Annotated in this window: 176 protein-coding genes and 7 pseudogenes; 97 read left to right on the top strand and 86 right to left on the bottom strand. The window is 70.4% G+C overall.

Going from position 1 to position 201489, the window contains the following annotated elements:
- Nucleotides 1-356 precede the first annotated feature (356 nt).
- The 10 genes and pseudogenes from NLX86_RS15450 to NLX86_RS15405 all read left to right on the top strand — a co-directional run bounded on the left by NLX86_RS15450 (nucleotide 357) and on the right by NLX86_RS15405 (nucleotide 11227).
- Nucleotides 357-1010 carry a DUF6602 domain-containing protein gene (locus NLX86_RS15450; RefSeq protein ID WP_254372261.1) on the top strand — a complete coding sequence of 218 codons (654 nt, stop codon included), beginning with the start codon at nucleotides 357-359 and terminating at the stop codon, nucleotides 1008-1010.
- 1212 nt (nucleotides 1011-2222) lie between these two features.
- A complete protein-coding gene (locus NLX86_RS15445) occupies nucleotides 2223-2768 on the top strand; it encodes a thioredoxin family protein (protein ID WP_254372260.1) in 546 nt (181 codons plus the stop codon).
- 55 nt (nucleotides 2769-2823) lie between these two features.
- On the top strand, nucleotides 2824-5595 hold the full coding sequence (locus NLX86_RS15440) for a SpoIIE family protein phosphatase/ATP-binding protein (protein WP_254372259.1): 2772 nt from the start codon (nucleotides 2824-2826) through the stop codon (nucleotides 5593-5595).
- A 111-nt stretch (nucleotides 5596-5706) separates the two neighbouring features.
- Entirely contained in the window at nucleotides 5707-5985 is a 279-nt protein-coding gene (locus tag NLX86_RS15435) for a hypothetical protein (RefSeq protein WP_254372258.1), read from the top strand.
- A 296-nt stretch (nucleotides 5986-6281) separates the two neighbouring features.
- Nucleotides 6282-6422 carry a hypothetical protein gene (locus NLX86_RS15430; protein ID WP_254372257.1) on the top strand — a complete coding sequence of 47 codons (141 nt, stop codon included), beginning with the start codon at nucleotides 6282-6284 and terminating at the stop codon, nucleotides 6420-6422.
- Between the two features lie 86 nt (nucleotides 6423-6508).
- A complete protein-coding gene (locus tag NLX86_RS15425) occupies nucleotides 6509-6865 on the top strand; it encodes a winged helix-turn-helix domain-containing protein (protein ID WP_254372256.1) in 357 nt (118 codons plus the stop codon).
- Nucleotides 6862-7119 carry a hypothetical protein gene (locus NLX86_RS15420; RefSeq protein WP_254372255.1) on the top strand — a complete coding sequence of 86 codons (258 nt, stop codon included), beginning with the start codon at nucleotides 6862-6864 and terminating at the stop codon, nucleotides 7117-7119. Before NLX86_RS15425 ends, NLX86_RS15420 begins: the two co-directional genes overlap by 4 nt.
- Nucleotides 7120-7297: 178 nt before the next feature.
- On the top strand, nucleotides 7298-9418 hold the full coding sequence (locus NLX86_RS15415; RefSeq protein WP_254372254.1) for an MMPL family transporter: 2121 nt from the start codon (nucleotides 7298-7300) through the stop codon (nucleotides 9416-9418).
- Nucleotides 9419-9440: 22 nt separating this feature from the next.
- Nucleotides 9441-9952 (top strand): annotated as a pseudogene (locus NLX86_RS15410) (multicopper oxidase domain-containing protein); the annotation flags it as partial.
- A 36-nt stretch (nucleotides 9953-9988) separates the two neighbouring features.
- The gene (locus tag NLX86_RS15405; protein ID WP_374213889.1) at nucleotides 9989-11227 is read left to right on the top strand and encodes a multicopper oxidase family protein; all 1239 of its coding nucleotides are present in this window, start codon (nucleotides 9989-9991) and stop codon (nucleotides 11225-11227) included.
- Here NLX86_RS15405 and NLX86_RS15400 read toward each other — a convergent pair.
- Nucleotides 11152-11691: pseudogene (locus tag NLX86_RS15400) on the bottom strand (ion transporter); the annotation flags it as partial. The gene NLX86_RS15405 and the pseudogene NLX86_RS15400 overlap by 76 nt on opposite strands.
- A 472-nt stretch (nucleotides 11692-12163) precedes the next feature.
- Here NLX86_RS15400 and NLX86_RS15395 point away from each other — a divergent pair.
- Entirely contained in the window at nucleotides 12164-13114 is a 951-nt protein-coding gene (locus tag NLX86_RS15395; protein WP_254372251.1) for a sporulation protein, read from the top strand.
- Between the two features lie 60 nt (nucleotides 13115-13174).
- Here NLX86_RS15395 and NLX86_RS15390 read toward each other — a convergent pair.
- Nucleotides 13175-13872, bottom strand: a pseudogene (locus NLX86_RS15390) (M56 family peptidase).
- Nucleotides 13873-13875: 3 nt separating this feature from the next.
- On the bottom strand, nucleotides 13876-14304 hold the full coding sequence (locus NLX86_RS15385; protein WP_254372275.1) for a BlaI/MecI/CopY family transcriptional regulator: 429 nt from the start codon (nucleotides 14302-14304) through the stop codon (nucleotides 13876-13878).
- Nucleotides 14305-14535: 231 nt separating this feature from the next.
- On the opposite strand from NLX86_RS15385, the gene NLX86_RS15380 reads away from it, so the two are divergent.
- From NLX86_RS15380 to NLX86_RS15370, 3 genes are all read left to right on the top strand, one after another.
- The gene (locus NLX86_RS15380) at nucleotides 14536-15111 is read left to right on the top strand and encodes a TerD family protein (RefSeq protein WP_254372250.1); all 576 of its coding nucleotides are present in this window, start codon (nucleotides 14536-14538) and stop codon (nucleotides 15109-15111) included.
- Between the two features lie 52 nt (nucleotides 15112-15163).
- The gene (locus NLX86_RS15375; RefSeq protein WP_254372249.1) at nucleotides 15164-15745 is read left to right on the top strand and encodes a TerD family protein; all 582 of its coding nucleotides are present in this window, start codon (nucleotides 15164-15166) and stop codon (nucleotides 15743-15745) included.
- A gap of 95 nt (nucleotides 15746-15840) precedes the next feature.
- The gene (locus NLX86_RS15370) at nucleotides 15841-16296 is read left to right on the top strand and encodes a tellurite resistance TerB family protein (protein ID WP_254372248.1); all 456 of its coding nucleotides are present in this window, start codon (nucleotides 15841-15843) and stop codon (nucleotides 16294-16296) included.
- A 75-nt stretch (nucleotides 16297-16371) separates the two neighbouring features.
- Here NLX86_RS15370 and NLX86_RS15365 read toward each other — a convergent pair whose 3' ends face one another.
- Nucleotides 16372-17574: a DUF418 domain-containing protein gene (locus NLX86_RS15365; RefSeq protein WP_254372247.1), complete on the bottom strand. Its 1203-nt coding sequence runs from the start codon at nucleotides 17572-17574 to the stop codon at nucleotides 16372-16374.
- Nucleotides 17571-18593, bottom strand: a complete 1023-nt coding sequence (locus NLX86_RS15360; RefSeq protein WP_254372246.1) for a CocE/NonD family hydrolase — start codon at nucleotides 18591-18593, stop codon at nucleotides 17571-17573. Before NLX86_RS15360 ends, NLX86_RS15365 begins: the two co-directional genes overlap by 4 nt.
- Before the next feature lie 168 nt (nucleotides 18594-18761).
- On the opposite strand from NLX86_RS15360, the gene NLX86_RS15355 reads away from it, so the two are divergent.
- The 4 genes from NLX86_RS15355 (at nucleotide 18762) to NLX86_RS15340 (ending at nucleotide 21651) form a co-directional block, all read left to right on the top strand.
- A complete protein-coding gene (locus NLX86_RS15355; protein WP_254372245.1) occupies nucleotides 18762-19415 on the top strand; it encodes a GNAT family N-acetyltransferase in 654 nt (217 codons plus the stop codon).
- A 41-nt stretch (nucleotides 19416-19456) separates the two neighbouring features.
- A complete protein-coding gene (locus NLX86_RS15350; RefSeq protein ID WP_254372244.1) occupies nucleotides 19457-20419 on the top strand; it encodes a PaaX family transcriptional regulator C-terminal domain-containing protein in 963 nt (320 codons plus the stop codon).
- Nucleotides 20420-20702: 283 nt separating this feature from the next.
- A complete protein-coding gene (locus tag NLX86_RS15345; RefSeq protein WP_254372243.1) occupies nucleotides 20703-21173 on the top strand; it encodes a hypothetical protein in 471 nt (156 codons plus the stop codon).
- 112 nt (nucleotides 21174-21285) lie between these two features.
- A complete protein-coding gene (locus NLX86_RS15340) occupies nucleotides 21286-21651 on the top strand; it encodes a hypothetical protein (RefSeq protein ID WP_254372242.1) in 366 nt (121 codons plus the stop codon).
- Between the two features lie 20 nt (nucleotides 21652-21671).
- Here NLX86_RS15340 and NLX86_RS15335 read toward each other — a convergent pair whose 3' ends face one another.
- Nucleotides 21672-22472 (bottom strand): glycosyltransferase, encoded by an 801-nt coding sequence (locus tag NLX86_RS15335; protein ID WP_254372241.1) that lies wholly within the window; start codon nucleotides 22470-22472, stop codon nucleotides 21672-21674.
- Nucleotides 22473-22550: 78 nt separating this feature from the next.
- On the opposite strand from NLX86_RS15335, the gene NLX86_RS15330 reads away from it, so the two are divergent.
- Nucleotides 22551-23852: a hypothetical protein gene (locus NLX86_RS15330; protein WP_254372240.1), complete on the top strand. Its 1302-nt coding sequence runs from the start codon at nucleotides 22551-22553 to the stop codon at nucleotides 23850-23852.
- Here NLX86_RS15330 and NLX86_RS15325 read toward each other — a convergent pair.
- Nucleotides 23849-24034: a hypothetical protein gene (locus tag NLX86_RS15325; RefSeq protein WP_254372276.1), complete on the bottom strand. Its 186-nt coding sequence runs from the start codon at nucleotides 24032-24034 to the stop codon at nucleotides 23849-23851. The genes NLX86_RS15330 and NLX86_RS15325 overlap by 4 nt on opposite strands.
- Between NLX86_RS15325 and NLX86_RS15320 the strand changes: the two genes are divergently transcribed.
- Complete coding sequence (locus NLX86_RS15320) at nucleotides 23972-26518, top strand: BTAD domain-containing putative transcriptional regulator (protein ID WP_254372239.1); 2547 nt, start codon at nucleotides 23972-23974, stop codon at nucleotides 26516-26518. The two genes, NLX86_RS15325 and NLX86_RS15320, sit on opposite strands and share 63 nt — an antisense overlap.
- Nucleotides 26519-26806: 288 nt before the next feature.
- On the opposite strand, the gene NLX86_RS15315 is transcribed toward NLX86_RS15320, so the two are convergent.
- Complete coding sequence (locus tag NLX86_RS15315) at nucleotides 26807-27481, bottom strand: metalloregulator ArsR/SmtB family transcription factor (protein WP_254372238.1); 675 nt, start codon at nucleotides 27479-27481, stop codon at nucleotides 26807-26809.
- Nucleotides 27482-27515: 34 nt separating this feature from the next.
- Here NLX86_RS15315 and NLX86_RS15310 point away from each other — a divergent pair, with 34 nt between their 5' ends.
- From NLX86_RS15310 to NLX86_RS15300, 3 genes are all read left to right on the top strand, one after another.
- Nucleotides 27516-28874 carry a rhodanese-like domain-containing protein gene (locus tag NLX86_RS15310; RefSeq protein ID WP_254372237.1) on the top strand — a complete coding sequence of 453 codons (1359 nt, stop codon included), beginning with the start codon at nucleotides 27516-27518 and terminating at the stop codon, nucleotides 28872-28874.
- Nucleotides 28871-30148: an MFS transporter gene (locus NLX86_RS15305; protein ID WP_254372236.1), complete on the top strand. Its 1278-nt coding sequence runs from the start codon at nucleotides 28871-28873 to the stop codon at nucleotides 30146-30148. Before NLX86_RS15310 ends, NLX86_RS15305 begins: the two co-directional genes overlap by 4 nt.
- Before the next feature lie 65 nt (nucleotides 30149-30213).
- Nucleotides 30214-30975, top strand: coding sequence for a DUF72 domain-containing protein (locus tag NLX86_RS15300; protein WP_254372235.1), 762 nt, complete (start codon nucleotides 30214-30216; stop codon nucleotides 30973-30975).
- On the opposite strand, the gene NLX86_RS15295 is transcribed toward NLX86_RS15300, so the two are convergent.
- A complete protein-coding gene (locus tag NLX86_RS15295; RefSeq protein WP_254372234.1) occupies nucleotides 30963-32105 on the bottom strand; it encodes an amidase domain-containing protein in 1143 nt (380 codons plus the stop codon). The genes NLX86_RS15300 and NLX86_RS15295 overlap by 13 nt on opposite strands.
- Before the next feature lie 205 nt (nucleotides 32106-32310).
- Here NLX86_RS15295 and NLX86_RS15290 point away from each other — a divergent pair.
- The 11 genes and pseudogenes from NLX86_RS15290 to NLX86_RS15240 form a co-directional block, all read left to right on the top strand.
- Nucleotides 32311-32894: pseudogene (locus tag NLX86_RS15290) on the top strand (RNA-guided endonuclease InsQ/TnpB family protein); the annotation flags it as partial.
- A 114-nt stretch (nucleotides 32895-33008) separates the two neighbouring features.
- Entirely contained in the window at nucleotides 33009-33749 is a 741-nt protein-coding gene (locus NLX86_RS15285; protein WP_254372233.1) for a protein phosphatase 2C domain-containing protein, read from the top strand.
- A gap of 262 nt (nucleotides 33750-34011) precedes the next feature.
- Nucleotides 34012-34308 (top strand): LuxR C-terminal-related transcriptional regulator, encoded by a 297-nt coding sequence (locus NLX86_RS15280; protein WP_308409600.1) that lies wholly within the window; start codon nucleotides 34012-34014, stop codon nucleotides 34306-34308.
- Nucleotides 34309-34547: 239 nt separating this feature from the next.
- On the top strand, nucleotides 34548-34829 hold the full coding sequence (locus NLX86_RS15275; protein WP_254372232.1) for a hypothetical protein: 282 nt from the start codon (nucleotides 34548-34550) through the stop codon (nucleotides 34827-34829).
- Between the two features lie 110 nt (nucleotides 34830-34939).
- The gene (locus NLX86_RS15270; RefSeq protein ID WP_254372231.1) at nucleotides 34940-35476 is read left to right on the top strand and encodes a stage II sporulation protein M; all 537 of its coding nucleotides are present in this window, start codon (nucleotides 34940-34942) and stop codon (nucleotides 35474-35476) included.
- The gene (locus NLX86_RS15265) at nucleotides 35461-36123 is read left to right on the top strand and encodes a hypothetical protein (RefSeq protein WP_254372230.1); all 663 of its coding nucleotides are present in this window, start codon (nucleotides 35461-35463) and stop codon (nucleotides 36121-36123) included. The genes NLX86_RS15270 and NLX86_RS15265 overlap by 16 nt, the downstream gene beginning before the upstream one ends.
- A gap of 53 nt (nucleotides 36124-36176) precedes the next feature.
- Nucleotides 36177-36713 carry a hypothetical protein gene (locus NLX86_RS15260; protein WP_254372229.1) on the top strand — a complete coding sequence of 179 codons (537 nt, stop codon included), beginning with the start codon at nucleotides 36177-36179 and terminating at the stop codon, nucleotides 36711-36713.
- 94 nt (nucleotides 36714-36807) lie between these two features.
- Nucleotides 36808-38427: a hypothetical protein gene (locus NLX86_RS15255; protein WP_254372228.1), complete on the top strand. Its 1620-nt coding sequence runs from the start codon at nucleotides 36808-36810 to the stop codon at nucleotides 38425-38427.
- Complete coding sequence (locus NLX86_RS15250; RefSeq protein WP_254372227.1) at nucleotides 38424-39068, top strand: ATP-binding cassette domain-containing protein; 645 nt, start codon at nucleotides 38424-38426, stop codon at nucleotides 39066-39068. The genes NLX86_RS15255 and NLX86_RS15250 overlap by 4 nt, the downstream gene beginning before the upstream one ends.
- Nucleotides 39065-40048, top strand: a complete 984-nt coding sequence (locus NLX86_RS15245) for an ABC transporter ATP-binding protein (protein ID WP_254372226.1) — start codon at nucleotides 39065-39067, stop codon at nucleotides 40046-40048. The genes NLX86_RS15250 and NLX86_RS15245 overlap by 4 nt, the downstream gene beginning before the upstream one ends.
- Nucleotides 40041-40796, top strand: coding sequence for an ABC transporter permease (locus NLX86_RS15240; RefSeq protein ID WP_254372225.1), 756 nt, complete (start codon nucleotides 40041-40043; stop codon nucleotides 40794-40796). The genes NLX86_RS15245 and NLX86_RS15240 overlap by 8 nt, the downstream gene beginning before the upstream one ends.
- Here the strand turns inward: NLX86_RS15240 and NLX86_RS15235 are convergent.
- A complete protein-coding gene (locus NLX86_RS15235; RefSeq protein WP_254372224.1) occupies nucleotides 40793-41611 on the bottom strand; it encodes an HAD-IIA family hydrolase in 819 nt (272 codons plus the stop codon). The two genes, NLX86_RS15240 and NLX86_RS15235, sit on opposite strands and share 4 nt — an antisense overlap.
- Nucleotides 41612-41721: 110 nt before the next feature.
- Here NLX86_RS15235 and NLX86_RS15230 point away from each other — a divergent pair, with 110 nt between their 5' ends.
- Nucleotides 41722-43056: a phosphoribosyltransferase family protein gene (locus tag NLX86_RS15230; protein ID WP_254372223.1), complete on the top strand. Its 1335-nt coding sequence runs from the start codon at nucleotides 41722-41724 to the stop codon at nucleotides 43054-43056.
- A 460-nt stretch (nucleotides 43057-43516) separates the two neighbouring features.
- Here NLX86_RS15230 and NLX86_RS15225 read toward each other — a convergent pair whose 3' ends face one another.
- The 4 genes from NLX86_RS15225 to NLX86_RS15210 all read right to left on the bottom strand — a co-directional run bounded on the left by NLX86_RS15225 (nucleotide 43517) and on the right by NLX86_RS15210 (nucleotide 48202).
- Nucleotides 43517-44629 carry a sensor histidine kinase KdpD gene (locus tag NLX86_RS15225; RefSeq protein WP_254372222.1) on the bottom strand — a complete coding sequence of 371 codons (1113 nt, stop codon included), beginning with the start codon at nucleotides 44627-44629 and terminating at the stop codon, nucleotides 43517-43519.
- On the bottom strand, nucleotides 44626-45390 hold the full coding sequence (locus tag NLX86_RS15220; protein WP_254372221.1) for a response regulator transcription factor: 765 nt from the start codon (nucleotides 45388-45390) through the stop codon (nucleotides 44626-44628). Before NLX86_RS15220 ends, NLX86_RS15225 begins: the two co-directional genes overlap by 4 nt.
- A 122-nt stretch (nucleotides 45391-45512) precedes the next feature.
- Nucleotides 45513-46892, bottom strand: coding sequence for a DUF1254 domain-containing protein (locus NLX86_RS15215; RefSeq protein WP_308409598.1), 1380 nt, complete (start codon nucleotides 46890-46892; stop codon nucleotides 45513-45515).
- A 5-nt stretch (nucleotides 46893-46897) separates the two neighbouring features.
- Entirely contained in the window at nucleotides 46898-48202 is a 1305-nt protein-coding gene (locus NLX86_RS15210) for a DUF1254 domain-containing protein (RefSeq protein WP_254372220.1), read from the bottom strand.
- A gap of 228 nt (nucleotides 48203-48430) precedes the next feature.
- Here NLX86_RS15210 and NLX86_RS15205 point away from each other — a divergent pair, with 228 nt between their 5' ends.
- A complete protein-coding gene (locus tag NLX86_RS15205; protein WP_254372219.1) occupies nucleotides 48431-51631 on the top strand; it encodes an AAA family ATPase in 3201 nt (1066 codons plus the stop codon).
- A gap of 157 nt (nucleotides 51632-51788) precedes the next feature.
- Complete coding sequence (locus tag NLX86_RS15200; RefSeq protein ID WP_254372218.1) at nucleotides 51789-52157, top strand: hypothetical protein; 369 nt, start codon at nucleotides 51789-51791, stop codon at nucleotides 52155-52157.
- A 177-nt stretch (nucleotides 52158-52334) separates the two neighbouring features.
- On the opposite strand, the gene NLX86_RS15195 is transcribed toward NLX86_RS15200, so the two are convergent.
- Genes NLX86_RS15195 through NLX86_RS15185 form a run of 3 tightly spaced genes read right to left on the bottom strand, consistent with a single transcriptional unit; the run spans nucleotide 52335 to nucleotide 54800 of the window.
- On the bottom strand, nucleotides 52335-53189 hold the full coding sequence (locus NLX86_RS15195) for an ABC transporter permease (protein ID WP_254372217.1): 855 nt from the start codon (nucleotides 53187-53189) through the stop codon (nucleotides 52335-52337).
- A complete protein-coding gene (locus NLX86_RS15190) occupies nucleotides 53186-54187 on the bottom strand; it encodes an ATP-binding cassette domain-containing protein (RefSeq protein WP_254372216.1) in 1002 nt (333 codons plus the stop codon). The genes NLX86_RS15195 and NLX86_RS15190 overlap by 4 nt, the downstream gene beginning before the upstream one ends.
- 49 nt (nucleotides 54188-54236) lie before the next feature.
- The gene (locus tag NLX86_RS15185) at nucleotides 54237-54800 is read right to left on the bottom strand and encodes an NADPH-dependent FMN reductase (RefSeq protein WP_254372215.1); all 564 of its coding nucleotides are present in this window, start codon (nucleotides 54798-54800) and stop codon (nucleotides 54237-54239) included.
- Nucleotides 54801-54947: 147 nt separating this feature from the next.
- Here NLX86_RS15185 and NLX86_RS15180 point away from each other — a divergent pair, with 147 nt between their 5' ends.
- Nucleotides 54948-55154 (top strand): hypothetical protein, encoded by a 207-nt coding sequence (locus tag NLX86_RS15180; protein ID WP_254372214.1) that lies wholly within the window; start codon nucleotides 54948-54950, stop codon nucleotides 55152-55154.
- 5 nt (nucleotides 55155-55159) lie between these two features.
- Here NLX86_RS15180 and NLX86_RS15175 read toward each other — a convergent pair whose 3' ends face one another.
- Nucleotides 55160-55549, bottom strand: coding sequence for a hypothetical protein (locus tag NLX86_RS15175; RefSeq protein WP_254372213.1), 390 nt, complete (start codon nucleotides 55547-55549; stop codon nucleotides 55160-55162).
- Between the two features lie 136 nt (nucleotides 55550-55685).
- Here NLX86_RS15175 and NLX86_RS15170 point away from each other — a divergent pair, with 136 nt between their 5' ends.
- The gene (locus NLX86_RS15170; protein ID WP_254372212.1) at nucleotides 55686-56675 is read left to right on the top strand and encodes a hypothetical protein; all 990 of its coding nucleotides are present in this window, start codon (nucleotides 55686-55688) and stop codon (nucleotides 56673-56675) included.
- On the opposite strand, the gene NLX86_RS15165 is transcribed toward NLX86_RS15170, so the two are convergent.
- Complete coding sequence (locus tag NLX86_RS15165) at nucleotides 56613-57980, bottom strand: PLP-dependent aminotransferase family protein (protein ID WP_254372211.1); 1368 nt, start codon at nucleotides 57978-57980, stop codon at nucleotides 56613-56615. The genes NLX86_RS15170 and NLX86_RS15165 overlap by 63 nt on opposite strands.
- 73 nt (nucleotides 57981-58053) lie before the next feature.
- Between NLX86_RS15165 and NLX86_RS15160 the strand changes: the two genes are divergently transcribed.
- The 3 genes from NLX86_RS15160 (at nucleotide 58054) to NLX86_RS15150 (ending at nucleotide 59750) form a co-directional block, all read left to right on the top strand.
- Nucleotides 58054-58869, top strand: a complete 816-nt coding sequence (locus NLX86_RS15160; RefSeq protein ID WP_254372210.1) for an alpha/beta fold hydrolase — start codon at nucleotides 58054-58056, stop codon at nucleotides 58867-58869.
- Nucleotides 58870-58940: 71 nt separating this feature from the next.
- Nucleotides 58941-59378, top strand: a complete 438-nt coding sequence (locus NLX86_RS15155) for a hypothetical protein (RefSeq protein WP_254372209.1) — start codon at nucleotides 58941-58943, stop codon at nucleotides 59376-59378.
- A 69-nt stretch (nucleotides 59379-59447) separates the two neighbouring features.
- Nucleotides 59448-59750 (top strand): hypothetical protein, encoded by a 303-nt coding sequence (locus NLX86_RS15150; RefSeq protein WP_254372208.1) that lies wholly within the window; start codon nucleotides 59448-59450, stop codon nucleotides 59748-59750.
- Here the strand turns inward: NLX86_RS15150 and NLX86_RS15145 are convergent.
- Nucleotides 59725-60600, bottom strand: a complete 876-nt coding sequence (locus NLX86_RS15145) for an MBL fold metallo-hydrolase (protein WP_254372207.1) — start codon at nucleotides 60598-60600, stop codon at nucleotides 59725-59727. The genes NLX86_RS15150 and NLX86_RS15145 overlap by 26 nt on opposite strands.
- 14 nt (nucleotides 60601-60614) lie before the next feature.
- Complete coding sequence (locus NLX86_RS15140; protein ID WP_254372206.1) at nucleotides 60615-61070, bottom strand: ester cyclase; 456 nt, start codon at nucleotides 61068-61070, stop codon at nucleotides 60615-60617.
- A 101-nt stretch (nucleotides 61071-61171) separates the two neighbouring features.
- Here NLX86_RS15140 and NLX86_RS15135 point away from each other — a divergent pair, with 101 nt between their 5' ends.
- The 11 genes from NLX86_RS15135 to NLX86_RS15085 all read left to right on the top strand — a co-directional run bounded on the left by NLX86_RS15135 (nucleotide 61172) and on the right by NLX86_RS15085 (nucleotide 75849).
- Nucleotides 61172-61846: a TetR/AcrR family transcriptional regulator C-terminal domain-containing protein gene (locus tag NLX86_RS15135; RefSeq protein WP_254372205.1), complete on the top strand. Its 675-nt coding sequence runs from the start codon at nucleotides 61172-61174 to the stop codon at nucleotides 61844-61846.
- A 141-nt stretch (nucleotides 61847-61987) separates the two neighbouring features.
- The gene (locus NLX86_RS15130; protein WP_374213888.1) at nucleotides 61988-63010 is read left to right on the top strand and encodes an endonuclease/exonuclease/phosphatase family protein; all 1023 of its coding nucleotides are present in this window, start codon (nucleotides 61988-61990) and stop codon (nucleotides 63008-63010) included.
- A 128-nt stretch (nucleotides 63011-63138) separates the two neighbouring features.
- Nucleotides 63139-65004, top strand: coding sequence for an FUSC family protein (locus NLX86_RS15125; RefSeq protein ID WP_254372271.1), 1866 nt, complete (start codon nucleotides 63139-63141; stop codon nucleotides 65002-65004).
- 502 nt (nucleotides 65005-65506) lie between these two features.
- Nucleotides 65507-66925, top strand: a complete 1419-nt coding sequence (locus NLX86_RS15120) for a cytochrome P450 (RefSeq protein WP_254372204.1) — start codon at nucleotides 65507-65509, stop codon at nucleotides 66923-66925.
- 8 nt (nucleotides 66926-66933) lie between these two features.
- The gene (locus NLX86_RS15115; RefSeq protein WP_254372203.1) at nucleotides 66934-67767 is read left to right on the top strand and encodes a methyltransferase domain-containing protein; all 834 of its coding nucleotides are present in this window, start codon (nucleotides 66934-66936) and stop codon (nucleotides 67765-67767) included.
- Nucleotides 67768-67905: 138 nt separating this feature from the next.
- On the top strand, nucleotides 67906-69153 hold the full coding sequence (locus NLX86_RS15110) for a cytochrome P450 (RefSeq protein ID WP_374213886.1): 1248 nt from the start codon (nucleotides 67906-67908) through the stop codon (nucleotides 69151-69153).
- 130 nt (nucleotides 69154-69283) lie between these two features.
- A complete protein-coding gene (locus NLX86_RS15105) occupies nucleotides 69284-70339 on the top strand; it encodes a polyprenyl synthetase family protein (protein ID WP_254372202.1) in 1056 nt (351 codons plus the stop codon).
- Between the two features lie 40 nt (nucleotides 70340-70379).
- Nucleotides 70380-72248 carry a squalene--hopene cyclase gene (gene shc, locus NLX86_RS15100; protein ID WP_254372201.1) on the top strand — a complete coding sequence of 623 codons (1869 nt, stop codon included), beginning with the start codon at nucleotides 70380-70382 and terminating at the stop codon, nucleotides 72246-72248.
- A 43-nt stretch (nucleotides 72249-72291) separates the two neighbouring features.
- Entirely contained in the window at nucleotides 72292-73269 is a 978-nt protein-coding gene (locus NLX86_RS15095) for a hypothetical protein (RefSeq protein ID WP_254372200.1), read from the top strand.
- A 17-nt stretch (nucleotides 73270-73286) separates the two neighbouring features.
- Nucleotides 73287-74468, top strand: a complete 1182-nt coding sequence (locus tag NLX86_RS15090) for an acyltransferase (RefSeq protein ID WP_254372199.1) — start codon at nucleotides 73287-73289, stop codon at nucleotides 74466-74468.
- Nucleotides 74469-74499: 31 nt separating this feature from the next.
- Complete coding sequence (locus NLX86_RS15085) at nucleotides 74500-75849, top strand: cytochrome P450 (RefSeq protein WP_254372198.1); 1350 nt, start codon at nucleotides 74500-74502, stop codon at nucleotides 75847-75849.
- 13 nt (nucleotides 75850-75862) lie between these two features.
- Here NLX86_RS15085 and NLX86_RS15080 read toward each other — a convergent pair whose 3' ends face one another.
- Complete coding sequence (locus NLX86_RS15080) at nucleotides 75863-77008, bottom strand: acyltransferase (protein ID WP_254372197.1); 1146 nt, start codon at nucleotides 77006-77008, stop codon at nucleotides 75863-75865.
- Nucleotides 77009-77158: 150 nt separating this feature from the next.
- Entirely contained in the window at nucleotides 77159-78757 is a 1599-nt protein-coding gene (locus NLX86_RS15075; RefSeq protein WP_254372196.1) for a GMC family oxidoreductase, read from the bottom strand.
- A gap of 772 nt (nucleotides 78758-79529) precedes the next feature.
- Here NLX86_RS15075 and NLX86_RS15070 point away from each other — a divergent pair.
- Together NLX86_RS15070 and NLX86_RS15065 are read left to right on the top strand one after the other, a co-directional pair.
- The gene (locus tag NLX86_RS15070) at nucleotides 79530-81005 is read left to right on the top strand and encodes an APC family permease (protein ID WP_254372195.1); all 1476 of its coding nucleotides are present in this window, start codon (nucleotides 79530-79532) and stop codon (nucleotides 81003-81005) included.
- A gap of 38 nt (nucleotides 81006-81043) precedes the next feature.
- Nucleotides 81044-82081, top strand: coding sequence for a hypothetical protein (locus NLX86_RS15065; RefSeq protein ID WP_254372194.1), 1038 nt, complete (start codon nucleotides 81044-81046; stop codon nucleotides 82079-82081).
- A gap of 30 nt (nucleotides 82082-82111) precedes the next feature.
- Here the strand turns inward: NLX86_RS15065 and NLX86_RS15060 are convergent, their stop codons facing one another.
- A complete protein-coding gene (locus NLX86_RS15060) occupies nucleotides 82112-84184 on the bottom strand; it encodes a PhoX family protein (protein WP_254372193.1) in 2073 nt (690 codons plus the stop codon).
- A gap of 295 nt (nucleotides 84185-84479) precedes the next feature.
- On the opposite strand from NLX86_RS15060, the gene NLX86_RS15055 reads away from it, so the two are divergent.
- On the top strand, nucleotides 84480-86264 hold the full coding sequence (locus NLX86_RS15055) for a VWA domain-containing protein (RefSeq protein WP_254372192.1): 1785 nt from the start codon (nucleotides 84480-84482) through the stop codon (nucleotides 86262-86264).
- 103 nt (nucleotides 86265-86367) lie between these two features.
- Nucleotides 86368-88011: a methionine--tRNA ligase gene (gene metG, locus NLX86_RS15050; protein WP_254372191.1), complete on the top strand. Its 1644-nt coding sequence runs from the start codon at nucleotides 86368-86370 to the stop codon at nucleotides 88009-88011.
- Nucleotides 88012-88075: 64 nt separating this feature from the next.
- Here metG and NLX86_RS15045 read toward each other — a convergent pair whose 3' ends face one another.
- The 3 genes from NLX86_RS15045 to aspS all read right to left on the bottom strand — a co-directional run bounded on the left by NLX86_RS15045 (nucleotide 88076) and on the right by aspS (nucleotide 90603).
- Nucleotides 88076-88471 carry a type II toxin-antitoxin system VapC family toxin gene (locus NLX86_RS15045; RefSeq protein ID WP_254372190.1) on the bottom strand — a complete coding sequence of 132 codons (396 nt, stop codon included), beginning with the start codon at nucleotides 88469-88471 and terminating at the stop codon, nucleotides 88076-88078.
- Nucleotides 88468-88710 (bottom strand): hypothetical protein, encoded by a 243-nt coding sequence (locus NLX86_RS15040; RefSeq protein WP_254372189.1) that lies wholly within the window; start codon nucleotides 88708-88710, stop codon nucleotides 88468-88470. The genes NLX86_RS15045 and NLX86_RS15040 overlap by 4 nt, the downstream gene beginning before the upstream one ends.
- A 126-nt stretch (nucleotides 88711-88836) precedes the next feature.
- Nucleotides 88837-90603 carry an aspartate--tRNA ligase gene (aspS, locus tag NLX86_RS15035; RefSeq protein ID WP_254372188.1) on the bottom strand — a complete coding sequence of 589 codons (1767 nt, stop codon included), beginning with the start codon at nucleotides 90601-90603 and terminating at the stop codon, nucleotides 88837-88839.
- Between the two features lie 146 nt (nucleotides 90604-90749).
- Between aspS and NLX86_RS15030 the strand changes: the two genes are divergently transcribed.
- Nucleotides 90750-92933, top strand: coding sequence for a SpoIIE family protein phosphatase (locus NLX86_RS15030; RefSeq protein WP_254372187.1), 2184 nt, complete (start codon nucleotides 90750-90752; stop codon nucleotides 92931-92933).
- On the opposite strand, the gene NLX86_RS15025 is transcribed toward NLX86_RS15030, so the two are convergent.
- From NLX86_RS15025 to NLX86_RS14990, 9 genes and pseudogenes are all read right to left on the bottom strand, one after another.
- The gene (locus tag NLX86_RS15025) at nucleotides 92888-93961 is read right to left on the bottom strand and encodes an AI-2E family transporter (RefSeq protein ID WP_254372186.1); all 1074 of its coding nucleotides are present in this window, start codon (nucleotides 93959-93961) and stop codon (nucleotides 92888-92890) included. The two genes, NLX86_RS15030 and NLX86_RS15025, sit on opposite strands and share 46 nt — an antisense overlap.
- An 80-nt stretch (nucleotides 93962-94041) precedes the next feature.
- Nucleotides 94042-94299, bottom strand: a pseudogene (locus tag NLX86_RS15020) (pirin-like C-terminal cupin domain-containing protein); the annotation flags it as partial.
- Between the two features lie 269 nt (nucleotides 94300-94568).
- Nucleotides 94569-95204, bottom strand: a complete 636-nt coding sequence (locus NLX86_RS15015; RefSeq protein ID WP_254372185.1) for a GNAT family N-acetyltransferase — start codon at nucleotides 95202-95204, stop codon at nucleotides 94569-94571.
- A 16-nt stretch (nucleotides 95205-95220) separates the two neighbouring features.
- Nucleotides 95221-95574, bottom strand: coding sequence for a VOC family protein (locus NLX86_RS15010; RefSeq protein ID WP_254372184.1), 354 nt, complete (start codon nucleotides 95572-95574; stop codon nucleotides 95221-95223).
- 47 nt (nucleotides 95575-95621) lie between these two features.
- The gene (locus tag NLX86_RS15005) at nucleotides 95622-96491 is read right to left on the bottom strand and encodes a hypothetical protein (protein WP_254372183.1); all 870 of its coding nucleotides are present in this window, start codon (nucleotides 96489-96491) and stop codon (nucleotides 95622-95624) included.
- Entirely contained in the window at nucleotides 96488-97987 is a 1500-nt protein-coding gene (locus NLX86_RS15000) for an MBL fold metallo-hydrolase (protein WP_254372182.1), read from the bottom strand. The genes NLX86_RS15005 and NLX86_RS15000 overlap by 4 nt, the downstream gene beginning before the upstream one ends.
- A 96-nt stretch (nucleotides 97988-98083) precedes the next feature.
- The gene (locus NLX86_RS34435; protein ID WP_266906427.1) at nucleotides 98084-98218 is read right to left on the bottom strand and encodes a hypothetical protein; all 135 of its coding nucleotides are present in this window, start codon (nucleotides 98216-98218) and stop codon (nucleotides 98084-98086) included.
- Between the two features lie 155 nt (nucleotides 98219-98373).
- The gene (locus NLX86_RS14995; RefSeq protein ID WP_254372181.1) at nucleotides 98374-98574 is read right to left on the bottom strand and encodes a DUF6415 family natural product biosynthesis protein; all 201 of its coding nucleotides are present in this window, start codon (nucleotides 98572-98574) and stop codon (nucleotides 98374-98376) included.
- A 162-nt stretch (nucleotides 98575-98736) separates the two neighbouring features.
- Nucleotides 98737-98943 (bottom strand): hypothetical protein, encoded by a 207-nt coding sequence (locus tag NLX86_RS14990; RefSeq protein WP_254372180.1) that lies wholly within the window; start codon nucleotides 98941-98943, stop codon nucleotides 98737-98739.
- A gap of 156 nt (nucleotides 98944-99099) precedes the next feature.
- On the opposite strand from NLX86_RS14990, the gene NLX86_RS14985 reads away from it, so the two are divergent.
- The 3 genes from NLX86_RS14985 to NLX86_RS14975 all read left to right on the top strand — a co-directional run bounded on the left by NLX86_RS14985 (nucleotide 99100) and on the right by NLX86_RS14975 (nucleotide 102205).
- Nucleotides 99100-100419 (top strand): helix-turn-helix domain-containing protein, encoded by a 1320-nt coding sequence (locus NLX86_RS14985; RefSeq protein WP_254372179.1) that lies wholly within the window; start codon nucleotides 99100-99102, stop codon nucleotides 100417-100419.
- Nucleotides 100416-101225, top strand: coding sequence for a class I SAM-dependent methyltransferase (locus tag NLX86_RS14980; RefSeq protein WP_254372178.1), 810 nt, complete (start codon nucleotides 100416-100418; stop codon nucleotides 101223-101225). Before NLX86_RS14985 ends, NLX86_RS14980 begins: the two co-directional genes overlap by 4 nt.
- A 626-nt stretch (nucleotides 101226-101851) precedes the next feature.
- A complete protein-coding gene (locus NLX86_RS14975) occupies nucleotides 101852-102205 on the top strand; it encodes a hypothetical protein (RefSeq protein WP_254372177.1) in 354 nt (117 codons plus the stop codon).
- Between the two features lie 179 nt (nucleotides 102206-102384).
- Here NLX86_RS14975 and NLX86_RS14970 read toward each other — a convergent pair whose 3' ends face one another.
- Both NLX86_RS14970 and NLX86_RS14965 read right to left on the bottom strand, forming a co-directional pair.
- Nucleotides 102385-103338, bottom strand: a complete 954-nt coding sequence (locus tag NLX86_RS14970) for a pirin family protein (RefSeq protein WP_254372176.1) — start codon at nucleotides 103336-103338, stop codon at nucleotides 102385-102387.
- A gap of 144 nt (nucleotides 103339-103482) precedes the next feature.
- Nucleotides 103483-103953 carry an SseB family protein gene (locus tag NLX86_RS14965; RefSeq protein WP_254372175.1) on the bottom strand — a complete coding sequence of 157 codons (471 nt, stop codon included), beginning with the start codon at nucleotides 103951-103953 and terminating at the stop codon, nucleotides 103483-103485.
- Between the two features lie 132 nt (nucleotides 103954-104085).
- On the opposite strand from NLX86_RS14965, the gene NLX86_RS14960 reads away from it, so the two are divergent.
- From NLX86_RS14960 to NLX86_RS14950, 3 genes are all read left to right on the top strand, one after another.
- Nucleotides 104086-105912, top strand: a complete 1827-nt coding sequence (locus tag NLX86_RS14960; RefSeq protein WP_254372174.1) for an acyl-CoA dehydrogenase — start codon at nucleotides 104086-104088, stop codon at nucleotides 105910-105912.
- A gap of 124 nt (nucleotides 105913-106036) precedes the next feature.
- Nucleotides 106037-106747 (top strand): hypothetical protein, encoded by a 711-nt coding sequence (locus NLX86_RS14955; protein WP_254372173.1) that lies wholly within the window; start codon nucleotides 106037-106039, stop codon nucleotides 106745-106747.
- A gap of 41 nt (nucleotides 106748-106788) precedes the next feature.
- Nucleotides 106789-108081: a M18 family aminopeptidase gene (locus NLX86_RS14950; protein WP_254372172.1), complete on the top strand. Its 1293-nt coding sequence runs from the start codon at nucleotides 106789-106791 to the stop codon at nucleotides 108079-108081.
- 373 nt (nucleotides 108082-108454) lie between these two features.
- Here NLX86_RS14950 and NLX86_RS14945 read toward each other — a convergent pair whose 3' ends face one another.
- From NLX86_RS14945 to NLX86_RS14930, 4 genes are all read right to left on the bottom strand, one after another.
- Nucleotides 108455-110257, bottom strand: coding sequence for an NHL domain-containing thioredoxin family protein (locus NLX86_RS14945; protein WP_254372171.1), 1803 nt, complete (start codon nucleotides 110255-110257; stop codon nucleotides 108455-108457).
- Nucleotides 110258-110494: 237 nt separating this feature from the next.
- The gene (locus NLX86_RS14940) at nucleotides 110495-110833 is read right to left on the bottom strand and encodes a hypothetical protein (RefSeq protein ID WP_254372170.1); all 339 of its coding nucleotides are present in this window, start codon (nucleotides 110831-110833) and stop codon (nucleotides 110495-110497) included.
- A 63-nt stretch (nucleotides 110834-110896) separates the two neighbouring features.
- Nucleotides 110897-111745, bottom strand: coding sequence for a helix-turn-helix transcriptional regulator (locus NLX86_RS14935; RefSeq protein ID WP_254372169.1), 849 nt, complete (start codon nucleotides 111743-111745; stop codon nucleotides 110897-110899).
- Nucleotides 111746-111761: 16 nt separating this feature from the next.
- Complete coding sequence (locus NLX86_RS14930) at nucleotides 111762-112286, bottom strand: DUF6879 family protein (protein WP_254372168.1); 525 nt, start codon at nucleotides 112284-112286, stop codon at nucleotides 111762-111764.
- A 440-nt stretch (nucleotides 112287-112726) separates the two neighbouring features.
- Here NLX86_RS14930 and NLX86_RS14920 point away from each other — a divergent pair, with 440 nt between their 5' ends.
- Nucleotides 112727-113239, top strand: a complete 513-nt coding sequence (locus tag NLX86_RS14920) for an LURP-one-related/scramblase family protein (RefSeq protein WP_254372167.1) — start codon at nucleotides 112727-112729, stop codon at nucleotides 113237-113239.
- A gap of 228 nt (nucleotides 113240-113467) precedes the next feature.
- Nucleotides 113468-114199, top strand: coding sequence for a class I SAM-dependent methyltransferase (locus NLX86_RS14915; protein WP_254372166.1), 732 nt, complete (start codon nucleotides 113468-113470; stop codon nucleotides 114197-114199).
- Here NLX86_RS14915 and NLX86_RS14910 read toward each other — a convergent pair.
- Nucleotides 114196-114990 (bottom strand): carbon-nitrogen family hydrolase, encoded by a 795-nt coding sequence (locus NLX86_RS14910; protein WP_254372165.1) that lies wholly within the window; start codon nucleotides 114988-114990, stop codon nucleotides 114196-114198. The two genes, NLX86_RS14915 and NLX86_RS14910, sit on opposite strands and share 4 nt — an antisense overlap.
- A 158-nt stretch (nucleotides 114991-115148) precedes the next feature.
- Here NLX86_RS14910 and NLX86_RS14905 point away from each other — a divergent pair, with 158 nt between their 5' ends.
- The gene (locus tag NLX86_RS14905; protein WP_254372164.1) at nucleotides 115149-115973 is read left to right on the top strand and encodes a maleylpyruvate isomerase family mycothiol-dependent enzyme; all 825 of its coding nucleotides are present in this window, start codon (nucleotides 115149-115151) and stop codon (nucleotides 115971-115973) included.
- Between the two features lie 13 nt (nucleotides 115974-115986).
- Here NLX86_RS14905 and NLX86_RS14900 read toward each other — a convergent pair whose 3' ends face one another.
- Both NLX86_RS14900 and NLX86_RS14895 read right to left on the bottom strand, forming a co-directional pair.
- Complete coding sequence (locus NLX86_RS14900; protein ID WP_254372163.1) at nucleotides 115987-117300, bottom strand: nitrate/nitrite transporter; 1314 nt, start codon at nucleotides 117298-117300, stop codon at nucleotides 115987-115989.
- Nucleotides 117297-117938, bottom strand: coding sequence for a GntR family transcriptional regulator (locus NLX86_RS14895; protein WP_254372162.1), 642 nt, complete (start codon nucleotides 117936-117938; stop codon nucleotides 117297-117299). Before NLX86_RS14895 ends, NLX86_RS14900 begins: the two co-directional genes overlap by 4 nt.
- A 234-nt stretch (nucleotides 117939-118172) precedes the next feature.
- Between NLX86_RS14895 and NLX86_RS14890 the strand changes: the two genes are divergently transcribed.
- The gene (locus tag NLX86_RS14890) at nucleotides 118173-119096 is read left to right on the top strand and encodes a D-alanyl-D-alanine carboxypeptidase family protein (RefSeq protein WP_374213887.1); all 924 of its coding nucleotides are present in this window, start codon (nucleotides 118173-118175) and stop codon (nucleotides 119094-119096) included.
- 72 nt (nucleotides 119097-119168) lie between these two features.
- Here the strand turns inward: NLX86_RS14890 and NLX86_RS14885 are convergent, their stop codons facing one another.
- From NLX86_RS14885 to pdhA (NLX86_RS14860), 6 genes are all read right to left on the bottom strand, one after another.
- A complete protein-coding gene (locus NLX86_RS14885) occupies nucleotides 119169-120434 on the bottom strand; it encodes an ABC transporter permease (protein ID WP_374213885.1) in 1266 nt (421 codons plus the stop codon).
- Nucleotides 120431-121123, bottom strand: a complete 693-nt coding sequence (locus NLX86_RS14880) for an ABC transporter ATP-binding protein (protein WP_254372161.1) — start codon at nucleotides 121121-121123, stop codon at nucleotides 120431-120433. Before NLX86_RS14880 ends, NLX86_RS14885 begins: the two co-directional genes overlap by 4 nt.
- On the bottom strand, nucleotides 121120-122496 hold the full coding sequence (locus tag NLX86_RS14875; protein WP_254372160.1) for a peptidoglycan-binding protein: 1377 nt from the start codon (nucleotides 122494-122496) through the stop codon (nucleotides 121120-121122). The genes NLX86_RS14880 and NLX86_RS14875 overlap by 4 nt, the downstream gene beginning before the upstream one ends.
- Before the next feature lie 353 nt (nucleotides 122497-122849).
- Entirely contained in the window at nucleotides 122850-124343 is a 1494-nt protein-coding gene (locus NLX86_RS14870) for a dihydrolipoamide acetyltransferase family protein (protein WP_254372159.1), read from the bottom strand.
- Nucleotides 124344-124353: 10 nt separating this feature from the next.
- Nucleotides 124354-125334 (bottom strand): alpha-ketoacid dehydrogenase subunit beta, encoded by a 981-nt coding sequence (locus tag NLX86_RS14865; protein WP_254372158.1) that lies wholly within the window; start codon nucleotides 125332-125334, stop codon nucleotides 124354-124356.
- Nucleotides 125335-125337: 3 nt separating this feature from the next.
- Nucleotides 125338-126507, bottom strand: coding sequence for a pyruvate dehydrogenase (acetyl-transferring) E1 component subunit alpha (pdhA, locus tag NLX86_RS14860; protein WP_254372157.1), 1170 nt, complete (start codon nucleotides 126505-126507; stop codon nucleotides 125338-125340).
- 413 nt (nucleotides 126508-126920) lie between these two features.
- Here pdhA (NLX86_RS14860) and NLX86_RS14855 point away from each other — a divergent pair, with 413 nt between their 5' ends.
- Complete coding sequence (locus NLX86_RS14855; RefSeq protein ID WP_254372156.1) at nucleotides 126921-127961, top strand: phosphotransferase; 1041 nt, start codon at nucleotides 126921-126923, stop codon at nucleotides 127959-127961.
- Nucleotides 127962-127963: 2 nt separating this feature from the next.
- Here NLX86_RS14855 and NLX86_RS14850 read toward each other — a convergent pair whose 3' ends face one another.
- Complete coding sequence (locus tag NLX86_RS14850) at nucleotides 127964-129559, bottom strand: protein kinase (protein ID WP_254372155.1); 1596 nt, start codon at nucleotides 129557-129559, stop codon at nucleotides 127964-127966.
- Nucleotides 129560-129867: 308 nt separating this feature from the next.
- On the opposite strand from NLX86_RS14850, the gene NLX86_RS14845 reads away from it, so the two are divergent.
- The 10 genes from NLX86_RS14845 (at nucleotide 129868) to NLX86_RS14800 (ending at nucleotide 141703) form a co-directional block, all read left to right on the top strand.
- Nucleotides 129868-131553: a protein kinase gene (locus tag NLX86_RS14845; RefSeq protein ID WP_254372154.1), complete on the top strand. Its 1686-nt coding sequence runs from the start codon at nucleotides 129868-129870 to the stop codon at nucleotides 131551-131553.
- Nucleotides 131554-131749: 196 nt separating this feature from the next.
- A complete protein-coding gene (locus NLX86_RS14840; protein WP_254372153.1) occupies nucleotides 131750-132166 on the top strand; it encodes a hypothetical protein in 417 nt (138 codons plus the stop codon).
- Nucleotides 132167-132241: 75 nt separating this feature from the next.
- On the top strand, nucleotides 132242-132907 hold the full coding sequence (locus NLX86_RS14835) for a PadR family transcriptional regulator (RefSeq protein ID WP_254372152.1): 666 nt from the start codon (nucleotides 132242-132244) through the stop codon (nucleotides 132905-132907).
- A 78-nt stretch (nucleotides 132908-132985) separates the two neighbouring features.
- The gene (locus NLX86_RS14830; RefSeq protein WP_254372151.1) at nucleotides 132986-133726 is read left to right on the top strand and encodes an ABC transporter ATP-binding protein; all 741 of its coding nucleotides are present in this window, start codon (nucleotides 132986-132988) and stop codon (nucleotides 133724-133726) included.
- A 35-nt stretch (nucleotides 133727-133761) separates the two neighbouring features.
- A complete protein-coding gene (locus NLX86_RS14825) occupies nucleotides 133762-136593 on the top strand; it encodes an ABC transporter permease (RefSeq protein WP_254372150.1) in 2832 nt (943 codons plus the stop codon).
- Nucleotides 136594-136705: 112 nt separating this feature from the next.
- Nucleotides 136706-137248 carry a bacterial proteasome activator family protein gene (locus tag NLX86_RS14820; protein WP_302061350.1) on the top strand — a complete coding sequence of 181 codons (543 nt, stop codon included), beginning with the start codon at nucleotides 136706-136708 and terminating at the stop codon, nucleotides 137246-137248.
- Nucleotides 137249-137465: 217 nt separating this feature from the next.
- Nucleotides 137466-138305, top strand: coding sequence for an NTP transferase domain-containing protein (locus NLX86_RS14815; RefSeq protein WP_254372149.1), 840 nt, complete (start codon nucleotides 137466-137468; stop codon nucleotides 138303-138305).
- Nucleotides 138302-139636 (top strand): molybdopterin molybdotransferase MoeA, encoded by a 1335-nt coding sequence (locus NLX86_RS14810; protein ID WP_254372148.1) that lies wholly within the window; start codon nucleotides 138302-138304, stop codon nucleotides 139634-139636. The genes NLX86_RS14815 and NLX86_RS14810 overlap by 4 nt, the downstream gene beginning before the upstream one ends.
- A gap of 20 nt (nucleotides 139637-139656) precedes the next feature.
- Complete coding sequence (locus tag NLX86_RS14805) at nucleotides 139657-140712, top strand: TrkA family potassium uptake protein (RefSeq protein WP_254372265.1); 1056 nt, start codon at nucleotides 139657-139659, stop codon at nucleotides 140710-140712.
- 10 nt (nucleotides 140713-140722) lie between these two features.
- Nucleotides 140723-141703, top strand: coding sequence for an NAD(P)H-quinone oxidoreductase (locus tag NLX86_RS14800; protein WP_254372147.1), 981 nt, complete (start codon nucleotides 140723-140725; stop codon nucleotides 141701-141703).
- Between the two features lie 48 nt (nucleotides 141704-141751).
- Here the strand turns inward: NLX86_RS14800 and NLX86_RS14795 are convergent, their stop codons facing one another.
- The 3 genes from NLX86_RS14795 to pdhA (NLX86_RS14785) are packed head-to-tail and all read right to left on the bottom strand — an operon-like array spanning nucleotide 141752 to nucleotide 145209.
- Nucleotides 141752-143047: a dihydrolipoamide acetyltransferase family protein gene (locus tag NLX86_RS14795; protein ID WP_254372146.1), complete on the bottom strand. Its 1296-nt coding sequence runs from the start codon at nucleotides 143045-143047 to the stop codon at nucleotides 141752-141754.
- Nucleotides 143048-144052 carry an alpha-ketoacid dehydrogenase subunit beta gene (locus NLX86_RS14790; RefSeq protein ID WP_254372145.1) on the bottom strand — a complete coding sequence of 335 codons (1005 nt, stop codon included), beginning with the start codon at nucleotides 144050-144052 and terminating at the stop codon, nucleotides 143048-143050.
- Nucleotides 144049-145209 carry a pyruvate dehydrogenase (acetyl-transferring) E1 component subunit alpha gene (gene pdhA, locus NLX86_RS14785; protein WP_254372144.1) on the bottom strand — a complete coding sequence of 387 codons (1161 nt, stop codon included), beginning with the start codon at nucleotides 145207-145209 and terminating at the stop codon, nucleotides 144049-144051. The genes NLX86_RS14790 and pdhA (NLX86_RS14785) overlap by 4 nt, the downstream gene beginning before the upstream one ends.
- 173 nt (nucleotides 145210-145382) lie before the next feature.
- Between pdhA (NLX86_RS14785) and NLX86_RS14780 the strand changes: the two genes are divergently transcribed.
- Entirely contained in the window at nucleotides 145383-145892 is a 510-nt protein-coding gene (locus NLX86_RS14780; RefSeq protein WP_254372143.1) for an Lrp/AsnC family transcriptional regulator, read from the top strand.
- 15 nt (nucleotides 145893-145907) lie between these two features.
- Here NLX86_RS14780 and NLX86_RS14775 read toward each other — a convergent pair whose 3' ends face one another.
- Both NLX86_RS14775 and NLX86_RS14770 read right to left on the bottom strand, forming a co-directional pair.
- Nucleotides 145908-146501: a TetR/AcrR family transcriptional regulator gene (locus NLX86_RS14775; protein ID WP_254372142.1), complete on the bottom strand. Its 594-nt coding sequence runs from the start codon at nucleotides 146499-146501 to the stop codon at nucleotides 145908-145910.
- Nucleotides 146498-148012: a 3-hydroxyacyl-CoA dehydrogenase gene (locus NLX86_RS14770; RefSeq protein WP_254372141.1), complete on the bottom strand. Its 1515-nt coding sequence runs from the start codon at nucleotides 148010-148012 to the stop codon at nucleotides 146498-146500. The genes NLX86_RS14775 and NLX86_RS14770 overlap by 4 nt, the downstream gene beginning before the upstream one ends.
- Nucleotides 148013-148190: 178 nt before the next feature.
- Between NLX86_RS14770 and paaN the strand changes: the two genes are divergently transcribed.
- Entirely contained in the window at nucleotides 148191-149888 is a 1698-nt protein-coding gene (gene paaN, locus NLX86_RS14765; protein WP_254372140.1) for a phenylacetic acid degradation protein PaaN, read from the top strand.
- Here the strand turns inward: paaN and NLX86_RS14760 are convergent.
- The 3 genes from NLX86_RS14760 to NLX86_RS14750 all read right to left on the bottom strand — a co-directional run bounded on the left by NLX86_RS14760 (nucleotide 149872) and on the right by NLX86_RS14750 (nucleotide 152650).
- Nucleotides 149872-150681 (bottom strand): TrmH family RNA methyltransferase, encoded by an 810-nt coding sequence (locus NLX86_RS14760; protein ID WP_254372139.1) that lies wholly within the window; start codon nucleotides 150679-150681, stop codon nucleotides 149872-149874. The genes paaN and NLX86_RS14760 overlap by 17 nt on opposite strands.
- Nucleotides 150678-151862, bottom strand: a complete 1185-nt coding sequence (locus NLX86_RS14755; protein WP_254372264.1) for an HTTM domain-containing protein — start codon at nucleotides 151860-151862, stop codon at nucleotides 150678-150680. The genes NLX86_RS14760 and NLX86_RS14755 overlap by 4 nt, the downstream gene beginning before the upstream one ends.
- Before the next feature lie 65 nt (nucleotides 151863-151927).
- A complete protein-coding gene (locus NLX86_RS14750) occupies nucleotides 151928-152650 on the bottom strand; it encodes a DUF5819 family protein (protein WP_374213884.1) in 723 nt (240 codons plus the stop codon).
- Between the two features lie 103 nt (nucleotides 152651-152753).
- Here NLX86_RS14750 and paaA point away from each other — a divergent pair, with 103 nt between their 5' ends.
- The 6 genes from paaA (at nucleotide 152754) to NLX86_RS14720 (ending at nucleotide 157524) form a co-directional block, all read left to right on the top strand.
- Nucleotides 152754-153728 (top strand): 1,2-phenylacetyl-CoA epoxidase subunit PaaA, encoded by a 975-nt coding sequence (gene paaA, locus NLX86_RS14745; RefSeq protein WP_254372137.1) that lies wholly within the window; start codon nucleotides 152754-152756, stop codon nucleotides 153726-153728.
- Nucleotides 153725-154015, top strand: coding sequence for a 1,2-phenylacetyl-CoA epoxidase subunit PaaB (gene paaB, locus NLX86_RS14740; protein WP_254372136.1), 291 nt, complete (start codon nucleotides 153725-153727; stop codon nucleotides 154013-154015). Before paaA ends, paaB begins: the two co-directional genes overlap by 4 nt.
- A 5-nt stretch (nucleotides 154016-154020) precedes the next feature.
- Nucleotides 154021-154737 (top strand): 1,2-phenylacetyl-CoA epoxidase subunit PaaC, encoded by a 717-nt coding sequence (gene paaC, locus NLX86_RS14735; protein WP_254372135.1) that lies wholly within the window; start codon nucleotides 154021-154023, stop codon nucleotides 154735-154737.
- Nucleotides 154731-155225 carry a 1,2-phenylacetyl-CoA epoxidase subunit PaaD gene (gene paaD, locus NLX86_RS14730; RefSeq protein ID WP_254372134.1) on the top strand — a complete coding sequence of 165 codons (495 nt, stop codon included), beginning with the start codon at nucleotides 154731-154733 and terminating at the stop codon, nucleotides 155223-155225. Before paaC ends, paaD begins: the two co-directional genes overlap by 7 nt.
- On the top strand, nucleotides 155226-156284 hold the full coding sequence (locus tag NLX86_RS14725; protein ID WP_254372133.1) for a 2Fe-2S iron-sulfur cluster-binding protein: 1059 nt from the start codon (nucleotides 155226-155228) through the stop codon (nucleotides 156282-156284).
- A 106-nt stretch (nucleotides 156285-156390) separates the two neighbouring features.
- Nucleotides 156391-157524 (top strand): acyl-CoA dehydrogenase family protein, encoded by a 1134-nt coding sequence (locus NLX86_RS14720; RefSeq protein WP_254372263.1) that lies wholly within the window; start codon nucleotides 156391-156393, stop codon nucleotides 157522-157524.
- 46 nt (nucleotides 157525-157570) lie between these two features.
- Here the strand turns inward: NLX86_RS14720 and NLX86_RS14715 are convergent, their stop codons facing one another.
- From NLX86_RS14715 to NLX86_RS14705, 3 genes are read right to left on the bottom strand one after another with little or no spacing between them, the layout of a single operon-like run.
- The gene (locus NLX86_RS14715; RefSeq protein WP_254372132.1) at nucleotides 157571-157915 is read right to left on the bottom strand and encodes a rhodanese-like domain-containing protein; all 345 of its coding nucleotides are present in this window, start codon (nucleotides 157913-157915) and stop codon (nucleotides 157571-157573) included.
- Nucleotides 157916-157959: 44 nt separating this feature from the next.
- Nucleotides 157960-158805: a J domain-containing protein gene (locus NLX86_RS14710; RefSeq protein WP_254372131.1), complete on the bottom strand. Its 846-nt coding sequence runs from the start codon at nucleotides 158803-158805 to the stop codon at nucleotides 157960-157962.
- Between the two features lie 58 nt (nucleotides 158806-158863).
- The gene (locus NLX86_RS14705; protein WP_254372130.1) at nucleotides 158864-160306 is read right to left on the bottom strand and encodes a DUF2252 domain-containing protein; all 1443 of its coding nucleotides are present in this window, start codon (nucleotides 160304-160306) and stop codon (nucleotides 158864-158866) included.
- Nucleotides 160307-160452: 146 nt separating this feature from the next.
- On the opposite strand from NLX86_RS14705, the pseudogene NLX86_RS14700 reads away from it, so the two are divergent.
- Nucleotides 160453-161181: pseudogene (locus NLX86_RS14700) on the top strand (cellulase family glycosylhydrolase); the annotation flags it as partial.
- Nucleotides 161182-161289: 108 nt separating this feature from the next.
- Here NLX86_RS14700 and NLX86_RS14695 read toward each other — a convergent pair.
- Nucleotides 161290-161373: pseudogene (locus NLX86_RS14695) on the bottom strand (hypothetical protein); the annotation flags it as partial.
- Between the two features lie 389 nt (nucleotides 161374-161762).
- On the opposite strand from NLX86_RS14695, the gene NLX86_RS14690 reads away from it, so the two are divergent.
- Nucleotides 161763-163793 (top strand): APC family permease, encoded by a 2031-nt coding sequence (locus NLX86_RS14690; protein ID WP_254372129.1) that lies wholly within the window; start codon nucleotides 161763-161765, stop codon nucleotides 163791-163793.
- Between the two features lie 16 nt (nucleotides 163794-163809).
- Here NLX86_RS14690 and NLX86_RS14685 read toward each other — a convergent pair whose 3' ends face one another.
- Nucleotides 163810-164370, bottom strand: coding sequence for a hypothetical protein (locus NLX86_RS14685; protein ID WP_254372128.1), 561 nt, complete (start codon nucleotides 164368-164370; stop codon nucleotides 163810-163812).
- 212 nt (nucleotides 164371-164582) lie between these two features.
- Here NLX86_RS14685 and NLX86_RS14680 point away from each other — a divergent pair, with 212 nt between their 5' ends.
- Complete coding sequence (locus NLX86_RS14680) at nucleotides 164583-166433, top strand: APC family permease (protein WP_254372127.1); 1851 nt, start codon at nucleotides 164583-164585, stop codon at nucleotides 166431-166433.
- Nucleotides 166434-166453: 20 nt separating this feature from the next.
- Here the strand turns inward: NLX86_RS14680 and NLX86_RS14675 are convergent, their stop codons facing one another.
- The 5 genes from NLX86_RS14675 to NLX86_RS14660 all read right to left on the bottom strand — a co-directional run bounded on the left by NLX86_RS14675 (nucleotide 166454) and on the right by NLX86_RS14660 (nucleotide 171827).
- The gene (locus NLX86_RS14675) at nucleotides 166454-167248 is read right to left on the bottom strand and encodes a GNAT family N-acetyltransferase (protein ID WP_254372126.1); all 795 of its coding nucleotides are present in this window, start codon (nucleotides 167246-167248) and stop codon (nucleotides 166454-166456) included.
- A gap of 73 nt (nucleotides 167249-167321) precedes the next feature.
- Nucleotides 167322-167399, bottom strand: a complete 78-nt coding sequence (locus NLX86_RS35045; protein ID WP_371413915.1) for a 50S ribosomal protein bL37 — start codon at nucleotides 167397-167399, stop codon at nucleotides 167322-167324.
- Between the two features lie 11 nt (nucleotides 167400-167410).
- The gene (locus NLX86_RS14670; protein ID WP_254372125.1) at nucleotides 167411-168250 is read right to left on the bottom strand and encodes an SDR family NAD(P)-dependent oxidoreductase; all 840 of its coding nucleotides are present in this window, start codon (nucleotides 168248-168250) and stop codon (nucleotides 167411-167413) included.
- A gap of 361 nt (nucleotides 168251-168611) precedes the next feature.
- Nucleotides 168612-170771, bottom strand: a complete 2160-nt coding sequence (gene kdpB, locus NLX86_RS14665; RefSeq protein ID WP_254372124.1) for a potassium-transporting ATPase subunit KdpB — start codon at nucleotides 170769-170771, stop codon at nucleotides 168612-168614.
- A 510-nt stretch (nucleotides 170772-171281) separates the two neighbouring features.
- On the bottom strand, nucleotides 171282-171827 hold the full coding sequence (locus NLX86_RS14660; RefSeq protein ID WP_254372123.1) for a hypothetical protein: 546 nt from the start codon (nucleotides 171825-171827) through the stop codon (nucleotides 171282-171284).
- A 782-nt stretch (nucleotides 171828-172609) separates the two neighbouring features.
- Between NLX86_RS14660 and kdpF the strand changes: the two genes are divergently transcribed.
- The 5 genes from kdpF to NLX86_RS14630 all read left to right on the top strand — a co-directional run bounded on the left by kdpF (nucleotide 172610) and on the right by NLX86_RS14630 (nucleotide 180521).
- The gene (gene kdpF / locus NLX86_RS14650; RefSeq protein WP_175264873.1) at nucleotides 172610-172699 is read left to right on the top strand and encodes a K(+)-transporting ATPase subunit F; all 90 of its coding nucleotides are present in this window, start codon (nucleotides 172610-172612) and stop codon (nucleotides 172697-172699) included.
- Between the two features lie 32 nt (nucleotides 172700-172731).
- Complete coding sequence (gene kdpA / locus NLX86_RS14645) at nucleotides 172732-174435, top strand: potassium-transporting ATPase subunit KdpA (RefSeq protein WP_254372262.1); 1704 nt, start codon at nucleotides 172732-172734, stop codon at nucleotides 174433-174435.
- On the top strand, nucleotides 174432-176582 hold the full coding sequence (gene kdpB, locus NLX86_RS14640) for a potassium-transporting ATPase subunit KdpB (protein WP_254372122.1): 2151 nt from the start codon (nucleotides 174432-174434) through the stop codon (nucleotides 176580-176582). The genes kdpA and kdpB (NLX86_RS14640) overlap by 4 nt, the downstream gene beginning before the upstream one ends.
- Before the next feature lie 5 nt (nucleotides 176583-176587).
- Entirely contained in the window at nucleotides 176588-177262 is a 675-nt protein-coding gene (locus NLX86_RS14635) for a potassium-transporting ATPase subunit C (protein ID WP_254372121.1), read from the top strand.
- Nucleotides 177263-177377: 115 nt separating this feature from the next.
- The gene (locus NLX86_RS14630) at nucleotides 177378-180521 is read left to right on the top strand and encodes a response regulator (protein ID WP_254372120.1); all 3144 of its coding nucleotides are present in this window, start codon (nucleotides 177378-177380) and stop codon (nucleotides 180519-180521) included.
- 72 nt (nucleotides 180522-180593) lie between these two features.
- Here NLX86_RS14630 and NLX86_RS14625 read toward each other — a convergent pair whose 3' ends face one another.
- The 4 genes from NLX86_RS14625 to NLX86_RS14610 form a co-directional block, all read right to left on the bottom strand.
- Nucleotides 180594-180938 carry a hypothetical protein gene (locus tag NLX86_RS14625; RefSeq protein WP_254372119.1) on the bottom strand — a complete coding sequence of 115 codons (345 nt, stop codon included), beginning with the start codon at nucleotides 180936-180938 and terminating at the stop codon, nucleotides 180594-180596.
- A gap of 244 nt (nucleotides 180939-181182) precedes the next feature.
- Nucleotides 181183-182319, bottom strand: a complete 1137-nt coding sequence (locus NLX86_RS14620; protein WP_254372118.1) for an MFS transporter — start codon at nucleotides 182317-182319, stop codon at nucleotides 181183-181185.
- A gap of 170 nt (nucleotides 182320-182489) precedes the next feature.
- Nucleotides 182490-183443, bottom strand: coding sequence for an EamA family transporter (locus NLX86_RS14615; protein WP_254372117.1), 954 nt, complete (start codon nucleotides 183441-183443; stop codon nucleotides 182490-182492).
- Between the two features lie 52 nt (nucleotides 183444-183495).
- The gene (locus NLX86_RS14610) at nucleotides 183496-184137 is read right to left on the bottom strand and encodes a disulfide bond formation protein DsbA (protein WP_254372116.1); all 642 of its coding nucleotides are present in this window, start codon (nucleotides 184135-184137) and stop codon (nucleotides 183496-183498) included.
- Between the two features lie 267 nt (nucleotides 184138-184404).
- On the opposite strand from NLX86_RS14610, the gene NLX86_RS14605 reads away from it, so the two are divergent.
- Nucleotides 184405-185280 carry a LysR family transcriptional regulator gene (locus tag NLX86_RS14605; RefSeq protein ID WP_254372115.1) on the top strand — a complete coding sequence of 292 codons (876 nt, stop codon included), beginning with the start codon at nucleotides 184405-184407 and terminating at the stop codon, nucleotides 185278-185280.
- A gap of 91 nt (nucleotides 185281-185371) precedes the next feature.
- Here the strand turns inward: NLX86_RS14605 and metF are convergent, their stop codons facing one another.
- The 11 genes from metF to NLX86_RS14550 all read right to left on the bottom strand — a co-directional run bounded on the left by metF (nucleotide 185372) and on the right by NLX86_RS14550 (nucleotide 198379).
- Nucleotides 185372-186274 (bottom strand): methylenetetrahydrofolate reductase [NAD(P)H], encoded by a 903-nt coding sequence (gene metF / locus NLX86_RS14600; RefSeq protein WP_254372114.1) that lies wholly within the window; start codon nucleotides 186272-186274, stop codon nucleotides 185372-185374.
- Entirely contained in the window at nucleotides 186271-187254 is a 984-nt protein-coding gene (locus NLX86_RS14595; RefSeq protein ID WP_254372113.1) for a carbohydrate kinase family protein, read from the bottom strand. The genes metF and NLX86_RS14595 overlap by 4 nt, the downstream gene beginning before the upstream one ends.
- A 2-nt stretch (nucleotides 187255-187256) precedes the next feature.
- Nucleotides 187257-188465 (bottom strand): methionine adenosyltransferase, encoded by a 1209-nt coding sequence (gene metK / locus NLX86_RS14590; RefSeq protein WP_254372112.1) that lies wholly within the window; start codon nucleotides 188463-188465, stop codon nucleotides 187257-187259.
- Nucleotides 188466-188570: 105 nt separating this feature from the next.
- Nucleotides 188571-189293, bottom strand: a complete 723-nt coding sequence (locus NLX86_RS14585) for a HemK2/MTQ2 family protein methyltransferase (protein WP_254372111.1) — start codon at nucleotides 189291-189293, stop codon at nucleotides 188571-188573.
- Nucleotides 189294-189361: 68 nt separating this feature from the next.
- Nucleotides 189362-190327 carry a pseudouridine-5'-phosphate glycosidase gene (locus tag NLX86_RS14580; RefSeq protein WP_254372110.1) on the bottom strand — a complete coding sequence of 322 codons (966 nt, stop codon included), beginning with the start codon at nucleotides 190325-190327 and terminating at the stop codon, nucleotides 189362-189364.
- Nucleotides 190328-190331: 4 nt separating this feature from the next.
- Nucleotides 190332-194411, bottom strand: coding sequence for an amino acid adenylation domain-containing protein (locus NLX86_RS14575; RefSeq protein WP_254372109.1), 4080 nt, complete (start codon nucleotides 194409-194411; stop codon nucleotides 190332-190334).
- Nucleotides 194412-194543: 132 nt separating this feature from the next.
- On the bottom strand, nucleotides 194544-195227 hold the full coding sequence (locus NLX86_RS14570; protein ID WP_254372108.1) for an NAD(P)H-dependent oxidoreductase: 684 nt from the start codon (nucleotides 195225-195227) through the stop codon (nucleotides 194544-194546).
- Nucleotides 195228-195316: 89 nt separating this feature from the next.
- Nucleotides 195317-195988 carry a uracil phosphoribosyltransferase gene (gene upp, locus NLX86_RS14565; protein ID WP_254372107.1) on the bottom strand — a complete coding sequence of 224 codons (672 nt, stop codon included), beginning with the start codon at nucleotides 195986-195988 and terminating at the stop codon, nucleotides 195317-195319.
- Nucleotides 195988-196689 (bottom strand): phosphoribosylanthranilate isomerase, encoded by a 702-nt coding sequence (locus tag NLX86_RS14560; RefSeq protein WP_254372106.1) that lies wholly within the window; start codon nucleotides 196687-196689, stop codon nucleotides 195988-195990. Before NLX86_RS14560 ends, upp begins: the two co-directional genes overlap by 1 nt.
- Before the next feature lie 90 nt (nucleotides 196690-196779).
- Nucleotides 196780-197472 carry a type 1 glutamine amidotransferase domain-containing protein gene (locus tag NLX86_RS14555; RefSeq protein WP_254372105.1) on the bottom strand — a complete coding sequence of 231 codons (693 nt, stop codon included), beginning with the start codon at nucleotides 197470-197472 and terminating at the stop codon, nucleotides 196780-196782.
- Nucleotides 197473-197599: 127 nt separating this feature from the next.
- Entirely contained in the window at nucleotides 197600-198379 is a 780-nt protein-coding gene (locus NLX86_RS14550) for an alpha/beta fold hydrolase (protein ID WP_254372104.1), read from the bottom strand.
- Nucleotides 198380-199042: 663 nt separating this feature from the next.
- Between NLX86_RS14550 and NLX86_RS14545 the strand changes: the two genes are divergently transcribed.
- Nucleotides 199043-199909, top strand: coding sequence for a helix-turn-helix transcriptional regulator (locus NLX86_RS14545; protein WP_254372103.1), 867 nt, complete (start codon nucleotides 199043-199045; stop codon nucleotides 199907-199909).
- Nucleotides 199910-199934: 25 nt separating this feature from the next.
- On the opposite strand, the gene NLX86_RS14540 is transcribed toward NLX86_RS14545, so the two are convergent.
- Nucleotides 199935-200396, bottom strand: a complete 462-nt coding sequence (locus NLX86_RS14540) for a hypothetical protein (protein WP_254372102.1) — start codon at nucleotides 200394-200396, stop codon at nucleotides 199935-199937.
- Nucleotides 200397-201489 lie beyond the last annotated feature (1093 nt).

Raw genomic sequence — 201489 nt, 5'->3', positions numbered from 1 at the left:
CGATTCACCGGGGTATGCAAGCACAACACGACCGACAACGCACTTCTGCGACCAGCACTTTCGCAACAGACCCTAGGGCGAGCACCATGACGAGGTACAAGAAGGCCGGCAGGGGCTGGGGCCGGTCGGTTCCACGGCTTTAGGCAGCCACCATGGGGCGAGCCTCTAAGATCATGGCCCCAGATCGGGCTATTGCGGGCAGGCGAGGTGCTGCCCGATTCGCGGCCAGCGTAAGGGGCCATGATCTCTCGCCCCATGGCAGCTCCCGCCCAAAGCCGCTCCACCGACCTCAAGCGATTCTGTCCCGCCGAGCCCGGTCACGGCGTACGCTCGGCGCGTCTTGTCTTGGGGGTGTCGTGACGAAGGACCGCAGCGGTTCAGGAGAGAGCCGCGTTCTGCATTACTTCCAGGCGAAAAGTCGCCAGCTTCTGGCGACGTCCGATCTTGCAGTATGCGAGCACTCCGGATTGTCGGGAAGCCATCGCGAGGAGTTTCAGCGCATATACCTCCGAGAAGTGATCCCGCGGAGGTATGAGGTAGGGAGGGGAATGGTTTATGGGTTGTTTGGCCGCAGTCGAGAAGCGGACATCGTGCTTTGGGATTCACAGAATTACCCAAGCCTACCCATGTCGGACCACTCGTTCTACTTCGCTGAATCGGTTCGTGTAGTCATCGAATCGAAGAGTCGCTGGTCAATGCAAGATTGGCGCGACGTCCAAGAAAAGACGCGCACGATTCGCTCCATCACGCTCGACTATTCTCCGAGTCTTCGTGACGAGATCTCCATGCTCCAGCAGGACGTGGTTGCCTTAAAGGCAGGGCATGAGCACAATGGTGCGCTCATCGTGAGGCCGAGGATCGGCACCGCCGCAGTATTCATAGAAGGTGGGGGCGACTTCCTTAGGAAGCCGGAGGCGATTTCGGAAGAAATAGAGGAGAGCGCCGAGGACTCTTGGCCCGACGTCACTCTTTTTCTTCGCGAAGGGGTTGTAATATCCAAGCATGAATGAGGGTGATCCATGCATGGATTTCTATCGCCTCAAAGAAAATGCTCTCATGGTGTTCACTAATACTATGCTTCACATGCTAATGGAGCGCACTGTATCCTCGCAGGGGCGATTCTATCTGGATAATTACATGCGGTCCGTAGCAGAAACTGAACCTTACGCGCGAATTGAATATCCGGGCACCCTGTGGCCCCCAGGCCGTACTCCCATATGGTGATGTCGGGGCGTTTTGGAAACTGGCAGACCTCAAGCTGCGTACAGCAGCGGCATACCGCAACCCCAGCAACCGCCCGCGTCCGGTAGTGTCCCTCCAGGGCCGTGAAGCGACCGGTACGACCGCCGTTGACCGATCCGGCTATAGCTACGGATCAGAAGCTTGCGCGTGCCCGTTGCGTGCCCGTTGCGTCGGGGAACAGCGGTCAACGACGGGTGTGGCAGCAGGTCGAATCGGCCGGCTCCCGCACGCGTCCTCGCTGGTCAGGACCACAACGCGCGCCGAATCAACGGCGATTCCCAAGCTCAGAGCGCGGGTTCGATTCCCGTCACCCGCTCCATTCCGGTCGGTCCGGCCCGCACGGACGAAGACCGTGGCCTCGCGTATGCCTTCCTTTCGGGCCTTCTCCTGCTCGTCGGAACCTCGTTTACCGTGCGCGCTGATCTCCTTGCGCATGCAGTGCACGGGGTCAGCCCAACGCGGCGGCATGACGGTCACGACGAGGACAGGCAGTCGAGCGTGCCCTTCCTCGCTGACGTGGACGTACGTGGGACGCCAGTCGATGCCGCCCACGTAGGGAGTGATCCACCGTTCAAGCTCCACGCTGTCGATTTCCGCCACCCCGTGATACCCATCGGGGTCCACTCCGACAACCAGGTACCCATGGCCTTCGACATGGCGAAGAGCGACGTCGGGCATTCGGTTGGCAAACCCGATCACAGCACGGGCAACATGCGCTATCGCGCTCTTGTCGCTCCTGTCCGCCGCCAAGAAGTCGAGGGACGACTCACTCCAACCAGTCCGTCTCGTCCGCTGCACTGGCCATGCGCACGGCACGGACCAGCTCCAGGTACTGCGAGGCACGCACAGGCGCACGGCTGGTGGCGAACTCCAGCGCCACAGGCTCACTCCTCCCCACGAGGAACGCCAGTATGGGCTACCAGGCCGGTGCCAAGGGGGAAAGCCGGGAAGTCTGCGGCTCCTCCCCCTAGGCTGCCGATATGGCTGTCTCCTCACAGATGGTGCCCCTGGGTACGCACGCGCCTGACTTCGCGCTGCCCGATCTGACCGGCCGGACTGTCCGCCGCGACGACTTCGCGGACGCGCCTGGGCTGCTGGTCGCGTTCCTGTGCAACCACTGCCCCTATGTGCGCCATGTCGAGGGCGGACTCGGCACTCTGCTCGCCCGGTACCCGAGCCTGGCGGTGGTGGGCGTGTGCGCCAACGACGCCGACGCCTATCCGGATGACCGGCCCGAACGCCTGGCCGAGCAGGCCCGGCGGGCAGCGTGGACCTTTCCCTACCTGGTCGACGCCGACCAGACCGTCGCCCGTTCCTACCAAGCCGCCTGCACCCCGGATTTCTTCCTCTACGACAGCCGGCGCCGACTGGCCTACCGCGGTGCGATGGACGAGTCCACGCCGGGGAGCGGCAAACCGGTCACCGGTGAACTGCTGGATGCCGCGATCGTCCACGTACTGTCCGGTGAGCCGGTACCCGAGCCGCATCGGCCGAGCATGGGCTGTTCCGTGAAGTGGCGATCGTGACCAGCGCACGCCCTCCAGCAATCGATGAGTGATCGATGAGTGATAGAAAGAGGGCATGTTCGGGCGTTTCGGGCGTTTCGTTCGGTCTGCCGCCCCGCCGTCCCGCGCATCCCCGGGGCGTCCCCGGCGCTCCTTCCTCGGGGTGCGCAGTGTCGCCGGTCAGGTGCTGCTGCTGCAGCTGGTGGTCGTGGTACTGCTGATCGCTGCCGCCGTCGGGACGCTGGTGCTGGAGGCGCGCGGCGAGAATACGCGTGAGGCCCGGGACCGGTCGATGGCCGTCGCCGAGACGTTCGCGCACGCTCCTGGGACGGCGGCGGCCATGACGAGCGCCGAACCCAGCGAGGTGCTGCAGCCGCGTGCCGAGCAGATCCGGAAGCAGACCGGCGTGGACCTCATCGTCGCGTACTCCCCGGAGGGGATCCGCTATACGCACCCCGACCCGGACCTCATCGGGGAGCCCGTCCTCGGCAGCGGCGAGGTACCGAAGCAGGCCCATACGCAGATCGACGAGACCACCGAGGGGCTCTCCGTGCTCTCGCTGGTCCCCGTCACCACGGCTGACGGCTCGACTGTCGGCACGGTGGGGGTCGGGATCACCGTCGAAAGCGTGAGCACCGTGGTCAACCGCCAACTCCCGGCCCTGCTGGGGGGCGCGGCGATCGTGCTCGCGCTGGGCACCGCCGGCTCGGCGCTGGTGGGCAGGCGGCTGCGGCGGCAGACCCACAATCTGGACCCCGCAGAGATGGCCCGTATGTACGAGCACCATGACGCGGTCCTGCACGCGGCCCGGGAGGGCGTGCTCATTGTCGGGGAGGACGGCCGGCTGCTGCTGGCCAACGACGAGACGCGGCGGCTGCTCGGGCTGCCCGCGGATGCGGAGGGGCGCAGCATCACCGAGCTGGGCCTGGACGAGGGCCTCGTCGCGCTGCTGACCTCCGGCCGCAGTCCCACCGATGAGCTACACGCGGCCGGGGAGCGGCTGCTGGCCGTCAGCGTGCGGCCGACCGGCCCCTACGGCGGTCTGCCCGGCAGCGTGGCGACGCTACGGGACACCACCGAGCTGGAGGCGCTCGCCGTCCGGGCCGAGGCGGCGCGGACGCGGCTGAAGCTGCTGTACGACGCCAGCGTGCGGATCGGCACCACCCTCGACGTGGTGCGCACTGCCGTGGAGCTGACGGAGGCGGCCGTCCCCCGGTTCTCCGACTTCGCCAGCGTCGATCTGCTGGACCCCGTACTGCGCGGCGAGGAGCCGGTGGGGCTGGAGATGCGCCGGATCGCCCTCAGCGGCATCCGGGACGACCACCCCCTCTATCCGCTCGGCCGGCTGATCAGTCTCGCACCGAACACCCTGCAGGCATTCGGCTTCGCGAGCGGCCGGACGGTGCTGGAGCCGGAGCTGCCCGCGTTCTCCGGATGGCAGGAGCAGGACCCTGCACTGGCCGAGGTGATCGTCGGCTATGGCATCCACTCCCTGATCACTGTGCCGGTCCGGGCCCGGGGCATCATCCTCGGCATGGCCTCCTTCTGGCGCTCGGAGAAGCCCGAGCCCTTCGACGAGGAGGACGTCTCCCTCGTCGAGGAGCTGGTCGCCCTCGCGGCGGTGAGCATCGACAACGCCCGCCGCTTCACCCGCGAGCACACCACGGCCGTCACGCTGCAGCACAGCCTGCTGCCGAGTGGGCTGCCCGAGCAGGACGCCCTGGAGGTCGCACACCGCTATCTGCCTGCCAAGGCGGTGGGCGGCGACTGGTTCGACGTCATCCCCCTGCCGGGTGCCCGGGTCGCCCTGGTGGTCGGCGATGTGACCGGCCACGGTCTGCAGGCCGTGGCCACGATGGGCCGGCTGCGCACTGGCATCCACAATTTCGCCGCCCTGGACATGGCCCCCGACGAGCTGCTGGCCGGCCTGGACGATCTGGTCATCCGGATCGACGAGAACCAGCCCGCCGTCGGTGACAGCGCCCAGATCACCGGGGCCACCTGTCTGTACGCCGTCTACGACGCGGTCACCGGCCGCTGCACCCTGGCCCGGGCCGGTCACCCCGGGCCCGCCGTGATCCGCCCCGACGGCACGGTGGACTTCCCCGAGATCCCCGCCAGCCCGCCGCTGGGCCTGGGCGGCCTGCCCTTCGAAACCGCGGAGCTGCAACTGCCCGCGGGGAGCAGGCTGGTCCTGTTCACCGACGGTCTCATCACCGGCCTGGACCGGGACATCGACACCGGCCTGGACCGGCTGCGCGGCGCGCTGTCCGGCGTGGGGGCGGAGCGGAGCCCGGAGGCAATCTGCCAGTCGGTGGTCGGCACCATGCTGCCCGCCGAACGTAGCGACGACATCGCGCTGCTGGTGGCCCGCACCCGGCTGCTGGACCCGGGCCAGGTCGCCCACTGGGAGGTACCGAACGATCCCGCGGAGGTCGGCCGGGTACGCGCCTCATGCGCCCGGCAGTTGGAGGAGTGGGGGCTTGACGTGGTGAGGTTCACCACCGAGCTCATCCTCAGCGAGCTGATCACCAATGCCATCCGGTACGGCTCCGAGCCCATCCGGGTGCGGCTGTTGCATGACCGCAGCCTGATCTGCGAGGTATCCGACGGCAGCAGCACCTCACCGCATCTGCGACGGGCGGCCACGACGGACGAGGGCGGGCGAGGTCTGTTCCTGGTCGCCCAGATGGCGAAGCGGTGGGGGACGCGGCACACGGCCGACGGAAAGATCATCTGGGCCGAGCAGGTCCTGCACCCCGGCTCGGCGGACAGCGCGGACGGCGCCGGGAAGCCGGTCCAGGAGGCCGGACTGCCGACCCTGTGGGACGACGTACCGGCCCTGTGAGAGTCCCCGCCGGCCAACACCGAGCGTGACAGTGTCCCGTATGAGCGATGTGATGACGACAGCCCTCGCCGGCGCGGCCGCGGGTCTGGGGTGGCGATGCCGGTGGGGGCCGTGGGCGTGCTGCTGATCCAGGAGGGCATGCGCGGGCGGCGCGAGGCCGCCGCCGCCGCGGTCGCGCTCGTCGACATGGTGTACGCGGCGGTGGCGACCGCCCTCGGGCCGCTGGTCGCCGGTGCGCTCGCGTGGGGCCGAGGCGTGGGTACGGCCAAGTCCCCGAACTCGGCGGGTTCGACCACTGGCGGCCAGCTACCGGCCGTGCGATCGATCTCCGTCAGACCGTCCAGCGCGATCCGTGCGCTCGACAGGCCACCCCGCAGAGTGCGCCGGTAATCGGCGGCTCGCCGACCGCTCGGAGCACCGTCGCCGTGGCCGCTGATAGATGGGCCCCCGGCTTCGGTTCGGGCCAGGTTGCTCTCGCCGTCTGGGGACTCCCCGTCCAAACCAAGCGCCAGGTTCCTATCGGTACCCGTACCCCGGGACGGCGCCGGGGCGGGCGACTGGCGGGCCAGGTGCTCCGCGTAGGCCGTGCGGGCGCGCTCCTGGTCGGCGGCCCACACGACGTCCCATTCGAACAGCGGCTTGCCCATCGCATCGGCTTCGGGCACGCCCGGCTGAGCGGAGGCCCGATGGCACACGCGGCCGACCTGTTCATCGAGGCGGCCGACCTGGCGGAGCGCCTCGATGACCGCCAGGCCCTGCAGAACGCCATGTTCGGCCTGGGTGACGCCTACCGTCAGCTGCCCGTGCCGCCCCTGAGGTTCCCCTAGGTTTCCCTGATATGTGTCAGGTTCCTTTGACAGGTGCAGCCGGGGGTGTCAGCTTTGAGTGACAGGTACGTAGGAAGGGGGTCCCGATGACCGGAGTCCCGGCCCCGCAGCCGAGCGGGGACGAGCTGCTGAAGGTCCTCGGGGCGCTCGGCAATCCGCATCGCATGCGGATCGTCGCAGCCCTCGTCGACGGGGGCCGCAACTATGTCAGCCAGCTCGCCCGCGAGCTGGGCATGGGCCGCCCGCTGCTGCACATGCACCTGCAGCGGCTGGAGGCCGCGGGGCTCGTCACCGGCGAGCTGGAGCTGTCGGAGGACGGCAAGGCGATGAAGTACTTCGAGGTCACGCCGTTCTGTTACGCGCTGACCCCCGAGGCCGTGGCCGAAGCGGCACGGACGATCACCGAGGAAGCCACAGAGACAGTGAAGGAGACTGCGCGATGAACGGAGCGGACTGGGCGGGAGTGGTCGGCGCCGGCGGTGTCTTCCTCCTCCTCATCGTGGTCGTCTGGCAGACCGCCGCGACGTGGCGGGCCCGCATGATGGCGTCCCGCGAGGAGCAGTACAAGCAGCTCGCGGCGAAGTACGCGGAACTCCTGGAGGACAACGTCGAGCTTCACCGGCGCACCCTCGAGGAGCTGACGCAGGCCCGCACCTCGATCACGTCGATGGAGAAGATGATGCGCGAGATCGAATAGCGGTACGGCAGTGGTACGGCCGGGAGCGGTAACTCCCGGCCGTACGCATGGAGAACACACCCCAGGCACATCCCACCCGTACGCCGCGGCAGGTCGGCAAACCATCACGCCGCGGTGCGGGTCCCGTGCGCCCCGAGCCGGTCATCGACCGGTCGTACTCCACACGAGGAGATTACTCATGAATGTGCTGCTCAAGCGTGCCGCGAGCGCCCCTGGGGGCCGTCGCACGAAATGGCTCGTGCTGGTGGCCTGGCTGATCCTGGCCGTCGCGCTGGGCCCGCTGGCCGGCAAGCTCGCCGAGGTCGAGGAGACCGGCCCCAATGCCTTCCTGCCGCGCGGCGCCGAATCCGCGCAGGTCAACACCGAACTGGAGAAGTTCCGTACAGACGCCCTGATGCCGGCCGTCGTTGTCTACACCGGCGAAGACGCGGCCGCAGTCAAGTCGAAGGCCGCGGCGGACCGTACGGCGTTGGCCGACTTCGCCGCCAAGGGTCAGCAGGTCTCGCAGCCCATCCCGTCCGAGGACGGCGAAGCTCTGATGACCATCATCCCCCTCGACACCAAGGGCGAGGTGACCGACGCGGTCAAGGAGCTGCGCGACATCGCCGGCTCCAACGCCCCGCCCGGCGTCGACATCGAGGTCGGCGGCCCCGCCGGTTCGCTCGTCGACCAGGTCGCGGTCTTCGATTCACTCGACGCCAACCTCATGATCGCCACCGGCCTGGTCGTGGCGGTGCTGCTGCTGATCACCTACCGCAGCCCCATCCTGTGGCTCTTCCCGCTGATGTCGGTCGGTTTCGCCGCGGTCCTCACCCAGGTCTGCACGTACCTGCTCGCCAAGTACGCGCATCTGCCCGTCGATCCGCAGAGCGCGGGGATCCTGATGGTGCTGGTCTTCGGCGTCGGGACGGACTACGCGCTGCTGCTGATCGCCCGCTACCGCGAGGAGCTCCACCGCAACGAGGACCGGCACGAGGCAATGAAGATCGCCCTGCGCCGCTCCGGGCCCGCGATCCTCGCGTCCGCCGGCACCATCGCGGTTGGCCTCGCCTGCCTTTTGCTGGCCGACATCAACTCCTCACGCTCCTTGGGCCTGGTCGGAGCGGTCGGCGTGATCTGCGGATTCGTTGCGATGATCACGGTCCTCCCGGCATTGCTGGTGATCGCGGGCCGCTGGGTGTTCTGGCCGTTCGTACCGCGGTTCGGCACCCCGGCCCGTAAGGCGACGACGATCTGGTCCCGGATCGGGTCGGCCGTCGCCCAGCGCCCCCGCTGGTCCTGGATGATGTCCATCGCCGTCACCGGCGTCCTCGCGCTCAGTGCGGTCGGCATCAACATGGGCCTGACTCAGTCCGAGATGTTCCAGGACAAGCCCGAGTCGGTCATCGCCCAGGAGAAGATCTCCGCGCACTACCCATCGGGCGCCTCCGATCCCGCGAAGATCATCGCCAACGCGGCTCAGGCCGTCGAGGTGAAGGCGGCCGCGTCAGACGTCGACGGAGTCGCCCGCGTCGAGAACGGCGACCGTACGGACGACGGCGAACTGAGCACCCTCTCCGTGGTGCTGAGGGACGCCCCGGACAGCCAGGCCGCCAAGGACGCCATCGGTGATCTCCGCGAGGCCGTGCACACGGTCGACGGCGCGGATGCCATCGTCGGCGGCACCACCGCACAGACCCTGGACACCCAGCGGGCCGCTGACCGTGACCTGAAGACCGTCATCCCGGTGGTCCTCCTGGTCGTGCTCCTCGTCCTGATCTGGCTGCTGCGCGCCCTGATCGCACCGCTTCTCCTGCTCGCCACCGTCGTGCTCTCCTACTTCGCGGCGCTCGGCGCCTCGAACCTCCTCTTCGAGCACGTCCTGGGCTTCGCCGGAGTCGACTGGTCCATTCCGCTGATGGGCTTCGTCTTCCTCGTCGCCCTCGGCATCGACTACAACATCTTCCTGATGCACCGGGTCAAGGAAGAGGCCAACCGGCTCGGCCACGCACGCGGCGTACTGGAGGGCCTGACCAGCACCGGCGGCGTCATCACCTCCGCGGGCGTCGTCCTCGCCGCGACCTTCGCCGTCTTCGCCGGGCTGCCCCTGGTGACCATGGCCCAGATGGGCGTCATCGTCGGCATCGGCGTGCTGCTCGACACCTTCCTCGTACGCACCGTCCTGGTCCCGGCCCTCGCCCTCGACCTGGGCCGCTGGTTCTGGTGGCCCGGCCGCCTCTTCCGCCACATGGAACGCAGGCCCGAGGAGGAGGCCGCCGGCTTGCCGGCCCTTGCCCACGACGGACCGGTCTGCGACTGATCAACCGAAAAGGATCCAGTACATGTCTGCTTCCCGTTCTCCCCGCCCCGTCCGCCGCAGGGTCTTCCTCGCAGTCGGAGGCACCGCGTCAGTCGTCGGCGCCGGCTGGGGAACCAACTTCCTGTTTGCCTACAACCGTCGCGACCGAAGCAACGTCGGCACGCTCGGCTTCCGCAATCCGCTGAAGATCCCTGACCTGCTTGACCCGGCGCCCTCCGCCGACGGGCTCAAGACCTACGAACTCAAACTCGCCCCGGGACAGACCGAGTTCCTTCCCGGCAAGAAGACCGACACCTGGGGCGCGAACGGCACCTATCTCGCACCTACCCTGCGGGCCCGCGACGGTGACAAGGTCTCCTTCTCCATACGCAACGACCTGCCGGACGCCACGACCCTCCACTGGCACGGGATGCATCTGCCGGCCGTGATGGACGGCGGACCACACCAGATGATCCCAGCGGGCGCGAACTGGCGGCCGGGTGGACCGTGCACCAGCCGGCCTCCACTCTCTGGTACCACCCCCATCCGCACGGCTCGACGGGCTCGCACGTCTACCGGGGTGTGGCCGGAATGATCATCCTGGACGATCGGCACTCGCTCCGTTCGGGGCTGCCGGGCGAGTACGGCGTGGACGACGTCCCCCTGGTGATCCAGGACAAGAACTTCCACGACGACGGCTCACTGGACTTCACCGAGACCACCCTCAGCGAGGACCTCGCGGCAGCGGACAACGTCGGCGTGCTCGGCGACACCATCCTCGTCAACGGCACCTACGACCCGCACTTCAAGGTCACCACACAGCGCGTGCGCTTCAGGCTGCTCAACGGATCCAACGCCCGCGTCTACCAGCTGGGCTTCCCCGACGATCGCACGTTCCATCTGGTCGCCGTCGACAACGGACTCCTCAAGCGCCCGCAGGCGCTGACCCGGCTACGGCTGGCGCCCGGCGAACGGGCCGAGATCGTCGTGGCGTTCAAGCCCGGTGAGGAGGCGGTGCTGCGCAGCTTCCGGCCCGACCTCAAGGTCGACTTTCCGAGCGGCCGCTTCTCCGGCGGCGACGACACCTTCGACATCATCGCGCTGCGCGCGGCGAAGACCCTGAAGGAGTCCCCCGAACTGCCCACCCAGGTCCCCGGCGCACCGGCCACCATCAAGGTGCCGAAGAACCCGCGGACCCGGAGGTTCCGATTCAGCGGTACCCAGATCAATGGCAGGGACATGGCCATGGACCGGGTCGACGAAGTAGTACCCGCCGGGACCACGGAGATCTGGGAGATCGAACGGGGCGATGGCCAGGTCCACGCCTTCCACATCCACGGCGCCACGTTCAATGTCCTCGAAGTACTCGGCGAGGAGCCGCCCGTCTTCATGCGCGGTCCGAAGGACACCGCCTATCTACCGGGCACAGGCACGATCAGACTCGCCGTCCAGTTCGACACCCTGACCGACGACGAGCGGCCGTACATGTACCACTGCCACATCCTGCGCCACGAGGACGCCGGAATGATGGGGCCAGTTCCTGGTCGTCGAACCCGGCCGCGAGGACAAGGTCTCCAAGGTCCTCCAGGACGGCAGCGGTTCGCACCATTGATCGACCTCACGACGGCTCCGTTGGCAGGCCCTCACGACGTAACTCGTGTCGCGTCGTCGGCTCGCCGGCATCCGCAGGCCGGTCGGGGTGCCGCCAGGCTCCTCTCGACTTCGTCCAACGCCGCTCGCGCGGCCGCGATCTGCGCCCGCAGCACCGCCCTCGGCTCGTCCGGCTCCGGCGTCCGGCCGAACACCCAGCCGACCATGGAGTACACGTAGAGCAGGAGCGCGCCGACGAGCAGGAAGCTCAAGGTGCCGGGCAGGCTCTTGCCCACAGCGACGATCACGATGCGCAATTGCGGCAGGAACCGGGCGGCGCGCAGAACCGGGGCAAGACCCGGCAGCCGCGTGGCGTTCTCCCGGGCGAACGGCATGAAGGCCAGGGCGACGACGGCCAGGTCGAATACGTTCCACGGATCGCGGAAGAAGTCTCCGGGGCGGTCGGCATGCGCTGCGGCGCGCAGCAGTATCTCGGCCGTGAACGCGGCGAGGAAGAGATGCTCAGCCGTACTGAGTACGTCATGCCACGCCGCGACGGCACCGCTGTAGGTCTCGATGCCGAGGAGTACGGCGTTGGCAGCGATGAGGCAGAAGACTGCGCTGCTGAAAGCGGTGGAGTCCACGATGCGACGGCTGCGGTCGGCAAGAGCCTGCCGTAACTGCCCGGCGGTCCGATCGGACATCGGGTGATCCATTCCTCTTCGGACCAGCTGGGCCCCGGAGAACTGGAAGGTCAACCGCTTGGCGGCCTTCAGTGCACTCACAGCGCCGCGCTCGCCGGCTTGTGCGGCGCGCTCCAGCTCGCTGCGCTCGCCGCACAGGCCAGCGTCAGGGCAAGAGCCAGGAGCAGCAGGAGAACTTCGGTCACCGTGCCGCCCCCGTTCCCCAACTCGACAGGGCGGGAATGGCACGGCTCGTACTGGGAGGCTCACCCATTGCGGGACCGCAGCTCCTTCTCGGATCAGAGACTTAGGACGGGGAAGCAACTCCGCACACTCATAGCAAAGGAAAGGCAAACTGCCGTCAGGTGGCGACCGTCAATTCGCAAACCAGGCACTACCCTGCGCATTCGAATGCGCCCACAGAGTGGCGCTGACGGCTGGAAGCGGCCGCCTGGCGGTCCTCGCAGACCCATGTGAAGGAGTGAACGCCGCGATGGTGTTCAAGAAACTGCTCGGAGCCATCGGTGTCGGCGGCCCCTCGGTCGACACCGTGCTGGATACCGGATCCGCCGCGCCGGGCGGCACCCTGTCCGGGCAGGTCCGCCTGCGCGGCGGCCAGGCCGACGTGACCATCGAGCACATCACCCTCGACCTCGTCGCCCGCGTCGAGGCGGAAGGCCACGACGGAGAGCACGAAGGCACGGTCGTCTTCGACCGCATCACCATCGGCGGCGGCATCCGCCTCGCCGAAGGCGAGGAACACAGCGTCCCCTTCACCGCCTCCCTCCCCTGGGAGACTCCGGTGACTGAACTGCACGGCCAGCCCCTCGGCGTGGGCGTACGGACCGAGCTGGCGGTGGCCGACGCGAAGGACAAGGGCGACCTCGACCCGCTCCGGGTGCGTCCCCTGCCGGTCCAGGAAGCAATCCTGGAAGCCTTCGGACACCTCGGATACGGCTTCAAGTCCGCCGACCTGGAGGTTGGCCGCATCCGTGGCACCGGCCAGCAACTGCCCTTCTACCAGGAGATCGAACTCACACCGCCCGCCCAGTACGCGCACGCGGTGAACGAGATCGAAGTGACCTTCCTCGCCACGCCCGGTGGCATGGAAGTCGTCATCGAGGTGGACAAGGGCGGTCACGTCCTGAATGGATACAGCTCCGAAGGCCGCGACGCGGTCACCCGGTTCACCGTCTCGCACCACAACGTCCAGCACATCGACTGGAATGCCGAAGTCGATGCCTGGACCAAGCAGCTCGTCGACCGCCACGGACAACACGCCGGCCACCACGGCGGCCACCACCGTTCGGGCACCGGAGCCGTCGCCGGCGTCGCCGCCGGCGTGGCGGTCGCGGCTGGAGGCATGGTCGCCGCCGAAGTCGTCGACGAGATCGGCGACGCCTTCGAAGACGCGGAAGATGACGAGGGCAGCGACGAGGAGTGAGGCCCGAGGCTGGGCGCCCTCCCCCGTCGGCCGCCCTGGGCCGCCCGATGGCGCCGATGGTCACAAGGGCGTGGCCGCTTCCAGCACGAAGAACAGCGCGATGGCCGCATTCAGGGCGGAGAGTGTGGAAGCGGCCGTCCCGGCGGCGGCGATGAGGGCCGCGAGCCCGACACGGGTGAGAGCGGGTGGCCAGCTGCGGGCAGGAGGGGTCGGGCCGAGCAGGGCGGCCACTCTGCGCGGAACGGGTCCCGGCTCGGCGAATGCCGCCAGCCCGGGCGCGGCCGCGTGATGAGAGACCAGCGCGGCCTTACCTACGGCGCGGGCAGTCAAGCGCCGGTCTCCGGTGGCTCGGGCTGCTTCCTCGTCGGCCCAGCGTTCTGTGCTGTATGCGACCGCTTGCCGCAGCGGCCGAAGGAGTGGGTTCGCGCAGCCGGCCAACTGGACGGCGAGCAGGGGCCGGTGGTGCCGGCCTGACAGGTGGGCACGCTCATGGAAGCCTTGCCGGCCACCTCGTCGTAGGGAACCGCTTCGCGCACTTCGGGGTCCGACCACCCGTCGGGCAGTGGATTGCCCGGCAGTTGCGCGGTGCCGACGACCACGAGGAGACCCAGGCACAGTGTGCTGCACGCCGCGAGGACCACCCCGACTGCAGTCAGCAGGCGCGCGGCGCTTCGTGGATGCAGGTGCGTCTCCGCCAGGCGTGCGATCGGAAGGGCCGTCAGCGGCAGGACCAGCGGCAGGAACACGAAGACGCCCATCGGTCAACTCTCCGCTTCGCCCGCAGTGCCGGATGCCGTCGGCCCAGGCTCGTTCAGCAGGGACCGCAGGAGCTGCTCGTCATGCGGCGCGAGAGCCGAGACGAAACTGGAAAGCACCGCGTCTCGGTCATCCTGCCGGTCGAGGAGCTGCCGCATCCGCAGCGCCGTCAGTCCTGCCTCGTCGGCTGTGGATATCCACAGGAACGACCGGCCGGACCGGCTCCGGGTGACGGCCTGCTTGCTGTACAGCCGGGTCAGGATGGTGATGACCGTGGTGTAGGCCAAGTCGCCGTGGAGGCGCTCCTGTACCCACGCGGCAGTAACTGGCCCTGGCGCCGATCCCAGAACCGACAGCACCTGGGCTTCGAGCTCGCCCTGGCCCCGCCTGCGCGTGCGGGGACTCCGGCCGGTGCTCCCGCTCTCCTCCACCATCAGGCGGCCCCCTACTCGTCCTCCAGCCCGTAGCTGCTGGGGCATCTACGCATCGTACCCAGCAGGCCGTCTTAGTCTCCGGCGACAAGTGTTCACCCGACCGAGGGTGACATCCGGTCACGTCTCCCGGCACCACCCAACTATTTTCTACAGTGCTGTAGATTTCAGAATCCGGCACGCAACTCGCCGGGCATACCCGTGCCCGGCTTGGGACTTGAGAAGGAGAACGGCATGGGCGTGAGCCTTTCCAAGGGTGGCAACGTTTCACTGACCAAGGAAGCCCCGGGCCTGACCGCGGTGCTGGTCGGCCTCGGCTGGGACGTGAGGACCACCACCGGTACCGACTACGACCTGGACGCGAGCGCCATGCTGGTCAACGAGTCCGGCAAGGTCCCCTCCGCCCAGCACTTCGTTTTCTACAACAACCTCAAGAGCCCCGACGGCTCCGTGGAGCACACCGGCGACAACCTCACCGGTGAAGGCGAGGGCGACGACGAGGTCATCAAGGTCGACCTCGCCTCCGTACCCGCCGACGTGTCCAAGATCGTGTTCCCTGTCTCGATCCACGACGCCGAGTCCCGCGGGCACAGCTTCGGGCAGGTCCGAGGCGCCTTCATCCGCGTGGTGAACCAGGCGGGCGGCGCGGAGATCGCCCGCTACGACCTGAGCGAGGACGCCGCCACCGAAACCGCGATGGTCTTCGGCGAGCTCTACCGCAACGGCGCGGAGTGGAAGTTCCGCGCCGTCGGCCAGGGCTACGCAAGCGGACTGGCCGGCATCGCGACCGACTTCGGCGTCAGCCTCTGAGGCCGTCCACCGTACGTACCGTCGTCACCGCGCACGAGAGGGACCGCAACGCATGAGCGTCAACCTGACCAAGGGCCAGCAGATCAGCCTGACGAAGTCCGGGGGTGGTGACCTCACCGTCGTACGCATGGGCCTGGGCTGGAAGTCCGCTCCCCGCAAGGGATTCCTCGCCAGAATGACCGCCCGCGAGGTCGACCTGGACGCCTCCGCGGTGCTCTTCGCCGGCAAGGAGCCGGTGGACGTCGTCTTCTTCCAACAGCTGACCAGCAAGGACGGCTCCATCCGCCACACCGGGGACAACCTTGTCGGCGGCGCCGGTCAGGGCGGTGACGACGAGTCGATCGTCGTGGACCTGCAGCGCGTCCCCGTTCACGTCGACCAGATCGTCTTCACGGTGAACTCGTTCACCGGTCAGACCTTCGAGGAAGTCGAGAGCGCCTTCTGCCGTCTGGTTGACGAGACCAATGGGCAGGAACTGGCCCGCTACACACTGAGCGGCGGAGGCCGCCACACCGCGCAGATCATGGCCAAGGTCCACCGGTCCGGCAGCGGATGGCAGATGGACGCCATCGGCGACCCGGCCAACGGACGGACCTTCCAGGACCTCATGCCGGCCATCGCCTCGCACCTGTAGCCGCTCCCTCAGCGGCGGGCACCTGCCTGGCGCGTGGCCGGGGCAATTCACCGGCCACCACTCGAAAACCCTCCAACGATTGCAGGAGAATTCACATGGCCCTGTGGGACCGGCTCAAAGACTCCGCCGCGACGATGCAGACGCAGCTCATGGCGACGAAGAGCGACCTCAAGAGCGGCGCGTTCCGGGATTCGAGCATGGCGATGTGCGCCCTGGTCGCCGCCGCGGACGGCACCATCGACCCGGCCGAGCGCCAGCGGGTCGCCTCACTCATCGCCACCAACGAGGTGCTGCAGAACTTCCCGGCCGAAGACCTTCAGCGCCGCTTCGACGACTACCTGAACAAGCTCACCGCCGACTTCGCCTTCGGCAAGGTCGGCGTCCTGCAGGAGATCGCCAAGGCCAAGAAGAAGCCCGCCGAAGCCCGCGCGGTCATCCAGATCGGCATCATCATCGGCGGCGCCGACGGCGACTTCGACAAGGACGAGCAGGCCGTCGTCCGTGAAGCCTGCTACGCCCTCGACCTCCCGCCCCACGAATTCGACCTCTAAGCCACCGCCGAAGGCGAGCGTGCCGGCCCCATGCTGCGCGCCCGCCTTCGGGACATTGCGCTGCCGTGCTCTCGGTTACGCCGACGGCCGGGCGGCGTTGGTCACCGCTCGTAGCAGCCATTCGACCGGACCGTAGGGATGACGGCGCAGCCACCACCGGCAGGCCACGATCTGGCATGCGAACAGGGCCAGTGCGATGCCCGTCACCTGCGGCGGTGGCACGCGGCCCACCAGGGCGGCGCCGAATCCGGTGAAGAGCAGGGCGCAGACCAGTGACTGGGTGAGGTAGTTGGTCAGGGTCATCCGGCCCGCCGGAGCCAGGACGGCGGCGAGGCGCCGGCCTCCACCGGTGGATATCAGCCGCAGCACGGTGGCCGTATACGCGGCGGCCAGCAGAGGCGCGGTCACCACATCCGCGCCGAGCGCGAAAAGCTGGTAGGCGGTGCCCGGATGCTCCAGGCTCGCGTGTGCGTAGACCACGCCACCGGCCAGCCCGATGGGGAAGCCGACCCACTGCAGCCGCCGCAGGGCCCGCTCGTGGCGGGTGACGCCGGCCAAGACCTCGTGCTTGCCTGCGGCGAGGCCGAGCAGGAAGGCGGCCAGAGCAGCCGGGGCTTGGAAGAAGATGAGCATGAACGCGACATCCGGCAGCTGCTCGAGATGCGCTCCGATCACCGAACCCAGGCCGCCGCGCAGCGCGCCGGTCGCCTGTTGGGCGTGGGCTGCCACGGCGGCCGAGTCGATGCCGCCACCGCCCGACGCGTGCTGAGCGAGGCCGAGCAGCAGGTAGCCGGCGGCGGTGACCGTGAACAGCACGACCGCGATGCGCACCGCATTGCGGGGCCGGCTGCGGCGAGCGATGAGCAGGATCAGGCCCAGCAGGGCGTAGGTGGTGAGGATGTCACCGGGGAAGAGGACGACGGCATGGAAGGCGCCGAGCGCGAACAACGCTGCGAGGCGGCGCAGGAATCGGGGGGCGAAGCGGGCGCCCCCGCGTTCGGCGGACTGCATTTGCAGGGTGAAGCTGTAGCCGAACAAGAAGGAGAACAGCAGGTAGAACTTGGCCTCGAACAGCATCGCCACCACAAAGCGCACAGCGCGGTCGGCAGGTGAGTCGAAGCCGGGGTCCTCCAGGCCGGTGCCGTGGTAGGCGGAGGCGAGGTAGGTGATGTTGACCATCAGGATGCCGAAGAGTGCGAAGCCGCGCAGCGCGTCGATGTCCGTGATCCGTCGTACTGTCGCGCGGGCGGCCGTCGGCTGTGTCGTCGTGCCGGTCACCTTGTCCCTCCCTTGCTGTCGCCGCCGACGTGGTGGAGGAAGCGGCGCTGGTCGGCGAGATATCCGCTCGCGAACAGGGCCCTGGGCGCGAAGAGCGCGGTGAGCGTGACCCTGACCTTCGAATGCTCAACGCCGTGCTTCAGCAGGGAGTGAGTGGCGTCGGGATAGTGCTCGACCCGCAGGCCGGGGGCCTGGAGCAGCTTGCGGTAGGCGGTTTCGGTGTCGGCGACGTCGACGTTGATGTCGTGGCCGGCCAGGATCAGCAGGACGGGCGTCCCGCGCATCGCCCGCAGGTCTGCCGTGGCGTCGGCGGTGTAGTTCCTCGAGATGAACCGCCACCGGTCGGCCGTCATGCCCTGGGCGTCGCCGACCTCAGCCCCGTACTCCTCGAACGACGCGCCGCGGCGCAGCAGTTGCAGCGTGGTCTCCCGCCGTCGCAGCGCGGCCTCGACCTGCTCGGCGGAGGCGCCGTCCTCGCGCATCTGGGCGAGGAGGTTGTAGCGGCCTTGCTGCTGCCAGTTCACGGCCGGGGATACGGCGATGACGAACCGCAGACCGGGAGTGCGGGCCGCGACCTTGGGCAGCACCCATCCCGCCTGGCTCGCTCCCCACAGTCCGATGCGGCGACTGTCGATGTCCGGCCGCTGACGCGCCCAGGAGATGGCATCCATGGCCTCGTCGGCCCGGTCCTCCATGCTCTGGTGCAGCCAGTTGCCCGACGAGCCCCCCACTCCGGGCTTGCTCCAGGACAGTGAGGCGTACCCGGCTCTGGCGAACGACTCCCACAGCGGCCGGTAGAAGGTGTCATGGGTGGCGTCGACCGGACCGTCCCCGTGCACGAAGACGACCAGCCCGTACGGCCCCCGGCCCTCCTTCGGCGTGGCCAGCACGCCGTCGAGCGCATCTCCACCATGGCGGAGGGTGACTCGCTCCTCCCGGATGTCGTAGGAGTTCTGCCAGATCGCCACCGCGCCCAGCCCCGCTGTCACCAGCAGTAGGCCGGCCAGGGACCAGACCACCGCTTTCCCCCGGCGACGCCTGCCTCCGGGCACACCCCCGCGTTGTCTCGATCGCATGATCGCCCCTATCTATCGCTTCTGAAACGCTCGTTTACGATACGAACGTACTACAGTGGATAGCGACATCGCTACGGCAGCGAGCGGGACGAGAAGCGAGGAGGGCCGGGAATGGCCAACGCGGAGAACGGACGGGACGCGAGGAGCGCCGCTGAAGGCGGACCGGTCACCGTCCGGCGCGGCGTGCCGGACGGAGCCGAGGAACGCGTCGCCGAGCTGTACTGGGAGGCGTTCGGCCGGAAGCTGGGCGCAGCCCTCAACCCAGCTGCCGCAGGCAGGCACTTCATCGCGACGCATCTGCACCGGGACCGGGCCGTGGTGGCACTCGCCGGTGACCAGGTGGTGGGAGTGGCCGGCTTCCAGCTCGACGGGCGCGGGCTCACCGGCGGAGGCGTGACCGATGTCCTCCATGCGTACGGCCTGTTCAGAGGAATCCCACGACTCGCGGTTCTGGCCCTGCTCGAACGCACCCCGGCACCAGGACAGCTCGTCATGGACGGCATCGCGGTCGACGCGGACTTCCGCGGCAACGGCATCGGCAGCCTGCTCCTGCGGGAGACGTTCCGTGTCGCCGCCGACCACCTCTGCCACGAGGTCCGGCTTGACGTCATCGACGTCAATCCCCGCGCACGCGCCCTGTACGAACGGCACGGATTCACCGCGGTCCGCACCGAACAGACGCCCTACCTGCGACGTCTGATGGGGTTCGGCGCCGTCACCACCATGCACCGCTCCATCGCCCCACCCGCCGGAGAGCGGCCGTGACCACCGGGGAGACGCGCATGCCTCACGCCTATGCTCGGCCCATGCCCGAAGCCGCCCCCGAGATCCCCACCCGCCTGCTCGTGCATGCCATGGTCCGCGAGGACGGCACCGTCGACGCCGGCGAGCTCTACACCATCGCGGGCACCCTGGGAATGAGCGACCAGCAGGTACGTCTGTGCATCAAACGACTCGTCGCCGAAGGCCGCTTCACCCACGAAGGCCGCGGCCGCAAAGCCCTGTTGCGTGCCACCGCCGACGTCACGGGATCCCTTGCGCCGAACGTCGACTACGTCCGCTACGCGTACCAACAGGACCACGGCCACGCCCCCTGGGACGGCGTCTGGCACCTCTTCGCGTTCGCCATCCCGGAATCAGCCAGAGCCGCCCGCGACATCCTGCGCGACACCCTCCTCAAGCTCGGCGCAGCCGCCGTCCAGGGCGGCCTGTACGTCAGCGCCAACCCCATCGAGAAGCACGTCGAGGCACAGGCGCGGCACCTCGGCATCCTGGCTGCCGTCACCTTCCTCACCAGCAGCGACCTGCGCATCGGCGAACGCCGCGCGCCCACCGACCTGGCATCCGAACTCTGGCCCCTGGCAGAGATCGCCGACCGCTATGACCGGCTCGCCGTACTCGCCCAGGCCAGACTCGACCAGCTCGACCAGCTCGACGGGCTCGACCGGCTCGACCGGCTCGACGACACCGCGAGCCCGACCGACACCGAGCAGCTGACCATCGCCATCGAACTCGCAGCCGAGTTCACCCGCGCCATGGAACCCGACCCCCTCCTCCCGCCCGAGCTCCTCCCCCAGCCCTGGACCGGCGCACACGCCCGCCACCTCGCGGCTCGCTGCTGGGCCCGGCTCCTCGAGTACCAAACAGTCGCGGCGGCGGACAACCATCCACGACCGCGCCTTTTCAGCCTCTACTCCGACGTCATCCACCACGCAGCACCGGGCATTCGTGACGACATGTCCGGGAGTACGAGATACCACCGCCAGTAAATCTTTGCAGCAGCGTCACAAGGGCTGCGCACCACCTTCGGCGGGTGCCGCTAGCGTTACTGGCCGATCGATCCCGCGTGCGAACTCCAACAGGTCGCCGGCGTCCCTGGCGGCGCAGTCAGCACAGAAAGATCGTAGATGGACTTCTGCTTCCCGTGCCGCCGGAACCTCAATGGGGCACTCGTGTGCCCGGGGTGCGGCGCATACGCTCCGGACATTGCCCCGCCTGCATGGCGCGACGCGGAGGAGGTCCCCGCTCCGGGGTCCTCCTGAGGCTGAGGACATGGCGCGCGACGCAATCGCCGAGGCGCTTGGCATTCAAGCGGACACGATCGCCGTGGAGCTGGTGGTTCCGGAATTCGCATCACTGCTGCAGTGCGTACTGAAGGCAAGAAGGCACCGTGCCGCGGCCGATGCTGCCGAACAGCAGACACTCGCCGATGCTGCTCGCACACTGGTCGAGGACTTGCGCGTAAGCCAGAATGATGCCTGCCGACTGCTCGGTATATCTCACCATGAGGTGTCTCACCTCTCCCCAGCCCGCGGCTCTGCCGACTCACGTCCATTGCACCTTGGCCCACTGTCCACGCCGAGCGCACCGGGCTTCGGCATCCGCAGCAGCGAAGGGCATCGGCATCCGCGACCGGGATTCGCCAACGGCTCACACGACAGCGGCAGCATGATGAGCCCGAAGCGGCACCGACAGGCATCATTCAACCGGCCGGGCTGGGCGATTGTGGAGGATGACTCCTAATGGTCAACCGCCGTCCACTCCGATGGCACGGACTCCCGAGAGCCGGAAACCGATATGAAATCGCAGGTTTGAGAGAGGTTTCGCGCACTCGGGCGAGGCAAGCAGGGAAGGCATGAACAATCCCCATGAACCCATGCCCGTAAACGACACCAATAACGCCTATGACCATAACCGGGACGCCCATGGGCGTAGTCGGGACGGCGCCGGAGCAAACCGGGCAGCCTTGGTCATCCACACGATCGCGGACATCGCTGCAGGCTTTCTGGGCCTGTGGATCCTGCTGTACCTGCTCGAGGCCAACCAGGGGAACGTCTTCGTCGACTTTGTGCACGGTATGGCGGACTGGCTCGCCGGCTGGTCCCAGGACATCTTCACCATGGAGATCGAAGGACTGCGGGTCTTTCTCAATTACGGTCTGCCCGCCGTGATTTACCTTCTGCTCGGCCATGGGATCGCTGCGCGGATACGCCGCCTCTGACCGAACTCCGGTAGAGCGCGTCATATATGGCGCGTCAGGGCTCCGTGTCGCGGCTCGGCGGCACGGAGTCCCGTGCCCACTGCGGGAACGAGCGCAACAGCACGGCGCGCTCCCGCACCAGGGCTATCTGCTCCCCCCCCCCCAGCGAATTTTGATGCCTGCTTCGAACGCTGAGCCGCATGTCTTCGGTAGCGCAGTGTCGGCGCATCCACGAGGACGCCTTCCGCCGACGCGGACGCGGCCATGAGGAGGCTCGTGTCCTCCATGCCGCGCAGCGCGGACCAGCCGCCGAGGGCGAGGAGGAGGGAGCGTCGCCACATCGTTCCGGCGGGGTGGACGGGAAGTCGGTGGCCGGCGCCCTCGGCCGTCCATAGATCGAGCAGCACACCGCGAGGCAGCACACCGGCAGCTACCGGCAGGGCATGCTCGTGCAGGCGCCCGTCGGGCATCAGGTCCCGGGCATGGCCCACGGCAAAGCCGGCGCCTGGATGAGCGGTGAGAGCACCAGTCAGGACAGCCAGGGCGTCCGGCTCGAGTTCATCATCGGCGTCGATGTTCTGAACCAGCGGCGCCGTGGCCCGGCCGAGGGCGACGTTCCGGGTGACAGCGGGCCCCTCGGTCGTGCCGTGCGCCGCGACGACCACCCGTCGGTCACGCGCAGCGCCGCATGCCCGCAGCGCCTCCAGGACACCTTCCGGCGGACCGTCGATCTGCACCAGCCAGGTCCACGCCGAGTGGCTCTGCCGGTACAGCGACTGCCATACGAAGGGAAGGAATACGGCGTAAGGGGCGTGCACAGCCGTCACCACATCCACTCGCATGATCGAATGATATTGCCCCCCGGACAGCCGTGTCGTGATAGGCACGGTCTGGGAACTACCAAGCCCTGGGGGGACATAGTGCAACCCGCGTCGCACACCGCACGGCTGGAGCAGGTCTCTGCCGCCGACTCACGCGAGCTGGACCGGGTCTGTGAAGAGGTCGCCACCGCCCTGTTCGAGGACGGGCTGGAGCCCCCGTTCAACGTGACGTCGGCGGACTTCGCCGCAGACCCCTACCTGATCTGCGCCGACCGCTACTGGCGGCTGCGCTTCCTGGACCGCCCGAGCATCCGTACGGCCGCCGCCTGCTCCGCCTGGCTCAACGTCCACGTCGCACGCGGCCACCGTACCGAGGTACTGGAGAAATGGAGCCTCGGCTACGCCTTCATCACGAAGGACAGCGTCGAATCCACCCTCGAACTCTCGCAAGCCGTGGAGGAGATCGTCGGCCGCGACACCTCCGCAGGCGACACCGCCTACTTCGCGAGCCTGTACCACGCCGGCAAACTGCGATCGAACTTCTGGTTCTACGAGCTCCACCAGTTCCTGGACTCCTCGCTCCTCGCTCTCGCGGCCGGCGTGCACCGCCAGGCACCGCTGTTCACCGCCCTCCGTTCCTTCGCGGCCTTCGGCAGCCGCGCCATCACCGCGGAACACGCGATCGGACTGCTCGACGAAGCCTGGACCTCCCCCGACCGCACCCGCCACGTCGTGGACATCTGCCTCAACGGCATCCAGGCCGCCGCCCCCTTCGACGGCCACGGACACCTGCTGCGCGACCGGGCCGCCGAGGCCTTACGGGACCACCCGCTCGACCACATCTTTCACTTCCGCCTGGCTTCCGGGCAGCACATGGTCCGCGACCACGACGCCGCCCTGGACAGCATCAACACCGCCCTGCGACACCTCCCCGCACTGGGCAGCCGCGGCAGCCACAAACTCCTCCAGGAGCAGTACCTCGCCAAGCGCGACGCCATCCTCGAAGGACGCCTGCGCGCCCAGCTCGACGCCGAACACGGACAGCGCTTGACCGAGCAGGAGAACCGGCACCAGCAGCGCTGGGAGCAACTGGAAGGCGAACTGCGGCGCCACGGGGAGGAACAGGAACAGGCACAGCGCGAAGGCCAGGAGACCGCCCGCGCCAACCATGTCCGTTCCGTCGAGCTCGTCGCGGTCTTCACCTCGGCCATCGCCTTCGCCGTCGGCAGCCTCCAGGTCACCCTCACCGGGTCCTTCTCCCTGCGCGACCGCCTCGCGCTCATCGGCGCCTGGGGTGCCGGCCACGCCCTCTTCACCCTCCTGGTTGTCGGCGGTACCTGGCTCATCACCCGTCCCCGCCGACAGACACGCGCGAGCTGGCCCACCCCGCCTGCTGGCTAACCTTCTCTGACGACCATCGAGCTGACGCTGCTGTCGCGGGTCTCCCACCGCGACCAGGAGATCACCGCGCCCCTGCTGCGCTGCCTGCTCGCCCTCCTCGCGGGCGAACTGCGCACCGGGTGCAGCACCGCGCTGCTGGTGGACGGGCTCTGGCCGGACGAGCAGCCGGAGAATCCGACCAAGGCGCTGCAGATCCTTGTCTCGCGCGCCCGGGCACGCCTCGGCGCCGACGTGATCGCCAGCACTCCCACCGGCTACCGCCTCGCCTTGGGCGAGGACCAGGTCGACACTTCCGCCGTCCTGCGCTGCGCCGCCGCGGGTACGGAGCGCTCGCGGGCCGGGGACCACGCGGCGGCGCTTGCGCACGCCGAGGCGGGCTTGCGCTGTGGGGCGGTGGCCGAGGCAGCGGCGGTGGCGCGATCCATGCGGACGCCATACCCGACGGCCCGGTGTCCGCGCTGCGTGCCGAGCGGGCCCCGACGTATCGGTCGCTCATGCGGGTAAGAGCCCTGGCCCTCGCGCGGCTCGGCCGCCGGGCCGAGGCGGTCGAGCCGCTCACCACCCTGGTGCGGGAACTGCCGCGGGACGAGGAGGTGCTGCTGGAGCTGTTGCGCTCCGAGGCGGCCACCGCGGGGCCCTCCGCCGCTCTGGCGACGTACGACAGCTACCGCCGAACGCTGCGCGACGAGCTCGGCACGGACCCCGGCCCCGCGCTGCAGGCCGTACACCAGGAGCTGTTGCAGGGGGAGGCGCCCGCGGTACGCCGAGGGGTGCCGCACGAGCCCAACCCGCTGCTCGGCCGCGACGCCGATATCGCCGCGGTGGCAGAGCTGCTGCGCACGTCCCGGGTCACCTCGATCGTCGGGGCGGGCGGCCTGGGCAAGACCCGGCTCGCGCATGTGGTGAGCCGCGAGGCGGAGCAGCGGGTGGTGCACATGGTCGCGCTCGTCGGTCTCACCAGCGACGGCGACGTGGTCGGAGAGGTCGCTTCGGTCCTCGGCGTCGGTGAGTCGCTGCGCACTCCGGTCAGCCACTTCGCCATCCCGACGGATGTGCTCACCGGCATCGTGGGCGCCCTCGGCCCCGGTCCGGCGCTCCTGGTTCTCGACAACTGTGAGCATGTCATCCGCGGCGTGGCAGAGCTGGTGCACGCCCTGGTGTCCATGACCCGCGATCTGCGGGTGCTCACCACCAGCCGGGCCCCGCTCGGCATCTCCTCCGAATCGGTGTATTCGCTGCCGGAACTGAATCTGCCGACGACCGTCGAGCTGTTCGAGCAGCGGGCGCGGGCCGCCCGCCCAGGTGTCGAGCTGCCCGCCGAGACGGTGGCCGAGCTCTGCCGCCATCCGGACGGGCTGCCGCTCGCCGCGGAGCTGGCGGCGGCGCGGGTACGGGTCATGTCGGTCGGCGAGATCGCCCGCAGGCTCCAGGACCGGTTCGCGCTGCTGCGGGGCGGGGCACGGGACGCACCGCAGCGCCACCGCACCCTGCACGCCGTCGTCGACTGGAGCTGGAACCTCCTGGACCCGGCCGGGCGGGCGGCGCTGCGCGCGCTGTCGGTCTTTCCCAGCGGCTTCACGGCGGACGCGGCCCAGCAACTGCTCGGCGCCGACGAGTCGTCCGGCGGCCTGCCCGGCGAACTGCCCGCCGGCCTGGCCGTTGGCCTGCCCGGCGGCAGTGACGTACTGCAGGTCCTTGAGGACCTGGTCGACCAGTCCCTGCTCAAGGTCACCGACACCGCGTCCGGCACCCGCTTCGCAATGCTGGAGACCGTACGTGAATTCAGCACGGCCCGCCGGGCGGAGGCCGGCGAGGACGACCGGGTGACCGGGCAGTTCATGGCATGGGCACGCGACTTCGGGGCGGCCCACCACGATGCACTGTTCGGACCCGACCCGTTCGCGTCCTGGGAGGGGATCAGGGCAGAGCAGGACAACCTCGTCCAGGCCCTGCGCCTCGGCCTCGCCCGGGGCGACGGCGCCACGGTCGCGGCGACCACCGCGGTGCTCGGGACCCTGTGGACCACCGAGGCCAACTACACCCGCCTCGTCCCGCTCACCGAGGACACCGGACCGCTGCTCTCCCACTTCCGGCCCGGCCCCGACCTCGTCGAGGTCACCCGGACCGCCGCGGTCATGTGCACCGCGAACGGTCTGCGTCTGTGGCGCCGGGCCGTCGATCAGGTGAAGAACAGCGCGGGCCCGGTCTTCGGTGCCGAACTCGACCTGGAGCCCTGGTCCTTGGAGGTCCAGGCCGTCGCCGTGACCGCCCATGCGCGGCACGGCCGGCTCGACCTCCTCGAGGAGATCCACGGCGTCCTGCAGGCAGGACAGGCTCACGACGCTGCTGACGCGGCGGGCCGCCACGCCGTCGGAGTCTCTGGTGGGCGTACCGGTCTGCGGTGTGCTGCTGCTCGCGCTCGGCGCGGTCGACCTCGACCTGGGCTCGCGCACCGGCGACGAACCCCGTACCAGGTCCGGGGACGCGGCTCGTCGCCCTGGCGGAACGGTTCCGCTATCTGCGCAACTTCCAGCCGACCATGTCCTCCGCACGGGCCCGGCAGACGGCCGAACCGGCCGACAGGGCCGGGAGGAACTGCGGTCCGCCGCGCTGGCGGCGCTGCGGGAGCGGGACCTGCTCTGAGGCGGGTCGAGCCTGATCCGTAAGACATCCCTAGAGACGTAAAGGCAACCGGATCAGGTGGAAGCCGTCCCCCGGCCAGTGTCCGAACTCCAGCTCATCGCGCCCCACAGCGAGCGACAGGCCCGGGCGCTTGATGAGCAGCTGATCGAAGACCACACCGGTCATCAGGCGCCCAAGAGCGGCGCCGAGGCAGTAGTGGGGGCCGTGCCCGAAGGCGACATGGCCGTCGCCGCGTCCGATGCGCGGGAACCGGACGCATCACCGGCGGCCCGGACCGCCCGTGGTCAGGCGGCGGCCCGGACCGCCCGTGGTCAGGCGGCGGCTCCGGCGTCCACGGGCAGTTCGGCCAGCCGCCATTCCAGCATTCCGTCGGTCAGCCGGACAGCGCGGCGGCCGCGGGCGTTCAGCAGTCGTACGGCGTCGTAGGCCAACACGCAGTAGGCGCCACGGCAGTACGCGACGATCTCGGCGTCGTCCGGCAGCTCCGCGATCCGGTCCGCGAGCTGGTCGACCGGGATGGAGAGGGCGCCGGGGATGTGTCCGGCGGCGTACTCCTCCGCCGGGCGCACGTCCAGGACGACGACTTCGCCCGCCTGCGCCCGGGCCAGCAGTTCCTTGCGCCCGACCTCCTCCTCGGGCACGTCGACGCTGCCGAGGTAGGCGGTGCGCGCGGGTTCGACGCCGGCCTGATGCCGATGGGCCACCTGCCGCAGCAGCGCGTACAGAGCCGCGACGTCGTCTCCGGCCAGCCGGTAGTGGATGCGCACCCCGTCCCGGCGGGTGGCCACCAGCCCGGCCTGCTTGAGGGTCTGCAGGTGGGCCGAAGCGGTGGTCAGATTCAGCCCCGCCGCCTTCGCGAGCGCGTCGACGGAGCGCTCGCCCTGGGCGAGCAGGTCGAGCAGTTCCAGACGCTTTCCGCTGCTCAGCGCCTTGCCGGTGCGGGCGAAGGCGTCGTACAGCGCCGCCTTGTTCGCGGGGTCTCCCATGGCATCCTCCATAATTCTATGGAATATTGTAACCATGGAATTTGCCGACGAACACCTGATGCCTCTGGTCGATGAGGGGCTCGGCAACAGCGCCTACCTCGTCGACCTCGGCGACGGCCGGGCCCTGGCCGTCGACGCGAGCCGGGATCTGCGTACGCTGCGGGCGGCGGCCGCGCGGCGCGGACTGACGGTTGCCTTTGCCGCCGACACCCACCTGCACGCCGACTTCCTGTCCGGCGCGGTACAGCTCGCGGCCGACGACAACGCCACGGTGCTCGCGTCCGCCGCCGGTGACCGTGCCTTCCCGCACACCCCGCTCGCCGACGGCGACGAGACCGATCTCGGCGGGCTGACCCTGCGCGCACTGGCCACCCCCGGCCACACCGACGAGCACCTGTCCTTCCTGCTGCTGGACGGCGCCCGCGAACTGGGTGTGTTCACCGGCGGCTCGCTGATCGTCGGCTCCGCCGCGCGTACGGACCTCCTCGGTGCCGAGCGCACCGAGGAACTGGCCCGCGCCCAGTACCGCTCACTCAAGCGCCTCGCCGAGCTGCCCGATGCGGTAGCGGTGTGGCCCACCCACGGCGCGGGCTCCTTCTGCTCCGCCCCGCCGGGAGCCGAGCGCACCACCACCATCGGCGCCCAGAAACGCGCCAACCCGCTGCTCGCCGCGCCGGACGAGGACGCTTTCGTACGTACGCTGCTGGACGGCCTCGGCTCCTACCCCGCGTACTTCGGCCGCCTGGGCGAGATCAACCGGCGCGGGCCGGGAGTGCTCCGCGCCGTCCCGGGGCTCGCCGCCCTCAGCGCCTCGGAGGTACGTGCCGTGGCCGGGCGCGGCGGACAGATCGTCGACGTACGCCCGGTGGCCGACTTCGCAGCCGGTCATATCCCCGGCGCGATCTCCATCCGGCTGCGGGACCAGTTCGCCACGTGGCTCGGCTGGCTGCTGCCCGACGACGTCCCGATCGTCTTCGTCACGGCCCCGGGCCAGGACCTCTCCGAGATCACCTGGCAGGCGCTGAAGATCGGTTACGAACGGCTGGCCGGGCACCTGGAGATGGACGCCTGGACCGCCGACGGTGGCGACCGGCAGATCATCGCTCTCGTCACCGCCGGCCAGATCGCCGACCGGCCGGTCCTCGACATCCGGCAGCGGTCGGAGCACATCGCCGGACACATCCCCGGAGCGGCCGGCATCGAGCTCGGCGAGCTGTCCACCCGTACCGGCGAAGCCCCGGGCGGTGCCGTGGTCGCGTGCGGGCACGGTGAGCGCGCCATGACCGCCGCCAGCCTGCTGTACCGCGCCGGCCACCGCGGCCTCGCGGTTCTCGACGGCGGCCCCGCCGACTGGGCCGAGGCGACCGGCCGCCCGCTCCAGGAGGGTGCGTGACCACTCCCGCGACCACCCCGAGCACCGCCGAGAGCAGCGGAATCCGGCTCGGACTGCGCGCCAACCTCGCCCAGTTCACCCTGCTCGTCGCCGTCAACGCGCTGGTCGGCGGCATGCTCGGCCAGGAGCGCACCGTCCTTTCGCCGTTGGCCGTCCAGGTGTTCGGCCTGGACTCCGCCACGGCCGGGCTGACCTTCATCCTGGCGTTCGGCGCCACGAAGGCCCTCACCAACTTCTTCGCCGGCACCCTCTCCGACCGGTACGGCCGCAAGCCCGTCCTGACCGCCGGATGGCTCCTCGCCGTGCCGGTCCCGGCGATGCTGGCCTGGGGCCCGTCCTGGGGCTGGATCATCGCCGCCAACGTACTGCTCGGCGCCTCCCAGGGCCTGGCCTGGTCCACCACCGTCATCATGAAGATCGACCTGGCCGGCCCGGAGCGGCGCGGCCTGGCCATGGGCCTCAACGAAGCCGCCGGATACGTCGCCGTCGCCGCCACCGCCATGGCCACCGGCGCGATCGCAGCGCAGGCGGGTCTTCGTCCCGAACCCTTCCTGCTCGGCGCCGCGTACGCCGCCCTGGGGCTCGGCCTGTCCGTCCTGGTCGTCCGCGAGACCCGCGACCACGCCCGCGCCGAAGCCGGACTCCACCCCGTACAGGACCGGGCCGGCACCGAGTTGACCACGCGGCAGGTCGCCCGGCGCACCAGCTTCACCGACAAGGCCCTGTCCTCGGCCAGCCAGGCCGGCCTGGTGAACAACCTCAACGACGCTCTCGCCTGGGGCATCTTCCCCCTGCTCTTCGCCGCCCATGGCCTGTCCATCGGCCAGATCGGCGCCCTTGCCGCCATCTATCCGGCGGTGTGGGGCGCGGGCCAACTGCTCACCGGCTGGTGGTCCGACCGCATCGGCCGCAAGCACCTCATCACCGCAGGCATGCTGCTGCAGGCCGTCGCCATCGCTCTGGTCGCCGCCGGCACCACGTTCGGTGTCTGGGCAACGGCCCAGGTTCTGCTGGGACTCGGCACCGCCATGGTCTATCCGACCCTCCTGGCTGTGATCGGTGACGTGGCCCACCCCGCTTGGCGCGCCCGCGCGGTCGGCGTCTACCGGCTGTGGCGAGACGGCGGCTTCGCCGTCGGCGCACTGCTCGCCGGAGCCCTGGCCGATGCCTACGGGCTGAGTACGGCGGTCTGGGCCGTCGCCGCCCTCACCGCCGCCTCGGGACTGCTTGTCGCGGTCCGCATGTACGAAACCCACCCCCAAGCCGCTCCCTAGGCGAACCACATCCCGGGGTGCCACTGGGGTGATATATCCCTTTCCTTGCGGGCAAGGATCGGAGCATGCCCATGTTCGTCGGAACCTCGGGGTGGCAGTACAAGGACTGGCGTGACGTCCTCTATCCGCCCGGACAGCCGCAGCGGCTGTGGCTGGAGGAGTACGCCCGGCACTTCGCCACGGTGGAGAACAACAACGCCTTCTACCGGCTGCCCACCACCGAGGTCTTCGCCTCCTGGCGGGAGCGGACGCCGCAGGGGTTCGTCATGGCGGTCAAGGCCAGCCGCTATCTGACCCACCTGAAGCGGCTGCGCGACCCCGAAGAGCCGGTGCGCCGGCTGCTGGACCGCGCCGGGGGCCTCGGCGACCGGCTGGGGCCCGTGCTGCTGCAACTGCCGCCCAACTTCCGGGCGGACATCGTGGCTCTGGACGCCTGCCTGAGTTGCTTTCCCGACACGGTCCGGGTGGCGGTCGAACTCCGCCACACCTCGTGGTGGGAGGCGGAGCGGGAGCTCCGGGCGGTGCTGGAACGGCACGGCAGCGCGCTGTGCTGGGCGGACCGGGGATCGCGCCCGGTGACGCCCCTGTGGCGTACCGCGTCATGGGGTTATGTGCGGTTTCACGGGGGCGTCGCCGAGCCGCCGCCGCGATACGGCCGCCAGGCGCTGAAGTCCTGGGCCCGGCGCATCGCCGACTCCTGGCCGGACGAGGACGACGTGTACGCGTACTTCAACAACGACACGGGCGGTGCGGCCGTGCTGGACGCCGCCAAGTTCGCGCGCGAGGCGGTCGCGTTGGGCCGGACGGTGAGCGGTCAGGTGCGGTAGGCGAAGTAGACCGCGTTCGGGTTGGACACCACGATGCTCGCCACCGACTTCCGGTAGGTGTTGGTCGAGTGGTAGGTCAGGTACGGGGTGCCGGTCCTGCTCCGGTACGTGGTGATCATGGAGTGGTCCTTGGAGCCGTCCCTGTTGAAGTCCATCTGCATGATGTCCCCGACACCCATGTAGTAGACGTTGGACAGGTTGGACGCCCGCTTGGAGTACAGCGTGAACCACGCCCAGTCGTCGGCGCCGACCCAGGACATGGTCTGGTACGAGGCGTCGTACCACCAGTTGCGGTAGTCCGAGTACAGGCCGGAGTCGTGCTTCCAGCCGCCCGCCTTCAGGGCCTGGCTGATGAAGTTGGTGCAGTCTCCGCCGGCGTCGTTGAACTTCCGGTAGGCGGGGTTGTAGTTCTTCCAGTGCTTCTCCGCGTAGGCCGCCATGGTCGCGTAGTTGTAGCCGGCGGTCCCCGGGGGCTTCACCTGCTGCCGCGCGGGCCAGGACGTGGCGGCGGGGGTGCCGCTGGGTCCGGCGTCCCTGCTCTTCGCCACCGGCGTGCCGGGCTCGTTGACCGCCCTGGGGCCGTCGTCCTTGGGCGTCATGCCGGTCAGCTCCCACTTCCTGTCCGGCGTGGCGGCGAAGCTCAGCTCGTGGTGAGCCTGGAAGGCGGTCGTCGGGGGCTCGTCACCACGGATCTTCTTGTACGTGAGCGTGGTGGTCTCGGTGATCTGGACCGTGGCGCGTCCACCGTGGACGCGGGCCCTGTCCACGGTGATCCGGGTGTCGGCGGCGGTGTACGCCTCACCGAGCGCGGCAAGCCGCGCCTTGCGGGTCCGGAGCGAGGACAGCGCGGTGCCCTCCGCCCGCGCCACGCGGGCCGACAGGCGTGCGTTCCCGACGAGCAGCGGCCCTGTTCGCCGCGCCGGCCGGGTGTCCGGCGCGGTGTCGAGTGTGCTGTCCAGAAGCGCCGCCGTGCGCTGGGTCAGCACGGCATCGGCGATGCGGCCGAAGGACTGGGTCGCATCGCTGTCCACCGTACGGATCTCGGCCGGCGCACCCGCCGCGCCCGCCGGGCTCGTGGCCGAAGCGGGCAGGAGCACGGCCGACACGGCGACCGTCAGTACCGTCGCCACGGTGGATCTGGACGTCGTTGGTCTCACGAAGTTTCCCCTTGTCACCCGGTCGGGATGGATCGAGGGCGGAATCCTCGCACGAACTCCGGTTTCCCGGCAGGGAGGTGAGGGGTTGCAGATCGGACACGGCTCCAGGGGCGCACCTCACTGCTCGTCCCACCGCGTGCGGCGTCGTGCGGCGTCACCGGGTAACCGGAGGATGCCTACGTCCGACGCCCACGACCTCCCCCACGCGCAGCACGGCAAGAACGCCGCCGCACGCCTGGCCTGCTACCAGCGGATGATGGCCGCCGTCGTCCCCCGAAGGGCCGACCTGGCTCGAAGGGCTACCGCGAGGCCATGCGGCAGACGGCGAAGCTGCACAAGAAGGTCGCCCGGCAGCGCCAGGACACCGCACGCAAGTGGGCCAAGACCGCGGTCCGCGACCACGACCAGCTTGCGGTGGAGGACTTCCGGCCGAAGTTCCTCGCCACGACCAGCATGGCCAAGAAGGCCGCCGACGCCGCCATCGGCGCAACCAAGACGGCCCTGACCGAGATGGGCCGCAAGCACGGCCGGACCGTGCACCTGGTACACCCCGCGCACACCACGATGGACTGCGCGCACTGCGGAGCGAGAGCCAAGCACGCACTGCCGCTGGGAGAGCGCACCTACACCTGCACCGCGTGCGGAGTCTCATCCCCCAGGGACAAGAACTCCGCCCGTGTAATGCTCGTCCGGGCTGGTCTGAACCCGGCTAGTGCCGATCGCGGAAGACCTGACGGGGCGCAGCCCCGCCAGGCAGCGTGAGCTGGAGATCCCCGCTCAGCCCTGAAGGAGAGACTCCCCTCCCTTCAGGGAGGGGATCAGTCAAAATGGTGGTGAGGGACACGCCTGTCGTCGCGGAGAGGCGGGGAGATTCCGGTGCCGTACATAGCTGTGACTGCCCTGAGCCATGTCGGGCTGATTCGCGAACACAACGAGGACAGCCTCGTCGTCGGACCGTGGACGCTGTGCGGCACGGAGACCGAGAATCCCCAGACGCTTGTGTTCCCCCTGGGCACACCGCTCGTCGTCGCGGTCGCCGACGGGCTCGGCGGGCAGCCGGCCGGCGAGGTGGCCAGCTCACTCGTCGTGCGCCGGCTCGCCGCGCTCGGCCCTTCGCTGGACGGCGAGGAACCCGTTCGTGACGCGCTGAACCTCTGCAATCACGCGGTGTACGCGGCCGCGGACGGCGACCCGGAGCTGGTCACCATGGGGACGACGGTCGCGGGTGCCGTCGTGCTGGCGGAGTCGCTGCTTGCGTTCAACGTCGGCGACAGCAAGGTGTACGACGCGGCCCAGGACGGACTTCGCCAGGTGAGCGTGGACGACAGCCCCCCGCCGGCGCCGGGACACCGCACCACGTCAATCGTCACGCAGACACTCGGCGGCAGTCCGGTGTTCGGCGCCATCACGCCCCATGTCTCGTCCTTCGCACTGTCCGCGGGCGATCGCTACCTGGTGTGCACCGACGGGCTGACCGACCCGTTGCCGGACGACGAGGTCGACAGCGTGCTGCGCGTGCACGACGACGGCAGGGCCGCGTTCGAGCTGTGGAAGGCCGCGATGGAGGCCGGAGGCCCCGACAACATCACGTTCGCCCTGGTACGGATCGGCACATAGGGCCGTGCCGGCTGTCCCGTCCAGCGCCGCGATCAGCGCGCCCGAGCGGCGCCGCATCGTTTCGCCATCATTCGAACCCTCAGGTAACCTCCGGTGGAACAATCTGACTGGATCACGTCGCCTGAGCCCCTGACCAGGGCTGCGGGACCGCGCCAGTCACTTCGTTCTGTTGTGGGCCACCCCCTGAGCCAGTCTCTCTACGCGCTGGGGGAGTTGCCGCGGCAGGGCGAATCGGGGAACAAAGCAGGGGGAGTTGAAGACCGTGGCGGAGTCAGGTGTCAAAGCTGTCGAGCGAAACCTCGGGGCACAGTTGTTTCCGGTGACCCTGGACGCGTCCGAACTGGAGCGCCTCACCGAGCGGGAGCGCGAGGTGCTCGGCACCCTCGCGAACGGGGAACCAAACAGGTTGCTTGCGCGGAGACTTGGCATCGCCGAGCGCACCGTCAAGGCTCACATCACCAGCATTACAAGAAAGTTGAACCTCAACTCCAGGCTTGAGGCGACCCTCGTCTCGCTTCATCATCACAAGGCCTTGACCGAGGATCCCATTACCTCTTAGGGCAATGCCCTAAGAGGTAATGGCGAAGACCCCTCCTGGAGGGAAGAATCGATGATGCCACCCGGGACGCCGGTGTGGCCCGCAGGGTGGTGCGCAGTAAGGCGCCCGCTCCTGCATCATCCATTCAGTTCCGGTCAACGGCCGAGAAGGCCCGCCCACTGCGGACCCATTCCGGCCGCGCCGCCGGCCAGCAGCTACAGCGCCTGCTGCGGCTGCCCTTGAGAAGGAATCCCTACATAATGAATCGCTCGACAGTCCGTCGCGCTCTGCCTGCAGTAGCCGTCTCGTCTTCGGTCCTCGGCGCCTTCATGGTCGCCGCGGTCGCTGCTCCGTTCTTCCTCAAGAGCTCGTTCAAGATGAGCAGCGAAGCGGCCTCCACCACCTGGACGTCCATCATGGCGGGCATGGACGTGGCTTCGGCCATTGGCCTTGCCACGGGTGGCCTCGCGATCGGTTCCGTTCTCATCTGGGGCGCCAAGCAGGCCATCAAGAAGGGCGGCCGCAAGGCGTTCATCGCCTGATGCATGGCCCATGTTCGCCTGCCCATCGGAATTCCGCGTGCTGCGGAATTCCGATGGGCAGGGCCAGGGGGCTTGGTCGATTCGATGAAAGCAGCGGCAGGGCGGAAACCATGACGGAGAAAAAGGCTGCGCTCCTTCGGCGACAGTGGCTGAGTCTTCTCTGTGGTGCGCTGCTCTGGTTCATGGCTTTCAGTCTTGGGTGGTGGAACGCGCCAGAGCATTCGACGGAGATCACACGGGTCCGGCAGGAGCCGGACTGGGATCTCTTCATCGAGATCCTCATGAATAACATCGGCGTTTCCGCCGCCCTGTTCCTGGGAGTCGTCACCACTGGCGTGGCCACGATTCCCGTGGCACTGGTCACCGGGACGCTCGCCGGTTACAGCTGGGGACAGGCTGTCCCGGTTCTGGGCGCCGGAGGGGTGGCCAGACACCTGCTGCCCCACATGCCGCTCGAGTTGGTGTCGATAGCGATCGCCGCCGGCGCTGGTCTCGTGCCCTTGGTGGCCTGGGCACGCTCCGGGCTGGGGCGGCGGTTGAGCAGAGCTGAATGGTGGTCCCAGGTCGTCGACGCCTGCCGTTTGTGGGCGATGTCCCTGTCAGGTCTTGTGGTAGCTGCGGGAGTGGAGACATGGGTGAGCACATAGTCGGCAGGTCGCGTGGGGGCAGTCTCCCGGCCTACGAAGCCGACACGAAAAGGCCTGCCGAGGTCTCATCGGCCGACGCGGGCACCCGTTCGCGCGGCTTCCCGCCCATGCGGGTCAACAGACGCGGGCATGCGCTCGGCATCACCGCGCTCCTGCTCTGTACGGCAGCGGCCTCCCTTCCGCTGTGGAGCAGGATCCGCAGTCAGATCCAGGTGCGACTGCCCGAAGCGCCCGAGGGCGCAGTCGAGATCGGCACAGCGATCGGGTGGAGCACTGCGGCTCTTGCCAACATGGCGACAGTGGGGGTACTGGGCGTCATCCTCGGCGTCGTCGGTGCCCTCGTGGTCCGATGGACGGCGCCGACAAGCGATTTCACCCGGGCCAGAAGGACGTTCACCGTCGCCTGGGTCGCCTTCGTACTCGTCAAGCTGGCCGGCTGGTCTCTCGTGATGCCTCTGCTGCTGCGGGGTGAAGCAGCCGATGCCGTACCGGCGTTGACGCGGCCCGACCCGTGGCTTCTTGTACTCTTCGCGGCACTACTGGGGGCCGGCCGGTCCGTGGCTGACGTCGCCTGGCCGCGTGCCGTGGCGGTGGCGGCCTCCCTCACCGCGCTCTACGCCGGCACGTTGCTCCTGCTTCCCGCTTGACTGTCCTGCCCGCCCCCGATCATCCGTACCGAAAGCCGTGCGGCCGGAGAACTGTGATTCACCGCTTCATCCTCAGCATCCTGGGAAACCCGAAACTCATCACGTTCGCCCTGCGCTGCTGGGCCGTGATCACGGACGGCCTGGTCCACCCGGCGATCCGTATCGCGGGTGGCGTGGCCGCGACGGGCGCCGGCATGTGCGCGATCACGTACTTCATCCGGTTCCGCGCCACCCTCGAGGAGACGCGTCACGCGGTGGAGACCTCCGACGATCTCACCGGAGATCCCGGGAACGTGATGGACATCCTCCAGCTTCTCAGCCTGGTGTGGCTGATCAGCGGCATCGCGCTGATCGCCCTCGGACTGCTGGTGGCGGTTGCCCGGTCCGGCAGCGTGTTGATCATCGTTGGGGGGTGCGTGTGGTGGGCGCCTCTCGGCTTCCTGGGACTCAGGCTTCCTGCGGCCTCCGGCCTGCATCTGATCGCCGGGATCTTCGTCGCGCTGGTCATCCCGGCCGCTGTGCTCTGCCCGGCCGAACGGTTCGCCGACATCAGGCGGCGCCGAGCAGAGCCGGCCGGCGATGCGGGCTGACATCGCGCCCGGACAGCAGGCCGTCCGGACAGGCCGGTGGATCCGTTCTGTCACCGCTCTCTGTCTGGCAGATGCCCGAAGGCGCCTCAATCTGATGACCGGTGCCGACGCCCTGGGGCGGCGACGCCGGCGGGCTGCTGCGCTCGTGCTCTGCACCGGAGCAGCGGCCGGCTTCGGGACGTTGGTGCTGCTGGGCCGGACCCTGGGGGCTCTCGCGCCGACGCAGACCGCGACAGGCGCCGACCTGGCTGCGTGGACCTGGACTCCCGCCGTGCTCTGGACGCTCCACCAACTCCTGAGCGCCGAACCGGCGCTGGGGCGATCCCTCGTGCGTCCGCCGGACGACACCGTGCTGCGTACCCTCCCGGTCAGCCGGGGTCAACTGGTTGCCGCACGGCTCGTCCTGCCCACGACGGGAGTCGCGCTCGCGCTGCTGCTCGCGGTAGGCGCGGTTGCGGTGCCCTGGCTCGCGGCCACCGGAGCCGGCCGGCAGCTGCTGCCCGTGCTGCTGGTCAACCTGTGCGGCTCGGTGACGGGCGCCGCAGCCCTGCGCATCTTGTTGGTCTCCGTCTTCATGGTCCGCGTGGTGAGAGTCGCCCATCTTCCCCGGGTGGTGCTCGCCGCGGTGGGTGGCTGGCTCGTCGGCACGTTCGCGGCCCCGTTCGTCCGCTTGCTGGGCAGCACTCCGGACGACGCCGAGGCGAACCTGACGCGCCGCCTCGGTGACGCCGTCGCCGACTCCCGTCCACAGGTCTGGACTGCCATGCACACACCGGGACGGCTGTGGTGGACCGTCGCCGGCTACCTGGCCGTGGCCGTGGTGGCGGGGACCGTGGCCGCCCTGCGCGTTCGCGCAACCGAGCAGCGCGACGCGACCGCCGCGTACGCCGATGACACCGCGTACGCCCATGCCGAGAGCCCTCGCGACATACGACTGCGGACGACCGGCCGGGACCTGTCACCCTCACCCATGTCCTTGGTGCTGCGGCTGACCTGGCTGCGACTTCGTCGCGCCGACCCGGCGGCAGTCGGCGGCGTCGCGCGGCTGCAGCGACTGAGCATCACCATCGGAGCAGCCTGCGCAGGCACCGCGACGGCCCTGGAGCATCCGCCCTGGCACCTGCCCACTCCCGCGCTGGCCGGGCTGTTCATCGCTGCGGCCCTGATCTCCACCGGAGAGGTGGTCCAGATCTGCGGGATCGAGGCGGACCGCGGCTGCTGGGACGTACTGCGCCAGTCCCCCCTGCCGACGGGAGCCTGGCCCGCGGCCAAGGTCGTGGCGTCCGCGGCTGCCGTGCTCGCCGTGACCGCACCGTTCTGCCTCGGGGCAGCCGCACTGTGCGGAGTGAGCGGCGCGCGGTGGGGCGTTGCCGTGCTGCTCCTGCCCGCGGTGGCTGCAGCAGCGGGGTGCGCCTCGGTTCTCACCTGGTACGTGGTTCCGGTCACCGAGAGTTTCGAGGGCGGCGGGCGGACCGCCCGGCCCCCCATGGCGGATGTCGTGGAAGGCGTGCTCACCGCGCTGCTCACCCTTCCGGTGACGGTGGGCCTGGGACTGAGCGAGGCGGTCACGGACGGCGGCTTCACCCAGGCGCTCGAAGCGGCACTTCTCATCTGCGTACTCGCGGCCTGTGCTGTCAGCCTCCGCCGGGTGGGCAGGCGGGACTTTCCAGTACCACGGCCAACCGGGCGGCAGGGATTCGGAGCAGCGAAATGATCGACATTGCAGGTCTGGAAGTCCGCCGCGGCGACACGGAGGTCTTCAGCGGCCTCACCATGCGTGTCGCGAAGGGTGAGATGGTCCGGCTGACCGGCCCGAACGGCTGCGGCAAGAGCACCCTGCTGAGTGTGCTGGCGGGACTTCGCGTCCCGTCCTCGGGCACGGTCTCCATAGCGGGCCGTCTGCCCCAGGACCCGTTGGTCCGCGGATTGCGTGGCTTCCTTCAGGAGCCTCCGCCGTTGTACGAATACCTCACCGCACGTGAACAGCTGGCGCTGGTGGCGGGGCTGTGGGATGTCCGCACCGGTGCGCTGCTGGAGCGCGCCGACGTACTCGGGCTCACCTGCCGTCAGGACGTCCTGGTCGGCGGTCTTTCCCTGGGACAGCGCAAGAAGCTCGGCTACGTCTGCGCGACAGCACACGATCCCCAGCTGCTGCTCCTCGATGAGCCGTTCAATGGACTCGACTCGGCTGCCCTCACAGCGGTGGTGGACGACCTGACGCGCAGGAAGCAGGAGGGCGGAACGACGATCGTGTGGGTGTCTCACACCGATCCGGACGCCGGCCTGGCCGACCGCACCATCGACCTCGGCGCCCGGGACGGCTCCCAGGTCCTGGCGACCGGAGACGGCGAATGATCGATGTAAGCAATCTGGTCAAGACGTACGCAGGCAAGCGCGTGCTGGACGGCCTGTCCTTCCACGTCACTTCGGGGCGGGTCACCGCCTTTCTGGGCCCCAACGGGGCGGGCAAGTCCACCACCCTGCGCATGATCATGGGCCTGGGGAAGCCGGATTCCGGAAGCGCGACTGTCCTCGGGGTGCCCTACCGGGAGCTGAGGTCCCCCCTGCGATCCGTGGGAGCACTGTTGGATGCCTCAGCCGTCCATCCAGCCCTCAGCCCCAGTGCCCACCTCGACTGGCTTGCCAGAACGCACCGCATCCCGCGGGAGCGCGTGACCGGCGTGCTGGAACTGGTGGGGCTGTCCTCCGCCGCACGCCGGCCGGTCCGTGGTTTCTCGCTCGGCATGCGGCAGCGGCTCGGCATCGCAGCCGCTCTGCTCGGCGATCCGGAGGTGCTCCTCCTCGACGAGCCCGTGAACGGGCTGGACCCGGAAGGTATTCGCTGGTTCCGCCCGCTCGTCCGAGCCCTCGCCGATGAGGGGCGGACCGTGCTGGTGTCGAGCCATCTGATGACTGAAATGGCCCTCCTGGCCGACCACGTGCTGGTGATCGGGCGCGGCCGGGTACTCGCCGACGGTCCCCTCCGCGACCTGGTTCACCACGAACCCACCACGGTCCGCCTGCGCTCCCCGCAGCTGCCCGTGCTCGCCGAAGCGCTGCGCGGAGCGGGAGCACACCTGGAGTACGACAGGCCGGCCGGCGGCGTGGTTCCGACAGAGGGGCCGGCAGAGGGGCCGACAGAGGCCGTGGTGACCGGCGTGTCTTCCGGACAGATCGGGGACCTCGCCGCGCAGCATGGCTGCAGCGTCCACGAACTCACGCCGTTTCGACCTGCTCTGGAAGACATATACCTGCGGCTGACCGATGAGGCAGCGGAGTATCGCGCGTCGACGCCTGCCCCCGGCGAGCAGAGCGAGGTCATCGGCCGTGCGTGACGCCATAGCCGCCGAGTGGATCAAGATCCGCTCGCTGCGCTCCACCCCGGCCGTGCTCGCCATCGGACTGGCAGTGACCGTGCTGACGGGGCTCATGTTCGGGCTTCTGATCGGCCCCGAGTTTCAGCGCGCGAATCCTGCGGACAGGAGGGATTTCGATCCCGTCGGTCTGTCCTTCACCGGGATGCAGCTCGGCCAGCTGGCGGTCGTCGTCCTCGCCGTCCTCGCGGTCGGATCGGAGTTCGGTTCCGGCATGATCCGCACGTCACTCGCAGCAGTACCACGCCGGGGCAGGCTGCTGACGGCGAAGCTCGTCCTGCTGGGCAGCATGGGAATGGCCTGGGGGCTGGTGACTGGAGTCGCGTCCCTGCTGGCAGGGACATGGGCCCTTGGGGCGGACTGGGCGGAGCTGCCCCCGGGCGACCTGGTACGCACGGTGGCAGGGGCCGGCACGTACGCCACGCTGCTCGCCGTGTCCGCCGGCTCAGTCACTTTCCTGGTGCGCCGGTCCATCGCCGCACTCGGCATCCTGCTGCCGCTCCTCTTCCTCGTCTCCAGCGTGCTGGCGGCATCGCCGCAGCTCCGCCCGCTCGCACGCCTCCTGCCGGACCGGGCCGGGCTGAGACTGATGCAGGTTCACCAGGAGGCCGGCGATCTCACCCCGTTGGCGGGAGGCACCGTGCTGTTGCTGTGGACCACGTCGGCGGTCATCGCGGCGTACCTCGGCTTTGCCCGTCGGGACGTCTAGGCACTGTCCGCATCCCCGGGCCCGGCGTCCAGCAGGGCAGGGAGGTCCGCGAAGGAGTTCAGTACGTGGTCCGGGGTGCCGTCGGCCGCCTGGTGGGTTTCGGGGAGGTACTTGCCCGTCCTGACCAGGACTCCGGTGATGCCGCTGCGCTGGGCCGCCAGGACGTCCGACTCGATGTCGTCGCCCACCATCAGCGTTTCGGACGGGGTGGCACCCAGGTGGGCCAGGGCCGTGGCGAAGAACGCCTCGGCGGGTTTGCCGGTGATCTCCGCCTCCGCCCTGGCGGCTCGTTCCAGTCCCAGGAGGAACGCGCCCGTGTCGAGGTCCAGGCCTCCGGAGGTGCGCCAGTACAGGTTCCGGTGCATGGCGACCAGACGGGCGCCGCGCTGGAGATGGCGGAACGCGCGGTTGAGCGCTTCGTAGCTGAATGCGCTGCCCGCGCCGCCGAAGACGACCACGTCCGGTGCTTCGGCCGCTTCCGCTTCCGCTTCCTCGATGAGTGTCACGCCTTCGAGGTCGTCGCGGACGTCGCCGGTGTTGAGCAGCAGGCAGCGTGCCCCCGGGTGGTGCTCCCGCAGGTACGCGGCGGTGACCGCGGGGGCGGTGAGGATGTCGTCGACGCCGACGGGGAAACCCACGCCGGCCAGCGTCTCGGCGATCGAGGCCCGAGTACGGGAGGTGTTGTTGGTGACCAGGGCCAGCGGAAGCCCCGCGGCCCGCAGCCGTTCCATGGCCTCGACTGCGCCGGGCAGCGGCTTCCAGGACAGCGTGAGGACGCCGTCGATGTCGATCAGGACCGCTCCGATTCGGTTCATACGCCCCGACCCTACGCGGGCACCCCCACTTGCGAAATCTTGGCAAATAGGGTTATTTCGAATTGAGTGTGTACGTGGTTTCTGTCTCCCCTGGCTGGGGGTGAACCACTGTGCTGTTCACCGATCGGGTGGACGCGGGACGCCGTCTCGCCGAAGCGCTGCGCCATCTCGCGGCGGAAGAACCCGTCGTACTGGGCCTGCCCCGCGGCGGGGTCCCGGTGGCCTTCCACGTGGCGCACGTACTCGGTGCTCCCCTCGATGTGATCGTGGTCCGCAAGCTCGGCGTCCCGTACCACCGTGAGTTGGGGTTCGGCGCCATCGGCGAGGGCGGGGTGCGCGTCATCAGCGACGACATCGTCCGCCGCAGCGGGGTCCGGCAGGCGGACCTCGCCGCCGTCGAGCACGACGAGGAGGCGGAACTCCTGCGCCGGGCCCGGCGGTTCCGCGCCGGACGGGAGCGGCTGGCACTCGCCGGCCGGACGGTGATCGTGGTGGACGACGGGATCGCCACCGGCGCCACCGCCGCGGCGGCGTGCGAGGTGGTACGTGCACAGGGCGCCGCCCGCGTGGTGCTGGCCGTACCCGTGGCGCCGCCGGACGCGGTCGCCAGGCTGCGCGCCGAGGCGGACGAGGTGGTGTGCCTGTCGACGCCGGTCGCGTTCTCCGCGGTCGGCGAGTGGTACCAGGACTTCTCCCAGACCTCCGACGAGGAGGTCGTCTTCCTACTGGCCCAGGCCGCGGCAGCCCCCGTGTCCCGGGCGCCGGCCGCGGGCGCCGGAACCGGGACCGAGGCCGAGGTCGAGGTCGAGGTCAAGGTCGAGGTCGAGGTGGACGCGGGTGCCATACGGCTGGCCGGCGACCTCACCCTCCCCGAGGGCGCCGCGGCGGTCGTGATGTTCGCCCACGGCTCCGGCAGCAGCCGCCACAGCCCACGCAACCGCCTGGTGGCGGCGGCACTGAACCGGGCGGGCCTGGGCACCCTGCTCTTCGACCTGCTCACCACGGCGGAGGAAGCCGACCGGGCCAACGTCTTCGACATCGAGACCCTGGCCGGCCGGCTGGCCGACGCCACGACCTGGCTGCGCCGCCGCGCGTCCCTCCCGATCGGGTACTTCGGCGCGAGCACCGGAGCCGCGGCGGCGCTGCGGGCCGCCGCAGCCCCCGACGCGGACATCGGCGCCGTGGTCTCCCGCGGCGGCCGGCCCGACCTCGCCGGGCCGCGCCTCGCCGACGTACGGGCGCCGACGCTGCTCATCGTGGGCGGCCGCGATGCGATGGTGCTCGACCTCAACCGGGCGGCGCAGGCGCAGCTGCGCTGCGAGAACCGGCTCGAGGTCGTCCCGGGGGCGACGCACCTCTTCGAGGAACCCGGCGCGCTCGACGAAGTCGCCGACCTCGCCCGCGACTGGTTCGCCGGGCACCTGGTGGCTCCCGCGGCGGGGTAGGCCGGCCATGGCGGGGCAGCACCGCCGTTGTCACGGCCAGCTCCAAGGTGCCGGTCCGAGAGCGCGGCGCGCCGCATGTCGGCAGCTGCGTGCGGGCCCGAGTAGATCGCGTACAGCACCGCTGCCGACCGGTCCAGCCGAGTCGTACGGCTTCTCGGCATCACCGTCCGACAGCAGCGGCCTGCTGACCTGCGAGGTCAGCTACCCACCGCCCCCGGCGGAGGGATCACGGGGACTACCCCGTCAGAGGGGTCTTCGGGCCGGATGGGCCGGAAGGGGGGCCATCCGGGGACAAGCTTCGAACCGCGTACCGGTAGGCGCCGCCGGCGTGCGTGGTGCTGGTCACAGTCCTCGTCGCCGCGCTCGTCGCGCTCGTCGGTACGGCCGCCGGCCCCGGTACGGCCGCCGCCCAGGCAGCCCCGCCCCCAGGCATGACGGCGCCGGACGGCGCCGGCGGGCGCTACCCCCGCGCCGCCGGCAGCGTCACCTCGAAGCGGCAGCCGCCCGGTACGTTTCGTACCGCCGCACTGCCGTCGTGCGCCTCGACGATGCCTCGCACGATCGCGAGGCCCAGCCCCGCCCCGGCCGGCGGTGTCCGGGCCTCCGAGCCGCGCCAGCCGGTGTCGAAGACGCGCGGCAGGTCCTCCTCCGGGATGCCGCCGCAGCCGTCGGTGACGGACAGGACGACGCTGTCGGCGGTACGTTCGGCCGCTACCGCGACCGTGCCGTCGGCCGGGGTGCGGCGGATCGCGTTGATCAGCAGATTGCCCAGCACCCGGGTCATCTCCTTCCCGTCCACCTCGACCGGCACCGCCTCGACCCGGTCCCCGACCAGCCGGACGCCGAGCTCGCGCGCGAGCGGGTCCGCGCCCGCGAGTGCGTCGCCCACAAGGTCGTACACCGAGGTCCGGACCGGAGCCAGGGCCAGCGCCCCCGCGTGGATACGGGAGAGCTCGAAGAGGTCGCCGACCATCGAGTTGAGCCGGTCGACCTCGGTGCGGATCTGCCGGAAGTACCGCTCCGGGTCCTGGACCAGGCCGTCCTCCAGCGCCTCTGACATGGCACGCAGACCGGCCAGCGGGGTGCGCAGATCGTGCGAGATCCAGGCGACGAGCTCGCGCCGGGAGGACTCCAGGGCGCGTTCGCGGTCGCGGGACGCGGCCAGTTTGGCGCTGGTGGCGGCCAGTTCCCGGCTGAGCGCGGCCAGTTCCGCGGTCGCCTCGCCCTCGGGCGCGGCGAAGTCGCCGCCGTCACCGAAGGAACGGGCGGCCAGCGTCAGGGCGTTGCTGCGCGCCACGACCCAGCGGCCGAGCAGCAGGGCGGTGGCGAGCGAGACCACGGCCGCCATGGCGACGACGGTGGTGACGACGGTCAGGTCGTGCGGGGAGAGGAACATGGCCCAGGCCACGGCCAGCGTTCCGGCCAGCATCGCGGTGACGGTGACGGCCGCGACGACGGTCAGTGACACGGCGACGGACCGGTGCCGCAGGGCGCGCAGCACCGCGGCCCCCAGGAGCCCGGCGGCGGCCGCGCCGAGGAAGGCGTACAGAGCGATGAGCAGGACGTCGTTCATGGCGCCGGCTCCTCGGGCGGGAGCTCGGTCCGGGCCTCGGGCGGGAGTGGCGGCTGGGGCTCGAAGCGGTAGCCGACGCCCCATACCGTCTGGATCAGCCGGGGCGCGGCCGGATCGTCCTCGATCTTGCCGCGCAGCCGCCGTACATGGACCGTGACCGTCGACAGGTCGCCGAAGTCCCAGCCCCACACCTCGCGCATCAGGTCCTCCCGGGTGTGGGCCTGGCCCTGGTGCCGTATGAGATGCGCGAGCAGGTCGAACTCCCGCAGTGTGAGGGCGAGTTCGTGTCCGTCCTTGGTGGCGCGGCGGGCCGCCGGGTCGAGCGTCAGGCCGGCCGCCCGGAGCAGCGGGCCATGCCCTTCGGCGCCGCCGCCGGCGCGACGGCTCCGGCGCAGTACGGACTCCACCCGCAGCACCAGCTCGCGCGGGCTGAACGGCTTGGTCACGTAGTCGTCCGCGCCCGTCTCCAGGCCCAGGATCCGGTCGTCCTCGTCCCCCCGCGCGGTCAGCATGATCACCGGCACGGGCCCGGTTCCGCGCAGGGTGCGGCAGACCTCCAGGCCGTCCATGCCGGGCAGCATCAGGTCCAGGACCACGAGGTCGGGGCGGCGGGCGGCGGCTCGGGCGAGCGCGGTGGGGCCGTCGGCGGCTCGTTCGGCGGTGTAGCCGGCCCGGTCGAGATAGCCCGCGACCACCTCGGCCACGGTCGGATCGTCGTCGACCACGAGTACATGGGCCCGGCCAGGGCCTTTGGTGTGCATAGGCCCAGCCTCGCACCGGGCGGTGCCGGGTGTCGCCCCGGCGGCCCTGCCGTCCGCATTCCGTAAGAACCGGGGGACAAGGACCGGGGGGACAAGGACCGGGGACCGTGGCACCCGTGGTGTCACCCGTGGTGTACTTCGATGGGCGGGAGCCGGTAGGTGCCGTCGAGCACTTCCTCCCGCGGGGTGTAGAGGCGGACCATCGGCCGGAAGTCGCCGGCCGGGGTGGGCAGCCAGTTCGCGGCCTCGTCGGGGTCGGTGGGCCGGTCCCGCTGGAGTACGAGCGTGAGGGAACCGTCGGCGGCGTACCGGAGGCCGGGGATCCGATCGCCGACCGAGTAGCGGCCGAGGGGGTTGGCGACCAGGTAGTGGTCCGGGGAGTCGTACATGGTGACGGACCAGAACGCGTCGGCCGGCGGCCGCGCGTCGAACCGCAGGGTGTATGACTTGGCGCCGGTGAGCTGCTTGCCGTCCGCGTCGGTGAAGGTGTGGGCGTACACGGCCTCATAGGCGTGGCTGCCCCACAGGGCCGTGCGGGCCGCGACCGCGCGGGTGAGCCGGGCGGTGTGCCGGTCGGTGATCTGCCAGCGGGCCTCGTCGAGGGTGCCGGGTCCGAGGTGGTCGACGTTGTAGTCGAAGAGGTGCAGGTCCATGTCCCAGCCGCCGGCGGGCAGCTGGGCGGGAGGCGGCGGCCCCGACGCGGCCTCGACCCGTGCCCGGCCGTCGGCGAGCCCGGCCTCCAGGGCCCGTACGAGTACCGGGTCGGCGCCCACGTACGGCGAAGGGCCCTCCTCCAGCAGCCCGAGCGGCTGGAAACGGTCCTGGTACGCGAGATCGGGCGCGGCGGGCGGGAAGTCGGCCATCCAGATCCGCAGCAGCTCGAAGAAGCGCAGCGGTTCGGGCACGGCCGGGTCCGGCTGCGGCAGCCCGCTCCTGACGGCCGAAGCCGGACCGCGCGGCTGCGGCGAGGCGATCGTCAGCGCCCTCTGGAGCGCGGTGACGCGCGGCATGTCCCTGGGTCCTGTGCAGGCGCTGCGGCCGACGACCGTCACGACGGAGGTCGGCGCGTCGATGATCCGTACGTCCTCGGGGGCCGTACCGGCCCAGCCGGGCGGGGCGATCAGCCAGGTGGACTGCTCGGTGCCGGTGGCGCGGTGGCCGACGTACGCGAAGTTGTTGGTCCAGGCGTCGACGAACTGCAGGACGAAGTAGGCACCCCGGTAGTCGGGCACATGCAGGAGCAGCGGGCCGCCGGAGAGGTCGAGCTGGGCGATCGAGTAGAGGGTGTCGTTGTTGAGGGAGACGAACTTGGCGGCCGGGTCCGCGGGTTGGTGTACGTGTCCGAACTGGTTGAACGGGGTGGCGGTCAGGTTGCCCATGCCCGTGCGGGTGAAGCTCTCGACCATGGTGAGCTCGTGGACCAGCGGATAGCCGTAGATGTACGCGTCCGCGGCCAGCTCCGTCAGCTCGGTGGTCGGCTCGGTGGTCGGCTCGGTGGTCACGGGGATCAGCTCCGCGGCGTGAGAGCCGGCAGCGCCCAGCTTCCGTCCAGTACGGACGGCTCGGGCCCGTACACGCGGATGGCGATGGTGAAGGGCCCGTCCGGGGCCGGCAGCCAGTTCGCCGCCTCCGCGTTGCCGGACGGCCGCTTCCGCTGGACGTACAGGGTCAGTCCGCCGTCCGCGTCGTACACCAGGCCCGGCGTGCGGTCGCCGATCGAGTAGCGGTCGATCTCGTTGTCGACGAGCAGCCGCTCCGGCAGCCGGTACACCGTGGCCGACCAGAAGAACCGGCCCGGCGGCAGCTGTCCGGGCGGGAAGTGGACGGTGTAGTCGCGCTGCGAGGCGTCCGGCGGCCGGTTGCCGTCGCTGTCGCCCGCCCAGCCCGCGTACCAGGCCTCCTCGGCGGGCAGCCCGTACAGGCCGTTGTGGACGCCGACCGCGCGGGTCAGATAGTCGTCGCCCTGCTGCGTCCTGGTGCCGAACCAGTGGGTGGAGTCGGTGGCGTTCCGCGCCGCCTTCTGCAGCTGCGTACGGGCGTCGGTGATGCCCGCGTCGATGGCGTCCCGCACGCCGGGCGGGAGCGCGGCGGGCTCGAACTCGCCGCCGCCGGTGACGCCGAGCGCGGCGAGCCGGCCGCGTAGTTCCGCCTCGTGCGGGAGTACGGGGAAGAACGCGAGCAGGAAGTCGAGGACGGTGAAGAACTCGACCGTGGAGAGCGATTCCTCCTGCCACACCGGCCAGACCGGTTCGGGCGCGGGGTGCGGCGCGGCGATGTCCAGGAAGGTGGACAGCGAGCGGAGTTGGTACTTCTCCTGTACGGCGCGCAGGGCCGCGGAGTCCTCCGGGCCGGCCAGGTACGTACGGCCGAGGACGCCGACGAGATACGTGGCGGCCTGCACCACTCCGTCGATGCCGGGAGGTACGACGCCGATGAAGCCGGGGCCCGCGACGAGGTAGTCGCCGGCGTCCTGGCCGGTCGCGCGGGTGCCGATGAAGCCGGCGTACGCGGAGTCCAGGTCGTGGACGGGCAGCACGTAATAGCGGTCGGTCGCGGGGACCGACACCACCCACGGTTCGGCGCGCAGGTCCAGCCAGGCCCAGGAGTAGGGGGTGTCGTTGTTCGGGGTCACGACATCCGAATCGGCCGGGGTGAAGGGCTGCGAGTAGTGCCGGAAGCGCCCGAATCCGCCGGTCGAGCGGGCGTCGGCGGGGTCGATGGCCTGCGGATACATCGTGCGGTAGTTCTCGAGGAGGGGGTACCCCCAGATCCACCCCTCGGCCGCCGTTCTGCGCGCCACGTCGAGGTCCATACGGCTGCCTCCCGGTCCAGGAGCGACGAAATGCCGGTTTCGCCCCCTCTGGATCTTAGGCCCAGTCCGGCCGATCAGACCGGATTAGGGAGCGAGACGCGGCCCGCCGCGGAGCGGCTGATGTCACTGCGGGCACGCGAGCCCGGCATGGTCGGCCGGAGGGGGCCTGGGGGGTGGGGTGCGGGCTTCGCATGCCCGATGTCAGTGGTGGCTCCTATCGTTTTCGGCATGACCCCTGCACTCATCGGGCGCGACCACCCCACGGCCGTTCTGCGAGCGGAGATCGGCCGGGCGGCGGAGAGCCACGGCGGTCTGGTGCTGGTCACGGGCGAGGCCGGTATCGGCAAGACGACGCTGGTCACCGAGGCGGCGGACGAGGCGCGGCGACGCGGCGCCCTGGTGCTGGGCGGCACCTGCTGGGGCTCCGACGGCGCCCCGGGGTACTGGCCGTGGGTACAGGTGGTGCGCGGCCTGCGGCGCGCGGCGGGTGAGGAGGAGTGGGCACGGGCCGAGGAGGCGGCGGGCGGGCGGCTGGCGGTGCTGCTCGGCGAGGCGTCCGGCCGCGGGGATGCGGGCCAGGGGCAGGGCCAGGAGGCTTCGGGTGCGGAGGACATGGGCTTCCCGCTGTACGACGCGGTGACCACCGCGCTGGTGACGGTCTCGCAGAACCGGCCCGTCATGGTCGTACTGGACGATCTGCACTGGGCCGACACCGCGTCCCTCAAGCTGCTCGAATTCGCCGCGCAGCATGCCTGGTTCGAGCGGCTGCTGCTGGTCGGCACCTACCGGGACGCGGAGGTGGAGGCCGCGGACCATCCGCTGCAGCCGCTGATCCTGCCGCTGGTCGCGAAGGCGACGACGGTGACGCTGACCGGCCTGGAGCGGGAGGAGGTCGGCGCGCTGATGGCGCTGACCACCGGCCAGGAGCCGGCCGACTCGCTGGTCGCGGAGGTGCATCTGCGGACCGGCGGCAATCCCTTCTTCGTGGAGCAGACGGCCCGGCTGTGGCGCGGCGGCTCCTCGGTGACCACCATCGCTCCGGGGGTACGGGAGGCCGTGCGGCGGCGCCTTTCGCTGCTGCCCGAACCGGTAGGGCGGGTGCTGACCTCGGCCTCCGTACTCGGCCGCGAGTTCCACCGCCAGGTGCTGGCCGCGACCGCCGCCGCGCCGGTGCCGCACGTGGACCGGCTGCTGGGACAGGCGGTGACGGCGCGGCTGGTGGTGCCCCGGCAGGCGGGCCGGTTCGCGTTCGCCCACGATCTCGTACGGGAGACGCTGTACGACGCGCTGGACGAAGCCGACCTCCGGCACCGGCATGCGGCGGTCGTCCGGGCGCTGGACCGGTCCCCCGCGCTGGCCGAGAAGGTCTTCCCGGCCGACCTGGCCCGGCACGCCTACGCGGCGGGCGACGAGCTCGACCCCGACCACGCCCTCGATCTGCTGCTGGCCGCGGCGAAGGACGCGGGCAGTCGGCTGGCGTTCGAGGAGCAGATCACCCACCGGCGCCGGGCGCGGGAGCGGTCGGCGGGGGCGGCGCCACGGCGGCGCGTCGTCATCGCACTGGACCTCGCGCAGGACCTGCACCACCTCGGGGAGCGGGAGGAGGCCGGCCAGATCTTCACCGAGACACTGGCGGCGGCCCGCGAGGCGGCCGAGCCCGAGCTGCTGGGGCGCGTGGCGCTCACGCTCTACGGAATGTTCGACAGCGGCGAGCTGACGGCACTGCGTGACGAGGCTCTGCGCGAGGCGCACGCCCTGCTGGTCGAGGGGGCCGCGCCCGCGCCGCCTCGGCCGGTCGAGGAGCTGGCGCAGGAGCTGAGCATCCGAATTGCCGTGCTGGCCCGGCGCCACCAGGACGACGAAGCACTCGGCTTCGGCCTGTGGGCCCGCCACCACGCCATCTGGGGCCCCGGCACCGCGCCCGAACGAGTCGCTCTCATCGATGAGCTGATGGCCCTGGCCCGCCGGCGCGGCGACATCGAGGGGGAGCACTTCGCCGCCTCGCTGCGCTGGGTGGCGCTGCTGGAGACGGGCGACCCCCGCTACCTCGACCAGTACCGCGCGTTCGTCGCGATGGCCGAGCAGCACGGCCTGCCCCGCATGGGCATCTTCGCCGCCGTCGACCAGTCCATCATCACCGCCCTGATGGGCCGGTTCGCCGAGTCCGAGAGCTTCCTCGCGGAGGCGTTCGCGTACAGCGAGCAGCACCCGCACGAGCACTTCAGCTCTCTGCTGAACCACCACCGCTGGACGCTGGCGCTGCTCCAGGGCCGGTACGAAGAGCTGGACGAGCTGCACCGGATGCTGGAGCGGGGCCACCCCTGCCCCCGGCTGCTCGCCGCGATCAGCGCGGTCGAGCGCGGCGAACCCGCACCGGCCGTGGCGTACCTCGCCGAGCTCACCGCGACCGGCGCGGACCAGGCGGGCGACCGCGGCTTCCTCCCGCTGCGGCTGCGCTGCCAGGCGCAGGCCGCCGCTGCCTCGGGGGACCCGGAGCTGTGCGAGCAGGCCCGGGACGCCATCAAGCCGTTCCTCGGCCAGTGGGCGGTGTCCATGTACGGCTGGGACATCAGCGGCCCTATGGTCCTGTGGTCGGCCGTCCTCGACGCCGCGCAGCAGCGTTGGGACGCGGCGGCCGACGGCTTCACCGCCGCCCACCGCTCCGCCGCTCTGCTCCAGGCCCGCCCGTGGTCGGTCGAGGCCCGGTTCCGGCTGGCCGAGGTGCTGGCGGCCCGCGGGGCGCCCGGCGACGCGGCGGCCGCCGAGGCCCTGCTGACCGACGTCGAGCGGGAGGCCGCCGAACTGGGCATGCGGCACATCCCCGGCCGGGTACGCCGCGCCCGCGCCGCGGGCAGCGACCGGCCGGCTGCCGCCCCGCCCGCCTCGCACGAGTTCCGCTTCGACGGCTCCGTCTGGAATCTCACGTACGCCGGCCGTACGGCGCACGTGCCCGACGCCAAGGGACTGCGCGATCTGCGCTTCCTGCTCGGCCGCCCCGGCTCCGACATCCCCGCCGTCCATCTCCTCGCCCCCGAGGGCGGTGACGCGGTGGTGGCCGCCCGCTCGATGGGCGGGGACGCGGTCCTCGACGAGGAGGCGAAGTCCCGGTACAAGCGCCGGCTGGAGCTGCTGGACCGGGAGATCGACCGGGCGGCGTCACTCGACGACACGCGGCGGGCCGCCGAGTACGACCGCGAGCGCGAAGTGCTCCTCACCGAACTGCGCACCGCCGCCGGCCTCGGCGGCCGCTCCCGCCGCCTCGGCGACGAGGCGGAACGGGCCCGCAAGACGGTCACCGCCCGTATCCGCGACACCCTGCGCAAGCTCGACAGCCGCCACCCGGAACTGGCCGCCCACCTACGGTCGACGGTCTCAACGGGCGCCACCTGCACGTATCGACCGGACCACGCCGTCGCCTGGCGGCTGTAGTGCTGAGCGGCGGCGGCGACTGGGGCTCAGGGCCGCTCGGGTGAATCGCGCACGAGCGGCCGCTCCAATGGACGTGAGCGGTGGCCTGCCCAAGACGCGGCGGAAATGCTGACGTCGATTCTTGCCACACGAGCAAGAACAGGAAATGGAGACACCAATGCGCAAGACAAGCAAGCTCGCCGCCGTCATATTCACTGCGGCGGCTGTGGTTGGTGCCGTGGCTCCGGTCGCCAGCGCCGCCAACAGCGACGTCGTCGTCATCAAGAACGCCTCCGGCTGTACTGTCGGCGCGGGCGACGTCGTCGTCATCTCTCAGAACGGCTGCGCTGCCTTCAGCCATTCCGGCCACGACGGCGCTGCCACCCTCAACTCCAAGGACAAGGACAAGGGCAAGGGCAAGGGCAAGGGCAGTGCCGCCGCCGCCGCTGCCGCCGCGGCCTCCGGTGGCGGCGCGGCGGCTGCCGCCGCTGCTGCCGCCGCTGGTGGCGCTGCAGCTGCTGCCGCCGCCGCTGCCGCCGGCAGCTGAGCGAGCTGATGCCGCAGCTGCCCTGCGCCCATGACGGCGACCCGGGTCTGACGCTGCGGGACGTGCGCACCTGAGACCCAGCGGCCCGACGGCGTACGCAAGCCCCCTGCCGGCAGCAATGCCGCCGGCAGGGGGCTCCTCATGAGGCGGGCGATGCGGCCTGAACGGGCCAGTCGCTCACTTGCGGTTGTACAGCCGCATCGTGACCGGGCCGAAGACGAGGACCAGCAGGCCGGCCCAGCCGAACGACCAGACGAGTTCGGTGCCCGGCCAGTTGCCGGCCATCAACTCACGTACCGCCGTGGTCAGATGGGTGATCGGGCTGTTGTTGACGAACGCCTGCAGCCAGCCCGGCATCGTCTTCGGGTCCACGAAGATGTTGCTCAGGAATGTCAGCGGGAACAGCACCATCATGCTGACGCCCATCACCGACTTCTCGCTGCGCAGCAGCAGTCCGAACATCGTCCAGACCCACGAGAAGGCGAACGAGAAGACGATCAGCAGGGCGACTCCGGCGACGACTCCGATGACCCCGCCGTCCGGGCGGAAGCCCAGGATCAGGCCGACGGTCAGCATCACCGCAGAGGCGAGCGTGTAGCGGAGCATGTCGCCGAGCAGGTAGCCGACCATCACCGAGGGCCGCCAGATGGGGAGGGTCCGGAAGCGGTCGAAGACGCCCTTCTCGATGTCCGTGTTGACCGACACACCCGTGTACATCGTGATCATGACGATGCTCATCACCAGAATGCCGGGCAGCAGTGCCTGGATGTACGCCTCCGGGGAGCCGGCGATCGCGCCTCCGAAGAGGTACGTGTACATCAGCACCATCATGATCGGGAAAGCGGTGACATCGAAGAGCTGTTCCGGCACGTGCTTGATCTTCAGTACGGCCCGCCAGCCGAATGTCAGCGAGGTCGACAGCGCATTCGGCCGCGCCGGCCGGTCCTTGCTCACCAGCAGGGCCGCCAGGTCCTCCGCCCGGGGCGCGGCAAGAGCAACGTCGTCCAGTTCCTTGGTGGCTACCGTGCTCATGCCACTGCCTCCTTCGTGTCGGCCGACGCCTGTGCGCGGCCGGACTTGTCGGTGAGGGCGAGGAAGACCTCGTCCAGGCTGGGCTGCCCCAGCGAGAAGTTGTCGACGGTGATTCCGGAACGGGCCAGTTCGGCCAGCGCCCGTGCGGCCTGTTCCGCCGCACCCTGCTCCGTGCCGTGCCCGTTGACCCGCGCGGTCAGGGCGAGCGGGTCCGGGTCGAGCTGGACGACGGCGTTCAGCGCGGCCGCCAGGACCTGTTCGGCGTCGGCGCGCTGCGCGGCGTCACGCAGCCGCAGGTGTACGGCGCCCGAGCCGACCGACGCCTTGAGCTCGCCCTTGGTGCCCTCGGCGATGACCTTCCCGTGGTCGATCACCGCGATGCGGGACGCCAGGTGGTCGGCCTCGTCCAGGTACTGCGTGGTGAGCATGACGGTCGTGCCCTGGGCGACGACCGCCCGCACGATGTCCCACACCTGGTTGCGGCTGCGCGGGTCGAGTCCCGTGGTCGGCTCGTCCAGGAAGAGCAGGTCAGGGGTGTTGAGGATGGACGCGGCGATGTCGATCCGGCGCCGCATACCGCCCGAGTAGTTCTTCACCTGGCGTCCGGCGGCCTCCGTGAGTCCGAACGCCTCCAGGAGCTGGGCGGACCGGTCGCGGGCCGCCGGCTTGGAGTGTCCGAGCAGCCGCGCCAGCAGGATCAGGTTCTCCGAACCGGTCAGGTCCTCGTCGACCGAGGCGTACTGCCCGGTGAGGCTCACCCTGCTGCGTACCGCGTCGGGATCCTTGATCACGTCCTTGCCGAACACACGCGCCTCACCGCCGTCCGGCCGCAGCAGGGTGGCGAGCATCTTGACGGTGGTGGTCTTGCCGGCCCCGTTGGGACCGAGGACTCCGTAGACCGTGCCGGTGGGGACGGCGAGGTCGACGCCGTCCACGGCCCGGTTCTCACCGAAGACCTTCACCAGGCCGGCCGTCTCGATTGCGAGGTCAGTGGTCATTTCTTCCGCTCCTTCTGGGCCCCTCCTGAGGGCTTCTACGAGATGCCTGCTACGAGATGTACGGGCGTACGGCGCGGGCCTCGCGCAGCGCGAGGCCCCACCAGCCCAGCTGGTCGAGCAGCGAGGTGACCGCCCGGCCGCGGTCCTCGACGGTCTCTTCCAGCAGATTGAGACTGACACCGTTGCGCATCGTCACGGTGTGCAATTCGGTGAAGACACATCGGAGTTGTTCGACGGCGTACAGGCCCTGCGAGCCGTAGCCGTAACTGACGAAGCCGACCGGCTTGGCCTGCCATTCGTCGTAGGCGTAGTCGATGGCCTGCTTCAGGGAGGCGGGGAAGCTCCGGTTGTACTCGGGGGTGACCACGACAAAGGCCTCCGCCTCCTCGACCTCCGCCGCGAAGCGCGCCATCGGCGCGGTCGCCTCTTGCGGATAGCGCTCCGGGAAGTCGAACTCCGCGAGGTCGATGACGGCGAGGTCGAGGTCGTCCCGCTTGCGGGCCTGCTCGGTGAACCACCGTCCGACGCTGTCGCCGACGCGGCCCTCGCGGGTGCTGCCGATGATCACCGCGACGCGCAGCGGAGCCGCGGCCGCAGCACGGGTGTCGGTCATCGGGCGCCTCCTCGGGGTTCGCGGTGTGCGGTCACCCTCTGGGCGCGAGAAACGGCGGCGCGGCCGCTAGATCCCGTCTAGCGGCCGCGCGACATGGTGCATCTGTGCAGGTCAGGTCAGGTCGGGTCAGTCCTGCGGTACGGAGATGTGCTGGGCGCTGCGGCCACGGCCCGGCAGACGGCGGGCGCACCGCTGCCCCCGGCCGAGCGGGGTGACGTCGACCGGATCGGGGCAGCGGTGAAGGCCGCCCTGGGCGGGGCGGCCTTCACCGAGGCGTACGCGACCGGCGCGGAAAAGGGTCCGGACGCCCCCTGGATCCGGCCGCCCAGTAAGTCCGGTCGACTGGGCGAGTAGGCGGCTCAGGGTTCGTGCTGGTGGAAGCGGTAGAACGCGATGACCCCCACCGCCGCGCCCACCGCCACCCCGACCCCGCTGGACATCAGGACCGTCTCCCCGGTGAGGCTGAACATGAAGCCCATCGCGATCGCCGCGAACGTTCCGTACGCGACCCCGCGCAGCTCCGGCAGCACGCCGGGCCCCATCCGGTTGAGCAGGAACAGGATCCCGGCGAAGAGCACGCCGGACACGAAGCCGAGCAGGACGTTGTAGCCCGTGATGGGCCCGGCCTGGCGTCCGATGAAGGCCGCCCAGATGCCGTAAAGGGCCCCGAAGAGCAGCGGACCGACCCAGGCACTCGTCTTCAACCCGCCCAGCTGGTAAGTCCCCGGTGTGGGTGCGGCATGTGCCATGACGGAACTCCTCTCGTCCGGACCCATGTCATCCGGCTCCACCCCCGGTCTCATGGTGCGCTCGGGGCAAGCCGCCCGCCACCCGCGTGCACCACCAACACTCGCGCCCGGCCCGGCCCCGGCATTCCCTGGAGATGTGCGCAGCCTCCTGTCAGCGGTACTGAGCGTTCTCGTGGCCGTCCTGGTGCCGCTGAGCGCTCTCGCCGTCTGGGCCGATCGGGAGGTCGGCGACACCGGCCGCTATGTCCAGACCATGGCTCCTCTGGCCTCCGACCCCGCCGTACAGCACGCCGTCGCCGAGCGCGTCACCGTCACGATCCTGAACGAGCCGATCGTGAAGGAGAGGATCGCGAAGGAGATCGGCGCACACCCGCTCCGGTCCGGCGTCGAGAGGTATCTGGGCGAGGCCGTACGGTCCTTCGTCGGCACCGACGCCTTCAGGACCGCGTGGAACGCGGCCAACCGCGCCGCCCACCCCGCCGTCGAGCAGGTGCTGAGCGGCGGCGCCGGCAATACGGTGACCATCGACCTGGCTCCCGTCATCGAGCAGGTCAAGCGGGAACTGGCCGCGAACGCCGTGCCGTTCGCGGACCGGATTCCCGTGGAGCACGCCGAGATCACCGTCCTGGAGTCCGACCAGTTCGACGAATTCCGGAAAGGCTTCCACGTGCTGCAGATCGCCGGAGTCTGGCTGCCCGTCCTCACCCTGCTGTTCGCGGTCGGCGCCCTCGCCGTCGCGGCCCGCCGGCGCCGTGCGCCGGCCGCCACCGGGCTGGGCCTCGCGCTGGGCGCGGCCCTGCTGTGGGCCGGCGTCGTCGTCGGCCGCCGGCTCTCGCTCGACGACCTGCCGCCGGACGTGGACCGCCCGGCGGCCGGCGCGGTGTACGACGCGCTGACCGGCTTCCTGCGTACGACGGCCTGGGTGATCCTCGTCCTGGGCCTGGCGGTGGCGCTCGGCGCGTGGCTCGGCGGGCGGCTGCGAACGGGGCGACCCGGGGGCCCGGTGCCGGAACGTACCGAAACGCGTACGGGAGCGCATCCCGCAGCGCATCGCGAAGGCGCGCTACCGCCGGGCGATCCCGGCGAGCGTCCTGAGCGCGTACGCGAGGGTCTGCACGAGCGGTGAGGCGAGCCCGATCCTGACGGCGTCCGGGGCGGTGTGCGCGCCGACCGCGAAGGCGGAGCCGGGGGTGACGGCGATCCCCCGCCCGGCCGCCGCGGCGACGAAGGTCTCGGCGCGCCACGGCGCGGGCAGCTCCCACCAGCAGTAGTACGCCCGCTCGTCGGTACGCACCCGGAAGCCGGCGAGGTGTTCCCGCACCAGCGCGTGCCGGGCGGCCGCGTCCTTCCGCTTGGCCTCGACCACGGCGGCGACGGTGCCGTCGGCGATCCAGCGGGTGGCGGCCTCCAGGTTGAACCGCCCGGCGGTCCAGGCCCCGGAACGCAGCGCCCGCGCGAGCGCATCGGCTTGCCCGTCGGCGTGCCCGTCGGCGTGCCCGTCGGCGTGCTCGCCCGCGTGCCCGTCGGGGGTGACGAGAAAGCCGACGGTCAGCCCGGGGGCGAGCCGCTTGGACAGGCTGTCCACCAGGACCGTGCGGCCGGGCGCGTACGCGGCGAGCGGAGGCGGCGCGTCCGGGGCCAGAAAGGCCCAGGTGGTGTCCTCGACCGCGTACAGAGCCTCGTCGTCCAGCACCGCGGCCAGCTCCGCCCGCCGCCCCTCCCCGGCCGTCACGGAGAGCGGATTGTGCAGCGTCGGCTGGACGTACACGGCGCCGAGCGGCGCACGGCGGTGGGCGGCGGCGAGCGCGTCCGGGCGCAGCCCCTCGCTGTCGGCGGCGATCGGCACCAGGCTCACGCCCAGCCGCTCGGCGATCGCCTTGACCAGCGGATACGTCAACGCTTCCACGCCCAGCCGGCCGCCCGGAGGTACCAGCGAGGCGACCGCTGCGGCGATGGCCTGGCGGCCGTTGCCCGCGAACAGTACGCGGTCCGCGTCCGGCTGCCAGCCGCCCCTGGCCAGCAGCCAGGCCGCCGCACTCCGCGCTTCGGGGGTGCCGGCCGCGGCGGCGGGCCGGGTCGCCCCGGTGAACACGTCCGCGCGCAGGACCGGTTCCAGGCCACGGGCCATCAGTTCCGACTGGCCCTCCGCCACCGGGTAGTTGAGCTCCAGGTTGACCTGCGCCGCGCCGGTCGCCTCCGCGAGGGCGGGGCCGGGCAGCGGGGGAGCCGCGCGGACGAACGTGCCGCGCCCCACCTCGCCGACCACCAGGCCCCGGCGCACCAGCTCTCCGTACACCCGGATCGCGGTGGAGTTGGCGATGCGTCGGCTGCGCGCGAACGCGCGCTGCGTGGGCAGCCGGTCGCCGGGCCGCAGCCGGCCGGAGGCGATGTCCGCGGCGACCTCGTCGGCGACCCTCCGGTACTCCTCCACGCCGTTCCTCCTCATTGCACCGAGAGCAAAGATCCTATTGCACCGAGAAGTTGACCGCGCCTAGCCTCCTGGCATGCCCTCCGCACTCATCGGATCCCGCGCCCTCGGCTATGACGACACCGGCCGCGGGGACGCCCGTAACGGCGACCCGCTGGTCCTCGTCCACGGCCACCCCTTCGACCGCACGATGTGGACCCCGCAGCTCGCCGCCTTCGGGGACACCCACCGCGTCATCGCCCCCGACCTGCGCGGCTACGGCACATCGGCCGTCGAACCCGGCGTGACGCCGCTGTCCGCCTTCGCCTCGGACATCGCGGCACTGCTGGACCATCTCGGGGTCGAGCGGTTCGTACTCGGCGGGCTTTCCATGGGCGGCCAGATCGTCATGGAGTGCTACCGGCTGTTCCCCGAGCGCATCAGCGGACTGATCCTGGCCGACACCTTCCCGGCCGCCGAGAGCGAGGACGGCAAGGCCGAGCGCAAGGCGATGGCCGACCGGCTGCTGCGCGAGGGGATGCGGGGGTACGCCGATGAGGTGCTGTACAAGATGGTCGCGCCGGACGCCGACCCGGACACCGCCGCCCATGTGCACCGCATGATGTGCGGCACCGACCCGGAGGGCGCGGCGGCCGCGCTCCGCGGCCGCGCCGAACGCCCCGACTACCGGGACCTCCTCACCCGGGTCACGGTCCCGGCGCTGGTCGTGGTGGGCCACGACGACGCGTACACCCCGGTCGCGGACGCCGAGGCGATGCACGCGACGCTCCCGGACTCGACGCTCCGGGTCATCGAGTCCGCGGCCCACATGCCGAATCTGGAGCGCCCGGCGGACTTCAACGCGGCCCTGCGCGCCTACCTGGAGCACCTCGGGGTCGCTCGAACGGCCTAACCAGACCATCCACATTGCCCCGTTATGCCCACTATGGGGAGGTAGTCAGACCCATAACCAGGAGGCCACCCATGACCCAGAACACAGCGCCCACTACGCCGAAGCCGAAGACCGGTGGCGGCTGGGCGGCGGGCGGCACGCTGTTCGCCGGCGTCCTGCTGCTGGTGACCGGACTGATGAGCATCATCGAGGGCATCGCAGGCATCGCCGAGGACGACGTCTACACACGCATCGGCGACTACGTCTTCTCCTTCGACCTGACCGCCTGGGGCTGGATCCACCTGATCGTCGGCATCGTGGCGGCCTTCACCGGCTGGGGCATCCTCAAGGGCGCCGAGTGGGCCCGGCTCACGGGCATCGCCCTGGCGGCCCTGAACATCGTGCTCCAGTTCATGTTCCTGCCGTACCAGCCTGTGTGGGCGGTGTTCTCGATGGGCATCAGCGCCTTCGTCATCTGGGCCCTGGCCACGGACACGGCGGACTTCAACCGCGCCACCCGCACCAGATAACCCCGTCGCCCCCGCCCGGACGCCCCGCCGGCGTCAGCTGCCCCGGGCGGCCCGGCCGGCGTCAGTGGCATGACCCGCCCGGCACTTCTCCTTCCCCTGCCCCGGACCAGCACCGCCGTCCTGCTCGGCGAGGCGGCCACGTGGCGGGGGATCGACGTACTCCCCGCCCCACCACCGGCCGCGGACCCGGCCCGTTCCCTGCACTGGTACGGCGGGCCGCCGGCGGCGGACCGGCTCGCGGACCGGCTCGGCCTCGCCCTGCTGGAGCCGGCGGACGCCTGGCTGACCGGGCTGCCGTACGAACTCGACACGGTCCTGCGGGCCAGCGGGCCGCGCGACCGGGGGTTCATCCGGTGCCCGTCAGGCGGCTGAACTCGTACGCGTCGTGCGAGGAGAACATCCGCACCAGGCGCGGCTGCGCGCGCCGCAGTTCGCGCAGGCGTTCCAGCTGCGTCAGCCGCGACTCGTGGTCCACCGCGACCAGGCGCTGGTGCAGCGCCGTGGGGCGCGGGCAGCGGGGGCGGCGCAGGTCCACCTCGCCGTGGAAGAAGTACGCGTCGCCCGCGTGCAGCAGCCAGCGGTCCGGCTGCTGTACGGCGACCCCGCAGTGACCCCGGGTGTGGCCGGGGAGCGGGACGAGCAGGATGTCCGGGGCCTTCAGGACGCGGGACGCGCGGAAGCCCAGCCAGTCGGAGTCCGCGGTGTCGTGGATGACCCACTGCGGGCCGTGCTCCCAGTGCACCGGGACGTAGCGCCCGGCCTCGAGGCGGCTCTCGCGGCGCATCGCCGCACGGTACTCGTCCGCCATGACGTGCACTCGCGCCTCGGGGAAGTCGGCCAGGCCGCCGGCGTGGTCGAGGTCGAGATGCGTGACAACGATGTCTCGTACGTCGCGCGGGTTGTACCCCAGGTTCCGGATCTGGTGCACTGCTGTACGGGACAGATCCAGCCGGGGCCGCATGGTGGCCCGGAAGAGCCGGCCGAGACGGCTCGGGTCGGAGACGTCCGCCGCCCCGAGGCCCGTGTCGACGAGGACGAGTCCGCTGCCGGCCTCGACGAGCAGACAGTGGCCGACGAGCGGTGCGCTGCCCGGCGGGCAGAGGGACGCGCAGTCGAGGTGGTGGACGGTGCGGGCGGTCCGCCGGGGGTCGACCGACGGGAACGCCTCGGCCCAGCGTGGAGGGGGAGAGGGAGGGAAAGGGGGAGTGGCATGCACAGACATCTGTGCCTCCGTCGTCACGTGGAGAGCGGTGGCCCAGGTACGAGCCCGAGCTGGGAGAGGATGGTCGCGGAGTCGAAGTAGATGCGCTCGCAGACCAGTTGTTCGCCCTCGAAGAGGAACAGGGCGACCATCCGGCAGGTGAACTCGCGGCCGGTGGGCGGTAACCCGTACAACTCGCCGAGATGCGTGCCCATCAGATCGAACTCCACGAAGACGGCGTCCTCGGCGTGCCGCAGCGAGACGACCTTGTTGCGCTGGTCGGGGAAGGCCGTGCGCGAGCTTCTGTAGTACGCGGCGACTTCCTCCGCGCCGTCGAAGACCTGCCCGGTGGCGATGATTTCGTACCGGGGATGCCCGAAGGTGCTCAGCGTGGTGTCGAACTGGTGCCGGTTCTCGGTCCCCATGTGTTCGTACACCAGCGCCTCACGGGCTTCTCCAGTCCTGCGGAGGTGGGCGGGGCTCGCGCGCATCTACCGTGTCCTCTTCCCTGCTTACACCGTAAGTTGGCGATCTGAGCGAAGCACTTACGCTGTAAGTACGTCAATGGGTCCGCCCGACCTGAGGAGCAGTCATGTCCACCGGCTCGCACACCCAAGTGGCCGCGGCGCGACCGCCGTTGAACCGGGAGCGGATCGTCGCCGCCGCGCTGCGGATCATCGACGACGAGGGCGTGGACGCGGTCAGCATGCGCCGCATCGGCGCTGACCTCGATGTTCAGGCCATGTCGCTCTACAACCATGTGCGCGGCAAGGCGGACATCCTGGACGGCGTCACGGAGTACATCACCATGGAGCTGAACTTCCCGCTGCGCTTCGAGGGCAGCTGGGAGGACGGCGTACGGACGGTCGCGCACAACATGCGGCGGTCCTCGCTGCGCCATCCGCGCGCCTGCGAGCTGGTCCTCTCCCGCCAGCTGTCCTCCCCCACCGTGCTGGCGCCGATCGACACGGTCCTGTCGATCCTGCTGGACCGCGGGTTCGACGAGGCGACGGCCGTGCACGCGCTGCGGACGTTCATCGCGTACCAGATCGGCTCGCTGCTGCGCGAGGCGAACGCCTCGCCCACCTTCAGCGGGACGGAGGAGGCCGCGGTGGGCAAGCGCACGGCCCGCCTGGCCGGCTGCGGTTTCCCGGCGGTGGAGCGGGTCGCGCCGGTCCTGGCGGCGGTCGACTTCGAGGCGGAGTTCACGTTCGGCGTGGAGATGCTGATCAGCGCGCTACAGGAGTACGCGCCCCGGCAGGCCTGAGCTCGTGGCTGCGGGAGAATCGGAAGTCGGGCATCGGCGAACGAGAGGCCTGCTCCAGTGGACAGCGCGGACAGTGTGGTGAACGCGGACGGCGACGCGCGGGACGTGACCGATCCGACCGATCTGACCGATGCGACCGGCGTGAGCGGCGTGACCGATGCCCCCGAGGTGGCGGCGCCCTCGCCTCCCCCGCCCGCGTGGCAGCGGATCGCCGCCCGGTCCGCCGCGGTGCTCCTGGCCGGAGTCAGCGTGCTCATCGGTTTCCGCGCGGCGGACGCGGACGGCGTCACGCCCGTGCCGCAGCTCCTCGCCTTCCTCCCCTGGCTGTTCGCCCCGGCCGGGCTCGGGCTGCTGCTCGCCGCCGCGGCCCGCCGGCGCACCGGCCTGGTCTGGGCGCTCGTCGCGCTCGCCGCCATCGGCTGGTTCGTACGCCCGTACGGCGCGGACGCGACCGAGGCGCACGGTCGGGTCGTCGCCCACCTGCGCGTCCTGACCGCGAACGTCGAATTCGGCGGCGCGGCCGAGGGGTTGGTGGACACCGTCCGGCGCGAGAAGCCCGACCTCGTCTTCGTCCAGGAGTGCGACTACACGTGCTCGGGCGCGCTCGAATCCCGCATCCCGCGCAAGGACTACCCGTACCGAGAGGTGGTCGAGGCGGGCGGCGCGGAGGGCTCCGCGATCCTCAGCGTCCACCCGCTGCGCGCCGCGGCCGGCGTGCCCGGTGTCCTCGCGATGCCGGGTGCGGTGGCGGAGATCGGCGGCCGGTCCGTACACCTCCAGCTCGCCCATCCGCTGCCGCCGATCCCCGGCGGAGTGGCCATGTGGCGAAGCGAACTCGGCGCGCTGCGCAGCTACGCCGCCGGAGTGAAGGGCCGGCCCGCCCTCCTCGCGGGCGACTTCAACGCCTCCCAGGACCACGCCGCCTTCCGCGCCCTCCTCGACGCGGGCGGCCTGCACGACAGTGCCCGCCTCGCCGGCCGGTCCCGTACGCCGTCCTGGCCGGCGGACAGCGCCCTGATGCCGGGGACGCAGATCGACCATGTGCTGGTCAGCGGCGACTTCCGGGCCCGGTCGGCACGCTTCCTGGACCTCGCGAACACCGACCACCGGACTCTGCTGGTGGAAGTGGACCTGTACGACATGGGCAGGAACGGCCGCCCGTGAGCAGGGACAAGGGGCCGGACAAGGGGCCGGGCAAAGGGCCGGACAAGGGGCCCCTGGTTCCGCTGGCTCCGCCGGAGTGGCTGCTGAAGGGCCTGCGTCCGCAGCCCGCCTCCCTCCGGTGGGCGGCCATGGCCCGCGCCGGTGTCGCCCTGTCCGCGCCCCTGGCAGTCGGCCTGGCCACCGGCCGGCCGGTGTACGGGGCGCTTGTCTCGATGGGGGCGCTGTCCGGGGTCATCGGCGACACCGCCGACGCGTACCGGATGCGGATCCTCAACATCGCCGTGCCGCAGACCTTCGGCGCGATCGGCGTCACGCTCGGCACCCTCGTGTATGGCGAGGGCTGGCTCGCGGTCGCCGTGCTCACCCTGGTCGCGCTCGTCTCCGGCATGATCTCGTCGATCGGCGCGGTCGCGTCCGTATCCGGGCTGGTGCTCCTGCTCAACGCCGTCGTCGGAGCGGGCCTGCCGATGCCGGAGCCGTGGTGGAAGGCCCCGGTCCTGCTGTTTCTCGGCGGGATGTTCGTGCTGCTGCTGACCCTGCTGGGGTGGCCGGTGCGCGGCGGGGTGCCGGAGCGGGCCGCGGTCGCGGCCACATACCGGTCGCTCGCCGCGTTGCTGGAGGCCGCGGGTACGGAGGAGTACGACGACCGCCGCCAGGACGTCACCCAGTCGCTCAACCAGGCGTACGACCTGATCCTCGCCCGGCGCATGCGCAACCACGGCCGCAGTGCGGCGCTGGTACGGCTGCTGGCCCAGCTCAACGTGGTCATCCCGCTCGTCGAGGCGGCGCCCGCCGCCCATCTGGCCGCCCGGCTGCGCGGCCGGCCGCTGCCCGACCCGATCCCGTCCGCCGTACGGGACCTGGCCGATGCCGTCGAGGAGGGCCGCACAGGGACGGTGGAGTGGGAGCTGCCCACGCCCCGGACCCCTTCGGAACGGGCGGTCGACGCCGCGCTGCGGCACGCGGCGGCGGTCGTACACGAGAGCGAACCGGACTCTCTCTACGCGGACGACCGACTCGGCCGGCCGGCGGCGCTTGGCGTACGGCTGCGGCGAGGGGCGCGGGGCGTCTTGTTGTCCGGGGCGTCCTGGCGCTACGGGCTGCGGCTCGCGCTGTGCATCGGCCTGGCGCAGTCCCTGGTCTCGCTGGTGGCCGTGCCGCGCTCGTACTGGGTGGCGCTCACGGTCACGTTCGTCCTCAAGCCGGACTTCGGGTCGGTCTTCTCGCGGGCCGTACTGCGCGCCCTCGGCACGGCGGCGGGTCTGGTCGTCGCAACGGCGGTGCTCGCGGAGGTGCCGCGCGGCTGGTGGGACGTGCCGGTGATGGTGGTGCTGGCGGCGCTGATCCCGGCGTTCTCGACGAAGGGGTACGCGTTCCAGACCGCGGCCATCACGCCGGTGATCCTGCTGCTCTCCGACCTCCTGAACCGGGAGGGCACGGGTCTACTGCTGCCGCGCCTGGTGGACAGCCTCATCGGCTGCGCGATCGCGCTGGTCGCGGGCTATCTGCTGTGGCCCGAGAGCTGGCACACGCGGATCGGGGACCGGCTGGCGGACGCGGTCGACGATGCGGCGCGCTATGTCGAGCAGGCGTTCGCGACGGAGGTCGCGGAGGACCAGGCGGCGCGGGTGCGGGCGCGCCGCCGGATCTATCGCGATCTGTCGGTCGTACGGTCCGAGTTCCAGCGGGCACTGACCGAACCCCCGCCCATGGGGGCGCGGGCCGCCGCGTGGTGGCCACTGGTCGTCGCGGTCGAGCGGATCGTCGACGCGACGACGGCGGCGCGAGTCCGGGTGGACCACGGTGCGGACGGCCCGGCCCCGGCGGAGGTCGACGGAATCACGGGCCAGCTAAGGGAGTTGGCGGCGAACCTGCGCAGCAGCGACACGCTGGTGGAGGTCCGCACCGCCCCGGCGACAAACCAGCACAGCGTACTGACCCCGCTGGCCCAGGAAGTAACAGCAGCCCGAGCCATCGCATCCCCGCGCCGCTGAGGGGGGTGACGGGAGCGGGTGCGCGTGGTTCGGCGTAACCCGGGGCCGCCCGGCTTGAGAGTCTGGCGTGCCCCGACTCCCTGTAAAGGGCGCTTCTGCGTCGCGTCGCTGCGCGATTCCGCTTCGCTGCACCCTTGACAGCGAGCCGCGTCCCGCGACTGCGGATGTACGTCGGGCGGCCCCGGGGAGCGGGGCCAGGCACATCAGCTGCTCGGGCGGTCGGGCCCACCCCGGACAGATCGCGCCCCGAGCCACAGGCCGCCACTGCTCCCCAGAACACGGCACCCGACGCCACGGCGCGGACGCGCTCCGGCGCCTCGGCCGACACGTCCACGCGGAGACCGTACGGGCGGTACCCAAGACGTCCGGACTTTCCTCATCAACCTTCGACACGTTCGGTGACTCTTCGTCACTCATTGCGACGTCCTATGTAAGGTAACGCACGGCGGGAGCCTTGCGGTGTGCGAGGGCCGGCCCGTCCGCACATGTCCGGAGAGTGATCATGACGAAGGCGAACACGGTGCCGCAGGCCCCCGGCGGTCTGCCCTTGGTCGGGCACGCTCCCCAGCTGCTGCGGGGCGTACTGGAATTCCTCCGCACGCTGCCCGCCCACGGCGACCTGGTCGGCGTCCGGCTCGGTCCGCTGCGTGGGGTCGTGGTCTGTGATCCGGAGCTGACCAGGGAGATGCTGCGCAGCGATCACATCTTCGACAAGGGCGGTCCGTTCTTCGGGCTGGCGCGCGAGCTGGCCGGACCCAATCTCGCCACCTGCGTGCACGGACAGCACCGGCGCCAGCGCCATCTGGTGCAGCCGGCCTTCGCCCGCGACCGGTTCCCGGCCTACGGCCGTGTCATGTCGCGACGCGCTTCTGCCGTCGCCGGCGACTGGCACGGTGGCCAGGTGGTGGACGTGCTCGCCGAAATACAGCGGATCACCATGAGCACGCTCATGGAGACGATGTTCGCCGACGAAATGCCACTGCCGGTCCAGCGTCGGGCGATCGCCGACCTGAGCACCATCTTCGGCGGCTCGTTCCTGCACGGCATCGTGCCGAACTGGCTGGCGTGGCTGCCCGGCCTACGCAAGCGCATGATCGTCCGGGCGGCCGACCGGCTGCGCGGCGACCTTGCCGTCATCATCTCCGGACGCCGTGCCGACGGCACCGATCACGGCGACCTGCTGTCGGCGCTGCTGGCGTCCGGCGGCGGCACCGACCGGGAGACCACGCGCCGCCCACCCCACAGCGGCTTCACCGAGGCCGAGATCGGTGATCAGGCCATGGCGCTGCTCGGCGCGGGAACCGACACCACCGCCGCCACGCTGGCCTGGGCGCTGCACCTGCTGGCGCAGCATCCCGACATTCAGCGCCGCCTGCACACCGAGGTCGACGATGTCCTGTCAGGCGGTCCGGCGCTCCTGAACCACCTGCCCGAACTGCCGCTGACGGGCCGGATCGTGACCGAGACGCTGCGGCTTTTCCCCCCGGCATGGCTGGTCCCCCGCGTCGTCGCCGTCGACACCGTCCTGGGCTGCCACCGGCTGCCTGCCGGAACCACCGTCTTCTACAGTCCCTACGCCATCCATCACCGCGGCGACCTGTACGAGAACCCCCAGCGATTCGATCCAGATCGGTGGGACGACTCCCGCCGACCGCAGCCCCCGCGCCACACGTATCTCCCCTTCGGCGGCGGGACCCGCAAATGCATCGGCGACCAATTCGCCCTCAGGGAAGCGGTCCTGGCGCTGGCCACCCTCACCGCTCGGTGGCACCTGCATCCCGTCGCCGGCCAGCCCGTGACGGCGTACCCGGGCATCGAACTGCGGCCCCGCGGGCTGCGCCTGCGCGTGACGGCCCGGCCGGGCCGTGCACCGTTCCAACCGACCTCGTCCCCGCGGGGACCCGTTCCGCGAAGGCGGTGACCGCTGCCATGACGGCGCCCCAGGTTCCCGGTCCGACCGATGTCGGCGCGATGTACGACCGGTTCAACGATCTGTTCACCCGTCACCTGGGCGACAACCTGCATCTCGGCTTCTGGACCGATGACCAGGACGACGCCACCGCCACGCAGGCCACCGACCGGATCACCGACACGGTCGCCGACCTACTCGCCCCCGCGCCGGGCACCGAGGTGCTGGACGTGGGCTGCGGCAGCGGCCGGTCCGCCGTCCGGATCGCCGGCCGGCACCGGGTCCACGTCACCGGCATCACCGTCAGCGCGCATCAGGTCCGGCTGGCGCAGGCACGCCCCGGGGCGGGACCGGGCGCGGGCCGGGCCTCGTTCCAGCTCGCCGACGCCATGGAGCTGCCCTTTCCGGACGGCCGGTTCGACGGCGCCTACGCCATCGAGTCGCTGCTGCACATGGCCGACCGTGCCGGAGCCGTGGCGGAGATCGCCCGGACACTGTCCCCGGGAGCGCGTCTGGTGGTGCTCGACTTCTACCAGGACCGCGGCTTCTCTCCGCCGGAGACCGACGTCATGAATCCCGTCTTCCGGGCCTTCCGGCTCCCGCCGCTGCCCGGGGCGGGCGAGTACCAGCAGCACTTGGCCGCGGCCGGTCTGGAGGTGACCGGGCTGGACGACATCACCGGCAACGTCCGCCGCAGCCACCGGCTGATCGCGGACGCGATGCAGAACATCGCCGACGAGTTCGACCTCGATGAGGAGACGCGCGGGCAGCTCCATCGGTATGTGGAGCTGAACGGGATCATCGGCCTTCATCCGGGAGTGCACTACGCACTCATCACCGCGCGTCGCCCCTGACGCTCGCCACGCTTCCCAGATTGAGAGACACGAACGAACGTGATCAGCACGTGCAATCTCCCCGAAGCGCCTGGGAGCTTCCCGGTCCTGGGGCACACTTGGGCCCTGCTGCGCAACCCCATGGGTTTTCTGGCCTCCGTGCCCGACCATGGAGACCTGGTCCAGATCCGGCTCGGGCCGCTGCGCGCGGTCATGGTGTGCGATCCGGAACTCGTCGCCCGGGTACTGACGGACGACCGCACCTTCGACAAGGCGGGCGGGCTGTTCGAGCGCGACGGCCGGGCGGCGCTAGGGGACGGACTGGCTACGTGTCCGCACAGCCGGCACCGTCGGCAGCGGCGGCTGATCCAGCCCGCCTTTCACCGCTCCCGTATGCCCGGATACGCGGCGACGATGGCCGAACAGGCCGACGCCGTGTGTCGCGGGTGGCGGGAGGGCCAAGTGGTGGACATCCCCGGGGAGATGAAGGACATCACCATGAGGTCGCTGTCGGCCACGCTGTTCGCCGGCACGCTGACCGCGTCCCGGGCCCTGTCCCTGGCGGACCTCGACACGATCATGGCCGGGATCTACCGGGCCACGGTGACCCCGCCGTGGCTCGCACGGCTTCCCACCCCCCGCAACCGCCGCTTCCGCCGGGTCAGCGCGCGCATTCACCGGACCCTGCACGCGCTGATCGTCGAGCGCCGGCGGGAGGGCATCGACCGCGGCGACCTGCTGTCCGCACTGCTGGCCGCCCGGGACCCGGAGGGCAGCGGCGCCGGCCGTGGCCTGACCGACACCGAAATCGGCGACCAGGTCGTCACCTTCTTCGTCGCCGGCACCGAGACGAGCGCCGTCACGGTGTCCTGGGCCCTGCACCTGCTGGCCCGCCACCCCGCCGTGCAGGCCCGGGTGCACGCCGAGATCGACGCCGCGCTCGCCACCGCTCCGCTCGGCATCGACGCCCTCGACAGGCTGGAGCTGACCGGCCGGGTCATCGCCGAGACGCTCCGGCTCTACCCCCTGCCCTGGCTGTGCGCGCGGAGCGTCACCAGCGACACCGCCCTCGGCCGCCATCTCCTGCCCGCGGGCACCACCGTGGTCTACGCGCCGTACGTGATCCACCACCAGAGCGGTGTCTACGACCATCCGGACCGCTTCGACCCCGACCGCTGGGACCCAGCGCGTCCGCAGCCTCCGCGGCACTCCTACATCCCCTTCGGCGGCGGTGCACGCAAGTGCATCGGAGACGAGTTCGGCACCATCCAGGCGACGCTCGTCCTGGCCACCGTTCTCGCGCACTGGCGACTGGAGCACGTCCCCGGCCCGCCGATCCGCCCCACCCTGACCATCGTGCCGGGCCCCGGGAACCTGCGGATGCGCGCGACCCGCCGCACCTCGTAGCGCCGCCCCCGCAGACTCGCCAGAGCGAACGGCGTGGCAGCGTCCATAACCACCTTCAGTACGTAGAGTAATGACTGATTGCGCTGCGTAGCGGAGGATGTGGCCGCACGCCAGGCCGGAGGAGGACGTGGTGAAGACTCAGGTGACATCCCAAAGCCTCGGCAACGAGGATCCGGCGGACGGCAGGGCGATACTCGCCCGTACACGCGCTCTCATCACACCTGCCCTGCGCGAGGCGGTGGCAGGGCTACAGCCGGACATGGGACGCGTCGTGGGCTATCACCTGGGTACGCACGACCGTCACGGCGCCCCGGCGAACGACGACGGCGGCAAGGCCTTCCGCCCGGCACTGGTGCTGCTGGCGTGCCAGGCGGTGCGCGGCGATCCGGCACAGGCGTTGCCCGCCGCGATCGCGGTGGAGTTGGCGCACAACGCCTCCCTGATCCACGACGACATCATCGACGGCGACCGTACGCGCCGTGGGCGGCCCGCGGTGTGGCGCATGTTCGGGGTCCCCACCGCCATCCTGGCCGGCGACGCGCTGTTCTTCCTGGCCATCCAGGTGCTGGCCGAATCGCCGGCGCTGGCCGGCCGGGGCGTGACGGTCCTCACCGCCGCCGTACAGCGGCTGATCGAGGGCGAGCACGCCGACGTGCTGATGGCGGGCCAGGACGGCACCGCCCTCGCCGACGCCCAGGAGATGGCCGCCGCCAAGACCGCGGCCCTGATCGCGGCCTCCTGCGCTCTGGGGGCCATCGCCGGAGGCGCCACGGACGACCAGGTCGAAGGGTTGCGCGGCTTCGGCCGGCACCTGGGCGAGGCCTTCCAGCTGATGGACGACCTGCAGGGCATCTGGGGCAATCCCGCCGTGACCGGCAAGCCGACCTCCGACCTGGCCGCCGGCAAGAAGTCGCTGCCCGTCGCGTTCGCCCTGGCCGGTGAGGGCCGGCCCAGCGCCGAACTGGCCGCGCTGTACGCGAGCGACCGCACGCTGTGCCTCGAGCAACTGCTCCGTGTCGCCGACCTGGTGGAGGCGGCCGGCGGCCGGGCTTGGGCCCTCGCGGAGGCCGAACGCCACATCCGTCAGGCACAGTCGCTGCTGCAGGACACCGGATACGACCCGGACACCGCTGCGCGCCTCGTCGCCCTCGGCGGCCTGATCAGGACCATGGGCCGACGCACCTGACCGGCGGTGTGGACGCACCACTACGAGAGAGATGGATGCCGTGTCCGACACGGAACGCGCAGCGCGGATCTCCGCGTCCTTGGACGTGGCGGTGGCGGCCCTGCTGTCCGAACAGTCACCGGAAGGGTGTTGGGAGGGCGATCTCGACAACAAGGTCAGTGTGGACGCCCACCACCTGCTGGCACACCGGTTCCTCGGCCTCGGGCAGGCCGCGCAGGGCGAGGCCGTCCTGGCCTGGATTCGCGGGGAGCAGACCGCCACGGGCGGCTGGCCCAATTTCGCGGGCGGACCGGACGACGTGTCGACGACGGTGATGGCCTACCTGGCGCTGCGGATGGAGGGCGAACCGCCCGGGCTGCCGCGCATGCGGGCGGCGGCCGAGCGCATCCATCAGCTCGGAGGCCCGGCCGCCTGCCGCACCTCCACCCGGCTGTGGCTGGCTCTGTTCGGGCTCGGGCCGTGGAGCGAGGTGAAGGCGCTACCCCCTGAAATCGTGCTGCTGCCCTCGCGGGGGCCCCTCTGTCTGGACGACTTCGCCGACTGGGCCCGCTATCTCGTCGTGCCGCTCTCGGTCATCACGACGTTGCGCCCGGTCCGGCCAACGGACATCGACTTCAGCGAGATCTGCGGCCCGCATCCCCCGGTGCAGCACGGCCCGCGGGCCACGGCGGCGCGTCTTCGCGCAAGCGCCCCGCCCTCCCCGCTGCGCGCCCGCGCCCTCGCGCGCGCCGGCGCATGGCTGCGGGAGCGGCAGCAGAGCGACGGCGGCTGGAACGGCACTCACTCGGCGACCGTCTACGCCATGATCGCCCTCCACCTGCTGGGCGGGCCCGGCGAGGAGGCGGTGCGGCGCGCCGCCGAGGGAGTCACCGGGTTCGTCCGGCCCCGTGGAGAGGGGCTCAGCAGGGTGCAGTTCTCGCGCGGACCGGTGTGGGACACCGCGCTGAGCCTGATGGCCCTGCGCGCGGCGGGCGTCGAACACGACCATCCCGCCCTGCGGAAGGCCCGCGGCTGGCTCCTCGGACTGCAGACCCGCGATCGCGGGGACTGGGGTGCGCACCGCCCCGGCCTGCCGCCCGGCGGCTGGTCCTTCCAGAGTGCCAACCGGATCAGCCCCGACACCGACGACACGGCCATCGTGCTGTGCGCGTTCCAGGACGGCCCGGCGGGGAACGATCCCCTTCTGCGCGCCGCCGTGGAGCGCGGGCGTCGGTGGCTGGCGGGTATGGAGTGGCGCGACGGCGGCTGGGCCGCGTTCGACGCCGACGCCCGGGTACGCCGGGTCCTGCGGCTGCCCCTGCACGACGGGCGGGCGGTGACCGATCCACCCACCGCGGACGTCACGGCCCATGTCGTGGAGGCCTTGGCGCAGGCGGGCCCGGAACACGCGCCAGCGGTTCGCCGCGGAGTGCGCTGGCTCCTGCGCCGCCAGGAACCGGACGGCTCCTGGTTCGGCCAGTGGGGATGCAACTACCTGTACGGCACGACGGCGGCCCTGTGCGCGCTGGCCACGGCGGGCACGGACCGTGGCCATGCCGCCGTTCGCAACGCCGTGAACTGGCTCTACTCACGGCAGAACGACGACGGCGGCTGGGGCGAGGACCAGCGCTCCTACCGCTACGGCGAGTGGAGCGGCCGCGGGGAGACCACCGCGTCCCAGACGGCGTGGGTGCTGCATGCGCTGATCGCCACCGGTGAGCGCGGCCGGCGTCTCGCCGCCGGAGTCGACTGGCTGCTGAACCACCAGGAACCGTCAGGCCTGTGGCGGGAAACGCCGTACACCGGCACGGGGTTCCCCTGGGACGCGCCGATCCGCTACGGCTCCTACCCGCGCGTCTTCCCCCTCCTCGCCCTGGACGCCTACCGCCGGACCTTGGCCGACCCGGAAGTGGCAGCCGCGCACCGGTGAGACCGCACCTCCGCACTGCCCCCTACCAGGTGAGAAGGCGACCATGAAGAATCCGAGCCGAGGCATCCGCTCGTCCGGCGAGCCGAGCCCGCTGCCTTCCGTCCTGGCGGACACCGCGCCACAGCAGTGGACCCCCTCCGACCGAGCCGTCGCGGCACAACGGCAGGCCCTCGACTGGCTGCACCGCCACGAGCTTGCACCGGATGCGAGGATCCGCGAGCAGATCGAAGGCATCCACGTGGGAGCCGCGTTCGTCATGCTGTTCCCCCGGGCGAAGCCGGAGATCCAGGAGCTGGCGAGCGACGTCTTCACCTGGATCACGGCCTTCGGGGACGTCCTGGTGGACGGCCGCGAGGTGCGGGACCGGGACTTCACCGCACTCATGCTGCAGCTCTCCGAACTGCTCCACGGCACCTCCGGCGCCGAGTCCGGCACCGGATTCGCCGCCGCGCTGGTCGACATCCTGCACCGCTCCGACGACCTGCTGCCACCCGAGCACGGCCATCGGGTGAGGCAGGCGCTCAACTCGTTCGTCATGACGCAGAACTGGCACGTCAACACGTTGGCGAACGGGCTCCGCCCCGCCCTGGCGGAGTATGTCGTCGCGCGGCGCCACCTGGTGGGCGGCTGGGCGCTGATCGCCTTGCTCGGTCCGCTGGAGGATTTCCGGTTCTCCGCCCGGCAGTACCGGGATCCGCAGGCGGCAGAGCTGAACGAGGCGGCCTGCAACCTGCTGGCGTGGCTGAACGACCTCAGGTCCTACGAGCGGGAGAGCAGGGCCGGGGACGCGGAACTCACGCTGCCGTCGATCGTCATGCGGGACCGGAACTGCACCGCGGGGGTGAGTCTGGCGATCGTGGCCGAGATGTGCGACGCGCAGACGGCGGACGCACAACGGCTGACAGCCCGGTCGCACGCCGACGGGGACCGAGAGATGGCGGACTACGGGGAGCTGGTCTGCGGGCTCATGGGACACATCGCGCACTGGCACACCACCATCGCCGCCGACCGTTACCGCTGACGCAGACCGGGAGCACGATGAGCAACGAACGCCCGGCCCGCCTCCCGTCCCTGACCGGACTGCGCTGCGTGCTGGGCCTCACCACGCTGCTTTGCCACGCACTGTACGTCTTCTACGCGGGACCGGCCCTCAATTCCACGGCCATCCAGGTCGTGCTGCTGGTGGGCCGGATCGGCGTGACGTGTTTCTTCGTGCTGTCCGGCTTCGTGCTCACCTGGTCGGCCCGTATCGGGCACAGTGCCACCTCCTTCTGGCGGCGGCGCGCCTGGAAGATCATGCCGAACCATGTCCTGGCCTGGACGATCGGCATGGTGTTCATCCTGCTGACGGGAGTCCGGCCGCCGTTCAGCGCGGGCGGCCAGGAGATCACACCGACCGATATCTGGTGCCTGCTGCTGGTGTCGGGATGGTGGCCGGCCCGGCACGACGGCGGCCCCAACCCGGCGATCTGGACGGTCACCTGCGAGGTCTTCTTCTACGTCCTGTTCCCTGTGCTGTTCGCCGCGCTCCACCGGCTGTCCGGCCGCGGCCTGAAGCGCACCTGGCTGATCGTCGCAGGGATCATTGTCGTTCTTCCGCTGCCGGTGTCGCTGATCCCGGGACCGCCGCTGACGGAATCGCTGGGTGTCAACTACGTCACTCTGTGGGCCTGTTTCGTGTTCCCGCTCACCCGGTCGCTGGAGTTCGTCCTCGGCATGGCCACGGCTCGCCTGCTCCAGACCGGCCAATGGCCGCGTGCGATTCCGAGAAGCGTGACTTTGGGGCTGCCGCTCCTGATGTGCGCGCTGTTGCCATTCCTCCCTCCCCATTACGCGCTGGGGCCGGTGTTCGCCATGCACTCTGCTGCCCTGATCGCCGCCGTCGCCCGCAGCGACATCAAGGGCACCGCCGGGATGCTGGCCGGGCCGAAGGCCGTTCTCCTGGGCGAGGCCTCCTACGCGCTGTACATCATCCACCTCCCCCTCCTGTTGATCGCAGCGCACTGGATCGGGCCGGTCGGCGGGACGTGGGCGTTCGCCCTCACGATGACCTGCATGGCCGTGATGCCGCTGCTGACGCTGCCGGTCTACTGGTATTTCGAGAAGCCACTGCTGCTCCGCTACAGCCGTTCCGCGCCGGCGCGCGCGACGTCCCCGGCAGCTGCCGAACCTGCCCGCAGCCAGAAGCCGTTGAGCGCACAGAGTCCGACAGACGCATGACCCACCGCAGTCGACCAAGGAAGGACGCCCGATGTCGTCGTTCTCCGCGCCCGCCGATTGTCACACCATTCCCGTGGGGAGGACGGTGCGCGGGCTGTGCACGGGTGGACTGCTCGGCGCTCTGAACCAGGTCCAGGCGGAGTCGCAGGGAGGCATCGGGCAACTGCGCCTGGGCCCGTTCCGGCCCCTGGTGGTGTCGCATCCCGACCATCTCGACCACATCCTGCGCCGCAACAGCGGCAACTACACGCGGGGAACGGCGCTGTGGAAGGCGCTGCGTCGGCTGACCGGCAACGGCATCACGGGCGAGGGCGACCCGTGGCGGGTCAGCCGCGACATCATCCAGTCGGGACTGTCGGCGCGCTGCCTGCAGGAGATGGGCGACCAGATGCTCACCGCGATGACGGACGCGGTGGAGGACCTGGGCCGGCGCGCGCTGCACGAGGGTCCGGTGGACTCGTTGGTGGAGATGCAGCGCATCGTCCACAGGGTCATCAACCCGGTGTTCTTCGGCTCACGCATCCCGCAGTCGCAGTGCGACCGGCTCGGCGCGGCGGTCTCCACGGCGCTCAGAGGGGCGATGCGGCGGATGGCCGTACCGTTCGTGCCCCTGGCGGTGCCGATGCCGGGCGACCGCTCCTTCCACCGGGGCAGAAACACCGTGTTCGAGATCCTGCGCCCGGTGATCGAGCACGCGCGCACCCAGCCGCGTAACGGTGCCGACCTGATGACCAGGATGCTCAACGGCACCCACGCGGACGGCCGTCCGCTGTCGGCCGATCACATCACGCACGACGTCATCGCACTGTTCTTCGCCGGCTCGGAGACCAGCGCAGCCACCCTGAACTGGGTGTGGCTCCTGCTCGGCCGCCATCCCGAGGCCGCCGCGGAGGTGCGGCGGGAGACGGAACGGGTGCTGGCCGGGGGCCCGCCGCGGCGCGAGCACGTCCGGCAGCTCACCTACACCCAGATGGTCATCTCCGAGGTGATGCGGCTGTACCCAATGGCGTGGATGCTGGGACGCACCGCGATCGGCGACGACGTCATCGACGGGACGCCCGTCCGGGCCGGTACCACGCTGGCGCTGTCCCCGTTCCTGACCCACCGCCTGCCCCAGTTCTGGGAGCGGCCGCTTGAGTTCGCCCCCGAGCGCTTCACCCGGCAGGCGATCCGGGCCCGTCACCCGCTGGCCTACCTCCCGTTCGGTGACGGTGCACACAGCTGCGTCGGGCAGTCGTTCTTCACCCAGGAGGCCACGCTCGTCCTGGCGACCATGATGAACCGCTACGACGTGACCGTGCTGAACGCCGTCACACCGCGCTTCACGTGGACCATGAACCCGTGCGAACGGGTCCGGCTGCTGCTCCGGCCGCGCAGCTGACGGGATCCGTAACTCACCGCGCCTCTTCGGCGGCGATGGGATCCGGCACGAGCGTCGACGGCACGCCCACGTGTGTCCGACGCCGCCGCGGCACCGAGAAGCGGCTTACGAGCGGTGCCTCGAAGAACCGGAAGACCACCAGGCCGAGCAGTACGCAGATCACCATGTAGGCAACGATCAGCAGCACCGACTCCCCCACGGGCACAGGCCGGTCCAGGTCGAGCAGATACAGGCCGATCATCAGAACCGGCGCCTGGACGAGATACAGCGCGTAGGACGACTCCCCCAGCGCCATCGGAACAGGGCGGGCCAGCCGGCCCGTACGGCCGTCGATGTCAGCCAGCGCCACTGCCGCGACCACCAGGGTGACCGGCACGGTGAAGGTGCCTCCGAACAGGCACTGGAGAGGCAGTACGGGCATCAGTGCGGCCGAGACGGCCAGCGGAACGGCGATCACCGTCCGGGACAGCCGGGGCCAGCGGCCGGTCTGGACGAGCCTGGCGGTCACGACGCCCAGGGCGAACTCCGGGAGCCGCACCGGGGGCAGGAAGTAGCTGAACCACAGGCTGTTGTCGTCGAGCCTCAGGGGGTCGCCGTGTGCAAGGCCGTGAACGGCGACGGGAATCCAGGGCAGGACGACCGTGGCGATGGCCAGCGCCCACCACGCGTGCGAGAGCCTGCTGTCCGGGCACTTCCGGACAGCGAGGGCCAGCAGTGGGAACACCACGTAGAAGAACGCCTCGCACGACAGCGACCACGTGGGGATGTTGAAGCTTCCGATCACTCCCCAGTCCGGGACCCAGTTCTGCACGAGGAACAGTTGCAGGACAGCTGCGCGCAGGGAGTTCTCCCCGACAAGGTCGGGCAGGGGTTGCGGGGTGACGAACAAGTAGATCGCCACGACGATCCCCAGACACAGGGCATGGTTCGGGAAGATCTTCCAGAAGCGGCGGCGCCAGAAGGCACGGGCACCGTGGCCGGGGCGGTACGTCCAGGCCAGGAGGAACCCCGACAGGACGAAGAAACCGCTCATCGCCGCCGTTCCGGGGGGCAGCGTGGCGTACGCCAATGTCCTCAACGTGCCGGTGAAGAGGTCCGGCGCCACGACCGCGTGGGCCAGCAGGGCGACGAAGGCCAGCGCCCATCGCAGTCCGGTCAAGGAGGGCAGTGTGAGGTTCCTGTCCTGCATGGGCATCTCCCGGCACCGCAGGCAGGCGGCCCGGTCGGAAGGACCGGGTCCCGGACACCCACCCATCGATTGCTCACTGTAATGCCTGATAACAGTGTGTTACCGCAGGCTGTCGCTGCTTCACACCGCTCGAGTGATGAGGTCGGCGGCACGCCAGGCCATGGCCATGATCGGGCCGTTGAGATTGCCGGCGACCATGACGGGCAGGACCGAGCAGTCGACGACGCGGAGACTGCTGACTCCGCGCACCCGCAGTTCCGGGTCGACAACGTCCTCGTCCGCCGGGCCCATCGCGCAGGTGCCGATGGCGTGGAATCCGCAGTAACCGCCGGTGAGAGCCGCGTCGACGATGTCCTCCTCGGACCGTACGCCGCGGCCGGGAAAGGTCTCGTGGGCAACCCATGAGGCAATCGGCTCGCCGGTGACGAATTCACGCATGCGGCGCATCAGGTCAGCGCCCACCCGGCGGTCGTGAACAGTGCTGAAGAAACGGGGGTCGATGTCCAGTTCGCCGTCCGGGTCGGCCGAGGTGATCGCCACCGTCCCTTCCGAGGTCGGCCGCAGGACCTGGCCGGCGATGGAGAAACCGGGCTCCCGTTCGATCCGCACCGCCTTGCCCGGCACGTAGGCGCCGGCAGACCACGGGGCGAACAGGAGCATCCCGTCGGGCCGGTCCAGCTCCGGCCGGGTCCTGAGGAACGCGATGACCTCATAGGCAGGGGTGGCGAGTGGTCCTCCGCGCGTCGCCGCGTACTTCATCGCCGCCAGGGCCTGGGCAGCCGGGGTGGCCAGTTTCCTGTTGAGCCCCGCGTCCTTGTTCAACCGGACTCGTATGGCCAGGCCGCGGTGTTCGCGCAACCGGGCGCCGACGTTGGTCCGGTCCAGCCGGACGCCGACGCCTGCCGCGCGCAGCACCTCGGCAGGCCCGATGCCGGACAGCTGCAGCAGCCTCGGGGTCTCCAGGCTGCCCAGGCTGAGCACGACCTCACGCGCGGCGTAGTAGTCGGTGACGGCACCGCCCGGCGTGCGCGTGCGGACGCCGACGGCCTTGTCGCCCTCGAAGAGGATCTCCGTGATGCGGGTCCCGGTCAGGACCGCCAGGTTGGGCCGCTTGCGCACGGGATGCAGGAAGGCGTCGGCGGCACTCCATCGCCGGCCCGCCACCATGGTGCACATGGCGGGGCCGATGCGCTCCTCGTCGGACTCGTTGACATCGGTCACCGGGGTCAAACCGACCGCGGCGCCGGTGGCGATCAGTTCGCCGCAGAGCGGATCGAGATCGGCCGCCGCGCAGACATGCAGGGGGCCTCCGCGGCCGCGGGTCGCGGACGCGCCGAAGGCGTTGTCCTCGATCGCCCGGAAAACCGGCAGCATCGTGTCCCAGCCCCAGCCGGGGTTCCCCAGCCGTACGAGTTCGTCGTAGTCGGCCTGCTGTCCCCGGTTGTAGATCAGCCCGTTCACCGAGCTGGACCCGCCCAGGACCCTGCCGCGTGTCCACTGCTCGGACTGTCCCCCCGCCTTGAGCTGCCGAGTCCGGTAGACCCAGGACACCTTGGGGTTCATGAACAGCTTGCCGACCCCTTTGGGAACCCTGATGTACGGGCTGCGATCCACCACTCCGGCCTCGATGAGCAGCACCCGTCTGCCGGGATCCGCCGTCAGCCGGTTGGCCAGCACACAACCCGCAGATCCGGCACCAGCAATCACGTAGTCGAACATCGTTCCCCTCTGGCACACGTCGGCCGCAAGCGGCGCGTCCACATACCAGCCATATACCGGGGACGTACGGAGATACCCCGAACCGCGGCGAAGTCGCCGGGATGGCTGAGCGGGTGTCGCTGACGTCGAGCGTCAGGCGGTGACGCCCGCCGGTCTGGTCCTTGAACCGGACCGGCAGGGGCTGCTGGTCACTGCGAGGCGAACGTCGGCCTCGGGGCGGATCTGAACGACAAGTTCGAGTCCGTAGAGGTCGGCAGCCAGGTCAAGGCGGCCTGCTGGCAGTACGGCCAGTACGAAGGAAGCTACCTCGGGCACTCGCCGACCACGCCGAACGGGAGGCGTACCCCGAGGCCGTCGAAGCGGCCCACGTCGACTTCGCTGCCCTTACCAACGGCGAGGTCCCCGAACCCCGCTCCGCGGCCGCGGCCCTGACATCACGCTGAGTTACTTGTCACTTCGCCGTAGCTTCGGGAGAACAGGGCCGCGACGCCGATCCGGCCACGGCCCATCCACGACCCTGCGCCCCTGACCGGACCTTGACCGGGTTTGACCAGCACTGACCGGCGGCTGTTCCGCCTGCGTGGGCCGAACTCCGGTACGGCGACTACGATGCGCTCGGTCCTCCCGTGCGGAGGGGTCCCATCCGACCCACCCGCATCCCACCCCCCGAATCCCATCCGCACCGCGAATCGCACCTGACATTCCGCCATATGCCGTGCCAGTGAAGGTTCTCCCAGCCGGGCAGGGCGCACTTCCGGAAGCAGTGAGAGCCATGAGCAGCAACGCCGGCCGGGGCCTGACGCCCAACGTACTCAGCACGTTCGACACGATCGTGATGGCGGTCGCGGGCAGCGCCCCGGCCTACTCGCTCGCCGCCACCACGGCCGTCCTCGTCGGGGCCGTCGGCTTCGCCGCCCCGGCCGCCCTGCTCTACTGCGCGATACCGATGCTGGGCATCGCCCTCGCCTTCGGCCGGCTCGGCCGGATCGACGTCAACGCGGGCGCCAGCTACTCGTGGGTGGGCCGGACCCTGCATCCGTTCCTCGGCTTCCTCAGCGGCTGGGCGCTGGTCATCTCCGCGACGATCTTCATGGTGGCGGGCTCGGTGCCGGCCGGTGCGCTGACCCTCTCCCTCTTCGACGCCGGCCTCGCCTCGAACACCGCCCTCGCCACACTGGTCGGCGCCGGCTGGTTCCTGGTGATGCTGCTGGTGGTGCTGGGCGGCGCCCGGCTGACCGTGCGCGCGCAACTGCTCATGTCCGGCGTGGAGCTGCTGATCCTGGTCCTCTTCGCGTTCGGCGCGCTCCTGCACCGCGGCTCCGCCGCCGCCTTCGACTGGTCCTGGCTCGGCTTCGGCCACTTCGACGGTGTCTCCGGCTTCGCCTCCGGCGCGCTGATCGCCGCGTTCTACTACTGGGGCTGGGACGTCACCAGCAACCTCAGCGAGGAGACCCGTAACAGCCGCCGCACCGCCGGGCTCGCGGGCCTGGTCGGGATCGGCATCGTCTTCCTCCTCTTCGAGGTGTTCACGATCGCCGTGAACGTCATCGTCAGCGCCGGGGACATCGAGGAGAACAGCGCCAACGTGCTGGCCGTGCTGGGCGAGGCCATCTGGCCCGGCCTGGGCGGCAAACTGCTCGTCGTGGCCGTGATGCTGTCCACCATCGCCACCCTGGAGACCACGCTCATCCAGGTCACCCGCTCGCTGTTCGCGATGGGCCGCGACCGGACGCTGCCGTCCGCGCTCGGCCGGGTGCACCGCCGCTGGAACACGCCGTGGGTCGCGATCGCCGCGGTCGGCGCGGTGGCCCTGGCCATGTTCGTCGCCTCCAACGCGCTCGGCTCGGTCGGCGAGATCCTGTCCGACGCGGTCGCCGCCATCGGCCTCCAGATCGCCGTCTACTACGGCCTCGCCGGCATCGCGGCCGTCGTCGCGTACCGCAAGATGCTCCTGAGGTCCCCGGCGGACTTCCTCCTCGGCGGCGCCTGGCCGCTGTTCGGCGCGCTGTTTATGTTCTGGATCTTCTTCGAGTCGCTGACCGAGCTGAACGGCGCGTCGATCGCGATCGGCGTCGGCGGGCTCGCCGTCGGCCTGATCCCGATGATCTGGTACTGGAAGCAGGGGAGTTCGTACTACCGTCCGGCGAAGCTGGACGCCAGCCGCGCCATCGAGATCGACGAGTCGTACGTCAACTCCAGCTCAGGACGCCCCGATTACGCGGACGACGCCATGGCCACCGACTTCTGAGACATCCCGGACCCCTGCCCCTGAGAGGAGGCCCGCAGATGGCCGCCGCACGCCGCCGCTTCGTACCCGACTTCGACCCGGACTTCGGGGACCGCCCGCTCACCGCCGCCCGTCACGACATCGTTATCGGCAGGTGGCAGGGCGTACGCGATCTCCTCCTGGCCACCGGCCCCGTCTGGCCGCGCCGGACCCACCGGCTGCGACTCCTCGCGCACGCCGCGGCGGGCAGTTCCGCGGTGGAGTCGTGGCTCGCGGCGGAGCCGGAGAACCCGGACGCGGTGGTGCTCCGCGCCGCCACCGAGGTCGTGCGGATCTTCAACGTGGCCATCGCCACGGGACGCGGCGGCGAGGTCGACCGCGACCGGATCGACCTGGCGGTGATGGCCTGCCTGCGGGCCGCCGACGCCTGCCCGGACGACCCGATGCCGTGGGCGTCGCTGCTCACTGTCGCCCGGCTGTACGAGGGCGGGGTGCAGCGGCGGGAACTGGCGAGCTGGTGGAGCGAGCTGCGCGGCCGCGACCCGTACAACATCGAGGGCCATGTGCAGATGCTGCGCTACTACTCGGCGCGCTGGCACGGCACGCACGGCACGATGTACGACTTCGCGCGCGACGCGGCGGGCGCGGCGCCGCCCGGGTCGCCGCTGCCGGTGCTGGTGCAGATCGCCCGGGTCGAGGAGTACCGGTACATCGCGGAGGGCGCGAAGGGCCGGCCGGTCATCGGGGGCGGTTCGAACCCGGGACAGGGCCAGGGCCAGGGGCAGGGCCACGGAGGCCACGGACAGGGACAGCACTGGAACCACGAGCTGGCGGTCCAGGAGGTGCGGCGCACCTGGGACCGGTGGATCGCCGCGCGCGAGGGGACGCCGGCCGGGCAGGACGGCCCGGTCCCGCCGGAGGAGGTGACCGAGCTGAACTACCTGACGCATGCCGCCTGTTACGCGGGCCTGCACGGCGAGGCCGCCCACCTGTTCCGGGTGCTGGACGGGCGGGCGGCTCGGGTGCCGTGGTCGTACACGGGTGACGCGGCTCAGCAGTTCACCCGGTGGCGCGAGCAGGTCGGCGCCACCACGTGAACCCTGGACTCAGGACCCCGGACTCAGGACTCACACGCCGATGTCGCGGTGGTCCTTGCGCCAGACGCTGACCACGGCCGGGCGGACGATCTTGCCCGGTCCGTCGGGCCACACCGAGGCCGGCTTCTCGACGCTTGCGCCGTCGATCTCGCCCGGGTGCTGCACGGCCACCACGACGCGGCGGTCCTGGATGATCGGGCCGCAGGTCTCGGCGCCCTTGGGCACGGTCAGGAACTGCTTGAGCTCACCGCGCCGCTCGCCGTGCGTGGCGACACCGAACAGGCCGTCGTGGGTGCCGAGCTGGTTGCCGTCGGTGGAGATCCACAGGTTGCCGTGCGGGTCGAAGGCCACGTTGTCCGGGCAGGAGATCGGGCTGACCTTGTCCTTGGGGTAGCCCGCGAAGTACGTCGCCGGGTCGTTCGGGTCGCCCGCGACGAGGAAGAGCCGCCAGGCGAAGCCGTCGGACGTCGGGTCGTCCCAGTGCTCGGCGAGCTCCAGGACGTGGCCGTGCTTGTTGCTGTTGCGCGGGTTGGCCTCGTCCGCGCCGGCCTTGCCCGCCGCGCCGCGGTCCTTGTTGTTGGTCAGCGCGATGTACACGCGGCCGGTGCGCGGCGACGGCTCGACGTCCTCGGGGCGGTCCATCTTGGTGGCGCCGACCTTGTCGCCCGCGAGGCGCGTGAAGACGTACACCTCCTCGGCGGTCATGCCGGGGACGTGCGAGGTGTTGCCGGTCGCGAGCGGGATCCACACGCCGCTGCCGTCGAACTCGCCGTCGTTCGGGAGCTTGCCCTTGCCGTCGATCTCGGTGGCCGGGGAGTCGCCGGTGAGCTTGGCGACGTACAGCGTGCCGTCGTCGAGGAGGGTGAGGTTGTGCTCGCGGACGGCGCGGGAGTTGCCCTTCTTCATCCGCTTCGACGAGACGAACTTGTAGAAGTAGTCGAAGCGCTCGTCGTCGCCCATGTAGACCACCGGGCGGCCCTCGTCCGTCAGCCGGGGCTGCGCGGCCTCGTGCTTGAAGCGGCCCAGCGCGGTGCGCTTGCGCGGGGTCGAGTCCGGGTCGTACGGGTCGAGCTCGACGACCCAGCCGTGGCGGTGCGACTCGTTGGGCTCCTGCGCGGCGTCGAAGCGCTTGTCGAAACGCTCCCACTTGCGCTCGGTCGCGCCGGTCCCGATGCCGTACCGCTTGTCGGTGGCGCTGCTGCCGCCCGCGAAGTACTGGTTGAAGTTCTCCTCGCCGGACAGGATCGTGCCCCACGGGGTGGTGCCGCCGGCGCAGTTGTTGAGGGTGCCCAGCACCTTGGTGCCGGCCGGGTCGGCGGAGGTCTTCAGCAGTGCACTGCCGGCGGCGGGGCCGGTGAGCCTGAACTCGCTCGTGGCCGTCAGGCGGCGGTTGAGGTGGTGGCGGCTGACCGGGGTGAGCTTGCCGCTGCGGTGCTCCTCCTGGACGACGACGACGGAGAGGCCGTGCGCGGCCCAGGCGATCTCGACCTGCTCGCGGGTGGGGTTGGCCGGGTCGTACCCCTTGAACATCAGGATCTCGTCCGTGTACTCGTGGTTCGCCACGAGCACCTGGCGGTCCCGCTCGCCGCGGAGGGGGAGCAGGCTGAGGAAGTCGTTGTTGTAGCCGAACTGGCCGGCCTGCGCCTCGGCGGTCTGCTGGTCCGGGTCGAAGGCGGGTGCGCCGCGCAGGATCGGGTCGCCCCAGCGGATGACGACGTTCTGGGCGTAGCCCTCCGGGACGGTGACCTGGTCGGCGGTGTTGGGCGCGACGGGGGTGAAGCGGAGGCCGCGGGCGCCGGCGCTGCTGCCGTGCCGGGGGCTGTTGGCGGCTCCGGCCGCGGCGGCGGCCTGGGCGACGGCCTGGGCGGTTCCGCCCTGCCCGATGACAGCGCCGGTCCCGGCGGCGGCCGCGACGGTCACGACGGCGGCGGCGCGCATCATGGACCTTCTCGACAGGGCGCCGGCTATCACGTCACCGGCGTACTCGTTGTCGCTGGTGTTCGGTACCTCGTGGAAGCAGGCGTCGCCACAGCGGTAACGGCAGGTGAGCGCGGAGCGGCCCCCCGCGTGCGGGGTACCGATGAGCGGCAGCAGTTTGCGCACGTTGTCCTCCGTATGACTTCACAGCGGCGCGCCCTGCGCCGACATCGTGTCGGAATGTGTCCGCCGCGACGTTAGGGGCGTCTGTCTGCAATGCGGCGGCCGACGGATGAACGTGAAGTGAATCCGGCACGTCCGGGCGGGAGTTCACCCGCGTGGGTTTCGCATACGCCGAGTTCGGCCGACCCTCCCGGAGATCGCCCGGAGCGGCCGCTAACCTTACGTGTCCACCCTGGCCAGGGATTTTTCCCGCAGTACGGACAAACATCGCACCCAACTCATGTGAAAGGCCTCGCCCATGGGTATTCGGAGCTTGCTGCGCAAGGTGTTCGGACGCGACCGAGAAACCACCGCCGTCCGTGACGAGCAGGCGGTGGGCGTGCCGGCCCAGTCCGAACGCGCCCAGTCGGCGGAGCCGACGACCTCGGCGCCGGTGCCGGCTGCGGTGCCGGCTGCGGTGCCGGCCGCGGTGCCGGCCGCGGTGCCCGCGCAGACGGCGGCGGAACTGGTGGCGGCGGCGTTCGACAACCCCTCGGTCCCCCCGCAATCGAAGCGCGACCTGGCCCCGCCCCGCGAGTCCGCCCCGGCGGAGCGGGAGGAGCCCCCGGCCGCAGCCGAGACAAAGCCGGAGCCGGAGAGCACCACGGCTACCGCGGAGGCCGCCCCGGCGCAGGAGCCGGAGGCCACGAAGGCTGCCGCCGAGGCGGAGACCGCAACCCCTGCGGAGCCCGAGGCACTGGCCGCCGAACCGCAGGCCGAGCCCTCCGCCCCGGCAGAGCGGGAGGCCACGCCGGCCGCCCCGGAGGCCGAGGCCGCGGCTGCCGCCGAACCTGAGACCGCCCCGGCAGCGACCCCGGGCCAGGGCCCGGCTGCCGCCGAGGCGGAGACCGCCACGGAGACCGCACCCTCGGCGGAGCCGAAGGCGGCCGCGCCGGCCGAGCCGGAAGCCTCCGAGGCGGCTCCGGCGGCGGAGGCGCTCGCCGCCGAGGCTGAGACCACATCCCCGGCCGACCCTGAGCCCGAGGCGGCGCCGGAGACCGAGACCGCGGCGAGCCCGGCGGAGCCGGAGGCAGCCCAGGCTGCCGAGGCGGAGACCGCAACCCCTGCGGAGCCGGAGCCCGAGGCACTGGCCGCCGAGCCGCAGGCTGAGCCCTCCGCCCCGGCGGAGCCGGAGGCAGCCCAGGCCGCCGGCGCGGAGACCGCATCCCCCGCCGACCCGGAGCCCGAGGCCGCCGCGGCCCAGGCGGAGCCGGAGGCACCCGCAACGGCTGCCGCCGAGGCGGGGACCGCCACGGAGACCGCACCCTTGGCGGTCCCGGAGCCCCCGGCGGAGCCGAAGGCGGCCGCGCCGGCCGAGCCGGAAGGGCTGGCAGCCGGTGGCGGCGGAACCGCCGCCGCCCCCGAGGGCGTCGGGGGCGGGAAGTCCGCGTACTCCCCTGCCCGGGTCAAGTCGCGCGCTCCCGAGCTGGTCGGGGCCTACAAGGCCGCCGGCGCCGTGCTCAAGGCGCGGGGGCTCGTCGGGGCGCGGGCCGACGTGTACCTCGTACTGGACCGGTCCGGGTCGATGCGGCCGTACTACAAGGACGGCAGCGTCCAGAACCTCGCCGAGCAGGCCCTCGGCCTGTCCGCGCACCTGGACGACGCCGCGACCGTCCACGTCGTGTTCTTCTCGACCGACATCGACGGCACCGGGGAGCTCACCCTCACCGAGTACGCGGACCGCGTCGACGAGCTGCACGCCGGGCTCGGCCACATGGGGCGTACGAACTACCACCGCGCCGTCGACGAAGTGATCGCCCAGCACGAGAAGTCCGGCTCCACCGGCCCCGCGTTCGTGATCTTCCAGACGGACGGTGCCCCCACCGCCAAGCAGGCCGCCGAGAAGGCGCTCGCGGACGCCGCGCGGCTGCCGCTGTTCTGGCAGTTCGTCGCGTTCGGCGAGCACGACGCCAAGGGCTTCGACTTCCTGCGGAAGCTGGACGCGGAGAACGCCGGCTTCTTCCACGCCGGCCCCGACCCGCGCGAACTCACGGACACCGAGGTCTACGAAGGGCTCCTCGCCTCCTGGCAGGGCGGCCGGTAGGGACGGCAACGCCCTGCCCGTCACCCCGCGGCGGGCAGGGCCACCGTCTCGCGACCCGTTATCGGTGTGAGTGGATCTTCCGGGGGCCGATAGGATTTCGACCATGGCGGCCACTGGATCCGAGAAGCAGGGGGCGAAGGCGTACTACGTCTCGACCCCCATTTACTACGTCAACGACGCTCCTCACCTGGGCCACGCCTACACGACCGTCGCAGGCGACGTGCTCACGCGCTGGCACCGTCAGCGCGGCGAGAAGGTGTGGTACCTCACCGGCACGGACGAGCACGGTCAGAAGATCATGCGCACTGCCGAGGCGAACGGGGTCACGCCCCAGGAGTGGTGCGACAAGCTCGTCGAGGAGGCATGGAAGCCCCTCTGGGAGCACCTGAACATCGGACACGACGACTTCATCCGTACGACGGAGAAGCGGCACACGGACCGTGTGCAGGAGTTCGTGCAGGACCTGTACGACAAGGGCGAGATCTACAAGGGCGGGTACGAAGGCCCGTACTGCGTGGGCTGCGAGGAGTACAAGCTCCCCGCCGACCTGATCGACGGCGATGGCGGTCCCTCCCAGGGCGAAGCCTCTGGGGGACACTTCGCGGGGCAGAAGCTGTGCCCGATCCACAAGAAGCCGGTGGAGATCCTCAAGGAGGAGAACTACTTCTTCAAGCTCAGCGAGTACGGCCCGAAGCTGCTCGAGTTCTACGAGTCCAACCCCGGCTTCATCCAGCCCGAGTCGGCCCGCAACGAGGTGCTGAACTTCGTCAAGCAGGGCCTCCAGGACCTCTCCATCTCGCGCTCCACCTTCGACTGGGGCGTCCCGGTCCCCTGGGACCCCAAGCACGTCATCTACGTGTGGATCGACGCGCTCCTCAACTACGCCACGGCCGTCGGCTACAACGAGAACCCGGCGAAGTTCGCGGAGACCTTCCCGGCCGATGTGCACCTGATCGGCAAGGACATCCTGCGCTTCCACGCGATCATCTGGCCCGCGATGCTGATGGCTAACGGCCTGCCGGTGCCCGGCAAGGTCGCGTGCAACGGCTGGCTGATGGTCGGCGGCGAGAAGATGTCCAAGTCCAACCTGACCGGCATCAAGCCGCAGGACCTGACCTCGCACTTCGGCGTGGACGCCTACCGCTGGTACTTCCTGCGCGCCATTTCGTTCGGCCAGGACGGCTCGTTCTCCTGGGAGGACTTCACCGCCCGCTACACCTCCGAGCTGGCCAACGACTACGGCAACCTCGCCTCGCGCGTCGCCGCCATGGTCGGCAAGTACTTCGGCGGCGCACTGCCGGAGGCGACGGCGTCCGGCGAGGCCGAGAAGGCGGTCCAGGAGGGCCTGGCCAAGGCGGTCGCCGAAGCCGACCGGAAGATCGGCGACGAGTTGGACTTCCAGGGCGGCATCCTCGCGGTCTTCGAGTTCGTCAAGCAGGTCAACGGCTACATCACGGAGCAGGAGCCGTGGAAGGTCGCCAAGGACGAGTCGCCGGAGGGCCAGGCCCGTCTCGCGACGATCCTGTACACGGCCGCCGAGTCGCTGCGCGCGGTCGCGGTGCTGCTCAACCCGGTCATGCCGGAAACCTCGCAGGCCCTGTGGGACTCGCTGGGCGCCGAGGCGCAGCTGGGGGCCCTGGCCACCCAGCGCGTCCAGGACGCCGGCACGTGGGGCCTGCTGCCGCCCGGCGCGACGGTGACGAAGGGCGCGGTGCTGTTCCCGCGCCTCGAGGAGAAGCCGGCCTAAGCGGTCATACGCAAGCGAGGGAGCCCCGGGATCACGTCTGATCCCGGGCCCGTTCACGCTGTCATCAGTTGACGACCTCGACGGTGCAGCGGATGCCCGAGGCGCGGGCCAGGCGGGCGTCCGCGGTGACGAGGGAGCAGTTGTACGCCTCTGCTGCTGCCACGTAGGCGGCGTCATATGCGGTGAGGTTGGAGCGCAGCTCCCAGATGCGAGGCAGCAGCACCCTGGTGAGTGGTACCACCGGATCGAGCCCTGCCAGGGCGAGCATCGCGTCCGCGGCCTGCGCTTCGGAGATCTTCCCGCCGAGCAGATTGCCGCGGATCACCGAGGCTACCTCGATCGTCCAGTGACCTGGCGAGATCCAACGGTCGTCCGCCGTCATGACGGCACGGCAATGGTCGCCGATGGTGCCCTCGTCCAGCAGGGAGAAGGCGTAGACGGAAGCGTCGACAACGATCACTCGTCGCCTCCGAACATGCCGAGCGCGGCCTCACGCTCGGCGCGCTCTCTGTGAAGTGCTCCGACGACGTCGTCCACGGACAGGCGCGTGCCATAGCGCTTCTGGGAGAACCGCTCCATGACGGCAAGGTTGTCGCGCCGCCGCACCTCGTCATTGACGAGGTCGAAGAGGTACGCCTGAAGCGACTGGCCGCGCTCGCTCGCTATGGCGGCGAGCCGGTCTCGGAGGTCTTCAGGCACGTCACGAATCTGCAGAGCCACCATGCATGCAAGAGTACATGCATCCACGTCTCGTGTCATTCACTCGGAACGAGCAGAGGCCCGGGCCCACCCGAAGGTGGGCCCGGGCCTCCACGGATTCGCTGCCTACTTGTCCGCCACCGGCTTGCGCAGCGCGATGTTCAGCTCCCGCAGCCGGGCCTCCTCGACCTCCGCCGGCGCGCCCATCAGCAGGTCCTGCGCGTTGCCGTTGAGCGGGAAGGCGATGGTCTCGCGGATGTTCGGCTCGTCGGCCAGGAGCATCACGATGCGGTCCACGCCCGGGGCGATGCCGCCGTGCGGCGGGGCGCCGTACTGGAAGGCGCGGAGCATGCCCGCGAACTCCTTCTCGACGGTCTCCCGGTCGTAGCCCGCGATCTCGAACGCCTTGAACATGACGTCGGGCTCGTGGTTCCGGATGGCGCCGGAGGACAGCTCCGTACCGTTGCAGACGATGTCGTACTGCCAGCCCAGGATGTCGAGCGGGTCCTGGGTCTGCAGGGCCTCGAGTCCGCCCTGCGGCATCGAGAAGGGGTTGTGCGAGAAGTCGATCTTGCCGGTCTCCTCGTCCTTCTCGAACATCGGGAAGTCGACGATCCAGCAGAAGCGGAAGACGTTCTCCTCGAAGTGGCCGGCGCGCTTGGCCGCCTCGACGCGGACCGCCGACATGATCTTGGAGACCTCGTCGAACTCGCCCGCGCCGAAGAAGACGGCGTGCCCCGGCTTGAGGTCCAGGCGGTCGGTGAGCGCCTTGGTGTCCTCCTCGGTGAGGAACTTGGCGATCGGGCCGGCCAGCTCGTTGTTCTCGCCGACGCGGATCCAGGCCAGGCCCTTCGCGCCGTGCTCGGCCGCGTACTCGCCGAGGCCGTCGAAGAACTTCCGGCTCTGGCCCGCCGTGTCCGGCACCGGCAGCGCACGCACGTGCTTGCCGGCGAAGGCCTTGAAGCCGCTGCCCGCGAAGATGTCCGAGACGTCGACGAGCTCCAGCTTGGCGCGCAGGTCCGGCTTGTCGTTGCCGTACTTGAGCATCGACTCGCGGAACGGAATCCGCGGGAAGGGGGAGGTGACGTGCCGGCCGTTGCCGAACTCCTCGAACAGCTCGGTCATGAGCTTCTCGATCGGCTGGAAGACGTCCTCCTGCTCGACGAAGCTCAGCTCGACGTCGAGCTGGTAGAACTCGCCCGGCGAGCGGTCGGCGCGCGCGTCCTCGTCGCGGAAGCAGGGCGCGATCTGGAAGTACCGGTCGAATCCCGCGATCATCAGCAGCTGCTTGAACTGCTGGGGGGCCTGCGGCAGCGCGTAGAACTTGCCGGGGTTCAGGCGGGACGGCACCAGGAAGTCACGCGCGCCCTCGGGGGAGGTCGCGGTGAGGATCGGGGTGGCCATCTCGTTGAAACCGAGGGCGGTCATCTTGTGCCGGATGGCGGAGATGACGGCGGTGCGCAGCATGATGTTGCGGTGCATGCGCTCGCGCCGCAGGTCGAGGAAGCGGTACTCCAGGCGCCGCTCCTCGTTCACCCCGTCGTCCGTGTTGATCGTGAAGGGCAGCGGGGCGGAGGCGCCCAGCACCTCGACCTCGGTGACCTCGACCTCGATCTCGCCGGTCGGCAGGTCCGGGTTGATGTTCTCGGCGCCGCGCGCGGAGACCTTGCCGTCGATCCGGACGACGGTCTCCTTGGTGATGTGGCTCAGCGCCTCGTTGGCGGGGGTGCCGGGGCGGGCGACGAGCTGCACCAGACCGTGGTGGTCGCGCAGATCGATGAAGAGGATGCCGCCCAGGTCGCGCCGATTGTGCAGCCAGCCACTGAGCCGGACGTCGGTGCCGACGTCAGAGGCGCGCAGCTCGCCGCAGGTGTGGGACCTGTACCGATGCATCGTTCATCCAGTTCTTCGCGATGACAGGTGGGATTCAACCCTGCCAAGGTTACCGTCCGCCCGGAACGTCCCTGCCGCCCCGTGTACGGCTTGTGTACGGGCCACCTCGGGCGGCCGGGCTGTCGGTGACCTGTAAGGATGAGGCAATGCGCACCGAGGACGTCCTGGCCGCGATCGCGACCGGCCTGTGGCGCTGGGACAACGCGTCCGGGCTGGTCACCCTCGACGGCGAGGCCGCCCGGCTGCTCGGGCTGCCCGCGGAACCCGCGATCCTGCCCGAGGTCGCCGTCCGCTCGCGCTTCCACCCGGTGGACTGGAACGAGATCAACGGGATCGTGGGCCTCGCGGTCGCCGAGGGCACCCTGGCCGAGGCCCGGCTGCGGATCATGGACGGGGCCGGGCGGGTGCTGCGTACCGTACGCAGCCGCTCCAAAGCGGTCGTCGACGGCAACGACCACCAGCTGTTCGGCACCCTCCAGGAGGTCGCCGACCCGCAGCCCGGCACCACCGCCGTGCCCACCCCCATCACCGGCGACTGGCGCCGCTCCCGCGAGGCGTTCCTGCTCGACGCGGGCCGCGCGCTCGCCGAGGCCCGGTCCACCTCCGAGGTGCTGCGGGTCGCCGCGTCCCTGTCGATGCCCGGCTTCTCGCCGGACGGCCTGGCCGTCTTCGGCGTCGCCGGCGACCGCCTGTCGATCATCGGGCACCACGGGCACGGCGCGGGCGACGAGGACCCCTTCACCGACATGCTGCTGGTCACCGACTATCCGGCGGCCGAGGTGGTACGGACCGGGCGGGCCATCTACCTGCCGACCCCGGAGGACTACCGCCGCCGCTTCCCCGCCACCTGGCCGCTCGCCCAGCGCTTCGGCCGGCAGTCGTGGGCGTTCCTGCCGCTGATCGTCGCGGGGCGCACCATGGGCGCCTGGATGGCCGCCTTCACGTATCCCGTCCGCTTCACGCCCGACGAGCGGTCCGTGCTGACGACGGTCGCCCGGATGCTGGCCCAGGCGCTCCAGCGGGCGGGTGTCGCCGAGTCCGAGCGGGAGCTGACGGTCGGGCTGCAGCGCTCGATGATGCCCACGCTCGGCCCGGAGATCCCCGGGATGGCGGTGGCCGCGCGCTATGTGCCGACCGGCGGCGGGCTCCAGGTGGGCGGCGACTGGTACGACATGATCCCGCTGCCGTCGGGCCGCATAGCCCTGGTCATCGGCGACGTCCAGGGCCACGATGTGCGCGCCGCCGGGCTGATGGGACAGCTGCGGATCGCCGTACGCGCGTACGCCTCCGAGGGGCACCGCCCCGACGCCGTGCTCTCGCGCGCCTCCCGCTTTCTCGCCGGGCTGATGGACTCGTACGAGAACGAGAACGGGACCGGGCACGGGAGCGGGAGCGGGACGGGGCGCGGGGACTGGGATCCAGGCCCCCGGTTCGCGACCTGCCTGTACGTGGAGGCGGACCCCGCCACCGGCGTCCTGGACATCGCCCGCGCGGGCCACCCCGACCCGGCCGTACGGATGGCCGACGGGACGGTCCTGGTGCGGCCGACGGCGGGCGGGCTGCCACTCGGCATCGTCCCGGACACCGACTATCCGACGACCCGGCTCGTCCTCGAACCCGGCGAAACGATGATGCTCTGCACCGACGGACTCATCGAGACCGGCGGCCACGACCTCGACACCGGCTGGGCCCGGCTCCGCTCGATCCTCGAGTCGTATCCCGGCGACGGCGAAGCCGGCCTGGAGAAACTCGCCGACGAGCTCGTCAACGCCGTCCACGGCCCCTCCTCACACCACTCCACCGGCCCGCTCGCGGACCGCCGCGAGGACGACATAGCCCTGCTGCTGCTGTGCCGCGAGGGGGAGGGCTGCGGCTGCGGGCCCGGCGCCACCGGGTACGCGGTGCGTCCCGCCCGGCGCACCGCGCTGACGGTCGCCCAGGCCGAGCCTGAGCGGCTCGCCGGCGCCCGGCAGCAGGTGCGCGAGCTGCTGCACGACTGGAGCGACGACGAGCAGGTCGACGCGGCGGTCCTGATGGTCTCCGAGACGGTCACCAACGTCCTGGTCCACACGGACGGCGACGCGCTGCTGGTAGCCGAGGCCACCGGGGAGATCGGGAGCCGGCGGCTGCGCGTGGAGGTCGCCGACGCCAGCGACGAGCTGCCGCACAAGCGGCGGCCGGGCGAGATGGCGTCCAGCGGGCGTGGCCTGCTGCTGATGGAGATGCTCGCCGACAGCTGGGGAGTGGACCCGCGCGGCGAGGGCAAGTCGATCTGGTTCGAGCTCTACGAGGAGGCCGGCGGTACCGAGGAGGCGGAAGGGGCCGCATAGCGCGCCCTGATCTCGGAGACCACTCCGAACGCGGCGGCGGTCAGCGGTACCGCGAGCAGCATCCCGAGGATCCCCGCGACGCTCGCCCCCGCCGTGATCGCCAGCATCACCACCGCGGGATGCATCTGGACCGTACGGCTCTGGATCATCGGCTGGAGCACATGGCCTTCCAGTACCTGTACGGCCATCACCACGCCCAGCGCCCACAGCGCGATCACGAAACCGCGGTCGGCGAGCGCGACCAGCACCGCGACGGTGCCCGAGATGAACGCTCCGAGATACGGGATGTACGCGCCGACGAACACCAGCGCCCCGAGCCCGACCGCCCCCGGCACCCGCAGGACCAACAGCCCGACGGTGATACACATCGCGTCGATGAGGGCGATGAACGTCGTCCCGCGCATAAAGCCCTCGACGGCCTCGAAGGCCCGGCGGGCCATGGCCTCGGCGGTGTCGCCGATGGCGTGGGGCACGACGGAGCGCAGCGTTCCGGCGGCCCGGTGGGAGTCCCTGAGGAAGAAGAAGATCAAGAGCAGCGCCAGCACGGCGGTGGCGATCATCTCGCCGACCACACTCAGCCCGGAGATCACTCCGGACGCGGCGGTTCCGCCGAACTTGCCGAGCAGCTCCTTGGCATTGGACGCCAGATCGTCCAGCGAGGTCCCGGCGGCCCCGAAGTGCTTCGCGAGGTCCGAGGCGGCCTGCTTGAGCGAGGCCAGGATCTGGTCACCGGTGTCGATCAGCGCACCGACCACGATGTACATCGCCCCGCCGACGACGGCGAGGACGGCAACGCAGGTCAGCCCGGCGGCGAGCGACCGGTTCACCTTCATCCGGATGAGCCGCCGGTACAGCGGCCCGAGCAGCGCGGTGCCCAGCAGGGCGAGCAGCACCGGGGTGACGGCGGTCTGGAAGATGATGACCAGCCAGACCCCGACGGCGGCCACCCCGGCGAGCAGCAGCGCCACCACGCACCAGGCGGCCACGCGCCGGACGCCGTCAGGAAGAAGGGGCTTCGGGGTCTGCACCCTCCCACCCGATCACGGCCGCCCGGGTTCGTCCCGCCGACGGGGTCCGACGGGGTGACGGGTCGTCAGGCGCATGGCGGTCAGACGTGCGGGACCGGGACCGTGCCGAGCCTGCCCGCCTGGAAGTCGTCGAACGCCTGCTGGAGTTCGGCGCGGCTGTTCATGACGAACGGACCGTAGTGCGCCATGGGTTCCCGGATCGGCCGGCCACCGAGCAGGACGACCTCCAGATCCGGTGCGTTGGAGTCCTGCGAGACGTCCGCTCGTACGGTCATCGAGCCGCCCTCGCCGAACACCGCGGTCTGCCCGCTGTGGACGGGCCGCCGATCGGCGCCGACCTGCGACGTCTTCACCTGGCGCCTGCACCGCCTCGCCGGCCTCGACCTGAAACCCGCCACACGCACCGCACCGACGACGACCCCGCCCCGGGCCACCGGCCCCGCCACCCACGCCGACCGCCCTAGCAGGACCCGATGACACCAGCAGCCCCACCGCAACCCTCAGTCCGCGCTCCCCCCGCCGCCGCACACCTATACCTTTCGGGGCCAGCGCCGAAGTGCGCTGGCCCCGAAACGGCACTCGCACCGCCCGGCCAGGTCGTGCGCCATCAGCGGAAGAACGGGAGGCAATCAGACAGCCCGGCTATTCCGACAGGCACCACGTCGGCGTAGCCCTGCCAGTCGGCCGCCGCCATGACCTCCTCGTGGGCGTCGTAAGGGCGGCCGTCGACGGAGATGCGGTGGACACCGTTGGGCCGGTAGCCGAACCTGCGGGAGACGGCTCGGGAGGCGGCGTTGTCGGCGAAGGCGGTGGAGGTGACGCGAGTGGCGCCGAGGCCGTCGAAGGCGAGGGCCAGGGCGGCGGCGCGCATCTGGGTGCCGTAGCCCTGGCCCTGGAAGCGGCTGCCGAGCCAGAAGCCGGTGCGGGCCTCGCCGGTGGTGGCGAAGTCGCGGGCGGAGAGGTTCTGCTGGCCGATGACCTGGCCGCCGTGGAAGACGGCCAGGAGGAGACGCCAGTTGTAGCGGGTCCAGTCGCCTCGCGCCCACCAGTGGTTCTGCACGACGCTCCTGGCCCGCTCGGCCGGCGGCGCGGACGCCCAGGGCTGCGGGAAGTACACGGCTCCGTCGGGGACGACTCCGTCGGCGGCCACCTGGGCGAGGGCGTCGAGCTCACTGTCCGTGGGGAGGCGCAGGACGAGATCAGGGGTGGTGAGCTGGAGGGCGGTGAGGGGCCAGTGGCGCATTGGGGGCTCCGAGGGGTCAGGGCCCGTCGAGTCCGATGACCGTGCCGAACGGATCGATGAGCTGGCAGATGCGCCGGCCGGGCTCCACATCGAGGGGGCCGCGGTGGTGGGTGCAGCCCGCTTCCAGGAGGCGCTTGCGTTCGGTGTCGAGGTCCTCGACGGACCAGTACGGGACGGTGCTTCGCCCGTGGGCGTTGGCCTTGGGGGATGCGGGGTGGAAGCCGAACTCGAGTCCGTCGAGGTCGAGCCAGGCGTAGACCGAGGTGCCGTTGATGTCGAGCTTGACCTCGGCTTCGAAGATCTCGCCCCACCAGCGGGCGGCGGCATCGGGATCGTCGACGAAGACCATGACGGTGCGGATACCGCGCACTTGGGATTCTCCTTGCGTCGGGAAGTGGCACGGTACCGCTGGGGTGGTCACTCGTGGGCGCCGTGCAGGGAACGCAGACCGGTGGCAGCGGCGAACGCTGCCAGGGCGCGTATGAGGTCGCGGTCGTTCCACTGGGCGCCGAGTTCGCGTACGTGGTGCAGGTAGGCGTGGCGTACCCAGCGCGGGGACGGGTGTCCTTGCTGGTCAGCCATGTGGGCGAGGGTGATCAGATCGGGCAGCCCGGTGATGTCTGGGCGGAGGGTTTCTGCGTCGATGAGGGCGAGGTGCCCGTCGGCTCGGCGGCGGACGTGTTCCGGCTTGAGGTCCAGGTGTCCGAGGGGTACGTGGCCGGTTCCGTGGGCGTCGGTGACGAGCTGGAGGAGTCGGCGCCAGTCGTCGGGGCGGGTGATCCAGTCCGGGGATGGGGCATCGAGGGCGGTTCTGGTGTGCCAGCGGGCCATGGTTTCGGCGACCGTGGGGTGCCAGCGGGCGGAGGCGGTGTTAATGAGAGCAACCGACCGGACCAGCTCGTCGAAGGTGTCGGTGCCCGCGAGCATGACGGCCTCGTCGAGGTGGTCGACCAGCAGGGTTCGGGACGTGTCGCAGGCGCGGTGGAGTACCGGCAGGACGTTGTCGTCGGCCAGGAGTTCGTAGGCGAGGACTTCGCCGAGGTAGCCGGCCTCGTCCGCGTGCCGCTTCAGGACCCGGCGGGGAGGGCTGCCGAGGGCGAAGACGGCTGCGCGGTAGCGGGCGGTCAGGCAGCGCACCGGTCCCGGCTCGTTGTCGTGGTGGCGGGCGAGGATCACGTACGCCTGACGCTCTGCGGCAGCGGGGTCGGTGGTGAGCGGATTCGGGAGCCACCCATCGGGTCGCGTGTGGGCGGCGCCGTCCAGCGGCCCGACGGGAGCGGTGGTCATGCCGCGGTCTCCTGGTGGACGCCGAGCACGGCCAGGCTGTGGGCGTAGCAGCGGGCGGCGAGGTCGGGCCGCTGGTGCTCGCCGTAGATCGCGAAGAGGGCATAGACCGGGGAGTCGAGGTTCTCGCCGATGTGCCATCCCTGGTACGAGCCACCGACGACGTCCCAGATCTGTGCGCGTCCGAGGAAGACGGCGGCGAAGTCCTGGAAGTAGATCTCGATACCGAACGGGTAGGCGGCCATGGCCTCCTCCCGGCTGGTCGTGGCGACCTTGTCCCAGGTGGGGCCGGTGATGTTCCAGGCGTACGAGTCGATCTCGCCGGGCCGGCCAGGCGGGTCGAGGAGGCGCAGTACGGCGCGGTGCGCTCCGAGGGGGCCGGCCAGGTAGTCGTGGATGCTGGTGGCCAGGGCGCCGGTGCGCGTGGCGATCAGCTCACGGCCGAGCCGGGGAAGCTCCTCGACCACCAGAGCCTCAGCCTTCCCCCACTCCTCCTCGGCCAGGCGCGGGGTGATCGGGGTGGGCTCGACGTGCTGCGGGGAGTCGAGGAAGTCGGCGAGTGCGGCGAGCGCGGACTTCTCCGCAACGGGGTCGGGTGTGACCCAGGGGACGCGGGAGGTGGTGACCGGGCCGTCGCCGACCGGGACGGTCAGGCGGTCGCCGGGCCGGGGTCCATGGACGCGGAAGAGGTGCTGAAGCTCGTTCGCGGTGGCGGCCAGGGCCTTGTGGTCGGCGTAGAGGAAGGGGCCGTGGGGGCTGCGGGGCGCGGTGAAGCCGTTGCCGCACAGGGCGACTTCCCGTACGCCGTCCAGCGGCTTGAGGTAGTCGATGAGCAGGCCGTTGAGGATCTGGATGCCCGTGGTGCGGTTGCTGGGGCCGTCCATGCCGGGCAGCAGGTTGTTGTCCGCGCCGAGCGCGCCGTACGGGACGGTCTGGGCGTTGTTGGAAACCACGGCGAGCCGGGGCGGGGCGAGGACGCCCTGGGCCAGCTGCTCGATGTAGAGGTCGGAGACGTCGGCGTCGACGCCGATGAAGACATCGTTCCCGGTGGTGCCGGACAGGCGGACCAGGGGCTGGGCGACGCGCTTCTCCCAGAAGAGGGTGCGGGCGCCGGCGGGGTAGAGGGTGATCTCGATGTCGCCGACGTTCAGCGGCCGGGTGTGGTCCACACGGTGAACCGTGAAGCCCAGGGCCTCGATGGCGTCGGTGACGGCGCCCGGGGTAGTGGTGCCGGTGTACACCGGCACCGTGCGGGCGAGGAGGTCGAGCGAGGGGAGGTGGAAGTGGTCCAGGTGCTCGTGGCTGAGGATCACGGCGTCCGGGCCGCGCATGCCCTCGGTGTCCACGGTGCGTGGCGGCCAGATCTCGAACTCCAGGCTTCCGGCTCCGAAGGCCGGCGCGAGGATCGGGTCGAGGAGGACGGAGGAGAGACCGTCGGTGATGTGCCAGGTCTGGTGGCCAAGGAAGGTCAGTTCCAGGCCGACGGGGGCTGCTGCCATGACGAACTCCTTTGCGCGGTCGGGAAGTGGTACGGGGGTGGCGCGAAGGGGGACAGCGGACGTCCCCCTCCGCGCCTGACTGCGGACCGGCAGGGCCTACCGGTGGTAGGTGGTCGGGGAGTTGTGGGTGGTGCCGGTGGCGGCGAACGCCGTCACGCGCTGCTGGAGCCGGCGGACCGCCTCCGCGGTCACGGGCGCACTCGGCTTCGTCTGGGGCTTGGGTCGGTTCATGACGTGCCTCCATCACTTCGGTTTTCGGCGGTGCGGATGCAGCAGCCGTTCCCCGCCGCCGCAAGCGGCGGGTGGTCAGTGTTCGGTGGCGGACAGGAGACTGCCGACGATGGCGCTGCAGAGGATCACGTAGACGATCACGGCGATCCGCTGCCTCACTGCGTCACCACCGGGTCCGGGTCCTGCGGTGCCCGGCCGGCGGCGGCGCTGTTGTGCCTCCGCCGCACCTGGCGCTCGGCCACCAGGACTCGGCAGACACGGGCGAGAGCCCGCATGTGGATCCAGGCCCCGAGCCGGCCCTCGCCGGGCCCCTGCGACAGGAGCCGCTCGGCATTGGAACGGGCTTGGGGAGGCATCGCCCGCCTCGCAGAGCAGGAGCCGGACGTACCCGTACAGCAGGGCCGTGGTCGCCCGTACTTCACCGCCCGGTATCGGGTACGTGTTGGGCGTGAGGACACGAACACACAGGGCTCGAATGGTGTCCGGTTGTACCGGTGCCGGGGTGGCGGGCGTGGTCGTCATGCCGGGTGTCCCGCCGCCGCCTCCCGCATCCCGATCGCCCGGTCCATCTGCGCGTACAGGACCTCCAGCTGGGCGGGGTCGAGGACCAGGGTCGTGGTCTCGGTGGTGCCGTCAAGGCGGTGCAGCGCGATCGGCAGGGTGGCCTGCTGGTCGTCGTGGTTGTACGTGATGTCGCGCCGGACCGGAGTTGCGTGGGTGATCACGAGGGCTCTCCCGGGGCTGTCTGAGCGGGGGCTGGAGCTCAGTCAACTCCGCTGCCAAAGGCCCGAACAGGGCATTCCGCTAGGCACGTTGTAGGCACGGACTAGGCAGAATCCCGCTAGGCTTCCGGGCGCCCAACTCGACCAGCGGACGGCGGGATGATGGCGAACGAGAGCCTGCGCAGACTCAGACGCGAGCAGCGGTGGACGCAGGCACAGGCCGCCCAACGGGTCTGTGCCCAGGTCCAGGCGGCCACGGGCCGCGACCCCGAGCTCGATGCGAACTGGATCTCCCGGCTGGAGCGCGGAGCGATCACCTGGCCCTCCGGCGACTACCGGGCGGCACTGTGCGCGGTGTTCCAGGTCGGCAGCGAGGCAGAGCTGGGCTTGCACCCGAAGAGGTCGAATCAGCACACAGGAGCACCTCCCTCGCCGGACACCTCTGCGGAACCCGCCGACGAACTGGGCAGCATCGCTGCGGACTCCGAACTGTCGGCCCGGCTGGCCCGCCACGCTGCCGCCACCAACGTCAATGCCCTTGTGCTGGAGCAGCTCGACGCCGACGTGGAACGCCTCGCCAGGGACTTCGTCAGCCGGCCGCTTCCCCTCCTCATCCCTGAGATCCGCACCCTGCGCACCGAGGTGTTCCGATTACTCGAAGGCCGCCAGCACCCCGGTCAGACGCGGCACCTGTACGTCGTCGCAGGATGGCTGTCCGGCCTCGCCGCGCACGTCTCTCTCGACCTCGGCCACCAGCCCTCCGCCTCCACCCATGCCCGGACCGTGGTGCAATGCGCGGAGATCGCGGAACACCCGAGGCTGCGGGCCTGGGCGCGCTCGTTCCAGTCGCTGGCCGCGTACTGGGAGGGCGACTACCGGCGGGCCGCGGATCTGGCGCGGGCTGGATGTGCGGATGGTCTTGGGCCTGGCTCGGGGACGATCACGGCACGGCTGCTGAGCCTGGAGGCGCGAGCCCTCGCGGCCGGCGGCGACGGGCGCAGCGCCCTGCGCTCCCTCGTGCTGGCCCATGAGGCCCGCAGCACCGCTGAACCAGACGAACTGCCAGGGGTCTTCGCCTTCCCCGAAGCCAAGCAATGGGCCTACACCGGCACCACTCTGCTGGCCGTCGGCGGCGACGAACAGGTCCAGCGGGCGATCACAGCCTCCAACCGCGCAGTGGAGCTCTACCAGGCAGGACCTGACGGCGAACGCTCCCCTGGAGACCTGCACGCCGCGCACCTCGACTTGGCCACCGCCTACCTCGTGAACGGCGAGGTGGAAGGAGCCGGTTCAGAACTCGACACCGTCCTCGTGGCGGAGCAGTACACCGCGAGCATCACCATCAGGCTCCGCAAACTGGACACACTCATCGCGAGCGGGCCGTACCGTGACTCACGGCCGGTAGTCGATCTCCGGGAGCACATCCTCGAGGTCACCTCCCGGCCCGCGATCGTCAGCACACCCACGGAGCCGCGATGACCACCCAGCCCACGAACGACTCCTCGGTCACCGACCGACACCTGCTCTCCACCCAGGCGTACGGCACCAGCCGACACCTCGCAGCCCGCCAGTCCCTCTACCAGTGGCAGACCCCGCGACACGACCTGCCCGGCCTCGTCGTGGAAGAGCTGGCCGGCGTACGCGGCGCGGTCGCGGACGTCGGCTGCGGCAACGGGACGTTCGTGCAGCGGATACGCACCCAGCGGCCGGACCTGACCGTCCTCCCCATGGACGTCTCCCCCGGCATCCTGACCGGCATCACCGGCGCCGTGGCCGCGGATGTCGAGCAGCTCCCCATCGCGGACGGGTCCCTGGGCGCTGTTCTAGCCATGCACATGCTGTACCACGTGGAAGACCAGGCACGCGCCGTCCAAGAGCTGGGCCGAGTCCTGGCCAAGGGCGGCATCGCCATCGCGTCCACCAACAGCCGTACCGACAAGCGCGAACTGGAAGACCTCTGGCGAGGAGCCGCCGGCGACGTCCTCGGCATCCCGGAGGGCCCCGCACGCGTACAACTCTCCGCCCGCTTCACCCTGGAGGACGCCCCCGCCATCCTGGGCGCCGTCTTCGGGGACGTACGGACGATCCCCCTCCCGGGAGTGATCGAAGTGACCGAACCTGGGCCCGTGGTCGCACACCTCGCGTCGTACGAGGCATGGGCCGACCAGATGGGCGTGCCGTTCAAGGAGACGATCCAGCGAGCCCGCGAACGGGTTGAAGTAACCATCAAGGCAGAAGGCTCGTTCTGGGTCACCTGCCTTGGCGGAATCCTCGTCTGCCGATGAGCAGCGTGTAGCGCCCGGACCCCAGACACAGCAGTGACCCAGGCCATCCCTGGTCAGGTAACGGCGCCGGTCGGTCAGCACACTCAGCTCGCGCCGCTGGCCACCGGCCGCCCGGCGAACGCCACGATCTCCCCGAGAGCCAGCGCATAGCCGTCACTCGTGTCGGCCATGCAGCAGACACGCGCAAATCCGCGACCTCCGCCAACGACTCCGGGTTCGGCCACCACAACTTGCCTGGGAACGCCGCATTCGTCACCTCGGCGACTCCCGGCCCCAAGGAGCCGACACGCGAAGTTCTCGGGCAGAACCGATTCGCCCCTTTGCGCCCCTTCTAGGGTGGCCCCCGACAGGACGTCAGCGGAGGCACCGGCCGCCGGCGTCGACGCGAGGACTGCCTGGCGGTCCGTATCCCATCGAGGGCTAGGTGTGTGATCGTGGTGTCTGACCCTGCAGGGTCCAAGGTCGTCGCGCCCCAGTTCAGGCTGGACGGCATCGAGGTTCATGCGGTCGTACCGAAGGACGGGGACCGTGGAGATTTCCGCCAACTCGCCCCGCGAGTGACGCTACGGCGTGGGAAGTTGCCCTGGGAGCGGACGATCGGACCGAACATGGGGCGGGTTCCCTGGATGGCGGTGCTGCTCTGCACCGACGACGACATGGTCCAGGAGTCTTCCACCACTGTGGTGAAGGCATTCACAGAGGCCGCGGGTGTTTCGGTCCCGAACCTGCCCGAGAACGAGGTGGCGGCGGCCGGACCGTCACCCTGCCGCACAGTGGAAATGTCCCGGGAGACATTCGAAACCCTGGTCCCGCAACTGGCGGAACTACCTGGCCTGGCGCAGGTGACCAAGACAGACGGTGAAGATCGCGGGCTACTCAGTGGTGAGTCGGGCCAGCCGGACAGCTTTGCGGTGGTCGTTTCCAACTGCCTCCCCCGTGCCGCAGGCCGCTACCGCGCACACCTGGTGCTGGTCTTGTAGCGCGGGCTCGATTGCCATCATCCGCTGCACAGCAAAGCCCCAGGTCAGCGACCTGGGGCTTGTTCGTTGCCTCAACCTGCCGTGCCCTCCGCGTGCCACATCTCGCGCCGATTCCCTGCACCAGGGGCCCGATGTGCACCGGTGGGCGATGTGACTCGCCGTGCAGCTCTGCTGCGGGCTCAGACGTGCGGGACCGGGACCGTGCCGAGCCTGCCGGCCTGGAAGTCGTCGAACGCCTGCTGGAGTTCGGCGCGGCTGTTCATGACGAACGGACCGTAGTGCGCCATGGGTTCCCGGATCGGCCGGCCACCGAGCAGGACGACCTCCAGATCCGGTGCGTTGGAGTCCTGCGAGACGTCCGCTCGTACGGTCATCGAGCCGCCCTCGCCGAACACCGCGGTCTGCCCGCTGTGGACGGGCCGCCGATCGGCGCCGACCGCGCCGCGGCCGGCCAGGACGTACGCCAGGGCGTTGAAGTCCTCGCGCCAGGGCAGGGTGATCTCCGCGCCGGGGCGCAGCGTGGCATGGATCATCGTGATGGGGGTGTGGGTGACGCCCGGTCCCTTGTGGCCGTCGAGCTCGCCCGCGATGACGCGCATCAGCGCGCCACCGTCCGCCGAGGTCAGCAGCTGGACTTTGGCGCCGCCGATGTCCTGGTAGCGCGGGGGCATCATCTTGTCCGAGGCAGGAAGGTTCACCCAGAGCTGGAGCCCGTGGAAGAGCCCGCCGCTGACTATGAGCGCCTCCGGCGGGGCCTCGATGTGGAGCAGGCCGGAGCCGGCGGTCATCCACTGGGTGTCACCGTCGTTGATGACTCCGCCGCCGCCGTTGCTGTCCTGGTGGACGAAGGTGCCGTCGAGCAGGTACGTGACGGTCTCGAAGCCGCGGTGGGGGTGCCACGGGGTCCCCTTCGGCTCCCCGGCTCCGTACTCCACCTCGCCCATCTGGTCCATCATGATGAACGGGTCGAGGTACTGGTAGTTGATGCCGGCGAACGCGCGGCGCACCGGGAATCCCTCCCCCTCGAAGCCGCTGGGCGCGGTCGTGACGGCGAGCACGGGACGCGGCACGGCGTCACCGCGCGCGGCCACGCGGGGCAGGGTCAGCGGGTTCTCTACGGTCACAGCAGGCATGGTCGGGACCTCCTCGTTGCGAGTTTAGTTGAAACTCGAACTTCTTGCCACTCGTCACAACGAAGGACGCCCGAGAGGAATTCCTCCCGGGCGCCCTTCGCCGTGCCAGTGGCCGGAACCGGCCGGATCTAGGCCCTGCCCGACCTAGCCGTACATGCGGCGCATCGCGAAATCGACCATCTGCTCGACCGCCTTGGCGTCGAAGACCATCCGGTGATCACCCTCCATGTCGAGGACGAACCCGTACCCGGTCGGCAGCAGGTCGATCACCTCGGCCCCGGTGATCACGAAGAACTTGGACTCCTTGCCCGCGTACCGGCGCAGCTCCTTGAGGGTGGAGAACATCGGGATCACCGGCTGCTGGGTGTTGTGCAGCGCCAGGAAGCCGGGATCGTCGCCCCGCGGGCAGTACACCTTCGACGTCGCGAAGATCTGCTGGAAGTCCTCCGCGGACAGCGACCCGGTGGTGAAGGCACGCACGGCGTCGGCGAGCGACGGCGGCGACGGCTCCGGATAGAGCGGCTGCTCGCCGTACCCGCCCGACATCTGCTGCGGCGGGGGCTGCGGGGCGGAGTACTGCTGCCCGGCACTCGCGTTCTGGTCGTAGCCGTACATGGCCGACAGCGTATCGAGTCACACTTGAAGCATTGGGGTTGCGTCTTATTACCGACGGGTAGCATCATCTAAGCTACTTGCTGGTATGCGGTACGAGGAACCTGCCTCCCGAGCCTTAACGGAGCCGAAGTCATGGGCCACTACAAGTCGAACCTCCGAGACATCGAGTTCAACCTCTTCGAGGTCCTCGGCCGCGACCGGCTGTACGGCACCGGACCGTTCGCGGAGATGGACACCGAGACCGCCAAGAGCGTGCTGTCCGAGATAGCCCGCCTCGCCGAGAACGACCTGGCGGAGTCCTTCGAGGACGCCGACCGCAACCCGCCGGTCTTCGACCCCGCGACCAACACCGCGCCGGTCCCGGCCTCCTTCAAGAAGAGCTACCAGGCGTACATGGACGCCGAGTGGTGGCGTCTGGGCATCCCGGAGGAGATCGGCGGCCAGAACACCCCGGCCACCCTGATCTGGGCGTACGCCGAGATGATCCTGGGCTCGAACCCGGCCGTCTGGATGTACTCCTCCGGCCCGGCCTTCGCCGGCGTTGTCTTCGACGAGGGCACCGAGGAGCAGCACAAGATCGCCCGGCTGATGACCGAGAAGCAGTGGGGCTCGACGATGGTCCTCACCGAGCCCGACGCGGGCTCCGACGTGGGCGCCGGCCGCACCAAGGCGGTCCAGCAGGAGGACGGCTCCTGGCACATCGAGGGCGTGAAGCGGTTCATCACCTCGGGTGAGCACGACATGTCCGAGAACATCATCCACATGGTGCTGGCCCGCCCCGAGGGCGCCGGCCCCGGCACCAAGGGGCTCTCCCTCTTCGTCGTCCCCAAGTACGACTTCGACTGGGAGACCGGCGAGCTGGGCGAGCGCAACGGCGCCTACGCCACGAACGTCGAGCACAAGATGGGCCTCAAGGCCTCCAACACGTGCGAGATGACCTTCGGCGACCAGCACCCGGCCAAGGGCTGGCTGCTCGGCGAGAAGCACGACGGCATCCGCCAGATGTTCAAGATCATCGAGTTCGCCCGGATGATGGTCGGCACGAAGGCCATCGCGACCCTCTCGACGGGCTACCTGAACGCGCTGGAGTACGCCAAGGAGCGCGTCCAGGGCCCGGACCTCGCGAACTTTATGGACAAGACCGCGCCCAAGGTCACCATCACGCACCACCCGGACGTGCGCCGCTCGCTCATGACGCAGAAGGCGTACGCGGAGGGCATGCGCGCCCTGGTGCTGTACACCGCGTCCGTGCAGGACGAGATCGCGCTGAAGGCGGCCGCCGGCGAGGACACCAAGGCGCTGCACGGCCTGAACGACCTGCTGCTGCCGATCGTGAAGGGCTATGGCTCGGAGAAGTCGTACGAGCAGCTCGCCCAGTCCCTGCAGACCTTCGGCGGCTCCGGCTACCTGCAGGAGTACCCGATCGAGCAGTACATCCGGGACGCCAAGATCGACACGCTCTACGAGGGCACGACGGCCATCCAGGGCCAGGACTACTTCTTCCGGAAGATCGTCCGGGACCAGGGGGCGTCGCTGAACACGCTCGCCGAGACGATCAAGAAGTTCCTGGCCGAGGAGAAGGGCGGCGAGGAGCTGGCGGCGGCCCGCGAGCAGCTCGCCAAGGCGGCCGTGGACCTGGAGGCGATCGTCGGCACGATGATCACCGACCTGACCGCCACCGGTGAGGACGTCAAGAACATCTACAAGGTGGGCCTGAACACCACCCGCCTGCTGATGGTCTCCGGCGATGTCGTGGTCGCCTACCTGCTGCTCAAGGGCGCGGCTGTCGCGGCCGAGAAGCTGGCCACGGCGTCCGCCAAGGACGTGCCGTTCTACACCGGCAAGATCGCGGCCGCGAAGTTCTTCGCCGCCAACGTCGTGCCCGGCGTCTCGGTGCAGCGCGCTCTCGCCGAGAGCATCGACAACTCCGTGATGGAGCTGGACGAGGCCGCTTTCTAACTCAGCTGCCTGCCAACGGGCCGGGACTCCCCTTCACCGGGGGGACCCGGCCCGTTGCCTGTTCGCCTGTTTGCCTGTTTGCCTGTTTGCCTGTTTGTCAGTGCGATCTGCGAGGCTCGTAGGCATGAGTTCCCAGGACCACAGCAGGGGCTACTCCGTCCCGGCCGGCCGCCCGTACCAGCTCAGCGAGCTGCGCGGGAAGCTCGGCTCGGTCAGCGACCAGATCCGCGAGCTGTACGACGGCGCGCACCCGATGGAGTACGACGCGGTCGCCGACGCCCTGCACAGCGCGTTCCAGTCGGCGGCCGGGCTGGCACCGGTGAAGAGCTACACCGGCTGTGAGATCCATCCCAACGGCGCGCTCGACCCGGAGGCCCCGCAGGGCTGGGGCCGCTGCCTGCTGTGCAACGACCGCCGGCGGCGCGGCGACCGGAGCGTGCCGGCCACCGGGGCGCAGCGGCGCCTCGGCTATCCGGTGCCCGATCCCCCGTACACGCTGGACGTGCTCAAGCGGCATGTTCAGCACGTCAACGACCGGGCCTTCGGGGTGGGGATCTCCTCCCCCGCCGAGGAGTTCGTGGAGCTGGCAGATTCCCTGCACCGCGCCTTCATCGTGGCCCGCGAGCTGTCCCGGCCGCGCAACGCCTCGGGCTGTGCGGAGCACCCCGGTGCACCCATCGACCCGGACGCCCCACCCGGCGAGGGCTGTATGTTCTGCGCCGGGCGGAAACGGCGCGAGCAGCGGTCTCCGCAGACCCCGGAGATGCTGCCACGCATCCGCCGCGGGGAGCGGCGAAACCTGCACCGCCGCTTCGACCGACCGGGTGGCCATTAGTACCCGGCAAGACGAACACGACCGTCGTTAAGGTGAACCACATGAGCTCTCCCGCCCGCTTCGACCGCGGCCACACCGACGACCTGATGACCTTCCTGACGGCGAGCCCATCGCCGTACCACGCGGTGGCCAACGCGGCCGAGCGCCTGGAGAAGGCCGGGTTCCGGCAGCTGGCGGAGACGGACACGTGGGAGGGCACGGCAGGCGGCAAGTTCGTACTGCGCGGCGGGGCGATCATCGCGTGGTACGTACCGGAGGGTGCCGAGGCGCACACCCCGTTCCGGATCGTCGGCGCGCACACAGACTCCCCGAACCTGCGGGTGAAGCCGCTGCCCGACACCGGCTCGCAGGGCTGGCGGCAGATCGCCGTCGAGATCTACGGCGGGACGCTCCTCAACACCTGGCTCGACCGCGATCTCGGACTCGCCGGGCGGCTGACCCTGCGCGACGGCAGCCACCGGCTGGTGAACGTCGACCGGGCGCTGCTGCGGGTGCCGCAGCTCGCCGTCCACCTCGACCGCGCGGTCAACACGGACGGCCTCAAGCTCGACAAGCAGCGGCACATGCAGCCGATCTGGGGCCTCGGCGACGTCCAGGAAGGCGACCTCATCCGCTTCCTGGAGGAGGAGGAAGGGCTCGCGGCGGGGGAGGTCACGGGCTGGGACCTGATGGTGCACAGCATCGAGCCACCGTCGTACCTCGGCCGGGACCACGAGCTGGTGGCCGGCCCGCGCATGGACAACCTCATCTCGGTGCACGCCGGTACGGCCGCGCTGACAGCGGTGTCGGCGTCCGAGAGCCTGCCGTACATCCCGGTCCTCGCCGCCTTCGACCACGAGGAGAACGGCTCGCAGTCCGACACGGGCGCCGACGGCCCGCTCCTGGGCAATGTCCTGGAGCGCTCGGTGTTCGCCCGCGGCGGGACGTACGAGGACCGGGCCCGCGCCTTCGCCGGCACCATCTGTCTGTCGTCCGACACCGGACACGCCGTCCACCCCAACTACGCCGAGCGGCACGACCCGACGCACCAGCCGCGCGCCAACGACGGTCCGATCCTCAAGGTCAACGTGAACCAGCGGTACGCGACGGACGGCAGCGGCCGGGCCGTGTTCGCTGCGGCCTGCGAGAAGGCCGGCGTGCCCTGGCAGAACTTCGTCTCGAACAACGCCATGCCGTGCGGCACGACGATCGGCCCGATCACCGCAGCCCGGCACGGAATCGCGACGGTGGACATCGGCGTCGCGATCCTCTCCATGCACAGTGCGCGCGAACTGTGCGGCGCCGACGACCCGTACCTGCTGGCGAACGCGCTGGTGGCCTTCCTGGAAGGCTGAACTCCGCCGCGAACTGCGCCGCGAAGCATGGCTGTTCCGGTCGGGGGTACTACGAGTGACCGGCACCGCCGGAGCACACTGCGCATTTGCAGTAACGTCAGCTGTCGTGCGGGGCGAAGGGACAGCGCAGGCGCCGGAAGCCCCGAATCGCCAGGACAGACACAGCCTGGCACGTAACACCCACCCCAGGGCATGGGGCCTCACGCCGGTAACGGCGTGAGTAAACGCCTGCGGAGCACAGGTAAGACCAGGAATCGTCCCGGCACAGTGCGCAACCCCTACCGGTGGTGGGGAGGAACCAGGAACCCTACTCAAGGCGCCCCTACACGCGGACGCCAGGGAGGGAATCGCCCCGTTTATGGGGGCGAGGATGTCAATGATCCATCCCCGCCAGCACCAGCGGCAGCCGGGGCGTCCCGTCCGCCGTCACGACAACCGGGACGCCCCAGTCCTGCTGGTGCACATGGCAGGCGGGGTACTCGTTCGTAGGGTCGTCGTCGCAGGACGCGGCCATCGCCGAGACGTGCAGCACGCCCTCGGTGACCCCGTCCGCGAGGACCAGCTCCCGGCTCAGATCCGTGCCCGCGCCCGCCCCATCGGCGAGCAGCTCCGGTGGGGTCGAGCTCACCAGCAGCCGGGTCGAAGGCCCGTACCGGGTGTCGAGCTTCTGCCCGCTGGGCGCCTGGAAGACCACGTCCAACCGCAGCTTCCCCGCCGAGACTTCGGTCGCGGCGCGCTGCGTGCGGTGGGCGACGGAGTCCACCCGCACGGCCTCCTCGGGCAGCCGCAGCCGGGTCAGCCGGTGCCGCGCCGACTCCACGACGACGATGTCGTCCCCGACGAGCACGGCGTCGCTCGGCTCGCGCAGATCGGTGGCGAGCGTGGTGACTTGTCCTGTCGCCGGATCGAAGCGCCTGAGCGCATGGTTGTACGTATCGCAGACGGCGACCGAGCCGTCGGGCAACGCGGTCACGCCCAGCGGGTGCTGGAGCAGCGCCTGCGCGGCCTCGCCGTCGCGGTGGCCGAAGTCGAAGAGCCCGGTGCCCACGGCGGTGTGCACCACACCTTCGCGGTCGATCCAGCGCAGGGCGGACGTCTCGGAGTCGGCGATCCACAGCCGGTCCTCGGTGGCGGCGAGCCCCGACGGCTGCGCGAACCACGCCTCGGCCGCGGGCCCGTCGACCAGTCCCTCGTTGGTGGTCCCGGCGGCGACCTCGACGGTGTCGGTGGCCGGGTCGTACGTCCACAGCTGGTGGACACCCGCCATCGCGATCCACACCTTGCCCGCGAACCAGGCCACGTCCCACGGCGAGGACAGATCCACCTCGCGCGCCGGACCACTCGTCGGCGATCCCTGCCACCACTGCTTGCCCGTACCGGCGACGGTCTCGATCTCCCCGGTCGTCGGGTCGTAGGTACGGATGGAGTGGTTGACAGTATCGGCGACCACGACCTTGCCACTCGGCAGCAGCGCCAGGCCCTGCGGCTCGTTGAAGGTCCCGCTGCCGCCGATGCGCCGTACGACGGTCTCGCCGTCCGGCTCCAGCTCGACGAGCTGGTGCCGGGTCGAGTCGGAGACGAGCAGGTTCCCGCCAGGGAGCAGCACCGCCTTGCCGGGGAAGCGCAGATCGGTGGCCACCGGCTCGGGCGCGACATACGGCCCGTCCCCGCGCCGCAGCGTCCCCTTGGCCTCGTGCTCGGCCTCCAGCTCCTCCACCAGCTTGGCGATGGCGTGAGCATGCCCCTCACCGGCGTGCTGCGCGACGATGTACCCCTCGGGGTCGATGACGACGAGCGTGGGCCAGGCCCGGACGGCGTACTGCTTCCAGGTCGCGAGCTCGGGGTCGTCGAGCACCGGATGGTGGACGCCGTACCGCTCGGCGGCGTCGACAACGGCCTGATGCTCGGCCTCGTGCACGAACTTGGGCGAGTGGACGCCGATGATCACCACGGTGTCGCGGTGCTTCTCCTCCAGCTCCCGCAGCTCATCGAGGACATGCAGGCAGTTCACACAGCAAAACGTCCAAAAATCGAGAATGACGACACGTCCTCGCAGCTCAGCGAGGCTCAGATCTTTCCCACCCGTGTTCAGCCAGCCACCCTTGCCGATCAGCTCGGGGGCACGGACACGGGCACGGCGGGGGGCGGGGGTGGGCGCTGAGGCGGCATCGTTCATGATTCAAGGGTGCCATCCGAGGATGAACGCGCGATCACCGCCGTACGACGCGAGTGACGTCCTCCGGCGGGACGAGCCACTCCCTGCCTCCGCCCTCAGGCCAGAGGAATGCCACGGCCCGCTTACGACGCTCACCAGGGGCCGTAGCGGGATCCTCGTAGTCCCCCATCACATCCCGCAGGATGCCGACGCGCCCCGCTGCGTCTTCCACGCGGTGACCGATGTCCGCCCGGGTGATCATCCGAACGCTCCGGCCGGGAGCTTCGGCCCTTCGCCAGTGCCGCCTTCGTTGTCGGGTTCGGGAATTCGTCGGCCCCGAGACTCGGCTACCCGGAGCACGTCCGCCAGGCTCTCAGCAAGCATCAGCCCCGCGTGCCTCAGCTCCGCATGGGGCGAAAGCGGATCGTTGAGAGCCTTCCGGGTGTCATCGAGGAGATCCGCCGCTCTGTCGAGCTGTTCGGCCTCCATGTCGTCCGCCATTCGGGACAGGAACCCACCCTCGCTGCTGAGGTAACACGGCTTTCCGTCCGGCGTGGCCCACGGCAACAGACGTGCCTCTGATCCGTTTGCGTCCATGCCACCGACGTTAGAAACAGAGGACAGTTGGAGGCGAGGGAGTTCTATGGAGTTCCAGGCCGGTCAGTCCAGCGCGTCGATCGCAGCCGTGATCAGGGCGCGCGCTTCGGCGCCGTAGACAGCCAGCTTGGAGAACTCCCGGAACGCCTTGAGGTACTGGTGTACTTCGGAGGGCGCGGTCACGTTCACCTGTGCCGTCAGCAACTCGACCTGGGCTTGTTCCTCGTCGTACACGCTGAACGTCTCGATCATCCACATGCGACGTTCGGCGGTGAACGGGATCACGCCCAGGGACACCGCCGGCAGCGACATGACCGACAGCAGATGGCCCAGCTGTCCGGCCATCGTGGCAGCGTCGCCAACCCGGTGGCGCAGCGCGGCTTCCTCGACCAAGAGCGCGAAGCGGTGATTCCCCTCGTGGATCACACGTGACCGTTCCAGCCGGGCGGCCACGGCATCGCTCACATCGTCGGGCGCCTCACGGAAGGCGGCAATGGAGCCGAGAAGCGCCCGGGCGTAGCCGTCGGTCTGAAGGAGTCCGGGGACGACGTTGGAACAGTAGATGCGGAACACGCGGGTGCGTTGGAACAGCGGGACGTACGACTCCTGGAGTCGGCGCAGACCAGTGCGCTGGAGGCGTCGCCATTCGATGTACATGCCGTCTGCGGTACGGGAGGCCGCCACAAGATCAGCGGCCAACCCGTCCGCCCCGCACGCCCGGCACCACGCCCTGATGTCGTCGTCCGAGGGCGGTGTCACAGCGTTCTCAAGCCGAGAGACTTTGGACTTGTACCAACCGGTATGGTCGGCGACTTCCTTGGCACTCAGCCCGGCGTCCTGGCGGATCTCGCGGAGTCGATCGGCAACGGCCCTACGAGCGGCCTGAGCGCTGGACGACGGAGAGGTGGGCATGGGTCGGTCGTATCCGTCAGATCCGGTAGTCCTCGTGCGGAACGACCCTCATCCAGACGGCCTCGAAGGCGTCGGCACAGAGCTTGGCCACGGCCGGTTCGTCGGTCACATCGTCGCCCAGGTACAGCCCTTCCCCGGAGAAGTAGCCGAACCTGACCAAGCGGTCGTCGAAGAGCCAGAAGTCGTTGCCGGGCAGCGCGATGTCCGCTGCCTGCCGTCGGGGCAACCAGCGGATCTGTTCACCCGCTACGACGTTGGTGAACGTCCCGTCGTAGAGGTAGGGCGTGTAGTCGCTGACAGGCTCCGACACGATGCGTGCACGGCGAATCTCGACACCCCGGGCCACCGTCTCCGCCACGAGGTCCAGCCAGGGCCGCCACCATGATTCGCGGTTGGCGGGATCGGGCCTGTGTCCGGCCTTCCACGCGGCGACGCGCGGAGCCTCGTCCGGGTCGTCGTAGTGGTCGCGCATCTCAAGGTGGACGGCCGACCGTCGGCAACCCGCGATCAACTCACCGAACGGCGGGGCGGTCTGCCACATCACATGCCTCCCGGATGGCGGCCACCATGCGCATGGGGAGCCGCACCACGTCTTCGCTGTCAGGGATGGGACCCGCTGCCAGGCAGTCGCACCGCGTCGCCTCGTCGGCCTTCCACCCCTGGAACACAAGCTCTTGCTTGTCCTCGTCCACCCATACCGTCGGACAGTTCGCCCCGTCGATGTTCGGGTCTCTCGCGATGAACCGTAGCGCCATGACTGCCTCCAGCCCGCTGCAGGTTCTACATCGTTCCACGAACATCGCCGTCCCATTGGAAGCCGTCAAGAGCGCATCGATCCGCAGGGGGGCGCACGGCGACGACTTCCCGCGCATACATGCGACGCTCTGCGCGGCCGACTCTCTGTGATCCGGTGCCATCCGGCTCCAGGCATCACCCGCATGCACAGACATCCCGGCAGGCCATCCCGGGAAGCGATCACTCATGAGATACCTCGTGCGCGACAAGATCTTCGCCATCGGCGACGACTACTGGATCGAGGACGAGCACGGCCGGCACGCCTTCCTCGTCGACGGCAAGGCGCTCCGGCTGCGCGACACCCTGGAGCTGAAGGACCCCACCGGGCAGGTGCTGGTCACCCTGCGGAAGAAGATGTTCAGCCTGCGCGACGCGATGACCATCGAGCGCGACGAGCGGCCGCTGGCCACCATTCGGAGGAAGCGGCTGTCCCTGTTGCGGAACCACTTCCGCGTGGCGCTCGTCGAGGGCACCGAGCTGGATGTGAGCGGACGGATCCTCGATCGTGAGTTCGCCGTCGAGTACGACGGCGAACTGCTGGCGCACATCTCCCGCAAGTGGTTCCAGGTGCGGGACACGTACGCCGTGAACGTCGTGCGGGAGGACGCGGACGCGGCGCTGCTGCTCGCGGTCGCCGTGTGCGTCATCCGGATGGCCGAGAAGGACGGCGAGAAGGACAGCGAGAAGGATGACGATTAGGCGCGGCCGGCGGATCCCCGAGAAACTCGGATCGGCGTAGCTCGGATTGCCTCCGTGACAGCCTTCGGCGGGGGCGGGGGCGGCGTTTGCCCCCACCCGCAGATGGATGGACTCTCGCGCCCTCGGCCGATCCCCTCACGCGGCCGGTGAAAGCATCCGGCAACACCGCCTGATCTGGGCTTTTGTGTCGGTCGGACCTACGATCGCCGGATCAGGAAAGGGGATCCGATGGACCGGAACATACGCGCGGTGGAGGACGTACTCAGGCTCCTGGACGGCCTGTTCGCGCCGGAGGCCGACCGCTGGACAACCGAAGGCGCCTCCTGGTGGGACAGCTTCTACGCGGACCGCTCCAAGCCGGTTCCGTTCTTCGTGGCGAAGCCGGACGAGAGTCTCATCTCGTACCTCGACAGCGGCCTGATCACCAAGGGCCGCGCTCTCGACCTGGGATGCGGTCCGGGCCGCAATGCCCTGCACCTCGCCTCGCTGGGCTTCGAGGTGGACGCCGTCGACCTCTCCCCCATGGCCATTGCCTGGGGCGAGGACCGCGCCCGCGAGTCGGGGGCCAAGGTCCGATTCCGCTGCGGGGACGCCTTCGCCATGGCCGGCGCCGAACTCGGCGGCCCGTACGACCTGATCTACGACTCCGGCTGCTTCCACCATCTGCCGCCGCACCGCCGGATCAGCTACCTCGCACTGCTCGACCAACACCTCGCACCCGGCGGGCTGTTCGCCCTCACCTGTTTCGCGGCCGGCGCGATGGGGTCCGAACTCCCCGACGCCGACTTCTACCGCCAGTCCCGCCTCCACGGCGGCCTCGCCTACACGCCGGAGTCCCTGCGCTGGATCTTCTCCGACCTGACGGAGGTCGAGCTGCGTCGCATGCACGACGAACCGCCCGAGTCCCCGCGCTTCGGCGAGCCGTTCCTCTGGACCGCCCTGTTCCGCCGCGACACCTAGCGGGGCGGCACCGGCAGGCCCAGTCGGCGGTCCTTCAGGGCCGGGAACTGTTCGCGTGTCGTGGTGACCTTCGCGGGGTCGAGGTCCACCGTGAGGACCTCCTCGGCCGCGCCCGCCTCCGCGAGCACCGTGCCCCAGGGGTCGATGACGATGCTGTGTCCGGCCTGTTCGACGCCCGCGTGCGTGCCCGCAGTGCCGCAGGCCAGGACGTACGCCTGGTTCTCGACGGCCCGGGCCCGGGCCAGCAGCGTCCAGTGGTCGCGGCGCCTGGCGGGCCAGCCGGCCGGGATGACGAGGGTCTGCGCGCCGGCGTCGACGAGGCCGCGGAACAGCTCGGGGAAGCGGAGGTCGTAGCAGGTGGCGAGGCCGAGCGTGGTGTCCGGGAGCCGTACGGTGACGAGTTCGGCGCCGGCGCCCATCATGACGGCCTCGCCCTTGTCGAAGCCGAAGCGGTGGATCTTGCGGTAGCTGCGGACGAGTTCGCCGTCGGGGGAGAACACCAGCGAGGTGTTGTAGAGCGCGCCACCAGGGTCCCGTTCGACGATCGAGCCCGCGTGCAGCCAGACGCCGGCGTCGGCGACCGCCTTGGACATCGCCTCGTAGGTGGGGCCTTCGAGGGGTTCGGCCTCTTCGGCGAACATCTCGTACGCGAAGGCGCCGACGGGCCAGAGCTCGGGCAGGACCACCAGGTCCGCGCCGCGCTGTTCCCGTACCAGGGCAGCCATCCGCTGCCGACGAGAATTGACCGATTCATCTGGGTTTACGGCGATCTGGATGAGGGAGGCGCGCACACTACCACCGTCCTGGCATTCGAGCCTTCAACACGGGCCTACGATCGTCACACGAAAGCACTGCCGGGGTGCCGCCCGGCAGCGTAACTTAACTGCCGAGCCTCCCACGCCGCCCAGTCCAGCCCGCGCAAACGCAACTGAACCGCACGAGGGGTCACGTGACCGTCCATTCCAGCCTCCAGCCCTACGCCGATGCCTGGACGCACTCCGTCGAAGCGATATCCGAGCTGGTTCAGCCACTCGTCGAAGGAGAGTGGAACAGGGCCACTCCGTGCCCCGGCTGGTCCGTGCGCGACATCGTCTCGCACGTCATCGGCATCGACTGCGAACAGCTCGGCGACCCGCGGCCCATTCACACCCTCCCTCGCGACCTGTACCACGTCGTCGACGAGTTCACCCGGTACATGGAGGTGCAGGTCGACGTACGGCGCCACCACACCGCGCCCGAGATGACCGCGGAGCTGGAGTACACGATCATCCGGCGCTCGCGGCAGCTGCGGAACGAGAAGCGCGATCCGTCGGCGCTCGTGCGCGGGCCGCTGGGCTTGGAAGTGACGCTGGAACACGCGCTGCGGCAGCGGGCGTTCGATGTCTGGGTGCACGAGCAGGACCTGCGTACCGCCCTCGGCAAGCCCGGGAACCTGGACTCCCCCGGCGCGCACGTCACGCGCGACCTGCTGCTGGAGGGGCTGCCGAAGGTGGTCGCCAAGCGGGCCGGCGCACCGGTGAACTCGGCCGTGGTGCTCGACGTGCACGGCCCGCTGGAGTTCATGCGCACGGTCCGGGTGGACGCCGACGGGCGCGGCTCGATCGACGGGGCGCCCTCACTCGGCCCGGCGGCGACGCTGGCGATGGACTGGGAGACGTACGTACGGCTGGCCTGCGGCCGGGTCAGGCCGCAGGCGGTGGCGGACCGTATCAAGGTGGAGGGCGACCAGGCTATCGCCGACGCGATCCTGCGTGAGTTCGCCGTCACACCCTGACCCCTCGGGCGGTTCAGGCCGGGACGTGCACCGTCTCGACGCGGCTGGCGACCAGGTGGTCGCGTTCGCGGCGGGCAGTGCGGTTGCGCAGCCGCAGGATCTGGGCGACGCCCAGCGCCTGAAGGACGAACACCGAGGCGAAAGCGATGCGGTAGTCGTCGCCGGTGGCGTCCAGCAGGACGCCCACCGCGAACAGCGTCGTCATCGAGGCGATGAAACCACCCATGTTGACGATTCCGGAGGCCGTGCCCTGACGCTCCGGCGGATTCGCGGGGCGGGCGAAGTCGAAGCCGATCATCGAGGCGGGGCCGCACGCGCCGAGCACCGTGCACAGGGTGATCAGCAGCCACATCGGCGCAGCGTGGCCGCGGTTCGCGAGCGGGTACGCGAGAGTGGCCACCCACAGCAGCGCGGTCGCCGCGACCGTACCGAGGGCGAGCGGGGTGCGGGCGGCGTGGTGGCGGGCGATGATCTGCCCGTACACCAGGCCCAGCGCCATGTTGGAGAGCACGACCAGGGTGAGCAGTTCGCCCGCGGTCGTCCGGGACAGGCCCTGTGCCTCGACCAGGAACGGCATGCCCCACAGCAGCAGGAAGACCATCGCCGGGAACTGGGTCGTGAAGTGCACCCACAGGCCCAGCCGGGTGCCGGGCTCGCGCCAGGACTCGGCGATCTGCCGGCGGACGAAGCTCCGGCCGGCGCGCTGCACGGGCGCCGGTTCATGCCCTTCCGGGTGGTCCTTGAGGAAGAGCACCAGCGGGACGAGGACGACGAGACCCGCCACCGCGCTGCCGGCGAAGGTCGTGGTCCAGCCGAGGTCGTGCAGCGTACGGGAGATGAAGATCGTGGAGACGAGGTTGCCCGCCATCCCGAAGAACGCGGCGACCTGCCCGATGAGTGGTCCGCGCCGGGCGGGGAACCAGCGGGAGCCGAGCCGCAGCACGCTGATGAACGTCATCGCGTCGCCGCAGCCCAGCAGGGCCCGCGAGGCGAGCGCCGTGCCGTACGAGGGGGAGAGCGCGAAGCCGAGCTGGCCGACGGTGAAAAGGACGACTCCGAGGGTGAGGACCTTCTTGGCGCCGAGCCGGTCGACCATGAGGCCGACGGGTATCTGCATGCCCGCGTAGACGAGGAGCTGCAGGATCGAGAACGTGGACAGCGCGGAGGCGCCCACGTCGAAGCGGTCGGCCGCGTCGAGGCCCGCGACGCCCAGGCTGGTACGGAAGGTGACGGCGACGAAGTAGACGGCGACGCCGATGCCCCAGACCGCAGCAGCGCGCCGGCCGCCGGGTGGGTCTCCGGGCAGTGCGACCGCGGCGGCGCTCATCGGACCTCGCCCCGGGCCAGGTTGCTGAACCAGCCGACGTGGCGGTGCACCAGGGCGGCCGCGGCGTCGGGATCGCCCGCGCGCAGCGCTTCGAGGATCTCGCCGTGCTCGACGATGTTCTTGGCGATCCGGTCGGGGTGGGAGTGCATCACGGCGACGCCCATCCTCAACTGCCGGTCGCGCAACTGGTCGTAGAGGCGGGAGAGGATCTCGTTCCCGCCGCTGCGGACGATCTCCGCGTGGAAGCAGCGGTCGGTGACCGCGACCGCGGCCAGGTCGCCGGCGTCCGCCTGCCGCTTCTGCTGCTCCAGCAGCTCTTCGAGCCGTGCGAGCAGGTGCGGCGGTGCGGGTACGGCCTTGCGCGCGGCGTGCTCCTCGACCAGCAGCCGGGTCTCTACGACATCGGCGATCTCCTGCGCGGAGACGGGCAGGACGAGCGCGCCCTTCTTCGGATAGAGCTTGATCAGCCCCTCGACCTCGAGCTTGAGCAGCGCCTCGCGCACGGGCGTGCGGGACACCCCGACCGCTTCGGCGAGTTCGCCCTCGGTGAGGAGGGTGCCGCCCCCGTAACGGCGGTCCAGGACGGCCTGCTTGATGTGCGTGTAGACGCGGTCGGCGGCGGGAGCGGCGGCTGGCATGCGCACAGCTTAGATACAACAGGGGTGCATCAGAAAGCCGCGTCCAGCATGCAGGACGCGATCGACTGGAACTTCTGCCCGCTACACGTACATCCCTTCGAGCCGCTCATGAGTCTCCTATCGGGACCCCTACACCCCCGGTCCCCTTTCGACGCATTCGCGAACTCGGAGCGTTCATTGATATCCCCCAGCCTCAAGGCCGGCCGCAAGCCCAGCCACAAAGCCCGCAAGGGCCTGCGCAGAGCCGCCACGGCAGTCGTCGCCGGCGGCGTGGCGCTGGCGGTCTCGCCGCTGTTCTCGTCCGCCCAGGCAGCTGTGCCCCTGCCGACGATCAGCGCCAAGGGCGCGTACCTGCTGGAACGGACCACCGGAGCCAAGAAGTACGGCAAGGCCGCCGACATCAAGCGGGAGATGGCCAGCACCACCAAGGTCATGACGGCTGCGGTGGTCGTCAACACCCCCGGCGTCGACCTCAACCGCAAGGTGACGATCTCGCAGACCTACCGCGACTACGTCACCAGGACGGGCGCCAGCACCGCGGACCTGAAGACCGGCGACAAGGTCACCGTCAGGCAGCTGCTGCACGGGCTGATGCTCCCGTCCGGCTGTGACGCGGCGTACGCGCTCGCCGACACCTTCGGTGTGGGCTCCACCCAGGCCGCGCGGACCAAGCAGTTCATCGGCCAGATGAACGCCAAGGCCGCCGCGCTCGGGATGACCAACACCAAGTTCGACTCGTTCGACGGCATTTCGTCGACCGGCAACAACTACTCCACCCCGCGCGACCTGGCGACCCTCGGCAGCTACGCGCTGCGGGGCTCGACGCTGCGCAGCGTGGTGGCCGCCACCAAGTACGTCGCTCCCGCGACGACCAGCACCGGCGGCACGCGCACGTACACCTGGTACAACACGAACAAGCTGCTCGGCTCCTACAGCGGCGCCAACGGCATCAAGACCGGCACCGGCAGCACGGCCGGTCCCTGCCTGATCTTCTCCGCCACCCGCGGCGACAAGACGTACGTCGGGGTCGTCCTGGCCAGCACCAACGTCACCGAGCGTTACAAGGACGCGGGCAAGCTGCTGGACTTCGGCTTCGGCTCCAGCACCGCGACGACCATGAAGCTGCGTCAGCTGCCCGAGGGCGCGCAGCGCGACTGAGTTCCCCGGCCCGGACGCCCCTCGGGTGCGTCCGGGCCTGCGGGCTCTTCGTACTCCTCCGGCTCGTCCGGATCAGCGGCGCAGCGCCTCCGCCGGCTGGATGCGGGCTGCCCGCCACGCCGGATACAGCCCTGCCAGTACACCCGTGAGCAGACCGACGACCGGAGCCACGGCAACGGTCGCCGGATGCACCACCGGAGTCCAGTCCCGGACGATCGCCACGGCGAGCACGGTCAGCGTGCCGAGCGAGGTACCCACCAGGCCTCCTACGGTCCCCAGGGCGCCCGACTCGGCCAGGAACTGCCCGGTGATGTGGCGGCCCCGCGCCCCGAGCGAGCGGCGCAGGCCGATCTCCCCCGTTCTCTCCAGCACGGCGACCAGGGTCGTATTGGCGATGCCGACCGCGCCGATGACCAGGCAGATCGCCGCGAGGATCAGGAAGAGCTGGTTCAGGTCGGAGGTGACGTTCGAGCGCAGCGTCCTGGGATCGGGGGGCGCGACCGATCTGAAGAAGTCCGGGTGGTCCGCGCGCAGCGCCATGGGAGCCTCGCGCGCGATCTGGACCGCCGCACCGACGCGCGTCGACACCAGCATGCGGGCCCGTTCGCCTTCCGGTTTCCCCCACAGGTGCTCGGCGGCCGAGCGCGGCACCATGACGGCCGTCAGCAGGTCGGGCTTGCGATCGACGTCGCGGAGGATCCCGATCACGGCGAAGGGCACATCACCGACGAAGACGGCCGGTGCCGTCTCCAGCGTGGTGATGCCCAGCCGGGCGGCGACGCCCGAACCGAGTACCGCCACGTGCTGGCGGTTCCGGTCGTGCCAGGGGTCGTAGATGCGCCCCTGGACCAGATCCGGCCGGGCGGCCCGCAGCACTCCCGACGACGTCGCCACCACCGGCGTCTCGTCTCCCCGCGCCGGCTCCCCGATGGGCGCGGCCCGGACCGAGCCGGCGCGCTTGGCATCGACGCCCCAGTAGACCCCGGCGGCTTCGACACCGTTCAGCCGCTCGATCCTGGCATCCGCGTCCTCGGGGAACGACAGCGTATCCTTGGCGTCCTCGGGCCCGTCCCCGCCGGTGTCCTCGACCGTCACCTCGGTGGCGGTGAGCACGTTGAAGCGCGAATCGATCTGTGCGGACGTGGTGGCGGTCAGCCCGAGGATCGCCACGAAGGTCCCGACACCGAGCACCGTGCCAAGAGCGGTCAGCGCCGAACGCGCCGGCCGCTGCAGCACCCCGGCGAGCGCCTCGGAGAGCAGGTCCCGCCAGGCCAGGCGGGACGGCTCCACCGGCTGCCGGGGGCGTGAGTCCCGTCGCGGGAAGCGCGGGCGCCTCACGCGTCCACCCGCCGGGTCTCGCTGAGTTCGCCGTCGCGGATGGTCAGGGTGCGCCGGGCACGGGCGGCCACACCGGGGTCATGTGTGATCACGACCACGGTCATGCCGTCACCGTGCAGTTCGTCGAGGAGTGCCAGGATCGACTCCGCGGTCCCGGAGTCGAGGTTGCCGGTCGGCTCGTCACACAGGAGCAGGGAGGGGCGGGCCACCAAGGCGCGGGCAATGGCGACGCGTTGGCGCTCACCGCCGGACAGCCGCGTGGGCTGTGCGTCGACGCGGTGCCCCAGGCCGACGCGCCGGAGCGCGGCGCGAGCGCGGGAGGGCCGGTCGGCGCGCGGCACCGCATGGCTGTAGAGCATCGCCAGTCGCACGTTCTCCATGGCGCTGCGGTGCGGCAGCAGATGGAAACTCTGGAAGACGAAGCCGATCCGCCGGCCGCGCAGGGCGGTACGGTCGGCGTCGGGCAGCTCACCCGTGTCGATCCCGTCCAGCAGGTACGTACCCGCCGTCGGCGCGTCCAGCAGCCCGACGACGTTGAGAAACGTCGACTTGCCCGAACCTGAAGGGCCGACCACGGTGATGTACTCACCCGGCTCGATGCGCAGATCCGACGGCTTGAGCGCGGAGACGGGCGGCGGACCCGGATAGGTGAGCGCCACCCCGCGGAACTCGATGACCGGCGTGCTCACGCCCCGCCGCCTTCCCGGATCCCGACGATGACCTGGTCTCCGGTACGCAACGGGCCACCGCTCAGCGGGCGGACGGCGACGAAACCGTTGCCCGTGGTGCCCGTCGCGACCTCGACACGGCGCCGGTCCTTGTTGTCCGGCCGGTACACGTACACCACGGTCTTCCCGTCGGCGCCCGCGGACACGGCAGAGGCCGGGACCACCAGGACCCTTCCCTTGGAAGAGGCTGCCTCGACGGTCAGCCGTACGTCGTGGCCGGCCAGTGCGGCCGGCAGGGCCTTGTCCGGTCTGACCCGGGCCAGGTAGCCCCCGGGCTCCGGGCCGCCACCGCCACCGTCGGCGTCGCCGTCGCCTTCCTGTACGGGTGCGTCCGTCACGCCTGCGATGGTGCCCTGCTGCTCGGCTCCGGTCGTCTCCGAGAGGATCTGCACCTTCTGTCCCGGCCGGACGAGGTCCTTCCTGGAGGCGTCCAGGCGTCCGTTGACGACGAGTTCACCGGCGGAGACGGTGAGGAGCTTCTCCTTGGCCTCGGACCCGACGGATGCCTTCAGCGTCTCGACCCGGGCCGGAAAGCCCAGCAGATAGACAACCTCCGAGGCGGGAAGCATCGGACCGTTCGCCGCCTCGACCGCTGACAGCGCGGAACGCGCCCGGTCCAGATCCTCGGCGGCACGCTTCTTCTCCTTGCCTTCCGCCGCGTCCTCCCACGCCCGGCGGGCGTCCGTCACCGCATCCTCCGCCGAGGACACCTGGGCGTCGCCCTCGGGGTCCGCGGCGAGCGGGTCGTAGCCGATGGACGCGTAATGGCGGGAGAGGGCCCGCTTGGTACCGGGTCCGAAGAAGCCGTCCCGGTCCCCGGCCACCCGGTTTCCGAGCGCCTCCAGCGCGCGCTGCAGCTGGGTCACGTCCTTGCCCTCGGTCCCCGGCTTGAGGTCCCGGTACACGGGCAGCCTGCCGGCGAGCGCGAAAACCGGACGCCCGGATATCTCGACGAGCACCTTCCCCGCTCCGAAGGTGTCGCCCGCCCGGAACGGCGTCTTCGTCACCACAGCCCTGGCGGCTTCCTGGCCGGCCCCCGAGCCCGGTGAGACGTCCACGGTCTGTGCCGCCGTCACCTGGCCCCGGATCACCACGGAGTCATTGAGCACCCGGTACTCGACCGGCGCCGTCAGGACATCCGCGGGCGGCGGGCCGACCGACGAGGCCTGGTCCGCCGGAGACTTGATGAACGCGGTCGCGCCGATGCCGCCCGCGGACAGCAGAATCGCACCGGCCACAACCGCCAGCAGCACCCGCCGACGGGAGGACAGGCCGTGGCCGCGGCTCTCCTGGAGCTCCTCGGCCGACTCCGGCGGGCCTTCCTCACTGTCCACGGGCCACCAATCGGGTGGAGTTGCGCATCACGGCGCCGGTCGTCTTCCGTACGTCCGTCAGGAAGACGCGATTCGCAATGCTGCGGGTCGAGTTGACCGGGCGTCAAAGGACCTCCGGCCGAATACCACCGGCTTTGATCATCCAATGCGCAACAGTCGAATCCGCCGCTGTTCCACTTGCACATCGGCAGAAGCGTCGCCTGCCCGTTCGATGACAGGTGCACGTACCTGGAAGTGGACCATCCGATTCCCGCCAGGAAGCGCACGGACCGACATTGGCCGAATACGTACGGAGGGGGCCCGGCGGCGCTTGCCGCCGGCCCCCTCCGTGTGTGGTCAGACCGTCAGGCCCGTCAGGCCCAGGTGATGAGGCGCTTGGGGTTCTCCAGGACCGCCGCGATATCCGCGAGGACCTTGGAGCCGAGTTCGCCGTCGACCAGGCGGTGGTCGAAGGACAGCGCGAGGGTGGTCACCTGACGCGGCTTGACCTTGCCCTTGTGCACCCACGGCTGGAGCTTGATCGCACCGACCGCGAGGATCGCGGACTCGCCCGGGTTGAGGATCGGCGTGCCGGTGTCGACGCCGAAGACGCCGACGTTGGTGATGGTCACCGTGCCGCCCTGCATCGCCGCCGGGGACGTCTTGCCGTCCCGCGCCGTGGACACCAGCCCGCCGAGGGACTCGGCCAGCTGCGGCAGCGTCTTGGCCTGCGCGTCCTTGATGTTCGGTACGAGCAGACCGCGCGGCGTGGCGGCCGCGATCCCGAGGTTCACGTAGTGCTTGACCACGATCTCCTGGGCCGCCTCGTCCCAGGCCGCGTTGACGTCCGGGTTCCGCTTGATCGCGACCAGCAGTGCCTTGGCGACCAGCAGCAGCGGATTGACCCGCAGCCCCGCCATGTCCGGATCCTGCTTGAGTTCCTGGACCAGCTTCATCGTCCGCGTCACGTCGACGGTGATGAACTCGGTCACGTGCGGCGCGGTGAACGCGCTGGTGACCATCGCCTGCGCGGTGGCCTTCCGTACGCCCTTGACCGGGATACGGGTCTCCCGCCCGTCCACGGCCACCGGCACCGCCACCGGCGCCTGGGCGACCGGCTCCGCCACCGGGGCGGCCTGCTGCGTCGCGGCCGCCGCCGCGGCGTGCACGTCCTCGCGGGTCACGACCCCGTCGGCCCCGGTCGGCACGACGGCCGCCAGGTCGATGCCCAGGTCCTTCGCGAGCTTGCGCACCGGCGGCTTCGCCAGCGGGCGCGCCCCCGCGGGAGCGGTGCCGGCCGGCGCCGGCCTGCCGCCGTGGCCGTTCAGCTCGGTCTGCAGCGCGGCAGCGGCTGCGGCCTGCGGGTAGTACGTACCGCCGGCCTCACCGGTGCCGGGGACGGCCTGGTCGGCCGGGGCGGTCGGCTTGCGCGGGCGGCGCTTCGTCGACGCGGTGGAGACTCCGTAGCCGACGAGCACCGGCTGACGGCCCTCCGGCTCGGCAGCGGCGGGCGCCGGCGCGGCAGCGGCGGGCGCGGCCGCAGGCTCCGCGGCCGGGGCGGCAGCAGCGGCTGCCTGCTCCGGCCCCGCCTCCCCGGCCGAGGGGTCGGTGTCCACCGAGATGATCACCTGGCCGACGTCGACCGTCGTGCCCTCGCCGAAGCGCAGCTCGTGCACCACACCGTCGTACGGAATCGGCAGCTCGACCGCCGCCTTCGCCGTCTCGACCTCGCAGACGACCTGGCCGTCGGTGACGGTGTCGCCCGGCTGGACGTACCACTTGAGGATCTCGGCCTCGGTGAGTCCCTCGCCCACGTCGGGCATCTTGAACTCGCGGAAGCGGGCAGCGCTCTCAGTCATTGTCGTCACGACCCTCTCCTCAGTACGCCAGCGAGCGGTCGACGGCGTCGAGCACCCGGTCCAGGCCGGGCAGGTACTCGTCCTCCAGGCGGGCCGGCGGGTACGGGGCGTGGTAGCCGCCGACCCGGAGCACCGGGGCCTCGAGGTGGTAGAAGCACCGCTCGGTGATGCGGGCGGCGATCTCCGCGCCCACACCCAGGAATACCGGAGCCTCGTGCACCACGACCAGCCTGCGGGTCTTCTCGACCGAGGACTGGAGGGTGTCGAAGTCGACGGGCGACATCGAGCGGAGGTCGACGACCTCGATCGACTTGCCCTCCTCGGCGGCGGCCGCGGCCGCCTCGAGGCAGACCTTCACCATCGGGCCGTACGCGGCGAGGGTGAGGTCGGAGCCGGCCTGCGCGACACGGGCCTTGTGGAGCGGGCCGGGGATCGCCTCGACGTCCACCTCGGCCTTGTCCCAGTAGCGCCGCTTCGGCTCGAAGAAGATGATCGGGTCGTCACTCTGGACGGCCTGCTGCATCATCCAGTAGCCGTCCGCCGCATTGGACGGCGAGACGACCTTGAGACCGGCCACGTGCGCGAACAGCGCCTCGGGCGACTCAGAATGGTGCTCGACCGCGCCGATGCCGCCCGCGTACGGGATACGGATGACGACCGGCAGCTTGATCTTGCCGAGCGCACGGGCGTGCATCTTCGCGAGCTGCGTGACGATCTGGTCGTACGCGGGGAAGACGAAACCGTCGAACTGGATCTCGACGACGGGCCGGTAGCCGCGCAGGGCCAGACCGATCGCCGTACCGACGATGCCGGACTCGGCGAGCGGCGTGTCGATGACCCGCTCCTCGCCGAAGTCCTTCTGCAGACCGTCGGTGATCCGGAAGACGCCGCCGAGCTTGCCGACGTCCTCTCCCATGATGAGGACCTTGGGGTCGTCTTCGAGGGCCTTGCGCAGCGACTCGTTGAGCGCCTTCGCGAGAGACATCTTTTCGATGGCCATGGCTTACTTGCCCTCCTCGGCGAACGACGCCTGGTAGGCGGCGAACTGCGCGCGCTCCTCATCGACGAGCGCGTGCCCGTCCGCGTACACGTTCTCGAAGATCGCCATGATGTCCGGGTCGGGCATGGCGCGAACGGCCTCGCGCACCCGCTTGCCGAGTGCCTCGCTCTCGGCCTCCAGCTCCGCGAAGTACGCCTCGTCGGCGATCCCCTCGGCGGACAGGTACGCCTTCATGCGCAGGATCGGGTCCTTCGCCTCCCACGCCTCGCGCTCCTCGTCGGCCCGGTACTTCGTCGGGTCGTCGGAGGTGGTGTGCGCGCCCATGCGGTACGTGAAGGCCTCGACCAGGGTCGGGCCCTCGCCGGCGCGGGCCCGCTCCAGCGCGGAGCGGGTCACGGCCAGGCAGGCGAGGACGTCGTTGCCGTCGACCCGCACGCCCGGGAAGCCGTAGCCCTGCGCGCGCTGGTAGAGCGGCACGCGGCTCTGGCGCTCGGTGGGCTCGGAGATCGCCCACTGGTTGTTCTGGCAGAAGAAGACGACCGGGGCGTTGTAGACCGCGGAGAAGGTGAACGATTCGGCGACGTCACCCTGGCTGGAGGCGCCGTCACCGAAGTACGCGATGACGGCGGAGTCCGCGCCGTCCTTCGCGACACCCATCGCGTAACCGGTCGCGTGCAGCGTCTGCGAGCCGATCACGATCGTGTAGAGGTGGAAATTGTTGGTGGTCGGGTCCCAGCCGCCGTGGTTCACACCGCGGAACATGCCCAGCAGGTTCGTCGGGTCGACCCCCCGGCACCAGGCGACGCCGTGCTCGCGGTACGTCGGGAAGACGTAGTCGTCGTCGCGCAGCGCGCGGCCGGAGCCGATCTGCGCGGCCTCCTGGCCGAGCAGCGAAGCCCACAGGCCCAGCTCGCCCTGCCGCTGCAGCGCGGTGGCCTCGGCGTCGAAGCGGCGGGTCAGGACCATGTCCCGGTAGAGCCCGCGCAGCTCGTCTGCGGTGAGGTCGATGTCGTACTCCGGGTGCTCGACCCGGACGCCCTCGGGCGTCAGCAGCTGTACGAGCTGGGGCTCGGCACTCTGCGGCAGCGGCGCCTTCTTGGCGCTCGCGCTCGCGGCGCGCTTGGTGCCGGCGCTGCGTCGCGGCTTGCGCGCGGCAGTGCTCTCCACGGTCACGTGTGCTCCTCCGTCGGTCCGGCCCCCGGGGTCTGTCCGGGGAAACCTGGGGTCCCCCCGGTCGAAGACTGGGGGAGGCTCGCCTCTTCCGCTTTGCGCACGGGGTGGGTGCGACTCGGCCGGGAACAGGCGTGACAGGTGCCCCGGCGAGCCCTGCGCAATGCACGTTACCCAGTGCGTCGCATAACTGCGAAACCCCATTTGACCTGCGATTTTGCTTGGATTTCCAAGTAAATCGAGAAAGTCGGGAACAACTACTGGTCACAGCCTTGCAGGCGGCCGGAACAACGGCACGTTATCCCGGTCGACTCCGCCTGGGAAGGGGTGAACGTGTTTGACCGCATCCGTGGCGGAGGCACCGAGCGCGACGATTACGATACGCACCGCGACCGCCGTGACCTAACATCTGCGGGGTGCCCCTCCCTGATCCGCCCGTCGGCGGCCTGCTGCGCCGCTATGCGAACGCGGGCGAGCCCGTCCGCTGCGAGCCCGTCGCCGAGGGCCTGCTGAACCGCGGCTTCCGCCTCGTCACCACCCGGGGCCACTTCTTCCTCAAGCACCATCTCGACGGCGACCGCACCGCCATCCGGCGCCAGCACCGGGCCACCGCCCGCCTCGGCGCACTGGGGCTGCCGGTCGCCCCGCCCGTCCCCGCGGCGGACGGCGACACCGTCGCCGTCCTCGACGGGAACCACTACGCCCTGCACCCCTGGGTGGAGGGGCGGCACCGCGGCGGGGCCCAGCTCACCGCAGTGGAGTCGCGCCGGCTCGGTGCCCTGCTGGGGGTCGTACACACCTGTCTGGAGCAGGTGATGGGCGCGCAGGAGGACCGCAGACACACGGTGCGGCAGCAGCCGGGCGGCGATCCGGGCTGCGATCCGGGCCGCGCCGACCCCCGGCAGACCTTCGCGCTCATCGACGAACTGCTGGTGCGGGCACGCGGGCGCAGGCCGCGCGACTCCTTCGACGAACTGGCCGAGCACCGGCTGCGGGAGCGGCGTACGCTCCTCGAACTCCACGCCCACCGAAGGCCCGAGGCCGGCGCCGAGCCCGCTACCGGATGGGTGCACGGGGACTTCCATCCGCTGAACCTGCTGTACCGGGGAGCCGAACCGGCCGCGATCGTCGACTGGGATCGGCTGGGGGTGCAGCCGCGGGCCGAGGAGGCAGTCCGGGCCGCGGTCATCTTCTTCGTACGGCCGGTGGGGGAGCTGGAGTTGCCGAAGGTACGGGCGTACGCGCGCGCCTACCGGCGCGCGGCCGGGGCCTGTGCGGCCGAACTCGCCGCGGCGGTGCACCGGGTGTGGTGGGAACGGCTCAACGACTTCTGGATACTGCGCTGGCGCTACCAGCTGCACGACCGGAGGGCCGACCCGCAGTTCCCTGCGGCGTCGGCCCTGGCGGTGTGGTGGACGAGAGAGTACGAGGCGGTGCGCGAGGCGTTCGCGGGGTGAGGTCAGCCCCCGGGGGTGGTGCCTCCCCCGGTGGTGCTGCCCTCGGTAACCCCTTCGACGGTGCCCTCGCTCGTGCCGGCCGAGTCGTTGCCGCCGTCCGTCGTCGTCGACGTGTCCGTGGGGTCCGTGGTAGGTCCGCCGTCGGTACCACCGTCCGTCGAACCGCCAGTGTCCGTACCTGGATCGGGCGACTCCGAGTCGGACTCGCTGGGCGTCGGGTCCGTGCTCGGCTCGCTCTTCGTCGGGGTCGGGTCGGGGGTGAAGTCCTGGTGACCGCCGGTCGAGGTGTCCGGCTCCTCTTTCTCGTCGTCTTCCGAGGACTGCGACTCGCTCGGGGTGTTCTTCTCCGGGGTGGACGGGCTCTCGGAGACCTGCGTTTCGGACTTGTTGCCCTCGCCCGCCCGCTTCCCCTGGTCCAGCGCGTACACGATGCCGCCCGCGATCGCGAACACCGCGAGTGCGGCGAACAGCCACATCTTCCAGCGGCCGCCACGGCCGTTGCCGTCGCGGTATCCGCCGTCGAAGCCGCCGTCGTCGCCGTTCGGCGGCCGCAGCATCGGCTGCCCGAACTGCGAGGTCATGCCCTGGTCGGGGTGCGAAAGGGCGCCGGCGCCGGCCAGGCCCATCGCGGCGGTGCCGCCGCCGGCGTGCATCTCGACGGGCCCGGTGTTCCATGTGCCGGTGTGGCTGCCCTGTTCCTGGAGCATCTGCAGGCCGTACTGGACCAGCCCGCGCATCTCCTCGGCGCTCTGGAACCGGTCGTCCGGGTCCTTGGCGAGGGCGCGCATCACAAGCCCGTCGAGCTCCGGCGGTACCCCGTCGGACATCTCGGACGGCGGGACGGGCGCGTCCTGGACGTGCTGGTAGACGACCGAGAGCGGGGTCTCGCCGATGAACGGGGGCCGCAGGGCGAGGAGTTCGTACAGCAGGCAGCCGGTCGCGTACAGGTCACTGCGGTGGTCGACGGCCTTGCCCAGCGCCTGTTCGGGCGAGAGGTACTGCGGGGTGCCCATGACCATGCCGGTCTGGGTCATCGTCGACTGCGCGCCGTGCAGGGCGCGCGCGATGCCGAAGTCCATCACCTTGACCGCGCCGCCGTGCGTGATGATGACGTTCGCGGGCTTGATGTCGCGGTGCACGATGCCGTGCTGATGGCTGTACGCGAGGGCTTCGAGCACCCCGGAGACGATGATCAGCGCCTGCTCCGGGCCCGGCGCCTCGGCGCTCATCAGCAGGTCCCGGATCGTACGGCCCTCGACGAGTTCCATGACGATGTAAGGAACGGTGTTGATACCGACCTTGTCCTCGCCGGAGTCGTACACAGCCACCACCGCATGGTGGTTGAGGCCGGCGACCGACTGCGCCTCACGCGTGAAGCGGGCCTTGGAGACCGGGTCCTCGGCGAGATCGGCGCGCAGCAGCTTCACGGCCACGGTACGGCCCAGACGGACGTCCTCGGCGGCGAACACCTCCGCCATACCGCCGCGGCCGAGCCGGTGGGTCAGCCGGTAACGGCCGTCGCCGACCAGTCCGCCCGCGCCCCACTGCTCAGGAGCATCAGCCATCCCGGCGCCGTTTGCCTCGGGTTCGGGTGCCATCAGTCCTCGCCGTCATTTCTGTCCGCGTCTGCGCGTACGCGGTGGTCGGTACAGTGCTCCAGGAGTGCACGCTACAGGCTTCGGGCGGCGGCCCGGTCCGTGACGGACGGGCCGTCCGACCCGCTCACGGGTACCCGCGCACATCCCGCGCAGTCCCTGTAACGCTTCCGAGACGCTTGATGCGCGTACGGTCACGGAACGGGCACCCGGCTTGACGTGTCGGTGCCACCGGGCAGACTTGGCCCGTACATACGGATCATCGCGGGGCGCTCGTGTGCACGGGGCTCGCGCCGAGGGGGACCACAGTCATGAGCCAGGACGGCGCACAGGGCCGCTACGCGGGCGGTTCGGTCGCGGGCGGCCGGTACCAGCTCCGCGACCTGCTCGGCGAGGGCGGCATGGCCTCGGTGTACCTCGCCTACGACTCGGCGCTCGACCGCCAGGTGGCCATCAAGACGCTTCACACCGAACTCGGCCGCGAGCAGTCGTTCCGCGAGCGTTTCCGGCGTGAGGCGCAGGCGGTGGCCAAGCTCTCGCACACCAACATCGTCTCGGTGTTCGACACCGGCGAGGACACGCTGACAGAGAGCGGCTCCGCCGCGGGGTCCGGCTCGCTGATGCCGTACATCGTCATGGAGTACGTGGAGGGGCAGCCGCTCGGCTCGGTCCTGCAGGCGGACATCCGGCAGTACGGCGCGATGCCCGCCGACAAGGCCCTGAAGGTGACGGGCGATGTGCTGGCCGCGCTGGAGACCAGTCATGAAATGGGCCTGGTCCACCGGGACATCAAGCCGGGCAACGTGATGATGACCAAGCGTGGTGTGGTCAAGGTCATGGACTTCGGTATCGCGCGCGCCATGCAGTCCGGTGTCACCTCGATGACGCAGACCGGCATGGTCGTCGGCACCCCGCAGTACCTCTCCCCCGAACAGGCGCTGGGGCGCGGTGTGGACGCCCGCTCCGACCTGTACTCGGTCGGCATCATGCTCTTCCAGCTGCTCACCGGTCGGCTGCCGTTCGACGCGGACTCGCCGCTCGCCATCGCGTACGCGCATGTGCAGGAGGAGCCGGTCGCGCCCTCCACGGTGAACCGGTCGGTCACTCCGGCGATGGACGCGCTGGTCGCGCGGGCGCTCAGGAAGAATCCGAACGAGCGTTTCCCGACCGCCGCCGCGATGCGGGACGAGTGCGCGCGGATCGCGAGCGCGGGCCGGACCGGCGCTCCGGTGATCGTGGCCGGCGGTCCGGCCCAGAGCGGTGCGGGCGTGGGGTCGGCGGTCTTCCCGCCGGTCGACACGAGCGCGCAGGCGCCGCCGAGCGGCGTCCAGACCCCGTACCAGCCGGGTCCGTACACGCCGGCTCCGTCGATGCCGTCGATGCCGTCGGCGGGCTACGGCTACCCGCAGCAGCACCAGCCCCAGCAGGGCTATCAGACGCCGGCGCCGGCGCAGTACGCGCCGCACGGTGCCTCGACCCCGCCGCCGTACACGATCTCCCCGGCGGTGCAGGGCGGTTCGGGCGGTAATAGTGGCGGCGGTGGCAATGGCGGCAAGCGGAACATGCCGGTCATCGTGGGCGCGATCGCGGTCGCGCTGCTGGCGGTCGGCGGCCTGATCACGGCGATCGCCCTGAACAAGGACCCGGCGGACGAGGCGGGCAGGCCGGGCCCCAGCGCGACGGAGACCGAGACGCAGAAGCCGGGGCACAAGGGTCCGGATCACACGAAGACGATCGAGAAGGAAAAGTGCACCGACGCCCAGGAGGCGTACGACGACCCGGACAAGGTGCGGGCGCCCGACTTCCGGCTCAAGCACATCGCCTCGGTGAAGGAGTGCATCCAGGCCGCGGGCTGGCAGATCGAGCTGGAAAGGCCCAAGGACGAGGCGGTCTACGGTGAGGGCGCGGTGATGGAGCAGTTCCCCGCACCGGGCACCGACATCGACCCCAAGGACGCAGAGTTCACCTTCGACGTCTCCACGGGCAACCCGGAGTAGTCCCTCCTCCGCCTTCCCCCGTTTGGCCCTTCCGCCGTTTGGTCCTTTCGCCGCCCGACGCGCCCGGGATGCCGGAATTGTCCTTCCGTGTGACGCTGAGTCCGAAACCTCGGCGGCTCGGTACGGGAGGGGGCACCCCGTGACTCCACAGTTCCGCTCGCGGTGCGTGGCCTCAGCGCTGTTGGTGGGGGTGCTCATGCCGACGCCTCTCACGTACGCCGTCGATCCCGAGCCCGGCACCGGGCGACTCGCCGACACCTGGTCGGGCGAACTCGCGGGACGCATGGCGGGGGAAGGGCGGGTCCGGCCCGGGCGGGCGCCTGCGCCGCCGCCGCCGCTCAGCCTGCTGGAACCCGCCGAGGAATCGGTACCTGAGCATTCCCAGCCGTCACCCGCCGCGCCGACACCCGCGCCTTCGACCTCTTCGACGGCCCCCGCGCTGCCCCCGACCCCCGCCCCTGCCCGCAGCTCGCCGGGCGTGTCGGCGATCGGTCCGGGGCGCTCGGTGACCGAGCCTCCCGGGACCGGGATCCATGTGATGGCGCTCGGCGTCGGGCTTGCGCTGGTCGGACTGGGCCTCGCGTTCCTGGGAGTGCGGCTGCGCCGCGGCTGACCGCGCGTCCTCCCCCTTGAGATGTACACCCCAAGACGGTTGTCAGCCCCGGCATACCCGGTACACATACTGAGTATGTCGATTCGCCACGGGCTACTCGCCCTCCTCGAGCGCGGCCCCCGCTACGGCTCACAGCTCCGCACCGAGTTCGAATCGCGCACCGGTGCGACCTGGCCGCTGAACGTCGGGCAGGTCTACACGACCCTCGGCCGGTTCGAACGCGACGGCATGGTGGTCCCCAGCGGCGAGGACGACGCGGGGCACGCGCTCTACGCGATCACCGACGCGGGGCGCGAGGAACTGCACAGCTGGTACGAGCGGCCGGTCGACCGCACGAGCCCGCCCCGTGACGAACTGTCCATCAAGCTCGCGATGGCGGTCGGGGCACCGGGCGTCGACATCCGCGCCGTCATCCAGGCCCAGCGCCACGCGACGGTCAAGGCCATGCAGGACTACACCCGGCTCAAGGCCCAGGCGCTCGCCGCCATCGAGACCGGCGGGGCGCGGGAGCGTGACGACGTGGCGTGGCTGCTCGTACTGGAGCAGCTGATCTTCCAGACCGAGGCCGAGGCCCGCTGGCTCGATCACTCCGAGTCCCGACTTGTCCGGCTCTCCGTCCTGGCCGAGCGGGGAGCCGGAGGGGCCGGTGCGGTGGCCCCTCCGGCTCCCGGCCGTCCGGCCACTCCGGCTGCCGCTCCGACCACCGCACCCCAGACCACGACCCGGGCCGCACGGCGCTGACGCGCGGCGCGGCCGAACCATCCACCACGTACAGGCACACGCGTATGTGCCTGCGCGCCTCCAGGGGGGAACCCTTCCATGCCCGACCAGTCCCATCAGCCCGTGCTGCAACTCCAGCAGCTGACCCGGGTCCACGGCAGTGGCGCCACCGAGGTGCACGCCCTGCGCGGCGTCGACCTCTCCGTCTTCCCCGGTGAACTCGTCGCCGTCATGGGCCCGTCCGGCTCCGGCAAGTCCACCCTGCTCACCATCGCGGGCGGTCTCGACACCCCCACCTCGGGGCGGGTCGTGGTCGAAGGCACGGACATCACCACCGCGAGCCGCAAGCAACTCGCCGCGCTGCGCCGGCGCAGCATCGGCTACGTCTTCCAGGACTACAACCTCATACCGGCGCTGACCGCCGCCGAGAACGTCGCCCTGCCGCGCGAACTCGACGGGATCTCCGCCCGCAAGGCCCGTGTCAGCGCCGTGGCGGCGCTGGAGGAGATGGGCCTCGGCGACCTCGCCGACCGCTTCCCCGACGAGATGTCGGGCGGCCAGCAGCAGCGCGTCGCCATCGCCCGCGCCCTGGTCGGCGACCGCCGGCTGGTCCTCGCCGACGAGCCGACCGGCGCACTGGACTCCGAGACCGGCGAGTCCGTGCTCGCCCTGCTGCGGTCCCGCTGCGACGCGGGCGCCGCCGGCATCCTCGTCACCCACGAGCCGCGCTTCGCGGCCTGGGCGGACCGGGTGGTCTTCCTTCGTGACGGCGCCGTCGTCGACGAGACACTGCGCAGCCAGGCCGACTCGCTGCTCTCGGGGCAGGCGGCCGGTCAGTGAAATCCACATCGGGGGCCTGGGGGTCGTCCCCCAGAATGACACTGCACTCATGGGTGGCCGCGGTGCGGATCGCCCGCCGCGACGCCTGGCGCTCCAAGGGACGCAGCTCGCTCGTCCTCGCCATGATCGCCCTGCCGATCCTCGGGGTGAGCGCCGCCGATCTGACGCTGCGCAGTGCCGAACTGTCCACCGAGCAGAAGCTGGAGCGCTCCCTCGGCGCGGCAGACGCCCGGATGTCCGGGACGGGCATGGGCGGTGTGCCCATCTATCAGGACCCGCCGGGCCTCAGCTCCATGCCGGTCGGGAACTTCGACGACGAGCCCTGGCCCGAGGGCGCCACGGACATCAGGGCGGCGATCCCGCCCGGGGCCAAGTCCCTCAGGGACTCCAACGGCACCGGCAAGATCCGTACCAAGCACGGACTGCTCACCACCGACATCCGTGAGCTGGACGGCAACGACCCGATGGCCAAGGGCATCATGGTCCTCGACCGTGGCCGGTTCCCCAAGAAGGCCGGCGAGGTCGCCGCGACCACCCGCTTCCTGGAGTCCAGCGGACTGCATGTGGGCTCCAAGGTCACCGCCCGCGGCCTGGACACCGAGTTCCGGATCGTCGGTGCGTACGAACTCCCCGACGCACTCGGCACCGACGAGATCAACGCGCCCCCCGGAACCTTCCTGTCGCCGCTCGACAAGGGCCTGGCGGCCGACGGCCTGCCCGACACCGGGTCCAGCAGTTCGTATCTGGTCAGCGTCGGCGGCGATGGTTTCACGTGGAACATGGTCAAGGAGGCCAACACCAAGGGCGTCCAGGTGGTGTCCCGGGCCGTCTCCCTCGACCCGCCCGCCGACTCCGACGTGCCGCTCTACCAGGAGGACGGCTGGAGCAACTTCGAGGAGAGCACGGCGGCCAAGGCCGCGGCGCTCGCAGCGGTCGGCACCGTCGTCGGCCTCGCCATGCTGGAGATCTGCCTGCTCGCCGGACCCGCCTTCGCGGTGGGCGCGCGCCGCTCCCGCCGGCAGCTCGGCCTGGTCGGCGCCAACGGCGGCGACCGCCGCCACATCCGCGCCATCGTCCTCTCCGGCGGCCTGGTCATCGGAGTCGCCGCCGCGGTCGTCGGAACGGTGCTCGGCCTGCTGCTCACCTTCGCGCTGCAACCGGTGCTCGAGGGCTACATGGGCAAGCGGTTCGGCAGCTTCGACATCCGCCCGCTGGAACTGCTCGGCATCGCACTCCTCGCCGTGCTCACCGGTGTGCTGGCCGCAATCGTCCCGGCCATCACCGCCTCCCGGCAGACCGTCCTGGCCTCGCTCACCGGCCGCCGCGGCGTGCGCCGCTCCAGCCGGGTGCTGCCCGTCATCGGCCTGATCGCGGCGGGCCTGGGTGTGGCCATCACCCTGTACGGCGCCGTGGGCACCGAGAGCGTCCTTGTCGTCGCCGGTGGCAGCGCCCTCGCCGAGCTGGGCGTGGTCGCGCTCACCCCGGCCCTGGTCGGCCTGTTCGGCCGCACCGGCCGCTGGCTGCCGCTCTCCCCGCGGCTGGCCCTGCGCGACGCGGTACGCAACCGCGGTCGCACGGCCCCCGCCGTGGCCGCCGTGCTGGCCGCCGTCGCCGGTACGGTCGCCGTCGCCACGTACGCCGCCAGCCAGGACGCCCAGCAGCGGGCCGAGTACCGGGCACAGCTGCCGCACGGGGCGGTCTCCGTGATCGTCGGCGAGGCAGGCGGCCGTGATGTGCAGGCCGTCCGGGCCGCGGTGCAGAAGAACCTCTCCGTCGATGTGCGCGCCGATGTGGACCGGGTCCTGGTCGGGAAGGCGACCTGCTCCCCGTACAGCACCGAGAAGGGCTGCGGCCGCCACGAGATCGTCGTCCCCAAGGCAAAGCAGTGCCCGCTGTGGGGAGTCGAGAACGTGGAGCAGCAGTTCAGCGTGGCCGAGCGCCGCAAGCTGGCCGCGGACTGGCGCTGCAAGGAGCCCACCCACTACGCCGAGCATGAGGTGGTCGTCGCCGGTCCCGAGCTGCTCCAGGCCCTCGCCATCGCCGACCCCGCGTCGGCGCGGGCGCTGAAGGACGGCCGGGCCGTCTCCTTCGACCGGCGCACGGTCGAGCAGGGCAAGGTCGGCATCCGGCTGATCACCGACCAGGAGAAGGCCGACCGCGCCGCCGAGGAGGGCAAGGACGCGCCGGGCGAGATCAAGTCGTTCGCCGTCCACCAGGCCCCCGAAACGGTCCTGTCGTACGGCGTGAAACTGATCGTGCCGCCGGCCGCGGCCAAGTCGGCGGGGCTCTCCACCGTCGCGCTGGGCGCGTACTTCTCGACCGAGCAGCAACCGAGCAGCGAGCAGAAGCAGAAGCTCGAAGGCGCACTCGACCAGATCGGCACCGAGGCCGGCCTGCACATCGAAGAGGGCTTCACCAGCGACAACAGCATCGTCCTGCTGGCCCTGACGGTGTTCGCGGGCCTGGTCACCATCGGCGCCGCCGGTATCGCCACCGGCCTGGCCCAGACCGACGCCGAGCCCGACCTGAAGACCCTCGCCGCGGTTGGCGCGCCCCCGCGGGTGCGCAGGACCCTGAGCGGGTTCCAGTGCGGGGTGGTGGCCGCGATGGGGGTCGTCCTCGGCTCGGCGGCCGGCGTGCTGCCCGCGATCGGGCTGCGGCTCACCGACCGGCGTGAGCAGCTGAAGTGGCACCAGGAAGCCCTGGACAACGGCTGGGGGTCCGTCGGCCCGGAGCCGTACGTCCCGATCGTCGTCCCCTGGGAGACCCTGGCGGCCCTGCTGATCGCGGTACCGGTGGGCGCGGCGCTCCTCGCGGCACTGGTCACCAGGTCCCGTACCGCGGTCGCGCGGCGCGCGGCAGGCTGACAGCGGCGCAATCCACGGCACCGGATGCTGTCCATGTGCCCCCGTACAGGGTGGATCACCTCTGTACGGGGGCACACCGAGTGGAGACGCATCTGTGCGAGAGAATGGCGGCATGGATATGCCGAGGAGTGAACGGTCGCAGGAGAGCCCCCAGGTCCTTGTGGTGGGACAGGACGGGATGGCAATCGGCGGCGCCGATGACGAGTCGCGCGAGGTCCCGGTGACGGAGATGGTCGAACAGCCCGCAAAGGTCATGCGGATCGGCAGCATGATCAAGCAGCTCCTGGAAGAAGTCCGTGCGGCTCCTCTGGACGAGGCGAGCCGGGTACGGCTCAAGGACATCCACGCGAGTTCGGTCAAGGAGCTCGAGGACGGCCTCGCGCCCGAGCTGGTCGAGGAGCTGGAGCGGCTGTCGCTCCCCTTCACCGACGAAGCGATCCCCTCGGAAGCCGAACTGCGTATCGCCCAGGCTCAGTTGGTCGGCTGGCTCGAAGGTCTCTTCCACGGGATCCAGACGGCTCTGTTCGCCCAGCAGATGGCGGCGCGGGCCCAGTTGGAGCAGATGCGCCGCGCACTGCCGCCGGGCGCGGGCGGGCACCCCGACGACGATGACGAGCACGGCCACGGAGCCATCCGCTCCGGCCCCTACCTGTAGGGGGTGCTTCTCGGATCTCCGCGGCGTCGCGAGCCCTGGCACGCCCGCTCGCGTTGCCGAAATGCCCGAGTGGCTCCGCTACTAGGACACTCCGGCGCCTTGCGATCGCACGCACCAGACCCCGCTCCTCCTCCAACGGAGATCCGAGAAACACCCCCTGGTTCCGCTCCGTGGCTCCGCGTTCCCCCGAAGATCTGCAAGGGCCATACTCGGGGGCATGACAGCGTATGACGCGATCGTGCTCGCCGGAGGCGCGGCCAAGCGGCTCGGCGGCGCCGACAAGCCCGGCCTGAGCGTCGGCGGTCGTGCGCTGCTCGACCGGGTGCTGAGTGCCTGCCCCGACGCCGGCGTCACCGTCGTCGTCGGCGGCAGGCGGCCCACCGCCCGACCGGTCGTCTGGACCCGCGAGGAGCCGGCCGGCGGCGGCCCGCTGACCGCCCTCGACGCCGGAGTACGGCGCACATCGGCCGAGAGCCTGCTCGTTCTCTCGGCCGATCTGCCGTTCCTGGGGGAGCAGACCGTACGGCAGCTGCTGGCAGCCCTCGGACACAGCGGCCGGGAGGCCGCGCTGCTCGCCGACCCCGACGGGCGCGACCAGCCCCTGGTCGCCGCGTACCGTGCCGAGCCGCTCCGCCGCGAGCTCGCGCTGCTCGCCACCGAGCACGGCGGACTCACCGGGCTGCCGCTGAGACTCCTCACCGCCGAGCTGGACCTCACCCGGGTCGCCGCGGGTCCTTTGGACTCCTTCGACTGCGACACCTGGGACGACATCGCCGCCGCCCGAGCGCAGATCAGGGAGCATGGGAACGTGCTGGATGAATGGATCACCGCAGTCAAGGACGAGCTCGGCATCGAGCTCGACGTCGACACCGCCGTACTCCTCGACCTCGCCCGCGACGCCGCGCACGGCGTCGCCCGGCCCGCCGCACCGCTGACCACGTTCCTCGTGGGATACGCGGCGGCGAAGGCGGAGAAGGCCGGAGGCGGTCCCGAGGCGGTGGCCGAGGCCGCGCGCAAGGCCGCGGCCCTCGCGGCGCGCTGGGCCGACGAAGGATGAGCACCGCGAACGGGGACCACGACCGCGAGCTCGACGAGGCTCTGGCCCTGGTCTGTCGGGTCCCGGAGCCCGCCGCCGCCTCCACTCCCGAACCCACCCCGGCCGCCGCCTCGGCACCGGGCCAGCGTCACCGCGCCACCGGCTGGCCCGAGGCCCGCGCCCTGGCGGCGCGCTCGGCCCGCGCGCTGCCTGTCCGTACCCGGCGGGCACCCCTCGACGGGGCGCTCGGTGAAGTGCTCGCCGGCCCGCTGGAAGCCCTCACCGACCTGCCGTCGTTCGACACCTCGGCCATGGACGGCTGGGCGGTGGCAGGGCCCGGCCCGTGGATCGTCCAGGAGGGCGGGATCCTCGCGGGCGGTGACCGGCCCGCGCCCCTCGCGGACGGTGAAGCGGTCCGGATCGCCACGGGCGCCCGCGTTCCCGCCGACGCCACCGCCGTGATCCGCAGCGAACACGCCCGTGCGGACACCAACGGCCAGTTGTACGCGGACCGTGAGGTCATCCAGGGACAGGACATCCGCCCGCGCGGCCAGGAGTGCCACAGCGGCGACCGGCTGCTGCCCGCCGGCACGCTGGTGACACCCGCCGTACTGGGACTGGCCGCGGCCGCCGGATACGACGAACTGCTCACCGTCTCCCGCCCACGGGTCGAAATCCTCGTGCTGGGCGACGAGTTGCTGACCGCCGGACGGCCGCGCGACGGGCTGATCCGCGACGCACTCGGCCCCATGGCCGGGCCCTGGCTGCATGCCCTCGGCGCCGACGTGATCGCCACCCGCCGCCTCGGCGACGACGCCGAGGCGCTGCACAAGGCGGTGACCACCTCCGATGCCGACCTTGTCGTCACCACCGGCGGCACCGCGTCGGGTCCCCGCGACCATGTCCATCCGGTCCTGCGCCGGGCCGGCGCGGAGCTGCTCATCGACGGGGTCGCCGTCCGGCCCGGCCACCCGATGCTGCTGGCCCGGCTCACCCAGGAGAGGTTCCTGGTGGGCCTGCCCGGCAATCCCCTCGCCGCGGTTTCCGCGCTGCTGACCTTGGCCGAGCCGCTGCTGCGGGGGCTGGCGGGTCTGGCCCCCCGGCCCCCGTACACCGCGCCCGTACGCGGCGACGTACACGGCCATCCGTACGACACCCGGCTGGTCCCGGTCGCCCACCGCGCCGACGCGGCCGTGCCGCTGCACTACAACGGGCCCGCCATGCTGCGCGGTATCGCGACCGCGGACGGGCTGGCCGTCGTGCCGCCCGGCGGCGCGGTGAGCGGGCAGGAACTGGACATCCTCGATCTGCCCTGGCTCGGCCTGCCGTGGCCCGCGGGAGGTTTCACGTGAAACTTCACGGCTACGACGCGATGGCCCGACAGGCGGACGAGCGCCTGGTCACCCGGCCTGTGAAGATGCCCAAGCGGATCGTCGAGCGACCGCTGCGCCAGGTCGGCAAGCGACTGCTGATGGCCCTGGGCGTGCTCGTGCTGACGGTCCTCATCGTCTACCTCGACCGCGGCGGCTACAACGACAACTCCGACAACAGCGTCGACTTCCTCGACTCCGTCTACTACGCGACCGTCACTCTTTCCACCACGGGTTACGGCGACATCGTCCCCTACAGTGCGAGCGCCCGGGTCTCCAATGTGCTGCTGGTGACACCCCTGCGCGTGCTCTTTCTGATCATCCTGGTCGGCACCACTCTCGAGGTCCTCACGGAGCGCACCCGGGAGGAGTGGCGGCTGAACCGCTGGAGGGCCCAGTTGCGTGATCACACCGTCGTCATCGGCTTCGGCACGAAGGGGCGCTCCGCGCTCGAGACGCTCTGCGCCACCGGGCTGAAGAAGGAACAGGTCGTCATCGTCGACCCCAGCGCAAGGGTCATCGACACGGCCAACGCCGAGGGGTTCGTCGGGGTGATCGGCGACGCGACCCGCAGCGAGGTACTGCTCCGCGGGGAAGTGCAGAAGGCCCGTCAGATCATCATCGCCACCCAGCGGGACGACACCGCGGTCCTCGTCACGCTCACCGCCCGCCAGCTCAACCGCGGCGCGAAGATCGTCGCCGCGGTGCGGGAGGAGGAGAACGCGCCGCTGCTGCGCCAGTCCGGCGCCGACGCCGTGATCACCAGCGCCAGCGCGGCCGGCCGGCTGCTCGGTCTGTCGGTGCTCAGCCCCAGCGCGGGCACCGTGATGGAGGACCTGATCCAGCAGGGCAGCGGCCTCGACCTCATCGAACGCCCGGTGATAAAGGCAGAAGTCGGCAAGAACGTCCGCGAGACCGGCGACCTGGTGGTGAGTGTGCTGCGCGGCCACCGGCTGCTGGCGTACGACGACCCGACCGCCAGCCCGCTGCAGCTCACCGACCGGGTGATCTCCATCGTGCGGGCGTCACCGGTCACACCGGCGCAGAGCCCGGAGTAGCCTCGCCGCCATGCATGCGATCACGATCCCCGAACCCGGCGGCCCCGAAGCTCTCGTCTGGGCTGAGGTACCCGATCCCGTGCCCGGCGAGGGCGAGGTCCTCGTCGAGGTCGCGGCCAGTGCGGTCAACCGCGCAGACCTGCTGCAACGACAGGGTTTTTACAACCCGCCGCCCGGCTCCTCCCCGTACCCCGGGCTCGAATGCTCCGGGCAGGTCGCGGCGCTCGGCCCCGGCGTCTCGGGCTGGGCCGTCGGCGACGAGGTCTGCGCACTGCTCTCCGGCGGCGGCTACGCCGAGAAGGTCACCGTCCCCGCCGGGCAGTTGCTGCCTGTCCCGGACGGCATCGACCTGGTCACGGCAGCGGTGCTGCCCGAAGTGACCTGCACCGTCTGGTCGAACGTCTTTATGATCGCTCATCTCCGCCCGGGCGAGACCCTGTTGGTGCACGGCGGCGCGAGCGGCATCGGCACGATGGCCATTCAGCTGGCCAAGGCCGTCGGCGCCCGGGTCGCGGTCACCGCGGGCGGACCCGAAAAGCTGGCGCGCTGCGCCGAACTCGGCGCCGACATCCTGATCGACTACCGCGAGCAGGACTTCGTCGAGGAGCTGCGCAAGGCCACGGACGGGGCGGGCGCGGACGTCATCCTCGACATCGTCGGCGCGAAGTATCTGGACCGGAATGTGCGGGCACTGGCCGTCAACGGCCGCCTCGCGGTCATCGGGCTCCAGGGCGGCGTCAAGGGCGAACTGAACCTCGCCTCCCTGCTGGCCAAGCGGGCGGCCATCACGGCCACATCACTGCGGGCCCGCCCGGTGGCCGAGAAGGCGTCGATCGTCGCCGCCGTACGGGAACACGTCTGGCCCCTGATCGGCGCGGGCCGGGTCCGCCCGGTCGTGGAGCGAACGGTCCCCCTTCCGGAGGCGGCCGAGGCACACCGCGCCCTGGACGAGGGCACGCACGTCGGCAAGATCCTGCTGCTGGCACCGTGACGAAAAAGCCCCCGCTGCCGCCGCCGACGGCGACGGGGGCACTTCGCCTTACAGCGAGCGCAGCAGCACCGCCGGGTGCTCGACGCAGTCGGCCACATAGCGCAGGAATCCGCCGGCCGTGCCACCGTCGCAGACCCGGTGGTCGAACGTCAGCGAGAGCTGGACGACCTGGCGGACGGCCAGCTCACCGTCGTGGACCCACGGCTTGGCGACGATCCGGCCGACGCCGAGCATGGCCGCTTCGGGGTGGTTGATGATCGGCGTGGAGCCGTCGACCCCGAAGACGCCGTAGTTGTTCAGGGTGAAGGTGCCGCCCGTGAGGTCCCCCGGGGTCAGGGTCCCGGCCCGGGCCTTCTCCGTGAGACGGGCGAACTCGGCGCTGAGCGAATCGGCGCTCAGGTCCTGCGCGTCCCGAACGACGGGCACCACCAGCCCTCGGTCGGTCTGTGCGGCGAACCCGAGGTGGACCTCCGGCAGGCGCACAATCTCCCGCGCCCCCATGTCCACGGTGGAGTTGAGCTCGGGGAACCGCGCGAGCGCGGCCGTGCAGATACGGGCGAGCAGCGCGATGACCGAGATCTTCGGGCCGCCGGCCGCGTTCATGGCAGCGCGGGCGGCCATCAGCTCGGTGGCGTCGGCGTCGACCCAGCACGTCGCGTCCGGAATCTCGCGCCGGCTGCGGGACAGCTTGTCGGCCACCGCACCGCGTATTCCGCGCAGCGGGACCCGCTCGCCCGCGCGCTCGGGCACCGGCTCGAGCGCCGGTCGGAGCGCGGCCTCCACATCGGAGCGCAGGATCAGCCCGTCCGGGCCGGAGCCGGTCAACTCCCGCAGGTCCAGGCCGTTCTCGCGGGCCAGCCGCCGCACGAGCGGCGAAATGACCGGAACAGGGCCGATCGCCGTGGGCGGCTCGAACTGCTCGGGCGCGGCCTGAACGACAGCCGGGACGACAGGAACGACCTCCGCCGGGCGGATCCGCCGGCGCCGCACGGTCGGACCCGTATCGGTGCCATAGCCGACCAGCACATTCCCGGACCCGCCCCCGGACCCGGAACTCCCCGCCCCCGGACCGGGCTCCGCATCGGCCTCGGCCGACACCGCACCCACCGCGACCGTCAGCAGCGGTGCGCCGACTGGCAGTTCCGTGCCCTCCTCGCCGAAGCGCGCGGTGACCACGCCCCCGTACGGGCAGGGCACCTCGACCATCGCCTTGGCCGTCTCGACCTCGACCACCGGCTGGTCGATGGCGACTACATCGCCGACCGCCACCAGCCAGCGGACGATCTCGGCCTCGGTCAGTCCCTCACCGAGGTCCGGCAGCTTGAATTCCAGGACCTGTGCCATTCAGCTCCCCGCCTCCCACTGCAACCGCGCGACCGCGTCCAGAATCCGGTCCACACCGGGAAGATGGTGCCTCTCCAGCATCGGCGGCGGATACGGGATGTCAAACCCGGCGACCCTCAGCACCGGCGCCTCCAGGTGGTGGAAGCAGCGCTCGGTGACCCGGGCGGCGATCTCCCCGCCGGGCCCGCCGAAGCCGGTGGACTCGTGCACGACGACCGCGCGCCCGGTGCGCCGCACGGACTCGGCCACCGTCTCGTCGTCGAACGGCACCAGCGAGCGCAGGTCGACGACTTCGAGGTCCCATCCCTCGGCCCGGGCCGCTTCCGCGGCCTCCATGCAGACCGGCACGGAGGGACCGTACGTAATGAGCGTGGCGCTGCGGCCCGGGCGCCGCACAACGGCCCGCCCTATCGGCTCGACAGCGGCAGGCGCGTCCGGTGACCACTGCGCCTTGGACCAGTAGAGCCGCTTGGGCTCCAGGAAGACGACCGGGTCGTCGGACGCGATCGCGGCCCGCAGCAGCCCGTACGCGTCGGCCACCGTCGCGGGGGCGACGACATGGAGCCCCGGAGTCGCCATGTAGTACGCCTCGGAGGAATCGCTGTGGTGCTCGACGCCGCCGATCCCGCCGCCGTACGGCACGCGGACCACGATCGGCAGCGGCATCGCGCCCCGGGTGCGGTTCCGCATCCGGCCCACGTGGCTGATGAGCTGCTCGAACGCCGGATACGCGAACGCGTCGAACTGCATCTCGACGACCGGCCGCAGCCCGTACATCGCCATGCCGACCGCGGTCCCCAGAATCCCGGCCTCCGCGAGCGGCGTGTCCGTACAGCGGTCCTCGCCGAACTCCTTCGCGAGCCCGTCGGTGATCCGGAACACCCCGCCGAGCGTGCCGACGTCCTCGCCGAGGACGTGCACGCTCGGGTCCTCGGCCATCGCGTCGCGCAGCGCGCGCCCGAGCGCCTGCGCCATGGTGGCCGGCTTGACGGCAACGGTGGTCATCGCTCCCCCTCCGCGTCAGAAACGGCGTCCGAAGCGGCGTCGGCGTCGAGCTCGGCGCGCAGCATCTCGGCCTGCTCCCTCAGTTGCGTGGTCTGCTCCGCGTAGACATGCGCGAAGAGATCCATCGGGTCCAGTACCGGATCGGCGTTCATCCGCTCGCGCAGCCGCGCGGCCATCGTCTCGGCCGCCTCCTTCGCCGCCCGGATGCCGTCCTCGTCGAGCAGCCCACGCCCGGTCAGTTCGCGCTCCAGCAGCAGGATCGGGTCGTGCTCACGCCACGCCTCGACCTCGCCGTCACCGCGGTAGCGGGTGGCGTCGTCCGCGTTGGTGTGGGCCTCCATGCGGTACGTGATCGCCTCGACCAGCGTCGGTCCGCCGCCCGAGCGGGCCCGCCGTATCGCGTCGCTCAGCACCTCGTGCACCGCGGCCGCGTCATTGCCGTCGACCAGTCGGCCGGGCATGCCGTACCCCACGGCCTTGTGGGCCAGCGACGGGGCAGCGGTCTGCTTGGCGAGGGGCACCGAGATGGCGAAGCCGTTGTTCTGTACGAAGAAGACGACCGGCGCCTGCCACACGGCCGCGAAGTTGAGCGCCTCGTGGAAGTCGCCCTCACTGGTCCCGCCGTCGCCGACCATGGCGAGCGCCACGACGTCGTCGCCCTTGAGCCGGGCCGCGTGGGCGAGGCCGACCGCGTGCGGCAGCTGGGTGGCGAGCGGCGTGCACAGCGGCGCGATCCGGTGCTCGTGCGGGTCGTATCCGGTGTGCCAGTCACCGCGCAGCAGGGTAAGAGCCTGTACGGGATCGAGGCCGCGCGCGACGGCCGCGAGGGTGTCGCGGTAGCTGGGGAAGAGCCAGTCCTGCTCCTGGAGGACGAGCGCCGCTGCGACCTCGCTCGCCTCCTGGCCGACGGTCGACGGGTAGACGGCGAGCCTGCCCTGCTTGGTCAGGGCGGTGGCCTGCGCGTTGTACCGCCTGCCGCGCACCAGCTCGGCGTACAGCCTCAGCATCAGGTCGGGGTCGAGCCGGTCGGCGGCATCGGTGCCGAGCACGCGGTACGGCTCGGGGTCCGGGAGCAGCGGTGCGGGGTCGGTACGGGGCCTCCAGGCCGGCGGCGGCGTGGGGCGGTAAGACGCACCGGGCAGCTCTTGGACCGTCATGACGACCTCCTCCTCGTGGGAGCGGGCGGGGGGCGCACGAGAGTGAGGCGCCTCACCTACCGATTGTTCGGTCGTGGAGGCATTTTGGCTACAGGCACCGCCAGGCTGTGGACAAACGGTTCTCCACAGCCTGAGATATAGGCAGGACGTCCATGACAGAGAGGCCGGGGGCAATGACGGATGAACAAATGGCCGCCGAGGACACGGCGGGCCAGGACTCTCCCGCACGTCCCCTGGACGCCATCGACCGCGACATCCTGCACATGTTGCGCACCGACGGCCGTGCCTCGATACGGTCCGTCGCCGAGCGGGTGCACGTCTCGCGCGCCAACGCGTACGCGCGGATCAACCGGCTCATCGACGACGGGGTGATCCGCGGCTTCACCGCCCGGGTCAACCATGAGCGGGCGGGCCACGGCGCCTCCGCGTACATCACGCTCAAGATCGTCCAGAACTCCTGGCGCACCGTGCGCGAGCAGCTCCAGGCCCTCCCCGGAGCCGCCCATATCGCGCTGGTCAGCGGCGATTTCGACGTACTGCTCCTGGTTCACACCCCGGACAACAGGACGCTGCGCGAGCTGGTGCTCACCAAGCTGCAGGCGATTCCCGAGGTGCTCTCCACCCGCACGCTGCTTGTCTTCGAGGAAACGGACCTCGACCCGATACCTGACCTGCCGTACTAGCAGGTCAGGGGCTGGTCAGGGGCTGGTGCGCAGCCCGTCGAAGGCCAGCCGTACGACCGTCTCCGCCACCTGGTCGCGGTCCGCGCCGTCGTCCGGATGCGGCCGGTACCACTCCACCAGCGAGTTCACCATGCCGAAGAGCAGCCGAGTGGCGAGCCGGATGTCGACATCGGCCCGCAGATCGCCGTCCGCGGCGGCCGCCTTCAGCAGATCGGACACCCGCTGGTCGAACTCGCGGCGCCGCTCCAGCGCCCACCGCTCGGTCTTCGTGTTGCCGCGTACCCGCAGCAGCAGGGTGACGTACGGCACCTCGGCCATCAGCACCTCGACGGTGCGCCGGGTCACGTACTCCACCCGCTCGATCGCCCGTCCCCGCGCCGCCCCCGGCTCGTCGAGGATGCCGAAGAGCCCGTCGAGCGCGCGGCTTACGGCGCGCCTCAGCAGCTCCTCCTTGCCGGCGACATGGTGGTAGATCGAGGACTTGGAGATGCCGGCGGCCTTGGAGAGGTGCTCCATGGACGTGCCGTCGTACCCGCGCTCGTTGAAGACCCGGACGGCGACCGTCAGGAGCGTCTCCGGGGTGTACGTGTCCCGCTTGACGGCGGTCATGACGCGGCCTCCTCACTGGCTGACGAGGCGTAGGACTGCCGGTACAGCGCCAGGGACGGGGCGTAGCGCCCGGTCGGACAGCGCTCGTGCAGCACGCGCAGCAGCTCGAACGCCCAGTCCTGGCCGAGCCTGCGGCCCCATTCGACCGGGCCCAGCGGGTAATTCACGCCGAGCCGCATGGCGGTGTCGATGTCCTCGGGCGTCGCGACGCCCTTGGCGACCGCGTCGGCGGCGAGGTCGACCAGCATGGCGACGGTCCGGGCGACGATCATGCCGGGTACGTCCCCGATCACGCTGACGTCCTTGCCGAGCTTCTGGAAGAGGCCGGTGGCTTCCCGCAGCGCCTGCTCGGAGGTGTCCGCGGAGACCGAGAGCGCGATGCGGGTGGCGCCCCGGTAGTCGAGGGCGAGGTCGAAGTAGACGACGTCGTCGTACTCGACCGAGGTCGCGCCGTCGGCCGGGACGAGCTGTCCTTCACCGGGCAGCGCGATGTAAGGGCCGCCCGACTCGACCGACTTCACGGCGATCCCGGCCTCTTCCATCATGGCGCCCAGCTCGGCGGCGGGCCCGAGGTCGCCCACGACGGTCACGGCCTCGGGGGCGTCCTCGGGCGGAGCCGTGTGCGGTACGGGCTTCGGGGCCCCTTCCGCGTACGGGAACCAGCCGTGGCCGGACTTGCGGCCGAGCCGGCCCGACTCGACCAGCCGCCGCTGCGCGAGGGACGGGACGAACTTCGGGGACTGGAAGAAGGCGTCCCAGACCGAGCGGGTGACCGCCTCGTTGACGTCCTGGCCGATCAGGTCGGTCAGCTCGAACGGGCCCATCCTGAAGCCCCCGCACTCGCGCAGGACGGCGTCGATCGTGGCCGGGTCGGCGCCCCGCTCCTCGTACACCGCGAACGCCTCGGCGTAGAAGGGGCGGGCGATGCGGTTGACGATGAAACCGGGGGTGTCGGCGCAGCGGACCGGCGTCTTGCCCCAGGCGGCGGCCGTCTCGTACGCGCGGGTGGCGGCCGTCTCGTCGGTCGCGAAGCCGCTGACCACCTCGACGAGGGGCAGGAGCGGCGCCGGGTTGAAGAAATGCAGGCCGACGAAGCGGCCGGGGTTCTTCAGGGCGCCCGCGATCGCGGTGACGGAGAGGGAGGAGGTGTTGGTGGCGAGCAGGCAGTCGTCGGCGACGGTCTCCTCGAGCGCGCGGAACAGCTCCTGCTTGACCGGGAGCCGCTCGACGATCGCCTCGACGACGAGCGCGGCGTCGGACAGCTCGGCCACGTCGGCCGCCGGGTGCAGCCGGGCCAGGGCGCCGTCGGCCTCCGCGCGGTCGAGCCGGCCCTTCTCGACGAGGCGGGCCAGGCGGGCGGCGACCGTCTCGGCCGCCTCCTGCGCGCGTCCGGGCACGGCGTCGTAGAGGCGCACGGGGTGGCCGGCGGCCAGGGCGACCTGGGCGATGCCCTGGCCCATGGTGCCGGTGCCGACGACGGCGACAGTGCGGGACCGCTCGATTGCTGTCATGACCCCGATCCTCCCGCATGAGTTTTCCACAGGGCTTGGCGGGCCCTCTTGTCCCGACCGATCGTTCGGTTACTGTATCTCTTGTCCGCCTTTCCCTGCCCGCCCGTCTCCCACCACCGCCCATTGAAGAGCGCTTCGCGCGCCGATTCGATTGAGCTCGACGAGGAGTTGGTCCTTGATGGCCGCCGAACTCACCGCACCTCAGCTGTCCGAGAAGCACCGGCCCACGCTCGACCAGGCCCTCGATGCGATCCGCACGCGTGCGTACTGGTCACCGCACCCCGAGCACCCCAAGGCGTACGGCGAAACCGCCCCCGCCGAGGGTCTCGCGGCCTTCCAGGCCCTGCACGGTACCCGCCTCGACCTGGGCCAGCCCGGCACGGACGGCTGGACGGGCGGCGAGGTCTCGCCCTACGGCCCGGAGCTCGGTGTCGAGTACCCGCACGCCGACCTGGACGTTCTGCTGCCCGCCATGCGGGCGGGGATGACCGCCTGGCGCGAGGCCGGTCCCGAGACCCGCGCCCTGGTCTGCATCGAGATCCTGGCGCGCATCAGCGCCCGTACGCACGAGTTCGCGCACGCGGTCATGCACACCAGCGGCCAGGCCTTCATGATGGCGTTCCAGGCCGGCGGTCCGCACGCCCAGGACCGCGGCCTCGAAGCCGTGGCGTACGCGTACCACGAGCAGACCCGCACGCCCGCCGCAGCCGACTGGTCCAAGCCGCAGGGCAAGCGCGACCCGCTCAACCTCGGCAAGACCTTCACCGCCGTGCCGCGCGGGATCGCGCTGCTCATCGGCTGCAACACCTTCCCCACGTGGAACGGCTACTCGGGCCTCTTCGCCTCCCTGGCCACCGGAAACCCGGTCCTGGTCAAGCCGCACCCGCGGGCCGTACTGCCGCTCGCGCTCACCGTGCAGGTCGCCCGCGAGGTGCTGGCCGAGGCCGGCTTCGACGCCAACCTGGTCGCCCTGGCCGCCGAGCGGCCCGGCGAGGGCATCGCCAAGACCCTGGCCGTCCGCCCCGAGATCCGCATCATCGACTACACCGGCTCCACCGCCTTCGGCGACTGGCTGGAGGCCAACGCCCGCCAGGCGCAGGTCTACACCGAGAAGGCCGGCGTCAACACCGTCGTCATCGACTCCACCGACGACTACAAGGGCATGCTCTCCAACCTGGCCTTCTCGCTGTCCCTCTACAGCGGCCAGATGTGCACCACCCCGCAGAACCTGCTCATCCCCCGCGACGGCATCACCACCGACGCCGGCCCCAAGTCGTACGACGAGGTGGTCGCCGACCTCGCCGCCTCGGTGAACGGCCTGCTGGGGGACGACGCGCGGGCGAACGCGCTGCTGGGCGCCCTGGTCAACCCGGACGTCAAGGCCCGGCTGGAGGCCGCCACGGGACTGGGCGAGGTCGCCCTGGAGTCCCGCGAGGTTGCCAACCCGGACTTCCCGGGCGCGGTGGTTCGTACGCCGGTGATGGTCAAGCTGGACGGCGCACGGAAATACTGGGAGCGGGCTGATGACGAGGCCGCCTACCTGTCGGAGTGCTTCGGGCCGGTGTCGTTCGCCGTCGCCGTCGACTCGACGGGCGACGCGGTCGAGCTGCTGCGTCGCACGGTCCGCGACAAGGGCGCGATGACGGTCGGCGCGTACACGACCTCGGCCGAGACCGAGCGGGCCGTCGAGGACGTCTGCCTGGAGGAGTCCGCGCAGCTCTCGCTGAACCTGACCGGCGGGGTGTACGTCAACCAGACCGCGGCCTTCTCCGACTTCCACGGCTCCGGCGGCAACCCGGCGGCGAACGCGGCGCTGTGCGACGGAGCGTTCGTGGCCAACCGCTTCCGGGTGGTGGAGGTCAGGCGTCAGGCGTAGGACTGTCCGGGCCGCTGCCGTCCCCCGTGTGAGCGGGGCCGGTGGCGGCCCAGTGGAACAGCGTCATCGCCACGCTGGTGGCGAGGTTGTAGCTGGACACCTGGGGTTTCATCGGCAGCGAGACCAGCTTCGTCGCGCGGCTGCGCAGCTCCGGCGAGACGCCGTGGCGCTCGGAGCCGAACGCGAGCAGCGCGTCGTCGGGGACGGTGACCGACCTGATGTCCTCCCCCTCCGGGTCCAGGACGTACAGCGGTCCCGGCGGCAGCCCGTCGAGGCTCGTCCGTTCCACGGCAGTGGCGTAGTGGAGCCCGGCACCGGCCCGTACGGCGTTCTGGTGCCAGGGGTCGATGTCGCCGGTGGTCACCACGCCGGTCGCGCCGAATCCGGCGGCGAGCCGGACCACGGCCCCGACATTGCCGAGGTTGCGGGGATTGTCCAGGACGACCACCGGCGCGGGCCGGGGCAGCCGGGCCAGCGCGTCCCGGTTCGCCCGCGCGCTGCGCCGGACGGCGAGCGCGGCCACCTCGGTGGTGTGGCCCCGGGGCACGAGCTCCCGCAGCACCTGCGAGGGAACCTGCACGAGGGTCTTCGCCAGTACGTCGGTCAGGTCGTCGGCCAGCGCCGCGGCAAGCTCCAGTACCGACGTCCGGTCGCTGGTGAGCGTCAGCCGTACCTCGGCGCCGAAACGCAGCGCGTGCTTCAGGGCGTGGAATCCGTCGAGCAGTACGGCCTCGGGGGCAGCCTCACGCCACTGCCGCACCACCGTGTCGGCCACGCCTTCGCTCTCGCTCACCCCACGAGACTACGGGGGGCCTGCTCCTCGCTCGTACACCGCTGCGCGGGCACCGGCCGCACCCGCGAGAACAGCCGCGTCCGGCCCCGCGCCGCCCGGCCGCCGACCCATAGCAGGAAGGCCGTGGGGAGGAAGACCGCATCGGCCGTGATCATGGCCAGTGAGAAGAACGGCAGCCCCAGCAGGATCGCGATGCCCGCGTGCTCCAGCATCATCGCGGCGAGCAGCACGTTCTTGACCCGCCGGTTGAAGAGCGTGAAGGGGAACGCGACCTGTACGGCGACCGTGCCGTAGCTGAGCAGCATCACGATCACACCGCTGCCCGCGAGCAGCCCGGAAAGAGCGGGCCAGGGCGTGAAGTAGTCCAGGTGGAGTGGGTAGTAGAGCGCGCTGCCGTCCTGCCAGCGGGACCCCTGGATCTTGTACCAGCCCGCGGTCGCGTAGATCAGGCAGACCTCGGCCATGATCACCACCATCGTGGCGTTGTGGACGAGGTTGGCCAGCACGTCCAGCAGCTGGCGCCCCTGGCTGTGCGGCGCGTTGCGGCACGCCGCCCACCACACCCCGTGCACCGACCACAGGCCCCAGAAGACCGCGAGCCAGCCGCCGCTGAGTTCGCCCATCAGGGTGACGGCGGCGAGGACCAGCCCCAGCACCGACCACAGGACCGGGCCGGCCCGGTCCCGCACGGGCAGGACCGCCGCCTGCGCCCGGGCCGCGCGGCGGGCGTCCAGCGACCAGACCTGGGCGCAGCGGGTCAGTACGAGGTAGATCGCCATCAGGTGGATGACGTTGTCGCCGCCGTCGCCCATGAAGACGCTGCGGTTCTGCAGCGAGAGCACACCGGCCATGAAGAGGACGGACATGGCGCGGGTGTGCCAGCCGAGCATCAGCAGGGCGCTGGACGCGATCGCGAGGCCGTACACGATCTCGAACCAGACCGCGCCGTCCGACCACATCAGCGCGGTGAAGGCGTGGTTTCCGGCGATGAGCTGCTGGGCCAGATCCCAGCTCCAGGGACCGTCGGGACCGTACAGCTCGTGGCGGTTGGGCAGTTCGCGGAGCAGGAAGAGCAGCCAGGTGGCGGCGAAGCCTATGCGTATGACCGCGCTCTGGTACGGGCCGAGGGCGCCTGCGGTGACGCGCTGGATGGCGTCGGCGAGCTTCCGGTCGACCGGGATGGGCGGGGTGCCCGGAGTGCCGTGGGTGGCCGGGGTGCCGGGCGTGCCGGGCGTGCCGGGCGTGGTCACTGGGCGGACTCCTTGCGCTCGGCCGGAAGATCGGCGGAGGTCACCCGCCACCAGGGGAGCACCCGGTAGAACGCCTTGGTGTTGATCCGTTCGTCGCTCCACGGCGGGGCCTCGACCGAGGTCGTCGACGACCTGAGCTGGATGCGCTCGACCTTGCCGCCCAGGTCCTCGGCGCCGAGGCGGAGCATCACGATCCGCCGCATGTACGCCTCGGAAAGCTCACCGCGCAGACCGCCGGGCTTGTTCTCGTTGTCGTGGGAACCGGTGTAGAAGTCCCAGGCGCGGCGCAGCTCGTTCTGGTCGACGTGGCTGGGGAAGAAGTTGTGGCGGACCCGTGCCCCGTCCCGCGCGGTCAGGTCCTGCCAGCCGGTGGTCCTGCGCTCACCGCCGGGGGTACGGATGTCGGCCCGCACCTGGACGGCGATGTTCTGCTGCAGCGGGTTGGGGGCGAAGAGCTTCCAGTTCTGTTCGAACTCGGGATAGATCCACCCGTCGATCGCCTCACCGTGCTGCTTGGTCATCGTGTTCGAGGGCGCGACGTGCAGAAACACCATCGACAGATGCACGCAGGCGAACACGCCGATGACCGCGAGGGCGAACGCGGCCACGATCTGGTACGGCAGGGAGAGCCCCGCGATGCCTCGGGGCGGCGCCCCGGAGACGGGTGGCGTGCTCCCGCCCCTGTCGTCGTACGAATCCATCCCCGCCCCGATCCCCAACGGCCCTCGAGCTCAAAGTTATCCACAGAGGTTGACACCCTACGGGCCGCCGACTCACCATTGAAGTCAATGAACCGAACGATCGGTCGGTAGGGAGCCAGGGATGGCAACAGTGGCTGCGGACCACACGACGTACGAGGCCGCCTTCGACGCGGCCGTGGCGGCCGACGAGCGCATCGAACCGCGCGACTGGATGCCGGACGCCTATCGCGCATCGCTGGTGCGCCAGATGGCACAGCACGCCCACTCCGAGATCATCGGCATGCAGCCCGAGGCGAACTGGATCACCCGCGCGCCCTCCCTGCGGCGCAAGGCCATCCTGATGGCGAAGGTGCAGGACGAGGCGGGGCACGGGCTGTACCTGTACAGCGCCGCGGAGACGCTGGGCACCGGCCGTGAGGAGCTGCTCGACAAGCTGCACTCCGGCCGCCAGAAGTATTCGTCGATCTTCAACTACCCGACGTTGACCTGGGCGGACGTGGGCGCCATCGGCTGGCTCGTGGACGGCGCGGCGATCACCAACCAGGTGCCGCTGTGCCGCTGCTCGTACGGGCCGTACGCCCGGGCCATGGTCCGTATCTGCAAGGAGGAGTCCTTCCACCAGCGCCAGGGGTACGAGCTGCTGCTCGCCCTCAGCAAGGGGACTCCGGCCCAGCACGCGATGGCGCAGGACGCGGTGGACCGCTGGTGGTGGCCGTCGCTGATGATGTTCGGCCCGCCGGACGACGAGTCCGCGCACTCCGAGCAGTCGATGGCCTGGAAGATCAAGCGCCATTCGAACGACGAGCTGCGCCAGCGCTTCGTGGACATCTGCGTTCCGCAGGCCGAGGCGCTCGGGCTGACCCTCCCGGACCCGGACCTCAAGTGGAACGAGGAGCGCGGGCAGCACGATTTCGGCGCGATCGACTGGACCGAGTTCTGGGACGTCCTCAAGGGGAACGGCCCCTGCAACGAGCAGCGGATCAGCCAGCGGCGCCGGGCGCACGAAGAGGGCGCCTGGGTACGGGAAGCGGCGGCCGCGTATGCCGCGAAGCACGCACAGAAGCACGGACTGAAGCACGGAGAGGCGACGGCATGAGCAGCTCGACCGACTGGCCGCTGTGGGAGGTGTTCGTGCGCTCGCGCCGCGGACTGTCGCACACGCACGCGGGGAGCCTGCACGCCCCGGACGCGGAGATGGCCCTGCGTAACGCGCGCGACCTCTACACCCGCCGGAACGAGGGCGTCTCGATCTGGGTGGTGCCCTCCACCGCGATTACCGCCTCGTCGCCCGACGAGAAGGACTCCTTCTTCGAGCCGGCGGGCGACAAGCCCTACCGCCACCCGACGTTCTACGAGATCCCCGAGGGAGTGAAGCACCTGTGACACCCGTGACCATCACAACGAACGCCGCGGCTCTCGCCCTGGGCGACGACGCGCTGGTGCTTTCGCACCGACTGGGGGAGTGGGCGGGGCACGCCCCCGTGCTCGAAGAGGAAGTGGCGCTGGCGAACATCGCGCTGGACCTGCTGGGGCAGGCGCGGGTGCTGCTCTCGCTCGTGGGCGACGAGGACGAGCTGGCGTATCTCCGCGAGGAGCGTGCCTTCCGCAATCTCCAGCTCGTCGAGCAGCCGAACGGCGACTTCGCGCACACCGTCGCCCGCCAGCTGTACTTCTCCACCTACCAGCACCTGCTGTACGGGCAGCTTGCGGCCGGGGGCGGTGCCTTCGCCCCGCTGGCCGCGAAGGCGGTCAAGGAGGTCGAGTACCACCGGGACCACGCCGAGCAGTGGACGCTGCGGCTCGGCGACGGCACGGCGGAGAGCCGGGAGCGCATGCAGCGCGGGCTGGACGCGCTGTGGCGGTTCACCGGAGAGATGTTCCAGCCGGTCGAGGGCGTGGACGTGGACACGCGGGCGCTCGAGGACGGCTGGCTGGAGTCGGTGACCTCGGTCCTGGAGCGGGCGGCACTGGCCGTGTCCGACGGACCGCGCACGGGAGCATGGGCGGCCGGCGCGGGACGGCAGGGCCTGCACACCGAGCCGTTCGGGCGGATGGTCGCCGAGATGCAGCACCTGCACCGCAGCCACCCGGGGGCGACATGGTGACCACCACCGCCCTCGAAGAGGAACTGGCCCGGCTGGCCGGATCGGTCCCCGACCCCGAGCTGCCCGTACTGACCCTCGCGGAGCTGGGTGTACTGCGCGGGGTGCAGGTGCTGGGCCCGGGCAGGGTCGAGGTCGAGCTGACCCCGACGTACACCGGCTGCCCGGCGATCGAGGCCATGTCCGCGGACATCGAGCAGGTGCTGCACGCGCACGGGATACCGGACGTCTCGGTCCGTACCGTCCTCTCGCCGGCCTGGTCGACGGACGACATCAGCGCCGAGGGCCGTCGCAAGCTCGCGGACTTCGGCATCGCCCCGCCGCGCGCGCATGCCGCCGGCGGACCGGTCTCGGTGGCACTCTCGGTCCGCTGCCCGCACTGCGGGTCGACGGACACCGAGCTGCTGAGCCGGTTCTCCTCCACCGCGTGCAAGGCGCTGCGGCGCTGCGCCTCCTGCCGCGAACCGTTCGACCACTTCAAGGAGTTGTAGATGGCCCGGTTCCACCCGCTCCGCGTGGCGGCGGTCGACCGGCTCACCGACGACTCGGTGGCCGTAACCCTCGAGGTCCCTCCCGCGCTTCGCGAGGAGTACCGCTACACGCCGGGCCAGCACCTCGCCGTCCGGCTGGACGTCGACGACGCCGACGTCCGCCGTACGTACTCGATCTGCTCGCCGGTCCTCGGCCCGGACGCCCCCGCCGAACTGCGGGTCGGCGTACGGCTGGTGGAGGGCGGGGAGTTCTCCACCTTCGCCCACAAGGAACTGGCCGCGGGCGACACCCTGCACGTGATGACTCCGGCGGGGCGGTTCGTCCTCGAACCGGCCCCCGGGTACTACGCCGCGGTCGTCGGCGGCAGCGGCATCACTCCGGTGCTGTCGATCGCCGGCACGCTCCTGGCGCAGACCCCGGACGCCCGGTTCTGCCTGATCCGCAGCGACCGCACTGCGGCCTCGACGATGTTCCTGGAGGAGGTCGCCGACCTCAAGGACCGCTACCCGGACCGGTTCCAGCTCGTGACCGTGCTGTCCCGGGAGGAGCAGCAGGCGGGCCTCGGCTCCGGACGGCTGGACGAGGAGCGGCTGACCGGCCTGCTGTCCGCACTGCTGCCGGTGGGGTCCGTCACGGGCTGGTTCCTGTGCGGCCCGTTCGGCCTGGTGCAGGGGGCCGAGCGGGCGCTGCGCGGGCTGGGTGTGGAGCGGAGCCGCATCCACGAGGAGATCTTCCACGTGGACGACAGCGCGGCCCCCGCACCGGTGGTCGCGACGGCCGTGCACAGCCGGGTGACGGCGAAGCTGGACGGCCGCTCGGGCACCTGGCCGGTCCAGGACGGCGAGTCGCTGCTGGAGACGGTGCTGCGCAACCGGGGGGACGCTCCGTACGCCTGCAAGGGCGGAGTGTGCGGTACCTGCCGCGCGTTCCTGGTCTCGGGAGAGGTCCGGATGGACCGCAACTTCGCCCTGGAGGCGGAGGAGACCGAGGCGGGCTTCGTGCTGGCCTGCCAGTCCCATCCGACCACGGACGAGGTGGAGTTGGACTTCGACCGCTGAGGCGCGTCCCGTTCCCACCTCGTAGGCGGTGTCCTTTTCCAGGAACCTGTTCTATCTTGACGTCCCGTCAGATCGAGGCAGAACCGTTTGCGTGGGAGGACAGGCAGTGGACTTCACCTTCACCGAGGAGCAGCAGGCGGCCGTCGAGGCGGCGAAGGCGGTCTTCTCGGGCGTCCGGCCGGACAGCGTGCCCAGCCCCGCGCTCACTCCCGGCGCGGTGGCCGACGACTTCGACCGCGCGCTCTGGGCCAGGCTGGCGGGCTCCGACCTGCTGAGCCTCGTGCTCGGCCCCGAGCACGGCGGGGCCGGGCTCGACACCACCGCCCTCTGCCTGGTGCTGCGCGAGTCTGCCAAGGTGCTCGCCCGGGTGCCGCTGCTGGAGCACTGCGCCGTCGCCATGGCCGTACAAGCCTCCGGCGGCGCCGAACTGGCCGCGGAGCTCCTGCCCCGTGCCGGACGGGGCGAGCTGGTGCTGACGGCCGCGGCCAACGGCCGTACCGGACACGACCCGGCCGAACTCGCGGTCACCGCACGGCGGGACGGCGCCGGCTGGGTGCTCGACGGGGTGCAGACGGGTGTGCCGTGGGCCCAGAGCGCCGATCTGATCGCCGTTCCTGCCCATACGGGTGAGGGGCGCGCGGTACTGGCCCTGGTCCCCCGCGACGGGGAGGGCCTCTCCCTCGCCGACCAGGTGTCCACCAGCGGCGAGCGCTTCGCCGAACTCGGCCTGGACTCCGTACGGATCGAGGGCCGCCACCTCATCGACACCGAGGGCGCCTGGGAGCGGCTGCGCAACCTGCTGGCCACCGGCACCTGCGCGCTGGCGCTCGGTCTCGGTGAGGCGGTGCTGCGCATGACCGGCGACTACACCAGCAAGCGCGAACAGTTCGGCTTCCCGGTCGCCACCTTCCAGGCGGTCGCGGTGCAGGCCGCCGACCGGTACATCGACCTGCGCGCCATGGAGGTCACCCTCTGGCAGGCGGCCTGGCGGCTCGACAGCGGGGCCGGCGGACCGCTGCCCGCGGCGGGTGATGTGGCGGTGGCGAAGATCTGGGCGTCCGACGGCGTACGGCGGGTCGTGCAGACCGCCCAGCACCTGCACGGCGGCTTCGGCGCGGACACCGACTACCCCCTGCACCGCTACCACGCCTGGGCCAAGCAGCTGGAGCTGTCCCTCGGCCCGGCCGCGGCACACGAGGAGGCACTGGGCGACCTGCTGGCCGCCCACCCCCTCGGCTAGGCCGAACAGCGCGTCCAGCCCGCACGGGGCTCAGGTCTGTCCGGTCCTAGAGGACGAAGGCCGGGGCGCCGTTGTCGGTGACCATCGGACGGCGGGCGCCGTCCCAGGCGAGCATGCCTCCGTCGACGTTCACGGCGTCGAGGCCCTGCTGGAGCAGGTACTGCGTGACCTGCGCGGACCGGCCGCCGACCCGGCACATCACGTGCAGGCGATGGCCGTCCTCGGCTGCCTCCGTCACCTCACCGAAGCGCGCGACGAAGTCGCTCATCGGGATGTGCAGGGCGCCCTCGACGTGTCCGGCCGCCCATTCGTCGTCTTCCCGGACGTCCAGCACCAAGCCGTCGGCGGGCACCGCGGCGGCGTCCACGGTGGGGAGCGAGCCGAAATTCATGGGGTCAGCCTTCTCTCGTACGTGTGCGAGCAACACCAAAAAACCTAACCCACCAGCTTCGCCAGCTGCGCCTCACGCTCGGAGACCTGCGCGAGCAGTTGCTCGGCGATCTCCTCCAGCAGCCGGTCCGGGTCGTCGGGGGCCATCTTCAGCATCGCGCCGATCGCGCTGGCCTCCAGCTCCTGGGCCACCACCGCCAGCAGCTCCTTGCGCTGCGCCAGCCACTCCAGCCTCGCGTAGAGCTCTTCGCTCTCGCTGGGGCCATGGCCCTCGGGCACCGGCCCCGCGGCCCACTCCTCGGCCAGCGACCTGAGCTGCGCGATGTCACCACGGCCGTACGCGGCGTTGACGCGCACGATGAACTCGTCCCGGCACGTCCGCTCCGCCTCGTCCTGGGCCAGGTCCGGATGCGCCTCCCGGACCAGCTCGCGGTAGAGCTTGCGGACCTCCTCGCTCGGCCGGACCCGCCTGGGCGGCTGCACCTGCTGGTCGGTAAGCATCGCCGCGGCCTCGGGGGAGAGGCCGTCGGAGTCGATCCAGTCGTGGAACAGCTCCTCGACACCGGGCATCGGCATCACCAGCGCCCGCAGGTCCTGCGCCCTGCGCAGATCCTCCGGATCACCGCTGCGGGCGGCCCGGGCCTCCGCGATAAGCGCGTCCAGCTCGTCGAGCCGCGAGTACATCGGGCCGAGCTTCTGGTGGTGGATCCGGGAGAAGTTCTCCACCTCGACCCGGAAGGTCTCCACCGCGATCTCGAACTCGATCAGCGCCTGCTCGGCCGCCCGCACGGCCTTCTCCAGCCGCGCCTCCGGCCGCTCGTCGTGCCGCTGCTCATGGCGCTGCTCGTCGTCGTTCCGGGCGGTCGGCGCCCCGGCAGGTTCCTGGCTCACCCGCCCAGCCTACGGGCGCCCGGCCGGCCCTCGTCACAGTCCCGCTTCCACCCGCGTCTCACACCCCCTCCTCCGCCGCGATGCGCCCCGCCCTGACAGCCGCGACCAGGTCGGCGTGATCCGCTTCGGTACGGTCCGCGTACGCCACCGCGAACGCGGCCACCGCCTCGTCGAACTCGTCGTTCTTGCCGCAGTACCCGGCGATCAGCCGCGGGTCGGCGCTGTGCGCGTGGGCCCGCGCCAGCAGCGCCCCGGTCATCCGCCCGTAGTCGTCGACCTGGTCGGTGGACAGTGCTGTCGGGTCCACGCTGCCCTTGCGGTTCCTGAACTGCCGCACCTGGAACGGCCGCCCCTGCACCGTGGTCCAGCCCAGCAGGATGTCGCTGACCACCTGCATCCGCTTCTGCCCGAACACCACCCGGTGCCCCTCGTGCCCGGGCGCCGGGTTCTCGAAGCCAAGGGCCGGCAGGTAGGGCAGCAGCGCCGAAGGCCGGGCTTCCTTGACCTGAAGCACCAGCGGCTCGCCCCGGTGGTCGAGCAGCAGCACCACGTATGACCGCGTCCCGACGCTGCCCGTGCCGACCACCCGGAACGCGACGTCGTGGATCGCGTACCGCGCGAGCAGGGGCAGCCGGTCCTTCTGGACGGTCTCCAGGTACTCCCCGAGCGAGACCGCCACCGCCTCCGCCTCCACGTCGCCCACCCGCCGCAGCACGGGCAGCGCGTCCACGAAGCAGCGCCCGCCGTCGGCCGCCGACTCGGTCGACCTGGCGGCGAAGCGCGCACTGGTGTTGTTACGGGCCTTCTCGGCCACCCGCTCCAGCGTGCCCAGCAGATCCCGCGAGTCGGTGTGCGAGACGAGCTCCTCGTCGGCGATGGCGTTCCAAGCGTCCAGCACGGAAAGCTTGGCCAGCAGCCGCATGGTCCGCCGGTACGCCCCCGCCGCGTCGACGGCGGCGGCCCGGCAGACGTCCTCGCTCGCGCCCGCCACCCGGCCGGCCAGTACGAGGGAGGTCGCGAGCCGCTTGACGTCCCATTCCCACGGGCCGAACACGGTCTCGTCGAAGTCGTTCAGGTCGATGACCAGCCGGTTCCGGGCGTCGCCGTACAGCCCGAAGTTCGCCGCGTGCGCGTCGCCGCAGATCTGCGCGCCGACGCCGGTGACCGGCGTGCCCTGCAGGTCGTGGGCCATCAGCCCGGCCGCGCCGCGCAGGAACGCGAAGGGGGTGGCAGCCATCCGGCCCACCCGTATCGGAGTCAGCTCGGGCACCCGGCCCTGGTTGGACTCCTCGACGGCCCGCACCGCGTCCGGCCGGTCCTCGGGAAGCACCAGCGAGCTGTGCGAGGAGCGGGGGACCCGGGCCCGCAGCGCCTTGCCCTCGTCCCGCGGCGAACCGTTCGCCGTCCGCGGCGCGAAGCCGGGCACCCGCGGTATGCGCTCGCCCTGCCCACCGCCGGCCGGTGTCCGCAGGTCCGCCGCCGCCCCGTCGACCTCACCCATCGGATGCCCCCGTCTCCGTACAACATCAACACCAGCACCAACATCAACATCAGCTGCCGAAGACCGTACCGCCGCCTGCCGACCACCGTCTCCCCCTGTGGATAACTTTGAGCGGCTGCCACCACCACATGCGTGGCCCACGTGTCATGACCCTTGCAAGGGATCCCGCCGCCTGCTATTGGATTTCTGTTAGGAAAGTTTCCTATCTCAGGAGCCCCCATGAGATCAGCACAGCTCCGGTTACGAGGCGCAGGCGTCGCCACCTTCGTCACGGCCCTCCTGCTCACCGGGACCGCCGCCCCGGACACCGCATCGGCCCCCCCACCCGGTACGAAGCCGAATCCGCGACGCTCTCCCAGGGCGTCGCGGAGTCCAACCACACCGGCTACACCGGCACCGGTTTCGTCAACTACGCCAATGCCACCGGCAGTTACGTCGAATGGACGGTCGACGCCGCCCAGGCCACCACCGCGAACGGCGGCCCCAACGTCGACCACCTCACCGTCGACACCGCCCCCGCCCCCGGTGGCAGAACCCCCGCCGAGATCAACGGACAGCTCAAGGTCTGCGGCACCAAGCTCTGCAACCAGTACGGCAAGCCGGTCCAGCTGCGCGGCATGAGCGCCCACGGACTGCAGTGGTACGGCCAGTGCGTCACCACCGGATCCCTCAATGCCCTGGCCACCGACTGGAACGCCGACGTCCTGCGCATCTCGATGTACATCCAGGAAGGCGGGTACGAGACCGACCCGCGCAAGTTCACCGACCAGGTCCACTCGATCATCGAGCAGGCCACCACCCGCGGCATGTACGCGATCGTCGACTGGCACATGCTCAGCCCCGGCGACCCGCAGTACAACCTCAGCCGTGCCCGTGATGCAACGGCGCATCCGCGCAAGCCGGCCGGCGCGCAGCGACATGGCGGCGAGGCGCTGGGTGGGCCGCCGGCGGCTGCGGTCGTACCGGCGCAGCGCGGTGGCCACGTCAGTGGCTGTGGCCAGGGACTCGGCGAGTGCGACCCCGTCGATGAACGCCTGGCAAGCGCCTTGGCCGAGGTCGGGCGTCATCGCGTGGGCGGCGTCACCCAGCAGCGCGATCGTGCCGGTGGTGAAGGCCGGCAGCGGATCGAGGTACTGCAGGTCGTGCCGGATCAGGCCGTCGGTGTCGAGCCGGTCCAGGATCCACAGGGGCGGGCAGCGGATGCCTCGTCGATCAGGCGGGCGGCGATGGTCGCGGCGAAGGACGCCGAGAGCATGAGCACCAGCACACCGCTGGCGTAGCCCCCGCCCTGCGCGTCGACATCGGCATTGAAGAGGATCGTCGGGCCGTGGGCAACGAGGAGCGAGTATCCCCCACCCCCCGGACACACGTGCGCGCTACTCGGTCTGCACCTGCCGCTACTCCACCTGCACCTGCCCCGAGAGCCGTCTGACAGGCCCTTGCTTACGCTCACCCTGTGCTCAACGTGACCGGTGTGCTCAAGCGTCTGGTGCTCGGCCGGGCCAAGCGCAGCGAGGAGCTGGGCGGGACCCTGCTGCCCAAGCGGCTCGCCCTGCCGATCTTCGCTTCCGACCCGCTGTCCTCGGTCGCGTACGCCACTCAGGAGATCCTGCTGGTGCTCACTCTGGGCGGCCTGGCGTACCTGCACTTCACGCCGTGGATCGCGGCCGCGGTCGTGGCGCTGATGACCGTGGTGGTGCTCTCGTACCGCCAAGTGGTCCACGCCTACCCGAGCGGCGGCGGCTCCTACGAGGTCGCCTCGACGAACCTGGGTGCCTCGGCCGGTCTGGTGGTCGCCGCGTCGCTGCTGGTCGACTACGTCATGACCGTGGCGGTCTCGGTCGCCTCCGGAGTGGACAACATCATCTCGGCGATGCCCTCGCTGGCCGAACACCGGGTGCTGATGGCGCTCTGCTTCGTCGCCCTGCTGACCGCGATGAACCTGCGCGGTGTGCGCGAGTCCGGCCGGCTGTTCGCCACGCCGACGTACCTGTTCATCGGCGGCGTACTGATCATGGTCGGTACGGGTCTGTTCCGCTATCTGCTCGGTGACGCGCCGGTGGCCGAGAGCGCCGCGTACGGCATCGAGCCCGAGCATGGGGACGCGAACCTGGTGGGTCTGGCCATGGTGATGCTCGTGCTGCGCGCCTTCTCCAGCGGCTGTACGGCCCTGACGGGCGTGGAGGCGATCTCCAACGGCGTACCGGCCTTCCGTAAGCCCAAGTCCAAGAACGCCGCCTCCACCATGGCCGCGATGGGCATCATCGCCATCACGATGTTCGTCGGCGTCACGACCCTCGCGATTGTCGCCAAGGTGCACATCGTCGAGGACGCCTGCCGGCTCACCGGACTGGCCGGAGACTGCTCCTCGCACACCCAGCGCACCGTCATCGCCCAGCTGGCGGCATCCGTGTTCGGCGGCTCGAACAGCGTCGGCTTCTACTTCATCCAGGCCGCCACCGCCCTGGTGCTGATCCTCGCGGCGAACACCGCCTTCAACGGCTTCCCGCTGCTCGCCTCGATCCTCGCGCAGCACCGCTACCTGCCGCGCCAGATGCACAGCCGCGGTGACCGGCTGGCCTTCTCCAACGGCATCCTGGCCCTGGCGATCGTGGCCGGCCTGCTGCTGTGGGCGTACGAGGCCAATGTCACCAGCCTCATCCACCTCTACATCCTGGGTGTGTTCACCTCCTTCACGCTCTCCCAGGCAGGCATGGTCCGGCACTGGAACCGCGAACTGGTCACCGAGTCCGACCCCGCGGCGCGCCGCCGTCACCACGTGACCCGGGTCGTCAACGCCACCGGGGCACTCATCACCGGCCTGGTCCTGGTGATCGTGCTGGCGACGAAGTTCACTCAGGGCGCGTGGCTGGCGGTGCTCGCCGCCATCTTGCTGTGGCTGATGATGCGGGGTATCCGCCGCCACTACGACGCCACCGCGGCCGAACTGGCGGTCACCGACCCACGGGCCGAACTGGCTCCTCCCTCACGGGTACTGGCGATCGTGCTGGTCTCCACCCTGCACAAGCCGACCCTCCGGGCGCTGTCCTACGCCCGCGCCTTCCGGCCGCACCAGCTGGAGGCGCTGACCGTCTCGGTGGACCGCGAGGCGTCGACCCACCTCGAGGAGCAGTGGCAGAACCTCGACACCGACGTGCCCCTGAAAGTCATCGACTCGCCGTACCGCGAGATCACCCGCCCGGTCGTGGACTACGTACGCAACATCAGGCGCGAAAGCCCACGCGACGTGGTCGCCGTCTTCATCCCCGAGTACGTCGTCGGCCACTGGTGGGAGAACCTGCTGCACAACCAGTCCGCGCTGTGGCTGAAGAGCCGTCTGCTGTTCACCCCGGGTGTGATGGTCACCAGCGTCCCGTGGCAGCTGACCTCCTCCGCCCGCGCCGACCACCCGGCCGCCCGCGCCCCCGGATCGGTCCGCCGCGGCGAACCCGTCACACCCCGTACTCCGCACACTCACCGGCGCTAGTGCATGCCTGAGATCGCTAGTGAAGGCCCGAGATCTTGAACACCGACTGGGCCGTCTCGCCGTCGATCCTCCGCGACAGCTGCTTCAGCGCGGTCGCGCCGCACAGCAGCGTGCCTCGGCCCAGGGACGAACGGGCGCCCGCGTCCAGCAGACGCCACAGGTGAGGGTTGGCGACGAGCACCCGCGGGTCCACCTCGACGCGCGCGCCGTCCACGTCGCGCAGGACCAGCCGCTGAGCGACGCCGTCGGACCAGCGCACCGCAACCAGGCGGTCGGTACATACGCGCCGCTCACGCAGGAGTCCCCGGGAGGCCAGCCAGCCCTCGCCGGCCGTCACCCGGGCCGGCAGCAGCAGCACGAAGAGCAGGACGGCGAGCGCCGCCCACAGGACGGCACGCGGGGCGGTGAGGCCGCCGGACGCTCCGTCGATCAGGAGCAGCAACGCGAGCAGCAGCGTTGCGCAGCCGGCCGCGGCCTTCAGGTCTGCGGCCCAGCCGTCATCGGAAGCAGGCTTTCCGGGGGGCTCCGCACGATCGGCGTCGCGCCCCGGAACGGATCGTGTGATGCGCCGTCCCATGCAGCTGACGCTAGGGACGCGGAGAGCCCACGCCCGGTTCATTGATGAACCGCTGACGCCGCGCCGGGCAGCTTTGACATCTCCCTGACGGCCCTCGTCAAGAACGCGTGAGGAGATTGCCGTTTCGCGCCAAGAGCGCGCCAGCGCCGGGCGTGGCCGGCCGGATCCGGGCACACCCTGGGCGGACCTGAAAGACGAAGGAGCCAACCCGCATGTCAGTCCTGACCACCGAGACCGGCACTGCGCCCAGCGCAGAGGAACCCCCGGATACCGGCGCCCGTCACAAGCTCACCGCTGTCACCGGCCTGGCCGCGCTGTCGCTCGACGCGATGGCCTCGGTCGCATACGGCCCCGAGGCCATCGTGCTGGTCCTCGCGGCGGCGGGCGGCTACGGTCTGGGCTTCACGCTCCCCGTCACCCTGGGGATCGCCGCGCTGCTGGCCGTGCTCGTCGCCTCGTACCGGCAGGTGATCGCCGCCTTCCCGGACGGCGGCGGCAGTTACGCGGTCGCCAAGGCGCATCTGGGCCGCCGCACCAGCCTCGTCGCGGCGGCGTCCCTCGCCCTGGACTACGTACTCAATGTCGCCGTCGCGGTCACCGCGGGCGTCGCCGCGCTGACCTCCGCGTTCCCGCAGCTGTACGGCGACCGGCTGTGGCTGTGCCTCGGCGTGCTGGTGCTGATCACCGCGGTGAACCTGCGCGGCATCGTGGACTCGGCGCGCGCCTTCATCGTCCCGACGGCTGTCTTCATCGGCTCGATCCTCGTGCTCATCACGGTGGGCCTGTTCCGCGACGCCCCGGTGAGTACCGAGGCGGCCGCCGGCCATGCGTCCGTACTGGCCGACAACGCAACCACGGTCGGCGCGCTGCTTCTGCTGAAGGCGTTCGCCTCCGGCTGCTCGGCGCTGACCGGGGTCGAGGCCATCGCCAACGCCGTCCCGTCCTTCCGTGCCCCGGCTGCCCGCCGCGCGCAGCACGCGGAGGTCGCGCTCGGCGTGATGCTCGGCGTGATGCTGATCGGGCTTTCCGTCCTGATCTCCCGCTTCGGCCTGCAGCCGGTCGAGGGCGTCACCGTGCTCGCCCAGCTCGCCGACGCGTCCTTCGGCCACAATCTCGCCTTCTACGTCATCCAGTTCGCCACCATGGTGCTGCTGGCGCTGTCCGCCAACACCTCCTTCGGCGGCCTCCCGGTCCTGCTCAAGCTGCTGGCACGCGACAACTACCTGCCGCACGTCTTCGGCCTCAAGGCCGACCGCCAGGTCCACCGGCACGGCGTCCTCACCCTCGCGGCCGTCTCCGCCGCGCTGCTGCTCTTCTCCGGCGGCGACACCAACACCCTCGTCCCGCTCTTCGCGATCGGCGTCTTCGTCGGCTTCACCATCGCCCAGACCGGAATGGTCATCCACTGGCTCGGCGTCCGCGGCCCCGGGTGGGCCGGCAAGGCGGTACTCAACGGACTCGGCGCGCTGCTCACGGGCGTCAGCGCGGTCGTCGTCACCGCCACCAAGTTCCACGACGGCGCCTGGCTGATCGTGGTCGCCCTGCCCCTGCTGGTCGCCGGATTCCAGTGCATCCACCGCGCCTACGGCAGGATCGGCGAACGCCTCGGCGTCGGCCGCATACCCGAACCCCCGCACCGGGACAGCTCGTTGGTCCTGGTCCCGGTCTCCTCCCTGACCAGGCTCACCAGCGAGGCCCTGACCGCCGCGGTGTCCCTCGGCGACGAGGTACGGGCGGTGACCGTCTGCCACCCCGACCCCGAGGACCGTGCGCAGACCGAAGCCCTGGAACGGGACTGGGCACTGTGGAACCCGGGCGTCCCCCTGGTCCGCGTTCCCTCGGCCCGCCGCACCGTCGGCCGCCCGATCGCCGCGTACGTACGCGAGCTGGCAGCCGCCGATCCGGGCACCCGCATCACCGTGCTCATCCCCGAGGTCGAACCGGCCCGCCTGTGGCAGCGGGTACTGCAGAACCAGCGCGGCGCGGTCGTCGCTCACGCGGTCCGCCGCGACACCGACGCGGTGATCTGCCGGCTGCGCTTCCGACTGTCCGACCTGCCCTGATCGTCACGGCGGGTGGTGGCTCACGCCGGGATTCTGTCGCCCGGCAGGCTCCGAGCCGCGGGGCTTCCGGTGAGGTGGTGGACGTACTCGCGCTCCAGCCGGAAGCCCGCGGTCCAGGCCAACAGGCGACTGGGACGGTTGTCGCGCGAGCACGACCAGCTCGCCGTGCGGCCGCGGGCGGCGATGTCCGCGCACAGAGCGGTGACGCAGGCGAGGGCCAGGTGCTGGCGCCTGCGGTCGGGGACGGTGACGCAGGCGATGTCCTCGTACGTGCTGCCAAGGAAGTACGTACAGGCCACGGCGAGGACACTGCCCTGGTGGAAGGCGGCCCAGCCGAGCCCGGAGGCGGCGAGGCCCGCGGGACCGCCCCAACTGCGGTGAATCCAGGCCGTATGGGTGTCGAGCCCGGTGAAGGCGGTGAGCGCCGGCGTGTCGCCGGGCTGCAGCCGGCGTACCGTCACGCCCCGCTGCAGTCGGGGCGCCGCTACGGGCACGCGGTGCACGTAGACCATGCGCTCCCACGGCATGACCCGGTCAAAGGCCGCGCCGAGCACCGGTACGAACCGGGCGGGCGCCTCGACATAGCCGCCCGCGAACGGCGCCAGGCCGCCCGGAGTGAGGGCGCTCGGGTCACCGCGCAGCAGAACATGGTCGGCGCAGGCCACGGCGACAGCCCGTGGCTGGACAGGGCGGTCCGCCCACCAGCGGCCGGTGCCGGTGGTCAGAGCATGTTCGGCCAGGGCGCCGGGGCCGGGCGCCCCGGCGGGGAACCACCGGGCGAGAGCCGGGAGTTGACGGGTCGAGAGCTCGATCACGGAGAGTCCCCTTCTATTTCTATCGGTCGCGGGGCGGCCTGTCCCCAATGGACAGACCGCCCCGCGGGGGTGGTCAGCGCTGACCGGCCCTGCGGCCGTGGTTCGCCTTCTTCTTTCGGCGTGCCTTCTTCTTGCGGGCGCGCTTGGACATGTCTGTCTCCTTCAGGCGTTCTGGCCGACGAGCAGGGAGGCGAGCTTGTTGAGGCGCTTGACGGTGCGTGCCTCGGTGGCGATCGGGGCCGGGTCGACGCGCTTGTCGCGGTCGTAGTAGGCGCCGTTGACGATCTCGGTGGCCGGGTCGCACAGCCGCACCACGTGCGCGGCACCTTCGGCTGCGGTGGCGCCCTGGTGGGCGTACACCGGCAGCAGGGCGGTCTCGCAGATGCCGGGGTGGACGGAGACGGCCGTCACGCGCGGGTCGGAGGCGAAGACGGTGAGCGCCAGCTGCGACTGCGCGTAGGCGGCGAGCCGCGAGTAGCTGCGGGCCCGGTTCGGGTCGCTCCACTGGATCGATGCGGTTCGGTGCAGCGACGACGACACGCTCACCACGCGGCCGCCGGGCTCCTCCCCTCGCGCTTCGCGCTGGAGATGCCCCATGGTGAGAGCGGGCTCCAGCAGGTTGGTGAGCAGGTAGTGGGCGAGGAAGTTGACCTGGAAGGCGATCTCGTTGCCGTCCGCGGTGACGGTGTGCCGCTCGGGGGCGGCCATGCCGGCGTTGTTGACCAGCACGTCCAGATGCGGGTGCTCCTGGACGATCCGGTGGGCGAGGTGCTCGACCTCCTCGAGGCGGGCGAAGTCGGCGGCGAACGCGCACAGGCGGGCCGCGTCGATTCCGGCGGTGGCGATCAGCCGGTCGGTCGCGGCCTGCGCTTCCTCGGCGGTGCGGCCGTGCACGAGGACGGTGGCGCCGCGCTCGGCGAGCTGCCGCGCGGTCTCCCAGCCGATACCGGAAGTAGCTCCGGTCACCAGCACGGTCCGTCCGGACAGGGATGCAGAAGTCATGATCAATTCCTGGAAACGGGCACGGCCGGGAAGCCCCTGGCCTGCTCCGGGCAGGAGCGGGCGCAAGGGGCATCGGGCGTGCGAAGGGTGTGGGTGCGTGCGTACGCTCGTCAGGGAGTCAGGAGTACGCGGTGAAGCGGTGCCGCCGTCAGGCGGGCGCGGGCGAGTGCGTCACCGCACCGGCGGGTGAGCAGCGCGCGAGCCCGGCGGCACCGGCGTAGTCCCGGCACGGCTCCGCCATGACGGTGGCCGGTCGTCATGGCGCAGGCTGCTGTTCACACCGTCCATCCAACTGGCCCGCGCGCATGGACTCAAGCGGCCAGGGCCATCCTTGACGGGGATCTGATGGGTCTCAGCCCTCTCAGCCCAGGCCTGGAATCGTCGAGACGAGCAGGTCGATCAGCTTGATGCCGAGGAACGGCAGGACGAGACCGCCCAGGCCGTAGACGGCGAGGTTGCGCTTGAGGAGGTCGTGGGCGGAGGCCGGGGTGTAGCGGACGCCGCGCAGCGCGAGCGGGATGAGCGCCACGATGATCAGCGCGTTGAAGATGATCGCCGAGGTGATCGCGGACGTCGGGCTGTGCAGGCCCATGATGTTCAGCGCTTCGAGTCCCGGATAGGCGCCGGCGAACATCGCGGGGATGATCGCGAAGTATTTGGCGACGTCGTTGGTGATGGAGAAGGTCGTCAACGCACCCCGCGTGATCAGGAGTTGCTTGCCGATCTGGACGATCTCGATGAGCTTGGTGGGGTTGGAGTCGAGGTCGACCATGTTCCCGGCCTCCTTGGCGGCCGACGTGCCGGTGTTCATGGCCACGCCGACGTCCGCCTGCGCGAGCGCGGGCGCGTCGTTCGTACCGTCGCCGGTCATCGCGACGAGCTTGCCGCCCTCCTGCTCGCGCTTGATGAGGGCGAGTTTGTCCTCGGGAGTGGCCTCGGCGAGGAAGTCGTCGACCCCCGCCTCCTGCGCGATGGCCCGCGCGGTCAGCGGGTTGTCACCGGTGATCATGACTGTACGGATGCCCATGCGGCGCAGCTCGGCGAACCGTTCCCGGATCCCGTCCTTGACCACGTCCTTGAGGTGGACGACACCCAGCACGCGGGCCCCGTCCCAGTCGTGCACCGCGACCAGCAGCGGCGTGCCGCCGGAGGCGGCGATGGAGTCGGTGAACAACCGTGCTTCGGAGGGGACCTGGCCTCCCCGCAGCTGCACCCAGTCGATCACCTGGGCCGCAGCGCCCTTGCGGATGTGGCAGGAGGCGCCGTTGTCCCAGGAGAGGTCGACGCCCGACATCCTGGTCTGCGCGGAGAAGGACACGAACCGGGCATGGCTCAGCTCGCCCTGGGCAGGCTCCCGCAGTCCGTACCTCCGCTTCGCGAGTACGACGATGGAGCGGCCCTCGGGTGTCTCGTCGGCCAGCGAGGAGAGCTGGGCGGCGTCCGCGAGGATCAGCTCGTCGACGCCGGGCAGCGGTACGAAGTCGGCGGCTTCACGGTTGCCCAGGGTGATGGTCCCGGTCTTGTCGAGCAGCAGGGTGTTGACGTCGCCCGCGGCCTCGACCGCCCGCCCTGACATCGCCAGCACATTGCGCTGCACGAGGCGGTCCATGCCGGCGATGCCGATGGCGGAGAGCAGTGCGCCGATGGTGGTCGGGATCAGGGTGACGAGGAGGGCGACCAGGACGGTGGTGGACTGCGCGGCGTTGGCGTACGCGGCCATCGGCTGGAGCGCCACGACCACCAGGACGAAGACGATGGTGAGCGCGGCGAGCAGGATGTTGAGGGCGATCTCGTTCGGGGTCTTCTGCCGGGACGCGCCCTCGACCAGGGCGATCATCCGGTCCAGGAAGGAATGTCCGGGACGCGAGGTGACCCGTACGACGATGCGGTCCGAGAGCACCGTCGTACCGCCCGTCACCCCTGAGCGGTCACCGCCCGACTCGCGGATGACGGGCGCGGACTCGCCGGTGACGGCGGACTCGTCGACCGCCGCGACACCGTCGACGACATCACCGTCCGCCGGGATCATTTCGCCCGCCTCGACCAGGACGAAGTCGAAGAGGCGAAGGTCGGTGGCGGCCACGGCCTCGGTCTCGGCACGCCTCAGGTCTGTCCCGACGCGCCAGGTGCGCAGCCGCAGCGCGACCGTGTCCGTACGCGCGCGGCGCAGCGACTCCGCCTGCGCCTTGCCCCGGCCCTCGGCGACCGCCTCCGCCAGATTCGCGAACACCACCGTCAGCCACAGCCAGCAGCTGATCACCCAGGTGAAGACGGAGGGGTGGAACAGTGCGGACAGCGTGGTCAGCACCGATCCCGCGGCGACGACGAACAGCACCGGATTACGGACCAGGGCCCGCGGGTGCAGCTTGCGCACCGCCTCCGGAAAGGACTTCAGCAGCTGTACGGGATCGAAGAGGCCGCCCGGCCGGGTACGCCGGTGGTGCGGCCGGGGAGCCGGCCCACCCACCGGTGTCCGGCCTCTCCGATCAGTCGGAGCCTGCTGAGGGGCGGCGGGAAGCATCGCGGAAGACCTTCTGATGAGCCCGGGCCACCCGCGGGGCGGGAGACCGGGAGCCGACAAGGAGTAGCAGCGGTACTGGGCCTTGCCGGCGCCGGGCATCGGCACGCCGGCACCGGCAAGGCTTCGTACGGACGCGGAGCGGGGAGACGCCACCGCATGCCCACCGCCGAGGGACGCGACCGGGAGGGATCCCGGGCTGCTGTCATGCCACTGACGTCCGCGACCTTGAGCGGCCACAGGGAATCTAGGCCCCGCGCAGCTGTCAATTCGCCTGTTTACGGCGGTATTTACGGCCCTCTGACAGTCCCACCGCGGGGTGCGTCAAGCACCTGTCAAGAAGTGCTGAAACGGCGTCAGGAGGGCATCAAGGAACGCCTTCGGGCTACCGGAACGGGCCGACACCGATCGCCGTGGGGACACGGACGGTCGTCCGTCGGGGCGCCCCGGTCCGCGGCCACGAGGGGGGCCGCGACCGGGACGCCCTCACCCCTGGCGGCCAACTGCCGCCGACTACGCGGGAGGCGCGTAGGGATCCCCGGCGGTCGTCGGGCCGTCCCACCATGTCCGCGGTGGCGGGACAGGAGTCCACTCCGGTCCGCGGTGATCCAGCCACCACCTTCCGATGGTGTGGAACTTCTCCTCGAACCTCCGGTCCCAGCTGAGGAACCCGGTCATGGGTGCCCGCAGTCGGGTGCGGCGGCCGTTCGCCTCATGGAGGACGACCGTCCGGCTCCCCATGAGCGGCTCGATCCGGATGGCCTGGACGTCGGACCACGGGATGACCCTGCGGCGGAAGTTGTGCACGACGGCCGCCGACGTCGTGAGGGTGATACCGAAGGCCGACGAGGAGACCACCGCCACCAGGGGCGCGACAAGCCACAGGACCAGGCCGGTGACGAGTACCGGGCCGGCCGGCCCCCCTTCCGCCCAGAACAGGATCTGGCCGGCCACGATGATGGCTGCGCCGGGCAACAGGGGCAGCGTGCGCTGGAGAACCGTCAACCGGTAACGGATGCGCTCCCGCGCCAACGCGTCGGCCTGCGATTGCTTCACCATTCCCCACCCCACGGCACTGTGCAGCCGCCGCTGCGCTTGATCGCCCATGCAGCTTGGCGGGCCGGAGCCGCGCCGTCCAGATCCCGCGACGCCCGGCGAGCACGCCCCGTCAAGGCGGCGTCAATGTCTGCCCCATCCGCGCCAGGGATGCGTCAAGGCCCTTGGTTCTCGTACCCGGACGGGGTCGGCAGACGGACCCTGGCCTTGTCAGGCGGGAAGCCGGAGCGAAGAAGCTGTGTAGGCGCTCATCTTCCCCGAGAGGTTCTGACGTACGGAGTACGGCGAGGTGGCCCCATGAGATACCCGCTTCGTGACCGCATTGCGGCCGGTTCATGCTCCAGCCCACTCCAGGAGTCGTCCCGCCCCTGCGGGCGCGCCTGGTCGCGGTAACCCTCGCCGACCACGCAGGCGCGGCACTCGACAATGCGGGCCCGGTCCTGGACGGCTGCCGAGCACTCCGTACCTTCGCCGCCGCGATGACGGCGCCTCCCGGTGACCGGAAACCGGCGTGGCCACCGGGTCCTGCCCCCTCGTACGGAGTGAGGCGTGGCGGTGTATTCACAGGTCGGAGGGATCGGCGTAAGGGAACCGTCAAAGCGGCGCGAATGGCCGTAAGGGACCCGTCAACGGCAAGCGTGTCTGCTCGGAAAGCGGCTTTCCTCTAAGAGCCCGAATACTTCCGAACCTCTCCAGGAGCTCACGATGGCCGACGTGGCCTTCGTCGTCACCACGATCGCGGTTTTCGCGCTGGTGGCTCTCATCGCCAAGGGGGTGGCAAAGCTGTGACCGCCGAGAACATTGTCGGCCTCGTCGTGGCCGTCGCCCTGCTGGGTTACCTCGTCCTCGCCCTTGTGTACCCGGAGAGGTTCTGACGGTGACTTCAGTCGCTTCCGCTCCGGGCGAAATGAGCCCCTTCCTCGCTGGTGTGCTCCAGCTGCTCGCGCTGATCGCTGCGCTCGCTCTGGCGTACCGTCCACTGGGCGACTACATGGCCCGGGTCTACTCCTCGACGGAGCATCTGCGCGTCGAGAAGTGGATCTACAAGGCCGTCGGCGCCAACCCCAACGCCGAGATGCGCTGGCCCGCCTATCTGCGCGGTGTGCTGGCCTTCTCCGCCGTGAGCGTCCTCTTCCTCTACCTGCTGCAGCGCATCCAGGGCAGCCTGCCCGGCTCGCTCGGCTTCTCCTCCATCGACCCGGACCAGGCGTTCAACACCGCCGCCTCGTTCGTGTCGAACACCAACTGGCAGTCGTACTACGGCGAGCAGGCCATGGGCCACGTCGTACAGACCGGCGGCCTGGCGGTGCAGAACTTCGTCTCCGCCGCCGTCGGCATGGCTGTCGCCGTCGCGCTGGTTCGGGGCTTCGCCCTCCCCCGAGCTCTCGGCTCCGCTCGAGCAGGGGGGACCCCCACCCGCACCGGTGAACTGGGCAACTTCTGGTCCGACCTGGTCCGCGGAGTTGTCCGGATCCTGCTCCCGATCTCGGTGATCGGCGCGATCGTGCTGGTCGCCGCGGGCGCGATCCAGAACTTCTCCGGCATCCACTCCGTCGGCCAGTTCATGGGCGGCACGCAGGAGTGGAACGGCGGCGCGGTGGCCTCCCAGGAGGTCATCAAGGAGCTGGGCACCAACGGTGGCGGTTACTTCAACGCCAACTCGGCCCACCCCTTCGAGAACCCGAACGCCTTCACCAACCTGTTCGAGATCTTCCTGATCCTGCTGATCCCGTTCGCGCTCACCCGCACCTTCGGCCGGATGGTCGGCAGCGTCAAGCAGGGCTACGCGATCCTCGCCACGATGGCGACCATCTGGCTCGGCTTCGTCCTGCTCATGTGGTGGACGGAGTTCGCGGGTAACGGCCCGGCGTTCGAGGCCGCGGGCGGGGCTCTGGAAGGCAAGGAGACCCGCTTCGGTATCGGTGCTTCGTCGATCTTCGCGGTGTCCACGACACTGACCTCGACGGGTGCGGTGGACTCGTTCCACTCCTCGTTCACCGGCTTCGGCGGCGGCATCACCATGCTGGGCATGCAGCTCGGCGAGATCGCCCCCGGAGGTGTCGGTTCCGGCCTCTACGGCATGCTGATCATGGCGATCATCGCGGTGTTCATCGCCGGCCTGATGGTCGGCCGTACGCCCGAGTACCTGGGCAAGAAGATCGGCACCCGCGAGATCAAGTTCGCCGCGTGCTACATCCTCGTCACCCCGGCGCTGGTGCTCTGCTTCACCGCCGCGGCGATGGCCCTGGACACCCCGTCCAACTCCATGACCAACTCCGGTGCGCACGGATTCTCCGAGATCCTCTACGCGTACTCCTCGGGCGCCAACAACAACGGCTCGGCCTTCGCCGGTCTGAACGCGGACACCCAGTGGTTCAACACCACGATCGGTCTCGCGATGCTGCTCGGCCGGTTCGTCCCGATGGTGTTCGTGCTGGCGCTGGCCGGCTCGCTCGCCGAGCAGAAGCCGGTCCCCGCGACCGCGGGCACCCTGCGTACCGAGAAGCCGCTCTTCACCGGGCTGCTGGTCGGTTCGATCATGATCATCACTGGTCTGACCTACTTCCCGGCGCTGGCGCTGGGTCCGCTTGCCGAAGGGCTCGCGTCATGACCACCAATGTAAAGAAGCATGAGGAGCCCGGCTCCATGTCCACCGTTACTCCGACCCGTGCGCCGCACCAGGACGTGCCCACCGGTCACAAGCCCGACAGCGGCCGCGTCGGCGGGGGCCTGTTCGACCCCAAGCAGCTGGTCAAGTCCTTCCCGGACGCGGTCCGCAAGCTCGACCCGCGGGTGATGATCAAGTCGCCCGTGATGTTCGTGGTGCTGGTCGGCTCCGTCCTCACCACCGTGCTGGCCCTCAAGGACCCGACCGACTGGTTCGGCTGGGCGATCGCCGGCTGGCTGTGGCTGACCACGATCTTCGCGAACCTGGCGGAGGCGGTGGCCGAGGGGCGTGGCAAGGCACAGGCCGACACTCTTCGTAAGGCGAAGACCGACACCGTCGCACGCCGCCTCAGCGGCAGGACGGAAGAGCGGGTGCCCGGCACCGAGCTGCGCATAGGCGACCTGGTGGTCTGCGAGGCCGGCGACATCATCCCGGGCGACGGCGACGTCGTCGAGGGTGTCGCGTCGGTCGACGAGTCGGCCATCACCGGCGAGTCGGCCCCGGTCATCCGCGAGTCGGGCGGTGACCGGAGCGCCGTCACCGGCGGTACGAAGGTCCTCTCGGACCGCATCGTCATCAAGATCACGACGAAGCCCGGCGAGACCTTCATCGACCGGATGATCGCCCTGGTCGAGGGCGCCGCCCGGCAGAAGACGCCCAACGAGATCGCGCTGAACATCCTGCTCGCCTCGTTGACGATCATCTTCCTGCTTGCGGTCGTCACCCTCCAGCCGTTCGCGATCTACGCCGGCGCCAAGCAGTCGATGATCGTGCTGACCGCCCTGCTGGTCTGCCTGATCCCGACCACCATCGGCGCACTGCTCTCCGCCATCGGCATCGCCGGCATGGACCGCCTCGTGCAGCGCAATGTGCTGGCGATGTCGGGCCGTGCGGTCGAGGCCGCCGGTGACGTGTCGACGCTGCTGCTCGACAAGACCGGCACCATCACCCTCGGCAACCGCCAGGCCGCCGAGTTCGTCCCGGTCCAGGGCACGACCGAGGCCGAGCTGGCCGACGCCGCCCAGCTCTCCTCGCTGGCCGACGAGACGCCCGAGGGCCGCTCCATCGTCGTACTGGCGAAGGAGAAGTACGGGCTGCGCGAGCGGCACCAGGGCGAGCTGTCCGGAGCCGAGTGGGTCGCCTTCACCGCCCAGACCCGTATGTCGGGTGTCGACCTCGTCGAGAACGGGGCCGGCCGCAAGGTCCGCAAGGGCGCGACCGGTTCGGTCATCACCTGGGTCAAGGAGCGCGGCGGACAGGTCTCCGAGGACGCCGACACGGCCGCCAACAAGATCTCCGAAGCGGGCGGCACGCCGCTCCTGGTCGCGATCGAAGACGACCGGGGCGCCCGCGTCCTGGGTGTCATCCACCTCAAGGACGTCGTCAAGGAGGGCATGCGGGAGCGGTTCGAGGAGCTGCGCCGCATGGGCATCAAGACGGTCATGATCACGGGTGACAACCCGCTGACGGCCAAGGCGATCGCCGAGGAGGCCGGCGTCGACGACTTCCTCGCGGAGGCCACCCCCGAGGACAAGATGGCGCTGATCAAGCGCGAGCAGGCCGGTGGCAAGCTCGTCGCGATGACCGGCGACGGCACCAACGACGCCCCGGCGCTGGCGCAGGCGGACGTCGGCGTGGCCATGAACACCGGCACCTCGGCCGCCAAGGAGGCCGGGAACATGGTGGACCTGGACTCCAACCCGACCAAGCTCATCGAGATCGTCGAAATCGGCAAGCAACTGCTCATCACCCGGGGCGCGCTGACGACCTTCTCGATCGCCAATGACGTCGCGAAGTACTTCGCGATCATCCCGGCGATGTTCGCGGTGGTCTACCCGGGCCTGGACAAGCTCAACATCATGAACCTGGCCAGCCCGCATTCCGCGATCCTGTCCGCGGTCATCTTCAACGCGCTGGTCATCATCGCGCTGGTGCCGCTCGCCCTCAAGGGCGTGCAGTACCGACCGACCAGCGCCGACAAGATGCTCCGCCGCAACCTCGGGATCTACGGCCTCGGCGGCCTGATCGCGCCGTTCATCGGCATCAAGATCATCGACCTGATCATCTCCCTCATCCCCGGAATCGGCTGATCGCCATGAGCAACTCTGTAGGCAGCACCGCACGGCTGATCGGCGCCGGACTCCGCGCCCTCCTCGTCCTCACCGTCATCACGGGCATCCTCTACCCGCTCGCCGTCACCGGCGTCGCACAGGCCCTCTTCAGCGACAAGGCCAACGGCTCCGAGATCAAGGTGGACGGCAAGGTCGTCGGCTCCGAACTCATCGGCCAGACCTACAACCTGCCGAAGAAGAACCCCGACGACGCCGAGGAAGCCGCGCGCCCGGACCTGAAGTGGTTCCAGCCGCGCCCGTCCAACGGCCTGGGCAGCAACAGCGTCAACACCCAGTACACGCTCATCCTCTCCGGCGCCACCAACCGGTCCGGGGACAACGCGGACCTGATCCAGTGGGTGACGGACACCAAGCAGGCCGTCATCGCGGACAACAAGGCCAGGGGCTACCAGCCCAAGCCCTCGGACGTGCCGGCCGACGCCGTGACCTCCTCCGGCTCGGGCCTGGACCCGCACATCTCCCCTGAGTACGCCCAGCTCCAGGTCCACCGCGTCGCCGAGAAGAACAACCTCGACGTCGCCCAGGTGGAGAAGCTGGTCGAAGAGCACACCGAGGGCCGCACGCTCGGCTTCATGGGCGAGCCCACGGTGAACGTCCTGAAGCTCAACATCGCGCTCAAGGAACTCACCGAGAAGTGATCGTCTTACCCGAGCCGGCGGGAGTCCGGGGCCCGAGGCGTCTCCTCGCGCCCCGGACTCCCGCCCCATTTCATGACGAAACGCTCCTCGCGCACGACAGAAAGGCGGCACACCGATGACTCGGGTGCTGGTGGTGGAGGACGAGCCACAGCTCGTACGGGCTCTCGAGATCAACCTCAAGGCACGCAAGTACGAGGTGGACTCCGCACCTGACGGAGGAACGGCACTTCGGCTGGCCGTCGCGCGCCTCCCCGACGTCGTGCTGCTGGACCTCGGCCTGCCCGACATGGACGGCATCGACGTGATCAAGGGGCTTCGCGGCTGGACCCGTGTGCCGATCCTGGTGGTCTCCGCCCGCCGGACCTCGGACGAGAAGGTCGAGGCACTCGACGCGGGCGCCGACGACTACATCACCAAGCCCTTCAGCATGGACGAACTGCTGGCCCGGCTGCGGGCCGCATCCCGCCGGACGGCGGCTTCGGCGCCCACTGAAGACTCTGTGACGGTCACGACCGACGACTTCACCGTCGACCTGCTGGCGAAGAAGGTCAAGCGTGGCGGGCGCGACGTCCGCCTCACGCCGACCGAGTGGCACCTGCTGGAAGTGCTGATCCACAATCGCGGCCGGCTCGTCGGCCAGAGGCAGCTGCTGCAAGAAGTGTGGGGCCCACTCTGGTACCAGTACCAGCCCTCGACTACAAAGATCGGAACCATGGGACGCGGCAAGCTTCGGATCTACCTCGGTGCAGCCCCGGGCGTCGGCAAGACGTACTCGATGCTCGCCGAGGCACACCGCCGTACCGAACGCGGCACCGACTGCGTGGTCGCCTTCGTGGAGCACCACAACCGGCCGCGCACCGAAGTGATGCTGCACGGCCTGGAACAGATCCAGCGGCGTGAGATCGAGTACCGGGACAGCGTCTTCACCGAGATGGACGTGGACGCCGTCCTGGACCGCCGCCCGGCCGTCGCCCTCGTCGACGAGCTCGCGCACACCAACGTCCCCGGCTCGCGCAACGCCAAGCGCTGGCAGGACGTGGAGGAGCTCCTCGACGCGGGCATCGACGTCGTATCCACAGTGAACATCCAGCACCTGGAGTCGCTCGGTGACGTGGTCGAGTCGATAACGGGCGTACGGCAGCGGGAGACCGTACCCGACGAGGTGGTCCGCAGGGCCGACCAGATCGAACTGGTCGACATGTCGCCCCAGGCCCTGCGCCGCCGGATGGCCCACGGCAACGTCTACAAGCCGGACCGGGTCGACGCCGCACTCTCCAACTACTTCCGCCCCGGCAACCTCACCGCCCTGCGCGAGCTCGCACTCCTCTGGGTCGCCGACCGCGTCGACGAATATCTCCGGGAGTACCGCGGCGAGCACAACATCCGTACGACCTGGCAGGCCCGTGAACGCATCGTCGTCGGCCTCACCGGCGGCCCGGAAGGCCGTACGCTCATCCGCCGCGCCGCCCGCCTGGCCGAGAAGGGAGCAGGCGGCGAGGTCCTCGCGGTCTACATCGCCCGCAGCGACGGCCTGACCTCCGCCTCGCCCAAGGAGCTCACCGTTCAGCGGACCCTGGTCGAGGACCTCGGCGGCACCTTCCACCACGTCATCGGCGACGACGTACCGAACGCCCTGCTGGAATTCGCGCGCGGCGTCAACGCCACCCAGATCGTCCTCGGCGTCAGCCGCCGCAGGACCTGGCAGTACATCTTCGGCCCCGGCGTCAGTGCCACCGTCGCCCGCGAATCCGGACCCGACCTCGACGTCCACATCGTCACCCACGAAGAGGCGGCCAAGGGTCGCGGACTGCCGGTGGCACGCGGCGCCCGGCTCGGCCGCTCCCGGATCATCTGGGGCTGGCTCGTGGGCATCGCCGGTCCGGTGCTGCTGACCCTCCTGCTCAATGGCGTCGCCCCCGATGTCGGCCTCGCCAACGACATGCTGCTGTTCCTGACGCTGACCGTGGCTGCCGCGCTCGTCGGCGGGCTGATGCCGGCCCTGGCCTCCGCGGCCTTCGGTTCGCTGCTCCTGAACTACTACTTCACTCCGCCGCTGCACAAGCTGACCATCGCCGACCCGAAGAACATCGTCGCCATCGTGATCTTCGTGGGGGTGGCGGTCTCGGTCGCTTCCGTGGTCGACCTGGCCGCCCGGCGCACCCACCAGGCCGCGCGGCTGCGCGCCGAGTCCGAGATCCTCTCCTTCCTCGCCGGCAGCGTGCTGCGCGGCGAAACGAGCCTGGAGGCGCTTCTCGACCGGGTGCGCGAGACCTTCAACATGGAATCCGTCGCGCTGCTGGAGCGGGAGAGCGACGTCGCGCCATGGACCTGCACGGGCAGCGTCGGAAACGCCCGTCCGCTCGGGCGACCCGAGGACGCGGACGTGGACATGCCCGTCGGCGACCACATGGCGCTGGCCCTCACCGGCCGCGTGCTGCCCGCCGAGGACCGCCGCGTACTGTCCGCCTTCGCCACCCAGGCCGCCGTCGTACTCGACCGCCGGCGCCTGGTCGGCGAGGCCGAGCAGGCCCGCGAACTCGCCGAGGGCAACCGCATACGCACTGCCCTGCTCGCCGCCGTCAGCCACGACCTGCGCACCCCCCTGGCGAGCATCAAGGCATCGGTGACCTCCCTGCGCTCCGACGACGTCCAATGGTCCGAGGAGGACCAGGCCGAACTGCTGGCCGGCATCGAGGACGGCGCCGACCGCCTCGACAACCTGGTGGGCAACCTGCTGGACATGTCCCGGCTGCAGACCGGCACCGTCACCCCGCTCATCCGCGAGACAGACCTCGACGAAGTCGTCCCGATGGCACTTGGCGGCGTGCCCGAGGACAGCGTCGTCCTCGACATCCCGGAGGACCTGCCCATGGTCGCCGTGGATCGCGGGCTGCTGGAACGTGCCGTCGCCAACATCGTCGAGAACGCCGTCAAGTACAGCCCCGACGGTGAACCGGTGCTGGTGTCGGCCAGCGCGATCGCCGACCGCGTCGAGGTCCGCGTGGTGGACCGCGGCCCCGGCGTCCCGGACGAGGCGAAGGACCGTATCTTCGCGCCCTTCCAGCGCTACGGAGACGCTCCACGCGGCGCCGGAGTCGGCCTCGGTCTCGCGGTCGCCCGCGGCTTCGCGGAAGCCATGGGCGGCACACTCACCGCCGAAGACACTCCGGGCGGCGGCTTCACCATGGTCCTCACCCTCAGGCCCGCGGCCGGCCACCCGCGTGCCCGCCCCGACCTCCCGGCCACAGCCACGACGTGACCCGTACAACGGAAGCTCGTCGCCCGCGACGGGTGGTCGGCGGGCAGCGGGGAAACCCGGGTTGGGGACGAGTCACCTGCGCGGGGTCAGGCGGCGCAGCAGGGCATGGACCGTCGCGTCGTCCAGGACGGATGCCGTGCCGGGGATCAACTGGGCCAGCAGCGATGCGAAGCGGCTGTCCGGCTGTCGGAGCAAGGGCTCGCCGCCCTCCCACAACGCCGTACGGAGCCGGTCCGCCGTGAGCTGCCCGTCGCCCGCCGACGTGAGGACGAGGAACCGGGCGAGGCGCCGGTCCAGGTGGCTCGGTGTCCAACGGCCCGCGGTCAGGTCGTCGGACAGGTCCAGGGCCAGCTCACCGACGGAGGCGGCGGGCTCGGTGCGGTCGGTGTTGGTGGTGCGGTCGGTGGGGGTCGTCATGGGACGGTGCCGTGGCCTTCCGTGAGCGCCGGGCCGCGGCGGCGGCACGGCGGACGATGCGGGGCGGGAGTCCCCGCCGGGAATACGAAGTGGGCGCGTGCTCCGCCGTCGCTGGCCGGAACACGCGCCCACGGCACCGGAGGCGGTGCGGATCGTCGCGGCGGGGGTTTACGCGACCTCCGTTCCCGGGTCCCGCCCTCAGCGTGAGGGCGGGAACGGGACCGCACTTCGGTGGTCAGGAGGGTCAGCTCGCCGGGGTGGTCCGGCGGCCGGTGGCGGCGCGGAGGATCACGGCGAGGGCGACCAGGACGATGCCGAACCAGACGACGCTCGTGACGCCCACGTGGTCGGCGAACAGGCCGCCGATGAGGGCGCCCAGGGCGATGCAGGTGTTGTAGGCCATGGTGTTGAGCGACATCGCGGCCTCGAAGGTCTCGGGGGCCGCCGAGAGCGTCATGTTGATCTGGCTGAGCTGGACGACGCCGAAGGCAAGGCCCCACAGGACCATGGCGGCGATCACGCCGATGTCGTTCGTGCCGATGGTCAGCAGCATGACGAGTGCGGCGATCATGACCAGGCCGCCCACGATGAAGCTGCCCCGCAGGCTCTTGTTGACGGTCTGGCCGCCGATGAAGTTGCCGATCGCGCCGCCGATACCGAAGACGATGAGGACGACGGTGATGAAGCCGACGGTGGCGGACGTACTTTCCTCGAGGTAGGGCCGGACGAAGGTGTAGGCACCGAAGTGGCCGAGGACGAAGAACACGACCATGACCAGGACCACGCGCAGCGGCACGTTCTTGACGGGCAGTCCGAAGACCTCCCGGACCGAGACCGCGTTGGCCGACGGCAGCGACGGGATCGTGAAGGCGACCGCGAGGAACACCAGAGCGCTGAGGCCGGCCCAGATCAGGAAGGTGGTGCGCCAGTCGCTGGCGCTCTCCAGCAGGGTGCCGAGCGGGATGCCGACGACGGTGGCGATCGAGATGCCGGACATCACGACGGCGGCGGCCCGGTTGGCGTGCTTCTCCGGGACGATGCGCATGGCCATGCTGACGCCGATGGCCCAGAAGACGCCGCTGGCGAAGCCCATGATCAGGCGGGTGCCCAGGATCAGCGGGTAGTTCGGGGCGATCGAGGTGATCAGGTTACCGACGGCCAGGACGGCCAGCAGTGTGGTGAGCAGTCGGCGCCGGTTGACGCGCCGGGTCCATGCCACGATGAACGGCACGCCGAGACCGGCCGCGACACCCTGCGCCGTGACCATGAGCCCGGCCGAGCCCACGGAGACCCCGAGGCTCTCGCTGAGCGGGGTGAGCAGGCCGATCGGCATCAGTTCGGTGGTGAGGAAGACGAACAGACTGGCGGTGATGGCAGCCACACCCAGCCATCCCCGGGTCGGGGACACCTGCTTCTGTGGCGTTACAGGAGTGTTTGTCTCTTCTTGAATGGTCATGTCATCTCTCCGGATGTGGTCAGGCGTGGTACGCGAATGCCTCATGGCGCTGGGGTCCAACGAGGAGGTCATGGCGTGGGGGGGTGCGCCCGCCGTTATCCGCTGCGTTCCTGTTCCAGAGCGGGTTGGTCGGGGAGGTGCGAGACGGTGGTGCGGGGTGGAGCCGAGCGGGTCTCCTCGGACTTCGGTTTGGGTGGGCGCGGCTGGCCGAGCACGACCGCCAGGAAGATGACGACGATGCCGACGATCTGGAGGGCAGACAGCGTCTCGTCCTTGAAGAGGTAGCCCAGCAGGGTCGCCACGACCGGGCTGCCCAGCGCGAGGAAGGAGACCGCCACGGCCGGCAGGCGTTCGATTCCTCGGAACCAGACGATGTAGCTCAGGACCGCGCCCAGGGTGATGAGGTAGGCGAACCCGATGACGTTGGAGCCGGTGAGACCGTCGGGAAGGTCTTCCAGCGACAGCCAGAACGGCAGCAGGACCAGACCGCCCGCCGTGAGTTGCCACCCGGTGAACGTGAGCAGGCCGACGCCCTCCGGCCGGCCCCACCGCTTGGTCAGTGTGATGCCCGAGGCCATGCACAGAGCTCCGCCGACTGCGGCGAGGACTCCGATGGTGTCGAGCGACGCCGTGCCCCTGAAGACGAGCAACACCACGCCCCCGGTGCCCATTGCGCAGGCCAGGGCGTGGATGGCTCTGATCCTCTCACCGAGGAAGAGGGCGGCGAGGATCACGACGAACATGGGCTGTGCCGACATGATCATGGCGGCGATGCCGCCCGGCAGCCGGTAGGCCGCGACGAAGAGCAGGAAGTTGAAGGCGCCGATGTTCAGAACGCCCAGCACCAGCGCGCGCCACCACCAGATGCCGACAGGAAGCTTCCGGCCGAGGGCCAGCAGGATCAGGCCGCCGGGCAGGGCCCGCATGGTGGTCGCCAGGAGCGGCCGGTCCGGTGGCAGCAGCTCGGTTGTCACCAGGTAGGTGCTGCCCCAGACCGCCGGAGCCAGGCCGGTCAGGGCCGACGTGAGTACATTCTGTCTGCTCTTCATCTGCCTCAATCCCGCGGGAATCACCGTGGCTCCCGACGTCCGTCCAGCCAGCTCAGTCGAAGATCGGGTCGCGGTCGCGGCCGCGCTTCAGCTCGAAGAAGCCGTCGATGCTCGCCACGGCCAGCACGCCGTCCCAGAGTGTTCCGGCGGCCTCGCCACGGGGGGCGGGGGTGAGCACGGGGCCGAAGAACGCCAGCGGCTTCCCATCCGGGCCGGGCACGTGGATCACGGGGGTGCCGACCTCGGAACCGACCGGGTCCATCCCCTCGTGGTGCTCGGCCCGCAGCGGCTCGTCCCAAGAGGTGTCCTCCGCGGCCTCGATCAGGTCGGCGGGCAGACCTGCCTCCTCCAGGGCGGCGCGGATCATGTCGTGGCCGAGCCCGGCCTTCTCGTGGTGGATCAGACGGCCCATGGCGTTGTAGAGGGGGCGCAGCACCTCGTTGCCGTGCCGCTGCTGTGCCGCGACGCACACGCGCACGCAGGCCCAGCCGTCAATCATGCCCTGGCGGTACTTCTCCGGGACCTCACGGCCCTGGTTGAGGACCGACAGGCTCATGATGTGGAAACGGGTTTCCAGCGGCCGGACCTGCTCCACCTCCAGCATCCAGCGTGAGGTGATCCACGCCCAAGGGCAGCGGGGGTCCACCCAGATGTCGGCGATGGTCGTCTCGGAACGCGGTGGCGTGGTGCTCATGGCGGTCGCTCGTCCTTTCGGTGTCACGGGCGCGAGGGCGCGCGCAGGCATGCCTCGGCGGTGTGCGCCCAGGTGCGGGAGGTAGGGGAGAGGGCAGCGGAGGCGCGGCTTCCGGGCACGCCGGAGGGGCCTCGATCGAGGGCCCGCCCGGCGGAGTCGGCCCGAGGACGTTCCTGCCGTGTGCGGTCGTCACCAGTGTCGGGCCGGGGGTATCAATGAGTCCAACACATGCTTGTCACGTGATGGATCTCGTATCACGATGGATCCATGGAGCTCCAGCAGATGCGGTACGTGATCGCCGTGGCCGAGACGAACAGCTTCACGAGGGCTGCCCAACGCTGCCTGGTGGTCCAGTCCGCGCTCAGCCACCAGATCGCGCGCCTGGAGAAGGAACTGGGTGCGAGGCTCTTCGAACGCACCAGCCGCCGGGTCCGGCTGACCCCGGCGGGCGCGGCCTTCCTGCCCGCCGCCCGCCAGTGCCTGGACGCGGCGGAGCGGGCCGCCGCCGAAGTCGCGGCGGCCGTCGGGGAGGTGCGCGGACGCCTCGCGGTGGGGCTGATCCCCACCGTCGCCGCCGTGGACATTCCCACCGTCCTCAGGAACTTCCACCAGCGCCATCCGAAGGCTCGGATCAGCCTCAGTGTGGGAGCGAGCGACGAGCTCGCCGAGCGGGTCAGGCAGGGCGAGATCGAGGTGGCCTTTCTCGGCATCCCGGTCACGGCCCGCCCCCGGGGCGTCATGGCCCGGGAGTTGGCCCGGGAGCGGCTGGTCGCCGTGGTCTCCCCGGACCACCCGCTCGCCGGCGAGACCTCGGTCGACCTCCGTCGGTTGTCCTCAGAGGTGTTCGTGGACCTCCCGGCGAAGACCGCCGGCCGGGCCCAGTCCGATCTGGCCTTCACCGCCGCCGGCCTCACCCGCGAGGTCGCCTTCGAGGTGACCAACGCGGACTACCTGGCCCGTCTGGTCGGCGCGGGCCTGGGCGTGGCCCTGCTCCCGCCCGCGTACGTCGCGGGCCTGGCCGGGATGGCCACGATCGAGGTCACGGACGCACCGGCCCGCGCCGAGTACGTGATCTGGGGCCGGGAGAGCCGCACCCCGGCGGCCGCCGCCTTCCTGGAGCTGTTGGGCATCGAGGAGGAGTGAACGCAGGCGCGCGCGGACGAGCCGGGGGCGGCCCCCACCCGATGCGGGTGGGGGCCGCCCCCGGCTCGTCCCTGACCGTTGCGGTAGTGGCTCAGGCCCGGGCCGCCAGGGCGTGTTCGGTCAGGCCGGAGCCGAGCAGCGCGCGGTGGATCTCCGAGGTCGCCGTGGACCGGTTGAGCGTGATGTAGTGCAGGCCGGGAACGCCCTCGGCGAGCAGCCGCTCGGCCATGGCCACCGCGAAGTCGACTCCGATCCGCCGACCCGCCGACCCGCCGCCCACCGCCTCCAGTCGCCGGGCCAGGTCCTCAGGGAACGTGGCCCCGCTCAGCTCGGCGAACCGGGCGATCTGCCGGGCGTCCGTGGCCGGCATGATCGCGGGGATGATCGGGATGTCGCATCCCGCCGCCACGACCCGGTCCCGCAGCCGTAGGTAGTCCTCGGCCCGGAAGAACATCTGGGTGACCGCGTAGTCCGCGCCCGCGCGGCACTTGGCCACGAAGCGCCGGACGTCGGACTCCCAGTCGGGGGAGCGCGGATGGCGCTCGGGGAACGCGGCCACGCCGACGCTGAACGCTCCCGATTCCCGCACCAGGCGGACCAGCTCCCAGGCGTGGGAGAAGCCGCTCGGGTGCGGGATCCAGGGCGCGTTCGGGTCGCCCGGCGGGTCCCCACGCAGGGCCAGGACGTCCCGGACGCCGGCGTCCGCGTACTGGCCGATCACGTGCCGCAGTTCGGCGACCGAGTGCGCCACCGCCGTCAGGTGGGCCACCGGGCGCAGCGTGGTCTCCGCCGCGATCCGCTTCGTCAGCTCGACCGTGCGGTCCCGGGACGATCCCCCGGCCCCGTAGGTGACCGAGACGAAGCTCGGGGCGAACGCCTCGATCCGGCGGATCGCCTCCCACAGGGCGGCTGCGCCCGCCTCCGTCCGGGGCGGGAAGAACTCGAAGGAGAACGAGCGGGTCCCGGTGGCGAGGAGCTCGCGCAGCTCCGTCACGCGGGCTCCCCGGGCCACGCGCCGATGTCCGCCGCCGCCTCGGCCCCGTAGGCCCGCAGCAGTCGCTCCGACAGGTCCCAGGGAAGCAGCTTGTACTCCTGGGTGCCGAAGGACTCGAGGACGATCGTGGCTACGGCGCAGCCCAGTTGGGCCGCGCGGCGGTGGGGCATTCCCCGAGACAGGCCCGCGAGGAAGCCGGCCCGGAAGGCGTCGCCCACACCGGTGGGGTCGGTGGGCTGGTCCGTCGCGACGGCGGGCACGTGCTCGGCCGGCCCGTCGGCGGTCAGGATCGAGACCCCGTCAGCGCCCCGGGTGACGATCCACACGCCGACGCGCGCCAGCACCTCGGCCTCGCTCCACCCGGTCCGCTGCCGCAGCAGCGCGCTCTCGTACGCGTTGGTGAAGAGGAACCGAGCCCCGTCCACGAGCAGCCGGGTCGACTCGTCGTCGAGCCGCGCCAGTTGCTGCGAGGGGTCGGCCGCGACCGGGATGCCGGCGGCGTGCGCCGCCCTGGTGTGGCGGACCATCGCCTCCGGCACGTCGGGGGCGACCAGGACGAGGTCGAGGACGCCGACGCGGTCCACGACCTCGGCCAGGTCGATCTCCTGGGCCTCCACCATGGCGCCCGGGTAGAAGGAGGCGATCTGGTTGTGGTCGACGTCGGTCGTGCACATGAAGCGGGCGGTGTGGCGCGTGGTGCTGAGCCGGACCGATCCGGTGTCCACACCGGAGGCACGCAGCCGGGCGTCGTACTCGGCGAAGTCCGTGCCGGCGGCGCCAACCAGCACCGGGGCCAGCCCGAGCTGGCCCAGCCCGAAACAGATGTTCGCGGCAACGCCGCCCCGGCGCACCTGAAGGTCATCCACGAGGAACGACAGGGAGATCGTCGCCAGGCGCTCGGGGATGATCTGCTCGGCGAAGCGCCCCGGGAAGGTCGCCAGGTGGTCGGTGGCGATGGATCCGGTGACGGCGATATCCATGATCACATCCCAGCGGCCGCGCGGAGGGCCTCGGCGCGGTCGGTCCGCTCCCAGGTGAACGCGGGCAGTTCGCGGCCGAAGTGGCCGTAGGCGGCCGTCTGGGCGTAGATCGGACGGAGCAGGTCGAGGTCGCGGACGATCGCGGCCGGGCGCAGGTCGAAGACCTCCGTGATGGCGTTCTGGATCCTGGACACGTCGGTCTTGGCGGTGCCGAAGGTCTCGACGAACAGGCCGACGGGCTCGGCCTTGCCGATCGCGTACGCGACCTGGACCTCGCAGCGCGAGGCCAGACCGGCCGCGACCACGTTCTTCGCGACCCAGCGCATCGCGTACGCGGCGGAACGGTCGACCTTCGACGGGTCCTTGCCCGAGAAGGCACCGCCGCCGTGGCGGGCCATGCCGCCGTAGGTGTCGATGATGATCTTGCGGCCGGTGAGGCCGGCGTCGCCCATCGGGCCGCCGATCTCGAAACGGCCGGTCGGGTTCACCAGCAGCCGGAAGCCCTCGGTGTCCAGCTTGATGCCGTCCTCCACCAGGCCGGCCAGCGCGTACTCCACCACGTGCTCGCGGATGTCGGGGATCAGCAGGGCGTCGAGGTCGATGCCGCCCGCGTGCTGCGAGGAGACCACCACCGTGTCCAGACGGACCGGGGTCTCACCGTCGTACTCGATGGTCACCTGGGTCTTGCCGTCGGGACGCAGGTACGGGATCGTCCCGTCCTTGCGGATCTCGGTGAGCCGGCGCGACAGCCGGTGCGCCACCTCGATCGGCAGCGGCATCAGGTTCGGGGCCTCGTCGCAGGCGTAGCCGAACATCAGGCCCTGGTCACCGGCGCCCTGCCGGTCCAGCTCGTCCTCGTCGCCCTCGACGCGCCTCTCGTACGCGGTGTCGACACCCTGCGCGATGTCCGGGGACTGCGCGCCGATGGAGACCGAGACGCCGCAGGAGGCGCCGTCGAAGCCCTTCGCGGACGAGTCGTAGCCGATCTCCAGGACAGCCTCACGCACCAGCGCGGGGATGTCGGCCCAGGCGGAAGTGGTCACCTCGCCGGCCACATGCACCTGGCCGGTGGTGATCAGGGTTTCCACCGCCACCCGGGACCGCGGGTCCTGGGCCAGCAGGGCGTCGAGGACAGTGTCGCTGATCCGGTCGGCGATCTTGTCGGGATGGCCCTCGGTCACCGATTCGGAGGTGAACAGACGTTGGGACACGGCGTAGCGCTCCTGTCGTACGGACGTGCGTGGATGGGGACCGGCACGGCCTGCGGCGGGCCGGGGCCTCCCCGATGGGGGGGAGGCCCCGGTGGGTGTCCGGGATCAGGACACGCGGTGCACGGTGAACTCGACCGGCACGTCGAAGACGGGCCGGGTGGTGGAGAAGACCACCTCGTGGTCGAAGCCCTCGTCGGCCACCAGCTTCTCGAAGTACTCCACGTCACCCATGGTGCTGAAGAAGAGGATCATGCGGCCCTTCTCCGTCAGGTGGGCGCGGGCCTCGCGGAAGAAGCGGGTCAGTGCCTGGTAGCCGGCGTCGGTGCCCGCGACGTCCGCGTAGTCGGTGGCGGCGAACCACTGGAACGGCGGGTTGAAGACGATCAGGTCGAAGCGGCCCTCGACCGAATTGAAGACGTCACTCTCGCGCGACTCGACGAGGTCGGCGACCCCGTTCAGCTCCGCGTTGACACGGACGGCGGCCACGGCGTGCGGGTTGAGGTCCACCGCCAGGACATCGGCGCCCTTCTTGGCAGCGATCAGGGCCAGCGAACCGCTGCCGGTGCCCATGTCGAGGACCCGGTCACCCGGTTCGACCTCGGCGAAGACCGCGCCGCCGAGCATCGGGGACACGGGGCAGGGGGTCATGACCTGCGAGGGGACCCGCAGGGTCAGGCCCAGGAACGGGTGGGTCTGCTCGCCTTCCTCGCCGCCGCCCTGCGAGGCCATGGCCTGGCGCAGTTCCTTGATCTCCTTCACCCGCTCCTGGGAGACGAGCGGGCGGTAGGACTCGGCTTCGGACGTGGACTGGTGGTCGAGCTTCGTCATGGTGTCGTATCCATTTGTGTGTCGTGCGCGAGGGAACGCGCTCGGTTGGTGGGGGGTAGGGGCGTCTGTCAGACGGACCGGGACCCGGCCCGGAGCTGGGCGTGCGCCGCGGCCAGTCGGCCGCCGACCTCGGCCGTGCTGATGAGCACGGCCATGTTGGCCTTGGACGAGCGGCCTTCTGTAGCCGCGTCCACCGCACGCATCAGGTACTTCGTGATCGCCTGGCCCCGGATGCCATCCCGGTCGGCGGCGGCCATGGCCTCGGTGATCGCGGCGTCGACCTCGTCGCTGTCGATCGCCTCCTCCGGCCGGACCGGCGTGGTGATCAGGAACGAGCTGTTGTTGCCCAGCGCCCAGTGGTTCTCAATCGACCGGGCGATCACCTCGTCGTCGTCCAGCCGCATCGGGCTGCGGAAACCGCTGGACACGCAGTAGAAGGCGGGGAAGTCGTCCGACCGGTACGAGACCACCGGTACGCACTGGGTCTCCAGGTACTCCAGCGTCAGGCCGAGGTCCAGGATCTTCTTCCCGCCGGCGCACACCACCGCGACCTTGGAGCGCGTGAACTGGATCAGGTCGGAGGACACGTCCATGGTCTTGTCCGCGCCCCGGTGCACCCCGCCGATGCCGGCCGAGGAGAAGAACGGAATACCCGCGAGTTCGGCCGCCACCACGGAGGAGGCGACCGTCAGCGCGCCCATCCGGCCCTGTGCCAAGACGACGGGCATGTCCCGGCTGCTGACCTTGGGGATGCCCAGCGTCGAGGCGAACCGGTCGATGTCGGCGTCGGTCATGCCGACCACGATCTTGCCGCTTTCCACGGCGATCGTGGCCGGGACCGAGCCGCCCGCCCGGACGGCCTCCTCGACCTTCCGGGCGGTCGCGGCGTTGTCCGGGTACGGCAGGCCGTGGGTGATGACGTTGGACTCCAGCGCCACCACCGGGCGGCCTTCGTGGAGCGCGTCGGCCACCTCGGCACTGAAGACGAGCGGGATGTCCTTGTGGGGAAGAGAGGTCGTAGTGGTCACAGCCATCTTTTCAGTGGGTGTCGGGGCCGTAGTTCGGTACCTTGCCGAGGATGTGTCTGCGGTTAACGATCTCCGGGATGTAGACCTCCTCGTTCCAGAGCTCCTTGTCGATCGACTCGACCGCGATCGACACCACCCCCTCGTCGCAGCCGAAGGCGTCGGTGACCGCCTTGGTCACCGCCGACACCAGCTCGGACTGCTGCTCGTCGCTGAGTGCCATCGGAAAGTGCTTGATGTTGACGTGCGGCATGACGGTGTCCTTCCGGATGTTCAGGCGCCGGCGGATGGCCGTCGCGAGCTCGTCGATGTCCGGTGCCCTGAGCAGGGAGTAGTGGTCGGCCTCCAACTCGACGACGGTCGGCGGGGCGGAGGAGTAGCCGCTGCTGCCGTCGAGGAACGAGTACTCGTCCCCCTGTGCCTTGAAGATGGTGATGGGCGCCGAGATCCGTCGCTCCCGCAGTTCGCGGAAGGTGTAGCTGAACTCGAAGGTCGTCCCGACGACCTGGATGATCCGGCGCACCAGGTCGATGTCGAGGTTCGGGAGGTTCTCGCTGATGAAGCCGGCGAAACTCTCGTCGTCCTTGACCACGGCGAGGCACTTCTCCAGCAGGGGACTGCTGATCGTGCCCGTGAAGACCGAGAAGAGGATCGTCACGTAGGCCCTGTTGGCGTAGGTGGCGACACGCTCCTCGCCGGCCGCGCCGTCCGTGCGGACCTTGGGCGAGCCGGGGGCGATCAGGAAGACATGGTCGACGGTGTGGCCGGCCTCCTCCAGCTGGTACGCGGTCTCGAAGGCGACCCGGGCTCCGAAGGAGTAGCCCCACAACGTGTACGGGCCTTCGGGCTGGACCTCCCTGATGGCCTTGACGTCCTCGGCCGCCATCTCCCTGATCGTCTTGTACGGCGCCTCGCCCGGGTTGATCCCGTGAGCCTGCACCCCGAGGAACGGCCTGTCCGTGCCCAGCCGCTCGCCCAGGAGCCGCAGGTTCATGGGGTAGCCGCCCAGACCGGGCCAGCAGTGGATGGGGCGTCCGGAGCCCTCCTGCTGCAAGGGGACCAGGCGCGAGGTGTCGCTCGTCGACTCGCCGGCGATCCGGCGGGCCAGCCCCTCCACGGTCGACGAGGTGAATATGGCCTCGAGCGGCAGGTCGGCCCCGAACGTCCGGTTGATCCGGTTGATCAGGCCGACGGCGAGCAGTGAGTTGCCGCCGCAGGCGAAGAAGTCGTCCTGCACGGAGACGCTCTCCTGCTTCATCGCCTGCTTCCACAGCGCGGCCACCCGGCGTTCGGTCTCGTTCCGGGGGGCCATGAAGGGACGGTCGGCCGCCCCCACGTCCACCTTGTCGGAGACGGCGAGAGCCTTGAGGTCGATCTTGCCGTTAGCGGTGGTCGGCAGAGCATTGAGGACGACGACCTTGTTCGGGATCATGTAGTCCGGCAGGTAGTTGACGAGGTCGTCGCGGATCAGCTCCGCGGGCCCCCGCATGTGGACCACGTCCTCCCGCATGCCTTCGTGCCGCCGCTGCTCCTGGCTCACCCGGCCGCCGACGAAGAAGTACGAGGCGCCGCCGGGCCGGCCGAGCTCGCGCAGGATGCCGTCGATCCGCCGGGCGGAGGGCAGGTCGTCGCCGCCCTGCGAGCTGTAGCCCGAGGACATGAAGCCGATGTCGAGGTCGTTCATCGACAGGCGCTGGAGCGTGCGGCCGAGGTCGATGTAGCGCCGCCACTCCTGCGGACTGCGGCTGACCACCGAGACGCCGAAGCCCGCCCGGTCGTAGACCGCCTGGTTGATCGCGATGACGTGCTTGCGCAGGATCAGGTCGCGGGAGACGAGGCGCATCCGGTCGCCCTCGTAGATGTACTGTCCGGCCGGCCGGTCCAGCCCCTTGCCGGGATGGATCTGGACGTACAGGTCGATGTCCTCGTCCGTGCGGGGGCGCCGGTAGGGCACCCAGTCGAAGGCGCCGAGGTAGTGGTCCTCGTCGGCGACCCGCAGCCCGGCCTTGACCTCCGGGACGAACGGGGCGGCTTCGATGTCGAGGCCGTACTGCGGCAGGACCTCCTCGAAGAGTCCGACCATGTGGCCGGCCTCGATCTCCAGGACCTCCCGGATGTTCTTCTTGTAGACGGGCTCGATGGCACCGCGCCGGCCCAGGAAGTGGGCCCGGATCCGGGGGCCCGCGGCCGCGTCTTCCGTCTCAGGGGTCTCGGAGATCAGCACCAACTGGTGGTTGATCGGGTGGTGGTAGTGGATGCCAGAGGGGATTCCCGGGAAGCCGGTGATCTCCAGGTACAGCTGGGTGGCATAGAGGGAACCGGGTGAGGCGTAGGCGTACTTGGGGAGCAGCCGCTCCGGGCTCAGGTGCTGCCCGAGGTTCCGCAGGATCGCGCCGAGTTCGTCGGTGTCCAGCTCCGCGAGCTCCCGCCCGCGCATGGCGGCGGGGCGGCGGGCCAGCAGCTTCAGCAGGTCGGCCTCCGCCACCGGGGCACCGCCCTCGTAGAAGCGGTAGGTCTTGCGGGCGAAGGCGAGGCTGCGCTGGGCCGGCGTAGGTGTCCGACCGGGCAGGTCGAGGACGGGGAGGCCGGCGAGCTCGGCTGCGGACCGTACGCCCGGGTTCGACAGCTGGGCCTTGACCTGGAGCTTGCTCTCCTTGGACTGGTGGTGCGCGCCGTGGCTCCCCTGGTCCATCAGGGCGGCTTCCTTCGGGTCGAGTTCGACGCAGGCGATCAGGTTCTGGAAGCCTGTCCTCGGGTCGTCCTTGACCAGCACGGCCGCGTGCCGGACCCAGTCGTGGGTCTCGATGGCGAGTCTGATCTCGTCGAGCTCCACACGGAACCCGCGCAGCTTGACCTGGTTGTCGGCGCGGCCGATGAACTGGACGGTGCCGTCGGCGTTCCAGTAGGCCAGGTCGCCGGTCCGGAAGAGCCGCCCGGGACCGAACGGGTTGTCCGTGAAACGCTGCTCGGTCAGGTCAGGCCGGTGCAGGTAGCCGCGCGCGACCTGGACGCCGCCGATGTACAGCTCGCCGATCTCGCCCACTGCCAGTTCGGTGAGGTCGGGGCCGAGGATGTGGTACTCGGTGGCGTCGACCGGGGCGCCGATGGAGATCGAGTTGGGGCCGTCGCCGACGGTGGACTTGGCCACGGTGAAGGACGACGAGTTGATCGTGCACTCGGTCGGCCCGTAGAGGTTGATCAGATCGCACCCGGGGAGGGTCTCCAGGCAGGCGCGGGCCAAGGGCTTGGAGAGGGCCTCGCCGCCGGTGAAGACCTGCTCCAGCGAGAGGCAGGAGTCGAACTCCTGCGTGTCCAGAAGCGCTTGGAGCAGGGTCGGGACGCACTGGAGCGTGGTCACGGCGTGGGTCTTGACCGCGTGCACCAGCCGTTCGGCGTCCCGGTGGATGCCGGCGCCGCCCATCACGACGACGGAACCGACGGCCGGGGCGAGGATCTCCCACTGGGCGGCGTCGAAGCTGATCGGCGTTTTCTGCAGGATGACCCGGGTGCGGTCGATGCCGTGGGCAGCCCGTAGCCAGGACATCTGGTTGGCGATGCTCCGGTGCTCGATCATGACGCCCTTGGGCCGGCCGGTGCTGCCCGAGGTGTAGATGACGTAGGCCAGCGAGTCGGGGGCGATGTCGACGTCCGCGCCGGGGGCGCCCTTGAGGGCGTCCTCGACCCGGACGATCACGGTGTCTGCGGGGGCCAGCGCGGCCAGGCGCTCGACGAGGTGGCCTTGGGCGACGATCACCTTCGCGCCTGAGTGCTCGATCATGTAGCGCAGGCGCTCTTCGGGGTACTCCGGGGCGAGCGGCAGGTAGGCACCGCCCGCGAACAGGATGCCCCACACCCCGATCATCAGGTCGGACGAGGGCTCGATGAACAGCCCCACGCACTGGTCGGCGGTCACGCCGAGGTCCCGTAAATGTCCGGCCAATCCTCGGCTTCGCCCCACCAGTCCGGCGAAGGTCACGTGTTCGTCGCCGCTGATCACCGCCGTGTCGTCCGGGCGTTCGGCGGCGGTGCGCAGGAGCAGTTCGGGCAACGACAGGCGGGTGGCCGGGGTCCGGTCAGACGCGTCGGTGGTCATGTGAGTCCCCCTGGGTGTGCGTGCGTGCCGTGTGGTGGGCGGGTTCCGGTGGTAACCCGCCCGTGACGAACACTCGGCCGATGTGGGGACCAGCCGAGTGTTCCGTGGCCGTGCCGAGGCGCTGACGGGTGGTCACCGGTCCGCGTCGGCTGTCCGGCCCCTTCGCAGAGCGTCGGCGACCTCGACCATGCGGCGGGTCTGGTAGGCAATGGCGGCGAGGTTGTCCTCGGTGACGTTCTCCGCCAGCCGGCCCGGAATCGCCTGCCGACCGGAGACGGAGCTGACGCCGTAGGGGTTGCCGTTGCTGGGCGCCGTCATGATGTCGTCGGTGATGCCGGGCGGCACGATGATCCCGCCCCAGTGGTAGAAGACTGTGTTCAGCGACAGGATCGTCGCTTCCTGGCCGCCGTGCGGGGCGCCCGTCGAGGTGAACGACGACATGACCTTGCCCGACAGGCCCCCGCGCGCGTTGAGGGGCCAGGCGAGGTCGATGAAGTGCTTGAGCGGCGCAGCGATCATGCCGAACCGGCCGGGGCCGCCGAGCAGGATCGCGTCGGCCCAGTCGAGGTCATCGGCGGCGGCGGTGGGAATGTCCGCGATGGCTTCGGCGTTCTCGCGCCACGCCTCGGTCCACTCGGTGAACTCGGGGGCCAGGGACGCCTCGACGTACTCGGGGACCCGGCGCAACCGGACATCGGCGCCGGTCTTCGCGGCGGCCTCCTCGGCGGCCACGGCGAGCTTGTGGATGTTGCCGGTGCCCGAGTAGTAAACGATCGAGATCTTCGTCGTCGACGAGGATGTGTCGGCGGTGGACACGGGGAGTGCTCCTTAGTGCGATGGTCGAAGGGCCGGAGGGGCGGGATCCCAGGGGTGCGGAGCCCCGCCCGCTCCGACGGGGAGGGCGCTCACGCCGGGGTGTCGGTCCCGAAGTAGCGGTCGCCGAAATCGCCGATGCCGGGAAGCATGAACGCGTGCTCGTTGAGGCGCTCCTCGATGGAGGAGGTCACGATCCGCACCTTGGGGTGACGGTGGTGGACGACCTTGATCCCTTCGGGGGCGGAGAGCAGGTTCACGAAGACGATGTGCTCCTCGGGCACGCCGTGGTCGAGCAGCACGCCGATCGCGGCCAGCGCGGTGCCGCCGGTGGCGAGCATGGGGTCGAGGAGCAGCACGTGGCCCCGGTCGATGCCGGCGGGCAGCGCCGCGTAGTGCAGGTGCGGGAGTTTGGTGACCTTGTCCCGCTGGATCAGGATCTTGCCCAGGCGGGTCTCCGGCGCCATCACGCGCAGCTCGGACTCCATGCTGTCGCCGGCCCGGGCGATGGAGACGCCGTAGACCCGGGAGGCCAGGGAGAGGCCGTGGTAGGTCCGGCCGACCGGGGTGCGGACATCGCGGGGCTCGTAGGGGAGCAGGTCCAGCGCGGCGTCGAGGAGCCCGCGGATGATCCGGTTGGCGGCGGGGACGAAGTCCTCCCGCTTGGCCTGGTGGTCACGGACGATCGAGTGCAGGGCGCGCAGCCGGTTGGTCTGGGGCAGGAGGTGGGTCACGCCTCGGAGCGGCTCGGTTCGCATGGTCATCAGGATCGGCTCCGCCCGTCCTCCGCGGCGACCCGGGCGAAGGCGGCGCGGGCCTCCTGCACGAAGGTGCGCACCTTCTGGCGGTCCTTGCGCCGGGTGGTGGGGTCCTCCAGGCCGGTGTGCGAGTCCACGGCGGCGGGGCGGACGGCCTCGATGGCCGCCGCGACGTTCTCCGGGGTGAGCCCCCCGGCCAGCATCAGGGGCTTGGGGGAGATCCGGACGAGTTCGGCGCTGACGGCCCAGTCGTGGGTCAGCCCGGTCGCCCCCTTGGCGCCGGTGGCCGGGTTGAAGCTGTCGGTGATGAACATGTCGATCCACTCGGCGGAGGTCTCGACGACCTCGCGGAGCTCGTCGATGTTGTCCGTCTTCACCACGAGGCTCTTGAGGACGTAGAGGTCCGGGGCCAGGGTGCGCAGCCGACGCAGCTCGGCGGAGGTCACGTCGCCGTGGAGCTGGATCGCGCCGACGCCCATCTCGGCGCAGAAGGCGGCGATTTCGTCGGCATCGGTCAGGTAGGTGATGATGACGCCCTTGTTGTCGGGCTGGATCGCCTTGACGATGGCGGCGGCCTCGGCCTCCGACAGGTCCTCGTTCTTGGCGGGAAGGCGCAGGGCGAAGCCGAGCCAGTCCGCGCCCTCCTCGATGATGAGGTCGGCCTCGGACTGGTCGATGATGCCCGCGACCTGGATCAAGCCGTACATGTCTGCCTCCTTGGGCCGCGGCGGTCCGAGCCGGGGCCGATCTGCAATGGGATTCGTCCGGTGACGACGGCGGTGGAACCGGGGATCGCCTCAGCGGTCGCCGGCGGCCCGGTCGAGCTCGGCGACGACGAGCCGCGCCACGGGGGCGGCGGAGGCGGGGTTCTGCCCCGTGATGACCCGGCCGTCGCTCTCGGTGTGGGCCTCGTACATGGGCGCCTTGGCGTGCAGCGCCCCGGTCTCCTTCAGCCGGTCTTCGAGGAGGAAGGGCATGACCTCAACGAGGCCCAGCGAGTTCTCCTCCTCGTTGCTGAAGGAGGCGACGCGCTTGCCGCGCACGAGGTGGGTACCGTCCGGCAGGCGCAGGTTGACGAGGGCGGCCGGGCCGTGGCAGACGGCGGAGACGACCCCGCCGCGGCCGTGGATGTCCATGGCGATGCGGGCCAGGTCCGGGGAGTCGGGAAAGTCCCACATGGCGCCGTGGCCGCCGACGTAGAAGATCGCGGAGTACTCGGAGGGGTCCACGTCGGCCGCCCGGCGGGTCGCCACGAGCTTGCCCTTGACGGTCTCGTCGGCCAGGAAGCCGATCATCTCCGGGTCGTTCTCCTCGCCGTCGAAGACGACGGCCGGCGGCTCACCGCCGCGCACGGAGACGAAGTCGACCTCGTGGCCGGCGCCGATGAAGACGTTGTAGGGGTGGGCCGCCTCGGAGACGCTGTAGCCCGTCCGGTTGCCGGTGTCCCCCAAGGTCTCGTGGCTGCTGACGGCAAGCAGGATCTTGGCCATGCTTCCTCCTGGAATCGCTGCGGAGTGCTCCGCGGGTGGTCGGGGCGCCGCCACGCGACCGCCGAGTCCGGCGGGGCCGCGCCCGGGATTGTGGTGAACGGCCGGGTCGGGTCGTGCTCGGCGGGCGTCAGGCCTTGTGGATGAAGTCCTGGACCAGCTTCACGAACTCGACCGGCTTCTCGAAGATCACCATGTGACCGCTGTCGATCTCGGTGTAAGAGGAGTTCGGGATGGCGGCGGCCAGCTCACGGGAGTGCTCGGCGGGCACCGCGGCGTCCGGGTACGGGGCCAGGACGAGGGTCTCGGCCTGAACCTTCCCGACCAGGTCGCGGATGTCCACCTGGACGAGCAGCTCGAGCTGGCGGATGCGGCCGCTGGAGGGGCTCAGCTCGGAGCCGAGGTTCTCGACGTCGCTCAGGCTGGGCTGGCTGCGGATGAAGCGCGGGCTGAAGGCGGTGGTGCTGAGCACGCGGCCGAAGGCCTTCGGGTCGTGCTTCTGGCTCAGGGTCAGACCGATCAGGTTCTGGATGTAGAGGTCCGACTTGACCAGGCCGCCGACGGGGATCAGGCGGCGAACGCGCTCGGGGTGAAGGGCGGCGGTGGCGGCGACGATGGCCCCGCCGAGCGAGAAGCCCACCAGGTCCACGGGGCCGAGGCCGGCATGCTCGATCACGGCGGCGACCTCGTCGGCGAGCTGCTCGACGGTCAGCGGCGTGCCGTCGTCCGCAGCGGTCTCGCTGCCGGACAGCTCGGGAAGGATGACGGTGTTGCGGCGGGCGAACTCCTCGACGAGGTGGCCGAAGGTGACCTGGCCGCCCTTGCCCACGCCGTGCACCAGCAACAGGGCCGGACCCTCGCCGGTCACGGTGTAGTGGATACGCGAGTTACCGACGGAGATCATGGGCATGACGGATCGCCTCCTGTGACGACGTGAAAAAGAATGCGCGGGTGCGCGAAATCGGAAAGTGGGATGGGAGAGTGCACGGCGAATTCCGTCGGCCCCACCGGATTCGAGTGGAGGCGGGCCGCCGTGTTCCGCCGGATGCAGATGCACGGGAATTTCGACAACGCCGTCCGACTACGCCGGGAGGAGGTCGGACGGATAGTGCGGGGACCGGATGGCCGTCAGCCGTTCCGGCGTTGTTGCACCGGCCTTCGGGGCGGAGCGCAGTGCGGTTGTGCCGCGGACATGATGTGTCGGAGACCCGGGAGGAGGCGTCCCCGAGCTCGCGCCTCCTCCCCGATCCCCGAGGTGGCGGCTGTCGTCCGATGTGGCAACCACCCCCGATCACCTGAAGCTGAATTTATCTACTTCCGATGATCCCGTCAAGCGTTCCTGGGTCACTCGAGGATGGTCCGGCGCCTCGCCGCCCCTCTCAGGAGATGTGCGACGACCCCAAAGAAAGATCAGTAAACATGGAAAAATCATGACAAATTAGGCGCGGTGCGGGCAACATTCTCGAGGGCGGGTGTGACTCCGGCGTTGGTCACGAGCGTATGCCGATATCTCGCATGTCAAGATCTTCCCCTGGCGGGCACTAGAATCCCTTCAGCCCTTACCTTGTGGAGCATGCCTATGCCCGACCGCGTCTTCGACGGCGGTAAGTTGCGTGACCGCCGTGTAATCAAACGCCTGTCGCAGTCCACTCTGGCCGAGGGACTTCACGTGAAGGCGAACGCCGTCTATCGCTGGGAGAACGGCTTGGCAGCTCCCCCTCCGGAGCGATTGCCGGCGATCGCCGCATTCCTGGATGCCGATCTGAATGAACTCTTTCCGCGCACCGAATCACCGAATCTCGCTGACCTGCGGTGCGACGCGGGGATGACCCAGGCGGACACGGCGCGCTACACCAACACCTCGTCCCCCATGCCGGTAAGGGCCGCCGAACAGGGCAAGCGGCCGCTGTCCGACCAGGCGGTGACGGCGCTGGCCGCCGCCTACAACGTGACCCGCGCCGAACTGCTCGCCGCGCAGCGGCGTTCCTTCGGGCGGCCCGAAGAGCCGGAGGAGGAGCCGTCGGCCGACGGCGCTCGCGTGGCCCGCAAGTTGGAGTCGCTGCGCACCGAGGTCTACGGAGGGGTGGCGCCCTCGGACGCGCACCTCGCGTCCGAGGGGAACCGGAAGAGCGGCTCCACGGTGCTCACCGAGGCCACGATCCGGGCACTGCGGGCCGGCGAGGTCGCCGAACCGGAGGAGGAGGCCCTCGATGCCCTGGCGCTCGCCTTCGACGTGCCGCCGGTCTACTTCCGGCAGGACGATCCGGAGGTCGACGCCCTGATCCTGTCGACCCGGGCCGTGCGCAACAGGTTCACCGTGATGGTCGCGCGCGGTGCGGGCCAGGACATGCCCAAGGAATCCTGGGACCAGCTCCGCGACTTCATCGGCGAGACGATGGGGGAGATCTTGGCCGATGACGAGAACGGGCGCTCGGCGTAATCGATTCGGCGGCAGCTGCCGGGATTCACGGCCGCACCGTGGCTCCGCCACGGTGCGGGACGGTGCGCGGCGGCCGGCCCCCGCCGACGGCCCGGTGCGTGCTCCTCTGGCCGATGAGCCGCACCACGTTGTCGGCGCGCAGTTCGATGAGCGCGTCGTGATCCTGGGGCCCGGTCGTCGAGGGCCCGCCGTCCGGCGTCACCGCGCCTGCCCGCAGGATGTCGGGCGATCTGACGATGCCGGTGTTGTCCCCGGCCCAGAGGTGCACCAGCTGGTGCACCTTCAACTCGAGTTCGTGGGACGGCGAGCAGCCCTTAGGGTGGAGGATCAGGTCGACCGGATGTGTGTCGTGCTTGATGAGGAGGCCGCACATGCCGTCAATTCCGGTCAGGTGGTCCGGGATCGGCTTGATGACGATCCGTCGGCCGCTGGCCTCCGCGATGTTCCCGACCAGCTGGTCGAAGTCGAAGGGGTCCGGGAGGGGCATGGAGGCGATCAGGCGCTCACTTTCCCGTTCGGCCTGAAAGTGCAGTCGGTCGGCGCGTAGATTGCGGTAGAATTCCGGGAGGACTCCGGATTCGGGATTGTTGCGACGGGGGATCCGATTCATTCCGTGAATCCCGTCCCGATATGCTGCCGCCGACCGTCGATCCCTCTTTCCGGTTCCTGGCGCCGGGTTTGTGAGCGGCCTACCCTGGGCATTGTGCATTCCCCCTTCTGTACACGGCTGCTCGCGGCGTCGTATGGGCACGCGAGCGTTGTTTCACTAGGTTGTCGACGTGCTGGAAACCCCTATGTGTCGTATGTGTCTGCAACGTGAGCATTGGTTCCGGGTGAACGGTGCATGTGGATTGCTGCCTGCTCAAGGCGGACACGTTCGAAGCCCGGCTCGCGAATTCGATCGCGGACGTGCAATGAGGGCGACGTGATGGCTGAGACTTCTCCGTCGCTGCAGCTCATCGTCGAATCTTCGGGCTGCGAAGTTCGCTCTTGTGGCCAAGCTATCGGTCCGGAAGCCCCCGTATCTCGCGCCTGCTGGGCGCGAGGTGTTTTCAGACCGACATGGCGAGCAAGGTGTGGTGATGACCCCGTTTATGCATACCTTATATCGCTCCCCCTGAACGTGTCGGCCGACCTCAGTTCCGCGTACCGAGGCTCGAGCTTGCCGCAGCCACGATAAATGTCAGACATCCGCCGTGGTGAGATGTTCCGAAATCTGGCCGAAACTGAGCAGGTATCGAGCGGCGGAGTTCGGCGTCGGCCTGATGGCCCGCATCGAACTCGGCCATATCGAGTCAGGGCGCCGCCGGAGAGGTCGCACGACGCCCATGTCGATCATGCGACGGTCCCGGCCATGACGGGGTCGACCTGCCGACTCGGGCGTGCTGCAGTCCTCACGGTGGAGGAGGACGACGGCGCCGGCGGACTGCTCGATCCCGCCGGACTCGCGGGGCTGTAGAGCCGGCTGACGCGCGGCGCCCGATGGGGTGCACGCGAACTCCCCTAGATGAATGAGTCCAAGGGGTGTCGTTGCGGTCAGTGATCGTAGGCGGTGAGTGATCGCTTGACCGGCTGATTGG

This window comes from Streptomyces sp. A3M-1-3 (assembly GCF_024213665.1).
Taxonomy (GTDB): domain Bacteria; phylum Actinomycetota; class Actinomycetes; order Streptomycetales; family Streptomycetaceae; genus Streptomyces.
Note: the sequence above shows the minus strand (reverse complement) of the source record. Positions and strands in the feature narration are given on the sequence as shown.

Coding starts and splice junctions, on each gene's coding strand:
- NLX86_RS15445 (WP_254372260.1), top strand. CDS start 2,223: ATGGCTGTCTCCTCACAGATGGTGCCCCTGGGTACGCACGCGCCTGAC.
- NLX86_RS15440 (WP_254372259.1), top strand. CDS start 2,824: ATGTTCGGGCGTTTCGGGCGTTTCGTTCGGTCTGCCGCCCCGCCGTCC.
- NLX86_RS15430 (WP_254372257.1), top strand. CDS start 6,282: ATGGCACACGCGGCCGACCTGTTCATCGAGGCGGCCGACCTGGCGGAG.
- NLX86_RS15425 (WP_254372256.1), top strand. CDS start 6,509: ATGACCGGAGTCCCGGCCCCGCAGCCGAGCGGGGACGAGCTGCTGAAG.
- NLX86_RS15420 (WP_254372255.1), top strand. CDS start 6,862: ATGAACGGAGCGGACTGGGCGGGAGTGGTCGGCGCCGGCGGTGTCTTC.
- NLX86_RS15415 (WP_254372254.1), top strand. CDS start 7,298: ATGAATGTGCTGCTCAAGCGTGCCGCGAGCGCCCCTGGGGGCCGTCGC.
- NLX86_RS15405 (WP_374213889.1), top strand. CDS start 9,989: ATGATCATCCTGGACGATCGGCACTCGCTCCGTTCGGGGCTGCCGGGC.
- NLX86_RS15395 (WP_254372251.1), top strand. CDS start 12,164: ATGGTGTTCAAGAAACTGCTCGGAGCCATCGGTGTCGGCGGCCCCTCG.
- NLX86_RS15385 (WP_254372275.1), bottom strand. CDS start 14,304: ATGGTGGAGGAGAGCGGGAGCACCGGCCGGAGTCCCCGCACGCGCAGG.
- NLX86_RS15380 (WP_254372250.1), top strand. CDS start 14,536: ATGGGCGTGAGCCTTTCCAAGGGTGGCAACGTTTCACTGACCAAGGAA.
- NLX86_RS15375 (WP_254372249.1), top strand. CDS start 15,164: ATGAGCGTCAACCTGACCAAGGGCCAGCAGATCAGCCTGACGAAGTCC.
- NLX86_RS15370 (WP_254372248.1), top strand. CDS start 15,841: ATGGCCCTGTGGGACCGGCTCAAAGACTCCGCCGCGACGATGCAGACG.
- NLX86_RS15355 (WP_254372245.1), top strand. CDS start 18,762: ATGGCCAACGCGGAGAACGGACGGGACGCGAGGAGCGCCGCTGAAGGC.
- NLX86_RS15350 (WP_254372244.1), top strand. CDS start 19,457: ATGCCCGAAGCCGCCCCCGAGATCCCCACCCGCCTGCTCGTGCATGCC.
- NLX86_RS15345 (WP_254372243.1), top strand. CDS start 20,703: ATGGCGCGCGACGCAATCGCCGAGGCGCTTGGCATTCAAGCGGACACG.
- NLX86_RS15340 (WP_254372242.1), top strand. CDS start 21,286: ATGAACAATCCCCATGAACCCATGCCCGTAAACGACACCAATAACGCC.
- NLX86_RS15335 (WP_254372241.1), bottom strand. CDS start 22,472: ATGCGAGTGGATGTGGTGACGGCTGTGCACGCCCCTTACGCCGTATTC.
- NLX86_RS15315 (WP_254372238.1), bottom strand. CDS start 27,481: ATGGGAGACCCCGCGAACAAGGCGGCGCTGTACGACGCCTTCGCCCGC.
- NLX86_RS15310 (WP_254372237.1), top strand. CDS start 27,516: ATGGAATTTGCCGACGAACACCTGATGCCTCTGGTCGATGAGGGGCTC.
- NLX86_RS15300 (WP_254372235.1), top strand. CDS start 30,214: ATGCCCATGTTCGTCGGAACCTCGGGGTGGCAGTACAAGGACTGGCGT.
- NLX86_RS15275 (WP_254372232.1), top strand. CDS start 34,548: ATGAATCGCTCGACAGTCCGTCGCGCTCTGCCTGCAGTAGCCGTCTCG.
- NLX86_RS15270 (WP_254372231.1), top strand. CDS start 34,940: ATGACGGAGAAAAAGGCTGCGCTCCTTCGGCGACAGTGGCTGAGTCTT.
- NLX86_RS15265 (WP_254372230.1), top strand. CDS start 35,461: ATGGGTGAGCACATAGTCGGCAGGTCGCGTGGGGGCAGTCTCCCGGCC.
- NLX86_RS15255 (WP_254372228.1), top strand. CDS start 36,808: ATGACCGGTGCCGACGCCCTGGGGCGGCGACGCCGGCGGGCTGCTGCG.
- NLX86_RS15250 (WP_254372227.1), top strand. CDS start 38,424: ATGATCGACATTGCAGGTCTGGAAGTCCGCCGCGGCGACACGGAGGTC.
- NLX86_RS15245 (WP_254372226.1), top strand. CDS start 39,065: ATGATCGATGTAAGCAATCTGGTCAAGACGTACGCAGGCAAGCGCGTG.
- NLX86_RS15235 (WP_254372224.1), bottom strand. CDS start 41,611: ATGAACCGAATCGGAGCGGTCCTGATCGACATCGACGGCGTCCTCACG.
- NLX86_RS15225 (WP_254372222.1), bottom strand. CDS start 44,629: ATGAACGACGTCCTGCTCATCGCTCTGTACGCCTTCCTCGGCGCGGCC.
- NLX86_RS15220 (WP_254372221.1), bottom strand. CDS start 45,390: ATGCACACCAAAGGCCCTGGCCGGGCCCATGTACTCGTGGTCGACGAC.
- NLX86_RS15210 (WP_254372220.1), bottom strand. CDS start 48,202: ATGGACCTCGACGTGGCGCGCAGAACGGCGGCCGAGGGGTGGATCTGG.
- NLX86_RS15205 (WP_254372219.1), top strand. CDS start 48,431: ATGACCCCTGCACTCATCGGGCGCGACCACCCCACGGCCGTTCTGCGA.
- NLX86_RS15200 (WP_254372218.1), top strand. CDS start 51,789: ATGCGCAAGACAAGCAAGCTCGCCGCCGTCATATTCACTGCGGCGGCT.
- NLX86_RS15195 (WP_254372217.1), bottom strand. CDS start 53,189: ATGAGCACGGTAGCCACCAAGGAACTGGACGACGTTGCTCTTGCCGCG.
- NLX86_RS15190 (WP_254372216.1), bottom strand. CDS start 54,187: ATGACCACTGACCTCGCAATCGAGACGGCCGGCCTGGTGAAGGTCTTC.
- NLX86_RS15185 (WP_254372215.1), bottom strand. CDS start 54,800: ATGACCGACACCCGTGCTGCGGCCGCGGCTCCGCTGCGCGTCGCGGTG.
- NLX86_RS15175 (WP_254372213.1), bottom strand. CDS start 55,549: ATGGCACATGCCGCACCCACACCGGGGACTTACCAGCTGGGCGGGTTG.
- NLX86_RS15160 (WP_254372210.1), top strand. CDS start 58,054: ATGCCCTCCGCACTCATCGGATCCCGCGCCCTCGGCTATGACGACACC.
- NLX86_RS15155 (WP_254372209.1), top strand. CDS start 58,941: ATGACCCAGAACACAGCGCCCACTACGCCGAAGCCGAAGACCGGTGGC.
- NLX86_RS15150 (WP_254372208.1), top strand. CDS start 59,448: ATGACCCGCCCGGCACTTCTCCTTCCCCTGCCCCGGACCAGCACCGCC.
- NLX86_RS15145 (WP_254372207.1), bottom strand. CDS start 60,600: ATGTCTGTGCATGCCACTCCCCCTTTCCCTCCCTCTCCCCCTCCACGC.
- NLX86_RS15140 (WP_254372206.1), bottom strand. CDS start 61,070: ATGCGCGCGAGCCCCGCCCACCTCCGCAGGACTGGAGAAGCCCGTGAG.
- NLX86_RS15135 (WP_254372205.1), top strand. CDS start 61,172: ATGTCCACCGGCTCGCACACCCAAGTGGCCGCGGCGCGACCGCCGTTG.
- NLX86_RS15125 (WP_254372271.1), top strand. CDS start 63,139: ATGGCCCGCGCCGGTGTCGCCCTGTCCGCGCCCCTGGCAGTCGGCCTG.
- NLX86_RS15120 (WP_254372204.1), top strand. CDS start 65,507: ATGACGAAGGCGAACACGGTGCCGCAGGCCCCCGGCGGTCTGCCCTTG.
- NLX86_RS15115 (WP_254372203.1), top strand. CDS start 66,934: ATGACGGCGCCCCAGGTTCCCGGTCCGACCGATGTCGGCGCGATGTAC.
- NLX86_RS15095 (WP_254372200.1), top strand. CDS start 72,292: ATGAAGAATCCGAGCCGAGGCATCCGCTCGTCCGGCGAGCCGAGCCCG.
- NLX86_RS15090 (WP_254372199.1), top strand. CDS start 73,287: ATGAGCAACGAACGCCCGGCCCGCCTCCCGTCCCTGACCGGACTGCGC.
- NLX86_RS15085 (WP_254372198.1), top strand. CDS start 74,500: ATGTCGTCGTTCTCCGCGCCCGCCGATTGTCACACCATTCCCGTGGGG.
- NLX86_RS15075 (WP_254372196.1), bottom strand. CDS start 78,757: ATGTTCGACTACGTGATTGCTGGTGCCGGATCTGCGGGTTGTGTGCTG.
- NLX86_RS15070 (WP_254372195.1), top strand. CDS start 79,530: ATGAGCAGCAACGCCGGCCGGGGCCTGACGCCCAACGTACTCAGCACG.
- NLX86_RS15065 (WP_254372194.1), top strand. CDS start 81,044: ATGGCCGCCGCACGCCGCCGCTTCGTACCCGACTTCGACCCGGACTTC.
- NLX86_RS15055 (WP_254372192.1), top strand. CDS start 84,480: ATGGGTATTCGGAGCTTGCTGCGCAAGGTGTTCGGACGCGACCGAGAA.
- metG (WP_254372191.1), top strand. CDS start 86,368: ATGGCGGCCACTGGATCCGAGAAGCAGGGGGCGAAGGCGTACTACGTC.
- aspS (WP_254372188.1), bottom strand. CDS start 90,603: ATGCATCGGTACAGGTCCCACACCTGCGGCGAGCTGCGCGCCTCTGAC.
- NLX86_RS15030 (WP_254372187.1), top strand. CDS start 90,750: ATGCGCACCGAGGACGTCCTGGCCGCGATCGCGACCGGCCTGTGGCGC.
- NLX86_RS15015 (WP_254372185.1), bottom strand. CDS start 95,204: ATGCGCCACTGGCCCCTCACCGCCCTCCAGCTCACCACCCCTGATCTC.
- NLX86_RS15005 (WP_254372183.1), bottom strand. CDS start 96,491: ATGACCACCGCTCCCGTCGGGCCGCTGGACGGCGCCGCCCACACGCGA.
- NLX86_RS15000 (WP_254372182.1), bottom strand. CDS start 97,987: ATGGCAGCAGCCCCCGTCGGCCTGGAACTGACCTTCCTTGGCCACCAG.
- NLX86_RS34435 (WP_266906427.1), bottom strand. CDS start 98,218: ATGAACCGACCCAAGCCCCAGACGAAGCCGAGTGCGCCCGTGACCGCG.
- NLX86_RS14995 (WP_254372181.1), bottom strand. CDS start 98,574: ATGCCTCCCCAAGCCCGTTCCAATGCCGAGCGGCTCCTGTCGCAGGGG.
- NLX86_RS14985 (WP_254372179.1), top strand. CDS start 99,100: ATGATGGCGAACGAGAGCCTGCGCAGACTCAGACGCGAGCAGCGGTGG.
- NLX86_RS14980 (WP_254372178.1), top strand. CDS start 100,416: ATGACCACCCAGCCCACGAACGACTCCTCGGTCACCGACCGACACCTG.
- NLX86_RS14975 (WP_254372177.1), top strand. CDS start 101,852: ATGGCGGTGCTGCTCTGCACCGACGACGACATGGTCCAGGAGTCTTCC.
- NLX86_RS14970 (WP_254372176.1), bottom strand. CDS start 103,338: ATGCCTGCTGTGACCGTAGAGAACCCGCTGACCCTGCCCCGCGTGGCC.
- NLX86_RS14965 (WP_254372175.1), bottom strand. CDS start 103,953: ATGTACGGCTACGACCAGAACGCGAGTGCCGGGCAGCAGTACTCCGCC.
- NLX86_RS14960 (WP_254372174.1), top strand. CDS start 104,086: ATGGGCCACTACAAGTCGAACCTCCGAGACATCGAGTTCAACCTCTTC.
- NLX86_RS14955 (WP_254372173.1), top strand. CDS start 106,037: ATGAGTTCCCAGGACCACAGCAGGGGCTACTCCGTCCCGGCCGGCCGC.
- NLX86_RS14950 (WP_254372172.1), top strand. CDS start 106,789: ATGAGCTCTCCCGCCCGCTTCGACCGCGGCCACACCGACGACCTGATG.
- NLX86_RS14945 (WP_254372171.1), bottom strand. CDS start 110,257: ATGAACGATGCCGCCTCAGCGCCCACCCCCGCCCCCCGCCGTGCCCGT.
- NLX86_RS14940 (WP_254372170.1), bottom strand. CDS start 110,833: ATGGACGCAAACGGATCAGAGGCACGTCTGTTGCCGTGGGCCACGCCG.
- NLX86_RS14935 (WP_254372169.1), bottom strand. CDS start 111,745: ATGCCCACCTCTCCGTCGTCCAGCGCTCAGGCCGCTCGTAGGGCCGTT.
- NLX86_RS14930 (WP_254372168.1), bottom strand. CDS start 112,286: ATGTGGCAGACCGCCCCGCCGTTCGGTGAGTTGATCGCGGGTTGCCGA.
- NLX86_RS14920 (WP_254372167.1), top strand. CDS start 112,727: ATGAGATACCTCGTGCGCGACAAGATCTTCGCCATCGGCGACGACTAC.
- NLX86_RS14915 (WP_254372166.1), top strand. CDS start 113,468: ATGGACCGGAACATACGCGCGGTGGAGGACGTACTCAGGCTCCTGGAC.
- NLX86_RS14900 (WP_254372163.1), bottom strand. CDS start 117,300: ATGAGCGCCGCCGCGGTCGCACTGCCCGGAGACCCACCCGGCGGCCGG.
- NLX86_RS14895 (WP_254372162.1), bottom strand. CDS start 117,938: ATGCCAGCCGCCGCTCCCGCCGCCGACCGCGTCTACACGCACATCAAG.
- NLX86_RS14865 (WP_254372158.1), bottom strand. CDS start 125,334: ATGGCCATCGAAAAGATGTCTCTCGCGAAGGCGCTCAACGAGTCGCTG.
- NLX86_RS14850 (WP_254372155.1), bottom strand. CDS start 129,559: ATGGCACCCGAACCCGAGGCAAACGGCGCCGGGATGGCTGATGCTCCT.
- NLX86_RS14845 (WP_254372154.1), top strand. CDS start 129,868: ATGAGCCAGGACGGCGCACAGGGCCGCTACGCGGGCGGTTCGGTCGCG.
- NLX86_RS14840 (WP_254372153.1), top strand. CDS start 131,750: ATGCCGACGCCTCTCACGTACGCCGTCGATCCCGAGCCCGGCACCGGG.
- NLX86_RS14835 (WP_254372152.1), top strand. CDS start 132,242: ATGTCGATTCGCCACGGGCTACTCGCCCTCCTCGAGCGCGGCCCCCGC.
- NLX86_RS14830 (WP_254372151.1), top strand. CDS start 132,986: ATGCCCGACCAGTCCCATCAGCCCGTGCTGCAACTCCAGCAGCTGACC.
- NLX86_RS14825 (WP_254372150.1), top strand. CDS start 133,762: ATGACACTGCACTCATGGGTGGCCGCGGTGCGGATCGCCCGCCGCGAC.
- NLX86_RS14820 (WP_302061350.1), top strand. CDS start 136,706: ATGGATATGCCGAGGAGTGAACGGTCGCAGGAGAGCCCCCAGGTCCTT.
- NLX86_RS14815 (WP_254372149.1), top strand. CDS start 137,466: ATGACAGCGTATGACGCGATCGTGCTCGCCGGAGGCGCGGCCAAGCGG.
- NLX86_RS14810 (WP_254372148.1), top strand. CDS start 138,302: ATGAGCACCGCGAACGGGGACCACGACCGCGAGCTCGACGAGGCTCTG.
- NLX86_RS14805 (WP_254372265.1), top strand. CDS start 139,657: ATGGCCCGACAGGCGGACGAGCGCCTGGTCACCCGGCCTGTGAAGATG.
- NLX86_RS14800 (WP_254372147.1), top strand. CDS start 140,723: ATGCATGCGATCACGATCCCCGAACCCGGCGGCCCCGAAGCTCTCGTC.
- NLX86_RS14795 (WP_254372146.1), bottom strand. CDS start 143,047: ATGGCACAGGTCCTGGAATTCAAGCTGCCGGACCTCGGTGAGGGACTG.
- NLX86_RS14790 (WP_254372145.1), bottom strand. CDS start 144,052: ATGACCACCGTTGCCGTCAAGCCGGCCACCATGGCGCAGGCGCTCGGG.
- pdhA (WP_254372144.1), bottom strand. CDS start 145,209: ATGACGGTCCAAGAGCTGCCCGGTGCGTCTTACCGCCCCACGCCGCCG.
- NLX86_RS14780 (WP_254372143.1), top strand. CDS start 145,383: ATGACGGATGAACAAATGGCCGCCGAGGACACGGCGGGCCAGGACTCT.
- NLX86_RS14775 (WP_254372142.1), bottom strand. CDS start 146,501: ATGACCGCCGTCAAGCGGGACACGTACACCCCGGAGACGCTCCTGACG.
- NLX86_RS14770 (WP_254372141.1), bottom strand. CDS start 148,012: ATGACAGCAATCGAGCGGTCCCGCACTGTCGCCGTCGTCGGCACCGGC.
- paaN (WP_254372140.1), top strand. CDS start 148,191: ATGGCCGCCGAACTCACCGCACCTCAGCTGTCCGAGAAGCACCGGCCC.
- paaA (WP_254372137.1), top strand. CDS start 152,754: ATGGCAACAGTGGCTGCGGACCACACGACGTACGAGGCCGCCTTCGAC.
- paaB (WP_254372136.1), top strand. CDS start 153,725: ATGAGCAGCTCGACCGACTGGCCGCTGTGGGAGGTGTTCGTGCGCTCG.
- paaD (WP_254372134.1), top strand. CDS start 154,731: ATGGTGACCACCACCGCCCTCGAAGAGGAACTGGCCCGGCTGGCCGGA.
- NLX86_RS14725 (WP_254372133.1), top strand. CDS start 155,226: ATGGCCCGGTTCCACCCGCTCCGCGTGGCGGCGGTCGACCGGCTCACC.
- NLX86_RS14715 (WP_254372132.1), bottom strand. CDS start 157,915: ATGAATTTCGGCTCGCTCCCCACCGTGGACGCCGCCGCGGTGCCCGCC.
- NLX86_RS14705 (WP_254372130.1), bottom strand. CDS start 160,306: ATGGGTGAGGTCGACGGGGCGGCGGCGGACCTGCGGACACCGGCCGGC.
- NLX86_RS14685 (WP_254372128.1), bottom strand. CDS start 164,370: ATGGGACGGCGCATCACACGATCCGTTCCGGGGCGCGACGCCGATCGT.
- NLX86_RS14680 (WP_254372127.1), top strand. CDS start 164,583: ATGTCAGTCCTGACCACCGAGACCGGCACTGCGCCCAGCGCAGAGGAA.
- NLX86_RS35045 (WP_371413915.1), bottom strand. CDS start 167,399: ATGTCCAAGCGCGCCCGCAAGAAGAAGGCACGCCGAAAGAAGAAGGCG.
- NLX86_RS14670 (WP_254372125.1), bottom strand. CDS start 168,250: ATGACTTCTGCATCCCTGTCCGGACGGACCGTGCTGGTGACCGGAGCT.
- kdpB (WP_254372124.1), bottom strand. CDS start 170,771: ATGCTTCCCGCCGCCCCTCAGCAGGCTCCGACTGATCGGAGAGGCCGG.
- NLX86_RS14660 (WP_254372123.1), bottom strand. CDS start 171,827: ATGGTGAAGCAATCGCAGGCCGACGCGTTGGCGCGGGAGCGCATCCGT.
- kdpA (WP_254372262.1), top strand. CDS start 172,732: ATGAGCCCCTTCCTCGCTGGTGTGCTCCAGCTGCTCGCGCTGATCGCT.
- kdpB (WP_254372122.1), top strand. CDS start 174,432: ATGACCACCAATGTAAAGAAGCATGAGGAGCCCGGCTCCATGTCCACC.
- NLX86_RS14635 (WP_254372121.1), top strand. CDS start 176,588: ATGAGCAACTCTGTAGGCAGCACCGCACGGCTGATCGGCGCCGGACTC.
- NLX86_RS14630 (WP_254372120.1), top strand. CDS start 177,378: ATGACTCGGGTGCTGGTGGTGGAGGACGAGCCACAGCTCGTACGGGCT.
- NLX86_RS14625 (WP_254372119.1), bottom strand. CDS start 180,938: ATGACGACCCCCACCGACCGCACCACCAACACCGACCGCACCGAGCCC.
- NLX86_RS14615 (WP_254372117.1), bottom strand. CDS start 183,443: ATGAAGAGCAGACAGAATGTACTCACGTCGGCCCTGACCGGCCTGGCT.
- NLX86_RS14610 (WP_254372116.1), bottom strand. CDS start 184,137: ATGAGCACCACGCCACCGCGTTCCGAGACGACCATCGCCGACATCTGG.
- NLX86_RS14605 (WP_254372115.1), top strand. CDS start 184,405: ATGGAGCTCCAGCAGATGCGGTACGTGATCGCCGTGGCCGAGACGAAC.
- NLX86_RS14595 (WP_254372113.1), bottom strand. CDS start 187,254: ATGGATATCGCCGTCACCGGATCCATCGCCACCGACCACCTGGCGACC.
- NLX86_RS14585 (WP_254372111.1), bottom strand. CDS start 189,293: ATGACGAAGCTCGACCACCAGTCCACGTCCGAAGCCGAGTCCTACCGC.
- NLX86_RS14580 (WP_254372110.1), bottom strand. CDS start 190,327: ATGGCTGTGACCACTACGACCTCTCTTCCCCACAAGGACATCCCGCTC.
- NLX86_RS14575 (WP_254372109.1), bottom strand. CDS start 194,411: ATGACCACCGACGCGTCTGACCGGACCCCGGCCACCCGCCTGTCGTTG.
- upp (WP_254372107.1), bottom strand. CDS start 195,988: ATGACCATGCGAACCGAGCCGCTCCGAGGCGTGACCCACCTCCTGCCC.
- NLX86_RS14560 (WP_254372106.1), bottom strand. CDS start 196,689: ATGTACGGCTTGATCCAGGTCGCGGGCATCATCGACCAGTCCGAGGCC.
- NLX86_RS14555 (WP_254372105.1), bottom strand. CDS start 197,472: ATGGCCAAGATCCTGCTTGCCGTCAGCAGCCACGAGACCTTGGGGGAC.
- NLX86_RS14550 (WP_254372104.1), bottom strand. CDS start 198,379: ATGCCCATGATCTCCGTCGGTAACTCGCGTATCCACTACACCGTGACC.
- NLX86_RS14545 (WP_254372103.1), top strand. CDS start 199,043: ATGCCTATGCCCGACCGCGTCTTCGACGGCGGTAAGTTGCGTGACCGC.
- NLX86_RS14540 (WP_254372102.1), bottom strand. CDS start 200,396: ATGCCCCTCCCGGACCCCTTCGACTTCGACCAGCTGGTCGGGAACATC.